Annotated in this window: 210 protein-coding genes and 10 tRNA genes (2 of these 220 running past the window's edge); 75 read left to right on the top strand and 145 right to left on the bottom strand. The window is 53.9% G+C overall.

What is annotated here, in order from left to right; all coding sequences use genetic code 11:
• Positions 1–858 carry the 5' portion of a LysR family transcriptional regulator gene (locus ACNQ6O_RS08420; RefSeq protein ID WP_418052787.1) on the bottom strand. 144 nt of this gene lie to the left of the window's left edge, so 858 of the gene's 1,002 nt are visible here — the first part of the coding sequence; its start codon is at positions 856–858; its stop codon lies off the left edge, out of view.
• Between the two features lie 231 nt (positions 859–1,089).
• Here ACNQ6O_RS08420 and ACNQ6O_RS08425 point away from each other — a divergent pair, with 231 nt between their 5' ends.
• On the top strand, positions 1,090–1,860 hold the full coding sequence (locus tag ACNQ6O_RS08425) for a hypothetical protein (RefSeq protein WP_418052788.1): 771 nt from the start codon (positions 1,090–1,092) through the stop codon (positions 1,858–1,860).
• Positions 1,861–1,899: 39 nt separating this feature from the next.
• Positions 1,900–3,891 carry an ATP-binding protein gene (locus tag ACNQ6O_RS08430; protein WP_418052789.1) on the top strand — a complete coding sequence of 664 codons (1,992 nt, stop codon included), beginning with the start codon at positions 1,900–1,902 and terminating at the stop codon, positions 3,889–3,891.
• Here the strand turns inward: ACNQ6O_RS08430 and ACNQ6O_RS08435 are convergent.
• Together ACNQ6O_RS08435 and ACNQ6O_RS08440 are read right to left on the bottom strand one after the other, a co-directional pair.
• Positions 3,842–4,333: a MarR family winged helix-turn-helix transcriptional regulator gene (locus ACNQ6O_RS08435; RefSeq protein ID WP_418052790.1), complete on the bottom strand. Its 492-nt coding sequence runs from the start codon at positions 4,331–4,333 to the stop codon at positions 3,842–3,844. The two genes, ACNQ6O_RS08430 and ACNQ6O_RS08435, sit on opposite strands and share 50 nt — an antisense overlap.
• Entirely contained in the window at positions 4,311–4,796 is a 486-nt protein-coding gene (locus tag ACNQ6O_RS08440; RefSeq protein WP_418052791.1) for a glutathione peroxidase, read from the bottom strand. The genes ACNQ6O_RS08435 and ACNQ6O_RS08440 overlap by 23 nt, the downstream gene beginning before the upstream one ends.
• Positions 4,797–5,050: 254 nt before the next feature.
• Here ACNQ6O_RS08440 and ACNQ6O_RS08445 point away from each other — a divergent pair, with 254 nt between their 5' ends.
• The 3 genes from ACNQ6O_RS08445 to htpX all read left to right on the top strand — a co-directional run bounded on the left by ACNQ6O_RS08445 (position 5,051) and on the right by htpX (position 7,725).
• The gene (locus ACNQ6O_RS08445; protein WP_418052792.1) at positions 5,051–6,265 is read left to right on the top strand and encodes a pyridoxal phosphate-dependent aminotransferase; all 1,215 of its coding nucleotides are present in this window, start codon (positions 5,051–5,053) and stop codon (positions 6,263–6,265) included.
• Positions 6,266–6,276: 11 nt separating this feature from the next.
• Entirely contained in the window at positions 6,277–6,750 is a 474-nt protein-coding gene (locus tag ACNQ6O_RS08450; protein ID WP_418052793.1) for a hypothetical protein, read from the top strand.
• Positions 6,751–6,843: 93 nt separating this feature from the next.
• The gene (gene htpX, locus ACNQ6O_RS08455; RefSeq protein ID WP_418052794.1) at positions 6,844–7,725 is read left to right on the top strand and encodes a protease HtpX; all 882 of its coding nucleotides are present in this window, start codon (positions 6,844–6,846) and stop codon (positions 7,723–7,725) included.
• A 69-nt stretch (positions 7,726–7,794) separates the two neighbouring features.
• On the opposite strand, the gene pdxB is transcribed toward htpX, so the two are convergent.
• The 3 genes from pdxB to ACNQ6O_RS08470 are packed head-to-tail and all read right to left on the bottom strand — an operon-like array spanning position 7,795 to position 10,980.
• On the bottom strand, positions 7,795–8,949 hold the full coding sequence (gene pdxB, locus ACNQ6O_RS08460; RefSeq protein ID WP_418052795.1) for a 4-phosphoerythronate dehydrogenase PdxB: 1,155 nt from the start codon (positions 8,947–8,949) through the stop codon (positions 7,795–7,797).
• 22 nt (positions 8,950–8,971) lie between these two features.
• The gene (locus ACNQ6O_RS08465) at positions 8,972–10,270 is read right to left on the bottom strand and encodes a DEAD/DEAH box helicase (protein WP_418052796.1); all 1,299 of its coding nucleotides are present in this window, start codon (positions 10,268–10,270) and stop codon (positions 8,972–8,974) included.
• Entirely contained in the window at positions 10,267–10,980 is a 714-nt protein-coding gene (locus ACNQ6O_RS08470; protein ID WP_418052797.1) for an elongation factor P hydroxylase, read from the bottom strand. The genes ACNQ6O_RS08465 and ACNQ6O_RS08470 overlap by 4 nt, the downstream gene beginning before the upstream one ends.
• On the opposite strand from ACNQ6O_RS08470, the gene dsbD reads away from it, so the two are divergent.
• On the top strand, positions 10,979–12,859 hold the full coding sequence (gene dsbD, locus ACNQ6O_RS08475; RefSeq protein WP_418052798.1) for a protein-disulfide reductase DsbD: 1,881 nt from the start codon (positions 10,979–10,981) through the stop codon (positions 12,857–12,859). The two genes, ACNQ6O_RS08470 and dsbD, sit on opposite strands and share 2 nt — an antisense overlap.
• Positions 12,860–12,874: 15 nt before the next feature.
• Here the strand turns inward: dsbD and tusA are convergent, their stop codons facing one another.
• Positions 12,875–13,117: a sulfurtransferase TusA gene (gene tusA, locus ACNQ6O_RS08480; RefSeq protein ID WP_418052799.1), complete on the bottom strand. Its 243-nt coding sequence runs from the start codon at positions 13,115–13,117 to the stop codon at positions 12,875–12,877.
• Positions 13,118–13,200: 83 nt separating this feature from the next.
• Between tusA and ACNQ6O_RS08485 the strand changes: the two genes are divergently transcribed.
• Complete coding sequence (locus ACNQ6O_RS08485) at positions 13,201–13,494, top strand: antibiotic biosynthesis monooxygenase family protein (RefSeq protein ID WP_418052800.1); 294 nt, start codon at positions 13,201–13,203, stop codon at positions 13,492–13,494.
• Positions 13,495–13,499: 5 nt separating this feature from the next.
• On the opposite strand, the gene rlmM is transcribed toward ACNQ6O_RS08485, so the two are convergent.
• Positions 13,500–14,576, bottom strand: coding sequence for a 23S rRNA (cytidine(2498)-2'-O)-methyltransferase RlmM (gene rlmM / locus ACNQ6O_RS08490; RefSeq protein ID WP_418052801.1), 1,077 nt, complete (start codon positions 14,574–14,576; stop codon positions 13,500–13,502).
• Between the two features lie 202 nt (positions 14,577–14,778).
• Between rlmM and ACNQ6O_RS08495 the strand changes: the two genes are divergently transcribed.
• Complete coding sequence (locus ACNQ6O_RS08495) at positions 14,779–16,566, top strand: diguanylate cyclase (RefSeq protein ID WP_418052802.1); 1,788 nt, start codon at positions 14,779–14,781, stop codon at positions 16,564–16,566.
• Here ACNQ6O_RS08495 and ACNQ6O_RS08500 read toward each other — a convergent pair.
• Positions 16,551–17,234, bottom strand: coding sequence for an alpha/beta family hydrolase (locus ACNQ6O_RS08500; RefSeq protein WP_418052803.1), 684 nt, complete (start codon positions 17,232–17,234; stop codon positions 16,551–16,553). The genes ACNQ6O_RS08495 and ACNQ6O_RS08500 overlap by 16 nt on opposite strands.
• A 188-nt stretch (positions 17,235–17,422) precedes the next feature.
• Here ACNQ6O_RS08500 and ccoN point away from each other — a divergent pair, with 188 nt between their 5' ends.
• From ccoN to ACNQ6O_RS08545, 9 genes are all read left to right on the top strand, one after another.
• On the top strand, positions 17,423–18,853 hold the full coding sequence (ccoN, locus tag ACNQ6O_RS08505; RefSeq protein WP_418052804.1) for a cytochrome-c oxidase, cbb3-type subunit I: 1,431 nt from the start codon (positions 17,423–17,425) through the stop codon (positions 18,851–18,853).
• Positions 18,854–18,868: 15 nt separating this feature from the next.
• Positions 18,869–19,477: a cytochrome-c oxidase, cbb3-type subunit II gene (gene ccoO / locus ACNQ6O_RS08510; protein WP_418052805.1), complete on the top strand. Its 609-nt coding sequence runs from the start codon at positions 18,869–18,871 to the stop codon at positions 19,475–19,477.
• A gap of 4 nt (positions 19,478–19,481) precedes the next feature.
• Positions 19,482–19,667 carry a cbb3-type cytochrome oxidase subunit 3 gene (locus tag ACNQ6O_RS08515; protein WP_418052806.1) on the top strand — a complete coding sequence of 62 codons (186 nt, stop codon included), beginning with the start codon at positions 19,482–19,484 and terminating at the stop codon, positions 19,665–19,667.
• Positions 19,664–20,554: a cytochrome-c oxidase, cbb3-type subunit III gene (ccoP, locus tag ACNQ6O_RS08520; protein WP_418052807.1), complete on the top strand. Its 891-nt coding sequence runs from the start codon at positions 19,664–19,666 to the stop codon at positions 20,552–20,554. Before ACNQ6O_RS08515 ends, ccoP begins: the two co-directional genes overlap by 4 nt.
• A gap of 130 nt (positions 20,555–20,684) precedes the next feature.
• Positions 20,685–22,112 (top strand): cytochrome c oxidase accessory protein CcoG, encoded by a 1,428-nt coding sequence (gene ccoG, locus ACNQ6O_RS08525; RefSeq protein ID WP_418052808.1) that lies wholly within the window; start codon positions 20,685–20,687, stop codon positions 22,110–22,112.
• Between the two features lie 46 nt (positions 22,113–22,158).
• Positions 22,159–22,674 carry a FixH family protein gene (locus tag ACNQ6O_RS08530; RefSeq protein WP_418052809.1) on the top strand — a complete coding sequence of 172 codons (516 nt, stop codon included), beginning with the start codon at positions 22,159–22,161 and terminating at the stop codon, positions 22,672–22,674.
• Positions 22,671–25,079 (top strand): heavy metal translocating P-type ATPase, encoded by a 2,409-nt coding sequence (locus ACNQ6O_RS08535; RefSeq protein ID WP_418052810.1) that lies wholly within the window; start codon positions 22,671–22,673, stop codon positions 25,077–25,079. Before ACNQ6O_RS08530 ends, ACNQ6O_RS08535 begins: the two co-directional genes overlap by 4 nt.
• 9 nt (positions 25,080–25,088) lie before the next feature.
• Complete coding sequence (gene ccoS, locus ACNQ6O_RS08540) at positions 25,089–25,325, top strand: cbb3-type cytochrome oxidase assembly protein CcoS (protein WP_418052811.1); 237 nt, start codon at positions 25,089–25,091, stop codon at positions 25,323–25,325.
• An 8-nt stretch (positions 25,326–25,333) separates the two neighbouring features.
• The gene (locus ACNQ6O_RS08545) at positions 25,334–26,023 is read left to right on the top strand and encodes a sulfite exporter TauE/SafE family protein (RefSeq protein WP_418052812.1); all 690 of its coding nucleotides are present in this window, start codon (positions 25,334–25,336) and stop codon (positions 26,021–26,023) included.
• A gap of 3 nt (positions 26,024–26,026) precedes the next feature.
• Here the strand turns inward: ACNQ6O_RS08545 and ttcA are convergent, their stop codons facing one another.
• Positions 26,027–26,938 (bottom strand): tRNA 2-thiocytidine(32) synthetase TtcA, encoded by a 912-nt coding sequence (gene ttcA, locus ACNQ6O_RS08550; RefSeq protein ID WP_418052813.1) that lies wholly within the window; start codon positions 26,936–26,938, stop codon positions 26,027–26,029.
• Positions 26,939–27,010: 72 nt separating this feature from the next.
• Here ttcA and ACNQ6O_RS08555 point away from each other — a divergent pair, with 72 nt between their 5' ends.
• The 3 genes from ACNQ6O_RS08555 to ACNQ6O_RS08565 are packed head-to-tail and all read left to right on the top strand — an operon-like array spanning position 27,011 to position 29,408.
• The gene (locus ACNQ6O_RS08555; RefSeq protein WP_418052814.1) at positions 27,011–27,664 is read left to right on the top strand and encodes a TetR/AcrR family transcriptional regulator; all 654 of its coding nucleotides are present in this window, start codon (positions 27,011–27,013) and stop codon (positions 27,662–27,664) included.
• A gap of 18 nt (positions 27,665–27,682) precedes the next feature.
• On the top strand, positions 27,683–28,339 hold the full coding sequence (locus ACNQ6O_RS08560) for a DNA-J related domain-containing protein (RefSeq protein ID WP_418052815.1): 657 nt from the start codon (positions 27,683–27,685) through the stop codon (positions 28,337–28,339).
• Between the two features lie 34 nt (positions 28,340–28,373).
• Complete coding sequence (locus ACNQ6O_RS08565) at positions 28,374–29,408, top strand: polysaccharide deacetylase family protein (RefSeq protein ID WP_418052816.1); 1,035 nt, start codon at positions 28,374–28,376, stop codon at positions 29,406–29,408.
• Between the two features lie 7 nt (positions 29,409–29,415).
• Here the strand turns inward: ACNQ6O_RS08565 and ACNQ6O_RS08570 are convergent, their stop codons facing one another.
• The 6 genes from ACNQ6O_RS08570 to edd form a co-directional block, all read right to left on the bottom strand.
• Complete coding sequence (locus tag ACNQ6O_RS08570; protein WP_418052817.1) at positions 29,416–30,453, bottom strand: MalM family protein; 1,038 nt, start codon at positions 30,451–30,453, stop codon at positions 29,416–29,418.
• A gap of 20 nt (positions 30,454–30,473) precedes the next feature.
• Entirely contained in the window at positions 30,474–32,099 is a 1,626-nt protein-coding gene (locus ACNQ6O_RS08575; protein ID WP_418052818.1) for an OmpP1/FadL family transporter, read from the bottom strand.
• Positions 32,100–32,138: 39 nt separating this feature from the next.
• Positions 32,139–33,149, bottom strand: coding sequence for a transporter (locus tag ACNQ6O_RS08580; RefSeq protein ID WP_418052819.1), 1,011 nt, complete (start codon positions 33,147–33,149; stop codon positions 32,139–32,141).
• A gap of 54 nt (positions 33,150–33,203) precedes the next feature.
• Positions 33,204–34,004, bottom strand: a complete 801-nt coding sequence (locus ACNQ6O_RS08585; protein WP_114333475.1) for a C39 family peptidase — start codon at positions 34,002–34,004, stop codon at positions 33,204–33,206.
• A 601-nt stretch (positions 34,005–34,605) separates the two neighbouring features.
• On the bottom strand, positions 34,606–35,208 hold the full coding sequence (locus ACNQ6O_RS08590; RefSeq protein WP_418052820.1) for a uracil-DNA glycosylase family protein: 603 nt from the start codon (positions 35,206–35,208) through the stop codon (positions 34,606–34,608).
• A 31-nt stretch (positions 35,209–35,239) separates the two neighbouring features.
• A complete protein-coding gene (gene edd, locus ACNQ6O_RS08595) occupies positions 35,240–37,060 on the bottom strand; it encodes a phosphogluconate dehydratase (protein WP_418052821.1) in 1,821 nt (606 codons plus the stop codon).
• Positions 37,061–37,182: 122 nt separating this feature from the next.
• Between edd and pyk the strand changes: the two genes are divergently transcribed.
• Positions 37,183–38,631: a pyruvate kinase gene (pyk, locus tag ACNQ6O_RS08600; RefSeq protein WP_418052822.1), complete on the top strand. Its 1,449-nt coding sequence runs from the start codon at positions 37,183–37,185 to the stop codon at positions 38,629–38,631.
• 8 nt (positions 38,632–38,639) lie between these two features.
• On the opposite strand, the gene ACNQ6O_RS08605 is transcribed toward pyk, so the two are convergent.
• Genes ACNQ6O_RS08605 through zwf form a run of 3 tightly spaced genes read right to left on the bottom strand, consistent with a single transcriptional unit; the run spans position 38,640 to position 41,477 of the window.
• Positions 38,640–39,299: a bifunctional 4-hydroxy-2-oxoglutarate aldolase/2-dehydro-3-deoxy-phosphogluconate aldolase gene (locus tag ACNQ6O_RS08605; protein WP_418052823.1), complete on the bottom strand. Its 660-nt coding sequence runs from the start codon at positions 39,297–39,299 to the stop codon at positions 38,640–38,642.
• On the bottom strand, positions 39,299–40,018 hold the full coding sequence (gene pgl / locus ACNQ6O_RS08610; RefSeq protein ID WP_418052824.1) for a 6-phosphogluconolactonase: 720 nt from the start codon (positions 40,016–40,018) through the stop codon (positions 39,299–39,301). Before pgl ends, ACNQ6O_RS08605 begins: the two co-directional genes overlap by 1 nt.
• A complete protein-coding gene (zwf, locus tag ACNQ6O_RS08615; RefSeq protein ID WP_418052825.1) occupies positions 40,005–41,477 on the bottom strand; it encodes a glucose-6-phosphate dehydrogenase in 1,473 nt (490 codons plus the stop codon). Before zwf ends, pgl begins: the two co-directional genes overlap by 14 nt.
• Positions 41,478–41,655: 178 nt before the next feature.
• Here zwf and hexR point away from each other — a divergent pair, with 178 nt between their 5' ends.
• Positions 41,656–42,537, top strand: coding sequence for a transcriptional regulator HexR (gene hexR, locus ACNQ6O_RS08620; protein WP_418052826.1), 882 nt, complete (start codon positions 41,656–41,658; stop codon positions 42,535–42,537).
• A 41-nt stretch (positions 42,538–42,578) separates the two neighbouring features.
• On the opposite strand, the gene ACNQ6O_RS08625 is transcribed toward hexR, so the two are convergent.
• The 10 genes from ACNQ6O_RS08625 to ACNQ6O_RS08670 all read right to left on the bottom strand — a co-directional run bounded on the left by ACNQ6O_RS08625 (position 42,579) and on the right by ACNQ6O_RS08670 (position 51,861).
• Positions 42,579–44,426, bottom strand: coding sequence for a SurA N-terminal domain-containing protein (locus tag ACNQ6O_RS08625; protein ID WP_418052827.1), 1,848 nt, complete (start codon positions 44,424–44,426; stop codon positions 42,579–42,581).
• 154 nt (positions 44,427–44,580) lie between these two features.
• Positions 44,581–44,949, bottom strand: coding sequence for an HU family DNA-binding protein (locus tag ACNQ6O_RS08630; protein ID WP_418052828.1), 369 nt, complete (start codon positions 44,947–44,949; stop codon positions 44,581–44,583).
• A 142-nt stretch (positions 44,950–45,091) separates the two neighbouring features.
• Positions 45,092–47,509: an endopeptidase La gene (gene lon / locus ACNQ6O_RS08635; protein ID WP_418052829.1), complete on the bottom strand. Its 2,418-nt coding sequence runs from the start codon at positions 47,507–47,509 to the stop codon at positions 45,092–45,094.
• A gap of 172 nt (positions 47,510–47,681) precedes the next feature.
• Entirely contained in the window at positions 47,682–48,965 is a 1,284-nt protein-coding gene (clpX, locus tag ACNQ6O_RS08640; protein ID WP_418052830.1) for an ATP-dependent Clp protease ATP-binding subunit ClpX, read from the bottom strand.
• Positions 48,966–49,041: 76 nt separating this feature from the next.
• Positions 49,042–49,677 (bottom strand): ATP-dependent Clp endopeptidase proteolytic subunit ClpP, encoded by a 636-nt coding sequence (clpP, locus tag ACNQ6O_RS08645; protein WP_418052831.1) that lies wholly within the window; start codon positions 49,675–49,677, stop codon positions 49,042–49,044.
• A 163-nt stretch (positions 49,678–49,840) separates the two neighbouring features.
• The gene (tig, locus tag ACNQ6O_RS08650) at positions 49,841–51,145 is read right to left on the bottom strand and encodes a trigger factor (RefSeq protein ID WP_418052832.1); all 1,305 of its coding nucleotides are present in this window, start codon (positions 51,143–51,145) and stop codon (positions 49,841–49,843) included.
• A 220-nt stretch (positions 51,146–51,365) separates the two neighbouring features.
• A tRNA-Leu gene (locus tag ACNQ6O_RS08655) sits at positions 51,366–51,450 on the bottom strand.
• Between the two features lie 56 nt (positions 51,451–51,506).
• Positions 51,507–51,582, bottom strand: a tRNA-His gene (locus tag ACNQ6O_RS08660).
• A gap of 92 nt (positions 51,583–51,674) precedes the next feature.
• Positions 51,675–51,751: transfer RNA gene (locus ACNQ6O_RS08665), tRNA-Arg, on the bottom strand.
• A gap of 33 nt (positions 51,752–51,784) precedes the next feature.
• A tRNA-Pro gene (locus tag ACNQ6O_RS08670) sits at positions 51,785–51,861 on the bottom strand.
• A 237-nt stretch (positions 51,862–52,098) separates the two neighbouring features.
• On the opposite strand from ACNQ6O_RS08670, the gene folD reads away from it, so the two are divergent.
• On the top strand, positions 52,099–52,956 hold the full coding sequence (gene folD / locus ACNQ6O_RS08675) for a bifunctional methylenetetrahydrofolate dehydrogenase/methenyltetrahydrofolate cyclohydrolase FolD (RefSeq protein WP_418052833.1): 858 nt from the start codon (positions 52,099–52,101) through the stop codon (positions 52,954–52,956).
• 95 nt (positions 52,957–53,051) lie between these two features.
• On the opposite strand, the gene ACNQ6O_RS08680 is transcribed toward folD, so the two are convergent.
• The 3 genes from ACNQ6O_RS08680 to ACNQ6O_RS08690 all read right to left on the bottom strand — a co-directional run bounded on the left by ACNQ6O_RS08680 (position 53,052) and on the right by ACNQ6O_RS08690 (position 58,438).
• A complete protein-coding gene (locus tag ACNQ6O_RS08680; RefSeq protein WP_418052834.1) occupies positions 53,052–55,223 on the bottom strand; it encodes a malate synthase G in 2,172 nt (723 codons plus the stop codon).
• A gap of 150 nt (positions 55,224–55,373) precedes the next feature.
• The gene (cysS, locus tag ACNQ6O_RS08685; RefSeq protein ID WP_418052835.1) at positions 55,374–56,759 is read right to left on the bottom strand and encodes a cysteine--tRNA ligase; all 1,386 of its coding nucleotides are present in this window, start codon (positions 56,757–56,759) and stop codon (positions 55,374–55,376) included.
• Positions 56,759–58,438, bottom strand: coding sequence for a glutamine--tRNA ligase/YqeY domain fusion protein (locus ACNQ6O_RS08690; protein ID WP_418052836.1), 1,680 nt, complete (start codon positions 58,436–58,438; stop codon positions 56,759–56,761). The genes cysS and ACNQ6O_RS08690 overlap by 1 nt, the downstream gene beginning before the upstream one ends.
• A gap of 159 nt (positions 58,439–58,597) precedes the next feature.
• Here ACNQ6O_RS08690 and ACNQ6O_RS08695 point away from each other — a divergent pair, with 159 nt between their 5' ends.
• The 3 genes from ACNQ6O_RS08695 to ACNQ6O_RS08705 all read left to right on the top strand — a co-directional run bounded on the left by ACNQ6O_RS08695 (position 58,598) and on the right by ACNQ6O_RS08705 (position 62,522).
• Positions 58,598–59,098: a peptidylprolyl isomerase gene (locus tag ACNQ6O_RS08695; protein WP_418052837.1), complete on the top strand. Its 501-nt coding sequence runs from the start codon at positions 58,598–58,600 to the stop codon at positions 59,096–59,098.
• Positions 59,095–59,829: a UDP-2,3-diacylglucosamine diphosphatase gene (lpxH, locus tag ACNQ6O_RS08700; RefSeq protein ID WP_418052838.1), complete on the top strand. Its 735-nt coding sequence runs from the start codon at positions 59,095–59,097 to the stop codon at positions 59,827–59,829. The genes ACNQ6O_RS08695 and lpxH overlap by 4 nt, the downstream gene beginning before the upstream one ends.
• Before the next feature lie 80 nt (positions 59,830–59,909).
• On the top strand, positions 59,910–62,522 hold the full coding sequence (locus ACNQ6O_RS08705; RefSeq protein ID WP_418052839.1) for a mechanosensitive ion channel domain-containing protein: 2,613 nt from the start codon (positions 59,910–59,912) through the stop codon (positions 62,520–62,522).
• Here ACNQ6O_RS08705 and ACNQ6O_RS08710 read toward each other — a convergent pair.
• Positions 62,504–63,289, bottom strand: a complete 786-nt coding sequence (locus ACNQ6O_RS08710) for a hypothetical protein (RefSeq protein WP_418052840.1) — start codon at positions 63,287–63,289, stop codon at positions 62,504–62,506. The genes ACNQ6O_RS08705 and ACNQ6O_RS08710 overlap by 19 nt on opposite strands.
• Positions 63,290–63,545: 256 nt before the next feature.
• On the opposite strand from ACNQ6O_RS08710, the gene ACNQ6O_RS08715 reads away from it, so the two are divergent.
• Positions 63,546–65,402, top strand: coding sequence for an LTA synthase family protein (locus tag ACNQ6O_RS08715; RefSeq protein ID WP_418052841.1), 1,857 nt, complete (start codon positions 63,546–63,548; stop codon positions 65,400–65,402).
• A gap of 57 nt (positions 65,403–65,459) precedes the next feature.
• Here ACNQ6O_RS08715 and ACNQ6O_RS08720 read toward each other — a convergent pair whose 3' ends face one another.
• Together ACNQ6O_RS08720 and ACNQ6O_RS08725 are read right to left on the bottom strand one after the other, a co-directional pair.
• Positions 65,460–66,107 (bottom strand): hypothetical protein, encoded by a 648-nt coding sequence (locus tag ACNQ6O_RS08720; protein WP_418052842.1) that lies wholly within the window; start codon positions 66,105–66,107, stop codon positions 65,460–65,462.
• 175 nt (positions 66,108–66,282) lie between these two features.
• On the bottom strand, positions 66,283–67,053 hold the full coding sequence (locus ACNQ6O_RS08725; protein WP_418052843.1) for a ferredoxin--NADP reductase: 771 nt from the start codon (positions 67,051–67,053) through the stop codon (positions 66,283–66,285).
• Positions 67,054–67,192: 139 nt separating this feature from the next.
• On the opposite strand from ACNQ6O_RS08725, the gene ACNQ6O_RS08730 reads away from it, so the two are divergent.
• The gene (locus ACNQ6O_RS08730; RefSeq protein ID WP_418052844.1) at positions 67,193–68,074 is read left to right on the top strand and encodes a LysR substrate-binding domain-containing protein; all 882 of its coding nucleotides are present in this window, start codon (positions 67,193–67,195) and stop codon (positions 68,072–68,074) included.
• Positions 68,075–68,119: 45 nt separating this feature from the next.
• On the opposite strand, the gene ACNQ6O_RS08735 is transcribed toward ACNQ6O_RS08730, so the two are convergent.
• Positions 68,120–68,728 carry a tRNA-(ms[2]io[6]A)-hydroxylase gene (locus tag ACNQ6O_RS08735; protein WP_418052845.1) on the bottom strand — a complete coding sequence of 203 codons (609 nt, stop codon included), beginning with the start codon at positions 68,726–68,728 and terminating at the stop codon, positions 68,120–68,122.
• A gap of 259 nt (positions 68,729–68,987) precedes the next feature.
• Between ACNQ6O_RS08735 and ACNQ6O_RS08740 the strand changes: the two genes are divergently transcribed.
• Positions 68,988–71,582 carry a bifunctional aconitate hydratase 2/2-methylisocitrate dehydratase gene (locus ACNQ6O_RS08740; RefSeq protein ID WP_418053366.1) on the top strand — a complete coding sequence of 865 codons (2,595 nt, stop codon included), beginning with the start codon at positions 68,988–68,990 and terminating at the stop codon, positions 71,580–71,582.
• A 304-nt stretch (positions 71,583–71,886) separates the two neighbouring features.
• Here ACNQ6O_RS08740 and putP read toward each other — a convergent pair whose 3' ends face one another.
• The 12 genes from putP to ACNQ6O_RS08800 form a co-directional block, all read right to left on the bottom strand.
• Positions 71,887–73,377 (bottom strand): sodium/proline symporter PutP, encoded by a 1,491-nt coding sequence (gene putP, locus ACNQ6O_RS08745; RefSeq protein ID WP_418052846.1) that lies wholly within the window; start codon positions 73,375–73,377, stop codon positions 71,887–71,889.
• 302 nt (positions 73,378–73,679) lie between these two features.
• Positions 73,680–74,459 carry an AraC family transcriptional regulator gene (locus ACNQ6O_RS08750; RefSeq protein WP_418052847.1) on the bottom strand — a complete coding sequence of 260 codons (780 nt, stop codon included), beginning with the start codon at positions 74,457–74,459 and terminating at the stop codon, positions 73,680–73,682.
• 4 nt (positions 74,460–74,463) lie between these two features.
• The gene (tmk, locus tag ACNQ6O_RS08755) at positions 74,464–75,108 is read right to left on the bottom strand and encodes a dTMP kinase (protein ID WP_418052848.1); all 645 of its coding nucleotides are present in this window, start codon (positions 75,106–75,108) and stop codon (positions 74,464–74,466) included.
• Positions 75,108–76,178 carry an endolytic transglycosylase MltG gene (gene mltG / locus ACNQ6O_RS08760; RefSeq protein WP_418052849.1) on the bottom strand — a complete coding sequence of 357 codons (1,071 nt, stop codon included), beginning with the start codon at positions 76,176–76,178 and terminating at the stop codon, positions 75,108–75,110. The genes tmk and mltG overlap by 1 nt, the downstream gene beginning before the upstream one ends.
• On the bottom strand, positions 76,178–76,996 hold the full coding sequence (locus tag ACNQ6O_RS08765) for an aminotransferase class IV (protein ID WP_418052850.1): 819 nt from the start codon (positions 76,994–76,996) through the stop codon (positions 76,178–76,180). Before ACNQ6O_RS08765 ends, mltG begins: the two co-directional genes overlap by 1 nt.
• A 7-nt stretch (positions 76,997–77,003) precedes the next feature.
• The gene (gene fabF / locus ACNQ6O_RS08770) at positions 77,004–78,251 is read right to left on the bottom strand and encodes a beta-ketoacyl-ACP synthase II (protein ID WP_418052851.1); all 1,248 of its coding nucleotides are present in this window, start codon (positions 78,249–78,251) and stop codon (positions 77,004–77,006) included.
• Between the two features lie 125 nt (positions 78,252–78,376).
• The gene (gene acpP, locus ACNQ6O_RS08775) at positions 78,377–78,610 is read right to left on the bottom strand and encodes an acyl carrier protein (protein WP_114333443.1); all 234 of its coding nucleotides are present in this window, start codon (positions 78,608–78,610) and stop codon (positions 78,377–78,379) included.
• 133 nt (positions 78,611–78,743) lie between these two features.
• On the bottom strand, positions 78,744–79,487 hold the full coding sequence (gene fabG, locus ACNQ6O_RS08780; protein ID WP_418052852.1) for a 3-oxoacyl-ACP reductase FabG: 744 nt from the start codon (positions 79,485–79,487) through the stop codon (positions 78,744–78,746).
• Positions 79,488–79,502: 15 nt separating this feature from the next.
• A complete protein-coding gene (gene fabD / locus ACNQ6O_RS08785; RefSeq protein ID WP_418052853.1) occupies positions 79,503–80,441 on the bottom strand; it encodes an ACP S-malonyltransferase in 939 nt (312 codons plus the stop codon).
• Positions 80,442–80,553: 112 nt separating this feature from the next.
• On the bottom strand, positions 80,554–81,558 hold the full coding sequence (gene plsX, locus ACNQ6O_RS08790; protein WP_418052854.1) for a phosphate acyltransferase PlsX: 1,005 nt from the start codon (positions 81,556–81,558) through the stop codon (positions 80,554–80,556).
• A 43-nt stretch (positions 81,559–81,601) separates the two neighbouring features.
• A complete protein-coding gene (rpmF, locus tag ACNQ6O_RS08795; protein WP_114333439.1) occupies positions 81,602–81,781 on the bottom strand; it encodes a 50S ribosomal protein L32 in 180 nt (59 codons plus the stop codon).
• A 30-nt stretch (positions 81,782–81,811) separates the two neighbouring features.
• Positions 81,812–82,369: a YceD family protein gene (locus tag ACNQ6O_RS08800; RefSeq protein WP_418052855.1), complete on the bottom strand. Its 558-nt coding sequence runs from the start codon at positions 82,367–82,369 to the stop codon at positions 81,812–81,814.
• A 136-nt stretch (positions 82,370–82,505) separates the two neighbouring features.
• On the opposite strand from ACNQ6O_RS08800, the gene ACNQ6O_RS08805 reads away from it, so the two are divergent.
• Positions 82,506–83,099: a Maf family protein gene (locus ACNQ6O_RS08805; protein WP_418052856.1), complete on the top strand. Its 594-nt coding sequence runs from the start codon at positions 82,506–82,508 to the stop codon at positions 83,097–83,099.
• Positions 83,100–83,118: 19 nt separating this feature from the next.
• Here the strand turns inward: ACNQ6O_RS08805 and ACNQ6O_RS08810 are convergent, their stop codons facing one another.
• Genes ACNQ6O_RS08810 through rluC form a run of 3 tightly spaced genes read right to left on the bottom strand, consistent with a single transcriptional unit; the run spans position 83,119 to position 85,868 of the window.
• Positions 83,119–84,117 (bottom strand): S49 family peptidase, encoded by a 999-nt coding sequence (locus tag ACNQ6O_RS08810; protein ID WP_418052857.1) that lies wholly within the window; start codon positions 84,115–84,117, stop codon positions 83,119–83,121.
• A gap of 39 nt (positions 84,118–84,156) precedes the next feature.
• A complete protein-coding gene (locus ACNQ6O_RS08815; RefSeq protein ID WP_418052858.1) occupies positions 84,157–84,804 on the bottom strand; it encodes an HAD family hydrolase in 648 nt (215 codons plus the stop codon).
• A complete protein-coding gene (gene rluC / locus ACNQ6O_RS08820; protein ID WP_418052859.1) occupies positions 84,801–85,868 on the bottom strand; it encodes a 23S rRNA pseudouridine(955/2504/2580) synthase RluC in 1,068 nt (355 codons plus the stop codon). The genes ACNQ6O_RS08815 and rluC overlap by 4 nt, the downstream gene beginning before the upstream one ends.
• 604 nt (positions 85,869–86,472) lie before the next feature.
• Here rluC and rne point away from each other — a divergent pair.
• On the top strand, positions 86,473–89,535 hold the full coding sequence (rne, locus tag ACNQ6O_RS08825) for a ribonuclease E (RefSeq protein ID WP_418052860.1): 3,063 nt from the start codon (positions 86,473–86,475) through the stop codon (positions 89,533–89,535).
• Between the two features lie 2 nt (positions 89,536–89,537).
• Complete coding sequence (locus ACNQ6O_RS08830; protein ID WP_418052861.1) at positions 89,538–90,080, top strand: YecA family protein; 543 nt, start codon at positions 89,538–89,540, stop codon at positions 90,078–90,080.
• 1 nt (position 90,081) lies between these two features.
• On the opposite strand, the gene ACNQ6O_RS08835 is transcribed toward ACNQ6O_RS08830, so the two are convergent.
• Positions 90,082–90,954: a PHP domain-containing protein gene (locus ACNQ6O_RS08835; protein ID WP_418052862.1), complete on the bottom strand. Its 873-nt coding sequence runs from the start codon at positions 90,952–90,954 to the stop codon at positions 90,082–90,084.
• 81 nt (positions 90,955–91,035) lie between these two features.
• Between ACNQ6O_RS08835 and ACNQ6O_RS08840 the strand changes: the two genes are divergently transcribed.
• The 3 genes from ACNQ6O_RS08840 to ACNQ6O_RS08850 all read left to right on the top strand — a co-directional run bounded on the left by ACNQ6O_RS08840 (position 91,036) and on the right by ACNQ6O_RS08850 (position 92,435).
• On the top strand, positions 91,036–91,335 hold the full coding sequence (locus tag ACNQ6O_RS08840) for a YciI family protein (protein ID WP_418052863.1): 300 nt from the start codon (positions 91,036–91,038) through the stop codon (positions 91,333–91,335).
• 141 nt (positions 91,336–91,476) lie between these two features.
• On the top strand, positions 91,477–92,145 hold the full coding sequence (locus ACNQ6O_RS08845) for a TIGR04211 family SH3 domain-containing protein (RefSeq protein WP_418052864.1): 669 nt from the start codon (positions 91,477–91,479) through the stop codon (positions 92,143–92,145).
• Between the two features lie 2 nt (positions 92,146–92,147).
• Complete coding sequence (locus tag ACNQ6O_RS08850) at positions 92,148–92,435, top strand: PilZ domain-containing protein (RefSeq protein WP_418052865.1); 288 nt, start codon at positions 92,148–92,150, stop codon at positions 92,433–92,435.
• Positions 92,436–92,503: 68 nt separating this feature from the next.
• Here ACNQ6O_RS08850 and rraA read toward each other — a convergent pair whose 3' ends face one another.
• Together rraA and ppsA are read right to left on the bottom strand one after the other, a co-directional pair.
• On the bottom strand, positions 92,504–92,983 hold the full coding sequence (rraA, locus tag ACNQ6O_RS08855) for a ribonuclease E activity regulator RraA (protein ID WP_418052866.1): 480 nt from the start codon (positions 92,981–92,983) through the stop codon (positions 92,504–92,506).
• 29 nt (positions 92,984–93,012) lie between these two features.
• A complete protein-coding gene (ppsA, locus tag ACNQ6O_RS08860; protein WP_418052867.1) occupies positions 93,013–95,385 on the bottom strand; it encodes a phosphoenolpyruvate synthase in 2,373 nt (790 codons plus the stop codon).
• Between the two features lie 115 nt (positions 95,386–95,500).
• Between ppsA and ACNQ6O_RS08865 the strand changes: the two genes are divergently transcribed.
• Positions 95,501–96,316: a pyruvate, water dikinase regulatory protein gene (locus ACNQ6O_RS08865; RefSeq protein WP_418052868.1), complete on the top strand. Its 816-nt coding sequence runs from the start codon at positions 95,501–95,503 to the stop codon at positions 96,314–96,316.
• Between the two features lie 68 nt (positions 96,317–96,384).
• On the opposite strand, the gene ACNQ6O_RS08870 is transcribed toward ACNQ6O_RS08865, so the two are convergent.
• A complete protein-coding gene (locus tag ACNQ6O_RS08870) occupies positions 96,385–99,309 on the bottom strand; it encodes an insulinase family protein (protein ID WP_418052869.1) in 2,925 nt (974 codons plus the stop codon).
• 100 nt (positions 99,310–99,409) lie between these two features.
• Here ACNQ6O_RS08870 and ACNQ6O_RS08875 point away from each other — a divergent pair, with 100 nt between their 5' ends.
• The 3 genes from ACNQ6O_RS08875 (at position 99,410) to ACNQ6O_RS08885 (ending at position 102,392) form a co-directional block, all read left to right on the top strand.
• The gene (locus tag ACNQ6O_RS08875) at positions 99,410–99,871 is read left to right on the top strand and encodes a hypothetical protein (protein WP_418052870.1); all 462 of its coding nucleotides are present in this window, start codon (positions 99,410–99,412) and stop codon (positions 99,869–99,871) included.
• 115 nt (positions 99,872–99,986) lie between these two features.
• Positions 99,987–101,258 (top strand): PEGA domain-containing protein, encoded by a 1,272-nt coding sequence (locus ACNQ6O_RS08880; RefSeq protein ID WP_418052871.1) that lies wholly within the window; start codon positions 99,987–99,989, stop codon positions 101,256–101,258.
• A 54-nt stretch (positions 101,259–101,312) separates the two neighbouring features.
• Entirely contained in the window at positions 101,313–102,392 is a 1,080-nt protein-coding gene (locus ACNQ6O_RS08885) for a response regulator (RefSeq protein WP_418052872.1), read from the top strand.
• Here the strand turns inward: ACNQ6O_RS08885 and ACNQ6O_RS08890 are convergent.
• On the bottom strand, positions 102,375–102,917 hold the full coding sequence (locus ACNQ6O_RS08890; protein ID WP_418052873.1) for a nucleotidyltransferase family protein: 543 nt from the start codon (positions 102,915–102,917) through the stop codon (positions 102,375–102,377). The two genes, ACNQ6O_RS08885 and ACNQ6O_RS08890, sit on opposite strands and share 18 nt — an antisense overlap.
• Positions 102,918–103,088: 171 nt before the next feature.
• On the opposite strand from ACNQ6O_RS08890, the gene ACNQ6O_RS08895 reads away from it, so the two are divergent.
• Positions 103,089–103,940 (top strand): 6-carboxytetrahydropterin synthase, encoded by an 852-nt coding sequence (locus ACNQ6O_RS08895; protein WP_418052874.1) that lies wholly within the window; start codon positions 103,089–103,091, stop codon positions 103,938–103,940.
• 137 nt (positions 103,941–104,077) lie between these two features.
• Here ACNQ6O_RS08895 and ACNQ6O_RS08900 read toward each other — a convergent pair.
• From ACNQ6O_RS08900 to gltX, 3 genes are all read right to left on the bottom strand, one after another.
• A tRNA-Glu gene (locus ACNQ6O_RS08900) sits at positions 104,078–104,153 on the bottom strand.
• Positions 104,154–104,160: 7 nt separating this feature from the next.
• Positions 104,161–104,236: transfer RNA gene (locus tag ACNQ6O_RS08905), tRNA-Ala, on the bottom strand.
• Positions 104,237–104,352: 116 nt separating this feature from the next.
• Positions 104,353–105,834 (bottom strand): glutamate--tRNA ligase, encoded by a 1,482-nt coding sequence (gene gltX / locus ACNQ6O_RS08910; protein ID WP_418052875.1) that lies wholly within the window; start codon positions 105,832–105,834, stop codon positions 104,353–104,355.
• Positions 105,835–105,973: 139 nt separating this feature from the next.
• On the opposite strand from gltX, the gene ACNQ6O_RS08915 reads away from it, so the two are divergent.
• Positions 105,974–106,873, top strand: a complete 900-nt coding sequence (locus tag ACNQ6O_RS08915; protein ID WP_418052876.1) for a zinc ABC transporter substrate-binding protein — start codon at positions 105,974–105,976, stop codon at positions 106,871–106,873.
• Here ACNQ6O_RS08915 and ACNQ6O_RS08920 read toward each other — a convergent pair.
• Positions 106,862–107,776 carry an AEC family transporter gene (locus tag ACNQ6O_RS08920; RefSeq protein ID WP_418052877.1) on the bottom strand — a complete coding sequence of 305 codons (915 nt, stop codon included), beginning with the start codon at positions 107,774–107,776 and terminating at the stop codon, positions 106,862–106,864. The two genes, ACNQ6O_RS08915 and ACNQ6O_RS08920, sit on opposite strands and share 12 nt — an antisense overlap.
• 259 nt (positions 107,777–108,035) lie before the next feature.
• Here ACNQ6O_RS08920 and rnk point away from each other — a divergent pair, with 259 nt between their 5' ends.
• Entirely contained in the window at positions 108,036–108,422 is a 387-nt protein-coding gene (rnk, locus tag ACNQ6O_RS08925) for a nucleoside diphosphate kinase regulator (RefSeq protein WP_418052878.1), read from the top strand.
• Between the two features lie 52 nt (positions 108,423–108,474).
• Here rnk and selD read toward each other — a convergent pair whose 3' ends face one another.
• Complete coding sequence (gene selD, locus ACNQ6O_RS08930) at positions 108,475–109,512, bottom strand: selenide, water dikinase SelD (RefSeq protein WP_418052879.1); 1,038 nt, start codon at positions 109,510–109,512, stop codon at positions 108,475–108,477.
• A 109-nt stretch (positions 109,513–109,621) separates the two neighbouring features.
• Between selD and ACNQ6O_RS08935 the strand changes: the two genes are divergently transcribed.
• The 3 genes from ACNQ6O_RS08935 to ACNQ6O_RS08945 all read left to right on the top strand — a co-directional run bounded on the left by ACNQ6O_RS08935 (position 109,622) and on the right by ACNQ6O_RS08945 (position 113,066).
• Entirely contained in the window at positions 109,622–110,806 is a 1,185-nt protein-coding gene (locus ACNQ6O_RS08935; protein ID WP_418052880.1) for a trans-sulfuration enzyme family protein, read from the top strand.
• A gap of 168 nt (positions 110,807–110,974) precedes the next feature.
• Positions 110,975–111,763 carry a substrate-binding periplasmic protein gene (locus ACNQ6O_RS08940; RefSeq protein ID WP_418052881.1) on the top strand — a complete coding sequence of 263 codons (789 nt, stop codon included), beginning with the start codon at positions 110,975–110,977 and terminating at the stop codon, positions 111,761–111,763.
• Between the two features lie 451 nt (positions 111,764–112,214).
• The gene (locus ACNQ6O_RS08945) at positions 112,215–113,066 is read left to right on the top strand and encodes a DUF3883 domain-containing protein (RefSeq protein WP_418052882.1); all 852 of its coding nucleotides are present in this window, start codon (positions 112,215–112,217) and stop codon (positions 113,064–113,066) included.
• Here the strand turns inward: ACNQ6O_RS08945 and ACNQ6O_RS08950 are convergent.
• The 7 genes from ACNQ6O_RS08950 to ACNQ6O_RS08980 all read right to left on the bottom strand — a co-directional run bounded on the left by ACNQ6O_RS08950 (position 113,058) and on the right by ACNQ6O_RS08980 (position 119,867).
• Positions 113,058–113,981: an ROK family protein gene (locus ACNQ6O_RS08950; RefSeq protein ID WP_418052883.1), complete on the bottom strand. Its 924-nt coding sequence runs from the start codon at positions 113,979–113,981 to the stop codon at positions 113,058–113,060. The genes ACNQ6O_RS08945 and ACNQ6O_RS08950 overlap by 9 nt on opposite strands.
• A 41-nt stretch (positions 113,982–114,022) precedes the next feature.
• Complete coding sequence (locus tag ACNQ6O_RS08955) at positions 114,023–114,367, bottom strand: YdbL family protein (RefSeq protein WP_418052884.1); 345 nt, start codon at positions 114,365–114,367, stop codon at positions 114,023–114,025.
• 42 nt (positions 114,368–114,409) lie between these two features.
• Positions 114,410–114,625 carry a YnbE family lipoprotein gene (locus ACNQ6O_RS08960; protein WP_418052885.1) on the bottom strand — a complete coding sequence of 72 codons (216 nt, stop codon included), beginning with the start codon at positions 114,623–114,625 and terminating at the stop codon, positions 114,410–114,412.
• On the bottom strand, positions 114,622–116,031 hold the full coding sequence (locus tag ACNQ6O_RS08965) for an intermembrane phospholipid transport protein YdbH family protein (RefSeq protein ID WP_418052886.1): 1,410 nt from the start codon (positions 116,029–116,031) through the stop codon (positions 114,622–114,624). The genes ACNQ6O_RS08960 and ACNQ6O_RS08965 overlap by 4 nt, the downstream gene beginning before the upstream one ends.
• Complete coding sequence (locus ACNQ6O_RS08970) at positions 116,032–118,215, bottom strand: EAL domain-containing protein (RefSeq protein ID WP_418052887.1); 2,184 nt, start codon at positions 118,213–118,215, stop codon at positions 116,032–116,034.
• A 316-nt stretch (positions 118,216–118,531) separates the two neighbouring features.
• On the bottom strand, positions 118,532–119,131 hold the full coding sequence (gene wrbA / locus ACNQ6O_RS08975) for an NAD(P)H:quinone oxidoreductase (protein WP_418052888.1): 600 nt from the start codon (positions 119,129–119,131) through the stop codon (positions 118,532–118,534).
• Positions 119,132–119,168: 37 nt separating this feature from the next.
• On the bottom strand, positions 119,169–119,867 hold the full coding sequence (locus ACNQ6O_RS08980) for a pirin family protein (RefSeq protein ID WP_418052889.1): 699 nt from the start codon (positions 119,865–119,867) through the stop codon (positions 119,169–119,171).
• A 212-nt stretch (positions 119,868–120,079) separates the two neighbouring features.
• Here ACNQ6O_RS08980 and dusA point away from each other — a divergent pair, with 212 nt between their 5' ends.
• The 4 genes from dusA to ACNQ6O_RS09000 all read left to right on the top strand — a co-directional run bounded on the left by dusA (position 120,080) and on the right by ACNQ6O_RS09000 (position 124,141).
• Positions 120,080–121,102, top strand: coding sequence for a tRNA dihydrouridine(20/20a) synthase DusA (dusA, locus tag ACNQ6O_RS08985; RefSeq protein WP_418052890.1), 1,023 nt, complete (start codon positions 120,080–120,082; stop codon positions 121,100–121,102).
• 119 nt (positions 121,103–121,221) lie between these two features.
• Positions 121,222–122,187, top strand: coding sequence for a transaldolase (gene tal / locus ACNQ6O_RS08990; protein WP_418052891.1), 966 nt, complete (start codon positions 121,222–121,224; stop codon positions 122,185–122,187).
• A 56-nt stretch (positions 122,188–122,243) separates the two neighbouring features.
• The gene (locus tag ACNQ6O_RS08995; protein ID WP_418052892.1) at positions 122,244–123,371 is read left to right on the top strand and encodes a 3-deoxy-7-phosphoheptulonate synthase; all 1,128 of its coding nucleotides are present in this window, start codon (positions 122,244–122,246) and stop codon (positions 123,369–123,371) included.
• Positions 123,368–124,141 (top strand): glycerophosphodiester phosphodiesterase, encoded by a 774-nt coding sequence (locus ACNQ6O_RS09000; protein WP_418052893.1) that lies wholly within the window; start codon positions 123,368–123,370, stop codon positions 124,139–124,141. The genes ACNQ6O_RS08995 and ACNQ6O_RS09000 overlap by 4 nt, the downstream gene beginning before the upstream one ends.
• Positions 124,142–124,166: 25 nt before the next feature.
• Here ACNQ6O_RS09000 and sthA read toward each other — a convergent pair whose 3' ends face one another.
• The 10 genes from sthA to ACNQ6O_RS09050 form a co-directional block, all read right to left on the bottom strand.
• Positions 124,167–125,558, bottom strand: a complete 1,392-nt coding sequence (sthA, locus tag ACNQ6O_RS09005) for a Si-specific NAD(P)(+) transhydrogenase (protein WP_418052894.1) — start codon at positions 125,556–125,558, stop codon at positions 124,167–124,169.
• Between the two features lie 71 nt (positions 125,559–125,629).
• Complete coding sequence (gene nqrM / locus ACNQ6O_RS09010) at positions 125,630–125,872, bottom strand: (Na+)-NQR maturation NqrM (protein ID WP_418052895.1); 243 nt, start codon at positions 125,870–125,872, stop codon at positions 125,630–125,632.
• Between the two features lie 11 nt (positions 125,873–125,883).
• Entirely contained in the window at positions 125,884–126,933 is a 1,050-nt protein-coding gene (locus tag ACNQ6O_RS09015; RefSeq protein WP_418052896.1) for an FAD:protein FMN transferase, read from the bottom strand.
• Positions 126,934–126,942: 9 nt separating this feature from the next.
• The gene (gene nqrF / locus ACNQ6O_RS09020; protein ID WP_418052897.1) at positions 126,943–128,169 is read right to left on the bottom strand and encodes an NADH:ubiquinone reductase (Na(+)-transporting) subunit F; all 1,227 of its coding nucleotides are present in this window, start codon (positions 128,167–128,169) and stop codon (positions 126,943–126,945) included.
• A gap of 37 nt (positions 128,170–128,206) precedes the next feature.
• Positions 128,207–128,815 (bottom strand): NADH:ubiquinone reductase (Na(+)-transporting) subunit E, encoded by a 609-nt coding sequence (nqrE, locus tag ACNQ6O_RS09025; RefSeq protein ID WP_133005927.1) that lies wholly within the window; start codon positions 128,813–128,815, stop codon positions 128,207–128,209.
• Positions 128,815–129,480: an NADH:ubiquinone reductase (Na(+)-transporting) subunit D gene (locus ACNQ6O_RS09030; protein WP_418052898.1), complete on the bottom strand. Its 666-nt coding sequence runs from the start codon at positions 129,478–129,480 to the stop codon at positions 128,815–128,817. The genes nqrE and ACNQ6O_RS09030 overlap by 1 nt, the downstream gene beginning before the upstream one ends.
• A gap of 2 nt (positions 129,481–129,482) precedes the next feature.
• Positions 129,483–130,286, bottom strand: coding sequence for a Na(+)-translocating NADH-quinone reductase subunit C (locus tag ACNQ6O_RS09035; protein WP_418052899.1), 804 nt, complete (start codon positions 130,284–130,286; stop codon positions 129,483–129,485).
• Positions 130,279–131,487 (bottom strand): NADH:ubiquinone reductase (Na(+)-transporting) subunit B, encoded by a 1,209-nt coding sequence (locus ACNQ6O_RS09040; RefSeq protein WP_418052900.1) that lies wholly within the window; start codon positions 131,485–131,487, stop codon positions 130,279–130,281. The genes ACNQ6O_RS09035 and ACNQ6O_RS09040 overlap by 8 nt, the downstream gene beginning before the upstream one ends.
• A 4-nt stretch (positions 131,488–131,491) precedes the next feature.
• Positions 131,492–132,838 (bottom strand): Na(+)-translocating NADH-quinone reductase subunit A, encoded by a 1,347-nt coding sequence (locus ACNQ6O_RS09045; protein ID WP_418052901.1) that lies wholly within the window; start codon positions 132,836–132,838, stop codon positions 131,492–131,494.
• A 228-nt stretch (positions 132,839–133,066) separates the two neighbouring features.
• Positions 133,067–134,470 carry a glyceraldehyde-3-phosphate dehydrogenase gene (locus ACNQ6O_RS09050; protein ID WP_418053367.1) on the bottom strand — a complete coding sequence of 468 codons (1,404 nt, stop codon included), beginning with the start codon at positions 134,468–134,470 and terminating at the stop codon, positions 133,067–133,069.
• Between the two features lie 251 nt (positions 134,471–134,721).
• Here ACNQ6O_RS09050 and mfd point away from each other — a divergent pair, with 251 nt between their 5' ends.
• On the top strand, positions 134,722–138,255 hold the full coding sequence (mfd, locus tag ACNQ6O_RS09055) for a transcription-repair coupling factor (protein WP_418053368.1): 3,534 nt from the start codon (positions 134,722–134,724) through the stop codon (positions 138,253–138,255).
• A 29-nt stretch (positions 138,256–138,284) separates the two neighbouring features.
• Positions 138,285–139,034 (top strand): CsiV family protein, encoded by a 750-nt coding sequence (locus ACNQ6O_RS09060; protein WP_418052902.1) that lies wholly within the window; start codon positions 138,285–138,287, stop codon positions 139,032–139,034.
• On the opposite strand, the gene ACNQ6O_RS09065 is transcribed toward ACNQ6O_RS09060, so the two are convergent.
• The 5 genes from ACNQ6O_RS09065 to ACNQ6O_RS09085 all read right to left on the bottom strand — a co-directional run bounded on the left by ACNQ6O_RS09065 (position 139,021) and on the right by ACNQ6O_RS09085 (position 143,209).
• Positions 139,021–139,845: an S-methyl-5'-thioinosine phosphorylase gene (locus ACNQ6O_RS09065; RefSeq protein WP_418052903.1), complete on the bottom strand. Its 825-nt coding sequence runs from the start codon at positions 139,843–139,845 to the stop codon at positions 139,021–139,023. The two genes, ACNQ6O_RS09060 and ACNQ6O_RS09065, sit on opposite strands and share 14 nt — an antisense overlap.
• The gene (locus tag ACNQ6O_RS09070; RefSeq protein ID WP_418052904.1) at positions 139,790–141,037 is read right to left on the bottom strand and encodes a mechanosensitive ion channel family protein; all 1,248 of its coding nucleotides are present in this window, start codon (positions 141,035–141,037) and stop codon (positions 139,790–139,792) included. The genes ACNQ6O_RS09065 and ACNQ6O_RS09070 overlap by 56 nt, the downstream gene beginning before the upstream one ends.
• 23 nt (positions 141,038–141,060) lie before the next feature.
• Positions 141,061–141,525 carry a L,D-transpeptidase family protein gene (locus ACNQ6O_RS09075; RefSeq protein WP_418053369.1) on the bottom strand — a complete coding sequence of 155 codons (465 nt, stop codon included), beginning with the start codon at positions 141,523–141,525 and terminating at the stop codon, positions 141,061–141,063.
• A 91-nt stretch (positions 141,526–141,616) separates the two neighbouring features.
• Positions 141,617–142,285, bottom strand: coding sequence for a TetR/AcrR family transcriptional regulator (locus ACNQ6O_RS09080; protein WP_418052905.1), 669 nt, complete (start codon positions 142,283–142,285; stop codon positions 141,617–141,619).
• A gap of 60 nt (positions 142,286–142,345) precedes the next feature.
• Positions 142,346–143,209 (bottom strand): hypothetical protein, encoded by an 864-nt coding sequence (locus ACNQ6O_RS09085; RefSeq protein WP_418052906.1) that lies wholly within the window; start codon positions 143,207–143,209, stop codon positions 142,346–142,348.
• A gap of 156 nt (positions 143,210–143,365) precedes the next feature.
• Between ACNQ6O_RS09085 and ACNQ6O_RS09090 the strand changes: the two genes are divergently transcribed.
• Complete coding sequence (locus ACNQ6O_RS09090; RefSeq protein WP_418052907.1) at positions 143,366–143,986, top strand: riboflavin synthase subunit alpha; 621 nt, start codon at positions 143,366–143,368, stop codon at positions 143,984–143,986.
• Positions 143,987–143,995: 9 nt separating this feature from the next.
• Here ACNQ6O_RS09090 and ACNQ6O_RS09095 read toward each other — a convergent pair whose 3' ends face one another.
• The 3 genes from ACNQ6O_RS09095 to ACNQ6O_RS09105 all read right to left on the bottom strand — a co-directional run bounded on the left by ACNQ6O_RS09095 (position 143,996) and on the right by ACNQ6O_RS09105 (position 151,355).
• Positions 143,996–145,129, bottom strand: coding sequence for a class I SAM-dependent methyltransferase (locus ACNQ6O_RS09095; RefSeq protein ID WP_418052908.1), 1,134 nt, complete (start codon positions 145,127–145,129; stop codon positions 143,996–143,998).
• A gap of 192 nt (positions 145,130–145,321) precedes the next feature.
• Positions 145,322–146,377, bottom strand: a complete 1,056-nt coding sequence (locus ACNQ6O_RS09100; RefSeq protein WP_418052909.1) for a methyltransferase — start codon at positions 146,375–146,377, stop codon at positions 145,322–145,324.
• 112 nt (positions 146,378–146,489) lie between these two features.
• Positions 146,490–151,355, bottom strand: a complete 4,866-nt coding sequence (locus ACNQ6O_RS09105) for an NAD-glutamate dehydrogenase (protein ID WP_418052910.1) — start codon at positions 151,353–151,355, stop codon at positions 146,490–146,492.
• Between the two features lie 166 nt (positions 151,356–151,521).
• On the opposite strand from ACNQ6O_RS09105, the gene ACNQ6O_RS09110 reads away from it, so the two are divergent.
• Genes ACNQ6O_RS09110 through ACNQ6O_RS09135 form a run of 6 tightly spaced genes read left to right on the top strand, consistent with a single transcriptional unit; the run spans position 151,522 to position 158,480 of the window.
• Entirely contained in the window at positions 151,522–152,484 is a 963-nt protein-coding gene (locus ACNQ6O_RS09110) for an AAA family ATPase (RefSeq protein WP_418052911.1), read from the top strand.
• 40 nt (positions 152,485–152,524) lie between these two features.
• Positions 152,525–153,457, top strand: a complete 933-nt coding sequence (locus tag ACNQ6O_RS09115) for a DUF58 domain-containing protein (RefSeq protein ID WP_418052912.1) — start codon at positions 152,525–152,527, stop codon at positions 153,455–153,457.
• A complete protein-coding gene (locus ACNQ6O_RS09120; protein WP_418052913.1) occupies positions 153,457–153,924 on the top strand; it encodes a DUF4381 domain-containing protein in 468 nt (155 codons plus the stop codon). The genes ACNQ6O_RS09115 and ACNQ6O_RS09120 overlap by 1 nt, the downstream gene beginning before the upstream one ends.
• Positions 153,921–154,940 carry a vWA domain-containing protein gene (locus ACNQ6O_RS09125; protein WP_418052914.1) on the top strand — a complete coding sequence of 340 codons (1,020 nt, stop codon included), beginning with the start codon at positions 153,921–153,923 and terminating at the stop codon, positions 154,938–154,940. Before ACNQ6O_RS09120 ends, ACNQ6O_RS09125 begins: the two co-directional genes overlap by 4 nt.
• The gene (locus ACNQ6O_RS09130) at positions 154,933–156,759 is read left to right on the top strand and encodes a tetratricopeptide repeat protein (protein ID WP_418052915.1); all 1,827 of its coding nucleotides are present in this window, start codon (positions 154,933–154,935) and stop codon (positions 156,757–156,759) included. The genes ACNQ6O_RS09125 and ACNQ6O_RS09130 overlap by 8 nt, the downstream gene beginning before the upstream one ends.
• Positions 156,753–158,480, top strand: coding sequence for a BatD family protein (locus tag ACNQ6O_RS09135; protein WP_418052916.1), 1,728 nt, complete (start codon positions 156,753–156,755; stop codon positions 158,478–158,480). Before ACNQ6O_RS09130 ends, ACNQ6O_RS09135 begins: the two co-directional genes overlap by 7 nt.
• A 24-nt stretch (positions 158,481–158,504) precedes the next feature.
• Here the strand turns inward: ACNQ6O_RS09135 and ccmI are convergent, their stop codons facing one another.
• Genes ccmI through ccmA form a run of 9 tightly spaced genes read right to left on the bottom strand, consistent with a single transcriptional unit; the run spans position 158,505 to position 165,750 of the window.
• Complete coding sequence (gene ccmI / locus ACNQ6O_RS09140) at positions 158,505–159,779, bottom strand: c-type cytochrome biogenesis protein CcmI (protein WP_418052917.1); 1,275 nt, start codon at positions 159,777–159,779, stop codon at positions 158,505–158,507.
• A gap of 45 nt (positions 159,780–159,824) precedes the next feature.
• Complete coding sequence (locus ACNQ6O_RS09145; RefSeq protein ID WP_418052918.1) at positions 159,825–160,301, bottom strand: cytochrome c-type biogenesis protein; 477 nt, start codon at positions 160,299–160,301, stop codon at positions 159,825–159,827.
• Positions 160,301–160,837, bottom strand: a complete 537-nt coding sequence (locus tag ACNQ6O_RS09150; protein WP_418052919.1) for a DsbE family thiol:disulfide interchange protein — start codon at positions 160,835–160,837, stop codon at positions 160,301–160,303. The genes ACNQ6O_RS09145 and ACNQ6O_RS09150 overlap by 1 nt, the downstream gene beginning before the upstream one ends.
• Positions 160,834–162,834: a heme lyase CcmF/NrfE family subunit gene (locus ACNQ6O_RS09155; protein WP_418052920.1), complete on the bottom strand. Its 2,001-nt coding sequence runs from the start codon at positions 162,832–162,834 to the stop codon at positions 160,834–160,836. Before ACNQ6O_RS09155 ends, ACNQ6O_RS09150 begins: the two co-directional genes overlap by 4 nt.
• Positions 162,835–162,867: 33 nt before the next feature.
• A complete protein-coding gene (gene ccmE, locus ACNQ6O_RS09160; RefSeq protein WP_418052921.1) occupies positions 162,868–163,347 on the bottom strand; it encodes a cytochrome c maturation protein CcmE in 480 nt (159 codons plus the stop codon).
• Positions 163,348–163,361: 14 nt separating this feature from the next.
• Positions 163,362–163,595: a heme exporter protein CcmD gene (ccmD, locus tag ACNQ6O_RS09165; protein ID WP_418052922.1), complete on the bottom strand. Its 234-nt coding sequence runs from the start codon at positions 163,593–163,595 to the stop codon at positions 163,362–163,364.
• Between the two features lie 3 nt (positions 163,596–163,598).
• Positions 163,599–164,342 (bottom strand): heme ABC transporter permease CcmC, encoded by a 744-nt coding sequence (gene ccmC / locus ACNQ6O_RS09170; RefSeq protein ID WP_418052923.1) that lies wholly within the window; start codon positions 164,340–164,342, stop codon positions 163,599–163,601.
• Between the two features lie 54 nt (positions 164,343–164,396).
• The gene (gene ccmB, locus ACNQ6O_RS09175; protein WP_418052924.1) at positions 164,397–165,122 is read right to left on the bottom strand and encodes a heme exporter protein CcmB; all 726 of its coding nucleotides are present in this window, start codon (positions 165,120–165,122) and stop codon (positions 164,397–164,399) included.
• Positions 165,112–165,750 (bottom strand): cytochrome c biogenesis heme-transporting ATPase CcmA, encoded by a 639-nt coding sequence (gene ccmA / locus ACNQ6O_RS09180; RefSeq protein ID WP_418052925.1) that lies wholly within the window; start codon positions 165,748–165,750, stop codon positions 165,112–165,114. The genes ccmB and ccmA overlap by 11 nt, the downstream gene beginning before the upstream one ends.
• Positions 165,751–165,903: 153 nt before the next feature.
• On the opposite strand from ccmA, the gene ACNQ6O_RS09185 reads away from it, so the two are divergent.
• Complete coding sequence (locus ACNQ6O_RS09185) at positions 165,904–167,259, top strand: flagellar hook-length control protein FliK (RefSeq protein ID WP_418052926.1); 1,356 nt, start codon at positions 165,904–165,906, stop codon at positions 167,257–167,259.
• Positions 167,256–167,594: an EscU/YscU/HrcU family type III secretion system export apparatus switch protein gene (locus ACNQ6O_RS09190; RefSeq protein WP_418052927.1), complete on the top strand. Its 339-nt coding sequence runs from the start codon at positions 167,256–167,258 to the stop codon at positions 167,592–167,594. Before ACNQ6O_RS09185 ends, ACNQ6O_RS09190 begins: the two co-directional genes overlap by 4 nt.
• On the opposite strand, the gene ACNQ6O_RS09195 is transcribed toward ACNQ6O_RS09190, so the two are convergent.
• The 14 genes from ACNQ6O_RS09195 to flhA all read right to left on the bottom strand — a co-directional run bounded on the left by ACNQ6O_RS09195 (position 167,591) and on the right by flhA (position 181,692).
• On the bottom strand, positions 167,591–167,983 hold the full coding sequence (locus tag ACNQ6O_RS09195; RefSeq protein ID WP_418052928.1) for a DUF2802 domain-containing protein: 393 nt from the start codon (positions 167,981–167,983) through the stop codon (positions 167,591–167,593). The two genes, ACNQ6O_RS09190 and ACNQ6O_RS09195, sit on opposite strands and share 4 nt — an antisense overlap.
• Positions 167,984–168,048: 65 nt before the next feature.
• Positions 168,049–168,537, bottom strand: a complete 489-nt coding sequence (locus tag ACNQ6O_RS09200; protein ID WP_418052929.1) for a chemotaxis protein CheW — start codon at positions 168,535–168,537, stop codon at positions 168,049–168,051.
• Between the two features lie 128 nt (positions 168,538–168,665).
• Complete coding sequence (locus ACNQ6O_RS09205; RefSeq protein ID WP_418052930.1) at positions 168,666–169,394, bottom strand: chemotaxis protein CheW; 729 nt, start codon at positions 169,392–169,394, stop codon at positions 168,666–168,668.
• The gene (locus tag ACNQ6O_RS09210) at positions 169,387–170,184 is read right to left on the bottom strand and encodes a ParA family protein (protein ID WP_418052931.1); all 798 of its coding nucleotides are present in this window, start codon (positions 170,182–170,184) and stop codon (positions 169,387–169,389) included. The genes ACNQ6O_RS09205 and ACNQ6O_RS09210 overlap by 8 nt, the downstream gene beginning before the upstream one ends.
• A 183-nt stretch (positions 170,185–170,367) precedes the next feature.
• Positions 170,368–171,150 carry a flagellar motor protein MotD gene (gene motD / locus ACNQ6O_RS09215; RefSeq protein WP_418052932.1) on the bottom strand — a complete coding sequence of 261 codons (783 nt, stop codon included), beginning with the start codon at positions 171,148–171,150 and terminating at the stop codon, positions 170,368–170,370.
• A gap of 28 nt (positions 171,151–171,178) precedes the next feature.
• Positions 171,179–171,916 (bottom strand): flagellar motor protein, encoded by a 738-nt coding sequence (locus tag ACNQ6O_RS09220; protein WP_418052933.1) that lies wholly within the window; start codon positions 171,914–171,916, stop codon positions 171,179–171,181.
• Positions 171,916–173,061, bottom strand: a complete 1,146-nt coding sequence (locus ACNQ6O_RS09225; RefSeq protein WP_418052934.1) for a protein-glutamate methylesterase/protein-glutamine glutaminase — start codon at positions 173,059–173,061, stop codon at positions 171,916–171,918. Before ACNQ6O_RS09225 ends, ACNQ6O_RS09220 begins: the two co-directional genes overlap by 1 nt.
• Before the next feature lie 23 nt (positions 173,062–173,084).
• Positions 173,085–175,175, bottom strand: coding sequence for a chemotaxis protein CheA (locus ACNQ6O_RS09230; protein WP_418052935.1), 2,091 nt, complete (start codon positions 175,173–175,175; stop codon positions 173,085–173,087).
• 19 nt (positions 175,176–175,194) lie between these two features.
• Positions 175,195–175,980, bottom strand: coding sequence for a protein phosphatase CheZ (locus tag ACNQ6O_RS09235; RefSeq protein WP_418052936.1), 786 nt, complete (start codon positions 175,978–175,980; stop codon positions 175,195–175,197).
• 20 nt (positions 175,981–176,000) lie between these two features.
• Complete coding sequence (cheY, locus tag ACNQ6O_RS09240; RefSeq protein WP_418052937.1) at positions 176,001–176,372, bottom strand: chemotaxis response regulator CheY; 372 nt, start codon at positions 176,370–176,372, stop codon at positions 176,001–176,003.
• A gap of 100 nt (positions 176,373–176,472) precedes the next feature.
• Entirely contained in the window at positions 176,473–177,216 is a 744-nt protein-coding gene (locus ACNQ6O_RS09245) for an RNA polymerase sigma factor FliA (protein ID WP_418052938.1), read from the bottom strand.
• A 33-nt stretch (positions 177,217–177,249) separates the two neighbouring features.
• A complete protein-coding gene (locus tag ACNQ6O_RS09250) occupies positions 177,250–178,062 on the bottom strand; it encodes a MinD/ParA family protein (protein WP_418052939.1) in 813 nt (270 codons plus the stop codon).
• Positions 178,063–178,125: 63 nt separating this feature from the next.
• Positions 178,126–179,463 (bottom strand): flagellar biosynthesis protein FlhF, encoded by a 1,338-nt coding sequence (gene flhF / locus ACNQ6O_RS09255; RefSeq protein WP_418052940.1) that lies wholly within the window; start codon positions 179,461–179,463, stop codon positions 178,126–178,128.
• Positions 179,464–179,520: 57 nt separating this feature from the next.
• The gene (gene flhA / locus ACNQ6O_RS09260; RefSeq protein WP_418052941.1) at positions 179,521–181,692 is read right to left on the bottom strand and encodes a flagellar biosynthesis protein FlhA; all 2,172 of its coding nucleotides are present in this window, start codon (positions 181,690–181,692) and stop codon (positions 179,521–179,523) included.
• 235 nt (positions 181,693–181,927) lie between these two features.
• Between flhA and upp the strand changes: the two genes are divergently transcribed.
• Both upp and ACNQ6O_RS09270 read left to right on the top strand, forming a co-directional pair.
• The gene (gene upp, locus ACNQ6O_RS09265) at positions 181,928–182,566 is read left to right on the top strand and encodes a uracil phosphoribosyltransferase (RefSeq protein WP_418052942.1); all 639 of its coding nucleotides are present in this window, start codon (positions 181,928–181,930) and stop codon (positions 182,564–182,566) included.
• Positions 182,567–182,568: 2 nt separating this feature from the next.
• A complete protein-coding gene (locus ACNQ6O_RS09270; protein WP_418052943.1) occupies positions 182,569–183,825 on the top strand; it encodes a uracil-xanthine permease family protein in 1,257 nt (418 codons plus the stop codon).
• 274 nt (positions 183,826–184,099) lie between these two features.
• Here the strand turns inward: ACNQ6O_RS09270 and flhB are convergent, their stop codons facing one another.
• The 23 genes from flhB to ACNQ6O_RS09385 form a co-directional block, all read right to left on the bottom strand.
• The gene (flhB, locus tag ACNQ6O_RS09275; RefSeq protein ID WP_418052944.1) at positions 184,100–185,236 is read right to left on the bottom strand and encodes a flagellar biosynthesis protein FlhB; all 1,137 of its coding nucleotides are present in this window, start codon (positions 185,234–185,236) and stop codon (positions 184,100–184,102) included.
• A 2-nt stretch (positions 185,237–185,238) separates the two neighbouring features.
• On the bottom strand, positions 185,239–186,021 hold the full coding sequence (fliR, locus tag ACNQ6O_RS09280; RefSeq protein ID WP_418052945.1) for a flagellar biosynthetic protein FliR: 783 nt from the start codon (positions 186,019–186,021) through the stop codon (positions 185,239–185,241).
• Positions 186,022–186,024: 3 nt separating this feature from the next.
• A complete protein-coding gene (gene fliQ, locus ACNQ6O_RS09285; protein ID WP_418052946.1) occupies positions 186,025–186,294 on the bottom strand; it encodes a flagellar biosynthesis protein FliQ in 270 nt (89 codons plus the stop codon).
• 10 nt (positions 186,295–186,304) lie between these two features.
• The gene (gene fliP, locus ACNQ6O_RS09290; protein ID WP_418053370.1) at positions 186,305–187,063 is read right to left on the bottom strand and encodes a flagellar type III secretion system pore protein FliP; all 759 of its coding nucleotides are present in this window, start codon (positions 187,061–187,063) and stop codon (positions 186,305–186,307) included.
• Between the two features lie 7 nt (positions 187,064–187,070).
• Positions 187,071–187,475 carry a flagellar biosynthetic protein FliO gene (fliO, locus tag ACNQ6O_RS09295; protein ID WP_418053371.1) on the bottom strand — a complete coding sequence of 135 codons (405 nt, stop codon included), beginning with the start codon at positions 187,473–187,475 and terminating at the stop codon, positions 187,071–187,073.
• 43 nt (positions 187,476–187,518) lie between these two features.
• The gene (gene fliN / locus ACNQ6O_RS09300; RefSeq protein WP_418052947.1) at positions 187,519–188,025 is read right to left on the bottom strand and encodes a flagellar motor switch protein FliN; all 507 of its coding nucleotides are present in this window, start codon (positions 188,023–188,025) and stop codon (positions 187,519–187,521) included.
• Positions 188,018–189,016 (bottom strand): flagellar motor switch protein FliM, encoded by a 999-nt coding sequence (gene fliM, locus ACNQ6O_RS09305; protein WP_418052948.1) that lies wholly within the window; start codon positions 189,014–189,016, stop codon positions 188,018–188,020. Before fliM ends, fliN begins: the two co-directional genes overlap by 8 nt.
• A 24-nt stretch (positions 189,017–189,040) precedes the next feature.
• On the bottom strand, positions 189,041–189,541 hold the full coding sequence (locus ACNQ6O_RS09310) for a flagellar basal body-associated FliL family protein (protein ID WP_418052949.1): 501 nt from the start codon (positions 189,539–189,541) through the stop codon (positions 189,041–189,043).
• A gap of 180 nt (positions 189,542–189,721) precedes the next feature.
• Positions 189,722–190,888, bottom strand: coding sequence for a flagellar hook-length control protein FliK (locus tag ACNQ6O_RS09315; protein WP_418052950.1), 1,167 nt, complete (start codon positions 190,886–190,888; stop codon positions 189,722–189,724).
• A 95-nt stretch (positions 190,889–190,983) separates the two neighbouring features.
• The gene (locus tag ACNQ6O_RS09320; RefSeq protein WP_418052951.1) at positions 190,984–191,328 is read right to left on the bottom strand and encodes an Hpt domain-containing protein; all 345 of its coding nucleotides are present in this window, start codon (positions 191,326–191,328) and stop codon (positions 190,984–190,986) included.
• Positions 191,329–191,362: 34 nt separating this feature from the next.
• Positions 191,363–193,075, bottom strand: a complete 1,713-nt coding sequence (locus ACNQ6O_RS09325; RefSeq protein WP_418052952.1) for an ATP-binding SpoIIE family protein phosphatase — start codon at positions 193,073–193,075, stop codon at positions 191,363–191,365.
• A gap of 10 nt (positions 193,076–193,085) precedes the next feature.
• Entirely contained in the window at positions 193,086–193,391 is a 306-nt protein-coding gene (locus tag ACNQ6O_RS09330) for an STAS domain-containing protein (protein WP_418052953.1), read from the bottom strand.
• A gap of 136 nt (positions 193,392–193,527) precedes the next feature.
• Positions 193,528–193,971: a flagellar export protein FliJ gene (gene fliJ, locus ACNQ6O_RS09335; protein WP_418052954.1), complete on the bottom strand. Its 444-nt coding sequence runs from the start codon at positions 193,969–193,971 to the stop codon at positions 193,528–193,530.
• Positions 193,971–195,371, bottom strand: coding sequence for a flagellar protein export ATPase FliI (gene fliI, locus ACNQ6O_RS09340; RefSeq protein WP_418052955.1), 1,401 nt, complete (start codon positions 195,369–195,371; stop codon positions 193,971–193,973). The genes fliJ and fliI overlap by 1 nt, the downstream gene beginning before the upstream one ends.
• Complete coding sequence (locus ACNQ6O_RS09345; protein ID WP_418052956.1) at positions 195,343–196,224, bottom strand: flagellar assembly protein FliH; 882 nt, start codon at positions 196,222–196,224, stop codon at positions 195,343–195,345. The genes fliI and ACNQ6O_RS09345 overlap by 29 nt, the downstream gene beginning before the upstream one ends.
• Complete coding sequence (gene fliG / locus ACNQ6O_RS09350) at positions 196,224–197,267, bottom strand: flagellar motor switch protein FliG (protein ID WP_418052957.1); 1,044 nt, start codon at positions 197,265–197,267, stop codon at positions 196,224–196,226. The genes ACNQ6O_RS09345 and fliG overlap by 1 nt, the downstream gene beginning before the upstream one ends.
• Complete coding sequence (gene fliF / locus ACNQ6O_RS09355; RefSeq protein WP_418052958.1) at positions 197,260–198,975, bottom strand: flagellar basal-body MS-ring/collar protein FliF; 1,716 nt, start codon at positions 198,973–198,975, stop codon at positions 197,260–197,262. Before fliF ends, fliG begins: the two co-directional genes overlap by 8 nt.
• 15 nt (positions 198,976–198,990) lie before the next feature.
• Positions 198,991–199,359, bottom strand: a complete 369-nt coding sequence (gene fliE / locus ACNQ6O_RS09360) for a flagellar hook-basal body complex protein FliE (protein WP_418052959.1) — start codon at positions 199,357–199,359, stop codon at positions 198,991–198,993.
• Positions 199,360–199,600: 241 nt separating this feature from the next.
• Positions 199,601–201,037 (bottom strand): sigma-54-dependent transcriptional regulator, encoded by a 1,437-nt coding sequence (locus tag ACNQ6O_RS09365; RefSeq protein WP_418052960.1) that lies wholly within the window; start codon positions 201,035–201,037, stop codon positions 199,601–199,603.
• A gap of 22 nt (positions 201,038–201,059) precedes the next feature.
• Entirely contained in the window at positions 201,060–202,298 is a 1,239-nt protein-coding gene (locus tag ACNQ6O_RS09370) for a sensor histidine kinase (RefSeq protein WP_418052961.1), read from the bottom strand.
• Positions 202,299–202,503: 205 nt separating this feature from the next.
• Positions 202,504–203,952 (bottom strand): sigma-54 dependent transcriptional regulator, encoded by a 1,449-nt coding sequence (locus ACNQ6O_RS09375; RefSeq protein WP_418052962.1) that lies wholly within the window; start codon positions 203,950–203,952, stop codon positions 202,504–202,506.
• A 106-nt stretch (positions 203,953–204,058) separates the two neighbouring features.
• Positions 204,059–204,388: an SOS cell division inhibitor gene (locus tag ACNQ6O_RS09380; RefSeq protein ID WP_418052963.1), complete on the bottom strand. Its 330-nt coding sequence runs from the start codon at positions 204,386–204,388 to the stop codon at positions 204,059–204,061.
• 92 nt (positions 204,389–204,480) lie between these two features.
• Complete coding sequence (locus ACNQ6O_RS09385) at positions 204,481–205,839, bottom strand: DUF1329 domain-containing protein (RefSeq protein ID WP_418052964.1); 1,359 nt, start codon at positions 205,837–205,839, stop codon at positions 204,481–204,483.
• 225 nt (positions 205,840–206,064) lie between these two features.
• On the opposite strand from ACNQ6O_RS09385, the gene ACNQ6O_RS09390 reads away from it, so the two are divergent.
• On the top strand, positions 206,065–206,544 hold the full coding sequence (locus tag ACNQ6O_RS09390; protein ID WP_418052965.1) for a DUF6586 family protein: 480 nt from the start codon (positions 206,065–206,067) through the stop codon (positions 206,542–206,544).
• A gap of 62 nt (positions 206,545–206,606) precedes the next feature.
• Complete coding sequence (locus ACNQ6O_RS09395; RefSeq protein ID WP_418052966.1) at positions 206,607–206,867, top strand: hypothetical protein; 261 nt, start codon at positions 206,607–206,609, stop codon at positions 206,865–206,867.
• Positions 206,868–206,874: 7 nt separating this feature from the next.
• On the opposite strand, the gene ACNQ6O_RS09400 is transcribed toward ACNQ6O_RS09395, so the two are convergent.
• Entirely contained in the window at positions 206,875–207,354 is a 480-nt protein-coding gene (locus ACNQ6O_RS09400; protein WP_418052967.1) for a cell division inhibitor SulA, read from the bottom strand.
• Positions 207,355–207,396: 42 nt separating this feature from the next.
• A complete protein-coding gene (gene lexA, locus ACNQ6O_RS09405) occupies positions 207,397–208,005 on the bottom strand; it encodes a transcriptional repressor LexA (RefSeq protein WP_418052968.1) in 609 nt (202 codons plus the stop codon).
• 170 nt (positions 208,006–208,175) lie between these two features.
• On the opposite strand from lexA, the gene ACNQ6O_RS09410 reads away from it, so the two are divergent.
• The 3 genes from ACNQ6O_RS09410 to ACNQ6O_RS09420 are packed head-to-tail and all read left to right on the top strand — an operon-like array spanning position 208,176 to position 210,608.
• Complete coding sequence (locus ACNQ6O_RS09410; RefSeq protein WP_418052969.1) at positions 208,176–209,177, top strand: amidoligase family protein; 1,002 nt, start codon at positions 208,176–208,178, stop codon at positions 209,175–209,177.
• Complete coding sequence (locus ACNQ6O_RS09415) at positions 209,170–209,925, top strand: gamma-glutamyl-gamma-aminobutyrate hydrolase family protein (protein ID WP_418052970.1); 756 nt, start codon at positions 209,170–209,172, stop codon at positions 209,923–209,925. Before ACNQ6O_RS09410 ends, ACNQ6O_RS09415 begins: the two co-directional genes overlap by 8 nt.
• Positions 209,916–210,608 (top strand): SIMPL domain-containing protein, encoded by a 693-nt coding sequence (locus ACNQ6O_RS09420; protein WP_418052971.1) that lies wholly within the window; start codon positions 209,916–209,918, stop codon positions 210,606–210,608. The genes ACNQ6O_RS09415 and ACNQ6O_RS09420 overlap by 10 nt, the downstream gene beginning before the upstream one ends.
• A 6-nt stretch (positions 210,609–210,614) precedes the next feature.
• On the opposite strand, the gene ACNQ6O_RS09425 is transcribed toward ACNQ6O_RS09420, so the two are convergent.
• Both ACNQ6O_RS09425 and ACNQ6O_RS09430 read right to left on the bottom strand, forming a co-directional pair.
• Positions 210,615–214,388: a translocation/assembly module TamB domain-containing protein gene (locus ACNQ6O_RS09425; RefSeq protein ID WP_418052972.1), complete on the bottom strand. Its 3,774-nt coding sequence runs from the start codon at positions 214,386–214,388 to the stop codon at positions 210,615–210,617.
• Complete coding sequence (locus tag ACNQ6O_RS09430; protein WP_418053372.1) at positions 214,385–216,097, bottom strand: autotransporter assembly complex protein TamA; 1,713 nt, start codon at positions 216,095–216,097, stop codon at positions 214,385–214,387. The genes ACNQ6O_RS09425 and ACNQ6O_RS09430 overlap by 4 nt, the downstream gene beginning before the upstream one ends.
• A gap of 261 nt (positions 216,098–216,358) precedes the next feature.
• Between ACNQ6O_RS09430 and ACNQ6O_RS09435 the strand changes: the two genes are divergently transcribed.
• Positions 216,359–217,366, top strand: coding sequence for a hypothetical protein (locus ACNQ6O_RS09435; protein ID WP_418052973.1), 1,008 nt, complete (start codon positions 216,359–216,361; stop codon positions 217,364–217,366).
• Positions 217,367–217,388: 22 nt separating this feature from the next.
• Here the strand turns inward: ACNQ6O_RS09435 and ACNQ6O_RS09440 are convergent, their stop codons facing one another.
• From ACNQ6O_RS09440 to ACNQ6O_RS09450, 3 genes are all read right to left on the bottom strand, one after another.
• Positions 217,389–218,285, bottom strand: a complete 897-nt coding sequence (locus ACNQ6O_RS09440) for a DMT family transporter (RefSeq protein WP_418052974.1) — start codon at positions 218,283–218,285, stop codon at positions 217,389–217,391.
• 93 nt (positions 218,286–218,378) lie between these two features.
• Positions 218,379–218,455, bottom strand: a tRNA-Met gene (locus ACNQ6O_RS09445).
• 97 nt (positions 218,456–218,552) lie between these two features.
• On the bottom strand, positions 218,553–219,872 hold the full coding sequence (locus ACNQ6O_RS09450; protein WP_418052975.1) for an acetyl-CoA C-acetyltransferase: 1,320 nt from the start codon (positions 219,870–219,872) through the stop codon (positions 218,553–218,555).
• 185 nt (positions 219,873–220,057) lie between these two features.
• Between ACNQ6O_RS09450 and ACNQ6O_RS09455 the strand changes: the two genes are divergently transcribed.
• A complete protein-coding gene (locus tag ACNQ6O_RS09455; protein WP_418052976.1) occupies positions 220,058–221,464 on the top strand; it encodes a 3-oxoacyl-ACP reductase in 1,407 nt (468 codons plus the stop codon).
• Positions 221,465–221,585: 121 nt separating this feature from the next.
• Here ACNQ6O_RS09455 and ACNQ6O_RS09460 read toward each other — a convergent pair.
• From ACNQ6O_RS09460 to ACNQ6O_RS09485, 6 genes are all read right to left on the bottom strand, one after another.
• Positions 221,586–221,661: transfer RNA gene (locus ACNQ6O_RS09460), tRNA-Val, on the bottom strand.
• A 7-nt stretch (positions 221,662–221,668) separates the two neighbouring features.
• Positions 221,669–221,745 (bottom strand) — tRNA-Asp (locus ACNQ6O_RS09465).
• Between the two features lie 63 nt (positions 221,746–221,808).
• Positions 221,809–221,884: transfer RNA gene (locus ACNQ6O_RS09470), tRNA-Val, on the bottom strand.
• Positions 221,885–222,077: 193 nt separating this feature from the next.
• Positions 222,078–222,317 carry a hypothetical protein gene (locus ACNQ6O_RS09475; protein ID WP_418052977.1) on the bottom strand — a complete coding sequence of 80 codons (240 nt, stop codon included), beginning with the start codon at positions 222,315–222,317 and terminating at the stop codon, positions 222,078–222,080.
• Between the two features lie 47 nt (positions 222,318–222,364).
• Positions 222,365–223,225, bottom strand: coding sequence for a DUF2846 domain-containing protein (locus tag ACNQ6O_RS09480; RefSeq protein ID WP_418052978.1), 861 nt, complete (start codon positions 223,223–223,225; stop codon positions 222,365–222,367).
• Positions 223,226–223,350: 125 nt separating this feature from the next.
• A complete protein-coding gene (locus ACNQ6O_RS09485; protein ID WP_418052979.1) occupies positions 223,351–224,301 on the bottom strand; it encodes a hypothetical protein in 951 nt (316 codons plus the stop codon).
• 174 nt (positions 224,302–224,475) lie between these two features.
• Between ACNQ6O_RS09485 and purE the strand changes: the two genes are divergently transcribed.
• From purE to ACNQ6O_RS09515, 6 genes are all read left to right on the top strand, one after another.
• Positions 224,476–224,967: a 5-(carboxyamino)imidazole ribonucleotide mutase gene (gene purE / locus ACNQ6O_RS09490; RefSeq protein ID WP_418052980.1), complete on the top strand. Its 492-nt coding sequence runs from the start codon at positions 224,476–224,478 to the stop codon at positions 224,965–224,967.
• A 36-nt stretch (positions 224,968–225,003) separates the two neighbouring features.
• Positions 225,004–226,122, top strand: a complete 1,119-nt coding sequence (locus tag ACNQ6O_RS09495) for a 5-(carboxyamino)imidazole ribonucleotide synthase (RefSeq protein ID WP_418052981.1) — start codon at positions 225,004–225,006, stop codon at positions 226,120–226,122.
• Between the two features lie 71 nt (positions 226,123–226,193).
• Positions 226,194–226,772, top strand: coding sequence for a superoxide dismutase (locus ACNQ6O_RS09500; RefSeq protein ID WP_418052982.1), 579 nt, complete (start codon positions 226,194–226,196; stop codon positions 226,770–226,772).
• A 250-nt stretch (positions 226,773–227,022) separates the two neighbouring features.
• Positions 227,023–229,092: a putative bifunctional diguanylate cyclase/phosphodiesterase gene (locus ACNQ6O_RS09505; RefSeq protein ID WP_418052983.1), complete on the top strand. Its 2,070-nt coding sequence runs from the start codon at positions 227,023–227,025 to the stop codon at positions 229,090–229,092.
• Positions 229,093–229,118: 26 nt separating this feature from the next.
• The gene (locus tag ACNQ6O_RS09510) at positions 229,119–229,703 is read left to right on the top strand and encodes a LemA family protein (RefSeq protein ID WP_418053373.1); all 585 of its coding nucleotides are present in this window, start codon (positions 229,119–229,121) and stop codon (positions 229,701–229,703) included.
• Between the two features lie 10 nt (positions 229,704–229,713).
• A protein-coding gene (locus ACNQ6O_RS09515; protein WP_418052984.1) for a M48 family metallopeptidase crosses the window boundary here: on the top strand, positions 229,714–230,686 show its beginning. The gene runs 998 nt beyond the window's last position; the window shows 973 of its 1,971 coding nt (coding positions 1–973); it begins with the start codon at positions 229,714–229,716; the stop codon falls past the right edge of the window.

The raw sequence follows: 230,686 nt of genomic DNA on the forward strand, positions 1-230,686 counted from the left end.
CATTTTGAGTTCAAACGGCGGGATTTCAAACGGTGGAACCTTCACCACAAGATTCGGGTTATCCTTCTGAAGCCAAGCCGCTCGTGAAGGCAAGGTGGCTATCAAGTCGTGCTGTTCGGCCAACAACATGGCTACCTGGTAGTGCCGAGTGAACACCGAAATCTGGCGTTTGCGGCCCATCAACCCCAAAGCTTCATCAACCCAACCCAAACGCTGCACATCCTTTGGGTTAACCCCTACCCCCACTCCAAAGCCCGTTTTACTCACCCAAATATGGCTGGCATCCAAATAGGTGTCCAAAGTGAACGGCTCTACTAAAATCGGGTTATGAGCATTCATTAAGCACGCGAAGTATTCCGTCCAGAGCGTTTTCTGGTGGAACGATTGCGGAATCTTGTCAAAGCGGTTGATGGCCATATCCAAACGGCCTTGCTCCACGTCCAGGAAGCTGACATCGCTCGGAGTCAGAACGTCCAACGTGACGTGCGGTGCTTCTTGTCGAATGCGTCGCAACACCCGGGGCATGAGACAGGATTCCGCATAGTCACTGGCCATGATCCTAAACACCCGCTGACTATTCTCCGCAGCGAACGGCGTTTTCTCCTGAACAGCTTGCTCGATGTTAGAAAGAATCGATCGCACCAATGGCTGCAACTCTTGCGCTCGTTCGGTGGCTGTCATCCCCTCGCTGGTGCGCACCAGAATCGGATCACCAAAAAGATCCCGAAGCCGCCGCAAGCCATTACTCATGGCCGGCTGAGTGATTCCCAGATGGTTTGCTGCTTTGGTCACATTCCGCTCCCGCAGCAATACATCGAGGTACACCAACAAATTAAGATCCACACGGGAAATATCCATCAAGACACCTCGAGATCAGGAAGCCAGAATGCGAAAACGACGATCATTCATTCAAACAATATACCGCGTTATCAAAATTCATTAAATCTATACATCAATCAACAGTCTCATCATCGGGCGGACGAATCAAAAGATTTCTGCTAGTCTTTCAGACTGTTATATCGCAATATTCGTTGGCATCCCCACGCACTGCCGCTGCCGCCAAACTTTATTTGGAGCCACACGCAAAACATGGACGCAACCACTATCGTAATCATCCTTGCGGCCATCGTTGCCCTATCTCTGGTGATCATCGTGATTAGCCAGATGCGAGAGAAGGCTCGCATTGAGCGCATGCGCAAAATCCGGGGTCAACAAGATAGCTACAACCGAGCCTCCCGGCTTCTCACAGAAATTCCGGGACAATACCTGAATTCCGGGCTCAAACTTATTCTGCTTAAACAGATGGAAGACGCGTGCAAAAACCTGGTCACGCTGAAATCCGACAAACCGGTTGATCAATGGCTTAACGCCGTCAAACAAACGCGACAACAAGTGGTTGCTAAAACGGACAATCATCCACCGGTTAAAATCGATTCGCCTGAGAAATCCGAGCAAGTCAAAGAACACTTGAACAACCTCTTCAAGCTGATTGAAAGCATGCATAAAAGTGGGCGGATTGATTCCCCCACGGCTAAACAAAACCTTAAATATGTCCTGTTTTTGATCCACAAAACCCACGCCGACCTGCACGTATTCCAAGCTCGGGACTACATCCGCCAGAATGAAATTCGCAAAGCCATTCACGCCTACCACTCTGCCAGTATGGAAATGGTCAAATCGAAGGACAATCCGCTGGCACTGAAGGCGGTCAAAAGTTTCAGAACGCGCATCAAAGAGCTCGAGGCAAGCCTGCACGACGATAACCCCGTCGCTGAGCACGGCACAAAACTCGATCAGGAATGGGACCACATGTTGCAGGATGAAGAGTCCTGGAAAAAACGGAAAGACTTCGACGATTAACCCGAAGCCTAGAACGCAAAATAAGGATCACCTCTCACCGTGTTTGACAGGTCCAAGCAACGGCTTTCGTATCGCTTAACCCGGGACACCGTTCTGGCAGCCATGACATTAGGGCTGCTACTGAACCTGATTCAAATAACCTTGGACTATTTTAACGCCCAAGAGGCGATGGATCAGGAAGTCCACGCGTTACTCGAAATTAGCCGCAGCCCTGCTTCACAGATCGCCTACAACATAGATGTTCGCCTAGCCGAAGAATTGCTGGACGGATTGTTACTTCACCCCGCCACTATCGACGCCCGAATCATTGATAGCGACCATAAAACTATGGCAGCCTCCAGCACACCCAGCGCAAGCTCACCCTACCGGTGGATCAGCGATTCGCTATTCGGGCAAAGCCGCACGTTTGCCGAAACCTTGCAGGTGCCTCAGCTCAGAGAGCTATCACTCGGCCGCCTGGTGCTGACCATCGACACTTATCATTACGGCCTACAATTTCTGAAACGTGCGAGCAATACGCTACTGATTGGCCTGCTGAAAAGCCTGGTTTTAACGCTGGCGCTTCTAGCTATTTTTTACGTCGTGTTAACCCGTCCCATGATCGGCCTGATCAATGCCTTGGGGCAGGCCAACGACAGTTCTCCGGAGAAAGTACGCCTCCCCATCCCTGAGAACCATAAAAACGACGAGATCGGCGCGATGGTTGGGATCATCAACGATCACCTACAAAACATGGAGATCAGTGTTGCAAAGCTCCGATCCGCAGAGCGCACCATGAAGAACTATTCGACTCAGCTGGAGCATGAAGTCGAAGCACGAACCCGTGAGATTTCCGAGAAGAACAGCGCACTGCAGCGCGGCAACCGAGCTCTTGTTAAAGCGAAAGAAGACGCCGTGCGAAGGGCCCGTGCCCGGGCTAATTTCCTGGCCAGCATGAGCCACGAAATACGCACCCCGCTAAACGGAATGCTCGGTATGCTTGGGCTCGCCGTGGAAGACGAAAACGATCCTCGGCAAAAAAGCCGCATAGAAATTGCGTCAAAAGCAGGTGAAAACCTGCTCGATCTCCTTAATGACATCCTTGATATATCCAAAGTCGAAGCGGGAAAGCTGAGCCTAGAAATTATCCCCTTTTCCGCAAGAGACTTGATCAGCGAATGCATTGCTCTGCACGGACAACAGGCCCGGCGTAAACGCATTGCCCTGCTCAACGAGATCGATGTCGACTTGCCGGAATACTTTCTGGGCGATCCAACGCGAAGCCGCCAAATCCTCAACAACTTGTTGAGTAACGCCATCAAATTCACGGATCACGGCAAGGTCACGGTCCGGGCCAGTTATTCGTCCGGGCAGCTTCGCATCGAAGTCATCGATACTGGCATTGGGATGTCGCGAGAAGGCCTGCACAAGATTTTTTCACCTTTCTCACAAGCCGATTCGGATACAACCCGCCTCTACGGCGGCACCGGGCTCGGCTTGACGCTGTGCCGACAGTTGGTTGACCGCATGAACGGCAGAATCGAGGTGGATTCCACTCCCGGGAAAGGCACGCACTTTACGGTTACGCTGCCGCTACCGATTCACAATGAACCGGTTCAGGAAATCGCGCTTGCAGAGGACGTATCTACCGATCCGATGCCATTGATGAAAATTCTTTTGGTGGAGGACAATCACGTAAACCAGCTCGTGGCGAGCGCAATTCTCAGGCGACTGGGGCACAAGGTGGATAATGCGGAAAACGGCCAACGAGCCCTAGAAGCACTCAATCGCGAGAGCTATGACTTGGTGCTCATGGATTGCCAGATGCCGGTAATGGATGGCTACGAAGCTACTCGCGCAATCCGGCGTAACCCTCTCTGGAAAAACCTGCCAGTGATTGCGGTGACCGCCAACGTGATGCAGGGAGACAAAGAAGAGTGCTTTGCCTCCGGCATGGATGACTACATTACCAAACCCTATAATCGCGAAGAGCTTAAAACCGCTATTGGTCGCTGGGCCCCACCCTCTCCAGAATCCCAAGAAGATTCCTGAGCTCTCCTCGCAACGAAGCTATTCGTGCCGGATCAACATTGAGATCACACATTAGTCGTTCCGGCACTGACACCGCCTTAACGCGCAAGCGACGCCCTGCGTGTGTCAGGCCGACTCGGACCACACGCTCATCTTTCGTACCTCGAGTACGGTTTATCAGCGAGCGCTCTTCCAGCCTCTTCAACAGGGGCGTCAAAGTACCGGAATCAAGCCGCAAACGCTGCCCAAGTTCCGACACTTTAGGCGACTGGTCACTTTGATCCTGCTGCCAAAGAACCAACATCACCAGATACTGGGGATAGGTCAGGCCCAGCTCTTTCAACAACGGACGGTAACGGGCTGTAACCGCCCGATTTGCGGCGTAAAGCGCAAAACACAGCTGATTATCCAGCGCCAGCAACTGATCAGAACAAGGCTGATCAGAGCAACTTTTCGATGTCATTCCGAATATCCGCAGGCTTTACCGTTGGCGCATAGCGGCGCACCACCTGACCGTTTTTATCGACCAAAAATTTGGTGAAATTCCATTTCACTTTCTCACTGCCCATCAAACCTTTCGCTTCTTTTTTCAGGAAACGATAGAGCGGGTGCGCAGTGTCGCCATTCACTTCAATTTTCGCGAACATGGGAAAATCCACGCCATAATTCAACGAGCAGAACTCGGTAATTGACTCATCGCTGCCCGGGTCCTGATTCATAAACTGGTTACAAGGGAAACCCAGTACCTCAAAGCCTTTGGCGCCCAATTCGCTGTGCAGCGCCTGAAGCCCTTCAAATTGGGGCGTAAAACCGCATTTGGATGCCGTATTCACGATCAAAAGCACTTTGCCTTTGTAATCTGCCATCGCAACGTCGTTGCCTTTCACATCCTTGGCACTGAAATCATAAATAGATTCGTTCGCCATATCCTTCGCTCCTTAATCACTATGCAATCGAAATTAGATTGTGCACAATTTAATTGCAAAAAACCACAACAGCGGCGAGAACGGAAATCACACTTTCCAGCATTCACTTCAATATCCGATCGCAAACTCGCCTCGATTCGCCACAATTCAACACATTTGCCCCTGTTACCTGAGCCCCTCACTCCGCTAGAATAGTGGGCTTGTGTTATCTCGGATAACTCTTCCAGACCGTTTGTTAAGGACCTTTGCACGCCATGCATAACTACTCCAAATCCGCCAAGCTCGACAATGTATGTTACGAAATCCGCGGCGTAGTTCTACGGGAGGCGCGCAGACTGGAAGAAGAAGGCCATCGGGTACTTAAGCTGAACATCGGAAACCCGGCAACATTTGAACTGGATGTCCCGGAAGAGATTCAGCAAGACGTGATTTACAACATGCCGCAAGCACAGGGCTACGTGGAGTCGAAAGGCCTGTTCTCGGCCCGCAAAGCGGTTATGCATTACTGCCAGCAGCGCGGCATTGCCAAAGTGGACATTGACGACATTTATCTGGGCAATGGCGTCAGCGAGCTGATCGTCATGTCCATGCAGGCCCTACTCAATACCGGTGACGAGGTTCTCATCCCTGCCCCAGACTATCCACTATGGACAGCCGCTGTCACCCTCTCAAGCGGCAAACCCGTGCATTATCGCTGCGATGAACAGCAGAACTGGTTCCCGGACATCGACGACATTAAAAAGAAGATCACCCCGCGAACTAAAGCGATTGTATTGATCAATCCGAACAACCCGACTGGCGCCGTCTACTCCGTCGAGCTGTTACACCAAGTGATCGAGTTGGCCAGAAAGCACAACCTGATCGTGCTGTCCGACGAGATCTACGACAAGATTCTCTATGACGGAACCGTGCATACATCCACCGCGTCCTTAGCTGAAGACGTTCTATTCTTCACCTACAACGGTTTGTCCAAAAACTACCGGGCCGCTGGCTACCGGGCTGGCTGGATGATCATCAGCGGTGCCAAACATCGCGCCAAAGACCTGATCGAAGGCATAGAGATGCTTTCCAATATGCGCTTATGCGCAAACGTGCCAGCACAGCTCGGCATTCAAACCGCTTTAGGAGGCTATCAGTCGATCAACGACCTAGTCGCCCCTGGCGGTCGTTTGTTCGAACAGCGGGATACTGCATGGCGCATGCTGAACGATATTCCTGGCGTCAGCTGCGTTAAGCCTCAGGGCGCGCTGTACCTGTTCCCGAAGCTGGACCCGAAACATTTCCCGATCCACAACGATGAAAAACTCGTTCTGGACCTGCTACTGCAGGAAAAGATTCTTTTGGTACAAGGCTCGGCGTTCAACATCGACGACCACCAGCATTTAAGGGTGGTATTTCTGCCTCGTAAAGAAGCGCTGGAAGATGCCATGGGCCGGTTGGGCAATTTTCTGGAACACTACCGCCAGTAATCGGAGCGAGCATGGCCGACATTCATGTGGAAGAGTTTTATAAGGACGTTGCCATTGCGTTGGTCCAGCTGTACGCCGCATTTCCACGGCGCATTAGCCTGTTCGTAGAAGATATTGCCGGGCCAGACGACCCTGATGATTTCGGGCTGCACAGCAAACGACACATGGCCTGCTTCGGCGCTTTGCTCTGGTTGTCTGAAGAAGGTTTCTTGCGCTACGTTGACACCATCCGGCAGGAAGCTCTCGATCAAGCGGTTTTATCACGGAGCGCCTTCACTCGCCTGAGCGCGCCCGCCCCCCAAGCGTTAACCAACAGGTTTGACTCCAGCGCCACCCAGCCCGTCCTGCCAACGTCCGTCAAACGAGACAGATCGACTTACATACACCTTCTGCGCACCGCTCTTAAGAGTGGTAGCTCCAGTCAGATAAGTCTGATCGTGCAATCCACCTTCTTCCTGGATCGCGACCTTGAGACGGTTCATTAAATAGCAAGCCAACGCTTGAAGACGTGAACCCAAACCACATATAACAGTCAGATAGAAAACGACGTTTGGCGTACTCTTAAACAGGAAAAATCTATGCGCATTTTGTTGTTTCTGGCCACTAACCTGGCCGTCATACTGGTAGCCAGCTTTACTCTGCGCCTCCTTGGGGTAGATAGCTATCTTGCCCATCAAGGCATTAACTACAGCTCTCTGTTGATCTTCGCTGCAGTGTTTGGCTTTGCGGGTTCCTTTATCTCCCTGCTTATTTCCAAGCCCATGGCTAAGTGGAGCACCAAAGCCCGAGTTATTGAATCGCCCCGCACACCCGCAGAACGCTGGTTGGTGGAAACGGTAGCGGTGCTTGCACAGAAGGCGGGCATAGGTATGCCGGAAGTGGCGATTTTCCCTGCCTCCCAATCCAATGCTTTTGCCACTGGGTGGAACAAGAACAACGCGCTGGTTGCAGTGAGCGAAGGCCTGCTTCACCGGTTTAACCAAGATGAGATACGCGCCGTACTGGGCCATGAGATTGGCCATGTGGCAAACGGGGACATGGTGACACTGTCTTTGATTCAAGGCGTTGTGAACACCTTTGTGATTTTCGCCTCCCGGGTAATCGGGTCGCTTGTTGACCGAGTTGTCTTCAAAAATGAAAACGGCCACGGCATCGGCTTTTTCGTGGTGAGCATCGTCGCCGAGATTGTTCTGGGCATTCTGGCCAGCACCATCGTGTTCTGGTTCTCTCGCCGCCGGGAGTTCCGAGCCGATATCGCGGGTGCGCAGTTGGCAGGTCGCGGCGCCATGATCAACGCCCTGGCGCGTCTGAAACAGGAAAGCGAAGTGCCAGATCAAATGCCAGATACTCTACAAGCCTTCGGGATCAACCGTGGCTCCCGCTCGGGCCTGGCCGCGCTGTTCATGACCCACCCACCGCTGGAAGACCGGATTGCTGCACTTCAAAAATCCGGCCTTTAACGGGCACAGAGCAGACAAACAAAAAGGGGCGCATCAGCGCCCCTTTTTGTTTGTAGATGAGATTCCCGGTCAGATTTTGAGCTTGAAACCAATCGCTCTGAATCGATCCTGAAGAGACTTGCTACTGCCTTTGAGCTGAATTTTCAGGCTGGAGCATTCCCGGCGTACCGGATAGTCCCGGCGCAAGCGATCAAAGGCCTCGGCACGTTCGCCCTCTGCCCGTTTCATCACCCGCCTCAAGCGAAGGTCATCTTTCCTTGGGTCATAACAGGCACTGAGTGCCAGACGCAGCGCTTCATCTTCAACAGCATTGCGGGTAAACGACATTTTGCTGAGCGCAGGCTCAGGCAAAAACTGCCCAGCTTTTTTACGTATTGGCAGCCCGAGATAACGGCAAAGAACCTGATAGACCATCTCTGTACCTTGCATCTTTCCTTCCAGGCTATAACCGGCAATGTGCGGCGTAGCCAGCCACACTTTATCGACCAGGCCTGGGTCGATTGCGGGTTCCTGTTCCCAAACATCCAGCGCAACAACGGGGGCATCAGGCTGATCGAGCCGGCGCAACAGAGCCGCACCATCAACAACCTCGCCTCGCCCTGCGTTAATTAGCAGCTGTTCAGAGCTCAGTTCCGCAAGCTGTTGGCCGGACACCATATGATGAGTTGGATGATCGCCGCTACGAGTCAAAGGCGTGTGAAAGGTAACCACATCACAGGCAAGCACTTCCGACAAGCTCACAAACGTTTCGGCGTTCTCTGGTTCGGCATCCTGCCGAGGCGGATCGCATAGTTTGACCTCGAAATCCAGACGCTCCAACATTCGGGCAAGTTCACTACCAACATTGCCGGCCCCAACAATGCCGACACTCAGATCTGACCAATCGCACAAGTCTCGTTGATCAGCAAACAGTGAGATAACAGCCAGAACATACTCTGCCACGCTTCTCGCATTGCAGCCCGGAGCAGCCGAAAAACCGATACCTTGCTCCTTGAGCCACTCAACATCCACGTGATCGGTACCAATCGTTGCCGTGCCCACAAACCGGACGCGAGTTCCTTCCAGCAGCTCCCGATTCACCCGAGTAACCGAACGAACCAGCAGGACATCCGCGTCTTCCACCTCATGACGCGTCAAACCGCGGCCCTTTACCCGGCGGATCTCGCCAATATCTCCGAAAAACGAATCCAGTAACGGAATATTCTCATCAGCAACGATCAACATAACCAGCTCCTTAAAACGCCAATCAGTTGCGGCGCGAACGTTGAGGACTGCGCCCACCGGTATTACGAGCACCACCACTGCGGTTACCCTGAGGCCTGCGTCCACCGCGCTTACGGGTGATTGGAGGATTCTCCATCGCAACCATCAGATCCTCTTCGGGCACGGCTGTTTTCAGTTTCTGGCTGATGTAGGTTTCGATTGACGGCAATGCATAGGAATCGTCTTCACCGGCAAAACTGATGGAAACGCCTGTCTTACCAGCACGGCCCGTACGCCCGATCCGGTGGACATAGTCTTCAGCATTTTCTGGCAGGTTGTAGTTAAATACGTGGGTTACGCCATTGACGTGAATACCACGGCCAGCCACGTCGGTTGCAACCAGTACCTGAATTTCACCTTTCTTGAACTGGTCAAGGGTTTTCAGGCGCTTGTTCTGCGCAATTTCACCCGACATCAGCGACACTTTAACGCCCTGATTCTTGAGATCCTCTTCAAGATCCCGGCACTGATCACGACGGTTGGCAAAAACAATGGCCTTTTCCACTTCCGGTCGTTTGAGATAGTTCACCAGTACAGGAAGCTTGTCTTCATCCGAAATCAGGTAAACGGTCTGCTCTACCCGTTCAGCGGTTTTCTGCTCAGGCTCAATCTCAACGAATTCAGCGTTCTGAGTCCACATGGACGCCAGATTTAAGACATCCTGATTAAAGGTGGCGCTGAACAACAAGGTTTGGCGTTCTTCCTTGGGCGTACACTTGCGGATGATACGTTTCACATCCGGGATGAAGCCCATATCCAACATACGATCAGCTTCATCCAGAATCAGGATATCCAGCTGATCAAGGAATACGTCCTGAGAGCCGAGAAAATCGATCAAGCGGCCCGGTGTCGCCACCAGAATATCAACCACCTCATTTTGCAGCTGCTCCCGCTGCTTGTCGTAATTCATGCCGCCCACTACGGTGACCACATTATGGCCGGTGTACTGGCAAAGGTGCTCAGCATCTTTGGCAATCTGCATAGCCAATTCGCGGGTAGGCGCCAGCGCCAGAACCCGTGGCTCAGAGGCGAATCGGTCCCCTTCTTTTACCGGTGTTTCCAGAAGCGTCTGAATGGCCGTAATCAAAAATGCTGCAGTTTTACCGGTACCCGTTTGAGCCTGACCGATCAGGTCTTCACATGCCAGAGTCCATGGCAGCGTTTCTGCCTGGATCGGAGTGCAATATTCGAAGCCGATTTTACTGATGGCATCGAGCAATCGCTGATCTAGGTTTAAATCACTAAAGCGCAATTTACTGGTGTCTTTTGTATCAGTGGTCATAAAATCTCAGTTGTCCTTGTTTGATCGTATTCCATACCCGCTGGTGCGATGCGAACCCGATCGAGGTTCCAGCTCTCCGCAAAACGGGCTGAAGTCTTGTAGAAATGTCTGAGTGTTTCAAAGAATGCTTGCGCTCGTTCAGGCAAACCATGTTCAAGATAATGGGTCGCCTGTTTATGCACGTTGAAACGAAAAGCCTGTTCGTTGGCTGCCCCATTACCTGCCAAGTTATCTACGCTGATGTGAAAACGTGATCCGGCGGCCAGAGAAAACAGCCATTCAATCGCTTGCGGCTTGATCTCGACGCTCTCGAACGCTTGCTGTTGTTCGGGCGTACGCCCATCGGGGCAATACCAGTAACCATAGTCGTGTAATGTACGGCGGTGCTCTCCGGCCAGGCACCAATGCGAAATTTCGTGCAACGCGCTGGCAAAAAAACCGTGAGCAAAAACAACCCGAGCGAACCCGTCAGGTTCACTGGCTGGCAGATATTCTGGTTCGTCACTGCCTTTGACCAGAATAGTCCGGTACTTCTCCCGGAACAGGTCATTAAACAGCATGATAAGATCGTCTGGATTGTGATTCATTGGTTCGCTATTGTGCGACTTTAAAGCAGCCAATGCCAGCGGGAACTTCTGACAGTGCACTCGGTCAATCCCCCCGACGTAACCTCTACACGCATTGACGACACAGGATATTAAAATAGCCATGACAGTGTCCCCAAGATTTCGGCACCTTCTTCAATTAAAGGTGCTGACCGCTGTTACCGTTTTCACCCTACTTAGCCTATTTATTACTGCCACAGCGCAAGCTGCAGGAAGCTCTTTTTTTAACACCTCAAACAGCGACTTTCTGCCTGTAGAGCAAGCACTTCCGTTTAACTATACCTCTGACGCGAACGCTCTTGTGTTGTCGTGGGACATCGCCCCTGAACACTATTTGTATAAAAGCCGGATCAAGGTTACCGCGCTAACCGAGGGGGTCACCATTGGAAAGCCACAATTCTCGTTGCCCGGCACTCTGACAAATGACGAATTCTTTGGTGAAATGACGGTATTCTTTGACCCCGTCGAGGCTCGCTACCCGATAACTCTGCCAGAAGGCGCCACCGAAGCGAACGTGCAAGTATCGTTTCAAGGCTGCGCTGAAGCCGGCTTATGCTACCCGCCTCAGAACCACGACGTTCTTTATTATCCAGGCTCGGGTAACTCTCAATCTGCAGCCAGCACACCATCATCCACAAATAGTGCAGCACTAAAGGCTACGACAGACACCAACAGTGCCAGTGGGCTCGCTGGCTTTCTTTCCAGTAAATCCATCTGGATGATTGCCGGCCTGTTCTTTTTACTCGGCCTGGGGCTGACCTTTACCCCTTGCGTTCTCCCTATGGTGCCAATCATTTCCAGTATGGTATCGGGGCAGAATACACGTACCACCGCGCACGCGCTTTTGCTGTCTGGAAGCTATGTCCTCGGCATGGCCATCACCTACGCTGCCGCAGGGGTTATCACAGGCCTATTGGGCGCAAGTTTCAATCTTCAGGCGCAACTTCAATCTCCTTGGGTTCTCGGGGTTTTTGCCACCTTGTTTGTCGTGTTTGCACTTTCGATGTTCGACCTGTTCGAAATCCAACTGCCCCGGTTTATTCGCGAGCCTCTTAATGATGCCAGCCACCGACTGACTGGCGGTCGCGTACTAGGCATTTTCGGCATTGGAGCTCTCTCAGCGCTGGTTGTTTCACCCTGCGTATCCGCACCACTGGCTGGCAGTCTGCTGTACATCTCCACCACTCAGGACGCTGTCATTGGCGGGGTTGCCTTGCTATCCCTCGGATTAGGCATGGGCGTGCCATTGATTCTTGTCGCCGTAGGGGGGCGTAAGCTGCTGCCGACCTCTGGCCGCTGGATGACGACAGTGAAACACTTCTACGGCGTGATGCTGCTGGCAGTGGCGATCTGGCTGGTCGAAAGACTCATTCCCGCTTGGGCCGGATTAACGTTATGGGGGTTACTAATCACCATCACCGCTGTTCAACTGGGTGCTTTCGATGCAGCAAAGGCGGGCTGGGGCCGCACCCGCAAAGGGCTTGGTCTGGTCATGTTTGCTTACGGTTTGGCGTTACTGGCCGGTGCCGTCAGTGGTGCCACTGATCCACTTCGCCCGCTGGCTCCCTTTACGGCCTCAACAGGGGCGATTCAGGCCAGCACACAAGCCCACGCCAACTTTCAACAAACCGAAAACCCTGAGGAAATTCGTACCCTGCTAGCCAAGGCGGCGAAATCCGGTCAGGCCGTGATGCTGGATTTCTACGCTGACTGGTGCATTTCCTGCAAAGTTATGGAGCGCAACGTATTCAATCAGCCAGAAGTTACGCAGGCTCTGAAAAACTATACCTTGATACAGATCGACATGACCGATAACACACCAGACCAACAGGCTTTTCTGGATGAACTCGGCCTCTTCGGCCCACCATCTATCCTGTTCTATGGCAGCTCAGGCCAAGAGTTAACCCAAGCACGTATTCTGGGTGAAATGAACAAGCGGCAATTCCTTGCCCACCTCAACAAGCTGCCCTCACCTCAAGGGTAAATACCGTTTATCTGATCAGGCATCACAACGCTTGATCAGATAAACAAACTCGCCACCCTGCTCAGCATGCTCCAGCAATTCGTGCCCCAAAAACTGACAAAAACGCGGGATATCTCGGGTGGTCGAGGGATCGGTCGCAATCACTTTCAATACTTGCCCAACCTCAACATCGGTGATGCGAGTGTGCAACATCATCACCGGCTCCGGGCAGAACAACCCTCGCGTATCCAATTCTGCGTGAAAATTCTGGTCCACCAAGAGTGACTTCCTCTAGTTCTCGTGATTTTAAGAATTCGGTGCTAAATTATTGTTTATAGCAACGAAAAAAACGGGAGACTTACATGATTCGGGTTTTAATCGAACGCCACATTGCCGAGACACTTGAATCCGCTTATGAAGATCGCGCTCGAAAGGTGCTCCAGCAGGCGGTTAGCACGCCCGGCTTTATCTCTGGCGAAACTCTGGTCGACAGCAAGGACCCCAACCATCGCATTACTCTGGCTAACTGGCGGTCCGAACTTGATTGGGATCGCTGGTACCACTCCAAAGAACGTAAAGAACTGATGTCTGAGTTGGTACCCATGATGGATCAGGATGAAACCATCACGATCCTGCAACAGAGCCCTATGCCCTGAATACCCTATTCCAACCGTTCAATAAAGCAAGTGATCTCTTCTCGATCATGATACAGGTGCCGGGCTTTCAAGGTGTAATTGAGGCCCGCCTCCTCTAACCCGCGGACGATAATATCCCGGCAAACAAGCCATTCCTCGTAACGCTTCTTCATCGGAAGCTTGAGGTTAAACACGGCATAGCGGCAACGCCTGCTACCAAGCCACTCTACGGCCAATTTAGCCGTGCGTTGGGGTTTATCGATGATGTCACACACCATCCAGTCTACGGCGCGCTTAGGTTGCCAACTATAGCCATCGGCGACCACGTGCTCAACGTGCCCGGTCGCCATCAGTTCCGGATTCATCGGCCCGTTATCAACAGCCGACACCAGCATGCCCTGCTGCACCAATTGCCAGGTCCATCCCCCTGGCGCTGCCCCGAGATCTACGGCTTTTTTGCCTCCCCCGAGATACTCCAGCCAGCGCTCGCTCGGAAGAAACACCTTCCAGGCCTCTTCCAGCTTCAGTGCTGAACGGCTCGGAGCGGAGGCCGGCAAGCGCAATCGAAGAATACCATCGGGAAAAGGCGAACGATTGCCCTCCAAGCTATAACCCACAATGGCAGCTCCAAAGTCACCCAGCAGCACTTCCAATCGGGCACTGGCTGGCGCTTTCGCATCGGCCATTAGCAGGCCAGCTTCGCGCAACCCTCTGGACAAAGGCGCAACCCACTTTCGTGCAAAATTACCAAGATCCTTGTCATCGTTATTCTCGGGCAAGCGCACTTCCACGCGCGCGCAGCGATCGCCCTGCCAATCAATCTCCCTTAGAAAACTCACGACCGCCCCTACGCGATCCTTAGCAGGTAGCTCGCACTCGCCAACAACAACAAACCAATCACGGGTAAACACCAAGCCGTGCAACGCGAGCCGGCTCATCAGGACCTCAGCCGTTTCGGTGCCTGAGACCGTAAAACGCACCTGCCCGGAATTTCGCTCGGGCTGGAAGTAACCAAAAACGCCCTTTTCTGAGGCCTGATCCATCAGCTCCTGCCCGGCTTCCGATTCAAAACCCGGCCGGCAAATTAACATAACCTGCTGCATTACTTACCTACATATCAAATTTATGCCGGAATTCTGACACACCGACAGGGGTGAAATTCAACCTGCTTAACAGCGATACTTGATTACTCTCGCTACAGTTATGCTTCATTTTAAACAGATAATGCCTTCGATGCTCGGCACACGGTTTTGGATTCTCACAAGCTTCCTTATATGGGCCAATTTATTCGCGGTCTCCGACACCATGGCTCAACCCCAATGCCCGACATTGGCGGCGAACGATCCGAGCGCGCGTCACACGATTAACCACTATCTCTGCTATGCCGTTACAAACCCGGGCCAGCCAGCTCACTCTGCCACATACCCGGGTGATCTGCCCGAGTCTCTCGAATGGCGGTCTGCAGCCGGACACGATCTGATATTTAGCCATACCCAAGCAACCTACTGGATTAAACTCAGCCTGAAAAATGTGGGTACCGAACAAGCGCTCTGGTACCTGCAGCTGAATTACCCACTGCTTGATGAAGTCACTTTTTGGCAGAAACGCAGCGCGCAAACCCTACATAGTGCACTCACGCCCTTGAAAACCGGGGATCACCGTCCTTTTGAAAGCCGAGGCATAAATTACCGGTATTACCTGCTTCCCGTCACACTGGCAGAAGAAGAAACAACAACTGTCTATATACGAGTTCACAGCAGCGGCGCTCTCAATGTGCCTTTAAGCCTGGTCACCCCGGAGGAGGCTATTGAGAAAAGCAATCATCTCACGCTGATCCATGGACTGTTTTACGGCGCATTGGTCATACTCGCGGTATTCAACCTGCTTTTGTATGCCAGCTCCGGTACCCGCTATTACCTTCTTAACGCGTTTTACACCGCCTCTATGGCCATGTTTCTGTTCGCCATGGGCGGATTTGCGAACCAATATTTCTGGTCGGGCAGTTCTCAGCTGGCCAACCTGTCGATTCCACTCCTATTAGCACTCATCGCGCTGGCCATGACCCTTTTCGGCTGGTCTTTTTTGGAGGTACCGCAATGCACGCTGTCCGGAAAAACACTGCGCGCACTGGCGTGGTGTGGAGGGGGGCTACTGGCCCTAACTCTGGTGATGCCCTACACCAAGTCCATTCTGATCAATACGATTTTTTTGCTAACAGTTATCGCGCTACTGACCATTATCGCAACCGTTCGCTGGCGCCAAGGCTACCAACCTGCGTTTTGGTATTTAGCCGCTTGGATGGTGATGGTGGTTGGTGCCCTGATCTATGCATCTGCTGCTTTCGGGTACTTGGGAGATTACCAAGCCAGAGAAGTGATGATGCAGGCTGTGGTTGGCGCTCAAGTCGTACTTATAAACTACGCGCTGGTTCAACGTTGGCGACTATTGAATGAAAAGTTGCTGGATGTCGAGCATCAGGCCCGCAACGAACTCGAATTAAAAGTGCACGAGCGAACATCCCAGTTACGCACCACCATGTATCGACTCGAACAAGCTAACCGCAAGCTTGAAGCCCTTAGCCTTAATGACTCGCTAACCGGTCTATATAATAGAAGGCACATGGACAATTTACTGCCAGAACTGTGCTTGGAGGCTCAGAGAACCGGCAAACCATTAACCATTGCATTGCTTGACGCCGATCACTTCAAGCGCATCAATGACACTTGGGGACACGATTTTGGCGACACCTGCCTTCGAATGATTGCCAACACTTTGACTGATCACGTTAAGCGCCCCCGTGATGTAGCCGTCCGATTTGGTGGCGAAGAATTTGCCCTGCTCCTGCCCGATACCGACACAGAGGGTGCAGTCCGTCTATGCAACGCCATCCTCGAGAAAATCCGCCACACAAGTGTTAGCGCACCTAACGGAGAAGCCGTAACAATCACGATAAGCGCAGGGCTCGCTGAACTAGCCGGCCACAAGAATGCTCAAGAGCTGTTTCAACGCGCAGATGAAGCGCTTTATGCGTCAAAACGCCAAGGTCGAGACACTCTCACTTGTGCGAAAGGTGCTCCTCAAACCCCAGCGTGATCGACCAGAAACTCACGGGTGACCTGAGCCGCCTCACGGATCAGATCAGACTGCTCTAACGGGTGCCTTACCGGGGTGGAAAAATCGTGGTTGCCACCATCCAGCCAGCGAAGCCGGGTTATGCCTTCTATAGTTCCCTGCGCTTTCACTTCCTCAGGCTTACCAAAAGGATCTCGCGTACCCTGCAACACCAATAGTGGGCAGGTCACGCTGGACAGATGATCGATACGCCAGCGATCAAGCTTACCCGGCAGGTGAAAGGGATAACCAAAACAAATCACCGCACCCACATCGTCTGCGCCTTCGCTCGCGACTACGGAAGCCATCCGCCCTCCCATTGATTTACCACCAATGGCCAGCAGACAACCGGGGCCAACCTCTGATCGAACCTGGCGAATCTGCTCCCTGAAAGCCTCCAGCAACGCCGGCTGTCTGTCAGGAGGTCGCTTTTTCCCGTCATCACGCCTTTTTTGCATGTATGGGAATTCAAAACGGACACAGGCTACCCCCTGCCCCTCAAGCTCCCGCGCCAATTGCTCCATAAACGGAGAATCCGCGGGTGCCCCCGCTCCGTGAGCAAGAATCAAGACCTCTTTTGCACCGTACGGGTAGCTTTTACTGGTAATTCTGACCACAACTTTCACCTTAATGTTATCTGGCGGTATCATTAGCGCCTTGAGAAAAACCTGCAAGACCCTTTTAAGAAACAGGAATCTACGCCAACCCACTGGCAACGTTGCCGATTCTGGCAAATTTGACGGATGTCAGTAGTTGACTTGAGTCATTGCAAAGGGGTCATGGTTTCTCCATACTTGCGACCGCATAATTTCCCCATCCTGAACCCATTGGTAAGGCTATGAGCACAGTAAACGCAAACCTGACATACAACTACAAGGTGGTGAGACAGTTCGCCATCATGACAGTAGTGTGGGGTATTGTTGGCATGGCTCTGGGTGTGCTAATTGCAGCACAGCTGGTTTGGCCATCTCTCAACCTCGACCTACCCTTCACGCATTTTGGCCGTTTGCGGCCGTTGCACACCAACGCCGTCATCTTCGGTTTTGGTGGTAGTGCCCTGTTCGCAACATCGTACTACGTTGTTCAGCGAACTTGTCAGGCACGTTTGATTTCCGATGGTCTCGCTGCCTTCACATTCTGGGGCTGGCAAGCCATTCTTATTTCAGCCGTTATCACTTTGCCGATGGGGCTGACTTCCACCAAAGAATACGCCGAGCTGGAATGGCCGATCGATATCGCCATCACGATTGTTTGGGTAACTTACGCACTGGTATTCTTCGGCACAATCACTAAGCGCAGCACGCCGCACATTTACGTGGCCAACTGGTTCTACGGCGGCTTCATCCTGACCGTTGCCATGCTGCACATCTTCAACAACCTGGCGCTGCCTGCGACCGCTTTCAAATCCTACTCTGCATACGCGGGTGTTACTGACGCAATGATGCAGTGGTGGTACGGCCACAACGCTGTAGGCTTCTACCTGACAGCTGGCTTCCTGGGCATGATGTACTACTTTGTTCCGAAGCAAGCTGACCGCCCGGTTTACTCATACCGCCTGTCCATCGTCCACTTCTGGGCACTGATCGCCACATATGTATGGGCTGGTGGTCACCACTTGCACTACTCTGCACTTCCAGACTGGGCGCAGACTGCAGGTATGGTCATGTCTCTGATTCTTCTGGCTCCATCCTGGGGCGGCATGATCAACGGCATGATGACCCTGTCAGGTGCATGGCACAAACTGCGCACCGACCCAATCCTGCGCTTCCTGGTCGTTTCGCTGTCCTTCTACGGTATGTCTACCTTTGAAGGCCCGATGATGGCTATCAAGACCGTAAATGCCCTGTCACACAACACTGACTGGACCATCGGCCATGTCCACGCCGGCGCTCTGGGCTGGGTTGCCATGATCAGTATCGGTTCGATCTACCACTTGATCCCGAAACTGTGGGGTCTCAAAGAAATGTACAGCACCTCTTTGATCAACGTGCATTTCTGGCTGGCTACTGTTGGCACGGTACTTTACATCGCGGCTATGTGGGTTAACGGCATCATGCAAGGCCTGATGTGGCGTGCAGTCAACGAAGACGGCACTCTGACTTACAGCTTCGTAGAAGCTCTAGAGGCTTCTTACCCGGGCTATCTGGTTCGCTTCATCGGTGGCGCCACCTTCCTGACCGGTATGCTGATCATGGCGTACAACGTTTACATGACAGTGCGTCAGAAAGAGTCGGTTGCTGAAAACAACGCAGCAACTCAGGCGGCCTAAGGGGAGATTCATCAGATGAAACACGAAACTATCGAGAAAAACCTTGGCCTGATGATTGTGTTGATCATCATCACAATCAGCGGCGGCTTTCTGGCTGAAGTTGTTCCTCTCTTCTTCCACAAAGAAGTCAACCAGCCGATAGAAGGTCTTGAGCCTCTATCTGCGCTGGAACTGGAAGGCCGGGACATCTACATCAGGGAAGGCTGTCACGTGTGTCATACGCAGCAAATCCGTCCTTTCCGTGCGGAAACTGAACGCTATGGCCACTACTCCGTAGCGGGCGAGTTCGTATACGACCGTCCGTTCCTGTGGGGCTCCAAGCGCACAGGGCCTGACTTGGCTCGTGTAGGTGGCCGTTATTCAGATGCTTGGCAGCGCCAGCACCTGTTTGACCCACGCAGCGTTGTCCCCGAGTCCAACATGCCAGCGTTTCCGTGGCTCTTCGAGAATCGCGCTGACCACGGTTCAATCGAGGCCCGTATGAAAACCTTGCAGACTCTTGGCGTCCCATATACCGACGAGCAAGTTGCCGGTGCAGCCGATGAGCTGAAAGGCAAATTTGAAATCGAAGCATTGGTCGCGTACCTGCAGCAGTTAGGCACCGTGCTTTCAGAGAAACGGTGATCCCATGGATATCAATGAGTTACGCGGAATTCACTCTCTATTGGTAATGGCAGCGTTCTTCGGCATCATCTGGTGGGCGTACAGCGCCCACCGCAAGAAAGCCAATGAAGAGGCGGCACATCTGCCCTTCGATGATGACGACGTGGATAAGCGTACGCTCGAACAGGAAAAAACGGAGAAAAAACAATGAGTACCTTTTGGAGCGTCTGGGTCATCGTGATCGTGCTCGGTACCATATTCGGCTGCGCTTGGCTGCTGTTGGCCACCCGCAAAGGGCAGACAAACGATACCGAAACCGAAAACACCACGGGCCACTCTTACGATGGCATCGAAGAGTATGACAACCCGCTACCCAAGTGGTGGTTTTACCTGTACCTCGGCACCTGTGTATTTGCTTTGGGATACCTGGCTCTCTATCCAGGACTTGGCAACTACGAGGGTCTGCTGGGGTGGACTTCCGTTAACCAGTGGGAAGCTGAAGTCCAAGAAGCAGATGAAAAATATGGCCCGATCTACGCGCAGTTTGGAGAAACAGCGATTCCCGAACTCGCACAGAACGAAGACGCCATGAAAATTGGCCAGCGCCTGTTTGCGAACAACTGTTCGGTTTGCCACGGCACGGCAGCACGCGGCCAGGTTGGTTTCCCTAACCTGACCGACGATGACTGGCTGTGGGGCGGAGAGCCCGAGCAGATTCTGCACACCCTCGTTAACGGTCGCCAAGGCAACATGACCCCCAAGGGCGTGATGCCTAACATGACCAACGAGCAGGTCGACCAGGTGGTTAACTACGTTCTGAGCTTCAGCGGTCGTGAAAAAGACGCAGAAGCTGCTGAAGCAGGTGCCGCTGTATTCGCACAGGCTTGTACAGCGTGTCACGGCGCTGACGGCAAGGGTATGCACGCAGTAGGTGCACCGAACCTGACCGACAACATTTGGCTTTACGGCTCCACCTATGAGTGGATCAAAGAGACGGTTGTCAACGGTCGCCAAAACCAGATGCCCGCTCAGAAAGGTCGTCTGACTGATGACCAGATTCATATTTTGGCAGCTTACGTCTATAGCCTGTCAAACTGAATCGGACCCGGCCGGGTAACCCCCGGCCAGGTCTTTTCAACCCTGTATCTGCCTTGCGGGTACAGGCTTGAAAAGATCCGCAGACCCTCCGAGGCCCGCTCCCAGCACGTTTATTTACCGGGAGGTATCCATGAGTAAGCAGATTCCTGTTACGCAGGTAGACCCCAACCCTTCCGACAACAACAAAAACCCCGGAACGTACGATCTTTACGAAAGCCGTGAAAAGATCTACGTAAAAGAAGTCAAAGGACTGTTCCAGAGAATTCGCAACGTCAGCCTAGTCGCGCTCATGGGCATGTACTTTGTTTTTGCCTGGCTGACTCTGGATGGCCAGCCGTTGATTCATTTCGATCTGCCGGCCCGTGAATTCCACCTTTACGGCATGACCTTCTATCCGAAGGATTTCTTTTTGCTGTCTGCCATGCTAATCATCTCGGCGTTTGGTCTGTTCTTTATAACCACCCTGTTCGGGCGCGTTTGGTGTGGCTATACCTGCCCACAAACCGTTTGGACCTTTATCTTCATGTGGATTGAGGAAAAGGTTGAAGGCAACCGGAACAAACGGATCAAACTGGACAAAAGCCCTAACTCTGCCGAGAAGATCACAAAGAAAACGATCAAGCACACGCTTTGGCTTCTGATCGCACTAGCTACCGGCATTACCTTTATTGGTTACTTTTACCCCATCCGCGAGTTGATCGTGGATATGCTCACGCTGCAAGCCAACGGCTGGGCGTATTTCTGGGTGGCCTTCTTTACTGTCGCCACTTACTTGAACGCCGGCTGGATGCGCGAGCAGGTGTGCCTGTATATGTGCCCATACGCGCGATTCCAGTCGGTCATGTTCGATGCCAACACCCGCATCGTATCCTACGACCCTAACCGGGGCGAACCCCGCGGAAAACGCAAAAAAGGAATAGACCCGGCAGAAGCGGGCTTGGGTGACTGCATCGACTGCGAACAGTGCGTACAAGTCTGCCCTACCGGTATCGATATCCGAGACGGCCTTCAGTACGAATGCATTGGCTGCGCTCTTTGCATCGATGCCTGTGACGAAATCATGGAGAAAATGGATTACCCGAAAGGCTTGATCCGCTACACCACGGAAAACGAACTCGAAGGAAAAACCTCGAAATTGCTTCGCCCCCGTACGTTTGGCTACGGCCTTTTGTTGGCGGTCATGATTGGCGCGGTAGGATACATCATCGCCACTCGCGTGCCCGCCAAGCTCGAGGTCATAAGAGATCGCGGCGCGCTTTTCAAGTTTAATGGCGAAGGCCGCGTAGAGAACTCCTTCACCCTAAAACTTCAGAATATGACAGAAGTTCCACAAACGTTCGTGCTGTCCGTAGATGGCATGGAAGGCATCCGCATTCTGACTCAAACCAGCGTAAAGATTAAAAGCGGTGAAAACCTGTCATTGCCAACCGTGGTTGACGTGATTCCCGAGTCTATTGAGCAAACCAACAACACCATCAGCTTCCGTGCAGTGTCGCAAACCGATCCTTCGCTGCAACTTGAAACTGAAAGCCGATTTGTGGGTCCAAGACCTCGTTAACGGCTCCGCAAGCCGCACAAACAATTGATATGAGACGATCTACGTTATGACTGACAATACTCCCGTAGCCCCTTGGTACCGCCAGCCTTGGTTCTGGTTTCTGACCATTTTCCCTCTTACGTCTATTATTTGGGGATTAACGATGCTGGTGGTCTCTGTAAATCTGGACACTGCCATGGTCACAGACGACTATTCTAAAGAAGGCCGCGGCATCAACATGGCCATCGCCAGAGATCAGAAAGCTTCCGAAATGGAGATATCGGGAACATTGCAACTAGCGAACCGCAAGGCAACGCTAACGTTGGCGACGAAAGACGGTCCTGCCGATTTCCCTTATCTCGTTCTTCACCTTTATCACCCTACCCTGGAAGGCAAGGATAGCGTGATTCAGTTCAATCGCTTGGCTGACGGTGAATATTCCGGACGAATTCTGGAAGACCTGGAAGGTCGTCGGTATTACGACGTGCAAGGCCCCGACAACGATTGGCGGGTCAAAGGTGAACTCTGGTTACCAGCCGAGCACCCCATCACCATTCAAGCAAAGGCTAGTGCTAAAGAGTGACCCCCACCCTCTGCTTCCATTGTGGCGAAGCTGCCGAGGGTAATCCCGCGATTACCCTTCAACTGGACGATCAAGAGCAGCATTTCTGTTGTCAGGGCTGCAAAGCGGTGTGTCAGACCATCCATCAGGAAGGACTGACAAATTTTTACGACATACGCACCCAACCTGCCAGCACCCCGAGAGAGCTCAACGAATCCGAGCTTCTGCGGCTGCGTGAGCTTGACCATCCGCTGGTTCAGCAATCGTTTGTTGCCCCCGTTAAGGCCGGGCAAGAAGCCCAGCTGCTGATTGGAGAGATCACCTGCGCGGCTTGTATCTGGTTGCTTGAGAACCACATGAAGCATCAAGCGGGCGTCCAGAGCTTTACAGTGAATCACACCACCCAACGGGCAAGGCTGGTTTGGTCTCCGGATCAAACGCGTCTGAGCGACCTGCTCATCACGATCTACGAGTTAGGCTACACCGCTCGCCCCTACCAAGCTGATGCAGCCGAACAAGCGCTCAAAGCTGAAAACCGCTCCATGCTGATTCGGCTCGCCGTTGCCGGCATCGCCACGATGCAAAGCATGATGCTGGCGTTCCCGCTGTACTTTGAAATCATCAGCGAGCTTTCCCCCGAATTCATCAATATGTTCAGATGGTTCGGCTTACTTGTGGCAACACCGGTGGTGTTCTACAGTGCTCGGCCTTTCTTCAGAAACGCCCGGCGGGATCTCGCCTCACGACACCTGACAATGGACGTACCCGTCGCAATCGCAATCGGCCTTGCCTACGCGGCAAGCGCCTGGGTAACGGTATTCGGTGGACAAGAGGTCTATTTTGAATCGGTCTGCATGTTTGCTTTCTTCCTGCTCCTCGGCCGATACATCGAGGTACAAGCTCGCTATCGAGCCGGACTGAGCGGTAACGCCATTGCAGGCTTCCAACCTGCGGTTGCGGCGTTGGTCACCAACGGCGAAGCAGAGATCGTTCCTGCCCACCAGATCAAGCCTGATAACGTTATTCGAGTGCGCCCTGGTGAAACACTGCCGGCAGACGGCATCATCCTTTCCGGCCAGTCCACGCTGAATGAAGCTGCGCTTACCGGCGAGTATTTGCCAGAAACCCGCTCACCCGGGGATACCGTTCACGCCGGTACAGTCAACGGTGAAAACCCTCTGGATATCCGGGTGACTCGTGCCGGCGCGCAAACTCGCCTGTCCGGGATTCTTCGCGTGCTCGACCGGGTTCAATCCGAGAAGCCCCCGGTTGCACGTATGGCGGACCGGATTGCCGGAAAGTTTGTTGGCCGCGTACTGATTCTCGCGCCTGTCGTCTGGATTGGATGGTGGCTTGCCGGCGCGGACAATGCCTTTGATATTACCCTGTCGGTCTTGGTTGCCACCTGCCCCTGCGCTCTTTCACTAGCTACACCCACCGCTATCACTTCAGCCACCGTGCGGCTGCGAAAGCTTGGCTTCCTGCCCACTCGGGGGCACACATTGGAATCCATGAATACCATCGATACCGTGGTGTTCGACAAGACCGGAACCCTCACTCGCGGTGAACTGACTTTGACGGGCCATACCGCTTTCGGCTCGCGTGACGAAGCGACCTGCCTAAGAATTGCCGCAGGTCTCGAGAAGCAGTCCGAACACCCGATCGCGAAAGTCTTTCATAACATGCCGTCAGTGGCGGTGAACAACGTGACCAACCATTTGGGTGGCGGCTTATCGGGGGAGTTTAACGGCGAACCCGTATTCATCGGCCATAAAGCCTTTGTTGCCAGCCACACCGAGGTACCGGAACCCGAGACGGTATGCGCCGGAGGCATGGAGATATGGCTGGCGACAGCCACACGCTGGCTGGCCTGTTTCCAGCTAGATGATCAGATCCGTGACGACGCAGCCAAAGCAATTAGCACGCTGCAAGACATGAGCATCCAGACTATCCTGCTCAGCGGTGACCGATCAGGCCATGTACAGCAAGTCGCTTCAGAGCTTGGGATTTCGCGCGCCATCGGCGAAGCGTCGCCTGAACAAAAACTGGAAGTCCTGGATAAGCTCGGTCAAGAAGGCCATCGTGTTATGATGGTGGGCGATGGTTTGAATGATCTACCCTCAATGGCTGGTGCAGGTATTTCCGTGGCCATGGGTACTGCCGCCGACCTGACTCAGCTGAAAGCCGATGCGGTTTTGTTGAACGGCCAGCTTTACCAGCTCGTTGAGGCAATACATACAAGCCAGAAAACTCGCCACATCATTCGCCAAAATATGATCTGGGCGTTCGGCTACAACGTGTCTGCATTGCCTCTCGCAGCCGCAGGTCTTGTGCCTCCATGGCTTGCCGCGATTGGCATGTCCGTGAGCTCACTGATCGTCGTCCTTAACGCCCTGCGCCTGAGCAGAGCTCGACCCAACCCATAGGAGTTAACAATGAACATTGTCATGCTTCTTATTCCCCTGATGTTGATGCTGGTTGCGCTCGGCATCCTTCTGTTCTCTTGGGCGGTGAAAAGCGGCCAATACGATGACCTGGATGGGCCTGCACACCGTATACTGCACGACGACGACAAAGACCTGATTCCCACGGAGGCTCGCCTTCCAAAACGCGCCTCAAAAGATAATCAAGTCAGAAGCCGTTCGGAAAATCCCCCCGACAACCCGCACTGATCGCGTTCATGCAACCGGAACTCTACCTCAGCTATTCCAGCGCTTTTGCCATAGGCCTTCTTGGCAGCACCCACTGCCTGGGCATGTGCGGGGGTATCAGCGCCTCTCTCTCGATGGCACTGCCCGTTGGCCGTGGTTTTCGGTTTCGCCAGACCCTGCTCCTGTTGGCCTTCAACTTTGGCAGAATCGGTAGTTATTCGCTGATTGCAGCCGGCATTGCCTTACTCAGCACTCAAGCTGCTGGCCAATGGGCCTGGGCGGGGCTTCTGCTCATGACGCTCGCCGGTCTACTGCTGATATTCATGGGGCTGTCGATGGGGCAATGGTGGCAGGGTATTCGCTACATCGAACGTGCGGGGGCGCCGGTGTGGCGAACCTTATCACCGCTCACCAAACGCTTTCTTCCCGTCAATAATGCCGGGCAAGCGCTGGCACTGGGGTCTTTGTGGGGCTGGCTTCCCTGCGGGCTGGTGTACAGTACGCTTGGCTGGGCGGCCCTTCAGCCCACGGTACCTAGCGCCGCACTGACCATGTTCTTTTTCGGTTTGGGTACCCTGCCCTCAATGCTAGCAACAGGGTACGCAGCCCAATGGATTCGTGGCATAAAGAGCCATCAGGGCGTTCGAAAATTCAGTGGGATTCTATTGATCCTGCTCGGACTATGGACGCTACCGATTCAGGCGGTATTGAAGCTTTAATCGCTAGAGATTCAATACATCCAAACGGCCAAAGTCTCGCTCAGGTTCCGCATTCTGCACCACCGCCTGTCGCTTACCTCCCAAGCGCTTACCTTCCTTGAAGTCATACAGGTTAGGATCTGCCAGGTGAGAGGGTTCAACGTTGCACATCGCGCGGAACATGGTTTCCAGCCGGCCAGGATGCTGCTTATCCCAGGTCTGGAACATATCCTTAATAACCTGACGTTGCAGGTTTTCCTGAGAACCACACAGGTTGCAGGGAATAATGGGGTATTCACGAAGCTCCGCATACCGGGCAATGTCTTTTTCCCGACTAAAGGCCAAAGGCCTGATCACCGTGTTACGGCCATCATCACTATGCAGAACGGGCGGCATGGACTTTAGCTTGCCACCGTAGAACATATTCAGAAACAAGGTTTCCAGCATATCGTCCCGATGGTGACCTAGCGCGATTTTGGTTACACCCTGCTCTTCCGCGAAGTTATAGAGGATTCCGCGTCGCAGGCGCGAGCACAAGCCGCAAGTGGTCTTCCCTTCCGGGACTTTTTCCTTAACAATGCTATAGGTGTCTTTCTCAATGATGTGGTACTCGACCCCGAGCGCCGCCAGATAGGCCGGGAGCACGTCTTCCGGAAAACCTGGCTGTTTTTGATCGAGGTTAACGGCAATGATCTCGAAGTCGACCGGTGCGCTCTTCTGAAGATTGAGCAATATGTCCAGCATCGCGTAGGAGTCTTTGCCGCCAGACAAGCAGCACATAACCTTGTCACCCGCCTCAATCATCGAGTACTCAGCAATTGCCTGCCCGACCTCTCGGCGCAGACGCTTCTGGAGTTTATTCAGCTCCACTTTACGGAGGCGTTCTTGCTCAGAAACGGGTTGGGATTCAGAGTTTACAGACATTGCTTCAAACATCGGTTTTACGCTCACGAGGTAAGTGAGCCCGGAATTATACGCACGACAAACATTCAGGGACAGGACACCAACATGGATATGTTGAATTTGAAGCCGGAAACTACGGGTAAACGCGCACTCAACAGACTGCGTAACCGGCGAGCTATCCTGGTAGCCGCCAGAGATTGTTTTCAGGAAAATGGATACGACAACAGCTCAATTCGCGACATCGTGCGTAGAACGAATCTGGCATCCGGCACCTTCTACAATTACTTTTCGGACAAACAGGATATCTTTGCCGCGCTGTTGACCGATTTCCTAACCTCGCTGAACGACGATATGACAGCCCGCCGAAATTCAGCGACTTCAACCAAAGAGTTAATCTACTCAACTTACCATGCGCTTTATTGTGCAACGGCAAAAGATCCCGCTATTTACGAACTGGCTCATCAAAACCAACGTGCGCTGAGAAATCTTTTTGGCTCTGACATACTCGGCCTGACACTCCTGTCGCTGGAACAGGATGTGCGCAGCGCAATGGAGCGAGGACTCCTGCCCCAAACCGACCCGGAATACCTGTGCGCCACGTTCTTTGGTGTTGCCTATGACATGAGCCTGCTGGTCGCCCGGAAGGCACGAACCTGTCCAAATGGCATTCAGGGTGAAGCAGAACGTGCCGCCAAATTTTCAACCGATCTGTTTCTTGGCGGACTACCTGCGTTGGGCACTCTTCCAAGCCAATCCTGACTGGCATACCATGCGGCCATGACAACCGACCACAAGACCCACCCGTCCGGCAGAACCGCTAGCAATGAGTTGAACTGGTTAACTCAACAGGTCGAGCACCTTATCCTGGCCGTTGAACACGAACTGAGAATGGCAGGCCCGCTAGGCCTTAGCGAGCTGGCTTTGATCAAAGCGCTGCAAAGTGACCGCTGGCAGTTACTTGGGCCAGTAGACTTTGCCCGCCCAGAGCAACTCTACCCTGTACACTTCCTGCTTTTTCACACGCTTTACCGCCTCAGCGATGATCTTTTATCCAACGGCGAAAGCATTCATTTGTCTCCCATGCGAATCCGCCTGTTCTCCACCTCTTCACCCGGCCGTGAGTCCCTGCCGGGCCCAACAGATGCGCTCAGAGAGTTCTATCTGGATCTGGAGCAATACTACCTGTCTAACACCGAAATCAGCGACATGATGGATCGTTTTTGGGCAGGTACAATACAACAGAAACCAGATAGCGAATCCACCGCCTCAGCGGCTGAACTACTTGGCTTCGATGCGATACCGCCAACGTTCGCACCGGTAAAGCGCCGGTTCAGAAAGCTCGTTATGACAGCACACCCTGATCGCGGCGGCAGCACTGAAGAAGTGCAGCACCTGAACGAGGCTTTCGCGATACTCAAAGCGCACTATTCGTAGCTATCAGCCCGGCGCCAATTGGAATTTCCTGCTCATGATCAACTTCAGAAAACTGATTACCTTGCCCGCTCTGTCCTTGATGATGGCCCTTCCTTACACAGCCAAGGCCGACTTGGTGGTCTTGCAATATCATCACGTTGACGACAACACGCCCTCGGCTACCAGCACGTCACGCTCCCTGTTCAAGGCGCAGCTGAACATGATCTCCGACCTGGGACTGGAGGTGGTTCCATTGGGCCCGGGTACGCGTCAGGCGCTGTCCGATGAGGCTCAGCAAACGAACCAGGTCGCCATTACTTTTGATGACGCCTATGAATCAGTTTACAGCGTTGCGGCCCCGATTCTTGACCAACAAAAGATCCCCTATACCATCTTCGTCAACACCAACGCCGTTGGTGGTCACGGCTATATGGACTGGGCAGAGTTAAAAGAACTGGGCCGCAAAGAATGGGTCACGATTGCCAATCACAGCGTGGACCATGCACATCTGGCCCGAAGACCGGGAGAGTCTGAAGAAGATTGGCACGAGCGCACCAACAACAGCTTAGATCAAGCCCAACGTACACTTGAGCAGCAGTTGGGAGCCGCTGAGGGTTTGTTCGCCTATCCCTACGGTGAATACGACGAAGCACTCGAACAGAAGTTGAACGACAAAGGTTGGCTGGGCTTTGGGCAACAATCGGGGGCCATTGGACACCACTCACACCCTACTCGACTGCCCCGTTTCCCGATGGCCAATGCCTACGGACAACTTAGCAGTCTGAAAGACAAACTCAACAGCAAAGCCTTCCCTATTGATGCTGGCAGCCTGCCGGATGGCGTTATATCCAACAATCCACCTTCTTTGACGTTGACGCTGCAGGCTCCGTTGTCCACAGCGCGCCTCACCTGTTTTGCGTCGGGTTTGGGAAGAATTGATTTCAGCGTCAAGGGGGAAACCGTGACCGTGCAGGCGCCAAAAGCTCTGGACGCACGCCGTTTTCGCTACAATTGCACGCACCCTGCGGGCGACGGTAGCTTTTACTGGTTATCTCAACAATGGCTGAATCTGGACGCCCCTGAAGACTAGCCGGCCTTCATGGCTCAAAGATGACAATCCCCAGCTCGCCTTTTTCGTTATGCGGGATGGCCTTAGGCCCAGAGTCGGTATCGATAACCGTCTGTGCCTCTAGATCTTGCCACCGGGTATAGAGCACCAACCACCGCTCCCCTTGGCCCGGGAATGCGGGCACCCATGCTTCAAAATACCCTCGGCGATGCCAGTTCTCAGGGGTGTAATCCATCACCAGATCGGTGACGATTCTGACTACGCCAAACTCCCGGTCAAGGAACGCTAGGCTAGGAACAAAAACGCCATGGTGATCGTAAGCACGAAGGCGCATGACGAACCCGGATTTCGCTGCGCCCAGTGGAAGAGCAACCAACTGGAAGGGTGATTCACCGGAACTGAACGGGTGGCGAGGTGTTTCATCACCCATCTGAACGCCAAACTCACTTCCCTCTACCCAGTTTTGGTAGTCTTTGTTTGCAAGCTCTTTACAGCAATACTCCGAGAACTCGTCAAACTCGCTGGCATGCTTTTGTTCGATACCGAGTATTGCAAACGCATTCGGGTCATACCCCTCCACGGGCTCCATCTCGCCCACAACTTGCGACGGTAGATGCACTGAGGCTGGGGTTAGGTTAACCGGACTGGTGCGCGAGCTTGTGTTCCGGCCAGCAACATCGGGGGTGTAATAGCTGACCCGCACATTGCCTTGTGCATCAAGCCATGTGAAATACGGCTGCCGTTGGCCATCACGAACAAAACCTTTGTCAGCCAGCGCTTCCCCATCCGGATAATTTTCGGCAGTAAAATCCTCATCACTCGGAGGGGTATTGGCTAAGAAGGGATCTTTGGCTGGCCCGTCATCAGTTTCTTCTGCCTTAGGTTTCTCTGCAGACTTTTCTGAATCAGGAATACGGGTATAACGTACCCTGCCCTGCTCATCCACCCAAGTAAAATAACCTTCTCGCTCTGCGATGCCCGCGCTACCAGCCCCTATCTGGCAACCCGCCAACAAGGTTACAGCAGCGAACAACAGCGATAGGCCACTCAATCGGGCCAGTCTCATGGGCAAACTCCGCAGTTAAATCAGAACTTCGTCCTGAAACTCAGGCCGGCCATGACCACACGCAACGAGGTTTTAATGTCCATGCCGGCATAAGGGTTATAGATAATATTCGTTATATTGTCACAGTTTACGTTACAGCTGGAATCCGCCGGAATGGTCTCTATCGACTGCAAATACGAAAGGTTCATGTCGATCTCGGTGTCTTTATCCCAACGATACCCCATGCCAATGCTGTATAGATTCGCGCCGCCGAAAGGCGCCATAATTGATCTCTGGTCATCCGGAATTACAGAGTCCCGAATTTCCACGCCCGCTCGCAGGTCCAGTCGTGACGATGCATGGAACTCCATCCCGAACGCCCAGTTCCATTGGCTTTTGAATCCAAGTGGGAGTTTCAACGTATTCGGTGTCGCGTTATCAGGCGATAGAATCCTAGCCGCATTCAGGAATTCGAGATCACGGTCGAACCGCAAATTGAATGCATCCCACTGGGCAAAATCTGTCCAACCGATATCTGCATTCAGCGTCAGCTTGGGATGAACATCCACGCTAATGCCGGTTTGAAAGTGCTGCGGGTAAACAAGGTCCATAGACACGTTACCCGCTTCGCGGGGCGCGCCGGATGGCAGACTCAGTATGGCGGAGGTGATGGCCCCAAGCACTGACCCATTAAGCCCCTGCCAAAAGCCAGCCCAATCGTCCGTGTATTGAATCTCGAACTGGCCCTTCAGATTCATGTCCGCTTCAGAGGTATAGCTTGCCCCCCACCGGAACCAGTCTGTAGGTTCCCACATGACACCCAGCGCATAGGTCGGGGAGACACTCTCCTGCATGTTCAGGCTTAACGCACCTATATCATCAAACGGACCAATGTTACCGCCACACAGCGCCAGCCATGGCTGCAGTGGCTCGTCACCACTTTCGCAGTTGAACGCATCCTGCAGCACTTCAGCAACGCCCAGCAGCATGTTTGGAGCTCGCATATACTGATCCGCGGCTAAGCCGAAGTGCGACAAGTGAATGCCAGCACCCACAGACCACTCGTCATTGATTTCGTAGCCCACTGTCGGCGACAGATAAGTGGTTCTTTGGAGCGCCGTCGCTTGTGGCTGATAACGACCTGGATCTTCTTTGTCTCTGTAAAAGCCGGCGGCCATCGGCATAAAAAAAGCGTTGGCAAACGTGAGCTTCGAACCCGGTGACTTGATACTGATCCCTGCCGACGGCGCCACCGCAGGACCCGGCGGCAGTCGGAGAACACCGTATCCCGGCACGTAAAGCGCCACATTGTTGGTGTGACTGTGGCTATTGGCGACGGGATCGCGCTGCTTGCCGGTAGCAGGATCTATCTCCAGCCCCTTAATCCCAAAAATCTCGTATTCTTCATCAGCAATGAAGTCCGCATCAATATCCAGATAGATACTGAGGATATTCACTTCCAGTTGGCGACCATCCAACTTCGTCAGACCGGCAGGGTTGTAGTGAATCGACATGATCCCCGGGGGATCAGCGGTCACGGCGTTGCCCAGTGCCAGCGCTTTAGGGTGGATCGTCAGGTTTTGCGTCATCTGCGCCTGAGCACCACACGAAAGACCGGCAGCAATCAGAGTCGCCACAATGTGATGTTTGTAGTTAGGTTGTCCCATGAAATACATCCCCTTCCCTTAGAATATCTTCGGCACCAATCACTCTTTGAGGCCGGAGAAATTAATGGGCAGGGATACACCCAGGGAGAAGTCTGGAGCGTCTTCCGTCAGACCAATTCCCAGACTGGTATTCACGATCGTCATATCACTGACGCGGGTACCGAGAGACATGCTCAGGAACCCGGTCATCTGGTCTTGTGCTGCGGCTTGATCGCCATTCGAGAAGGTCAAAATCGTTTCATCGCTGTAGCTGACCTGGGCGGACATGCTCAACGAGATATCGTAGGACAGCGAGTAAGCAAAACCGGCCGATCCAGAAAGCCCGAAACCCGGTTCCACTTTGGTCAGCAGGCGACCACCACGCACTTGCTCCAAATCGTCCGCGGTCACGTTGTACGTTGCGCTAATAGAGCCAAAAACAACCACCGGGTCTAAGACCTTGGACATACTCAAGCCACCACCAACCGAGTAGTACCCGCTGCCCGTCGACAACTGTTCCTTAATGTCGATTTCGTAGGGGCTAACACCGGTTTTCGTGCTTAAGGTGCCAAAAAAGGTGGTCGACATTTTTCCCGGCACGTAAGCAAACGGCTGCCATCGGCCAGTAAAGGAAACGTCCCCCATGTCGTACACATTCAATTCGTCTTCGGTGTCGTACTTGACCACCAGGGGAAGCCGAGCGCCGACAGTCAGGTTATCCCAAAGACCATAATCGTAAGAGAAGGAATTCGTGAAACTGTGAGTGGCCGAGGGCACCACATCCAAATTACGAACCGAACCGTTGGAAATGGCCAGATCAAGGCGCTGATCGCCGGTATAAGAGTAATCAAAAGAGTAGTTAAGGGAATGGGTACCCTTCTTCTGCAATGAGTAGTTTTTTTCCGCCGCCTGAAACACCTCTTCCAGCTGACGACTGGAATCCTCATCCCCATCCTGACGCGAAAGCGCTTCCCGCGCCTGATCCACACTTCCATCTTGTGCCAGCGCCATACCCGGAAGCAGACCCGCCGTGGAAACAAGGAAAAAGCCTCGCACTAACCAACGATTCATCCTGACTCCCTACTCTTATTGATTTTATTCCTGTCTCGGGCATTAACCCGAAAATTAGTTACGACGGTAGTGAAGTTGTTTTCGTGTGTTTTCCACACTACCGTCGGGATTGTTCTTCTGTCGTTCCAGCAGGTTCTGCAGCCGCCGCTCTGTAGCCTCGTGAAAAGCCGGAATTTCATGTTGCGCCAGCAGGGTCATGGTCTGATCATCGACAAACCGGAGGTCTTCCTCTTTCAACTCCAGATTGTCCAGAGGCTTATCACTCCCCGGAAAGACAATGAACAACACATTGTCATCCCACTTTTCTTCAAACTGAGCCAAGGTAAACGAGATGTTGCCCACGGCTGGGTCGGCCAAATAGACACGGCCATCGCGAATCGTGCGAAGAACGACAAAGTGTTTAAAGCCTGCGTGCTGAATAGGTACAATGGCTGGGTGATCAAGCTCCATAAGGTCATCAATTCCGGCGCGGAATCCACCCGAGGGATAACCCAGTGCAGTCACGAGCTTTTTCATGTCCAGCATGGAGAATGCCCGGCGCTCAACAATCCGTTCACTTTCCCCATAATGCAGTAAACCTTCCATCACCTGACGTTCTGAAAGGGTTCGCCCCAGATAGTTGTTCAAAACGGTTGTCAGCGCTGCACTACCGCAGCTGTAGTCGTAGGCTTGCCGGACGATATTTCGGAAGTTCTGTTCCACCAAAGGCTCAACGCGAACATCTGTGCGATGCTCTACGGGGCTGGAGTCCACTTTGTGCTCAAGCACGATAGTACCCCGCTCAAACGGTTCAACTTCGGTAGCTTCCTGCACCATTGCGAACGTTAGGATAGACCCGGCCAACACCAGCAGCATTATGGAAAGTCCCTGTTTTTATTAGACATGCAACTTAGTGGTTACATCTTGTAACGGTAAGATACCGAAATCGGAAAGGGCTTAAAGATAACTGTGCCTCAAATCTATCGCTGCAGCTGAGGCCAGTCCGGGCGGGAGTGAGAACTGGTTCAAGGGCGAGCCTACTAACCCTCACACGTCATCGACCAAGAACTTACAGACTAGAATCTGAACAGTCCCGTTTAGTCTATGCATATCACAACCGCGGCATCTGCCGCTGGCTCTGAAAAGCAGGCCTTGCCCGTTATGCGTTTGGTCGAATCCGGAGAAAACAAGATGAATGCAATCGGCTACTGCATCGGTGGAACGCTTCTTGACTCAACCTGAGCGAGATTAAGGTTCCATCGTTCTTCCTTTCGGCACGTCAGGACCACATCGCTAAATGGAAAAGTACTTATCAGGGCGCGAAGGTTTATGGCGGAGATGTTCGGTTTATGCTTTCAGGTTCCGGCCATATTGCCGGGGATGGCGAACTAAACGTTATTGAGGACGCACCCGGTAGTTACGTTAAAGTCAAAGCCGCTGAGGCAGCTGAGCAAATGTATGTATCAGGAGCACCAATTTAAAGCAAATGGTTAACCCTCTCGCGCAACACCGGCAAAACATCCTCCTCGAACCAAGGATTTCTGCGAAGCCATAAGTTGTTTCTGGGGCTTGGATGGGGCATGGGAAGCTGTCGCGGCCAATACTGTTGCCACGCTTTCACGTTATCCGTGACCGTGCGCCGGCTATCGGGCAAATGCCAAGCCTGAGCGTACTGACCAATCACCAGCGTTAATTCAACGTGCTTAAGCCGATCCAGCAACGCTTCGCGCCATGTATCCGCGCATTCCGGAATGGGTGGCAGATCCCCGGATTTTCCCGTACCCGGAAAACAAAATCCCATGGGAAGAATGGCCACTCGAGTGTCATCGTAAAAAGTCTCCCGTTCTATCCCCATCCACTGGCGAAGCCGGTCACCACTGGGGTCGTTAAACGGTATGCCCGTTTCATGCACTTTCCTGCCCGGCGCCTGCCCCACAATTAAAATACGGGATGACTCCGAAAGCTGAACCACTGGCCTAGGCTCATGGGGCAACTTGTAGCGGCATAAGGTACACGCACGGACCCGCAACACCAGTTGCTCGAAACTGAGGTTAGCAAGTTCAAGATTCACCGGCTCCACGACAAGTTATCCCAAGCTGAACGCGCCATATTTATTCTTCTACTTCCCAAAAAACACTGGCACCCTGCTCCGGATTAGCGACCCCGCGCCGCATCCAACCATACAATTCACGACCATAGCCTTGGTGCTGGCTAGTAAGATCACGACCGGCCGCGGACCGAGCATTCAGGGTGGCATCATCCAACAACACGGATAGTTGCCCGTTGACGGCATCCAAACGGATGACATCACCATTTTCGATCTTTGCCAACGGGCCGCCAACCAAGGCTTCGGGATAAACGTGAATGGCTGCAGGGACCTTGCCCGAGGCCCCTGACATGCGTCCATCCGTCACCAAACCCACCTTAAAGCCTCGATCCTGCAGAACCCCCAAATACGGGGTCAACTTGTGCAACTCCGGCATACCATTCGCTCTTGGCCCCTGAAAGCGAACAACAACCACACAATCGCGGTCCAACTCGCCCGCATCAAAAGCAGCTTTAAGGTCGTTTTGATCTTCGAACACGACCGCAGCTGCTTCTACACAATGGTGCTCGGGCGCCACCGCCGAGACTTTGATGACCCCTCGACCTAGATTACCCTCAAGCACCTTCAAACCACCATCCGGCGCGAACGGCCGGGCAACAGAACTGAGCACGTCAGGCTGTAAGCTTTCCTGCACCGCTGGGTGCCACTGCAAGCCTTGCTCAGTCAACTCAGGCATACAGGCATATTGAGCAAGACCCGGCCCCATGACGGTGTTCACATCTTCATGGAGACAACCTGCGTCCAGAAGTTCTCGAATCAGGTAGGGTGTTCCTCCAGCCTCGTGGAAGGCATTGATGTCTTCTTGTCCGTTGGGGTAAATGCGGGTCATGGATGGCACGGCTGAAGACAGCTCTGCGTAATCGTTCCAATCGACGATGATGCCTGCGGCTCGGGCTATAGCGACCCAATGAATGGTGTGATTAGTAGATCCACCCGTCACCAATAAAGCCACCAACGCATTCACAATGGCCTTTTCATCGACCATATCCGCCAGCCCAAGCTTGCCACCTTGGGGTTGCGACAAGCGGATAACCTGTTCTGTGGCGGCGCGGGTCAACTCATCCCGTAAGGGTGTGTTCGGGTGGATAAACGCCGCACCGGGTAAATGCAGCCCCATCACCTCTACCAATAATTGATTGCTGTTGGCAGTGCCGTAAAAAGTACAGGTTCCGGGGCTGTGGTATGACTTGCTCTCGGCCTCAAGCAGTTCCTCTCGGCCAATTTTCCCTTCAGCGTATAACTGACGAACTCGCTGCTTTTCCTTGTTTGGCAGCCCGGACGGCATGGGGCCCGCAGGTACTAATACAGCAGGCAAATGACCAAAGCTCAGCGCACCAATCAGCAAGCCTGGAACAATTTTGTCACATATACCGAGTAAGGTGACGGCATCGTACATATTGTGGCTCAGCGCCACGGCAGTACTCATGGCAATGGTATCGCGGGAAAAGAGGCTCAAATCCATGCCGGGCTGTCCTTGGGTGACACCATCGCACATAGCAGGGGTACCGCCAGCAAACTGAGCCACGGAGCCCATACCATGAGCCGCTTCGCGAATAATATCCGGAAAACGATGATAGGGTTGATGCGCAGACAGCATATCGTTGTACGCCGAGACGATGGCTACGTTGGCTCGATTCATCAGTTTAAGATGGTCTTTGTCACCCGGCTGGCACGCAGCAAACCCGTGGGCCAGATTGCTGCAAGACAAAGTCCCTCGCTGCGGCCCCTGCTCCCTCAGCGCACGCATTCTGGCCAAATACGCCTGCCGCGTAGCCCGGCTTCGCTCGATAATTCGGTCAGTAACCCTAGAAACGACAGGATGCATGGCACTACTCCTAAATCGATAAACACACGACGTAAGTGTACTTCCTTAAAGACTCACGTTCAGATTCAATTAACCATACTCAATATAATCTTCGTTTACGACACATCAAAAGGACACCCTCTATGCTACGGCGCACCAAAATTGTAGCCACCCTCGGCCCCGCCACTGACAGTAAGGAAGCTCTAGCCGGCATTATTGCTGCCGGTGTGGATGTCACCCGCCTGAACTTTTCCCACGGCAGTGCGCAGGAGCATATCGAGCGGGCTAAGAACGTGCGCGAAACAGCGGCAGCACAAGGTCGTTTCGTTGCGCTGTTAGCAGACCTTCAAGGCCCCAAGCTAAGAATCGCTCGCTTCACAAACAACAAAGTTACGCTGGAGCGCGGCCAGACTTTTGTACTGGATGCCGCCATGGATAAAGCAGCCGGCACCGAAGCCGCTGTCGGCATCGATTACGAAGAGCTGATTAACGACGTCACCCCAGGCGACATTCTGGTTCTGGACGATGGCCGTATCGAAATGGAAGTGACGGCCGTAGATGATCACAGCATCACCTCCACTGTGCTCATTGGCGGCCCTCTGTCCAACAACAAGGGCCTGAACAAGCGCGGTGGCGGGCTATCTGCTGACGCTCTGACCGAAAAAGACAAGCAAGACATCGTTACTGCCGCAAATCTGGGAGCAGACTACGTTGCTGTCTCTTTCGTGCGGACTGCAGAAGACATGCACGTTGCTAGAAAACTGTTAAAAGAAGCCGGCTCTGATGCCGGTTTGGTGGCGAAAATCGAACGCGCCGAGCTGGCACACGATACCGAAGCACTGGATGCCGTTATCAGAGCCTCTGATGCGGTGATGGTTGCGCGGGGCGACTTGGCTGTCGAGATTGGCGATGCAGAATTAGTCGCCGTTCAGAAGCACATCATTGCCCGAGCCCGAGTGCTCGACCGAGTGGTTATTACCGCCACCCAGATGATGGAATCCATGATCACCAACCCAATGCCTACCCGAGCTGAAGTATCCGACGTGGCCAACGCGGTTATGGACTATACCGATGCGGTCATGTTGTCGGCCGAAACTGCAGTGGGCGACTACCCGATCGAGGCCGTCGAGGCCATGGTGAGAATCTGTATGGGTGCCGAGCGCCATCCATCAATGCGCCAATCGAAGCATCGCATTAACGAAAGCATGGAAGCCGTCGACGAAGCCATTGCGCTATCCGCCATGTACGCAGCAAACCACCTGCAAGGCGTATCCGCCATTATCTGCCTGACAGAAACCGGTTCAACGCCCCGACTGATGTCGCGTATCAAATCGGCCTTGCCAATCTTCGCGTTCTCCCGGCACCACTCGACTCAGCACAAGGTTAGCCTGTATCGCGGTGTACAAACCGTGCCGTTCGACTCCGCCAATCACAAAAAAGAGCAGGTCAAGAACCTAGCACTAGACGAGTTGGTTAAGCGCGAATACGTGAAACAGGGCGATCTCGTGGTGATTACCAACGGCGATTTCGTGAACGCTCAAGGTGGTACAAATACCATGAAAATCGTCCAGGTAGGCAGCGACATCAACTAACCAAAGCGCTATCTTTGCCCTCTGGCATCAACAAGGCTGGCGCGTGCGATATCGGAAATCGCCGCCCAGTCCTTCGCTTTGATTTTATCGGCAGGCGTTAACCAGCTGCCGCCCACCGCAGCAACATTATCGAGTTTCAGGTAGTCAGCCGCCGTATCCTGGCGAATACCACCTGTGGGACAAAACGTCACATCAGGAAACGGGCCTGCCAACGCTTTAAGCGCAGCAACACCACCAGCCACTTCAGCCGGAAAGAATTTGAAATGCCGGTAACCGTGAATGTGGCCCATCATCAATTCCGATGCGGTGGAGATGCCCGGCAACAAAGGCGCTTCAGACGTAACACCAAATTCAAGAACCGCTTCGGTGACTCCGGGGGTGATCACAAATTGAGCCCCAGCCAACTCAACGTCACGGTATTGGGCAATGCTGGTTACGGAACCGGCCCCAACCAAGGCATTCGGCAGCGCCTTTCGGACCTCACCGATCGCCGCCAAGCCGAACTCTGTGCGCAGGGTAATCTCCAGAACACCAATACCCCCTTCATACAGAGCCTTACACAAGGGCACAGCATCAGCCAAACGATGGACGGTAATCACCGGTATGACCGGCGATCGGGTCAATACTTTTTCAACTTGCAGCTTATGGTCGTTTGAGAGTTGTGGCATCAGGGGCTCCAGTAAACATTCAACCCGGCTTGTAGGAAGGCCCGAATCGGCATAGCCGACCAATCAGCCGGGACATCTGCGGCTCGAGCCAAGGTGGCGATTTTGTCTTCCCCTTTCAGGTGTAGCGCTTTGAAGCGAGCTTGTGCCAAAACCGGCAAAGTTAAGGTCACCCGCTGGTGCTCCTGAGACGGCGGAGTCATCACCATAACGCGCCGCTCCCCTTTCGGATTCATTGCGCTGGCCAACTCCGGCGCATCAGGGAACAGCGACGCGGTATGCCCGTCATTACCCATACCTAACACCAACACATCGATCGGCAAGGTTAACTCGGCTGCTGCAGCCTCAAGCTCAGACAACGCATCCAGCGGGTCTTTGTTTTCATAATGAAACAGCACGAACCGGGCATCAGCCGCCGCGCCTTGCAACAGCTCCGATTTTACCAAAGCCACGTTACTGGCCGGATCACTTTCCGGCACCCAGCGTTCGTCTGCCAGTGCTACTTTAACTCTAGCCCACTCCAATGGCTTTTCCCGCAATGCCCGGAAAAACGGCAGCGGCGTTGATCCACCAGAGACCACCAGCGTTGCCTCCGGCTTTTCAGCAAGTTGGAGCCTTAAACATTCCGCGACATGATCTGCCAGTGTTTGAGCAACGGCCTCCTGCGTCTCAGCCAAATGTGAAGCAACGCCCTTCGGCAGCTGCAAATCAGGCATCTTCATACCAACTCCTGCCGTCTCTGGTAATCAGCGCTATGGACGCAACCGGCCCCCATGTGCCAGCGGCGTATCGTTTCGGTGGCTCGCCCAAATCACGCCAGTTTTGAATAATCTGATCCACCCAACGCCAAGCATGTTCAACTTCATCACGCCGCACGAACAAATACTGGCTGCCTCGCATCACTTCCCACAGCAAACGCTCGTACGCATCCGGAATACGCTCAGCACCAAAGGTTTCAGAAAACGTCAGCTCGAGCGGCCCTTGGCGTAACCGCATGCCCTTATCCAAACCGTGCTCTTTGGTGAGAATTTTCAGAGCCATGCCTTCGTCGGGCTGGAGCCGAATGATCAGCTTATTATTAGCCAAGTGCTTCTGATCAGGGTCAAAAATGTAATGTGGAGCCGGTTTGAAATGGATAATGATCTGGGCCATTTTTTCGGGCATGCGTTTGCCGGTACGGATGTAAAACGGCACGCCCGACCAGCGCCAATTATCGATCTCCACTTTTAAGGCGACAAAGGTTTCCGTGAGGCTGGCCTTATCGGCGCCCTCTTCCTCCAGATACCCCGGCACCACCTTGCCATTGCTAGCGCCGGCCGCGTACTGGCCTCGCACCACGTACTGCTCCATCATATCCGGCGTGATCCGCTTGAGCGCTTTCAGTATTTTGACCTTTTCATCACGAATACTGTCCGCTGACAAATCAGCAGGCGGGTCCATTGCAATCAGGCAGAGCAATTGCAGTAAATGGTTCTGGATCATATCCCGAACCTGCCCGGCCTTATCAAAATACCCCCAGCGACCATCAATGCCAGTGCTCTCAGCCACGGTAATCTCTACGTGAGAGATATGATTCTGGTCCCACTGGGAAGCAAACAGGTTGTTGGCAAAACGAAGGGCGATCAGGTTCTGGACCGTTTCTTTACCCAAGTAGTGATCAATACGGAAGAGTTGGCTTTCGTCGTAAACCTCGGCCAACGCATCATTGATCACCATGGATGACGCCAAGTCATGTCCTATCGGTTTCTCCACGACGACCCGGGTACGTGCCGTGCAACAACTCTGGTCTTTAAGATTGCGCGCAATTTCCCCATACATGGCGGGTGGTGTGGCCATGTAAACGATCAGGTTATTATCAGGGTTGCGCCAACTGTTCAGTTCAGAGAATGCGGCGGTCTCGGTGAAATCAAGAAGCTGGTAATCCACCCTCGCGGCAAAACTGGCTGCCAACTCCGGATCAAACTCATCGTCCGCAACCACAGCCTCCAGATTCGAGATCAACCCCGCTCTCATCTCCTCGAGGCCCAAGTCACGCCGGGCAATGGCCAGAATACGACTGTTTTCTGCAAGCAAACCTGCCCGATCCAATTGATAGAGCGCGGGAAAAAGCTTCTTTCGGGCGAGGTTCCCCAACCCACCGAAAAGCATAAGATCACAAGAGGCTGGCAGTGGCTCTGACATTCAATCCCCCATCCCAGTGGCGCATTCTTGTCGTAACTTTAGCTAAATAATGACACCGCCTATCATGGAATCCAAGGAGCCTCGCCAATTATGACGTTTTTACTACTCAGATTTTAATTCGAGGCAGGTATAATGGGGCCTCATTACTCATATTGCTTGCAGACAGGGAGTAATCCGTATGGCAGTCAGTGCGGTCCGTAGAGAAGAGAATTTACTGGAAGAAATCCAGAACCGCCTGGAAACCCTTAACAAATCCGAGCGTAAAGTTGCCGGTGCCATTCTCCGCGACCCCAGTGCTGCAACCCGCTACAGCATTGCCGCACTGGCCAGGGCTGCAGATGTCAGTGAACCGACCGTTAACCGCTTTTGCCGTGGTTTTTCGGCCACGGGCTTCCCCGATTTCAAGATACGTCTGGCACAAAGCATTGCCACTGGCACGCCCTATGTCGGGGAGAACATCAAACCCGATGACAGTGCTACTGAATATGCCGACAAGATCATGCTCAGTACCATCGCCAGCCTGGATAAAGCCCGACAGGCGCTTAACCCTGAGTCCATCGCCACGGTGGTGGATTATCTGATTCAGGCGAAACAAATCATTTTTTTCGGCATGGGCGGATCCGCATCGGTCGCAATGGACGCTCAGCACAAATTTTTTCGATTTAACACGCCGGTGTCAGCCTACGATGACGCGCTCATGCAGAGAATGGTCGCAGCCGGCGCCGGTGTCGGCGATACCATTGTCGTGATTTCCTATACCGGCCGTACTCGGGAATCCGTCGAGTCAGCCGAGCTGGCCCGGAGTAATGGTGCTACCGTTATTGGCATTACCAATCCGGATTCTCCGCTGGCTGCAGTGTGCACCACCGTTCTAGGGGTAACGTCCCCGGAAGACACCGAAGTTTATATGCCAATGTCTTCGCGCATTATCCACCTGACGGTTATCGACATACTGGCTACCGGCGTTACGCTGAAACGGGGGCCCGACTTCCTGAACCACCTCAAAAAGGTGAAAGAAAGCCTGAAGGCCACGCGCTTCCCTCTTGATCCCAAGGCATAAAAAAAGGGTGCCGAAGCACCCTTTTTTCCTGGAGCGTTAGATTAGTTACGCTCCACCTCGGCTGTTTCTCTCAGGTATTGCTGATATACCGCATACTCACGCTGACCTTCCAGCTGGGTCAGGAACCTCTGAACCTGCTGGAACTCGGCGTGTTCACGATCAACCTCACCTTCGTTGACCGCTTCAAGCACGATAACATGCGCTTCCGCCAAGCCAACAACTGCGTCGACTGAAGGCTGCTCGCCGTCAGGGCGCGGCATAGTGAAGGCCTTCCGAAGAACCAGCTGGCTGAGATCACCGGCGGCACCGCGGCCTTGGGCTTCAAATTGCTGCCAGTTGCCCTGCTCAACGTTAGCACCTGACTCAATGTCAGACACCAGCGCATTGGCCTTCGCTTGCAACGCTTCACGTATGGCCATGACTTCAAGTGTGGCTTTGATGTCATCACGAACATCAGCCAGCTCAAGCTGCCGAGCTTCACGATGCGTTTTCACACGCGCCACGACAGAGACGTTGTCGCCCACGTCGATCAGCTCAGTGTTGTAGCCATCTTCCAGCACATCGGCAGAGAACAACTGGCGCACCAGTCCGGCATGATCAAACGGTGCTGAACCGCCATCACGGGTAACACCCTTCACTTCCCGCAAGTCAAGGCCCAATTCACCGGCAGGACCCGCCAGATCATCAGCTGCGTAGGCGGCGTCAGCCAAATCAGCACGAACTTCGACGTAACGCTCTTCGGCTTTGGCACGAGCCAGCTCTTTGCGCAGTTGCCCTTCCAGCTCCTCAAACGCTGGTACATCCGAGCGACGAACATCGTCCAAGCGAATCAAGTGAATACCAAAGCTGGTTTCTACCGGCTCGGAAATTTCACCCTTTTCCAATGCGAACAGCGCCTCTTCAAACGCTTCGTCGTACACACCTCGACCGGCATATCCCAGATCACCGCCCTCTCGTCCAGACACGGTGTCTACCGAAAACTCTTCAGCAAGCTCGGCGAACGATTCCCCGGCATCCAACCGCGACTGGATAGTGGCAAGGGTTTCATCCGCTTCAGCACCCGCCTCAACCAGAATGTGGGCCGCTTTACGCTCTTCTCGAGCGAACTGCTCGGCCCGTGATTCGTACTCAGCCCGAACTTCGTCTTCACTCACTTTAACAGCTTCAGCCAACGTCGCCTGAGACAGAGTCAAATAAACAGCATCGACATTTTCCGGCTCCTGGAACTGAGCCTTGTTCTCTTCGTAATAAGCGGCAACCTCGTCATCCGACACAGCCACCTGATCAACGACTTCGTCCTTGGACAGCGACAGCACACGGAAATCGCGGGTCTGGTTTTGAATCGCCAGCAGCTGAGCGGCATTTTCCGGCGCCGCCAATGCGGTTTGAGCAATCGCCGCACGAATTTGGTTAGTCACATAGCTCTTATGCAAGCTGGCCCGAAACTCGGCAACACCCATTCCCAAATTACGAACGGTAGCAGCGAATCTTTCCGGGCTGTACTTGCCGTCCACCTGGAACTGGGGCATCTGCATAATCAAGGCATCAATATCCGCATCAGACAGCTCAAGCCCTTGGCTTTGAGCATCTTGGGTCAGCACGGCCTCTTGAATAAGGGCTTCCAGTACATCCATGCGCAGCTGGTCTTCGTCCACCAGCGATGGGTCTGGGGTTTCCATCTGCATCAAACGCTGTTGAGTTTCCAGCTGAACGGTTCGGAGAAATTCCCGTTCGGTGATGTCAGTTCCATTCACCGTAGCCACTTCGGGCTCACCGGTAAAACCGCCAATAATGGCATCCATTCCCCAGATGGAAAGGGAAACAATCAAAAGGCCAACGATTACCTTGGCGATGGTACTCTGGGCGTTATCCCGAATATCTTGAAGCATGTTAGTTCTGAATCCCTGTTCAAGGTCGTGCTGGTGATTATTGTGTGAGCTGTAGCCCCGGCTGCCTTTAACGTAAAAAGGCGCACCCTGTTCGGAATGCGCCTTGAATTCTTATGGCAACTTCCGCCAGCGGAAGCTGCCAGAGAAAGAGCTATTACTTAACAGCGTCTTTCAGGGCCTTGCCTGCCTTGAATCCAGGCACTTTAGAGGCCGGAATCTTGATCTCAGCGCCAGTCTGCGGGTTACGGCCAGTACGAGCGGCACGCTCCTTCACAGAAAAGGTACCGAAGCCGATCAGAGTAACCTGATCGTCATTCTTCAGAGCACCAGTGATGGTGTTCGTCATAGCATCCAGCGCACGGCCAGCTGCAGCTTTAGAAATATCTGCGGATTCTGCAATTGCATCAATCAGTTCGGACTTGTTCACACTAAACCCCTTCGATATCAGGTTGAAGATGTTATAGGTTGGTTTGTTTTTTCGCGGACGCTCACGACTATCGCATAAGCGGTCGGAGAATTCCATTCTTCGCTTTTATTATTCCTTTCGGCGATTAACCGGTGTTTGGAATAGGCACATACTGCGCGGGAGCCCTTGGTATTGGCTGCTTCACGGCGAAACAGTTATACCAATGGGCTCTCCGGCATGTCAACAACTCATCCAGTGTTTAATGTGTATTTATGCGCTCCACAGCATCATTGGAATCGTCATTTCCTTTGGAAGAAGCCGTTTTTTCTTCACCTTCTGCCACTCTCGGCTCCGGCGGATAAGCCAAAGCAATATCGAGAACTTCGTCAATCCACTTAACCGGCTTGATCTCGAGCGATTCCTTTATATTCTCCGGTATCTCTTTGAGATCACGAACATTTTCGTCCGGAATCAAGACGGTCTTTATGCCGCCACGGTGGGCTGCAAGGAGCTTCTCTTTAAGGCCACCAATCGGCAATACGCGGCCTCTAAGAGTGATCTCACCCGTCATCGCAACGTCAGCGCGGACCGGTATTTTCGTGAGTGAAGAAACGAGAGCTGTGCACATCCCGATACCCGCACTCGGACCATCTTTTGGCGTTGCACCTTCCGGAACGTGCACGTGTAAGTCGTGCTTTTCATGGAAATCGTCGGCTACGCCAAGCCCGGTTGCACGACTTCTGACCACAGTGAGAGCCGTTTGAATCGACTCCTGCATGACATCACCGAGTGAGCCGGTCTTCACAACCCGACCTTTACCCGGCGTTAATGCACACTCAATCGTTAGCAATTCCCCGCCAACCTGAGTCCAGGCCAAACCGGTCACCTGACCGATCTGGTTGTTCTCTTCGGCAAGGCCATACTTGAACTTCTTCACACCCGAATAGTCTTCCAACATCTCTGGCGTAATCGTTACCGAAGCCTTGTCGCTGCTCTCCACGTGCTCCCGCACGACCTTCCGGCAGATCTTGGCGATTTCACGCTCCAGCCCACGAACACCCGCTTCACGAGTGTAATAACGAATTAAGTCCCGCAGCGTTTCTTCCGGCATTTCCAATTCGTTCTTACGCAAACCATTCGCCACAATCTGCTTTGGCAACAGGTATCTCAGCGCAATGTTGACCTTCTCATCTTCGGTGTAACCCGGGATGCGGATAATTTCCATCCGATCCAGCAGAGCTGGAGGTATGTCCATGGAGTTGGAGGTACACACGAACATCACGTCGGAGAGGTCATAATCCACCTCAAGGTAATGATCGTTAAAGGTGTGATTCTGCTCCGGGTCCAGCACTTCCAGCAACGCAGAGGCGGGGTCACCACGGTGATCCATACCCATCTTGTCGATTTCATCAAACAAGAACAGCGGGTTTTTGACGCCAACTTTCGACAGCTTCTGAAGCAACTTGCCCGGCAGGGCCCCTATATAGGTTTTACGGTGACCGCGAATTTCGGCTTCATCGCGAACGCCACCCAAAGCCATACGGGTGTACTTACGGTTGGTTGCCTTAGCAATCGATTGGCCGAGGGAGGTCTTACCCACACCCGGAGGCCCTACCAGGCAAAGCACAGGGCCTTTCACCTTTTTCACCCGGCTCTGAACGGCGAGATACTCGAGAATACGCTTCTTCACTTCGTCCAGACCGTAATGATCCTTGTCCAGAATCTCACGGGCCTTCTCGAGGTCGTGGCGCACCCGGCTACGTTTTTTCCAGGGCACCGCCAACATCCAGTCAATATAGCCACGCACCACCGTTGCCTCGGCAGACATCGGCGACATCATCTTCAACTTATTGAGCTCGGCCTCGGTCTTTTTGCGAGCCTCTTCCGGCAAGCCGGCTTCTTCCAGCTTCTGCTCCAGCTCTTCAAAGTCGTTATTCCCCTCACCGAGCTGACCCATCTCTTTCTGGATCGCCTTCATTTGCTCGTTTAGGTAATACTCTCGCTGGCTACGTTCCATCTGCTTCTTAACGCGGCCACGGATACGCTTTTCAACTTCAATCAGATCCGTTTCGCTGTCTAGCTTGCCCAGCAGCAGGTCTACCCTCTTACGGATATCCAGGGCTTCCAGAAGCTCCTGTTTTTCAGGAATCTGCATATCGAGATGCGCCGCCATGGTATCAACCAAGCGATCGATCTCGTTTATACCAGTCAGGGAATTAGAGACCTCGGACGGAACCTTTTTGGAGAGCTTCACGTACTTTTCGAACTCATCCAGCAGGGTTTTGATCAACACTCCCTGCTCTCGCTCAGGCAACTGGTCTTCGTCCATCAACACGGCACCGGCAGTCAGGTAGTCACCTTCTTCAATACCGGAAATACTGGCACGGGCATTACCTTCTACCAGCACTTTAACGGTGCCGTCCGGCAATCTCAGCATCTGCAACACAGTAGCCAATGTGCCCATCTCAAACACGTCGGCAGCGCCTGGTTCGTCTGTGGCTGCATCCTTCTGTGCAACCAACAAAATCTCTTTGCTACCCTCCATCGCGGCTTCAAGTGCCTGAATGGACTTTTCGCGTCCTACAAACAGTGGCACCACCATGTGCGGAAACACCACCACATCGCGAAGCGGAAGCAGCGGATATTCTTGCACGGTTTCTTCGGATATAAGGGTCATAGAGAATCCTCTGAAAGCATTTTATTCAGCATATCACCCATCATTGGGGCGCAGACACAAATTGCAATCTTTTTACGGGGTAAAATTCGTGGCGGGCACTTTATAAACAGCCATGAAAAAGGGGCGCGTAACGCCCCTTTTCAGTTCACCGATCTTTCGTCAATCGACAAAGTCAGTCTTCTGATGCAGCCTTTACGTGATCGCTATTCGCATAGATCTTGAACGGCTCTGATTCACCGTTGATCACACTTTCATCAACCACCACTTTGGACACATCCGTTTCAGACGGAATCTGATACATAGTATCCAATAAGGTCGCTTCCATGATGGAACGCAGGCCTCGAGCACCGGTTTTACGGGTCATAGCTTGACGAGCAACGGCTCGCAGTGCGTCTTCACGGAAGTCCAGCTCCACACCTTCAAGATCAAACAGCTTTTGGTACTGCTTGGTCAAAGCGTTCTTTGGCTCCGTCAGAATCTGAACCAACGCGTCTTCATCCAGCTCAGTTAGCGTGGCCACTACTGGCAAACGCCCCACAAACTCCGGAATCAGGCCGAACTTGACCAGATCTTCGGTTTCCACATCTTGAATGATGTCGCCAGCACTCTTGCTATCGTCCGGACTCTTCACGGTTGCAGAGAAACCGATCGAGCTGCGCTCTGAGCGCTCCTGGATAACTTTTTCCAACCCGGCGAAGGCACCGCCACAGATAAACAGAATGTTCCCTGTATCCACCTGCAGAAATTCCTGCTGGGGATGCTTTCGTCCGCCCTGGGGAGGAACAGAAGCAACCGTACCTTCGATCAGCTTCAGCAACGCCTGCTGCACGCCTTCACCAGACACATCTCGAGTGATAGACGGATTGTCGGACTTACGAGAAATCTTGTCGATTTCGTCAATGTAGACAATGCCGCGCTGGGCCTTCTCTACGTCATAGTCGCACTTCTGAAGCAGCTTTTGAATGATGTTTTCAACATCTTCACCAACGTAACCGGCTTCGGTCAGAGTGGTTGCGTCCGCAATGGTAAAAGGCACATTCAAGGTACGCGCCAAGGTTTCGGCCAACAAAGTTTTACCGCTACCGGTAGGACCAATCAGCAGAATGTTACTCTTGCCAAGCTCAACGTCGCTCTTGCCTTCACCGTAACGCAAGCGCTTGTAGTGGTTGTAGACGGCTACAGCCAGCACAATCTTGGCGCGATCCTGGCCAATCACATACTCGTTCAGAGTGTCACGGATCTCTGCCGGAACCGGAAGGCGATCACTCGCTTCTTCCTGGGCATTCTCCTGAATCTCTTCCCGAATGATGTCGTTGCACAGATCAACACACTCGTCGCAGATGAAAACCGAGGGCCCTGCGATGAGCTTACGGACTTCATGCTGGCTCTTTCCGCAAAACGAGCAGTACAGCAACTTGCCGTTATCGTCGCCTCTGCCGTTTCTTTCATCTGCCATTGAAATACCTCTGTTCTTCGTTAGCCTGCCAGAACTTTAAATACGCAGGCCAAGGGTGATGCGATGACTTTCAGTATTAGTTATTCGGTACGCGCTTATCAAGTACTGTATCAATTAGCCCGTACTCTTTCGCCTGGTGTGGATCCATAAAGTTGTCGCGATCGGTATCACGAGCAATGGTTTCCAGATCCTGTCCAGTATGCTGCGCCAGAATTGTATTCAGGGTATTACGGATCTTCAGAATCTCACGGGTATGGATTTCGATGTCCGTCGCCTGCCCCTGATAACCACCCAATGGTTGGTGGATCATGACGCGGGAATTAGGTAGGCATGCACGCTTGCCTTCTGCGCCACCGGCGAGGAGGAACGCTCCCATGCTAGCCGCCTGACCAATACACAACGTAGCCACATCCGGCTTGATGAACTGCATGGTGTCGTAGATCGACATACCCGCAGTGACCGAACCACCCGGGCTGTTGATGTACAGGTGAATGTCCTTATCCGGGTTTTCGGATTCCAGGAACAACAACTGAGCAACGACCAGGTTGGCCATGTGATCTTCAACCTGACCGACAAGAAAAATTACCCGCTCTTTCAGAAGGCGAGAATAAATGTCGAAGGACCGCTCTCCACGTGCCGTCTGCTCGATTACCATCGGCACCAGACCGGCGTTCGTTATCATTGTTGGGCCATCAAACGGTTTTTGCGTCATGTGTGCCTGAACTCCTTAAAGACATTGGGCATGGACTCCTGCAGCAGGATATCCGGAATATAAAGCCAAGATACCCTTATACTTTGCCAGCAGTGAGCCCAGATGAAAACAGCCGGATACACCGGCTGTTTCCAGAAAGCGACTCAGGGCTATGCCCGAGCTATCAACGCTGAGCTTGGCCAGCTTTGACTGCTTCCTCGTACTTCATCTTCTTTTCTTTCACTTTGGCCTGAGCCAGCACCAATTCAACTACTGCTTCTTCCAGAACAACGGACTCAACCTGAGTCTTCTGTTCTTGGCTGCTGTTGAAGTGAGCTACAACTTCTTCTGGCTGCTCGTAAGTAGAAGCGATTTCCTGAATCTTTTCATCTACTTTAGCGGCGTCAGCCTTCAAATCGTTAGCCTTAACCACTTCCTGGAACAACAAACCGGTCTTAACGCGACGCTTAGCCTGATCTTCGAAGATTTCCTTCGGCAGCTGCTGGAAGTCCACCTGACCACCAAAGCGCTGAACGGCTTCTTGACGCAGACGATCGATTTCCTGATCAACCAAGGAAGACGGAACGTCCAGCTCAGTCGTTTCCAGCAGACCTTCAACAACGTCGTTCTTAACCTTGTTGGCAACAGCCTGCTTCAGCTCACGCTCCATGTTTTTCTTAACTTCTTCACGGAACCCAGCTTCGTCTTCGGCTTCAATACCGAACTTCTGGAAGAATTCAGCATTCAGTTCTGGCAACTGAGCTTCTTCTACTTTATGAATCTTGATTTCGAACTTGGCAGGCTTACCAGCCAAATCTTCGTTGTGGTAGTCCTCAGGGAAGGTCACTTCGATTTCAAGCTCTTCACCTGTCTTGCCGCCAACGATGCCTTTTTCGAAGCCAGGAATCATCTGACCAGAACCCAGAGTCAGACGATGACCTTCAGCTGCACCACCTTCAAACTCTTCACCATCGATCGTGCCCTTGAAGTCAATCGTCACAACGTCCTTATTCTTGGACTTGCGCTTAACTTCTTTCATGGGAGCCTGCTGGCGACGCAGGTTATCGATCATGGTATCGATATCTTTGTCAGTTACTTCGGCAACGGGCTTCTCAACGTTAACCTTGCTCAGGTCACCCAGTTCAATTTCCGGCAACACTTCGAACACAGCCACGAACTCGAGGTCTTTGCCCTCTTCCATGGTCTTTGGCTCAAACTGAGGCCAGCCCGCCGGATTAATATCCTGCTCCTGCAACGCCTTGATGTAGTTGTCGCGCATAACTTCGCCAACGATTTCTTGACGGATGCTGTCACCGAAACGACGCTTAACCACGCTCATGGGCACCTTGCCTGGACGGAAACCGTTCAAGCGAACAGTGCGAGCAGTTTCCTGTAGGCGTTTCTGAACCGCCTGATCAATTTCCTGGGCGGGCACACCAATCGTCATGCGACGTTCGATGTTAGAGGTCGTTTCAACAGACACTTGCATGGAAGATCCTCGAATTACAGATTCTGTATGTGAATGAAAATTAAAACAAAATCCCAGCGGAAGCGAAACACTCTAGCGGGACGCAAAATTAAAAGCCGGTAGTTTATCACGGTTTACCCTGCCGAGAGAATCATTGCGCAAACCTGAATATAGGTTTAACAGCATGATTGCAGCGAGAAACGTAATATATGGGGATAAAAAACAGAAATACAAAGAAGGATGGTGCGAGAGGAGAGACTCGAACTCTCACAGGTTTCCCCGCTGGAACCTAAATCCAGTGCGTCTACCAATTCCGCCACTCTCGCATGCCCGAATACGACCTGAAGAACTCAGACCATCGGAAATCACTAAAAAGATAAAGTGGGGTGGACGAAGGGGTTCGAACCCTCGACCGCAGGAGTCACAATCCTGAGCTCTACCAACTGAGCTACGTCCACCACATTAAAAAAGTGCCCTGCGGCACTTTAATCTGTCTAGCTTAAACTTTGCTGGTTTGACGAGCCCGGTGCAGACCGAACCTTAAGCCTAATGGCGCGCCCGGCAGGACTCGAACCTGCGACCATCCGCTTAGAAGGCGGATGCTCTATCCAGCTGAGCTACGGGCGCTTGACCTTTCGCCCACCTGAATATTCAGAAAAATGGTCGGGGTAGAGAGATTCGAACTCCCGACATCCTGCTCCCAAAGCAGGCGCGCTACCAGACTGCGCTATACCCCGATAAGACTGAACAACAAGTGCTTCAGCAAAGTTGGCGCGCATATTACCTTCGAGTTTCGCATCCGTCAACAAAGAATTTGAAATTCATTCAGATAATTATGAAATCGCCTTCTCATAGACCTTCCGATGAAGGTTATTTCAGCTGCCTACTTACGTTGGCGTGAATGCTGAACCATGAGACAATGCCTGACCTTCACTATTACACCATTATTCATGCCCAACCTACAAGATGGAAACATGAGCGCCACACTAATTAAAGGTAAAGAAATTGCTGCACAGGTTCGACAGCAGGTTGCTGTCGGCGTCGAAGCCCGCAAACAGAAAGGGCTCAGAGCCCCAGGTCTGGCGGTCATTCTGGTCGGCAGCGACCCTGCCTCACAGGTATACGTAGGCAACAAACGCAAAGCCTGCGAGCAAGCGGGCATCATGTCACTGTCTTACGACCTGCCCGAAGACACCTCACAAGATGCTCTGGAAGCCCTGGTGGATGAACTGAATGAGAATCCGGCTATCGACGGGATTCTTGTGCAGCTACCCCTACCCTCACATCTGGATGCTGACCCAATTTTGGTAAAGATCCGCCCAGACAAAGACGTCGATGGCTTCCATCCCTTTAACATCGGCCGCCTGATGCAGCGCAAACCCACTCTACGCCCCTGCACACCGGCTGGCGTCATCACCCTCCTGGACTCCATCGGCACCCCCTACAAAGGCCAGCACGCGGTCATTGTGGGCGCATCTAACATCGTTGGACGCCCGATGAGCATGGAACTACTGCTTAAAGGCGCAACGACGACAGTCTGCCACCGCTTTACAGATAATCTTGAAAAATTTGTTGGCGAAGCCGACATCTTGATTGCAGCGGTTGGCAAACCGGGAATTATCAAAGGGGAATGGGTCAAGCCCGGGGCCACCGTCATTGACGTAGGCATCAACCGACTGGAGAACGGCTCATTGTGCGGCGATGTCGACTTTGAAGCCGCCTCAGAGCGTGCAGCATACATCACCCCAGTCCCTGGCGGCGTAGGCCCCATGACCATCGCCAAGCTGTTAGAGAACACCCTGTACGCCGCTGACGTATTGCACGCAGACTGACACGCTACCAAAACATCATGGCAAACCTCGCTGTCACCAACCGGCAGCCATAAAAAAACCCCGCAAAAGCGGGGTTTTTCATTTCTGAAGCCTTATTACTGGCTAGCTTTCGCCTTCAGGCGGTAAGCGTGCAGCAGAGGCTCAGTGTAGCCGTTCGGCTGCTCACGGCCCTTCAGAACCAGATCCAAAGCAGCTTGGAAGGCAATGCCATCGAAGCCTGGCGCCATGTTGCGGTAAGACGGGTCGTTGGCGTTCTGACGGTCAACAACAGCGGCCATGCGCTTCATGGTTTCCAGAATCTGCTCTTCAGTGCAGATGCCGTGGTACAACCAGTTAGTCAGCAGCTGAGAAGAGATACGCAGAGTCGCACGGTCTTCCATCAGGCCAACATCATTGATGTCTGGCACTTTAGAACAACCAACACCACTGTCGATCCAACGAACAACGTAACCCAGGATACCCTGAGCATTGTTGTCCAGCTCCTGCTGAATGTCTTCAGCGGTCAGCGAAGACGGATCTTCCATAACCGGCACAGTCAGGATGTCTTCAAGAGCAGCGCGCTGACGGCTAGCCAGCTCTTTCTGGATATCGAACACACTTACCTGATGGTAGTGAGTTGCGTGCAGAGTCGCCGCAGTTGGGGACGGAACCCACGCAGTGTTCGCGCCAGACTTCGGATGACCGATCTTCTGCTCCAGCATGCCAGCCATCAGGTCTGGCATGGCCCACATACCTTTACCAATCTGAGCAACACCTGAGAGGCCCGCTTCCAGACCGATATCAACGTTCCACTGCTCGTAAGCGCTGATCCAGGCAGCCTGCTTCATCTGGCCTTTGCGGATGAATGGACCCAACTCCATGGAGGTGTGCATCTCATCACCGGTACGATCCAGGAAGCCAGTGTTAATGAAGACCGTCCGCTCTTTAGCTGCGTGGATACAGGCTTTCAGGTTAACTGTGGTGCGACGCTCTTCGTCCATGATGCCCACTTTTAGAGTGAAGCGCGGCAGGCCAAGAGCATCTTCTACGCGACCAAAGAATTCGTTGGTGAACGCAACTTCTTCAGGACCGTGCATCTTCGGCTTAACAATGTATACAGAACCCTTGGTGCTGTTCTGGAACTGGCCAGCACCTTTCAGATCGTGGATAGCGATCAAAGAAGTGACAAAGCCATCCATCAGACCTTCAGGAACTTCGCTGCCGTCAGCCAGCAGAATGGCAGGGTTAGTCATCAGGTGACCAACGTTACGCACGAACATCATGCTGCGGCCTTTCAAGGTAAGGTCGCTGCCATCCGCCGCAGTATAGGCGCGGTCCGGGTTCATGCGACGAGTAACCTGCTTGCCGCCTTTCTCGAACGACTCTTCCAGGTTGCCCTTCATCAGGCCCAACCAGTTTTTATAGGCCAGAACCTTATCTTCGGCATCTACCGCGGCAACCGAGTCTTCACAGTCCATGATGGTGGTCAGAGCAGACTCCATCAGAACATCTTTAACGTTAGCACCGTCGTCTTTTCCGATCGGATGGCTAGCATCGATCTGGATTTCAAAGTGCATGCCGTTCTTAACCAGCAACAGGCCAGTCGGCTCATCAGCCGCACCGGTGAAACCAACAAAACCAGACTCGTCTTTCAGACCAGTCACTTCGCCATTTTGCAGCTTGACCGCCAGCTTGCCGCCATCAACGTAATATTTGGCCGCATCTTTATGGCTGCCAGCAGCCAGAGGTGCAGAGCTGTCCAACAGGTTACGAGCCCACTCAATTACCTTGGCGCCACGTACTGGGTTGTAGCCACGACCTTTCTCAGCGCCATCTTCTTCTGACAGAGCATCGGTGCCGTAAAGCGCATCGTACAAGCTACCCCAACGAGCGTTAGCCGCGTTCAGGGCGAAACGAGCGTTCATCACCGGCACAACCAGCTGCGGGCCAGCCATGGTGGCAACTTCAGGATCTACGTTAGAAGTAGAGATTTTGAAATCTTCTGGCTCATCAACCAGGTAACCGATTTCTTTCAGGAATGACTTGTACTCAGCCATGTCCAGTTTCTGACCCTTGTGGTCACGGTTCCAAGTGTCCAGCTTCTCTTGAATGGCATCACGCTTAGCGAGCAATTCACGGTTACGCGGCGCCAGCTCGTTCACAACCTTGTCGAACTCGGCCCAGAATTTGTCGGCATCAATACCGGTGCCCGGGATGGCTTCGTTGTTCACGAAGTCATACAGATTCTTTGCGACCTGAATGCCGCCAACTTGAACGCGTTCTGTCATCGTTACCTGCCTCAATGGGTTGTATTTCCCGACTCCCCGATTGCCTTGAGCTCTCAGGGGCATGAATATTTGAGCGCCGCATTGTACGTGAAATTCCCTACAACGTCATTCCCGAAAATCACAATACGGCTTTTGTCGAAACTCCGAGCATCAAGCTCGGCGCCAAGTTGTCCCTTCGCGACTGTCGTCCAGAACGATACCCTTCTCAAGCAACTCATCCCGAATTCGATCACTTTCTGCAAAGTCCTTGGCTTTACGAGCCTCGGCACGGGCCTGAATCATGGCCTCGATATCATCCGCACTCAGCTCACTGCCGGTATCAGCTTGGAAGAACGCTTCCGGATCTTGCTGAAGCAGTCCTAGCACGCTACCCAAGCGTACAAGAACAGCAGCACTATACGCCGCCTTTTGTTCATCGCCTTCACGACGATGTTGATTTATGTCATTTGCCACCGCATGCAGCACAGCGATAGCGCCCGCGGTGTTAAAGTCGTCGTCCATCACTTCCGCAAATCGACGGTCGTGTTCGGTTTCCGGAACATCGTCGCTCGAAGCCGGCGTAACGCCGCGCAAGGCGTGATAGAGCTTGGTCAGCGTGCGGCTAGCTTCTGCCAAACTGTCTGCCGAGTAATCCACCTGACTGCGGTAATGACTGGAGACCAGGAAATAGCGGACAACCTCTGCCGGATAGGTTTCCAAAATCTCGCGAATGGTGAAGAAGTTGCCCAAAGACTTGGACATCTTCTCTTTATTCACGCGTATGGCACCGGCGTGCATCCAGGTATGAACGAACTTATGGCCCGTCGCACATTCAGACTGAGCAATTTCGTTTTCGTGGTGCGGGAATAGCAAGTCCGGGCCACCTCCGTGAATATCAAAGGTATCACCCAAGCATTTGGTGGACATGGCCGAGCACTCAATGTGCCAACCGGGGCGACCGTCACCCCAAGGCGAAGGCCAGCTCACTTCACCGGGCTTAGCAGCCTTCCAAAGGGCAAAGTCCGCTGGACTGCGCTTGGCTTCCTGCACGCCCACTCGCGCGCCAGCCACTAGGTCTTCCAGCTTTTTCTTGCTGAGCTTGCCGTAATCCGGAAATGAATCCACCGCGAAATACACATCACCGTTATCGGCCGCGTAGGCGTGACCACTGGTAATCAGCGTTTCAATCATGGAGATAATTTCGCCGATAAACGCCGTTGCTCGCGGCTCTTCGTTCGGGGATTGCACCCCCAAACGCGCCTCGTCTTCGTGCATGGCATCAATCATGCGCTCGGTCAGGTCGGTATACACCTCACCATTTTCCTCAGCCCGACGCAGAATCTTGTCATCAATGTCGGTGACGTTGCGCACGTAGTGCACGTCATAACCGCGGTGACGCAGGTAGCGACTGATCACATCGAAGGCTACCAGCACCCGACCATGCCCAAGGTGGCAGTAGTCGTAGACGGTCATGCCGCACACATACATACGTACCTTGCCCGGCTCGATCGGCTTAAAGTCTTCTTTTTTCTGCGTGAGCGTATTGTAAATGCGCATTACTTCCCCCCCTTGCCCCATGAATCCCGCAAGGTCACTGTGCGATTAAAGACAGGCATACCAGCTCTGTCGGTCAATGTCTGGTCGCAGAAAAAGTAGCCTTCACGCTCGAACTGGTACGGCAAATCGGTACGTGGCGAAGCCAAGCTTTTTTCGACACGCGCCCCCTCAAGAACAACCAAGGACTCTGGATTGATGTGATCCATCATATCGCCGTCCTTATCACTGTCTGGCGACTCGTGATTAAACAGACGATCATACTGGTTGATGCGCACTTCAACGCTGTCCGCAGCCGACACCCAGTGAATAACACCGTTCGGCTTATAGCCCTCTGGGTTTACACCCAGAGTCTTCGGATCGTATTCGCACTTGAGCTCAACGATTTCACCACTGTCATCGCGAATCACTTCTTTGCACGTCATCACGTAACCACCGCGCAGGCGAACCGCCTGATCCGGAGCCAAACGCTTCCACTTACGCGGAGGCTCAACGGCAAAATCTTCACGATCGATGTACAGAACCTGACTCCAGGTTACTTCACGCTCGCCCATTTCCGGGTTCTGCGGATGAACCGGCAAGGTCAGGGTTTCCGTCTGCCCCTCGGGGTAGTTGGTCAGCGTCACCTTGATCGGGCGCATCACACACATAGCTCTCGGCGCACGGGTGTTCAAATCTTCGCGGATCGCATGCTCAAGCATGCCCACATCAACGGTTCCGCCAGCCTTATTCACACCGATCATGTCACAGAAGGTGCGAATAGATTCTGGCGTGAAACCACGGCGGCGCATACCGGAAATGGTCGGCATGCGGGGATCGTCCCAGCCATCAACCACATTGTCGTCAACCAACCGCTTGAGCTTACGCTTACTGGTGACCGTGTAGTTAAGGTTCAGGCGAGCGAACTCAATCTGCCTCGGATGACAAGGAATGGTGATGTTGTCCAACACCCAGTCGTACAGCGGGCGATGATCCTCGAACTCAAGGGTACACAGCGAGTGAGTAATGCCTTCCAGCGCATCCGAAATCGGGTGCGTGAAGTCGTACATCGGGTAAATGCACCACTTATCGCCTGTCTGGTGATGATCCGCATAACGAATGCGGTACAGAATCGGATCGCGCAGGTTGATGTTTGGAGACGCCATATCAATCTTGGCACGCAACACCAACTCACCGTTTTGAAATTTCCCGTCACGCATATCGCGGAACAACTGCAAGCTCTCTTCAGTCGGACGATCACGGTACGGGCTGTTCCTACCAGGCTCTTTCAGGGAGCCACGGTATTCGGCCATCTCATCAGCCGTCAGCGCACAGACATAGGCCTTGCCCTTTTCGATCAACTCTTCAGCAAAGCCATAAAGTTGATCGAAGTAATCTGAGGCATAACGCACTTCGTCGGCCCATTCGAAGCCAAGCCATTCGACATCACGCTTGATGGCGTTGATGTATTCCAGGCTTTCCTTCTCCGGGTTGGTATCATCGAAGCGGAGGTTGCATTCGCCGTCAAACGTCTCAGCAATGCCGAAGTTCAGGCAGATAGATTTGGCATGACCAACATGCAGATAACCATTGGGCTCAGGCGGAAACCGGGTAACGACTTTGCCCGTGTGCTCGCCCTTGGCGACGGCATCTTCGATCAGGCTCTGAATAAAGTTGTGGGCTTTCTTCGACTCGGCGCTCATACAATCTCTGTCAACAGGGAATGAATTGTGGGAGCTATTCAGAGGCTCCGTTAAACCGCCTATTATACTCACAAATCCTTGCAGTACTCATGCACAGGACGAAACTCTTCAGTACAATGCTTACTTTGAACCTTTACACACCCATTACAGGAAGCCCTGATGATTCTGCTGCAAACCAATCTCGGTGAGATCAAACTGGAACTCGATTACGAAAATGCTCCCGAAACGGCCAAAAACTTCGAACAGTACGTTCGCGACGGTTTCTACGACGGCCTCATTTTTCACCGGGTAATCAGCAACTTTATGGTTCAAGGTGGCGGATTCGAACCCGGCATGAAGCCGCGCCAAACCCGCGATCCCATTCAGAACGAAGCGGACAACGGTCTGAGCAACATGATTGGCACTGTCGCCATGGCTCGCACCATGGACCCTCACTCAGCAACCGCCCAGTTCTTCATCAACGTTGAGAACAACGGCTTCCTGGACCACACTGGAAAGAACGCTGAAGGCTGGGGCTACTGTGTATTCGGCAAGGTTACTGAAGGCATGGAAACCGTGAACAAAATCCGCGCCACCCGCACCACCATGCGTGCAGGCCATCAGGACGTTCCCGCTGAAGACATTGTGATTATCAAGGCTGAGGTCGTGGAGGCCGCGTGAGCACACTGTTCATCTCGGATTTACACCTTGAAGAATCGCGCCCGGACATTACGGGCGCGTTTCTGAACTTCCTCAAAAACGAAGCGATGGGCGTTGAACGCCTCTATATTCTCGGCGATTTCTTCGAAGCCTGGATTGGCGACGATGAACGAACACCGCTGCAGGAACAGGTAGCAACAGCCCTGAGAGAAGTCAGCGACTCAGGTACCGACACCTACCTGATGCACGGCAACCGGGACTTTCTGATTGGTGAAGATTTCTGCGAACGCGTCGGCGCAACCCTGCTGGATGACCCAACCGTAATCGATCTATACGGCACCCCTACCCTGCTGATGCACGGCGACAGTCTGTGCACCGATGACGTGGAATACCAGAAATTCCGCACCAACATGCGCAATCCAAAAACCGTGGCGATGCTGCTGGCACGCCCACTGAAAGATCGCCAACTGATGGCCCGCCAACTGCGGGAAATTTCCATGGCGAAGAATCAGGGCAAAGCAGAATCCATCATGGATGTGAACCTTGAAGAAGTGGTTAACGAGTTCGAGCGCCACGATGTTCAACTGATGATCCATGGCCACACGCACCGCCCGGCTATCCATGAGCTGGAAGCCAACGGAAATCCCGCCCGCCGTATCGTGCTGGGTGACTGGGACAAAAACGTCTGGTGGCTTGTCGCTCGGCCCGGAGCAACGCTCGAGCTCAAGAAGACCCCGCTCGATAGCGCGTAACCCTTCCCCTTGTGAGCAGAACTATGAGAAAGCCCCCGTTACCCCGAACAATTTCGATAACACGGCTAATCGGCTTACTCATGTTCTGCCTTGCAATAGGAACAACCTCGGCTCAGGATGCGCCCCCGCCCGAAGAAGCTCTCCCGGCCGTTCAACCAGAACTGCAACAAAGCACGGATTCACCGCCCCAAATCGAGCTCCCGGAATCCATTCACTCGGATATTCGAAAACAGATTCAAACGCTTCAGGAGTCGCTTGAGCAACGACGATCTGCTCTCTCGGAAAGCCAGGAACGCTTGAGCTATGCCGAATCGATCCTGTCCCGTTTGCAGGGTGAATACCAAAGCTTTGAATTGAGACTGGAAAACGCCGGCCTTAACTTGACCGCTGATTACGCAGAGCTTTTGAAACAACGGCTAGAGCGTCTTCAGGAACAGAGCATTGCCAGCGATTTCATTAAAGGCATTGAAGACAAGCTTGCGAAAGCACGCGAAGAACAACTGCGACTGGAAGAGTTTGAAGCCATCACAGACCCGGGAGAAGATACCCGGAGTCAGCTGCGCAGGCACCGCGCGACCCTGTTACGAGAGCTACACAAAGCCGTAACTGAGCACATCAACGTGCTTAACGAATACTTCAACACGGTCAACGCCTTACAAGACCAAGTGCAGAAATACCAGACACTATTACAGCAGCGGCTATTTTGGCTTCCGAGCGCCGAAATTATTAACGCCTACACTGCCGAAGAGCTTGTTGAATCCTCCCATTGGCTTTTGTCGCAGCTCCGCATTGACGCTTTTCGGGATGCAGTTGCCCGCTCTGCCAGGGAGCGTGGCGGCAGCGCCGCATTGGTCGCTACCCTACTAATCATACTTCTGATTAAGCGCAAAACAATCAAACGCAACCTCGAGGCCAACAGTCGCTACATTGGCAACGTGGGGCAGGATCGAAGCGCATTTACACTGCTCGCACTGGTGAACAGCATTCTCTTGGCCCTCCCGGGCGTTCTGGCATTCTCGCTGGCATCGCTGCTACTGATGGAGGGCAATGCCTTTTTTGAAGCGCTCGCCAAAGGGCTCACAGCTGCAGCCTTTATTATGTTTTTACTCGCGTCGATTCGCAGCGTCGCTAGCAAACAAGGACTGGGAGAAAAGCACTTTCACTGGAACCCAGAATCTTTGCGGGTCATACGGCGTGAGTTGCTGCTGTTGATGGCCTGTATCATTCCCGTCACGGTAATCACAACCTCCATCAGCTCGACCCCGGAAGGCGCAAAGTTCGAAGACAGCCTTGGCCGATTCCTGTTTATTCTGGTCTCTATCGTGCTCGCGATATTCGCTCAACGCATCATGACCGCCGTTCGCCGCAAAAAACCTCAGGGCCGCTTTCTACTTTTCCTGCACTTCATCGCCGTTGCCACTCCCATTTTACTGGCCGCAGCATCGATAATTGGTTACCACTACACAGCGCTGCAGCTTGAGCGCAATCTGTTTATTTCGATTTGCTGGCTGGCCTTCACATCACTACTTTATTTTATGGGCTTAAGAGCTCTTTCTGTGCGTGAGCGTCGCCTCACGCTGGAACGCTTAATTGAGCAGCGCGCCGCTGAACGTAAAATAGCGGAAGCCAAAGAAGCCTCAGACACTTCTGGCGAAGGTGTTCTTCTCAGCCCGGAAATGCCAGAAATGAACCTCAAAGAGATCAGCGAACAGAGCTCTGCCCTGCTACGCATCATCGTTTCATCGGTGGCGATAGCGGGCTTACTCCTGCTTTGGACAGACGTCATCCCGGCGCTCCAACTATTCAATAACATCACCCTTTGGACCATCGCCACCGATCTTCAAGGGAGCGACCCGCTACCTATAACGCTCGCCGATGTCCTGCTCTCCGCATTGGTTGCTACAGGTACGGTTCTGGCGATCAAAAACCTTCCGGGAACCCTGGAGGTCACCCTCCTGAGCCGAATGAATCTGCAACCCGGCTCCGGCTACGCCATCACTACAATCACCACCTACATTCTGGTACTCCTCGGAGTGGTGGTCTGTCTGGGCGTGATCGGCGTGCAATGGTCCAAACTGCAGTGGTTGATTGCCGCTCTTGGCGTTGGACTGGGCTTCGGTTTACAGGAAATCGTGGCAAACTTCGTGTCCGGCATCATTCTCCTGTTTGAACGCCCAATCCGGGTAGGAGACACCGTAACCATTGGCGGCATCACCGGCAAAGTATCGCGAATCCGAATTCGTGCCACCACCTTGGTCGACTGGGACCGAAAAGAACAGGTTATTCCGAACAAAACCTTCGTCACACAAGATTTGACCAACTGGACGCTGTCGGATGCCACCACCCGCCTCATCATCCGTGTGGGTGTTGCTTACGGCTCGGATATAGATCAGGTGCAAGCAATACTGTCAGAAGTGGTTCATAACAACGAGCGCGTGGTGGATGACCCGCCACCTGCAGTATTCTGTGTCGAGCTTGGCGACAGCAGCATTAATTTCGAAGTGTGGGCATTTGTGAAAGATTTGCCCGATAGGATGCCGCTGTACCACGAAATACATGCGGCAATCACCCGCGCTTTGGACGATGCAGGAATCACTATCCCCTTCCCCCAACGGGATATCCGCATCCACTCCTTACCGGAGACTTCGGCGAAAGCAGACCCTGGGGCGCCCCCTCAAGAAGAGCCGTCCTGACCAGCGTCCACACTGGCCGGCTCAGTGTAGGTCTGCAGCCGCTTAAGCCAACCCCGCAACCAGCGCTCCTGCTCAATGGGGTTGGCAGCATTTTGGGCACGGCGTTTTAGTACGTCGGCAGCGGCCTCCCGAAATTCCACCAACGGGCGGCCGGACTCATCGGGCATCGCGAGTAAAACCTGCAGCAAGCCCCAACCTTGTCCCTGATACCGCTCTGTTTCAGACAGCCCCTCGCCCTTGAAATTCACATAATCCATCACCGCGTAAACGCCTCCGGGTGTCTGCATGAGCGCATCGAGCTTCTGCCGGATCAACGGCTTTTTATCATCCGGAGCCGCTGCGACCACTTTCGCCAGAGAGGCTCTGGCTCGTTGTTGTATATAACGGACTTGCAAACCACGGGTTTCGTACAAAAAAGTCCTGAGAGCTTGAACTCGGTCGGACTGGGATGCCGCTTCATTAAACAGGTTCCGGTCCAACCAAGGTGCGCCCTTGGCTTCAGTCAGCCAAACCGGAATGTCCGCACCTTCTCTTTTCATAAAAGCCAACAAAGCCGGGAAACTCTCAGTAAACCGCCCCGTCACTCCCTCGGGATACCAGATGAAATGCCCAATACCTAGTGAAGGGAAAGCTTCTCCCTGATTCCAGTGAACCAAACATTCCCGGCGACCCGCACACTCGTTTTGAAATATTCGATCGCCAACCCACGACAACTCTGAAGAACTTAATCCCAGCCCCGCTCGTTCCATCGCATTTCCAGCGCTCATAGGAGACACCAGCAAAATCATCGACAGAATTGTGAACGAACGTTCGAGAAAAAAACGCACGCAACGACCGATTACGATATGGACACTTTGTTTAAACACGCAACCCCTCATCCAAAAACACGAAAATCCAACTAAAACAGATACATACAAAGATTCCCAGCTAATCACCTCTCAAGCTCCAAGCAGCCTGGCAGGGTTGAAGCATTTTACCTGACGCCCATACTGTACCGATGACTCCCTAAAACAGACATTACATATGATGAAACTGCGCCAGCTGGCCGACCACGGCCTAACTCGAACCTTCCTGCTATCTTTCGGCTGGCTGCTATCTGTCCGAGGCTTGCTGATATTACAAAGTGGCGTGATCCCCAGCATGCCTGGCACGCTGGGCAGCGATATCGCGGGCGCAATTCTTCTGACACTGATGCTACAAGGAAGCCGCGGTATCTTGCGAGGGCTGATCGTCATCGCTCTTGGCTGCGCCCTTTACGTTGCAGGCATGCATCTGACAGCCCATGGCACGCTGTTCCAACTGGCATTCGCAGGCAAAAGTATGGACAGCACGTTCATCAGCGGCAGCCTGCTAAATGTTTACTTGATCACCTTGCCAGTATACTTGGCACTGGCTTGGCTTTTGCACCAGTTGCACCGTCGCTGGGTACCGTTTTCTCACGCTCGACTCCTGCCACTCTCAGGTGCTGCGGCTGCCACACTGGTCATCTACACCCTATCGTTTCCAAGCCTGACTACCCCTGCCAACAATCTGGTGGCGAGCACTTTGGCGCAGATTCCGGGCGCACTGATCAACCCGGTCGGTACCGCTCTTGGCAACCAAAAGGTCGAGCTTCGTCAGGATCTAAAAAACCGGACCCATTTTTTTCACCAACAGGTAAGCGGCCGAAACATTTCGCCACCGCCCAACGTACTCGTCATCATGATCGAAGGCATGTCAGGTGGATATCTACCGTCAGTCAGCAATTTTCACGGGCTTTCGCCAGTGGTCTCTCTGGGAAACTTGGAACAGACCTTTAACGATCTCGGCTTTCGCGTTTACAAGAATGTTCTGAGCATAGAGCGGCAAACTGATCGCGGAACCTTTACCCTTACCTGCGGCCGCTACCCGGACCTGAGACGCTCCTCGGAAAAGGTCAACCTGGTTGCCAGCCAACAAGCTGCGCCGGACTGTCTCCCCGAAAAACTGAAAGCCCAGGGCTACCACACAGCCTATTGGCAGGCTGCCCCCATCGATTACATGAACAAAGATGAGTTTATGCCGCAGGCCGGTTACATGGACGTCACCGGCGCCGAAATGTTTACCGCAGAGAACGAAGCCGAAGGCTGGGGGCCACCTGACCCGGTCTTCTTTACCGATATTGCAACGCGACTCCGGTCGCTTAATCGCCAACACAAGCCGTGGTTCGTGACCACGCTCAACGTTGGCACGCACCACCCGTTCAACATCGGTGACAAAACCGAGCAATGGCTCGCCGCCCAAAAGGCCGAAGACGACAATGAAACCATTCTCCCGATACCGTCACCGCAAACCGCCCGAATAAACGCGATGAAGGTCATGGCCGAAACCCTCGACAATTTCCTCCGCCAACTGGAGCAGCAAGGCATCCTGGAAAACACCCTGGTGATCGTCACCTCCGACGAGTCCGGCGGATTTATTCGCGAAGACCATGAAACGCTTCCATTGAACAACAACGTTGGCATGCTTGCGGTGAAGCCCCCTGCGCAGGACAACCTCTCGTACTACGCGCCCGATACTGCATTGATATCACAGCTGGACGTAGCAATTTCGATTCTGGATGCCAGCGGTCATGGCTCTACCGCCGGCGGCATGATTGGCACCAGCTTGCTGGCCATGAACTCAGCGCCAACCCGCGACCTTCTGTTGGCTGATACCTATACCGGAATGAAGTATTTTCTACGCAATCAGGGAAAGTTACTGGTCTGCACAGAACTAATGACGCGCTGCGCGACTTGGGCATTCGATCCAAAAAAAGTTTTTGGCACCTTGGCCAAAACGGACGAAGAGCCCTTTCTAACACTTGAAGAGCGGCTAGCGCTGATAGAGAACGCCAACCGATTGGCTGCACCCGATACCTGAGATGCTTAAAAGCAGCCAACGCACAGTTCGTGTGGACGGCCAACAGGTACGCTGTAGTCAGCCATGTTTCTGGAGCCATTGGGATATTTGCTTCTGATACCGTAACGATGAGCGTTTCTGGGTATCCGTGGTGGTGGCCACCAGACTGTACTGATCGCTGTCATCACGTTTAATTTCGAACCGCCGAATTGCCCCAAACGGTCGCTTATCAGAACCGTAGATGCAGACCACATGATACTCCATCGCGGTCAGGTCAACTTCCGGGGTTGTCGGTCGCCCATCTTTAATGGGCGCACTCGCCAACCACGCCGCTCGATCCAGCGTTTCCTTAAATGAACACAACTGCATACAACTTCCGGATTCCAGTGGCCCCTGGTGAGTTCGAGTCTTTAGATCAGCGTGATCGCGTTCAGCCGAGGCATGCCCGCAGTCGGTTGCCGGCACAAAAAAATCTCCATCCGTCGTCTCCACCCGCACCATCACGAAATAGACGTAAACGGATTCACTACTCATATTGCACACCAGACAGGGCGAATCCATTCCCTCGTCGCCCACCGCGCGGTTGATCAAGATACGCGCTCGGGTTTGCCGAGCGTAGCTGCTATACAAAAGTTGCGCATAGAAAATCCAGATCATCATCGTGCCGATACTGGTGACCGGCGAGATCCACTGCGCATTAGCGCCAAACCACTCCGTGACGCCCATTTCACCCCTCCTTTTATGAGATCACCGGTGAGTATAGACATTAGACAACCGGGGTCACAAAGCTATTAACACATGGTAAAGGTAGAAATCCTTTGATGCCGCCAAAACGAAAGAAGCCTCCTCGACGGTCGTCGAGGAGGCTTCTTATTAACACTCAATATTAAGCAAACAGCCGTTACTGCTCTACGAAGGCACGCTCGATAACGTAGTGCCCAAGGTCGCCGCCGCGCGCTTCTTTGAAGCCCTTATTATCCAGGATCGCACAAGTATCCTTAAGCATGCTTGGGCTGCCGCAGATCATGAAACGGTCCTGCTCGATATCGAACTCCGGGAGGCCCAGATCACGGGTGATCTTTCCGCTTTCCATCGCATCTGTAAGTCGACCCTGGTTTCGAAACGCCTCACGAGTCACCGTCGGGTAATACAACAGCTTTCCTTCAACCATCTCACCGAAGAATTCATTATCCGGCAGACCTTCAATTTCACTCTGGTACGCCAACTCCGACACATAGCGCACACCATGAGTCAGAATGACTCGGTCATAAGCCTCATAGACTTCCGGGTCCTTGATGATGCTCATGAACGGAGCCAATCCGGTGCCAGTGCTAATCAGCCACAAGTTACGGCCGGGCAAAAGGTTGTCCAGAATCAACGTGCCGGTCGGTTTGCGGCTAACCAGAATTTCATCGCCAACGTTGATCTTCTGCAGGCGAGAGGTCAGTGGACCATCAGGCACCTTGATTGAGAAGAATTCCAGCTCTTCTTCATAGTTGGCGCTCGCGATGCTGTACGCACGCATCAGAGGCTTACCTTCAGCTTCCAGGCCGATCATGACAAAGTGCCCGTTCTTGAAACGGAATCCCGGGTCCCGGCTTGTCTTGAAGCTGAACAAGGTATCGTTCCAGTGATGTACACTGGTCACCGTTTCTTTCATCAACTTACTCATGGTGCCCTCGCAAGCTAGCAATCGTTAAGAATTTAAGATGTGCCCAGTGTAAGCTTTTTCTTGAAATCGACAAAATGGGATGCTCTCATAATGCTATTCGATTTTTTGAATAAACAGCTTTTACTCTGGTAGCCAAACCATGAAATACAGCTTTCGCCAACTAGAAGTTTTCCTCGCTGCAGCCCATTTCCAGAACATCACTCGGGCAGCGGAGTCGTTGTCCATGTCCCAATCTGCGGCCAGCAGCGCTCTAAAAGAACTTGAAAGCCAGTTCGACATCCGGCTTTTCGACCGGGTTGGCAAACGCTTGCAGCTTAATGAATTGGGCAGACTTTACCGCCCGAAAGCCGAAGCACTTCTCGCCCAAGCGACTGAATTGGAACAAGCGTTCAGCAAACACTCTGAAATCGGCGCACTGAAGGTTGGCGCAACCCTGACGATCGGGAACTATCTCGCCGTTGGTGTTATGGCCCAATACATGAACACCCCTACCCGGCCGAAAGTCTCGCTGGAGGTAGCCAATACCAGCACCATTGCTCGCCGGGTCAAGGATTTTGAAATAGATATCGGTTTGATCGAAGGAGAACTGCAGGCCTCGGAACTTGAGGTCATTCCATGGCGTGAAGACCAACTAGTCGCATTTTGTTCTCCGGCCCACCCACTGGCTAATAGAAAGCAATTGACCGATGACGATCTGCGTGAGGCGGTCTGGATCATGCGAGAGCAAGGCTCCGGCACCCGCCAGAGCTTCGAACGCGGCATGCAAGGCCTGTTACCGGACCTGAACGTCCTTCTGGAATTGGAGCACACGGAGGCCATCAAACGCGCAGTGGAAGCCAACCTTGGCGTCGGCTGCTTATCCTGGGTCGTGCTGGCAGACGCTTTCAAGCGCGGCAGTCTGGTCCCTCTTTCAATGCCGGAACACCGTTCTTTCAATCGGCAGTTTTACTTCATCCTGCACAAACAGAAGTACCGCAGTGCCGGCATTGCTCAATGGATGGAGCTGTGCAGGCAGCTTTGAGCAACTACCCGAATCTCATCGTTATATGAGATTCGGGTAGTAAGGTCAGGCCGGTATTGGCCCACTGTGAAAACGGAATTCCGAATCCGGCGTTTCAATCAGAGTTTTTTCAACCGCCATAAACTCTGCGACACGCTCATCGACCGCACCGCCGTTAGCCTGGACAGCCAATTTCAGGTAATCCTGATAGTGGCGCGCCTCAGACTTCAACAATCCGGTGTAAAATTCAGCCAACTTCTCATCCAGATGCGGTGCCAGGGCGGCAAAACGCTCACAGGAACGCGCCTCAATAATCGCGCCCACAATCAACACATCCACCAAACGGCCCGGGTCGTCCTTACGAACCAGATCCCTCATGCCACCTGCGTACCGTGCTGGCGTGAGATGGGCGTAGGTCACCCCCCGCTTTTTCATGATCGCCAGCACCTGCTCGAAGTGCCGTAACTCTTCCCGGGCCAAGCGAGACATTTTATTCAGCAGTTCGGTGTTCTCGACATACCGATACATCAGACTTAACGCGGTAGAAGCCGCCTTTTTCTCGCAATGAGCGTGGTCGATCAGCAGCAAATTCTGGTTCGCCAACGCATTCTCAATCCATTGTGTTGGCGTTGGGCACGGCAAAAATTCGTGTATTTCCTTCAAGGCGTCATTCATATCATTGAATCTGGTCAGGTTCTGAAAGCACCGGAGTATACCGCACGTATCAGACAGGTCCGACCTCTGTCCAACTTAACTTTATAAGTGCTTTCCTATAGAATACAGCGCCGGATCAAGGTGTCTCTGAATAAAATCTGAATGCCCCGCCGGCCAATTTAGGCGTTATTCAGAGGCTCCTGAGGCCTTTTCGCCAAAAAACACCCGCCAGGCGGCATGCCACCGGCGAGGGAAATTCCAACTGATGAGGGTCCATATCGTGTTAGAAGCTTATCGTGAACACGTTGCTGAACGTGCTGCTCTGGGCATTCCACCCAAGCCGCTGAACCCCGAACAGACTGCCGCTCTGGTAGATCTGCTGAAAAACCCACCGGCCGGTGAAGAAGCAACTCTGGTTGATCTTCTGGAAAACCGTGTACCACCAGGAGTAGACGAAGCGGCTTACGTTAAAGCGGCATTCCTGACCGCTATTGTTAAAGGTGAAGCGGCCTCTCCGCTGATCGATAGCAAGAAAGCCGTTCAGCTACTGGGTATGATGCAAGGTGGCTACAACATTGAAACCTTGGTTGACCTGCTGGACAACCCTGAACTGGCCGAGCTGGCTGGTGAAGAGCTGAAGCACACTCTGCTGATGTTCGACGCGTTTAACGACGTTAAAGAAAAAATGGACGCTGGCAACGCTGTCGCCAAGTCTGTTATTGAATCCTGGGCCAACGCTGAGTGGTTCACCAATAAAAACAAGGTTCCTGAAAGCACCAAGATGGTTGTTTTCAAGGTTACTGGCGAAACTAACACTGACGACCTGTCTCCGGCTCCGGACGCATGGTCCCGCCCTGACATCCCGCTGCACGCTCGCGCCGCCTATAAAATGGAACGCGATGGCCTGAAGCCGGAAGAGCCAGGCGTAACTGGCCCAATGAGCCAGATCGAAGAAATCAAATCCAAAGGCCTGCCTGTTGCTTTCGTTGGCGACGTTGTAGGTACTGGTTCTTCCCGTAAGTCTGCCACTAACTCTGTTCTGTGGTTCTTCGGTGACGACATCCCAGGCGTGCCAAACAAGCGTGCTGGCGGTGTGTGTATCGGTAACAAGGTTGCCCCGATCTTCTTCAACACTATGGAAGATGCCGGCGCTTTGGTATTCGAAGCACCTGTAGACAACATGAACATGGGCGACGTGATCGAAATCCGTCCGTACGAAGGCAAGATCCTGAACGAAGCCGGTGACGTTATCTCCGAGTTCGAGTTCAAATCTGACGTTATCCTGGACGAAGTTCAGGCTGGCGGCCGTATCCCGCTGATCATCGGTCGTGGCTTGACTGCCAAGGCACGTACTGCTCTGGGCATGGGCGCAACGGATCTGTTCCGTCTGCCGAATGACCCTGAAGCTGGCACCAAGGGCTTCACCCTGGGTCAGAAGATGGTTGGTAAGGCGTGTGGACTGGAAGAAGGCCAAGGCGTTCGTCCAGGCACCTACTGCGAGCCTCACATGACTACTGTGGGCTCTCAGGACACCACTGGTCCTATGACCCGTGACGAACTGAAAGATCTGGCGTGCTTGGGCTTCCAGGCTGACCTGGTTATGCAGTCTTTCTGTCACACCGCGGCTTATCCAAAGCCGGTTGACGTTGAAATGCAGCACACCATGCCGGACTTCATCCGTAACCGTGGCGGTGTTTCCCTGCGTCCGGGCGACGGCATCATCCACTCTTGGTTGAACCGCATGCTTCTGCCAGACACCGTTGGTACTGGTGGTGACTCCCACACCCGTTTCCCGATGGGCATTTCCTTCCCGGCCGGTTCTGGTCTGGTTGCATTTGCTGCGGCGACCGGTGTTATGCCTCTGGACATGCCAGAATCCGTTCTGGTTCGCTTCAAAGGCAAAATGCAGCCAGGCATCACCCTGCGTGACCTAGTACACGCGATCCCGCTGTACGGTATCAAGCAAGGCATGCTGACCGTTGAGAAGAAAGGCAAGATCAACGAATTCTCTGGTCGTATCCTGGAAATCGAAGGTCTGGAGCACCTGACTGTTGAGCAGGCGTTCGAACTGTCAGACGCCTCTGCCGAGCGCTCTGCAGCCGGTTGTACCATCAACCTGTCTGAAGAGTCTGTTGCCGAGTACCTGCGCTCTAACATCACCATGCTGCGCTGGATGATCGCTGAAGGTTACGGCGACCCACGTACTCTGGAGCGTCGTGCTCAGCAAATGGAAGCCTGGTTGGCTGATCCTAAGCTGATGCGTGCTGACAAAGACGCTGAGTACGCTCACGTTGTTGAAATCGATCTTGCTGACATCAAAGAGCCGATCGTTTGCTGCCCGAACGACCCAGACGACGCCAAGTTCCTGTCTGAAGTGGCTGGCGACAAGGTAGACGAAGTATTCATCGGTTCTTGCATGACCAACATCGGTCACTTCCGTGCCGCTGGTAAGTTGCTTGAGCAGCACAAAGGCTCTCTGAACACCCGTCTGTGGATGTCCCCACCGACCAAGATGGACCAGGCTCAGCTGATGGAAGAAGGTTACTTCAACATCTACGGCACTGCCGGTGTTCGCACCGAAATGCCGGGCTGTTCACTGTGTATGGGTAACCAGGCACGTGTGGCTGCAAAGTCCACCGTTCTGTCTACCTCTACCCGTAACTTCCCGAACCGTCTGGGCGATGGTGCCAACGTGTACCTGACCTCTGCGGAACTGGCTTCTGTTGGTGCGATCCTTGGCAAGCTTCCAACTCCTGCGGAGTACATGGAGTACGCTAAAGATCTGGACAGCATGTCAGCTGAGATCTACAAGTATCTCAACTTTGACCAGATGGAGAACTACACCAAGAAGGCGTCTGAAGCGACTGTCGCTTAAGCACTAACCTTTTCGGTTTAGCTCCATGAAAACGCCAGCCTTCGGGCTGGCGTTTTTTTGTGCCTGCTAAATAGTTCCTCGGTGCGTATGTCCCGGCCCCGCCGCGGGGTAGCTTTTCTTTCGGGAAAAATAACTCGCTTTGCTCAGACATCTTTTTCCCTGCAGAAAAGCTACCCCACACCGAAGCCTCACTACTCAAATAGGAACACGAACACGAACACGAACAACGATTAGCTAATTCAGGCACAAAAAAAGGGCTCCCGAAGGAGCCCTTTCATCGTTTAGCACGCTCTACCGATACCCTTTACCGGCTGATGTGCTGGTACTCTCCAGCATCGGACGTAGCCAGACTCACCACAATGATGGCGATGAAGGCAGCGACGAAGCCAGGGATGATCTCGTATACACCTGGACCACCCATGAAGCTGCCGTTCCAGCCCAGTGAAATCCATACCATGACCGTTACAGCACCGATTACCATGCCTGCAATCGCGCCAGCGCCATTAGTACGGGACCACATCAGTGACAGCAGGATCAGAGGACCAAATGCTGCACCAAAGCCTGCCCAAGCGTTACTGACCAGAGCCAGAACCTGTGAGTCAGGGTCCGACGCGATCACCGCGGCAACCAGACCAACAGCCACAACACAGGCACGACCTACGTTCACGCACTCACGATCAGTCGCTTCTTTGCGCAGGAACAAGCGGTAGAAGTCTTCAGTTAGTGAGGAAGAAGACACCAACAACTGACTGGAGATGGTACTCATAACAGCAGCCAACAGCGCTGCGTACAAGAATCCAGTGATCAGCGGATGGAACAGCAAGTCAGAAAGGATGATGAAGATGGTTTCCGGGTCGGCAATCTCCAAGCCGTTACGAACTGCGTAAGCACGACCGAAGACACCCAGAGAAACCGCACCGATCAGGGAAATACCCATCCAACCCATACCAATGTTCCGGGCGGTCGGTACGTCTTTCAGAGAGCGAATCGCCATGAAGCGAACAATGATGTGCGGCTGGCCGAAGTAGCCAAGACCCCAAGTCACTGCTGACAACCAGCCAACGAACGTCAGCCCTTCAGTCCACGACAACAGCGTGGGGTCGACCTCGTTAAGAGTCTGTGCTGCTTGGGCGTAACCGCCGCCCCCTTCACCGAACAGCACAACCGCCGGCATGATGACCAAAGCCAGCATCATGATGCAGCCCTGCACGAAGTCGGTCATGCTCACCGCCAGGAAGCCACCCACAACGGTGTAGGCCAAAACCACACCCAAGGTGATCACGATACCCACTGCATAATCGCTCAGACCACCGAAGTTGAAGATGCCGGCAAAGGCACTTTCGAACAATTTACCACCGGCCACCAAGCCAGACGCGGTGTACACAGCAAAGAACACAACGATAACAATCGCCGACACGGTTCTTAGCGACAAAGCCTGCGTTGGGAATCGGTTGGCAAGGAAGGAAGGAATCGTAATGGCGTTACCATAATGTACCGTTTGCTCTCGTAAGCGAGGCGCGACAAGCACCCAGTTAAAAAATGCACCTACAAACAGACCGATACCGATCCACGCTGACGCCAAACCAGACACGTACAACGCACCCGGCAGCCCCAGCAGCAACCATCCACTCATATCAGACGCACCGGCCGACAGGGCCGCTACTTTCGGGCTAAGAGCTCGCCCGCCCAACATGTAGTCTTCCGACGAAGACGTAGACGTGCGCATTGCATAAATGCCGATGGCAATCATGAGCGCAAAGTAAGCAAAAAGACTGATCCAAACACCAATAGCCATAAGGCTCCTCCGGTTTAATGAGTCGGATTAGATCCGCTCTCTAAGCGCAGCTGTGGCGCTCAGGCCAGCCCACTGCGCTGTTATTCTTGTTTAGCCGAATTCCATCCTCGTTGGAGCGAAGCGCACCTCGCACGGATACTCCTTCAATATAGTTAAACTTCAGCATTTTGCGACTGAAATCAACAACAAGTCGGCAATACGGGACTTCAGGCGACACAAGTTAGTATTACTACCCACTCACGGCTTACGAAATCCTACGATTCTTTTACACAATCCTCCGGTACTACTGATTTTTGCCGGAATTATGCGACATATTCGCCAATTTGGAGTCGAGAGGGCGTTGTTCCTTTGTATTTGCGCAACGCATTGGTGAGAGCGCTCTGGGAGGAGAAGCCTGTTCGGTAACTGATTTCAGAGACCGAAAGCTGGCTACTGGCGAGCAAACTGGCGGCCTGCTCTAGACGGGTTTGTAACAAAAACTGATGAGGGGTAATACCGGCCACTTCCCGGAAAATTTCGTGGAACCGGCTAACGCTTAAACAGGCTTCACCCGCAAGATCCTTGACGGTGATTTTCCGGTGCAGGTTCTCAAGAATAAAACGGCGGGTTGCTTCCGGACTAACACTGTGACGGGCAGGTTTGACCGAAGCCCCATCAATAACCCGATCCGCCATGCTATACAGAATGCTCGCAGCCAAATGACGGTGCAGGGGCTCGTTATCCGGCGCGCGGTCAAATTCACCCGCCGCAAACTGAACCAAGCCCTGCAACCGGTGATCCATCTGAACCGTGCAAGGTTTATCAAACATTCGAGCCAACAACTCGTATTCTCGATGAGCAGAAGATGCAAGCGCCGGGCTCTGAGGATCGAGGTTGATCACCAACACATGGTTTTTCTGATCGCCGCAGTAATCGTGCTCAATCTCTGTAGGCACCAAACACGCTTTCCAAGTATCGAGATACGCCCCTAGTCCATCCACACACAACTCGGCAGCGCCTCGAACCCCGACAACAACTTGGTGGTGCTCGTGATGATGTTGCTGGGCATTCGCGGGGAGTTTTACGATCCTTGCATCAAGCATTGCTCTAACCCACCAACTGAGGCGCTTTGGCCAGGGCGGTAAGCAAAGCCGCCACGCTTTCGGAAACCTGTTCCAGCGGCAACGCGGCATTCACAATATGGTATTGCCCCGGGGCGGCCGTAGCGCGCTCAAGATAGCTTTCGCGAATACGCTGGAAAAAATCGACGTCTTCCTGCTCGAAACGGTCCAGCTCACCGCGTTTTTTGGCCCGCGCCATTCCGGTTTCTACAGGCGCATCCAACAAAATAACGTGGTCAGGGCGCACATCGCCCTGAACCAAGGTTTCAAGCACCGCAATGCGTTCCTTCGAAACACCACGCCCACCACCTTGATACGCGAAGGTAGCATCGGTAAACCGGTCGCACAGCACCCACTTACCGGCATCTAATGCGGGCAGTATATGGGTATGCAGGTGTTGAGCCCGAGCTGCGAACATCAGAAGTAGCTCGGTCATTTCGTGAACAGACTCTTCCCGGGGTGCCAGCAGAAGTTCACGAATGTTTTCGGCCATCGGCGTACCGCCAGGCTCCCGAGTCACAAGACAATCGATACCCAAAGATTCCAGAGTCGCCGCGGCATTTTTCATTTGGGTAGACTTACCCACGCCTTCGGTTCCTTCAAAGGTAATAAAACGGCCTCGAGTTGCCATCAATTGTCTCCGCCGTTGTTGGTCTGAGCGTCCGGAACCGGATAGGACCGGTACCCTTCTTTACGATTCAGCTGGAAAGCTCTGACCGCCTTCTGATGCTCGGCCAGAGTTCTTGAAAATTTGTGACTGCCGTCGCCCCTGGCAACAAAGTACAACGCATCACCATCATCCGGGTGCAAGGCTGCATGAATAGAATCCCGCCCAGGAAGTGCAATCGGCGTGGGCGGTAAACCATCAATTCGATAGGTGTTGTAAGGTGTGTGCGTGCGCAAATCGCGCCTGCGAATTCGCCCGTCATATTTGTCACCCATTCCATAAATGACCGTCGGATCGGTCTGAAGGCGCATCCCCTTCTGAAGGCGGCGGACAAACACCCCGGCTACCTGTTGGCGCTCATAGGGAGCACCCGTTTCGCGCTCTACGATCGACGCCATAATCAGCGCTTCGTAGGATGTCTTGTAGGGCAAGTCTTTAGCGCGCCCCTCCCATTCTTGCTCGAGCACACTCGTCATTCGACTGTAGGCGCGCTTCAGAATATCCAGATCAGTCTCGCTGCTGCTAAACATGTAAGTGTCTGGGAAGAACCAACCTTCAGGATGTTGATCACTCGCCCCTACAGCATCCATAACCTGCTTGTCAGACCACTCGGTTGTTACTTTCTTTAAGTTCTCTGAATTAGCCAAAGCGCCACGAAGATCTGAAAAGGTCCAACCTTCGATGAACTGCACAGCCCACAGCTTGACCTTGCCTTCAACCATGGACTGCACGATATCAACAGGTGTCATACCCGGCGTAATCTCGTAGTCTCCCGCCTTGATGCGTGTGTGCTCTGGGTTCAGTCGACCGTGCAAGCGCAACCACAGCGAGTCCGACACCAATCCCTTACGGGCTAGCTCTTGGGCAAGACCATTGAATGAGGTACCGTGCTCAACACTGAACAGCACAGGCTCTTTAAGCGCCACTGGTTTTTTCAGCGTCTCTAACCCCTGCCAGGCCCACAGAGCTGCAGCCGCTACGGCAATCACGCCCAGAGCAAAAACCGAAACTATTAACTTCCTGAACACACGCATTATTCCGTTATTGGAGTGGAGCCGCAGATTGTCGCAAGCCGGCCCGTCACAGGCAAATCCTGCCCGGCCAAAGTACGTACTGAAACCACACCCAGCACACTGTTGGTTAAATAAACTCCCCGGCAGTTCGATGCAAGCAAATCGTCTGGCAAAATCGGGGCCTCATGAACCACCTCACCGTTCGCACGAAGGCGCTCTAAAGCAACTCTGCGCATGACCCCCATCACTGCCACGGAATCAGGCGGAGGTGTGCGCCAGCCGTCTTCAGTGTCAATGAAGAGATTGGTTCGGGTACCCTCAACGATCTGGCCGGCAGCATTCGCCATCAGCACTTCGAACACACCGTCTTGAAGCTCCGACGCCGCCATCACCTGCTCTATCCGATTCAAGGATTTAATACCAGAAAAAAGAGGATTTACCGTGAGTGGAACACGAGAGAAATCAACCGCCACCCCACTAGCCGGAGCCAATGGCGGCATAGCTGCATGAGAAATCAGAAGGTTTGGCTGCAAGTCAGGCGTTGGACGGTAGCCACGCCCTCCTGACCCCCGGGTGAGCGTCAACTTGAGCACCCAAGAGCTTTCAGGATGGCAACTGGAATAACGCTGTAGTGCTTGATGAAGCGCGCGTTCCAGCTCTACACGAGCGACAGGAATCCGCAAGCGTGCGGCATCTCGGGTCATCCTGTCCAGATGATAGGCTTGCATAGGTGCGCAGCCACCGTCGACCCTAATGGTCTCGAACAGCCCGTCGCCATAGGCCAGCCCCCGATCATCGGGCGGAAAACCACCGTCTTCCGCCCAATATAGCGTTACCACAGCGGGCTCAGCCCTCAAATCGGCTGAAAATCAGCGTACCATTGGTACCGCCAAAGCCGAACGAGTTGGACAAGGCCACTTTAACATCCGCCTTTCGACTGGTGTGTGGCACGAAATCCAGGTCACACCCTTCATCAGGGTTATCCAGATTGATGGTTGGCGGCAAAATACCATCTCGAACAGCCAGAACCGAGAATATCGCCTCCACTGCGCCCGCAGCACCTAACAGATGGCCAGTCATGGATTTCGTACTGCTGACTGCAAGGCTTTCAGCGTGTTTACCAAAAACCGATTTAACCGCCGCTACTTCGGCGATATCACCAGCCTGGGTGGAGGTGCCGTGGGCGTTAATATAGTCCACCTGATCAACGGACAACCCAGCGTCCCGAACCGCATTGGCCATCGACCGAGCCGCACCCTCACCACCCTCGGGAGGCGACGTAATATGGTGAGCATCGTCACTCATACCAAACCCGACAACCTCGCCATAAATAGTAGCGCCACGGGCCTGAGCGTGCTCCAACGCTTCCAGCACGAGCACGCCTGCTCCATCACTCAATACAAATCCGTCACGCTCTTTATCCCAGGGGCGACTGGCTTTTTCAGGTTCGTCATTGCGGGTCGACAAGGCACGTGCAGACGAGAAGGCAGCTACCGCTGAACGAGTGGTAGCCATCTCGGAACCGCCCGCCAACATAACATCCGCATCACCGTAGGCAATGGTTCGCGCTGCGTAACCAATGTTGTGGGTACCGGTGGTACAGGCAGTAACAATCGCAATGTTAGGCCCTTTGTACCCAAAGCGAATGGCGGCATTGCCCGAAATCATGTTGATGACCGATGCAGGCACGAAGAATGGAGACACCTTGCGAGGCCCCGACTTCTCCATCTGAATGATATTCTTCTCTATGTACTCCAAACCGCCAATACCGGAGCCAATAGCAATTCCCACACGTTCACGGTCGAGTTTGTCATACTGCTCCAGACCGCTGTCGTCCACCGCCTGCTGAGCTGCAATCAAGCCATAGTGGATAAAAGCATCAAGTTTGCGTGCTTCCTTGCTGGACAACCAGGGTTCCATATCGAGATTTTTGACGGCACCACCAATGCGCGTGTTGTAATCGGTTGCGTCAAAGCGATCTATAGCTCCAATACCGCTTCGTCCAGCACACACTGAAGCCCATGAAGACGCTACATCGTTCCCCACTGGTGAAAGCATCCCCATGCCCGTGATAACAACCCGTCGTTTACTCATATCCTCATTCACCTGATTGTTCTATAAAAATATCCATCAACGTTACTGATGTTCAGCCAATAAAAAAGCCGTCCTTCAATTTACAAAAAGGACGGCTTTCGCCTGGCAATCTGATCAGCAGAGTATCAGGTGTGCGCGACGATGTAGTCGATCGCGTTCTGAACCGTGCCCAGCTTTTCGGCTTCTTCGTCAGGAATTTCGGTTTCGAATTCCTCTTCAAGGGCCATAACCAGCTCAACAGTGTCCAGTGAGTCAGCGCCAAGATCCTCTACAAAAGAAGATGTGTTCTGAACTTCGGACTCTTTAACGCCCAACTGTTCACAGACGATCTTCTTAACGCGCTCTTCAACTGTACTCATAATGTCCTCACTTTAGTGTCAACCAAGCAACTCGATAATTGCCAGTTTAGTTTAAACCCTACCTGCAGACAAGCAGGGGGATCAGTTAAACATGTTGTACGACAAGGGGTTGCATTACCGCCCTATGATGGGCTTAGCCCATGTACATGCCGCCATTCACATGAATCGTTTCTCCCGTCACGTAAGCAGCACCATCAGATGCCAGGAAAGCCACAACGGAAGCAATTTCCTCCGGCTCGCCCAAACGCCCTGCCGGTATAATTTCCAGCATAGCGTTACGCTGCTTTTCGTCCAGTTTTTTAGTCATATCGGTATCAATAAAGCCCGGCGCAACGCAGTTCGCGGTAATACCCCGGTTTGACATCTCTTTCGCCAAGCTACGAGTGAAACCTTCAACCCCTGCTTTGGCAGCACAGTAGTTGCCTTGCCCTGGATTCCCCATGCTGGCAACCACCGAGCTTACGTTAATCACCCGGCCCCAGCGAGCCTTGGCCATGCCACGCAGCACAGCCTTGCTGGTGCGATAAACGCTGGACAAATTGGTTTCCAGAACCGCTGCCCAGTCGTCGTCCTTCAAACGCATCAATAAGTTATCACGAGTAATACCCGCGTTATTGACCAAAATCAGCGGTGCACCTGATTTCTCAGCGATCTGTTTCAATCCGGCATCGATGCTTTCCGGGTTGGCCACATCCATCACAAGGCCGTAGCCGTTGTAACCGGCGGCTTTCAGCCCTTCCGAGATAGAGTCAGCGCCTTCGGCACTCGTTGCGGTACCAACCACTTCGGCACCCAAACGCGCCAATTCATGAGCAATGGCTTTACCAATGCCCCGGGTCGCCCCGGTAACCAGCGCTACTTTGCCTTCCAACGACATAACCTACTCCGTCTATCAGGATTGACCAAGTGCTTCTATTGCACCCGCCATAGAATCAGGGTCTTCAATACCATGTACCGGCAAGCCGCGCTCAATGCGCTTGACCAACCCGGCCAGAACCTTGCCTGAGCCACATTCAACTGCCACACCAACACCCTCGCTGGTCAGCTTGCGGATCGAATCCGTCCACAGCACAGGAGAATAAAGCTGCTTCAACAAATTAGATTTAAGGGTATCCGCGTCTGTAGCAACACCTGCATGAACATTCTGAACAACCGGGATGACAGCATCGTTAAAACGCACATCGTCCAACGCATCCGCCAACTCTTCGGCTGCACCTTTCATCAAGGCACAATGAGACGGCACACTGACCGGCAGCGGCATCGCCTTCCGGGCGCCCCGGGCCTTACACGCTTCAATAGCTCGCTCTACGGCAGCCAAAGAGCCGGCAATAACCACCTGCCCCGGCGCGTTAAAATTAACAGCCGCAACCACATCGCCTTGCGCAGACTCTTCGCAGGCCGCAATCACTTCGGAGTCTTCCAGTCCAAGTATAGCGGCCATTTTGCCTTCGCCAGCGGGCACAGCCTCTTGCATAAGCTCGCCACGCAGCTGCACCAGCTTAACAGCCTCAACAAAATCAAGACTTTCGGCAGCCACCAAAGCACTGTATTCACCCAAACTGTGGCCCGCCACAAAACTCGGCTGAGGCCCGCCCGACACCAACCACTGGCGCCACAGAGCGACACTAGCCGTTAACAGGACTGGCTGAGTAACCATTGTTTGGTTGAGTTCCTCGGCTGGACCATTCTGACATACGTGCCAAAGGTCATAGCCAAGAACGTTAGAAGCATCACTAAAGGTTTCAGCGATCATCGGCCATGCTTCAGCAGCACCTGATAACATGCCAACCGACTGAGAACCTTGTCCGGGAAAAATAAACGCTGATTTCATAGGAGCGATCTTATCGTTATTGGGGATTGGTGGAGATTAGCCAATAGTACAAGCTAGGCCAATTATCCGCGATAAAGTAAGTTAATGTGGGCCGACTTTAGTCTCAAGCGACTTAAAACAACAAATCATCAAGCCGATCATTAATCCTGCGGGGAACTTCGTGAGTCACTTCGCACACCGCTTGCCGTATGGCTGCAAGCATCGCTCGCTCATTGGCATTACCATGACTTTTGATAACCACGCCTTGAAGCCCCAAAAGGCTGGCGCCGTTATGCCGGGAGGGATCCATCAGCTGCAATAAACGCCCCATAACCGGCCGTGCCAATAAACCTACGATGCGACCATACATAGAGCGGGTAAAAGCCTGCTCCAGCAACTCGATCAGCAACCCGGCAACACCCTCACCCGTCTTGAGCGCGATATTGCCAACGAACCCGTCACAGACTACAACATCAGCGACGTTCCGAAACAGGTCGCTACCCTCGACATACCCTATATAGTTCAAAGTCTCGGACTGGGCGAGCATGTGAGACGCAAGGCGAACCTGTTCATTACCCTTTATCTCTTCTTCGCCCACGTTCAACAGGGCAACACGAGGCTCCGCGAGCTCAGAGACAGCAGACGCCATCAAAGAACCCATCAAAGCATATTGATAAAGGTTTTCGGCACTGGAATCGACATTGGCACCGAGATCCAGAACCAGACAACGGCCACGAAGAGAGGGAATAAGTTTGGCGATAGCAGGCCGCTCGATCCCTGGATACATACGGATCAAAGACCGCCCGAAAGCCATCAGCGCACCGGTGTTCCCGGCACTCACACAGCCTTGAGCTTCACCATCGCGAACCAGACCAAGAGCGATGGCCATGGAGGAATTTCGCTTATGACGCAAAGCATGAGAGGGCCGCTCATTCATGCGCACCACATCTGCCGCTTCAACAATACGGATTCTGGGATGCCCACCATGCAACAAGGCCTCGAGCTCGCTCCGGATACCTACCAGAACAAGACTCAAGGCCTCATTTTCACGCACTGCTTCCAGCGCTGCATGGACGACTACCTCGGCACCACGATCACCGCTCATGGCATCGACGGCAATGGTGATTGAATTACTCACCGCTCGTCCATACGACACAGGTCAGAAGATGTCGCGACGAGTATTACTCGTCGCGCGCTTCAACAACCTGCTTGCCGCGGTAGAAACCATCCGGAGATACGTGGTGGCGACGATGAACTTCACCAGTTGTTGCATCAGTGGACAGCGCGGAAGTTGGCAGCGCGTCGTGTGAACGGCGCATGCCGCGCTTGGAACGGGTCTTGCGACTCTTCTGTACAGCCATGGTTAAACTCCTGACCTATTTATGAAAACGTTAATGCTTAGTCGTCTTGAAACCCGCCAGCACGCTGAACGGATTATCATCTCTTTTCTTTGCCTCAGGCTCGACAGGGGCGTTTGACGGCTCCAGTGCCTCAAGGTCTTCTTTCGCCGGGCATTCGTCCCTTTCATGAAGCGGGAACGGCGGCAACACCAGAAGAAGCTCGTCTTCTACCATTGCCCACAAGTCCGCCGTGAAGTCCTCAAAAAGGAACGGCTCCAACGTTTTGGGTAACCGTTGAGCCTGCTCATCACTGCTGACCAGACCCAAATCAAAGCTGGACGTCAGCGTAACCTGCATGTCATTCATACAACGCTGACACACCAGAGTGACCGGAGCAGATAACTCACCCGATACAACTCTTCGGCGCTCACTATCCTGATAAAAGGACAGTTTCGCACTGCATTCGCTGCCTTGCTGCGAGCCACCTACCGCTTCTCCAAAACGAGCAAGACCCTCGAGCGGTATTACCCCCTCAAGTGTCGCTTTTTGTTCCGCCAACCGTATGGGATCAACAGATTTTGGAAGTTTGGCGTTCGGCGCTTTAGTCATAGGCGCGCAATTTTAGGGAGGAGACCGCCTGCTGTCAAAGACTTAATCGCTTTTATGGCATGCCTTCCCGTTTAAGTAGGGGTATTCTACGATAATCCAACCGAATCTCTCAACAAACCCCTGATATTAGGTCGCCATGAAACGAACCATTCTGCTTGCATCTTCATCGCGTTACCGCAAACAACTGCTGGAACGTCTCGACCTACCCTTTAACTGCGCCAGCCCGGATATTGACGAAAACCCCCTACCGGGAGAGACCGCCGAAGCTCTTGCCGTGCGCCTCGCCACGCAAAAAGCAGAAGCTCTGGCTGAACAGAACCCGAACACCTTGATTATCGGCTCAGACCAAGTGGCCGCCTTACCCGATGGCAGTCTACTCAACAAACCCGGATCGCATGAACAAGCGGCCATTCAGCTGACCCGAAGCAGCGGTCAGAGCGTTCAGTTTCTCACCGGTCTGGCCGTACTGGACACCCAAACCGGTACACTAAAAACACACTGCGAGCCGTTTACCGTGCACTTCCGTAACCTTTCGAAAGGCGAGATAACCGGCTACCTGAACAAAGAGCAGCCGTACGACTGTGCCGGCAGCTTCAAAATGGAAGGCTTGGGCATCACGCTTTTCAGCAGCCTAGAGGGAAGAGACCCAAACAGCCTTATCGGCCTACCGCTGATCGCCCTCTGCGACATGCTACGAGAGCTCGGCGCAAACCCTCTACTCAACCACTAAGCAACCATCAAACAGCCAATTAGCGCAGCTCAAGCCGGGATTCCAGCAAATGCGCAGCCACGCCTTCGCCAAATGAAACGCCCAGCTGATCGACAAATTGCTGGAACGGCGAAGGCCCCCGGCTGTAATCCACCAATTCCTCGGCACCCACGAGTTCACGGGCCACCCAGGAACTGCTACCCAAACCATCAATCAAGCCCAGCTCCAGGGCCTGCTCACCACTCCAGACCAGGCCACTGAATAACTTTTCGTCATCGACCAAGCGATCACCACGACCTTCTTTGACCGCTGAAATAAACTGTTTGTGCGTGCTCTCCAGAACGCTCTGCCAGAACTCCACATCTTCGTCACGCTCCGGTGTAAACGGATCAAGAAACGCCTTATTCTCACCAGCCGTGTACAAACGGCGCTCCACACCCAACTTCTCCATCAGCGTGTTGAACCCGAAGCCACCCGCAACAACACCGATAGACCCCACCAGACTGGCGCGATTGGCGTAAATTTCATCAGCAGCGGCTGCAATGTAGTAGGCGCCAGATGCGCCAATGTCCGAAATAACGGCATACACCTTCTTCTCGGGATACTCCTGGCGCAGACGCTTAATTTCGTCGTATACATAACCGGACTGCACAGGGCTGCCGCCTGGACTGTTCACCCTTAGAATGACCGCTTTGGAGGTTTCCGCCTCAAACGCTGCACGCAACGAGCCCACCAGATTATCGGCACTCGCAAGCTCATCGGCGGCTATCGGGCCACTCAGTTCAACCAGTGCGGTATGCTGCCCAGCAGCCACACCCATACCTTCGCCAATGGGCGACCGAATCACCACAATCAGCGCAAATAAATAGACAAACGTCAGTAGCTTGAAAAAGATACCCCAACGGCGGCTCCGCTTTTGCTCCGCCTGAAGCGACATCACCAGCTTTTCTATCAACTTCCAATCACGGTTTGACTCAGGCGGCATTGCTGGTTTTTTCGCACCAAAAATACCACGCTTGCCCGATTCCGAATCACTCATCAGCTATCCCTTAACTTGCAAACTCTTACCAAAAACACCTCAAAGCCCAAGCACGCGCCGCAGCTCGTCGACCGAACTCACCACCGCGTGCGGCTTACAATCTTGCAGCACGTCTCTCGAATGAGCGCCCCACTCAACCCCGATAGACGGCATTCCAATCCGCTGCGCCATCTCCAGGTCATAATGGGTATCACCAATCATGACAGCGTCTTCAGGTTGAAAGCCGTAAAACTCGAGAATCTCTTCAAGCATCAAGGGGTCAGGCTTCGAACGTGTTTCGTCGGCACAACGAGAGGTATCGAAATGATGCCCCAAACCGCTGGTCGTCAATGCCTGAGCCAGCCCCCGCCGACTCTTCCCGGTAGCTACCGAACAGCCTCGGCCAGACGCGCGAATATCGGAAACCACATCTGCCATGCCTTCAAACACATTCTGCGGAGTCGTCACTTTCTTGAAGAAGTAACCCGAATAACCTTCGCGAATGCGAACAATCTCTTCGTCGCTCACACCGGGATACAGCTTTCGAAGCGCCTCGATCATGCCCAGCCCGACAATATCCCGGTAGGCTTCAAGCTCCAGATTCGGGTAACCCAGCTCTATAGCCGCCTGCTGCAAGCTTTCGGCGATATGATCAACAGAATCGATCAGCGTTCCATCCCAATCAAATATCACTGCTTTTACATTCATCTCTGCAAACCTTTACTGCGTCGAGTTAGTTGATCAATAAGCGTCCCAAAAGCCCTATCATACGGTGCCTCCAGAAACATGGACTCTTCGGTACCGGGCAAGCGGAACTCCAGTGACCGGGCATGCAACATCAAACGCTCACCGCCTATCTTTCTAAAAGCCTTCAGACTTGCATCATCCATGTACTTATCATCACCAGCAATCGGATGCCCACCCCATGCGCTATGCACCCTGATCTGGTGAGTTCTACCGGTTACTGGCGAAGCTTCTACCAGGCTATAGCCATCGTAGTCCGCTAAACTCTTATATAAGGTCAGCGATTCTTTACCCTCCGGACTCACTTTCACCCGGCGCTCGCCGTTTGGCATCTCGTAGCGTAACAACGGCTCGGCAACACGCGTTAGTTTTTTCGGCCAAGAACCAATAACGAGCGCGTGATACCGCTTACGCATGCGTTTGTGGCGCAGCTCATCCTGCAAAAAACGAAGCGCCGAACGCTTTTTTGCCACCATCACCAAACCGGAGGTGTCGCGATCCAGCCGGTGCACCAATTCCAGAAATTTTGCCTGAGGGCGAGAAGAACGCAGCACCTCGATCAACCCAAAACTAAGGCCGCTGCCACCGTGAACCGCAATACCGGACGGCTTATTGACCACCAGCATATCGCTATTCTCGAAAACCACTGCAGCTTCAACAACACTCTGAACCCGGTCTCCAGGTTTAGGCTGTTCAGGCTTAGCCTGCTGAACAATAGGAGGAATACGAACGACATCCCCTTCTTTGACTCGGGTGTCCGGCTTCACGCGCCCCTTATTAACCCGAACCTCACCTTTTCGGACAATGCGGTAAACAATACTTTTGGGTACACCGCGAAGCCGGGCCAGAAGAAAATTATCAACTCGCTGACCAGCCATGTCCGCATCAACCTCAACAAACTGAACGCCTTTTTGCACCTGACCAACTGGCTGTGAGGCCGAGCCGGACTTGGCGCCATGGCCTTCAGCCGCACGGTGCGCTGGGCGAGCTTTTTGGGGATGCTTCCGGGGAGCCGGTTTCTGAGACATGAAATACCTTATACCGGCTTGCGCCGGGCGCTTGGATACAGGATTGTACAGCTACTGGTTTACTGTTATATTCCGACGTGCTCTGCCGTTTGTCTACGGCCTGAAGAATTTCGTTCAGAAGCCGGAGCGGCAGCAGTATACCGACACTGATTAATAGATTGAACGCCGAACACCCAATCATTACCGGGCCCGGCGTGAGACAAACTCCCGACGCACAGGACAGACCATAGAGTGGCTGTTACCTCCTCGGGAGAAGAAAAACCGACCGGGAAACCGTCGGACGGGAACATCACGAAGAATCACTGCCACGCAAAACCGGGCCGTCAGCTTACCAACACGACGTGAGACCTAGGAGTTTGTGTGAACCTGAAAACGGATATTATGCGTCAACAGACACTCACCCTATTCGATCTTACCCTGCCGTCAGGCAGGCGAAGAATCAGCGGTGGTCTCAGACATACAGGGTCAAAACCCGCAAAGGTATGACTCGTCTGGCCGCCGGCCTGCCCTGCTAATTCAGGGCCCGCGGCACGCAAATCCCGCTTCGCTGATGCGAACGTCTCCGGTTTCCTGTCTTAACAAACGACAGGAACTCACTTTTCCCATGAAAAGAATGCTTATCAATGCAACTCATCCTGAAGAGTTGCGCGTAGCACTGGTAGACGGCCAAAGACTGTTTGATCTGGACATCGAATCCAGCACCCGCGAACAGAAAAAAGCCAACATTTACAAAGGCAGAATCACTCGGGTCGAGCCCAGCCTTGAAGCAGCCTTCATCGACTTCGGCGCAGATCGCCACGGCTTCCTGCCCCTGAAAGAAATTTCCAAAGAATACTTCAAGAAGTCTCCCGGCCAGATCGAAGGCAAAATCAACATTAAAGATGTGCTTTCTGAAGGTCAGGAAGTCATCGTTCAGGTCGACAAAGAAGAGCGTGGCAACAAGGGCGCTGCCCTGACCACCTTTATCTCTCTGGCAGGCCGCTATTTGGTGCTTATGCCCAACAACCCTCGTGCAGGCGGCATCTCTCGTCGCATCGAAGGTGAAGATCGCGCCCAGCTAAAAGAAGCCATGAACGGCGTACAAGTACCCAAGTCCATGGGCATCATCGTTCGCACCGCCGGCATCGGCCGCACCACAGAAGAACTTCAGTGGGACCTCGATTATCTGGTTCAATTCTGGGAAGCCATCACCCAGGCAGCCGATGAGCGCAAGGCACCCTTCCTGATCCACCAGGAAAGCAACCTGATCATCCGCGCCGTTCGCGATTATCTCCGCCAGGATATCGGCGAAGTATTGATTGACTCAGAAAGCGTATACGAAGACGTACTCAGCTTCGTGCGCGCTGTAATGCCGACTTTCGAAAACAAGATCAAACTGTACAAAGATGAAATCCCTTTGTTCAGCCGTTACCAGATCGAAGGCCAGATCGAGACCGCTTTCCAGCGCGAAGTAAAACTACCTTCCGGTGGCTCCATTGTTATCGACCCGACCGAAGCGCTGGTTTCAATTGACATCAACTCGTCTCGTGCCACCAAAGGCCACGACATCGAAGAAACAGCCCTACAGACCAACCTCGAAGCGGCTGAAGAAATCGCTCGCCAGCTGCGCCTGCGTGACATGGGAGGCCTGATTGTCATCGACTTCATCGACATGACACCGGCCAAGCACCAGCGTGAAGTTGAGCAGAAGATGCGTGAAGCGCTGGAAATTGACCGCGCCCGCGTTCAAGTCGGCAAGATTTCCCGTTTCGGCTTGCTCGAAATGTCTCGCCAGCGCCTGCGCCCTTCTCTTGGCGAAACACGTAGCGAAGTTTGCCCACGCTGCGAAGGCCAAGGCACCATTCGAGGCATCGAATCTCTGGCGCTGAGCATCATGCGCCTGATCTACGAAGAATCGTCCAAGGAAAAAACTGCAGAAGTCCGTGCCATCGTACCGGTCTCTGTCGCAACCTTCCTGCTGAACGAAAAGCGTAAGCAGCTGGCAGACATCGAAGCAGGCCAAGGCGTATCCATTGTTGTCGCACCTGTGCCCAACATGGAAACCCCGCATTTCGAAATCATTCGTATGCGCCAGGACGAAACCGCGCCTGAGCACATTTCCAGCCATCAGGTGGCCCACGAATACAACGAACGTGAAGAAGAGTCCGTTGTTGAAGTAACCAGCACCGAAAAACCGGCCCGCGAGCAAGCGGCAGTAAAAGCCATTCGCCCAGCCCCAGCCCCAGCTGCCCAAACGGTGGCCAAAGCCGAACCAACGGAAGCCGACGAAGGCTCTTTCCGCAAGCTGTGCAAGAAAATCGCCAGCTTCTTTAGCGGCGAGGCTGACACGACTTCTGGCAACAACCAAGCCAAGAAGAATACTGGCGACAACCGCCGCCCACAGGCCCGCCCTGATCGTCAGGACCGCCGGAAATCACGGGTAGCCCGCGATGACCAGCGCGGGGGCAACCGCAACAACAACGAGCGTCGCCAAAACAATCGCAATCGCCCTAACCGGAATGACGATCAGAACCGCGGTGCTCAGGGACGCCAGAACCCGCAAGAAAAGCCTTCTGATAACAAGGGCAATGACAACCGTCGTGATGGTCGCAAAGAAGGTCAGAACCGTAGCCAGGGTCGCAACCGCCCGCAGCGCGATCCGAAAGACCAGAAGGATCTGAAGGAGCAAAAGGACAACCGCGACAATCAGCCCAGCCAGAAAGGCCCTGCGAACGATAAAGCCGGTGACGACAAGCGCCGCAAGCCCCGTCGTCAGCGTAACCGTGACGGCTCACCTGCTGAAGCACCGGCATCGACACCAGCCGCCCGTAAAGCAGAGCGTAGCGATAAGCATCAAAAAGACACGCAGCCAGAAAAAGCCGTTGAAGAGAAGCCATCATCTGCACCACAGGCTGCCGTAGAAAACGTTGCGCAAGCGAAGGAAGCTCCCGCACAGGCACAGGCACAGGCACAGGCACAGGCCAAACAGCCTGCCGAGCAAGCTCCGAAAGCCGAAGAGCGCAAGCCTGCTGAGGAGTCGAAGGCTGAAACAAAGCCTGCGACTAACGATCAAGAGGCTACGCCAAAAGAAGACGCTAAGGCACCTAAGGCAAACGAAGCAGACAAGGCCGACTCTGAGAGCAAAGCCGATGCTAAAGCCGACGAAAGCAAGCCAGAGAAGCGCAAGCCAGCACCTCGCCAGCGCAAGCCTCAGGCTGCCAAGGAAGCTAAAGCCGAGCCAGTCATCGAGCCTGCCAAGTCAAGCGAGCCAGTAGCTGAGAGCAAAGCAAAAGAAGCCAGCAACCCGGTAGAAGCTCCAAAAGTAGAGGAAAGCCCTGCCCCGGAAGCGAAAGCAGAAGCTGCTCCTAAAGCTGATAAAACTGAAACGCCTAAGGCCGAAGCGCCGAAAGCTGAGAAAGCTGAGAAAGCTGAGAAAGCTGAGAAAGCTGAGAAAGCTGAGAAAGCTGAGAAGCCAGCCGAAGCGGCGGACAAGCCAAAGGCAACCGTTAAGGCCGACCCGAAGCCCGAAGCGAAAGCAGAAGCCGAGCCTAAGGCTGAGCCAGCCAAGGAGGAAGCTCCCAGCGCTATCGATATACCGGTAACACCAGGTCGTGCTTACAACGATCCAAGAGAAGTCCGCAAGCGCCAGCGTGCGGCCGAACAAGCCAAAAAGGCCGAGGATAATTGATTATGCTGACCAATTCCGACATCGAAGCATTGGAAGACATTCTTTTTGCAGAGCCCTGGGGCGATGAAGCCCTGGACTTCTTCGGCCTGCACGGAGCCGTCTGTGCCAGTGTGATCGGGCCGGTCAACCTGCAGGTGGAAGACATCTTCCGCCTGGCTACAGGCTCCGACACCCTGCCTGATGGTAAGGTGCCAGAAGTCTTCGCTCAGTGCGTTAGCAGTCTTACCCGTGACATGGCCCAGTCTCTGGATATGGGCCATGCATTGGAACTACCGGAGCCAGAAGACGGCGACCCAATGAACGCACTGGAAAACTGGTGCGCGGGCTTCGTCGAAACCTTCCTCGAAAATGAAGACAAGTGGATGGAAGAAGCCGCTGAAGAGGAAGTTGCAGACCTGATGGTGCCGATCCTGACACTCTCGGGCCTGTTTGAAGACGAAGACTTCCAGCGCGCCCGTGAAGATGAACAGGTTGCAGGTCGAATGGCAGAAGCCATTCCAGACTCACTGACTGACTTGTACCTGTTGTTCCACGCGCCGGAGTAAATTATCCGCGAACAGGTTCACGAAAATGATGCCAGACGGGCTCCAGCCCCTCTGGCATTTTTGTTATTCGGCCAAGCTCACACCACGCAGCTCCCGGGAAATGAAAATCACTGCCTTGAGAGGCCAGCAAGCCTTCACGCCTAGTAAGCTCTGCTACAAACCCCAAGTCGCCACTCGATTGGCCAGAAATAGAGACCTCAATAGCACGCCCACCCGCTTTACCAAAATCGCTCACCAATTCCCGCAACCGGGTTGCTGACAGCTTGTACTTGCGAGGGTGCGCCAAAACCGCAATGCCTCCCGCATCCCGAATCCACTGAACCACCTCACCCAGCTCCGGCCAGCAGGCCTTCACATCGCCCGGCTTGCCCGCTCCGAGATGACGCTTGAACGCATGAGCGACCTTGGGAACCACTTCAGCATCCACCAAAGCCTGAGCAAAATGCGGACGCCCAGGAACATCTCCACCCGCCAACTCCGTCGCTTTCTCCAGCAGCGAATCGACTTTAAGGCGGGAAAGCTTGTCCGCAATAATCCGAGCACGCTGCCAACGGTTTTCGTTCTGGATCGACAATGCTTTCAGGAATGCCGGACTGGTTTCGTCAAAATCGAGCCCAACCACGTGAATAGTGTAAGTTCGCCATACACACGACAACTCCACCCCGTTAATCATCGTCAGTCCACCCGCGATGGCAGCCTCTTTCGCTTCAGGCAGCCCAGCGATCGTATCGTGGTCGGTCAGAGCAAGATGGCTTACACCCTTTTCAACTGCGCGGGCAACCAGCTCTGCCGGTGCGAGAGCCCCATCAGAGGCGGTGCTATGGCAATGCAGATCAATGCATGGCTTTGGGTCTTGAGGTATAGTCACAAACATTCCTGATAATAATGTGGCTAACAGTGTATCAGCCTAGCGCTGCACGCCCTAACACTGGCCTCATCAACATTGGAGCACTCTATGTACTACGCCATTATGAGCGAAGACATTTCCAACAGCCTGGCACTTCGCAAACAGGCCCGCCCAGCCCATCTCGCTCGCTTGGAAGCGTTAAAAGCAGAAGGCCGCTTACTGGTGGCCGGCCCTCACCCCGCGATTGATACCGAGGACCCCGGCGAATCCGGCTTTACCGGCAGCCTGGTCATTGCCGAATTCGACTCTCTGGAATCCGCACAAGCATGGGCGGATGCAGACCCGTACATTGAGGCCGGCGTTTACCAATCGGTAACCGTCAAACCGTACAAAGTCGTACTACCTTAACCACTTCAAGGCAGCTCAATATAAGCGGCAGCACACAGTATGAGCGGATTGTAACGCGCGACTGCTTGAATACCGGTCAAGCTGTGACAAAATTGCTGCCTTATATAATCTAACTATCGTCAAACTCAGGGAATGCAACCAGTGACACCGCTCCGCCTTGCTCTAAGCCTCCTCATTATTATCAGCTCCATTTCCGTAGCTCAGGCGCGAACCGTATGGGTTGACGACCAACTCTACCTTCCTGTTCGTTCAGGTGCCGGTACTCAGTTTCGCATTATTGAGAACGCCGTCCCCACCGGCACCCCTCTTGAATTGATAGAAACTCAAGAAGGTTACTCAAAAGTTCGCACGCCGAAGGGCACTGTTGGCTGGGTTTCCTCCCAATACATCAGCAAAACCCCGGTCGCTAAAGATCTACTCGCTCGCGCTACTCGTGAACTGGAAAAAGCCAAACAAGACGTCGCCAACCTGAGCGAACAACTGTCTTCGGTAACACAAGAGCGAGACAATCTACAAAACGCAGAAAACAATCTGGCCAACAAGGCTGAAAATCTGCAAGATGAACTTAGCAAAATCAAAAGCATTGCAGCAGATTCCATTAACTTGGAACGTCGCAGCCGCGAACTGCGCGAAGAAAACCAGAAACTGCGGAACGAGCTGGAAATACTAACGGCAGAAAACGAACGTTTGGAAGCGGGCCGCGAGTCTGATTTCATGCTCCTGGGAGCCGGACTCGTACTCGGCGGCGTGCTACTGGCCTTGATCATCCCTATGCTCAAGCCAACACGGAAAACCGACAACTGGGCCTAACGATGAAAGACTATTCGGAAAAGCGGGATTTTTACCGGATGCAGGTCAACAGCACAATCCAGATCACCGACAGCAACGGTGAAAGCCTCACTGGAATCTGCCAAGACCTCAGCGCAGCCGGCATGCAACTGCATGTAGATCGCCCTTTTCCGGTTGGCGCAGAATTGAAAACCGTTATGGAAGCTGCAGGGGATCAATTCCCTCCCCTTGAAACCGTCGGGGAAGTTTTGCGCTGCGCACCCGACGACACGGGGTACATTTTGGGCATCAACATCCTCGAAGTCCGATAGAAACCTCAAGCAAAAAAAACGGCGACCTGATAGGTCGCCGTTTTTGTATGCCTCGAGAAAACTCTGGCTTACACCAGAGGCTTCTCGGATACGATAATGCCGTTATTGTCGGCATAAACATACTGGCCCGGACGGAAGGTCACGCCGTGGAAGGTTACCGGAATGTTCAGGTCACCAATATTGCGCTTCTCCGTTTTACGCGGCACTGTGCCCAGCGCCTGAACGCCCAGTTTGGTTTGGCCGATTTCGTCAACATCACGAATGCAGCCATAGATGATCAAACCGGCCCAGCCATTCTCGGCCGCTTTTTCCGCCAGCATGTCACCCAACAACGCATTGCGCTTTGAAGCACCACCATCGACAACCATCACACGGCCATTGCCAGGCAGGCCTACCTGCTCTTTAACCACGGAGTTGTCTTCAAAGCACTTCACCGTCACGATTTCGCCACCGAACTGACGGATGCCACCGTAGTTATTGAAGCCAGGCTCAACCACCTGCACTTCCGGAAACTCATCACACAGATCCGGAGTAATAATGTCGCTCACGTTCTCGTTCTCCTTTCCCGCTTTACAGTTCAGTCGATTTTTTCGTCAGCCAGGAAGAACCAGGTATCCAGAACGGAATCCGGGTTCAGAGATACCGTGTCGATACCTTCATCCATTAGCCACTTGGCGAGATCCGGGTGATCCGACGGGCCCTGACCGCAGATGCCAATGTACTTGCCGGCCTTCCGACAGGCTTGAATGGCATTAGACAGCAGTGCCTTAACCGCATCGTTACGCTCGTCAAACAGGTGAGCAATGATGCCGGAGTCCCGATCTAGCCCCAAGGTTAGCTGCGTCAAATCGTTCGATCCGATAGAGAAGCCGTCAAAATGCTCCAGGAACTGTTCAGCCAGGATAGCGTTCGCAGGCAGCTCACACATCATGATCACACGAAGACCATTCTCACCGCGCTTCAGGCCGTTCTCAGCCAGCAACTTCACCACTTGCTCCGCTTCACCAACGGTACGCACAAACGGCACCATTACTTCAACGTTGGTGAGACCCATCACGTCGCGTACTTTCTTGAGTGCGCGGCATTCCAGCTCGAAACAATCGCGGAAGGTTTCAGAGATGTAGCGAGACGCACCACGGAAGCCCAGCATCGGGTTTTCTTCATCCGGCTCGTACAAGGTGCCGCCAATCAGGTTGGCGTACTCGTTCGATTTGAAGTCCGACAAGCGCACAATCACTTTCTTCGGAGCAAAAGCCGCCGCCAGAGTGGAGATGCCTTCAACCAGCTTGTCGACATAGAAATCAACCGGTGAATCGTAACCGGAGATACGCTTGTCCACCGTCTGCTTGATGTCACTCGGAAGACCGTCATAGTTCAACAGCGCCTTCGGATGCACACCGATCATGCGGTTGATGATGAATTCCAAACGGGCCAAGCCAACACCTTCGTTTGGCAACGCCTGGAAATCAAAAGCACGGTCCGGGTTACCCACGTTCATCATAATCTTGAACGGAATATTGGGCATGGAATCAACGGTGTTCTCACGCAGTTCAAAATCCAGAGCGCCTTCGTAAATGAAGCCGGTATCCCCTTCCGCGCAAGAGACGGTCACGTTCTGGCCATCTTTCAATTCTTCGGTGGCATCGCCACAGCCTACTACCGCAGGAATACCCAGTTCACGGGCAATGATTGCTGCGTGGCAGGTACGCCCACCACGGTCAGTAACAATAGCGGAAGCACGCTTCATGACAGGTTCCCAGTCCGGGTCTGTCATATCGGTCACCAGAACATCACCGGGCTGAACGCGGTCCATTTCGTTGATGCTGGTAATAATTTTTACCGGGCCACTGCCGATTTTGTGGCCGATACTGCGGCCTTCAATCAGAACCTTGCCGGTTTCTTTCAACAGGTAACGCTCCATGACGTTGGCAGAAGCACGGCTCTTAACGGTTTCAGGACGGGCCTGAACAATGTAAATCTTGCCGTCGTCACCGTCTTTCGCCCATTCGATGTCCATCGGGCGCTGGTAGTGCTTCTCGATAATCATGGCCTGCTTGGCCAGTTCTTCTACTTCCGCATCGGTAATGGAGAAACGCGTACGCTCGTCCATATCCACTTTCACGGTTTCAACAAACTTACCCTCACTTGGGTCTGTGTGATAAACCATCTTAATGGCTTTGCTGCCCAGATTTCGGCGCAGCACTGAAGGACGGCCGGCAGCCAAAGTGGGCTTGTGGACGTAAAACTCGTCAGGGTTAACAGCGCCCTGAACCACGGTTTCACCCAAGCCGTAGGAAGATGTGATAAATACAACGTCACGGAAGCCGGATTCCGTATCCAGCGTAAACATAACACCACTGGATGCCGTTTCACTACGAACCATTTTCTGAATACCGGCAGACAGAGCAACCAGCTTGTGGTCAAAGCCGTGATGAACCCGGTATGAAATCGCGCGATCGTTAAACAGGGAGGCAAACACTTCTTTTACAGAGGTGCGCACCTGTTCAAGGCCAACCACGTTCAGGAAGGTTTCCTGCTGGCCTGCAAAGGAGGCGTCTGGCAGATCTTCAGCGGTAGCCGAGGAACGCACAGCTACGGCCATGGCATCGTTGCCCGCTCGCAGGTTTTCGTAGGCTTCTTTGAGGGCGTTATCCAAGGCCTCAGGGAAATCGGTATCAATAACCCACTGGCGAATCTGTGAGCCAACCCGGGCCAACTCGTTCACGTCGTTTACATCCAGCACATCCAAAGCCTGATCGATACGATCTTTCAGCCCGTCAGTTGCCAGAAATTCCCGGTAGGCATGTGCAGTAGTGGCAAAACCGCCAGGGACGGTAACACCTGCATTGGCCAGATTACTGATCATTTCACCGAGGGACGCGTTTTTACCCCCAACACGGTCAACATCGGACATTCCTAGGTGGTCAAACCAGATAATGTAATCTTCCAAAGCGTGGTCTCCCTTTGTATCTTGAGTGGCGCGGAGTCTCGAAACTGGCGAGTATAATACTGTAAGCTGCGGAAATTACCTAGGGAACCGCCTCAAAACCTGAGTGGAAGAAAACATGAAAAGAACCGCTTTTTTTATCTCGGACGGCACTGGCCTAACCGCAGAAGCATTGGGCCACGCGCTGTTAGCCCAATTTGAAAAGATCGAGTTTGAGCGTATCACAGTGCCGTATATCGATGATGAAGAAAAGGCACGGGAAATGGTCAAGCGCATCAACACCGCCGCTGAAATAGACGGCGAGCGCCCTCTGGTGTTTGATACCATCGTCAACAGCACCATCCGGGAGATCGTCAGTGACGCCCAAGGTTTCATGGTCGACATATTTGGCACCTTCCTGAACCCATTGGAGCGGGAACTGAATTCTTCATCGTCCTACTCGGTCGGGAAATCCCATGCCATCAACAATGCCGGCAGCTATGAGCGCCGAATTCATGCGGTGAATTTTGCACTGGATAACGACGACGGAGCCCGAACACGGCACTACGATGAAGCCGACCTGATTCTCATCGGCGCTTCCCGAAGCGGCAAAACCCCAACCTGCCTCTACCTGGCTCTGCAGTACGGTATCAAAGCGGCTAACTACCCGATTACCGAAGAAGATCTGGATGATCAGAAAATGCCGGGCGCATTGCGGCCTCACAAGGAAAAGCTGTTTGGGCTGACCATCGAGCCAGAGCGCCTGGCCACCATCCGCAACGAGCGCCGCCCCAACTCCCGTTATTCTTCCATGCAACAATGCATGCACGAAGTGGAAGAAATCGAGCTGATGTATAAGCGGGAGCGCATTCCCTACCTGAACACCACGGCCTACTCCGTTGAAGAAATTTCCACGCGGATCATGGTTTCGACCGGGCTCAAGCGCCACCGGTAAGCTGAGCCACGTAAAAAAGGGTGGGAGACTCGCGTCCCCCACCCTTTTTTATTCCTGAAGGCCTTGCCTTACAGCTCCTGAATACTCAGGCCTAACTGCTCAGCCACCTTGCGGTTCTCAGGGCTTGTCACTACAGCCACACTGGCATCTTCCGGCTTCAACCAGATATCCGCCACGCGGCGCATCTCATCCAGTGTCACCTTCAACACTCGCTCACGGAATCGCGCGCGCTGCTCCGGTGTGCGTCCGAACAAATTGTTGTGGAAGGCATGGCGCGCAGCACCTGCTGGAGAGTGCGGCCGGTCCAGCTGGCCAATTACACCCAGAATGGCTTCTTCCAGCGACTGCTCCTCGTGCTCTTCAGTACGCAACCAGTTCAGTGCCGCATCGAAATCGTCCAGCGTTTCAGCAAAGCGCGGATCACGGTAGGAGAAGAAACGGAATACACCGTTCACACTGTCCTGCCCCGCACCACCGCCGTACGCGCCGCCTTTTTCACGAATCGCACGGTGCAAATAGCCATTGCGCAGGAAGCCACCCAATACCGTCAGCGCGGCAGCATCCGGATGATCTACCGCTACCGTTGCATAAGCCTTCGCACAGAAGTTCACCTGAGTAGAGGTCAACCAGGCTTCCTGAGTTTTGTAGCTCACCGGCTCGATAGACCAAGCACCGTCAGGCTGACTTGAAGCGCCCTGCCAGCAGGTCTTCACGTTATCCAGCATCGGGGCTAACTGAGCCTCTTCGCCAATTAACAGGAACTGACGACCCTGCTTGCGAATCCTGTCATGCAGCGCCGCAAGGCTGGCACAGAACGCTTCCAGTGCCGCTTCATCGTTCAGAGACTTATCCAGCTCTTTGGTACCGCGAATACCCGCAAGACCACCCAAACGGAAGCTCAACCAGGAACCCGGGCTCAAACCTTGAGCCGCTGCGCCCATCGCCAAGCCGTGCCCGCTGCCGGTGACCGCCTGTTCACGGCGCGCCCGAACTTGCGCAATAATTTCACGGATGCGTTCTTTTTCATCAAATCGCGCGCCGGTGTACACATCTTTAAGCAGTTGGGTCAACGCACCGCTGTTACGTGCCAACGCCTTGCCACTAAAAATCAGATAGCCCGACATGGCTTGCACGTCATCTATCTGCCCTTTGGCGATGAACGAGGCTCCGATGCCACCAGATTCCGCCGAAATTCGGTCCTGCATCTGCAGATAGTCCAGCTCACCGCAACCAACTTCCGAGATCAGCGTGGTGTAGTACGGCAGCAGCAACAACTCTTCTTCATTCAACGCAGGAACAGGCAAGACTATCTGCTGGTAAACCAACCCATTGGTTCCACGGGAGTACATGGTTGCGCCGGTCTCAGCATCATACTTGCCTTCCGGCTCCGGCATCTGCAACGGAACGTCAGACAAGCCTACCTTGGGAAGAATGGAGTCATCGTCTTTACGAAGCTGCCGTTCTTCCAGCGCTTTCGCGCGCTCAACAATCTCGCTGATTTCTTCTTCCGTGAGACTGGCCTTACGCTTAGCCAGGGATTCTTTCAGTGCGACTTGGTGAGCACCTTCCAGCTTTTCGTCCGGGCGCAAAGTCAAAGTAACTCGGTGCGGGTTCTCAAGCAGTTTGCGGCGAATGAGATTCGGCACATACTCCGGATCTTTGATTTTTTCACGAAGCGTCGCCAGCACCGGCTCAAGATCCAGCAGTTCAACCGGATCGCCACCGTGAACCATCGGCGATATCGACTGCATAATCAGCTGCAAGCCATACGGGAAGCCATCGCCGGCAATCTCGCGCTGGTGCAATTCCAACTGATGCAAAATAGCTTCAAGCCGTTCCGCGCTTACGCCTTCCTCAACCACCTTGGCCAGAGTTTGCTCCACCAAAGCTTCCAAGTCGTCACGACGGCCCGGCTCACTGCCCTCTATGCCGCAAACGAAGGTCATCTCACGGTTGGAATCTTCCAAGCCGCACATAGGCGAAGGCGCATGGCCGATGTCCGTGGTTTCCAGCGCACGCATCATGGGTGACGCGCTGTTTTCAAACAGAACCGAAGACAGTAACTGCCCCTCAAGATTCTCTTGCAGGTCAAAACTGTGACCCAGCAGCCACCCCATCACGATGTGGGTTTTCGCCTCGGTGTCTTCACCTTCACTGACCGCATAGCCCTGCTCTACCCGCATCGGGGAGAACATGCGCTTCTCATCGTGCACCGGCAGTTTGACCTCCTGCCGATCAAAACGCTTCAGCGCCAGCTCTTCAAACTTTTCGTGATGCTCATAGGCGGGAATGTTCCCGTAAGTCGCAAAAATAGCGTTGCTCGGGTGGTAATGATGACGATAAAACTTCACCAGATCGTCATAGCTCAGATCGACAATATGATCTGGCTCACCGCCACTGTTGTAGTGGTAAGTGGTGGTTTGGAACAAGTGGCTGGACAGGTTTTGCCACAACTGCGAGGTAGGCGCACTCATGGCACCCTTCATCTCGTTGTAAACGACCCCCCGATAAACCAGTTCGCTGCTTGGATCATCCGGCTTATCAAATTCCAGACGGTGCCCTTCTTGGGCAAAATCCAACGGATCAAGCGTTGAGAAAAACACCGAATCCAGATAAACCGTCAACAGGTTATCGAAATCCTTCCGGTTCATGCTGGCAAAGGGGTAGGCCGTCCAGTCGCTGCTGGTAAACGCGTTCATGAAAGTGTTCAACGAACGGCGAATCATCATGAAGAACGGATCGCGCACAGGAAAACGCTCACTGCCACACAACGCTGTGTGTTCCAGAACGTGAGCCACCCCGGTGGAATCCATCGGGAAGGTTCGAAGGGCTACAAAAAACACGTTCTCATCGTTATCCGCCGCCAGATGAAGGTGACGCGCACCGGTCTTCTTGTGGCGATACTCCTCAACATCCAGGTTAAGGGTGCTAATCCGGTGACTACGAAGTTTCTCGAAAGCCGGATGGATTACGTTGTCTGTCACTGCAGCCATTAAAACGATCCTATGCATTGAACAATTGGAGAATTACAGGGTAACACGTACTATCGGATATGATGCATCGTACAAACCCAACTAGGTAGCCTGCCGATCAATGACAGACAAAACCAATACAACAAAAGCTATAGACGCCCCCGAAGTAGCCGCTTGGTGGGCTGAACGTCGCCAATATTTAGAACGCATCCATAAAGTTCCCGAGATTCGCCATAAATTCTGGCGCGAGATCAGCGTTTACCTTCTGCGGCGTCTGCTCTGGTCTTACGGTTTCTTCCCGATATTTATCGCTTTCTGGATTCCGTTCGTAATGGCGAGCTTTAACCCCGTTGTGCTTGCCACAGACATGATCCCGGTCCTGCAAGGCTTTATCGACTCCAACCCCGAAGAACAAGCCACCACCATCAGCACCCTGCTGATTGCCTGGTTCTCGATTGGCACCTTCTTCCTGGTGTTCGATTTCGTGTTAACGCCGTTCCGGTCGCCTTATCAATATGAAGCGGATGTATACATGAAGTCGTGGGAACAACTCAATCATGACCAGCTTCCGGACAAAATGTGATTTGGCCTGCATTCTGACCAACTTCAGCCACTTTCTGTTACATAACGTTGCAGACAGTGGTTAAGATGAATCAATAATAAAAAGTATCCAGTAAGTTGGGATAAGAGGTTTTACCATGGTCGATTTCAGACCGCTGATGTTCGTCAACGCGCTTGCTCTGATGTTACTTGTGACCGCAGGCTTTGCCTCAGTGCAGCACACCCAGATGCTGGACAGTAGCGGAGAGCCTGCCATTACCTCGTTCATCGCGAACGATACTCCCGAGCCGACAGCCGCTCCAGAACACAAAGAACCTCTGCCGGAACGCACAGAAACCTTCGTTCCAGAACCCGAAATAACGAAACAACCCGCACCTGTCACCCACACCCCGGCACCAACCATCACCGCAGAGGTGTTCGAAGTTGAGCCACTTTCAGAACAAATCGCCACTCCAGCAAAAAGGCCAGAACCCGCAACAACAGGAAGACTAGTCCTTCGCTCCAACGTCATCGGCGATCAAGTCAGCATCAATGGCAAGTCGTACGGCGCTACCCGGCTTGACCTCGAGTTAGATCCCGGCCGCTACCAGGTCACCATTGAAAAGCCTGGCTACAAACCCTGGACGAACTCCGTCGCTCTGAAAGCTGGCCAAGAACTCACGCTGGTCGGGCAGCTCGAACAGCAAACCACCGTGAATTATTCAAACGGTCAGTGGATTGGTGGCGTTAAAACCGGAGACGGCAGCTGGGTTGACCAAACTGGGCTACGCTATGAGGGTCACTTCGTTAACGGCCTATTCAACGGTACAGGCACCGCTTGGTATCCGGACGGCAGTCGGTACGAAGGTGATTGGGAAAAAGGCGAGCAACAGGGCGAAGGCCAGTGGCGAGGGGCCGACAACGCGAAATACACCGGCCGCTTTGAACGCAACCAGTTCCATGGACAAGGCACACTGACCAAGGCAAACGGAGACATACTCACCGGCAACTGGCTGCAAGGCCGAATGCAGGGGCGTGGCTCACTGACTACCGCGGACGGCCTCTTGTACGTGGGCAACTTCAGGAATGGCGAGTTTCATGGCAAGGGAACGCTCACCTACCCGGATGGGCGTTCCTACGAAGGCGAATTCTCCAATGGCACCTTCCACGGCCAGGGCTCTGAAATATTTGCTGACGGCAAGAAATACGATGGCCAGTATATGGAAGGTAAATTCCATGGCGCAGGGCTGCTACGCAACCCGAATGGTAGCTCTATCGAAGCCACTTTCCGACACGGCGAACCCTACGGACAAGTACGCCTGACGACAGCGGCCGGCGAAGTCTTTACCGCCCGTACAACAGAGCCCGGTGTGTGCTATCGGGATAAGAGCTATAGGGCAACGCAATGCCCGCAACTGGAAGGCTGGTGATTAACCCCCGGTCGCCACACCCACGAGTTTGCAGTAACAGGTTGAGGTAGTGAGATGGCAATCAAAAATGCTTTGCTGGTTGACGACTCCAAGGTCGCCAGGTTCGCCCTGAGCAAGATTCTTGAGCATCGGGACATGGAAGTGAATATGGCAAGCTCTGCCGAGGAAGCTCTGGATTTTCTGAGCAAAAACACGCTACCCGATGTGATCTTCATGGATCATTTGATGCCGGGCATGAACGGCGTTGAAGCTGCGAAGGCCATCAAGAGCAATCCGGACACTGCCGGCATCCCCATTATTATGTGCACTTCGAAGAAATCATCTTCGTTCACGGATGAAGCGAAGAACTTCGGCATCTACAGTATCCTCAGCAAGCCGCCTCAAAGCGAAGGGCTTTCCCTCATGCTTGAGCAGCTGGCAACAGATGTAGAGCAAGGCACGCTGCCTCGGCCTGAAAGCCTCACTTCGCCCGCAACTGACGAAGAAGACTCCATCATTCTGCCGACCAACAGCCCAGCCGAGAATATCAACAACACTCTGACCGGAACGGCAGAGTCGCACGCCGTCCCCTTAACCGCTGATCTGATAGAGCAGATCTCCCGCTCTGCCGTTAAGACTCACGTAAACAATCGCGTGCACGAACTGCTCAACGACCTGTTCGACGAACAATACGTCCACGTCAAACGAGCCCTCGAAGACACCGAGAAAAAACAAGAAGCCCGCATCGAAGAGCACCTGAAATTGCTGACGGAGCTGGTTGACCAGCGCACCCGGAACCTTCGCGACGAGGTAGCTGCCGAGATCAATATGAACCTGAGCCGAGAGCTGGCTATCTCGCGCAAGGAAATGGCGAAAAACTCGGGCTTCACCGCCGAGCACATGGCGGAACTGAAAGACCACATCACCAGCGTGCAAACGATTGATACCGAGTTCTGGCAAACACTGCAGTCCGAAGCCGTACAGCAAGCCCACGAAATCTCCCGCGAAACCGCGGAAGACATCGCCCAACGCACCATCGACCTTTACGTTGCACAACAAAAGGCCGCTCACTCTCGCATCTACACTTTGGGGCTGGCCGTGAGTTTGGGTATTTTCAGTGTCGGCATTGCTTGGCTGTCAGGTTTGTTCGGCTAACATCTGCTTTATTTGTTGCCAGCGTGCGGGAGTGTCGACATCCAGCTCCACTCCCGCAATCTTCACTCGATTCACCTCCGCCTGATTCAATACGGCCCCCGCCCCTACATCGCCTTGCAATCTGAGCACTTCAGGCCACAGCCGCCGGGGGATCCACGCCGGCACCCCCGCTCGCTTGCCGTAATCCGCAGCCCAAGCTTGGTCAGGCGAATTGCGAACGCAGCGACCAAGCTCTAACAGCCCTTCGTCAGCCAGCAAAGGCTGATCTCCAAGCAGCACGTAAACACCTCTCGCTGATGGGCCCAGCGCTTGTATACCCGATGCCAAAGATGCAGACATGCCCTGCTTCCAGTCCGGACAATAAAGCCAACGTGAAGGCGAATGAGCGCACCGGAACCGCACTAAAGGATAGCCCGCCCCTACAACCACCGAGACACAACAGGACAACTGCCTGGCTTGCTGAACGGCGTAGCTAAGCAAAGTACCTTGCCCAGGTACTTCCAAGGTTTGTTTCGCACGCCCCATGCGTGCACTGCGACCTGCCGCCAGCACCAATGCCGGAAACTGCTGATCGAGCTGAGAGCTGTTCGTGGCTATGATGCAGCCTCCTGTTAGACGTTCTCATTTGCAAACTGCTGAAGATCACGATTTTTGCTAGAATCACGCCACCATGCAACCAATATAGCCAGGCCCTTCATGAACCATCTTTTCGTCGACAACCTCACTGTGATTGACTTCGCTTACCTAGACCCGACTCGGGGCCTTGTAGGCGAAAGCTGGATTGCCGACGTGGTCCTCGGCGGCGAGCTGGACGACCAAGGCATGGTCTTTGATTTCAGTAACGTCAAACGCACCATCAAACGGGTTATTGATGAGCGTGTAGACCATCGACTGGTGATTCCGAGAGGCTACGAAGGCCTGCACTGGAACGAAGACCAACCCCACACCTTCCGCTGGGATCTGACAGACGGCAGCCATATAACCCATACCTCACCGGACGAAGCAGTCGTGTGGTTGTCAGCCGACCGAGTGGCGAAGCCTGCCGTGGCCGCCCTGCTGGAAAAAGAATTGAAAGCCGTACTGCCCGGCAACGTTACAACCGTAGAAATCAACCTGCGCGAAGACGTGATCGAGGGCGCTTATTACCACTACGTCCACGGCCTGAAAAAGCACTTAGGCAACTGCCAGCGCATTGCGCACGGCCACCGCTCCCCCATTCGTATTGACCGTAACGGTCAGCGCGACACCGAGCTGGAAAAGCGCTGGGCCAAACTGTGGGAAGACATCTACGTAGGCACGGAAGAAGACGTTACCCGCCGCTTTGTGGGCGACGACGGGCAGCACTACATCAGCTTTGAATACGAAGCCAACCAGGGTGAGTTTGCCCTGACCCTGCCCGAGAGCCGTGTATACATGCTGGAGACGGACACGACCGTAGAGTTGATCGCCGCGCATATGGCCGACGTGCTGAAGGCTGAGTTCCCTGAAGACAAGATTCGCGTGAAGGCTTATGAGGGTGTTGGTAAGGGTGCTATTGCGGTTCGGTGATGGCTTAGACTCTTCAGATTTGGGGGTCAGACCCGTGGGGTCTGGCCCCAGTCGATTACTTTCTTTTAGACACAAAAAAACCGCCCGAAGGCGGTTTTTTTGATGGCTTCCCGGTGGACTAAACCGTGAAGCCGTATTGGCGTCCCCTAGGGGGTTCGAACCCCTGTTGCCGCCGTGAAAGGGCGGAGTCCTAGGCCACTAGACGAAGGGGACTAGAAATTGGTGGAGCCAGGCGGGATCGAACCGCCGACCTCAACACTGCCAGTGTTGCGCTCTCCCAGCTGAGCTATGGCCCCTCAACGGATGCGTATATTAAGGATCCGCCCCTAGGCCGTCAACACCCAACACTGCTTTTTTTAAAGTTTTTTCGACTTCCCTGTCGCCATCGTTCAATTAACAAACAAACCGCTCATCAAACATCCAAAGCGGCGTATTCTTTCTCTACTTTCTTGGTTTCTTTCTTGGAAAAACCGCCCAAAACATCCAACGCACTGCGCAAACGAGCGCGAGTCATGTCCGGACCCAAGAGCGCCATCGAATCCATCACCGACCAAGAATTCGGCGTTCCGGCGATCGCGACGAAGATCGAGAACATGAAATCACCCATCTTCAAATCCATCGCCTTCGCCAGCGCTTTGATATCGGCAAAGATGGTGTCCTTGCTCCAGTGGCGCTGAGCTTCCAGCCGCCACAGAGTAAACTGCAGCACCCGCTTAACCTGTGCTTCCTCCAACTTCTTATGCTCGAAGTCTTCCGGCTTCAGGTCCAGCATTCCGCTGAACATGAACTGCGCCATAGGGGCCACATCTGAAAACACCTCTGCCCTGCCCTTAATGTGCGGAACCAGAGCCTTCAAAGCATCCTCGTTGAACCACCAGTCACGCAAGCGAGCCATAAACTGCTCGTCGCTCAGGTCGTCACGAACCCACTGGCCGTTCAACCAACGCAGCTTCTCAACGTCAAAGACCGGGCCACCCAGCGACACACGCTGGATATCGAAGTTTTCAATCATCTCGTCCAGTGAAAACTTCTCGCGCTCGTCCGGCATAGACCAGCCCATACGGCCCAAGTAGTTGGTCACCGCTTCCGGCAAAAAGCCCATGCGCTCATAGAAATTGATGCTGGTAGGGTTCTTACGCTTAGAGAGCTTGCTCTTGTCCGGGTTACGCAACAGCGGCAAGTGGCACAGCTCAGGCATATCCCAGCCAAAGTACTCGTAAAGCAACTTATGCTTGGGCGCGGAGTTGATCCACTCCTCACCACGCAGCACGTGGGTGATTTCCATCAAGTGGTCATCTACCACGTTGGCCAGGTGGTACGTAGGCATACCGTCTGACTTCAACAGAATCTGGCAATCTACCTGAGCCCAATCAATCTCGATGGTGCCACGCAGCATGTCCTGAATCTCGCACACGCCTTCATCGGGCACCTTCATACGAATCACATAGGAATCCCCCGCATCCAGGCGGCGCTTCACTTCTTCCTGCGACAGCTCAAGATCCCCCTTGATACCCGGGTTCTGACCGTTGGCTTTGCGCTCTTCCCGAATCGCATCGAGCTCTTCCGGGGTACGGAAACAATAAAAAGCATGGCCAGCCGTTACCAGGTCTTCGGCGTATTGGGCGTACATGTGCTTACGCTCAGACTGGCGATACGGGCCGTGGGGGCCGCCCACATCGGGACCCTCGTCCCAGTTTAGGCCCAACCAACGCAACGCTTTGAGGATATCCTGCTCAGACTCGGCCGTACTGCGTACCTGATCGGTATCTTCAATCCGCAGAATAAACTGGCCACCGTGCTGGCGTGCAAAGCACAAATTAAACAAGGCCACGTAGGCGGTACCAACGTGAGGGTCGCCCGTGGGCGACGGGGCAATTCGAGTACGTACTGTCATGAAACCATCCTGAAAATAAGTGGCCGATAAATAAGTTACGCATTATAGCGAGCCTAACTCGGTTTCGCATGATCAGGTTTTGCCAGCAGCCCAAACATTGTTATATTATAACGTATCAAACGAACTGCAGGACCCCACCATGAGCTTCACCAAAACCACCCTCGCCCTTGGCTTGGCCGCCTTAGCTGCCACCACGCCGGTATCCGCGACCAACATCGTCGCATCCATAAAACCGATCGAACTCGTCGTTAAAGCGGTTGCGGGCGACAACATGAACGTGTCGACCATCGTGCCCCCCGGCTCCAGCCCACACAATTACAGTATGAAGCCATCGCAACGCCGCGCACTGGAACAAGCCGATGCGATCTTCTGGGTGGGGCCAAACATGGAAACCTTCCTCAGCCGCCTGCTGGGTGGAAAGGAATTCGCAGGCAAAGTGCTAGCGTTTACAGAATCCACCTCAGACGATAAAGATGAGCACCACGAACATGGCCACGAGCATCATGGCCACGATCACGGTAACGGCGACGACCCGCACGTTTGGGTTGACCCACACATGGCACTGGAAATGGCAAAAGCCATCCATGCCAAGCTGAGCACGCTCGAAGGCATCAACACTTCTGAGCTAGACACCAACCTGAAAGACTTTGAGCAGAACCTGCACACAGCAGAACAGCGCATTAAAGAAAGCCTGAACCAACTCGAGGGCACCAGCCTGTTCGCATACCACAGCGCGCTAGAACGATTTGCCGAACACTACGAACTCGATTTGGCCGGCGTACTGACCCTCAACCCCGAACTGTCGCCAGGAGCCAGGCACATCGCGGAGGTGCAAAATAAACTGCGCGAGGCCAATCAACCCTGCTTGCTCACCGAGCCCCAGTTTAACCGCCAGTGGTGGCGCTCAATCACTGAGGGGCTCAATGTCACGTTCAGCACTTGGGATCCGCTGGCGACCGATATTGAATCGACCGCTAACGGTTACATCGAGTTCCAGCAATCCATTGCAGATGCTGTCCTCGAATGCTTACCAAAGTAAGCTGAGCATCAGCGGGATAGACACCATTGCCAACAGGGTCTGCCCGCTGATAATGCCCGCCATCAGCGGCGCGTCGCCGCCCAACTGGCGCGCCAGAATATACGCTGAGGTGGCGGTTGGCAGAGTCGCAAGCAACACCGCCACTTGCACCAACAACCCGCTTAACCCCAGCATCCAGGCCAGGCCGACCGCCATCAACGGAAACGCCAGAAGCTTGAGTACTGAAGACACCAAAAACGGTGCAGAAGCCCCACGCAATGCACTCAACTGCAGGCCAGCACCCACCGTCATCAAGCCCATAGGCAACGCCAGGTTACTCAAAGGCTCAAGCGTGCCCGCCAACAGCGGATGAAACCCGATCTCGAAATAGCTCCAGATAACCCCTAGCACCGAGCCGACAATCAGCGGGTTCGTCACAATTGCACGCAATACCTGCCTAATACTGATCTTGTCTTGGCCTGCCACCAGCGAAAACATCAGAATGCACAACAGATTCAACATGGGCACCATGATGGCTACGGCGATGGCCGTTAACGACAAGCCGTCGTCGCCAAGCAGCATACCGCCAGCCGCTAACCCGACGTAGGAGTTAAACCGAATCGCCCCTTGGTAGACCGAAGAAAACACCGGCCCGCTCCAACGCCAAACCAATTGAACGGCCACCAAGGCCAACGTCATGGCCACCAGCATAGAAACAATCAGCAAAGCAGTATCAGCGTAGGCCGACACCGGAAGCCGCGCCTGCCCCAGCTTGAACACCAGCATGGCGGGGAAAAGTATGTAGTAAGTGAAGCGCTCTGCCTGCGGCCAGAAATCGCCACCGGGGAAATCAATCCGCCTGAGCACATGCCCCAACATGATCAAAACAAACACCGGAACCAGCGCTTGAACGACTACCTGCATGTCATAGACCTTATAACCGTTGCCATTTTGTTCCCCGAGAGTTAGATTCAGGATATTGCTTTCCAAAACGGCGTAATGTGAACAACGTGAACACCCCGATTTACGGCATTCATACACCAATCATCGCACTGCGGTCTTCTTTCGAGAACACCGGCAGGGCTGTTATACGCCTCTGATTTCGCTGAATCCACTCCACCCCCCATCCGGATTCAGCGCTTAAACCACACTGTATTTTTTCGAGAATTTTCAGGAGATTCCTATGGCTGAATTACCTTCAATCGTAGTTGCAGAAGAAGATTACAACCGCTTGAGCACTCTGATTGAGCGCATGGCTGGACAATCCGTTGTGGTAGACGGCCTGGAAGACGAGCTCAGCCGCGCAGACCTGAAACCTCTGAGCGAAATGCCAGAAGGCGTCGTGACCATGAACTCGATTATCCGCTTTGTGGACGAAGACGCAAAAAAAGAACACGAGATGATGCTGGTCTACCCGCACGAAGTGGGCGACAGCGACCACAACGTATCCATCCTGGCACCGGCAGGTGCTGCCATGCTCGGCTTGAGCATTGGTGACAGCATCGAATGGCCGATGAAGGGCCGCAAGCCGATTCACCTGAAGGTGGTCAGCGTTACCCGGAACGCATAATCAAAAAAGCCGCGCCAGGGTTAAACCCAGCGCGGCTTTTTTAATGCCCGCCTCAGTCTTCGATAATCACCAAAGCCTCTTCAGAACCTGCTGCTTCCAAACGCCCCATTGGCTGAAGATCCAGCCCCTGCTCACGGGCAGCGGCTTCAAACGCTTCCCGGCTACTTTCGGCCACGCTCACCATCAAGCCACCACTGGTTTGCGGATCGCAGAACAACAGTTTGTCGGCATCGGACATGCCGGCAATCGCTTTACCGAAGGCCGCCGCATTGCGGTGCGTACCGCCCGGAATACAATCAGCATCAATGTATGGCTGGAGATTCGGCAGAGTGGGAATGGCTTTACGACTGAGAGTCGCTTTCACGCCACTACCACGGCAGATTTCCAGCAGGTGACCGGCCAGACCGAAGCCTGTGACGTCCGTCATCGCACTCACGCCTTCGATCTGAGAGAAAACCTCACCCACTTTGTTCAGGGTAGACATATTCTCAACCGCGACAGCCAAGTCTTCAGGCGCCACCTTACCCTTCTTGGAGGCACTGGTCAGAATACCCACACCTAGCGGCTTGGTCAGATACAGAAGATCACCCGCCTTTGCCGTGTCGTTACGGATAATGCGGTCTACGTTCACCGTCCCAGTAACGGCCAGACCAAAGATCGGCTCAGGGGAATCAATACTGTGGCCACCGGCCAACGCTATGCCCGCTTCAGCACACACCGCACGGCCGCCATCAATCACTTTGGCCGCAATTTCTGGCGCCAGCTCGTTCACAGGCCAGCCCAGAATCGCAATCGCCATCACCGGCTTACCGCCCATGGCGTATACATCACTAATCGCATTCGCAGCGGCAATTCGGCCGAAATCATAAGGATCGTCCACCACCGGCATAAAGAAGTCTGTCGTACTGATGACACCCACACCGTTGCCGATATCCGCTACCGCTGCATCGTCCCGGCTGTCGTTACCTACCAACAACTTGGGGTCATGAAAGTCCGGCATATCCGTGTGCAGAATTCGATCAAGAACGTCTGGAGCAATCTTGCAGCCACAGCCAGCACCATGGCTGAACTCGGTCAATTTGATAGACAAGGTTTCTTCCTTCTATACGTTACGGAGTGAGCTTGGGTTTTTGGTAGTATACCCAGTACAAATCAGTTTACAGCTCAGCACACTCTGCAGCCAGCCAACAGGAACGTCAATGAGCAATCCAGACAGCAAGCCAGAAGATCAAGGCCCCGCCACACGCATCATTCACAATCGACGCCATAAAGACGCGTTCGGCAGCCCCTACTCACCGATTTACAACACCACCACCTACCGGTTCGAGAACACCGCCGCCCTGCTGGATATGATCGAAGGTCGCAGCGAAGGCTACCTGTACACTCGATGGGGCACCAACCCCAGCATTCAGGAGCTGGAACAAGGGCTGGCCGGATTGGAGAAGGCTGAATCGGCACTCGCGTTTGCCTCCGGCATGGCTGCCATATCCGCGACCCTGCTCACCCACGGGCGCAACGGTATTGTGTGCGTGGGCGACCTCTACGGTGGCACTCAAGCCTTTTTAATCGAGCAATGTCAGGCTTTAGGCATTCCGGTGACCTTCCTGTTTCGTGAAGAACAAACTCAATTGGCAGAACACCTGAACACCCCCGGCAAGCTGGTGTACTTTGAAACGCCCGCCAACCCCAACATGGCCATTCTGGATATACGCGCCATCGCCGCCACCGCTCATCAGCACGGCGCATTGGTTGCGGTAGACAACACCTTTGCCAGCCCCATCAACCAGACACCCTTAGAACTAGGCGCTGACTTGGTACTGCACAGCGCCAGCAAATACCTGGGCGGCCACAGCGACATCACCGCAGGCGCGCTGATGAGCTCGGCCAAACTTGCCAAGCCCGTCGCCACTTGGCGAAAAAATCTGGGTCAACTTATTGCCCCGGAAACAGCCGCCCTGCTGTCTCGCAGCCTTCGTACCCTGCCGGTCAGAATCCGCCAGCACAACGAGAATGCAATGGCGGTTGCTCAGGCCATGGAAGCTCACCCGAAAGTCACCAAAGTGCACTACCCCGGCCTGCCCTCGTTTGAAGGCTACGATTTGGCTCGCAACCAGATGACCGGTTTCGGCGGCATGCTCAGCATCGAAGTAGAAGGCGGCCAAGAGGCAGCGGCGAAGGTTGCTGATTGCCTTAACGTATTTCTGCTCGCCACCAGCCTGGGCGGTGTAGAAAGCCTCGTGAGCCAGCCCAGCGCTACAAGCCACCACGGTCTCCGCCGGGAAGAACGCCTGAAACGGGGCATCGGGGATGGCATGCTGCGCCTGTCGGTAGGGCTGGAAGACGCTTCAGACCTGATCGCTGATTTAACACAAGCTCTGGCCTGAAAACCTCGTGCGGCGCCCTTTCAATAAACCGGAAGGTGCCGCCGGCAAAGTACCCGCGCCAAATGAATCAAAATCACGGCTAATGCGCCTGCTATACTTTCTGTAGCTCCCACTGGCTTGCCAAGCCCAAAGAGAGGCCTGCCTCTTCGAGACAGCCGATCCCGTAAAATGAGTGATGCAGTCATGCTCACCAACAAACGCTATTACGCCTGGGTACTGGCAGCGTTTTTAATTATCCCCGCCGGCTCTAGTGCCGAACTGCCTGACCGCGTTCAAATTGCAGCGATTTTTGACGACCCCACCACGGCTGCAGCCTCGGCAATACTTAAACTTGCCTATCAGCGGCTAGGCGTGGAGGCCTCTACACTCATCACACCTTCACTCAGAGCCTTGATGATGGCGGATACGGGGCTACTAGACGGCGACCTGTTCCGCATTGATCACGCAGCGCAGCTATACCCGAACCTCCTTCGCGTTGAGTACGCTCTATTTCACGGCACCTTGCAGGCCGTTGTTCGCAAAAACGAAGAACACCTACTTGACCTTCCTCCGGAACAGACACGTGCCGTTGCTGTGCGCCGAGGCAACATCATTTCCGGGTTAACGGCCAAAAATATGGGGATGACACCCGTGTACGCCAACAGCAACAAACAAGCGCTTAGTTTGCTTGAATCCAAACGCGTCGATGTCGCTTTGTTTACCTTTATTGAACAGTTTGACCCAATAGCACAAAAAGATCTGACAGGCCTGCACCTTATTGAGGAGCCACTGGCGACCTTTGAGCTCTACCACTATCTAAACCGGCGCCATGGGGAATTGGCCAGAGCCTTGCCTGAAGTACTAAGGAAGATTGAGGAAGACGGCACTAAGAAACAGATTTTGGATAGTTTTCGGCAGAGGCAGGAGGAGTGGGGTGCGGGCTCGATTCGGAACACGCCTGCTAACCAATACCATTAATTAAAGTGGAGAAAATCTACATTACTGCAGTCGTCATAACTCTATACGAGTCATAGAGCGTAGCCTCGCCACACAGCGTTCACCAACTCACAACTCAAACGCGTCAATAGAATCGTCATTCGACTATTATGGCTCTGTTATCCTCCAGTGACCCCGACTCTTAACTCTTCTAGCCCTCCCAGCTTTCACTGGTCGGCGTCTCTCCCATGAGAAGATCGACTACCTGCGACTACCGTTCAGGAGCACATCACCGTAGCTATATGTCGCAACAACACAACCGGAAAACTCACGCACCCCGCCATCCCAACGGTCACCGGCATAGGTAACTTTTGCCTCACCCCGTCATCTAACGGGGCCTAGAAAGAGTTTAAGAAAACGTTATTTGTTATATCCTTATCACTAAGACAATATGTCACCGCCTTCGATTAGTTGTAGCAATGGAGAATTTACCATGCCCAAGGCAAGTCATTGGAGCGAAAAAGAAATAGCGCTAACAGTTGCCGACTACATGAAGATGTTGACCCTTGAGCTTGCTGGCCAGCGGTACAACAAAACCTCTCACCGAAGGGAGTTGCTACAAAAACTAAATGGGCGAAGCAACGGTGCTGTTGAGCTTAAACACCAGAATATCAGTGCAGTTCTGCGTGACCTGAACTGTTTCTGGATACCAGGCTACAAACCTCGAGGTAATTACCAGCAAGCCCTAGCGGTATATGTCGAAGACTGGATCAATTCACACTCTGATTTCGACCATGCATCTCAAGCTGCAGTCCAGCAGCCAGCCTTTGTTCCTAGCGGTGTTCAGTTTGCTAATCTTTTGGTTCAGGCTCCCGAACCTGCATCAAAAATTCAAGAAGCACGCCCCACATATGCCCCCAATCGCGTTGCCTCGAAAAGAGATTACCTTGCTCAAGAAGCCCGAAACTCTGCACTGGGATACGCAGGAGAGTTGTTGGCTATGGAGTACGAAGAATACCGATTAAGGTCGTCAGGTAAAAAGCAGTTAGCTAACCGCATCGAACACGTTTCGAAATCTCAGGGTGATGGTCTTGGATACGACATTTTGTCCTTTGAAACGTCTGGGGAGGAAAGATTCATTGAGGTGAAAACAACCGCATTCGCCAAAGAAACACCTTTTTATGCTTCCCGTAACGAGGTTTCATTTTCAGAGGATTTCAGGGATCAATTTCACCTCTACCGTCTATTCGAATTTCGAAAATCACCGAAGTTATTTTCCTTACAAGGGACAATTAGCGACCACTGCCACATGGATCCAGTAAACTTTTTATGCAAGTTATGTTGAACCATTATGCCTCCCCAACCAAGCCGCCCCACGCACCCCACTAGAGTCCCCATGCTCAGCTCGAACGATCGGAGTACCACACTCCCCACCGAATACATATCGAGACAGCCTTTCCGGCAACTCTTGGTAGATTTGCTCGGCATTACTCATACCCCCGCCCAGCACGATGATGTCTGGGTCTAGCACGTTGATGACAGCCGCCAGGCCGCAGGCTAGATGGTCTAGGTAGTGGTTCAGTGTTTCGCTCGCAGCTTTATCGCCTTGGAGGGCGTTTTCGGTGATGGTTTTGGCGGGTAGGTTCTGGCCGTGCAGGAATTGATGGGTCAGTGATAGCCCGGTGCCAGATAGGAAGGTTTCGTTGCAGCCATAGCGGCCGCAGAAGCAGGGGCGCTGGTCCAGTTCGGTTTGTGGGGTCCAGGCTAAGGGGTTGTGGCCCCACTCACCCGCTACTCCGTTAGGGCCGGTGAGTATTCGGCCATTCACGCTAACACCGGCACCGCATCCGGTACCCAGTATGGCGGCGAATACCACGTTGTGGTTTTTGCCGGCCCCGTCTGTCGCCTCGGATAGTGCCAGGCAGTTGGCATCGTTGGTGACGGTTACCGGCCGTTCCAACAGGGTGCTCAAATCGTCTTTCATCGGCTGGCCGTTGAGCCAGGTGGAGTTGCCGTTTTTCACCTTACCCGTGATACCGGAAATGCTTCCGGGAATGCCAATGCCCACGGGCAAACCGCCTACCCCGGCCTTTAACTCGGCCGCCAGCACCAGCGTCTGAATGGTTTCAAGGGTAGCGCGGTAATCTCCGGCCGGTGTCGGCACGCGCTGCCGGAAGTGTTCGTTGCTTTGCCGGTCCATCAGGATGACTTCGGTTTTGGTGCCACCCAAGTCGATTCCAATCAGCCAATCGCTGTGCATGAAACTCCCCTTTCAAACCCGATGTCCCGAAAAAGGAGATTCTATTTCTTCACCCACTGCCCCTCAATCAGCACGAACTGGCCGCTGGGGGTTATTTCGATTGCTTTCTTACCGGCGACGGTTTCCACCTGGGTGACCGGGATGGCGTGTTTTTCGGCAATGCGCGTGTATTCATTGCGGCGGGCTTGGTTAATGGCTTCGACCACCTCGCGGGCATCGCCTGTTGCGCGAACAACGTCCAGATAACCGGTTGGGGTTTCGCCCACCAGGCCTTGCTGTTTTACAGACTCCAACTTGTCTTTGGCCTCATCTAAACCCATGGCGAGCGCTGGAATAGCGAGAACCATGGCCAACAGAAAGGCGCTCAGTTGTGTCAGTTGTTTCATCGTTAACCTCCTTGCTCAGCTCTTGAGATTGCCTGCTTGGTTTCAGAACAGGCCTTTTTCGCTGAACAGTTCATCCACGTCTTTATCCACTTTTACGTAGATTTCGTGCTGGATCTTTACGTTCAGGTTTACGGTAATCGGTTCTTTGGGTGCGGCCATTTGCACCGTTGGCGTGCAGGCGATTATCCCTATGGGCAAAATCGCCAACCATAAGGTGGTGATCGCAAGCGGCCGGCGCAGCCGCGATACATTGATCATGGTGCTGTCTCCTGTCCGGTTTGCTTCAGTCGCTCCCGAACGCGTTCCGTTACGGCTTCGTTGACCCTGCCACTCAACTGCAGGCTGGTTAACAGGGCCGGGATATCTTCTTCAAGATTGAGATTGAGCACGATGGGCTGCTCCCTGCGATCGCTGGCTTTTTGGCCCTCAAGCCTTAAGCCCAATACCAATCTCCCCTTACTATCGTAGTCTATCGTGCTGTTGAGCACCTTATAGTGAAAGTTTTGCAAAGCTTCCACCACCTGCTCCATCCCCTGGCTGCTACCCAGCATCGCTTTCAGGCGCTCGGCGGGTAGGCGTATTATGCCGCCAGGCGATTCGGCAGCCATTCGGCCCTCAGCCACTTCAATTCCTGCGGAGCCAACCGACACCGGTATGCGCCCTGTAAGGTGGCCCGTACCGGAAAGCCCTTCAGCCGGGTACACCTGCAGCAATTTGGCCAGTGACACGTCATACGCATCAATGGGCAATTGCCAGGGGTCGGCGGATAAGTCGATGGAACGGGGAGCCACTCGCAAGCGTCCATCCAGAAAGTCGGCGTTTGCCTGCTGGATGTTGAGCACGCCCGCGAACAGATCGACCAGCGGCGCCCGATAGTCGGCGAGCAAACGAAGCGGCCCAATGCCGATACCGGAGTTGATCTTGGTGATGGTCAGATCGCTGGTGCTGGCCGTTAGTTCACTGTCTTCCAAGCTTACCCGAAGCTGCCCACTCAGGTCGGTAACGGCAGTGGTGCCAACCAGCCCATTAACACGCTCAAACTCAAAGCTGCTTTCTAAGGCCAGCGGGGCATCGGGCTCAATGCGCACGGTGGTAAAGGCGTTGACTTCGCCGCTGGAGATTTCCAGAGGTTCCGGCCAATCGGCCAACGTTGCGGCCAGTACCTTTTGGATCTGCTCCCCCCTCAGATTCAGTGCGAACCGGCCGGCAAAAAATTCTCCGGTGACGTTTCTGATAACCACATTCGCAACCAAACCAGAGTCCGCGCGCACTTGGCCTTTAAGGTTCAGGTCTGCCAAGGTGCCCTGCGCCCTACCCTCGAATTGCCAAGCCTGTGGCTTAAATTGCGGGTGCTTGAGCTCCGCCACACGCACGCTGACATGTCCGGAAACGGTGCTTCGCTCCGCCAGTGAACCGGTTCCCGAAAAGTTTACGGCAAGGGAAACACCAGACAAATCGGCGCGAATCCCCGTCAATTGCCAAGCCCCCGACTGGGTGTCCGGCAAATCCAGGCCAATCGTCCCCCGCTCTACAATAAACGACCAGTCGAAGGCGTCGGCTCGCAGCGGCAACAACAATGCGGCCGTCAAAACGACAAGAGAAGGCCAGCGAACCCTTGGCACGCAGAATGGCGTGCCACGCACGCTGGACCTGCGCGACCGCATTTACGCGACCGGCAGTTGATGAGGCAGTTTAAGAAGTTCGGCCAACGGCACCGGTCTGGAGAAGTAGAAACCTTGTAAAAGATCGCAGCGGCGCTGAACAAGGTCGTTTCGTTGCGCGGGAGTTTCAATACCCTCTGCCACCACTTCCAAGCCAAGATGGTGAGCCATGGTGATGATGCCTTCCACAATCGCCGCATTCTCTCTGCCGCCCGCGATATCCTGGATAAAACTTCGATCTATCTTTACTTTGTTGATGGGCAACTGGCGCAAATAACTCAAACTTGAAAAGCCTGTTCCGAAATCATCGATGGCCACTTTAACGCCGAGATTCCGGATATTCTGAAGCAGTTCAATGGCTTTTTCCGAGCCCGCCATCATCAACCCTTCGGTCACTTCCAGCTCCAATTTCTCGGGGCTAAGACCACTTTCTTCAAGGGTCTGGCTCACTTCATCAAAGAACCCATTTCGACGGAAGTGCACCGGCGAGATATTGACCGCAACCGTTAGAGGCTCATCACGACCCGCATTGATGATGTGCAGGTCTTTGCAGGCTTGCCGCAACACCCAGCGGTCGAGATCAATGATCTGGCCTGTGCGCTCTGCCAAAGGAATAAAGTCTCCCGGCGGCACCATTCCACGTTCCGGATGCTGCCAACGCACCAGCGCTTCCAAAGCCGTCATTTTGCCCGTGCGGGCATCCACCAAAGGTTGATAGTAAAGCACCAGTTGATTGTGAATGACCGCGTCTAACAACTCGCGCCTGAGTGCAATGTGCTCACGTATCGATGAATCCGTTTCGCCGGCATACCACTCCCAGGTATTCCGGCCTTGGGCTTTGGCTTCCCGGACCGCCATGTGGGCGTGCTGAATCAATGCTCCGCCGTCGCGCGACGAGACCTGCCCCAACGCTACGCCGATGCTGGCGCTGATATGAAGAACATGTTCATCGATAACAAACGGGCGGGCGAGCAAGCTGAGCAAAGCTTCAACGACCGGGAGGGTGTTTTGAACTCGCCCCCGATCAGTCAACAGCACACCAAATTCATCCCCGGCAAACCGGGCAAGAAAGTCCCCGGGCTCAAGCCCGTCGGCCAGCCGGTTCGCCACCGCCTGCAGTAAATGGTCACCCACCGTATGCCCAAGGCCATCGTTAATCGAGGCAAAACCGTCCAAATTGATCAGAAGAACGGCTACACGCCCTTTCGACAAACGGTAATCCTCAGCCAACCGGACTTCGAAACCAGCTCGATTGGCCAGGCCCGTGAGAAGGTCGTGGGTGCGCTGAAAGTGCAACTTCAGTTCGCTTTCTCTTTCACGCGTTATGTCTTTGCCAATGCCGTACACACCCACAACTTCTTCATCCACCACGATCGGCAGGTTTGTAACCTCAAGCAGATACTCGTCACCAGCGGCGTGATAGGCGATGACTTCGTAATGTTGTGGTATTCCGTCGCAGGCCAGCTTAAACGCTTGCTCGGCAACCTCACGATGCTCTTCTTTTACGAACGTTTCGTAGTGAAGCCCAAGAATATTCTCCTCAGAAAACCCGGCGATAAGTTCACAGCCCCGGTTAGCCGCCACAAAGCAGCCATTCAGGTCGAGCTCGAAAACGGCATCCGGGTGATACGTAAAGAGGGATTGGTAGCGTTGGCGTTGAATGCGAAGTGCACGCTGGTCCTGCTGTCGCGCTAGGGCAAAAGCGAGAAGCCCGGCAGCACGCGTGATCAATACAAGCTGGTCGTCATTGGGCGAACTGGGCTTGGGGTGGTAGGTTGCGAAGGTGCCTAAAAGCTCGTCGTTGGTCATCATCACCGGGACGGACCAGCAAGATTTCAGGTTTTCTTTCAGCGCGGCTTCCCGATAGGCATCCCAGTTAGGATCATCGGCAATGCTATGGGTAACAACAACTTCCCGCAGGAACGCTGCCCTGCCGCAAGTGCCTACTTCAGGCCCAATTTTCTTGCGCTGTATAGCCGACTTATAAGCTTCAGAGAGCCCGTCTCCGGCCACCAGCCTTAGAGTATCATCGACTGAGTCATACAACATAAAGGTCACGATGGCACCCGGCATTTGCCGCCCCACCATTCGGGTAACCTCCGCCAATATATCCATGAAGGGCTCATGGTTGGCGATCATGTCTTGAATTTTTTGTTGATCCGCCAATTCGGCAAGGATGCGATTCATTCTTATCCCTTAAGGAGAAGCATTATGACTTGAGACTACCTTTGATCCTAGGAGATTACCAGCTAAGCAGCGGCCACCCCAGATCGCGAAAAGTCTAAGTACATCATCGCCCGATCTAGCCATAACTTACGGCGATACTTGGATAAAACCCCCTTAATCGATATAGAACAATCCACAGTATTTAGCCAGTTCGATAGCCGACCAACTGCCCACATTGTGAAGCAGTTGGCCGTGACATCACTAGCACTTGATGACTCACATAGAGCCATGGCGCCGAGAGAAGTCCCGCCACTCCAAAAGGCACCGTGAGGGCCAGTTACCCTTTCAGCTTAGCGGTAATTTGAGCAACGTGCTCACCCTGATGGCGAGCAATACCCAGCTCACGCTCATCCGGCTGACGTGAACCGTCACCACCGGCAATGGTTGCCGCACCATAAGGTGTGCCACCGCTTACTTTAGAAATATCAAACAACGCCGGTGCCGTGTAACCAATGGGCACAATGATCATGCCGTGGTGCGCCAACGTGGTCCAGGTGGAGGTGATCGTCATCTCTTGACCGCCGCCGGTACCTGTAGAGGTGAACACGCTCGCTACCTTGCCTGCCAAAGCGCCTTTCGCCCAGAGGCCTCCAGTCTGATCAAAAAACGTACGCACCTGACCCGCCATGTTGCCGAAGCGAGTGGGCGTGCCCACGATGATCGCATCGTACTCGGCCAGCTCTGCAGGCGTAGCCTCAGGCGCTTGTTGATCGACCTTGCCACCTGCAGCAGCAAAGGCTTCGGCATTCATGGTTTCCGGCACACGCTTGACTGTTACCTCTACACCGGCAACAGCACGAGCGCCTTCAGCCACTGCGTGGGCCATGGTTTCCATATGGCCGTACATGGAATAGTAAAGAACCAGAACCTTAGTCATTTGAATCCCCTTTTCGTGTCGTTTGATTTTGTCGCGCTTAAGCCGCGTCCACTAGCACAATTTCACTGTCTTCGTTAGCCTTGACCGTCAGCAACTCTTCATCGCGAATGGCAACGCCGTCACCGGCATTGGCTACAACGCCATTGACCTCGATCTGACCGGTCGCGGGGACCAGATAGACCTTTCGGCCCGGAGCCACTTTATAGTCAGTGCTCTGGCCGGCCTCCAGGGTTGCAGCCACCATTCGAGCGTCCGTACGAATCGGCAACGCTTCAGTGTCTTCTGGCAAACCGCTGGCGAGAGTCACGAATGAACCACTGCGCTCACCCTTAGGAAACGGCTTCGTGCCCCACGCTGGCGGCAAACCGGTTTCATTCGGCATGATCCAGATCTGGAAGATCTGAGTAGTCTCGTCTTCCTCGTTCATCTCACTGTGCGCAATGCCTGTGCCTGCGCTCATCACCTGCACATCGCCGGCCACGGTACGGCCTCGATTGCCCAGGCTGTCCTGGTGCGTAATCGCGCCCTTACGAACATAGGTAATAATTTCCATGTCGCGGTGCGGATGGCGCGGGAATCCTGAATGCGGAGCGATGGTGTCGTCATTCCACACTCTCAGATTTCCCCAGTTCATGCGGTTCGGGTCGTAATACTCGGCAAACGAAAAGTGGTGACGAGTGTCGAGCCAACCGTGGTGCGCGCCGCCCAGTTCTTTGTGGGGTCTAAGTTCAATCATTGCAGGACCTCCTCTTGATTCGTTTCAACTGCGCTGTTCGATGGATTCACTATAATTACTGGGTCTGCGCAATGAAAACGGAACGTTTTGACCGTAATGTTCAATAAAATTGAAGCATCTTCGGAAGCACTACGGCTAAGGACATCCCCTCAATCAATCGATCCGTTTTCCTGATAGAATTGGCGCCTCAAACGGGCAAACCTGAGCAATTAATGATCGATCAAACATCTCCCGAAAACACTGGGCTTGAGCCATCCCGACGCTTCTCCATTGCACCGATGATGGATTGGACCACGCCTCATTTCCGCTATTTGGCGCGTATTCTCAGTCGTCGTGCCCTGCTCTATACGGAAATGGTGACGACTGGTGCCTTGATTCATGGCGATACCCAGCGTTTTCTTCGGCATGACCCATCCGAATATCCCCTGGCCCTGCAGCTGGGCGGCAGCAATCCCGGTGAACTGGCTCAGTGTGCGAAGCTCGCTCAGGAGTTTGGCTTTAGCGAAGTCAATCTGAACGTGGGCTGCCCGAGCGATCGGGTTCAGAACAACATGATAGGCGCTTGCCTGATGGGTCACCCCGATAAAGTGGCCGAAGGTGTGGCCGCGATGAAAGAGGCCACCGACCTGCCGGTGACCGTAAAGCATCGAATTGGCATCAATGGCCGGGAGTCGTGGGAAGAGCTGTGCGAATTTATCGAGAAGGTTTCAGCCGCCGGCTGCAACACGTTCATTGCACACGCCCGGATAGCCATTCTCGAGGGGCTTAGCCCGAAGGAAAACCGCGACATCCCGCCGCTGAAGTATGACTGGGTCTACCGTCTGAAGCAGACATATCCCGATTTGGAAATCATCATTAACGGTGGCATCAAAACCATTGAAGAATGCCACGATCACCTTCGCCACACCGATGGCGTCATGTTGGGCCGAGAGGCTTACCACAACCCGTGGTTGCTAACCGAAGTAGACCCCGAATTCTTCGGCGAGGCTGCACCAGTCGGCAGCCGCCACGAGGCACTTCGGGCGATGTTCCCGTTCATTCAGAAAGAGCTGGATCGGGGCGTTTACCTCACCCACATTACCCGCCACATCATGGGGCTATTTTTAGGTATGCCGGGCGGTCGGCAATTCCGGCGCCATCTGAGCGAGAATGCCAACAAGCCAGGCTCCGGCCTGGAAGTGATTGAGCAGGCGCTCGCAAAAGTGCGCGAGCCAGAAGCCGTAATGGAAAACTGACGGCCCACCAGCCATTAGTTGTCTTGTTCCTGTTGTAAGCTGCCGTTATTGTAGACGTTACGAAGGTGTTCCGGAGCAGAACACCTCAATAACAACTATCAATCTGGACGACAGCACGAATGACAAACAAGCTAGACCAACTGAAAACCATGACAACGGTGGTTGCAGACACCGGCGACTTGGACGCCATTGCCCAATGGCGGCCGGAAGACGCAACCACCAATCCGTCTTTACTGCTGAAGGCAGCGACTTCAGAAGCGTATCGCCCAATGCTGGACAGCGCCATCATGATGGCCAGTCGGCAAGGTGGCTCTTCTGCCGATCAACTGACGCTGGCAACCGATATGTTGGCGGTGCTGGCAGGCAAAGAAATCCTGAACCTTATCCCGGGCGTGGTCTCCACCGAAGTGGATGCTCGCCTATCCTTTGATACCTCGGCCACCCTCAAACGCGCACGCCGGATCATCGAGCTTTACGATCAGCAAGGTGTCGATACCAGCCGCGTTCTGATCAAGATCGCCGCTACCTGGGAAGGCATTCTGGCGGCCGAGCAGCTTGAGAAAGAAGGCATTCGCTGCAACCTGACGCTGCTTTTCTCTTTTGTTCAGGCCGTGGCCTGTGCTCAAGCCGGTGCGCACCTGATTTCCCCGTTTGTGGGCCGAATTCTTGACTGGCATCTGGCCAATTCTGGCCGCGATAGCTACCCGCCCGCGGAAGATCCCGGCGTACAATCCGTTGCACGGATCTATAATTACTACAAAGCCCACGGCTTCAACACCGTGGTGATGGGCGCAAGCTTCCGAAACACCGGAGAGATCGAAATGCTGGCTGGCTGTGATCGCCTGACGATCAGCCCCGCCCTGCTGCAGCAGCTTCAGGACGACAACGGGCAGTTAACACGCAAGCTGATCGCTGAATCGGCTACCAGCAGCGACGTTATCGGCCCGATTGATGAAAAACTCTTCCGCTGGGAATCCAACGAAGATGCCATGGCAACCGAGAAACTTGCCGACGGTATTCGCCGATTCTCAGCCGACCAGATTGAATTGGAAAACCAGGTTCGCCAGCAGGCCAACGCTGCGTAATGTGCAGCACGGCCATGCAGCGGCAGTGATCGCCCGTTAGATCGAGGATCTTCAGCATGTTAGCCATTCTTCACCCCAATACTGAACTGAATAGCGAAGCCTACCGCCAGACAATGCACTACCTGGAAAACTTACCCGGAGTGAGTCTGCGGGTACACGAAGTTCAAGGTGCGAGTCAGCGGCTGACCGAAATCTACCTGCTGGGCGACACCAAACCTCTGGATAAAGACGAGATTGAGGCTTTACCTGCCGTTGAGAGAGCCATCCGTATTTCCGAAGACTACCGAATTCTGGGGCGTCACAAAGACGACAACCGCCAAAGCGGGTTCCGCTACAACGGTGTCGACTTTACCCAGAACAATCTGAACGTCTTTGCTGGTTTGTGCGCGGTGGATGTGCCTGAACACGTTGAGATCATGATGAAGGCGCTGGAAGAGAACGGTCAGATTTGCACGCGCATGGGGGCTTACAAACCCCGAACCAACCCCTACTCGTTTCAAGGGCACGGACAAGGTTGTTTGCCCTGGGTGTTCGAGAAAGCCGGCAAGCATGGCATCAAAGTGGTGGCGATGGAGATCACCCATGAAAGCCACATTGAAGAAATTGATACCTGCCTGGAAAAACTGGGCCGGCCAACGGGCGTCATGCTGCAGGTGGGCACCCGCAACACCCAGAACTTTGAATTGCTGAAAGCCATTGGTCGCCAGAGCACTTACCCGGTGTTACTGAAACGGGGCTTCGGCATAACTCTGAATGAATCGTTGAATGCGGCCGAATACTTGGCCAGCGAAGGCAACGCAAACGTGATCTTCTGTCTGCGCGGAATGAAAACCGAAGCCGGCCAGCCGCACCGTAATATGGTCGACTTTGCCCATGTACCTGCGGTAAAACGCCTGACCCGCATGCCGGTATGCGTTGACCCGTCCCATTCCGTAGGCACCCGACAACATTCACCGGATGGCATTCTCGACGTGATGCACGCCACCGCTCAAGGCGTTATCGCCGGCGCCAACATGGTACTGGTAGACTTCCACCCGAAACCTGAGAAAGCCTTGGTAGACGGCCCTCAGGCCCTTCTCATGAACGAATTGCCGGCTTACCTGGAAGATATCCAGTTATGTCACGACACCTGGAAAAAGCGCCAGGCCATATACAAACGATTAAAGGATAACGCTACAGAATGATCATTTATGGTCACCGCGGGGCCAAAGGTGAGGCCCCTGAGAATACCCTTCCCGGGTTTGTTCATGCCTACCGGCATGGAGTGCGCCATTTCGAGCTTGATTTGGTGCTATCTAAAGATGGCACACCGGTATTGGTACATGATCTGACCGTTGACCGAACCACGGGTGAAAAAGGCAGCATCAGCAAATACACAGCCGAACAGCTCAACCAGATGGATGCCAGGCGCAACGCCAGCTCATGGCCACGACCAACCGGTATCCCAGCCCTTGAAACGTTGCTGGACACCTTTCCCGACCTTGAGCACTTGCAGCTGGAGGTAAAGAAAGACAATCGCTACCGGCTTAATATCCTGTGCAACCGGCTGACCGAAATTATCCAGCGTCGAAACCTTTATCAAACCGCTGCGATCACTTCCACGGACCCTTGGTTTCTGCGCGAAATCCGCCGCCGTGACAAGAATATTCGCCTTGGACTTGTAGCCGAGAGAAAGTTTCCAAACCCGCTGCGCCTCGCAACGTCACTGGGCTGCGAATACTTCTGCGCGAACTGGAAAATCCTCAGCAAGGATCTGATTGAAGTGGCACATAAGCGCAACATGCATGTTTCCGCCTGGACGGTAAACCGCATTCACGACATGCTCAGAATGGAAGAGATGGGCATGGACAGCATCATCACAGACTACCCGACCAGCACCCGAATGTACTTCGACAATCGTGCTAAATCGTTAGTGACCTTGCCTGTCAAAGAAACCGAGCAGTCAGACTCATAGCTGACCGCCCGGTGCCTGGCCTGAATCAGAAGATCCGGTTCAGGCCGTTCAGTGCAGCTACCCGGTAGGCTTCCGCCATGGTTGGGTAGTTAAAGGTGGTGTTAATGAAGTAGTTCAGGGAGTTCGCCTCCCCTTCCTGATTCATGATGGCCTGGCCGATGTGTACGATCTCAGCCGCTTGGTCACCAAAGCAGTGGATACCCAAAATTTCCCGCGTTTCCCTGTGGAACAACAGCTTTAGCATGCCCACGGCTTCGCCGGTAATCTGTGCACGAGCCAGGTCCTTGAAAAATGCCTGCCCCACATCGTACGGCACTTTCGCTTCGGTCAACTCGCGCTCGGTTTTACCAACAGAGCTGATTTCGGGGATGGTGTAAATGCCGGTCGGCACATCATCCACGAAGCGGAAGTACTCATCCTGCACAACGTCAGAAGACGCTGAACGCCCCTGATCGTAGGCCGCACTCGCGAGGCTTGGCCAGCCAATCACATCACCCACCGCGTAGATATGCTCTACTTCCGTGCGGTAATGATCGTCTACCGACAACTGGCCACGACTATTCGGCTCAAGACCCACTTTGTCGAGCCCCAGGTTATCGGTATTGCCACTGCGGCCATTACACCACAGGAAGGCATCGGCCCGGATTTTCTTACCGGACTGAAGCGTGACTACCACGCCGTGATCATCCCCTTTGACGGTTTCATACTGCTCATTGTGGCGCACCAGCACACCGTTGTTTCTCAGGTGGTAGCTGAGCGCGTCTGAGATCTCGTCATCCAGGAACGACAGCAGCCGACTGCCCGGGTTGATCAGGTCTACCTTCACCCCTAGACCGGCAAAGATTGACGCGTATTCAGATCCGATCACGCCTGCGCCGTAGATGATCAAGGTGCGCGGGGTATGAGACAGATTCAGAATCGAGTCGGAGTTGTAAATCCGGTGGTGACGGAAATCCACATCGGGCGGCAGATAAGGGCGCGAACCGGTCGCAATAATCGCCTGTTTGAAGTGGATGATCTCTACCGATTTGTGGCCACGAATTTCCAGACGATTCTTATCCAGAAACGCAGCACGACCGTTAATCAGGTCAACCCGGTTTCGGGAGTAAAACTGCGTGCGTAACTTGACCTGCTTACCAATGACCTTCTGTGCACTTTGCAGAACACGCGGGAACGAGAACCAGCGAGGTTCACCGATGTCCCGGAACATCTGGTTCGTGTTGAAGGTAATGATCTGCTTAACAGAATGACGCAGCGCCTTGGAGGGAATGGTTCCCCAGTGGGTACAGTTACCCCCTACCGTGGCCTTATCTTCAATGATCGCAACGCGCTTATTGTGCTTCGCTGCGTTCATTGCCGCCCCCTCACCTGACGGGCCGGCGCCGATAACAACAACGTCGTAATGATGTTCTGCCATGCGCGCAGTATCTCCTTATCTACGTCTCGTGAGCGTAGCTTTAATTATTGAGTGTGTGTGATCACTTGCAGTTACTTTTCGATCTTACTGGCATCGTAAGCCAGATCTTCTGCTTTCGCCGGTTCTGCAGAGTCAGAGCGACTCTCTTCGCACTTCTGGGTGTTACCACCACAAATATCACAGGATGAACTGATGCCTAGCGCACCAATGCCACCGCAAGTGCCACTGATCGGCTTACGTCCGAAAATAACGCCAACGGACATCCCCACCATCAGCAAAACCACAATCGCCAAAACTAACAAAAAGGTACTCATACCTGCCCCCTTTACTGGACAACGTAAGACGAAAACGCCGGCGTGCTATGCACGTTAAATCCAGCCTCACCCCTTACAATAAAATACGCTGGAATATTTTCTCGGGTAGCCAGAGTCATTGCCCGCTCAAACCCCATGACCGTAAACGCAGTTGCCAGTGCATCAGCCGTCATACAGTCATCCGAGATGACCGTCACCGATGCTAACCGATGTTCAATCGGCCTTCCGGTATCTGGATCAATTGTATGGGAATATCGCTGACCTTCCGATTCGTAGTAGTTCCGATAGTCACCAGAGGTGGCCATGGACATCTCATCGAGTGCGACCACTTTGTTTACCTGTCGGGACTGCTCTGAAGGGGTTTCGATAGCCAGCCGCCATACATCGCCATCCGGCTTGTGGCCACGGGTACGAACCTCTCCGCCTATCTCCACAAGGTACGCCTGAACATTTTGGCTGTCGAGGTAACGGGCGACCACATCCACCCCATAACCTTTGGCAATACCGGACAAGTCTATGTACTGGGGTTGCTCGCTACGAATGGCCAAAGTATTTGGGTCTAGCTCCAAAAACTCCCATCCGGTTACTTTCAACAGGCTCGCCAGCTCCTCGTCAGAGGGGCTACGCTCAGGCCGTGCATCCGGACCGAACCCCCATAGATTGACCACCGGCCCAATGGTGATATCAAAAGCCCCACTAGTCTGTGCGGAGATTTCCTGAGCGCGATGAATCACTTCGAACAGCGGAGCCGACAGCGTCGTCCAGCCGGTCTGATCCTGTTGACGGTTCAGCCTGGAGAGTTCAGAACTCTGTTTCCACGTCGACATTGCGTTATCGACTTGTTCCAGCTCAGCTTGGATACCTTGCGCCAGCATCTTCAGCTTTGCTTCGTCCTCCGGCAATACGACATTAATGTGATAGGTCGTCCCGAAGATCCCACCGGAGATCTCCCAAACTTTTTCTTCTTCCTGAAACGAGCAACCCGCCAGGGCGGCCACAACCAGCGCCATAATGACGCTGGTCATAACCACCCTGACGGGTCCATACATGCGGGATGTCATTTGAGCTAATTAACCTCCAAAGTCATCCAGCATGATGTTTTCGTCTTCTACACCAAGGTCTTTCAACATCTTGATGACAGACGCGTTCATGATTGGGGGTCCACACATGTAGAACTCACAATCTTCAGGCGCCGGATGGTCCTTCAGATAGTTCTCGTACAACACGTTATGGATAAAGCCGGTCGGGCCATCCCAATTGTCTGTTGGCAGTGCGTCAGACAGTGCAACGTGCCACTCGAAGTTTTCGTTCTCTTCGGCCAGGCCGTCAAAGTCTTCAACGTAGAACATCTCGCGAACACTTCGTGCACCGTACCAGAAGCTGATCTTACGCTTCGAGTTCAGGCGCTTGAGCTGGTCAAAGATATGGGAACGCATAGGCGCCATACCTGCACCACCACCGACGAATACCATTTCAGCGTCGGTCTTCTTGGCGAAGAACTCACCGAACGGCCCCATCACAGTGACCTTATCACCCGGCTTCAGGTTGAACACGTAGCTCGACATGATGCCTGGCGGATGGTCGCTGCCCGGAGGCGGAGTAGCGATACGGATGTTGAACTTAAGAAGACCCTTTTCTTCCGGGTAGTTCGCCATGGAATAGGCCCGGATGGTTTCTTCTTTGTTGATCGCCTTGTAGCGCCAGATGTCGTGCTTGTCCCAGTCTTCGTGGAACTCTTCTTCGATATCGAAATCCTTGAAATCGATTTCGTAAGGATCACACTCCAACTGAACATAACCACCGGCACGGAAGTCGACTTCCTCGCCTTCTGGAAGCTTCAGGACCAGTTCTTTGATGAAAGTGGCCACGTTGTGGTTAGAAATGACTTCGCATTCCCACTTCTTCACGCCAAAGAATTCTTCTGGCACTTCAATCTTCATGTCCTGCTTCACAGGAACCTGACACGACAAACGCCAGCCTTCTTTCTCTTCACGGTTAGTGAAGTGTGTCTTTTCAGTCGGCAGCATCGCGCCACCGCCGTCCAGAACTTTACACTTACACTGGGCGCAGGTACCGCCGCCGCCACAAGCAGAAGACAGGAAAATACCGCTGTTGGCCAAGGTGCCCAGAAGCTTTCCGCCGGCTTCCGTTTTCACGGTATGGTCCGGGTCGTCATTGATTTCGATGGTCACATCACCGGTGCTTACCAGTTTGGATCTCGCCGCGAGGATGACCGCAACGAGCGCCAGAACGATAACGGTGAACATGACCACGCCGAGTATTATTTCTGTATACATGGTCTCGCCTTTTCGTTAAACCGAATCACCGGGTGAATTACAGGGAAATCCCTGAAAAGGACATGAAGCCAAGGGACATCAAACCAACAGTAATGAAGGTGATTCCCAAGCCACGCAGGCCTTCCGGAACATCGCTGTACTTGAGCTTTTCACGGATACCAGCCAGAGCAATGATCGCCAAAGCCCAGCCAACACCAGCACCAAAGCCATAAACCACACTTTCACTGAAGGTGTAGTCACGCTCTACCATGAACAGTGCCGCACCCATGATGGCGCAGTTCACCGTGATCAGAGGCAGAAACACACCCAGTGCGGAGTAAAGTGCCGGGATGTACTTGTCCAGAATCATTTCCATGATCTGAACGATGGCAGCGATAACACCAATGTAGGTGATCAAGCCCAGAAAGCTCAGATCCACTTCTGGCAAGCCTGCCCACGCCAAGGCTCCTTCACGAAGGATGTTGTTGTAGATCAGGTTGTTAACCGGAACGGTCAGAGTTAGTACCACAACAACAGCGATACCTAGGCCGGTCGCGGCCTCAACTTTCTTGGAGATGGCCAGGAATGTACACATACCCAAGAAGAACGCGAGCGCCATGTTCTCAATGAAAATCGCCTTGAGAAGCAGGCTGATATAGTGCTCCATCAGAACGCCTCCTTATGGGTGTGACGGGACATCTTGTAGTCCGGCTCTTCAACCTGCGCTGGCATCCAGGTACGCAGACCCCAGATCGCCAGACCGATGATGAAGAACGCACTCGGTGGCAACAGCAGCAGACCGTTTGTGATGTACCAGCCGCCTTCGTTCACCGGAGTCAGCAGAGTCACACCGAACAAAGAACCGGCGCCCAGCAACTCACGGAAGAAGGCTACGAACAACAGCATGACCGAGTAGCCAAGACCGTTACCGATACCGTCTACGAAGCTCAACCAAGGGCCATTCTTCATGGCAAAACCTTCAGCACGGCCCATAACGATACAGTTGGTAATGATCAGACCAACGAATACGGATAGCTGTTTACTGATCTCGTAGGCATAGGCCTTAAGGATCTGGTCTACCACGATTACCAGCGAGGCAATGATGGTCATCTGTACGATGATCCGGATGCTTCCCGGAATCTGAGTACGCACCAGAGATACAGCCAGGTTTGAAAACGCGGTAACCGCGATAACCGACAAGCACATAACGATGGTGACGCTCATGCTCGTGGTTACTGCGAGCGCTGAACAAATACCAAGGATCTGCAGCCCGATCGGGTTGTTACTGAATATCGGTTCGAAAAGAACCTGTTTGGCGTTTACTTCAGCCATGATCAGACCTCCCCTTCACGAAGTTTCTTGAGGAACGGCGCGTAGCCACGGTCGCCCATCCAGTAGTTAACCAGTTGCTCTACACCACGGCTGGTCAGTGTTGCACCAGAAAGAGCGTCGATCTTGTGCTCTTTGTTCTTGGCGTCAGCACTTACACCGCCTTTGACCAGCTGGATCTGAGGCTCAGAAACATCTTCGCCGTACAGTTCCTTGCCCACCCACTGCTGCTTCCAGCGAGGGTTGTCCACTTCACCACCCAGACCTGGGGTTTCAGCGTGGGCGTAAAAGCCAAGACCTTCAATAGTGTTCAAGTCACCTTCCAGAGACACGAAGCCGTACAACGTCGACCAAAGGCCGTAACCGTGTACCGGCAACACCACTCGAACCAGCTCTCCGTTTTCGCTCAAGGTATATACCTTAGCAACGTTCGGGCGGCGCTTGATGCCAGCCTTGTCTTCGGAGGATGGAATGTTGGTGCTCTGTTTCGGGTCAGAGGCGGCCTTGTACATGTCGTACTTCATAGGGTCTTCTACACCAACGGCAGAAGGCTCTACAAAATCACCGGTATCAAGATCGACTAGGCGAACGTCGAACAGTTCAAAGCGTTCCTCAATCTGGTCAGCACTTGCGCCGGTTTCCAGCATGCCTGCGGCGGCCAGAATGTTGGACTTAATATCCAAGTTCTGGTTCTTGATCTGTGCAGGACGGAGCGATACCGCAGCGGTGGAAACCACAACGGAGAACACGATACTCAGGACCGCAGCAACGATGAGGGTTCTGGAGACAGTTTCTTTAGCTTTAGCCACGAGCGAGCCTCCGTTTGATGTTAGCTTGAACCACGTAATGATCCATCAACGGAGCAAACAGGTTAGCAAACAGAATCGCCAACATGATGCCTTCCGGGAACGCAGGGTTAACTACGCGGATGAGGACAGTCATTACACCCACCAAAATGCCGAAGCACCAGCGGCCAGTATTGGTCATAGAAGCCGAAACCGGATCGGTTGCCATGAACATCATGCCGAAGGCAAAGCCACCCATAACTAGGTGCCAGTGCGGCGGTACGGCAAACATGTTATTGGTTTCAGAACCAACCAGGTTCAGCAGCAGAGACATAGCGATCATGCCGATCAGCACGCCACCAACAATACGGTAGCTGGCGATGCGCATGGCAATCAGAGCAAGACCACCAATCATCACAGCAATTGTAGAAGTCTCACCCATCGAACCTTGAATGGTTCCCAGGAAAGCGTTCATCCACCCGATCTGCTGATTCAACACTTCCACACCTTCACTGGCAGCAACGCTCAGAGCAGTCGCACCACTGAACCCGTCAACAGCCGTCCATACGGTGTCGCCAGAGATCTGGGCCGGATAAGCAAAGTACAGGAACGCACGACCCGTCAGCGCGGGGTTCAGGAAGTTTTTGCCAGTACCGCCAAACACTTCTTTACCAATCACAACACCGAAGGTGATACCCAGAGCCACCTGCCAAAGAGGGATAGATGGCGGGCAAATCAATGCAAACAGGATAGAGGTTACGAAGAAGCCTTCGTTTACTTCGTGACGACGCACGGTTGCAAACAGAACTTCCCAGAAACCACCCACAACGAAGGTCACCGCGTATACCGGAATGAAGTAAGCCATGCCGTATACGAAGTTGTCCCACAGGCCAGCTCCAGCGCCTGTAACAGCGAGAGCTTGAATAAATGCGGTACGCAGACCACCGTCACCCACTAGGGCGTCCGGGTTAGCGGCCAGGAAATTGTTGGCTTGGTAGCCAATATTCCACATACCGAAGAACATCGCCGGGAACGCACACAACCACACAGTGATCATGATGCGCTTAAGATCAACGCCGTCACGAACGTGTGAAGTTGTCTTGGTTACCGATCCGGGCGTGTAAAAAATAGTATCAGCGGCTTCGTACAGCGCATACCAGCGCTCCCACTTGCCACCTTTTTCAAAGTGATGCTCGATACCATCGAGATACTGTCTGATAGACATCTTGTTAGCCCTCGATCTCGATTCGGGTCAGGTTCTCACGGAGAATCGGACCGTATTCATATTTACCCGGGCACACGAAGGTGCACAGCGCGAGATCTTCTTCATCCAGTTCCAGAGCGCCCAGTTTCTGAGCCACTTCGGTATCACCAACAATCAGCGAACGCAGCAGCTGGGTTGGCAAAATATCCAAAGGCATAACCTTCTCGTAGGCACCGACTGGCACCATCGCCCGCTCACTACCATTAGTAGTGGTGGTGAAGTCGAAACGTTTGCCGCCCATCAACTTGGACACATAGATATTCAGTACGGAGAACTTATTGGCACCTGGCGTCAGCCAGCCCATGAAGTGGCGCTTGAAACCTTCTTCCAGGACAGACACCTGATTAGCAAATCGGCCCAGGTAGGCACATGGGCCATCACCACGGCGACCGCCAAATACGGAACCGGAAATGGCACGAATCTCACAGTCAGTTGCCACTTCGCCATCCAAAAGCTCGGTCAAGCTGGCACCCAAACGGGTACGAACAAGGCGAGGTTTCAGTGCTTTCGGGCCACCGATAGCCACAATGCGCTCAACCGGCACTTCACCGGTTTCGAACAACTTGGCGATGTCGATCACGTCTTGATAGTTGATCGACCATACGGTCTTGTTGGCCGAAACAGGGTCTAGGTAGTGGATGTGGGTACCCACATTACCGGCAGGATGCACACCGTCAAACTGATGCACTTCAATGTTGTCAGCTCTGGGCACAGAGACGTTAGCCCCCGGCTTACCAGCAACAAACACCTTGCCGTTAGTGAGACGGGAGATAATGGTCAGCCCTTTCTCAAAAGCCTGACTGTTCTCACCGATGATCACTGCAGGGTCCGCCGCTAGCGGATTAGTGTCCATCACCGACACAAAGATCGAGTTCGGAGTAGAGTCGATAGTAGGAACTTTGCTGTAGGGGCGAGTGCGGAACGCTGTCCACAGGCCGGATTCAACAAGGTTGTCGACTACTTGCTGGCGTTCCAGGCCGGCGAGATCCGAGTCGTTGTAGCGGGCGTAGCTTTCTGCCTCGTCACCATCGATTTCGATGACAACAGACTGAAATACTCGACGCTCACCGCGATTAACTTCTTTCACGACACCGGCAGCCGGTGAAGTGTAACGAACGCCTTCGGTCTTCTTATCCGTGAACAGCAGCGTACCGCGCTTAACACGGTCCCCTTCTTTCACAGCCATTGTCGGCTTCATGCCGTGATAGTCAAAGCCAACGAGCGCCACGTGGCGAATCGGCTTGCCATCGGTAATGGTCTGTTCGGGAGCGCCGCTGATGGGAAGATCCAGGCCTTTTTTGATCTTGATCATTAGCCTCATCCAGTCATCAGAAACTATTCTGTGGATTCTTAAACGTCCCACTCCCGTTCAACGTACCGCGGAGCAAGACACACCCAAAATCGCGCCAATTATAGAGATTAAGGAAACCTATTTCCACCGGTAACCCAAATGCTTTTGGTGCCATAAAACACGAAAAACCCCGGCAACTCTCGCTACCGGGGCTGTATCTTTCCGTCTCAACCGAGAGCGCCTACGACATTAGTCGCGTGTGCGCTTCGGGAAGATCGGATAATCAACGCCAGCCATCTGGTTAACGCAACGGATAACCTGCGCACTGTAGCCAAATTCGTTGTCGTACCACACATACAGAATCAGGCGCTTGCCGTTCGCGATGGTCGCTTGAGCATCGACCACACCCGCGTGGCGTGAGCCTACGAAGTCGGTAGAAACCACTTCCGGCGAGTTCACAAAGTCGATCTGCTTTTGCAGCTCGGAGTGCAGCGCCATTTCCCGCAGGTATTCGTTAACCTTTTCCACGTCTACATCGGTTTTCAGGTTCAGATTAAGAATAGCCATTGATACGTTCGGGGTCGGAACACGGATCGCATTACCGCTCAATTTACCCTTCAACTCAGGCAGCGCCTTCGCAACAGCTTTAGCAGCACCGGTCTCGGTGATAACCATGTTCAATGCAGCACTGCGACCACGACGACTACCCTTGTGGTAGTTGTCGATCAGGTTCTGGTCGTTGGTGTAAGAGTGAACAGTTTCTACGTGACCGTCTTCAATACCGAATTCGTCGTTGATCGCCTTCAACACAGGGGTGATGGCGTTAGTAGTACAAGAAGCGGCAGACAGAATCTTGTCTTCTTCGGTGATCCAATCGTTGTTGATACCGTAAACGATGTTCTTGATATCACCCTTACCCGGTGCAGTCAGAATTACCCGACTCACACCTTTGGACTTCAGGTGCAGACCAAGGCCGGCTTCATCACGCCAGATACCGGTGTTATCCACAACGATGGCGTTGTCGATACCGTATTCGGTGTAATCCACCTGATCCGGACCACTAGAGTAGATTACTTTGATGAAGTTGCCGTTAGCGATCAAAGCAGAGTTTTCTTCGTCAACGGTGATTGAACCATTGAAAGGCCCATGCACAGAGTCACGACGCAGCAAGCTGGCGCGCTTTTCAAGGTCGTTCTCGGCACCACCCTGACGCACTACAATAGCGCGCAGACGCAGATTGTTACCGCCACCTGCTTTTTCGATCAGAATGCGGGCCAGAAGACGACCGATACGACCGAAACCATAAAGAACCACGTCTTTGGTGTCGTTGTTGGCGTCTTGCTCGGACTGAGCCTCGTACTCGCCAACAATCGAGCCGATCTCACGCTTCAAGAACTCAACAAGATCACCGCCTTCTTCTTTGAACTTGACCGCAAGCTTACCGATATCAACGTGAGCGCGACCCAGATTCAGCTTATCCATCTCTTGCAGAATCGGCATGGTGTCGTGCACAGACAGCTCGCTATCTTCAACCTGGCGAACGAAACGGTGAGCCCGCAGGATATCGATCACAGACTGATTGATGATCGAACGACCGTAAACAGATGTTACTACATTGTTTTTACGGTAAAGACGGCCGATCAGCGGAATCATAGCTTCCGCGGTGGACTCTCGCTCAGTCCAGTTGGACAGATGCTCATTGATCTTGTCGTGACTCACGGTTGAAACCTCGTTTAGCACAGGGGAGTATTTTTGAGGCGCACATTATCCAACTTAACGAGCCTGACGGCAAATTGCTTTGTGTAACCCATTTGCAAGCGGTAACCATGACACTGAAATCCCTGAGCGATAGAATGATGCGCTTCCGGTTCCCAGACGCGTCAATTCAGGAGATGCTCCAGCCCATGGCTCAAGGTTCAACCAACACCCTTGCAAACACCACGCTGATTGCGCCAGCAGCGCCATCACAGGCAGCCGATCACCGGAAATGGGGGCAACTTCAGGGCTGCAGCGACGCCCTCGCAATCTGCGAGAGCGCAAAAAGCCACAAAGGCCTGACCTTGATCGTCACCCGCAGTACGGACGACGCTATCCGTCTGGAGCAAGCGGTTCGGTTTTTTCTTAGCCTTCCCCCGGAGGAAGACGGCGCAACAATTACTGACGACGGGCTTGAATTGTTATCATTGCCCGACTGGGAAACCCTTCCGTACGACCTTTTCTCTCCGCATCAGGACATCACGTCGCGGCGCATTCGCACTCTGCACCGCCTACCATCGACCGATCACGGCATTTTGATTGTCCCGGCACGCACCCTGATGCATCGGCTGGCACCACCCAGCTATTTGCAAGGCAACACCTTGCTTCTGAAAACCGGCCAGACTCTGAATATAGATAACTGGCGCATGCAGTTAGAAGCTGCGGGCTACCACCACGCGGAGAACGTCTACGAGCACGGTGAATACGCGGTTCGGGGTGCCATTCTCGACATTTACCCCATGGGTTCCAACTTGCCTTACCGGATCGATCTGTTCGACGACGAGATTGAGACTCTAAGAACCTTCGACCCGGAAACCCAGCGCTCGATCGACCGCATCGAGCAAGTCGAGCTGTTGCCCGCTCACGAATTCCCATGGCATAAAGAAGCGCGATCAGGCTTTCGAAACCGGTGGTTTGAATACTTCCCTCATTCGGACAAAGACTCACCGGTCTACCAAGATGTCAGTAACGGCATCACCCCACCCGGCATTGAATATTATCTACCGCTTTTCTTTGACGAAACCGCGACACTTTTTGATTACCTGCCGGCCTCGACCTTGGTATTCACTGCGGACGGGTTGAACGACGCCGTTCAGGCGTTTGATAGCGAAACCCGCGCTCGTCATGAAGATCGCCGGCACGATCGCCTGCGCCCTATCCTGTCCCCCGCCGAACTCTTCCTGCTTCAGGACGAAGTGTTTGGCCAGCTAAAGCGCTACCCCAGGGTTACGTGCAGCCCCGAACCAACGACTGGTGCGGGCACGGCGAACTGTGGCGCAGACGCGCTACCCGACATTGCTATGGACGGACGTGCCGCAGACCCGGCAGGGCGACTGAAACGCTTCCTCAATGACTTCCCCGGCCGTGTATTGATCTGCGCAGAATCCTCAGGGCGCCGCGAAGCATTGATCGAAAATCTTGAAAGCCAAAAACTCAAACTGAGCACAGTTGCCAGCTGGCGGGAATTCCTCGGCCAATCGGACATCAGTCTCGCCATCACCATTGCCCCAATGGAACAAGGCATGGTGTTACCGGAGCAAAACCTCGCCCTGATCACCGAAACCGCTCTATTCGGGGAGCGGGTGCTGCAACGCCGACGCCGAGAAAAACCAACGGAGGTGGATGACGCCGGTTACCGCGACCTGTCTGAACTCAGAATTGGCTCACCGGTCGTTCACATCGACCACGGTGTTGGCCGGTATAAAGGGCTGGAGACCATCAGTGCCGGCGGCGAATCCAAAGAATTCCTGACACTCGAATACGCCGGCGGTTCAAAACTGTATGTGCCCGTTTCAAGCCTACATCTGATTTCGCGCTACGCAGGCACGGATGAAGAACACGCCCCGCTGCATAAGCTCGGCACCGACCGCTGGAGCAACGCCAAGCAGAAAGCACTGGAGAAAATTCGCGACACCGCAGCTGAATTGCTGGATGTGTACGCTCGCCGCGAGGCCAGAAAAGGCTTTCAGTTCGAAGACCCGAAAGAAGCCTACCGCGCATTTGCCGCTGGCTTTCCGTTTGAAGAAACCCCCGACCAGCAGGTTGCGATTCAAGCGGTATTCGAAGATATGACCAGTGAACAGCCCATGGACCGACTGGTATGCGGTGATGTCGGCTTTGGTAAAACCGAAGTCGCCATGCGCGCGGCCTTTCTGGCCACCTGGTCGGGCAAACAAGTCGCCGTGCTGGTACCCACCACACTGCTGGCCCAACAGCACTATGAGTCATTCCGAGACCGTTTTTCGGATACTCCCGTTTCCATCGAGCTACTGAGCCGCTTCCGAAGCAGCACTCAAACCAGCAAAGCGATGACCGCCATAGAGGAAGGTAAGGCAGACATCGTGATCGGCACCCACAAATTGCTGCAAGGTGACGTGAAGTTCAAAAATCTGGGTTTGGTCATTATTGATGAAGAACACCGGTTCGGCGTTCAACAAAAGGAGAAACTAAAAGCACTCCGGGCCGAGGTCGATATGCTCAACCTCACCGCCACGCCGATTCCGAGAACACTGAACATGGCCATGGGCCACCTGCGGGACCTGTCCATTATTGCCACCCCACCCGCGCGCCGGCTCTCGGTCAAAACCTTCGTGCGCCAACGTGACGAAGCCATGGTCAAAGAAGCCATTCTTCGAGAAATTCTCCGGGGCGGCCAGGTGTACTTCCTGCATAACGACGTATCCACCATTGAGAAAACCGCCGAAGACCTCCGCCGGCTCATTCCGGAAGCCCGAGTCGGCGTTGGCCACGGCCAAATGCGGGAGCGCCAGCTTGAGCAAGTCATGTCAGACTTCTACCACAAGCGCTTCAACGTTCTGGTGTGCACCACCATTGTTGAGACCGGTATCGACGTACCCAGTGCCAACACGATCATCATTGAACGAGCGGACAAATTCGGCCTCGCCCAGCTGCACCAACTACGTGGTCGGGTTGGCCGTTCGCACCACCAGGCTTACGCCTACCTGCTGACACCGCCACCAAAGAGCATCTCGGCGGATGCCAAAAAGCGACTGGATGCGATTTCAGAAGCTCAGGATCTTGGCGCTGGCTTCATGCTAGCCACCCACGACCTAGAAATTCGTGGTGCCGGTGAGCTGCTGGGCGAGGAGCAAAGCGGACAGATTGAAAGCATCGGTTTCACCCTCTATATGCAATTGCTGGACGAAGCCGTGAAGGCCATTCGCGAAGGCCGCACGCCCAATGCGGAACTGCCTCTGAGCCATGGTACGGAAATGAACCTTCGTATTCCGGCAATTATTCCAGAGGACTACCTGCCGGACGTTCACAACCGCCTGATGCTGTATAAACGCATCGCCAGCGTAAAAGACGAAGCCGAATTAAAAGAACTTCAGGTAGAAATGATTGACCGCTTCGGATTATTACCGGAACCCGCCAAAAACCTGGTGCGCCAAACCCAGCTTCGCCTGATGGCGGAAGCCTTGGGCATTGATAAAGTGGACGCTGGCAAGGAATGGGTGCGTTTAGAGTTCGGAGCCAGCACGCCGGTAGACCCGCTGATTCTGGTTAAAAAAGTGCAATCCGCACCCGACGCTTTCCGGCTTGAAGGCGCCAACAGCTTCCGCTTCCGGCTGAATGATGACTCAACCAGTGGTAAACTCGACGCCATCGCAGCCATGCTGACCGAGCTTGGCCCTCAAGAAACAAAAGCCAAGGCTTCTTGAACCAACCTGATTGAGCCGGAGTGAGACACTTGCAAGCCACGAATCGCTGTTCAAAACCAACGCTGATAGGCGCCGCACTGGCCCTTGCATTCACCCTCCTGCCGGCGACAGGCGCTCAGGCACAGGACGGTCAAAAAGACTTCTATCGGGCGGAAATCGTGATTCTTCAGCGTCTGGTTGACCCAGCCTCTGTCGAAGAACAGATGGCAGGCAAGCAAATAGAACCCTCTCGCAATATCGAGAAATCGCTTTGGGTCGAAGATGCCAACGGGCGCCGCTCTTCAGATCTCAAGCTCGCTGGCAGAAATGAACTGCACCTGGGCCGGGCCGCCAGTCGTTTGGAAAACAGCGGCAACTACCGTGTTTTGGCGGCAGCCGGCTGGTATCAAAGCTTCCCCCCGAACTACGATGGTTCACCCATGAGAGTGGCCATTGGGGACTGGCTAACCGGTGCACAGCAGAAGGCAGTAGAAGGGCATATCGAAATTGACCGGAAGCGCTATCTGCACGTGGGCGTTCATCTGAACCACTGGCAAGATGGTTCCGCACCTGAAGCCAGCGCGCCCGCTATTGAAGCAGGCAGCACGGTAGAAGCACCCAAAGCAGAGGGAGCAGGATCCATTGCCGACATGGCTGAGAACACCCAGCCCGTCATGGCAGAGCCTGTACCTGCCGAGTTGGTTACCTGGATCAAGGAAACCCGCCGCATGCGCAGTGAGGAAATCCATTTTATCGATTCCCCCACTATCGGCGTATTGGTGTTTTTCAGGAAGCTGTAGGCAAAGGTTCCAACTCGCCTAACTTGGCCATTGAGCGCTCCAGAATACGCTTGACGCCCGTCATGCCCTGCTCGATGGCCGCTTCAATCTCATCCATGGTGATAATGTGGTCAGACTTCCCGGCTGCCCAATTCACCACCAAGCCCAAGCACACATAGCGCATGCCCAGCTCTGCGGCCAAAACAGCTTCTGGCATGCCGGTCATTCCCACCAAATCACAACCGTCTTGTTCGAGGCGGCGAATTTCCGCAGCCGTTTCCAGTCGTGGCCCCTGTGTGGCGCCATAAACCCCGAAGTCGGAGAACTCGAGCCCCAACGCTTCTGCTGATTCAATCAGCAAAGTCCGGCCATCGTGGTCGTAGGGATGGGTAAAGTCAATGTGGGTTACCTCCTCCAAATCATCTTCAAAGAAGGTACTGGCGCGCCCCCAGGTGTAATCAATCAATTGATGCGGAATCACCACATGGGCAGGCCCCATCGCCGAATGAATGCCACCTACCGCATTAACCCCTACCACGATTCGAACACCTGCATCGTAAAGCGCCTGCAGGTTGGCCCGGTAGTTCACCCGGTGCGGCGGTATCCGGTGTGGATTGCCATGACGAGCCAAAAACACCACGGGCTGCTCCCCCAGAACGCCTTTCACCAAGACATCGGAGGGCTCACCCCAGCGGTTGGTTTCTGCTTCTTTACCCAGGATCTGGAGCTCACTCAGCTTTGTCAGTCCCGTACCACCAATAATCCCAACGGGACGATTAATCCCCATCTGCACCGCCTCCATCACCGGACTCTGCATTTTGGTCACGCGCATGCGCCTCACCCTTATTTTCTTCGTAATCTGAGCCTTCGCGCCCCGCTTTTTTGCGACGCTTGCCGTCTTTGTCTTGCGCGTCTTGATTGCTTACGGCTACAGCCTCCGGCAAATGCAGTGTTCGTGTCGGGAACGCCACTTCTGCACCGTGACCTTCAATGATGTCACTGATCTTCAGCAACACATCTTCTTTAATACCATGAAACCGAACCCAATCCGTTGTTTTGGTGAAGGTGTAGATCATGATGTCGAGCGTTGAGGCGTTGAAGGCCAGGAAATTCACAATCAACGTTTGATTCGAATCGATCTCATCGTGGTTTTTCAGCATGTCGCGAATGTCGTCAACAATGCTTTTCATTGAAGTTACATCGGCGTAGCGGATACCGATGGTTTCCGAAATCCGGCGATTGGTCATGCGCGAAGGGTTTTCCACCGCAATGACGGTAAAGGCGGCGTTCGGAACGTAAAGCGGACGCTTATCAAAGGTGCGAATGGTCGTTAAGCGCCAGCCAATGTGCTCCACCGTGCCTTCAATATTCCGGTCTGGAGAACGAATCCAGTCCCCCACTTTGAACGGGCGGTCCAAATGAATAATGAAACCGCCAAAAAAGTTAGCCAGTAGATCTTTTGCTGCAAAACCTACCGCGATACCACCCACACCACCAAACGCCAGAACACCGGAAATGCTGAAGCCCAGAGTCTGCAACGCAGTCAATACGGCGGTAATAACGATGACCGCGCGAAGCAACTTGCTGATGGCATTCACCGTGGTGAAGTCCATGGGTTTGCGCATCTTGACCGGCGAGACCAGAACCTTCTCGACCTCTTTAACCAGCCCGAACAGGGCCCAGACGATGACCCACATGAAGCCAATCTTCATTACGGTCTCGTTGGCAGTGAACACCTCAGCCTCTGAGAAGTGATGGGCAATTTCTGCGGCCCAGTACACCCCTTGCAACCAGATAAACGCTACAAGAGGGCGCCGGCAGGCATGCAATACCGCATCATCCCAAAGGTTTTTGGTGTGACTGAATTTATTCTCGAGATACAGAACAACACGGCTCGCGATGAAGGCCACAACCGCAGTGGCTAAAACCACCATAAAAATCAGGATACCTGCACGCCACCCTTCCGTAAGCATCCCGAACTGCTCGAACCAGTCGTTCATCACTTGCAAGATATTTCCAATCATCCTGTCCCTCTGGGCTCGTTAATTCACTCTATATCCACGCGCATACCTACCGGCGCACGCTCGAACAATTCTACCAAATCATGATTACGCATCCGGACACATCCATGGGACATAGGCACACCCATGGGTTCGGTATCGGGAGTTCCGTGAATGTATATGAAACGCCGAAAGGTATCGACACCCGGGCCGCGGTTTAGCCCCCATTCCCGGCCACACAGCCAAAGTATACGGGTTAGAATCCAGTCCCGCTCGGGATAAGCGCCCGCAAGCTCGGGCGTATATATTTCACCCGTTGGGCGGCGGCCCCGAAACACGGTATTCAACGGCTGGCCGGCCCCAATACGAGCTCGAATGTAATGCTTCCCACGGGGCGTACAACCACTACCATCCTGCTCCCCCGGACCATTAAGCGCCGTAGAGACCGAGTAACTGGCCAGCAAAGCACCATCGTCAGCACGGACGTTAAGCGCCTGATCAGTGAGAGAAATCTCGATATATGCCCCTTGGGGCCATGGAGTGTTCAAAGAGCAAGCTCCCTCGGGCAAAAACCAGAGGGAAGCCTACCTGAGGGCGGGGAGCTCAGGCAACCGTAGCGGTCGTGGGCATCTGCAGCTTGTCGGGTGCCTTCATACCTTCCGCGAGGAACGGCACCAAGCGGGCAGCAATTTCTTGAACTGAAGCTTGGACACCCAGCTTGTTGTCGAGGATTTCAATCAAGGCATCACTACTGGACATGGTAAACGCGGTTGCGCCTAGCATGAACTGAATGCGCCAATACCGATCAACGGCTGACAACTCGGGTGTTGCCTCTTTAAGAAGACGCATAAAGCGGCCGAAGGGCTGACCATATTCCTGCTCCAGGAACTTGCGAAGGTGCCCTTGGGACTGGGTATACGCCAGCCCGAGCAAACGCATAAAGATGGAAATACCCTTTTCATTACGCTGGGGCATACGCACCGCGCTTTCGGTCAGAGCCCAGAGGGTTTGATTCAGGGTTGGCGGGTTGCCCTGACACTTTTGTTCCAGTTCGTCGAAGGCGGACTCAAGTGTGGCCGAAAAAGGCGACAGGAATCGTGCAAACACGGCGTGTATGAGCGCGTTCTTTGAACCAAAGTGGTAATTGACTGCAGCCAGATTTACGTTAGCCTTACTGGTAATCATGCGAAGCGAAGTTTCTGCGAAACCACGCTCCGCAAACAGCTCTTCAGCTGCATCGAGAATGCGATCTACGGTATCTGACTGTGCCATTTTAGTATCAGCGCCTCTAACAAACGTCTGTTTGAAACATACGTTTGAGCACTAATAATGTCAAGCTCGAGGCTCAGGAACTGCCGCCACCTCTTGCCAGCCCTTATCTATAGCCGCTTGGTTGCCATCGAAAAAAGCTTGCTGGATTTTGTTGTATGCCTTCTCGGCTTCCAACATAAAGATTAGATAGAGCCTCAGGTGGTCCCGCCTGGTCAGATATCTGGGCAGAATCCGCTGCTCCGACAACCGAATCATGTCGCTGAAACGGCCGTGGCGCAAACTTGCGTTGTACCGAGCCATTCTGGCGCACTGCCAAACCAACCCGTCGTCTCCCTCTAAGTGTGCCACATGCTTTCGTGCATCACTCAGCATACGCTGGCGCTGGAGTATCAAATCCAGATAGGAGGGTTTGTTGGTATAAATCCGCCTAATAAACGGGACCCCTAACAAAAGGATAATCACACTCACCCCGAAGCCCCCACCTGCAACCCACGCTGGAACAACCCCGGTCAGTCCGCTTAGAAAAACAGCCGCCGCAACCATCGCAGACAGCAACCACAAATCGCGACTCCGGCGAGCCTGAGCCAGTGAGTAGTTATCAGGCCAATCGGACATCGACAGCAACTCGAAGTCCATCAACAAAACCCGATCACACTGACGCAGCATTAATCTGAGGTTACGCAGTTCAGAATAAACTTCGCTTTGTTCGACATTCTGCTCGCCGAGCCCACCGTCTTCCGTCGCCTCTGGATTGACTGACTGTTCCTCAGCCTTTTCTACATCGGCATCAGGCGCTGCTTCATCCATGGCAGCAGACATTTCCTGCTGCACATTAGCGATAGGGTCCGCAGCTCTGCCGGGTCGGAGCTGGGCAGGCGGTGCCTCTACGTCACCAACCTTTGCTGTTACGGCATTTTCAGCCATGGGATTCCCACTCTTATATGCTTTGGTTAATCAGGTTATCGGCCTCGGGCAGTACAACTTGAGTAAAGGCCGAAGTCACGGGCAGGCGCAGCTTCTTGGCAACAGCCATCGCCACCGGTATCCTTCCAACATTCATCGCACTTCAGGAGACGGTTTATGTTTACCGGTATCGTTCAGGGCATTGCCAAAGTAGTCGAGATCCATACAGCACCGGGCCTGAACACCCTTGTTATCGAGCTTCCTGAAGACAAAGTACACGGTGTAACGATCGGTGCTTCCGTTGCCATTAACGGTACCTGCATGACGGTAACCAGACAGGAAGACCAGCAGCTCTATTTCGATGCGATGCAAGAAACCCTGCGCTTAACAACGCTGGGGGCTCTCAAGATCGGAGACGCGGTGAATTTCGAGAGGGCTGCCCGGATTGGCGATGAAATTGGCGGACACTTGCTGAGCGGGCATGTACATACGACCGCTCAACTGGCGGAAATTGTTCGAACCGAAAACAACGTCACGCTGTGGTTTGAAGTGCCAGAAAACTGGATGAAATACGTGTTTCCGAAAGGATTCATTGCCATCAATGGCGCCAGCCTGACCATCGGTGAAGTCGAAGCTAACCGCTTCAACGTGCATTTGATTCCTGAAACACTGCGGGCCACAACGTTCGGCACCATCGAGCAAGGCCAAACGGTCAACCTCGAAGTGGACAGCCAAACCCAAACCATCGTCGATACGTTGGCCCGCATGGGTTACGACCGCCCTGCGCCGACCGCTTAACTTACACGGCTACAAAGACGCTTCGAACACCACAAAGCGCGGGCTTGCAGCCCGCTGCTCCACCGTCCGGAAGTAACGTTTCAGCGTGCGGTGATAGCCCAGGTGCCGATTGCCTACCATCAAGACCCGCCCGCCTTCAGCAAGGTGCCCTGCGGCATCTTTGAAAAGCCTTAATGCAATATGGTCCCCCACGACACCACCCTCGTGAAAAGGCGGGTTCAGTAAGATCAATTGATACTCGCCACAATCACTTGGAAGACCGTCACTGTGATGCAGGTGAGCTCGTTCCAGATAACCACTGCGTTTAAGGTTGTGCCGGACGCTGGCAATCGCCTGACTGGAGACATCACTGAACTCCACGGCAATATCCGCCCTGCCGGCCAACGCGGTTAGCCCCAGAACGCCGTTGCCACAGGCGAGATCAAGTACTCGCGCATCAGGCTCTAACGCGCGCACCGCTGGCCTAACCAATGGCAGCAATTCCCGGGTGCCAATATCCAGCCGATCCCTCGAAAACACCGCCGGCATAGCCTCCACCCGGGCGGGCAGCCCTTCCTGCTCATAACCCTTCCACGTGGATGGCCAGTTTTCCAGAGTCTCACTGCCACGGCGACACACTACAACCCGGGCTTTTTTTCTGGCCGGGAGCACCGCCTCCGTAGATACGGCTGCAGAAAACACATCCACACTGCGTTCTGGCAAGTGCTTGATCATGCCCCCCGCCAGCAAACAGCCATTTTCCGCCAATTGGCCATTTACCCAACGCAGCAACCAAGCCAGATACTCTGCCTGCCTCGGGATTCGCATCACAATGAGATCAAAGGGCCCTACTGGAGGATTGAGCCAGCTGTTTGGTTCCGATGGGGTCGGCAAAGCCGAATTCAGGCGCGCATTGACCTTGAGTGAGTGATTCAATGTCGCGCTATCAACAACCGAAACCGGAAAACAATCGGCCAAGCCGAGCGTCAATGCGCCAAAGGCATCATCTATTACAAGAACACGGTTTTCCGGATCCAAGCGTTTCACCGCTTCATCTAAAAGCAGTTCATCAGCGGCATCCCATGCCCTCAACTTCGAGGCCTCAATACCCGGCCTTTTCAACGCCAAGCTCTGGCCAGCGATTTCGAGTACGTCAGTTGTCATCTAAGGCTTCCGATCACGAATTCTTAATTAAAAACGCTTTTAGGCTGTTTACTCTAGAAAAAAAACCTAAATTAGCCCTGTTCACGCCGAAAACCCTTTTCGGTCAGACGTTCGGCGCCTTGCCGATTGACCATTAGTTTTCTGCACATGCTTTTTTTTACCCCTCCCCAGGGGTTTTTTTTTGCCTGAAATTCAGCGCGGCAACCTCTGAAATGCCCGATACACCGTAAAGCGTTTATCTTGAGCGAGCGTTTGCACCGGGCCGATAAACTGCTGCAACAGTGCTTCGTAGGGCAAGAAACTATTCGCCACCAACCGCAACTCCCCACCGGGCACCAAGTGCTGCGCCACTTGCCGAATAAACTGTTCGGTCATTGAGGTATCGGTTTTCACTCCGGAGTGGAACGGCGGATTCGTAACGACGGCCTGCCAGCGCCCTTTCAAGCCCGCCAGCCCATCTTCCGCGTATATCTCACCCTGAGCCCCAGCCCGTTCATAGGTTGCTCTGGCACAGGCTACGGCTTGAGCTTGCACGTCCAGACCATCGACCACGCCTGGCTCACCACCAGCTGAGCGCCGATAAGCTTGGAGCCACGAGCCAATAACGCCAGCGCCACAGGCAAAATCCAGAACCTTTTCGCCCGTCAGTGGCTTCTCAGCGAGATTCTCCAGCAACAGCCGGGTGCCGTCATCCAGCTCACCTTCACTAAACACGCCGGGCAAACCGGCAACCGAAATCTCGATGCCCGCACAGGTCACAGGCGTCCATTCCAGATAATCCTCCAGAGCGAACACGTCTTTGGGCTGGCTGTTGGTACCACACCAAACCTGGCAGTGCCGGGCACTATCGACTTTCATACCTTCGGGCACTGCGTGCAGGAATTGCTTGGAGCCGCCGGCGATGCCTTCTTTCTTTTCACCAATCATCACAAGGTTTGCACCCTGACGACCAAGAAATTGCGCCATGGCCAGGCGTAGGGTGAGCTCTGCGCGGGCCTTCGGCAAAAACACGATCACGGTGTCGAACGCGCCCGATTGCAAACCTTCAGTGTCGTAACCAAAGCACTGCTGCCAGTCCGTGTAGGGTGACATCGATTTGAACACACCCGCGTGCTCGGTCATGGCCAATCCTGCAGAGGGGCACTGCGACAGCAAACTCGGATCAGAAAGACCCAATATGGCCACACGACCATCCAAAAGGTGAGCGTTTCGAAGGAGAACTTCGTGAGTATTCGGTAATGAAGACATGAAGAGCTGGCCTGCAGGTGCTGCTGAAAACACCGTATGCTAACCGGAAAAAAGCCCTGAGTCTGCCTTCACAGCATCATCAGGGCTTTTCCCAGCGGTTTCGCTTCTTCTCTTACTCGTCAGGCTGCTGACGCAAGGTGCTCTGAGCCAGATCCAGCAATTCCCGAAGCGCTACGGAGAACATGGCGTATTCAGGCTCCCTTACGCCCTTCAACTCGGTAAGCATGTTGTTCCAGCGCTCAATCATATGCTGGTTCTTCTCTTCCCATGCTTGCACACACTCCGGCACCTTCTCAGCCTTGCCGGCGAGTTGCAGCACACCCGTCGTCAGTGCCCGTTGCTGCCAGTCGAGATCCTCACGGAAGCTTTCCCGCGCCAAGGCTTGCCAATGAGAGTTCGGTGTCAGAGCCGCAATGGCGTCTGCAAACCAATTCAAGTCGAGCCGGTCACCCAAGTCGTAATACAGGTTTGCCACGACCTTGAGCGGCATTTTTGATGCCTCTTTGGCTTCAATAACACCCAGTGACGAGTACAGATAGCCCGTTCCGGACAACACCGATGCCAGATCCTTTGGAATACCGGCAGCCATCAGTTCCGCATTGCGCTTCTCCCAATCCGCCTTGGCTTGTGCTCCCAAGTATTCCGGCAGATTCGACGTAATGGCCCACACGCTGTCGGCAAAACGCTCCATGTGGCTCTGAATGCTGAGCTCCGCACGGCGATTGCGTAGCAACCAGCGCACTGAACGTCGCATCAAGCGCATCAAATCCTGCATCAGTTCCAACTGGAGTTCCGCTGATACGTGGTAGTCCAAGGCTTCAATCTTGTCCCACCAGTTATCGATGCGGAACACATCCCGGGCAATAATCCACGCAAGTGCAATGGTCGCGGGGTCCGCACCGGTTGACTGCTGCAAGCGCTCAACAAAGGTAATCCCCATGTGATTTACCATGTCGTTCGCAATCTGTGTGGCGATGATTTCCCGCCGCAACTGGTGCTCACCCAGCTCTTTTTTGAACTTGGTGGTGAGCCCCTTCGGGAACACTTTGTACATTTCGCCTTCAAGCAACGGGTTGTCTGGCAAGCTACTGGCCATCAAGGATTGCTTGAGATCACCCTTCACATAGGAAATCAGCACCGATAGCTCAGGACGGGTTAACCCTTTAGACGACAACTTCCGCTCAGACAGCGCCTCGTCGTCCGGCAAGAATTCCAGACTCCGGTTGAGTTTGTCTTCGCTTTCGAAGGAATTCATCAACCGACGATACTCTTCCAGGCGAATGAAGGTATCTTCGTTGGCGATACTGATCGCTTGTGTCTGGCGATAGTTGTTTTTAAGCACCAGTGCAGACACGTCATCTGTCATGTCTTCCAGCATCTTGTTACGCTGCTTTTCGGTCAGGTCTCCCATGGCCACAGCACTGTTAAGCAGGATCTTCATGTTGACCTCATGGTCAGAGCAATCCACACCGCCCGCGTTATCGATGAAGTCCGTATTCAGTCGCCCACCTTTAATGGCGTAGTCAATCCGGCCAAGCTGAGTAAAACCAAGGTTGCCGCCTTCCCCGACCACTTTGCAGCGCAATTCGCCGCCATTGATCCGCACACCGTCGTTGGCTTTATCACCGACGTCAGCATGGCTCTCTGAAGCACCTTTGACATAGGTGCCAATGCCTCCGACCCAAAGTAGATCCACTTCAGCCTTTAAGATATGGCCGATCAACATGTTGGGCGGAACGCTGTCTGCCTTGATACCCAACAGTTTCTTGATCTCAGGTGTAACGGGGATGGATTTCGCGCTACGACTGAACACACCACCGCCTTTGGATATCAACTTGGTATCGAAATCTGTCCAGGCAGAGCGCGGCATTTCGAAGAGGCGCTTTCGCTCTTTATACGTTTTTGCAGCATCCGGATTGGGATCAATAAAGATATGCATATGGTTGAATGCAGCCACCAACCGGGTTTTCTCGGAACACAGCAGACCGTTACCAAAAACGTCGCCCGCCATGTCACCAATACCGATGGCGGTGAATTCATCCTCAGCCGGGTTAATACCCATTTCGCGGAAATGACGCTCCACGGAGACCCAAGCACCACGAGCGGTAATGCCCATTTTCTTGTGGTCATAGCCATTACTACCGCCCGAAGCAAAGGCGTCGCCCATCCAGAAACCGTATTCCGCAGCCAGGCCATTGGCGATATCAGAGAAGGTTGCAGTACCCTTGTCCGCGGCCACAACCAAGTAGTGATCGTCTTCATCGTGCCGAACAACCTGCTCGGGTGGCTGAATGCCTGCATCCACCAGATTGTCCGTAATATCCAGCAAGCCGCGGATAAAGGTTTTATAAGCCTCTACGCCTTCTGCCTGGAAGGCTTCCCGGTCAGAAGGCGACGGCAACTGCTTGGCCACGAAGCCGCCTTTAGCGCCGACCGGAACGATCACCGCGTTCTTCACTTGCTGCGCCTTTACCAGCCCCAGCACTTCGGTGCGGTAATCCTCGTAACGGTCTGACCAGCGCAAGCCGCCTCGGGCCACCTTGCCGCCCCGCAAATGCACACCTTCCACCCGCGGCGAATACACAAATATTTCAAACATCGGCAGTGGCAGCGGTACATCCGGGATACGGGTCGGGTCGAACTTCACGCTGATGTACGGCTTCGGGTTACCGTCCCCGTCCGGCTGGAAATAGTTGGTGCGCAAGGTTGCTTGCATCAACTCAAGGTAGAGCCTCAGAACCCGGTCTTCACTCAGATTATCGACGTTATCCAATCCGGCATGGAACTCGATTTCCAGCTTCTGCTGAGCCGCCTCACACTTTGCGGCACTCTTGTAGCGGGCCGGGTTAAATCGGACATCAAAGAACTCGAGCAAGGCGTTGGTTAGATTGACGTGATTCACCAAGGTATTGGAGATAAACGTCTGACTGTTCGAAAAACGGATCTGGCGCATATAGCGGGCGTAAGTGCGCAACAAGGCAATTTCACGCCACCCCATGTACGAAGTCAGCATCAAACGGTTGAACGCATCGTTTTCTGCCTCGCCATGCCAAACCCGACGGAACAACTCTTCGAAAATCGGGCGGATACGATGGATATCCAGCGACTCTCCGGTGTAGGCCTGCAAGGTGAAGTCATGAATCCACACCGATTGTCCTGAGCGTTCGGTCACCTCGAACGGGTGCTCACCGATAACCCGGAAGCCCAGATTCTCGAAAATCGGCATCACATCAGACAAAGGCAAAGGCTCTGTCGGATAGAAGAGTTTGAAATGCAGCGTATTTTCGTCTTCTTCCAACGCACGGTAAAAACTCATGGCCAGATCGTTTTTGCGGACAGCCGCCGTGATGTGCTCAAGATCGACTGCAGCCCGCCGGGGCGAGAACTTTTCTACATAGCTGGCCGGAAAACCACTCGCCCACAACCGGAAGAGCTCGTTGCCCGACTCCTCCCCGAAGGCTTCGGTCAGCGCTACGTCGAGCCCATCACGCCAAGACTGGGCGAGGTCAATCACCTGATCACGAATTTCGGCCAACGGCAGGTCACGGTTCTCAACCTGTGGCACCCGGATAGTGAATTGCACTCGGGCCAGCGGGGACTCCGAAAAGTGGGTCACAAATTCAATGTCGTGGGCATCAAGCCGATCCAGCAACACCTGCTCGACTTTTATACGCAGCTCAGTGTTGTAAATGTCCCGAGGGAAAAAGGCCAGACACGTCACGAACTGCCCGTATACGTCTTCACGCATAAACAGTTCGATGCGCCGACGCTCCTGAATATAAAGGATGTTTTTAGCCACTGTCAGCAGCTCATCCGTTTCGATCTGGAACAATTCGTCGCGAGGATACAACGTCAAAATTTGCACTAGCTCTTTGCCGGCATAATCGCTGGGCATGAAGCCCGATCGCTCCATAACCGCATCAAACTTGCGGCGTAATAGCGGAATTTCATCCGGGCGTTCGTTGTAAACGCGGGAGGTATACAGACCAAGGAAGCGGCGCTCGCCTACCACTTCGCCTTTGCTGTTGAACTTCTTGACGGCGATATAATCCGGATAAGCCGGGCGGTGCACTCTGGAGCGTTGGGCCGACTTGGCAAAGATAAAGATGTCATCGGTACGGGTCATCGCATGGCGGGTGCGCTGAGGCAGCTCGTTTAACCCTACCTTTTCGGGGCGTTCATTGTTGACGCGGAAAATTCCCCGTTCTGAATTGGCAACACGCTGCACCACCATGCCTGTTTTATCTTTTACGAAATCGTATTCGTCGTAACCCAGAAAGGTGAAGTGGTCATCGGCCAGCCAGCTCATAAACGCTTTGGCCTCTTTCTTGTCTTCAGCACTAATACCCGCTGTGGTGCCATCCAGTTCTTTAATGATGCCAGCAACTTTTTCCTGCACGACCGGGAAGTCATCTACCGCGATGCGAACTTCGTGCAATACGCTTTGAAGGTTTTTCTCCAAACTGCTGAGGTCTTTCGGCGACGTGTGGCGGTCGATTTCCAGCACGATAAACGCTTCAAAACTGGCCGACGCGGACTTTTTGGCCCCATGAATTTTTTTGAGCTTGCCGGATTTCTCACGCTCGATTTGTAGCACTGAATGCTGGATAGAATGAGTACCAATTTCCCGCTGATTAACTGCCATACGCAGCGAGTCGATCAGGAACGGGATATTCGGATGCAAAATAAAAATAACGGTGTGCGTGGACTGCCAACCATCACTCTCGAGGTCCGGATTAAATACCGACACCGGTGTTTCATCGGCTGAACGCTTCTGCAAAAACTGCCAGGCAGCCAATACCGCACCATAGGTATCTGAGAAACGTCGGCTTACAAGTTCTTCCAATGGGATGTGGGCATAATGCAGCCGGGCGAACTCGGCAATCTTCTTCGCTTCACTCTTCGCAATCTTTAGTGAGAATGCTTCTGACAATTGATCAAAAAACTGCTCTTTGCTGGCGATTGTCAGCGCGTTCATATCCGACCTCAAATGTTTTTGTGTGAAAGAAACGTAATCCGCTTATCGTCACATAAGCATAGTCAAACCCTTGATTTTTGCCGGCCCGCCCTCAAAACTTCGGCAACTACTTAGGCGCAATTTCTGTGGCGCCAACGGACCTTCAACACCAAGAGCAGTAAACCTCATGTCGTTACAGCAAACTTTCGGTGCCCTTAGAGCACAACTGGCAAAACGCATCATTGGCCAGGACAAGCTAGTAGACCGCCTTTTGATTGCCCTCTTGGCCGATGGCCACTTACTGGTCGAGGGTGCACCCGGGCTGGCCAAAACCACCGCAGTGAAAGCCCTTGCCGACCATATCGAAGGCGATTTCCACCGGATTCAGTTCACACCTGACCTGCTCCCTTCAGACGTTACCGGCAGCGAAATCTACCGCGCCGAAACCGGCCTGTTCGAATTCCAGCGTGGGCCGATATTCCACAATCTGGTACTGGCTGACGAAATCAACCGCGCGCCAGCAAAGGTTCAATCCGCGCTTTTGGAAGCCATGGGCGAACGCCAGATCAGTGTGGGTATGCAGACCTTCCCGCTGCCGAAGCTGTTCATGGTGATGGCCACCCAGAACCCTATCGAGCAAGAAGGCACCTACCCGCTGCCCGAAGCCCAGCTCGACCGTTTTCTTATGCATGTGGTGATTGATTACCCAAGTGCCGATGCCGAGAGGGAGATTCTGCACCTAGCTCGCAGCGACTACCGTCAGGGAATCCCGAACGTAGACATTCGTCTAACGGAGGATCAGGTGATGGAAGCACGGCACGAGATTTCCAATATTTACATGGCTGAACCGGTTGAGCAGTATTTGCTGGCGCTGATTCTGGCCACTCGTGATGCAGCCGCACTTGACCCGGAACTGGCTCGTTGGACAGCCTTTGGCGCCAGTCCCCGGGGCACGATTGCTTTGGACCGTTGCGCCCGCGCATTGGCTTGGCTGGACGGCCGGGATTACGTGACGCCTGATGACATTCGCACCATGGCGTTTGATGTCCTGCGGCACCGGATTCTTCTGACCTTCGAGGCTGAAGCCGAAGGCATGACCGCTGATGCGGTACTCCAGCGACTGATCGACCGGGTTCCGGTAACCGCCTGACGTGCTCGTAAAACCCGCCGCGGCGACAAGAGAATTACCCATGGGCAACACAGCAGTCACCCACGCAACCTTGCAAGATTTGGTTCGACTACAGGCCGATGCCAGGGCTTTGAAACTGCCCTCGGTTCGACAGGTACGTGGCCGACAAGCAGGCTTAAAACAGTCACGGCAGCGCGGACGAGGCATGACGTTCGCCGAGGTGAGGCAATATCAGCCCGGTGACGACATTCGCAGCATCGATTGGCGCGTGACGGCTCGGCGCCAATCGCCCCACACCAAACTCTATGAGGAAGAGCGGGAGCGTCCGGTCCTGCTAATTGCTGACCTGGGGGCAACACTGTTCTTTGCCAGCACCGGTGCCTATAAACAGGCACGCTGTGCGCAAATCACTGCGCTGCTAGCCTGGCTTGCCCTTATGGCTGGCGATCAAGTGGGTGGCCTGGTTTTCAATCATCAGGATCTTGAAGTGTTGCGACCGGCTCGGCGCAAGAAATCTCTGTTACGATTGTTGGATACGGTTGCCAAACAGCAGCATCTGCCAAGTGTTCCTCCGAGCCCCTCGGTCCCGGAAGGGCCAGACCTGAACAAAGCGCTGGCTGAAGCACGCCGCGTGGCTCACACCGGCAGCCGCATTTTTATCATCAGCGACTTCATGAACGTCTCTCCGGAAACAACCAGCCTTTTAGGGGCGCTGGCGAGGCACAACAGCGTCAGTGCGCTGCGGATCATGGACCCGCTTGAAAAAGAATTACCCAGAAGTGGCCAGTTCGCTGTTGCCGGCCCCGAAGGCCCCGTCTGGTTTGATGCATCCAATCCGAACTTTCAGCGGGCCTGGCAAGCTAAAATATCCAGCCACGAACAGCAGCTGGCTGAATGCTTTCGCACCTCCGGCGTACACGCCTCAACCATCATGACGCACGACAACCCGGCGGAAGCTCTGCGATTGCAACTCGGACCGGGAGGACGGATCTGATGAACAACCAAGACCCGCTCGCCCAACTTAAAGACATTCATTTGCCTGAAACCGGGGGCTGGTGGCCCCCCGCCCCTGGATGGTGGTTGCTTGCGGCCTTGTGCTTAATTGCACTCATCGCCTTGGTTTGGTTTGGAAAGCGCCATCGCAAGCGCACGCTATGGAAGCGTCAGGCCAAAGCCGAGCTAGAAAGATTAAGGCAACGAGCGTGTAACGAGCCAAAGTGGTATGGCGAGCTCAATCGGCTACTCAAGCGTGTTGCGCGCCAAAGGCACGCCGACAGGCACCCGGAATCCATGACCGGAGCCCAATGGGTCGATTTTCTACTGGAAACCTTACCCAAAGACCGCATTGCTTCCCGGCCCACGGCTGAAGCACTGGTCGCCGCTGCATGGCAGCCTAAGTCTGCTCTTGAGCCCCGTAACGCGCTGGCATTTGCCTCACTCTGGCTGGAGGCACAGCTATGATCAGCCTGGCTTACCCTTGGGTCTTATTGCTTGCACTGCTGCCCCTGCTGCTCATCTCGCGGAGGCAAAAGAGCGAGCCAGTAGACGCTCCGGTTATTCCTGTGGGGCATTGGCTGTCCGGCATGCCCGGGGTCAGCACTCACGGTAAGCCGACCCCGTGGTGGCGAAAGTTACTGGTTCTGGCCGCCTGGATTTGTTTAGTGGTCGCACTCGCGCGCCCGCAGCATGTCGGCGAACAAGTACAAATGCCCATCACGGGCCGCGATCTGATGCTGGTGGTCGACATTTCACCCAGCATGGAAGAAAAAGATATGGTGCTGCATGGGCGCAGCATTAACCGCCTTCAAGCGGTAAAGCGTGTGCTGAACGACTTCATCGATCAACGTGAAGGAGACCGGCTCGGATTGATTCTCTTCGGCACGGAGCCTTACGTGCAGGCTCCCCTCACTTTCGATCGGGAGACCGTCCGGACGTTATTGCTTGAATCCGGACTGGGCATGGCAGGCCGCGCCACGGCAATCGGCGATGCCGTCGGCCTTGCTGTGAAACGATTGCGTGACCGGCCCCAAGAGCAGCGTGTGGCCATCATGCTGACCGACGGCGCCAATACCGCCGGCGAAATCAGCCCGGACAAAGCCACAGACATCGCAGCTTCAGCCGGCGTGAGACTTTATACCATCGGTATCGGCGCGGACTCGGTCATCGAGCGCGGGTTACTGGGCACCCGCAGGGTGAACCCGTCACGGGACTTGGACGAAGATTTGCTTAACCGTATGGCTGAGCAGACCGGTGGCCGCTACTTCCGTGCTCGCAGCCTGCCGGAACTCGAAATGATCTACGACAGCATCAACCAACTGGAGCCGATTGAGCAAGAAGGCCAGTTCTTTCGCCCTGTGACCGAACTTTACGTCTGGCCCGCCGGGTTTGCCATCGTAATCTGGCTGATGTTAATGACCGTCCGATTCGCCCATACCCGCTCTCGCGTTATAACTGAAACGGAGGCTGACCGTGACTGAATTACATTTGTTACGGCCTGTGTGGCTTGGCTTGATCCTCGCCATTCCGTTGCTGTACTTCATCCAGAACCGACTGAAACAAGGCGATGCTGGCTGGGGGCGCTATATCACCCCTTCGCTTCTCAAACCATTGATTCGCCGGCGCGGTAGCGCCTCTGATCGTGCAGCGTTATCGCCACTATGGCCCCTTAACCTTACTATTGTGGTATTGGCCATCGCGCTCGCCGGCCCTAGCTGGAGGCAGGCACCCACGCCGCTTAAACAACCGCAAGACAGCCTGGTCATTGCGCTGGACCTGTCACTGTCTATGCTGGCCACAGATGTAGACCCAGACCGGTTGACCCTCGCCAAACGCAAAATCCGGGACATTCTTGAGCAACGCCAAGGCGGCCTCACGGCGCTGCTGGTGTATGCCGGCGATGCCCACGCCGTAACCCCCCTGACGGAAGATCATCGGACCATTGAGGCCATGCTCAGCGTGCTTGAGCCGACCATTATGCCCGCACAAGGCAACCGGGCCGATCTTGGCATCAAAGAAGCCATCAACCTGCTGAACAACGGCGCGCCCGGCCGTGGCCGCATTCTTCTGATTGCCGATGATGTATCAGAGAACTATCAAAGCAGCGTTAGCGACCAACTGAGCACCACACCCTATACACTCAGCACCCTGACCGTTGGTACGGAGGAAGGCGGTCCCATTCCCCTGCCCCGTCATGGCTTCATTCGAGACGGCAACACCATCGTCATCACCAAGGCCAACCCAGATGCTCTCGCAAAACTGGCTCAACAATCTGGTGGGGAAAGCCGCAAAATGACTCTGAATGACGCTGACATTCAGGCCTTGAAAGTTGAGCCAGAGGTGACCGACGACTGGAATGAAAGCGAGGAAGGCCTCACCATCAATCGCTGGCAAGATGACGGTTATTGGCTGTTATGGTTAGCACTGCCTTTCTTGTTGCTAAGCTGGCGCCGAGGTGCTTTCGCCGTGCTAACGCTGGCTTTGTTGCCATTAACCATAGGCCCGAGGCCCGCTATGGCGCTGGATTGGGGTGGGCTTTGGCAAAGGGACGACCAACGAGGGCCCGAACTGATCGAGCAAAACCCACGCGAAGCTGCAGAGCTTCTGAAGCAGCCCGGTTGGCGCGGCTCGGCGCTTTATCGTTCAGGCAACTACGAAGACGCCATCAAAGCTTTTTCCGGTACCCCAGATATCAACGGTCACTATAATCGCGGCAACGCTTTGGCCCGTGCGGGAAAACTGGAGGAAGCGATCGAGGCCTACCAGCAGGTCTTGGCAGAAAACCCGGAACATGCTGACGCGCAATTCAACCGGGACTTGGTTAAAAAGCTGTTGGAGCAGCAACAACAAAACGATGACCAGAACAGCAACGAGAATCAGAACCAAAACCAGGACTCCCAACAAGACAACTCCAGCAGCCAGAACAACGACTCAGAGCCAGGCGATAACCCGCAATCCGGGGACGACAGCGAAAGCCAGGACGGTGACCAGCAAAACCAACAGGACCAGCAGGATCAGCAATCTTCTGAAAACCAGAATCTGGATGAACAACAATCCCAAGAGCAGCAGGAACCAGAGCAAGCCAAAGGTGACCAAGACGCCCAGCCCGCTGACCAAAATTCCGAGCAGGCATCGCAAGCCGAAGCCCCAGCACCCGTGAATGAACAACCCTTGAGCCAAGGGCAAGAACAAATGCTGAGGCGAGTGCCGGACAATCCCGGAGGATTGCTGCAACGCAAGTTCCTGCAACAATATCAACAACGCCAGACCCAACGCGACGAGGGCGATACACCATGGTAAAAAACCTTCTGTCTTCCCTCTTGGGCCTTCTATTCCTGTTTAGCGGGCCCTTATCCGCCAATGAGCTGACGGCTGAGCCGGATAGGGATCAGCTCTACGAGGGCGAAGTACTGACTTTGACCGTAACAGGGTCAATGAATATTGAGCTCAACCTGAGCAATCTTTTTAACTTTGATTTGTCACATCTGCCGTCTCCGAATATTGAACAGGTGGAACCGGATTTTGAAATCCTTGCTCGCAACCAGCGCTACAGCGTGCAAACGGTGAATGGCGACATGGTGGGCGAAATTACCTGGACCTACCAATTGGCCCCTACACGGACCGGAACCCTGACCATTCCCCCACTCAAATTTCAGGAGGCTACCTCCAACCCCGTCAGCATCGAAGTGATCTCAGGGACTCCCCCCGATCAACCGGCCATCAACCGTGACAGCTTTGTCGAGCTGTCTGCAGACAAAGCCGACGTCTACGTCCAAGAGCAATTAGTGCTCACCGTGCAACTGTATTTCTCAGGCAACCTGATTCGAGGTGAGCTGTCCGACCCACAACATCCCGATGCGATCATAGAAGGATTGGGGAAACAGCGTGAGTTCACGACGAACCGCGACGGCAAACGTTACCGAGTTGTGGAGCGGCGTTATGCGATTTTCCCCCAGACACCCGGTGAGCTGAACCTGCCCGCCATTCGATTCGAAGGTCAGGTTAGAGATGTTAACGGCGCACTCAGATTTCTGAGGGACAGCCAGCAACTCTATCCCGTTCAGGTAAAACCCGTGCCTGCCGATTACCCCGACGACCAACCTTGGCTACCCGCAGATACTCTCGCCTTGGCGGAGGACGGCTTACCAAACACCGAGGTATTAACGGCGGGTAGCAACCTGACCCGAAATATTGTGCTCCAGGCTTCGGGCCTGCCCTCTGAAGCTCTGCCACCACTCTCGGTGGAATATCCAAGCGCCCTGCGGCACTACCCAGAGCAACCTCGGAGAAACACCGAATCCACTCGAGAGGGCCTTGAATCAACCTTGCAGTTAGAGGCGGCACTGGTGCCTGTAAACTCCGGGGACATTATTATTCCGGAAGTTCGAGTACCTTGGTGGAACACCAAAACCGATCAATTGGAAGAAGCGGTACTGCCAGCCCGGAGCTACCGAATTGAAGGGGGTACTGCAACGCCAGCCATTAATGAGCCTTCACCGCCCGAGCCAACAACAGATCAGCCTACTGAAACAAACAACCATTCAGGAGCTGACAGCAGCTCACCTTGGCTCTGGACCACCCTGTTGCTGGGTAGCCTTTGGCTGATGACACTTGCGCTTTGGTGGCTCTCTCGTAGAAAACAGAGCATCTCAAAGGTTAACGACACAGACGCCAGTAATAACAACGAAAAAGAGTGTTTTGTGCAGCTTATAACGGCCATTCAAAAGGGTGCCCCCCAAACCTCGACCCTTTTGGTTCGCTGGGCTCGGAACAGATTCCCTGAAAAACGCTTTATCGACACCAGAGATGTCGTACGCTACATCAACAGCCGTGAACTTGATGCAGCATTGCGGGAGTTTCAGGCTAGCCTCTATTCAGCCAAATCTACGGACTCGTCTGGTTCTGATAAAGCTGTGCGGGACAATCTGGCCAAGGCGGTTACCCGGCTAAGGCAGGGAGAGATTCGGGAGGAAGAACAAGGGGGACTGGCTCCGCTTTACCCGGCCGGACTGTCTAGCTAACCGGCCGGGCAACAGAACATGAAATCAGTTGGTCAACTGCTGGTTGATCACCAGTTCCACCGGCTGGCCAGCGACATCAGGTGCAACGACACTTGCGGTCACCTGCCCCTGCCAGTCGCCTGGCTGAGCGCTGATCGAACCGCTGCGAGTCAAGCGCGCGACAATAACAACCTCGTCGACAGCCGAAATCGTCGCTTCTGGCGACATCGCATAGCTGTCATCCAGACGCACATCGACAGGCAAAGCACCCGCCGTTAAACGCGTCACCGCAACCGGCGCCCCGCCAGTCGCTCCCGCCGGCCGGGCAAAAATAAACAACGTTGTATCAGCTGGCACCTGTTCCTTAAATGCGGCATCAATAGATACCCGAAGATCGACACCCGCCGAAGCCAGCGGAGTCTCACTCTCGGCTTGACCTGGAGGTGTTTCGCCCAAACGGCCATAGGCTTCGGCGATACCACCGCGAATCGACGCTATTTGCGGATGATTCGGCGCGGCTTCGGTAATGGTTTCCCAGTACCCAATCGCCTTACGGTAATTCTGCTGACTGAAAGCATGAATACCCAACAGGCCAAGCGAATTCACTTCCGTCGCATCCAGCGCCAAGGCGCTGTCGATAGCCTGCTGAACGGGCGGGGTCAGCTGCCCTTCTGTTTTGAAAAACAGGGCCTGCGCGGACAATCCGTAAGCCACCGCGCTCGAGGCAGGGTCTTCCGAAACCAGCTCTGCCAACTGCTGATAAGCAGTTGCCGCATCCTTATAACGCTCGATCCGCATATAAGTCTGGGCGAGCATGGCCCAGCCATCTATGTTCTCCGGCTCTTCTTCCAGACGTTCCCGCAACTGGTCGGCCAGTTGAGACATACGGGCCACCTGATCGGCTCCGGAGGCGTTCATCTCCTGCATGGTGAGGTATTGTTCCACCTGCCCCATCGAGCCCCACTGCTGATAGGCGTAATAGGCACCCACCGGAATACACAGGATCGCCAACAACGCGACGGCCATGGCACTGCGGCGGCCGGGGATTCGCTTCTCGGGCTGCGCGTTCGCAGGCACGTCATCCAACATCGAGCCCGCCAGTTCATCTTTCAGCTGCTCGTAGGTCTCCTGATCCAGAATGCCTGCCTCGTATTCAACGTCCAATTCCCTCAGCCGCGACTTATAAGCGAGCAGGTTCTGATTTCTCAGATCGGCCTCAATTCTTGATTTCGTCCGGTGAAAAAACACCGGATACAACACGAAAGCCAGGGCAAACAATATGAGTACCGCTGCGGCAATCCAGAAGGTTTCTTGAGTCATGATGGAGTCATCGTCACAGTTAGAAATGTGTTGCGCAGATCAGCGTCAGGATTGCTGATCTTTGTCGGCCAGCATCTTTTCTACGCGGGCCAATTCCTCAGGGCTTAGGGTCGGTTCATCCTGGTCTCGTTTACTGGAGCGCATCGCTACGCCAGCAACGATCAAAACCCCACCGATAACCGCGATGGCTGGAAACGCCCAAAGCAGGATGGTGCGTTTGTCCACGGGTGGTTTGTATTGCACAAACTCACCGAAGCGACCGACCAGATCCCCCACGATCTCATCGTTGGTGGCGCCGTTCTTCATCAATCGGTAGACCTGATCGCGCATGTCTTTCGAGATCGGCGCGTTGGAATCGGCAATATTCTGATTCTGGCATTTCGGGCAGCGCAGTTCTGCTATCAAGTTGCGATATCGCTGCTCTTCGGCCTGAGTGTCAAAATCGTAGACTTCTCTCACCTCAGCCTGCGCTGCAAAGGCGCACAGGATCAACAGCAGCATCGTGGCTGTTATGTTGCGCATTAGCTGTTCCCCTTCGCTTTCTGGATGACAGGCAGCAAAACGTCTTCCCATACCCGCTGATTCACAACGCCGACATGACGGTACCGAACTACGCCTTCAGCGTCGATCACAAAGGTTTCCGGCGCGCCGTAAACCCCGAGATCAAAACCCAGCGTCCCTTTGGGGTCAAAAATAATCTCTTGGTACGGGTTGCCTAAACGCCCGAGAAAACTAAACGCGGTTTCCCGTTGGTCTTTGTAGTTGAGCCCTACAATTCGAACGCCTTTCTCCTTCGCCAACCACATCAGGTACTCGTGTTCGTCCCAGCACGACGGGCACCACTCCGCCCATACGTTTAACAGTGACACTTCACCCGTCAGGACCGACTCATCGAGCAACTGGGTTGGGTTGTTAAGGCTTTGCAGGCTAAAAGCCGGAACAGGCTTACCAATCCGTGCAGACTCCAATTTGGTGGGGTCTTTACCAATACCGGCTGCCAGAAAAATGCCGACGCTGAGAGCAATGACCAACGGCAAGAACAACAGTATGCGCCTCATGACGTTGCCCCCGCAGCCTTGGCAACCGAAGGCCGGGCATCAGCCTGCGGGTCTTCTGCCTGGTTTTTGACCTTAATACGGTAGCGTTTATCCGCAATTGCCAGGAAACCACCGATAGCCATCACCAACGCTCCCAACCAAAGCCAGCGAATCAACGGCTTGTATTGCAAGCGGATGGCCCAGGCGTCATCAGAAATACGCTCACCAATGGCCACAAAGATGTCGCGGAACAGACCGCCGTCAATGTCGGCCTCGGTCATTACGCTCATGCCCACCGGGTAATTACGCTTTTCGGGGTGCAGCTCGGACACTTTCTCGCCGTCCAGGAACACGTCAAAACTGCCATATTGCGCCGTAAAGTTAGCACCGCGACGATTTCCGATTTCCTTGAAGACAATTTCGTAACCCCCAACCATGGCCGAGTCGCCCGGAACCATGCGCACGTCACGTTCGATGCCATAGTTCGACACCACCGTGGCACCTGCCATCACCATAGCAACCCCCAGATGGCCGAGTACCATGCCCCAGTAGCTCCGAGACTGACGTTTCAGCCCGTGCAATCGTCCATGGCGAGATGCAGATTTGTCCCACAGATCCCAAAGGGTCGCCACTGCCACCCAAATCGAGGTGAACACGCCGGCAAACGCCCAAGGTTTAAAACTGCCGTATAGCAGAATCACGGCCGCACTAGCGGTCAGGCTCAAGGCCAGCGGCCAAAGCAGTTTGCGGCCTAGCCAACCACCGTCCGTTTTCTTCCAACGGGAGAAAACGCCAACACCCAGCAACAGCCCCGCAGCGACGGCCAACGGGCTAAAGGTGGTGTTAAAGAAAGGTTCACCAATCGACAGCTTACCCATATCCAGATAATCGAGAACCAGCGGGTAAAGCGTGCCGATGGCGACCAACAGCGTTGCCGTTACCAGAAGAACGTTATTCAACAGCAGAAAGATTTCCCGGGACATGGAACCGTAGCGGGAACGAACATGCACCACCGGCGCCCGGAATGCGTAAAGTGCCAGGCTTCCAATAACTGTAATGCCCAGCAGCATGAGCAGGAAGGTGCCCCGTTCAGGGTCAGACGCGAAGGCGTGAACAGAGGTCAGTACGCCGGAGCGAACCAGGAAGGTACCCAGCAGACTCAGCGCAAACGTCACGATGGCCAGCAATACAGTCCAGCTTTTGAACACGCCGCGTTTTTCAGTCACCGCCAGAGAGTGCATCAACGCCGTGCCCGACAACCAAGGCAGCAAGGACGCATTTTCGACCGGGTCCCAGAACCACCAGCCTCCCCAGCCAAGCTCGTAGTAGGCCCACCAGCTTCCCAAGGCAATACCAATGGTCAGGAACGACCAAGCAACGGTTGTCCAGGGCCTGGACCAGCGGGCCCAAGCGGCATCCAGGCGGCCATTGATCAACGCCGCCAACGCAAAGGCGAAAGCAACGGAGAAACCTACATAGCCCATGTACAGCATGGGTGGGTGTACGATCAGGCCAATGTCTTGCAGTAGAGGGTTGAGGTCTTGGCCGTCTGCCGGGATGTTCGGCAGCAGGCGATCAAAGGGGTTGGACGTCAGAATAATGAACAAGAAGAAGCCAACACACACCATACCCATCACAGACAGAACCTGCGAGACCATGGTAGATGGCAGCTTACGGCTGAATACAGCCACCGCCAGCGTCCAGCCCGTTAGCATAAGAATCCACAACAGCAACGAGCCCTCGTGGCCGCCCCAAACGGCACTGAACTTATAGAACCAAGGCAGCATGCTGTTGCTGTTGTTGGCCACGTAGGCAACGGAAAAGTCATCAACCACAAAAGCGTGGGTTAGGATGGCAAAGGCCAGCGCGGTAAACACAAACATGCCCGACGCTAAGGGTCGGGCAAAGGCCTGCAGGCTATCACGCCCGGTGAGGGCCCCCGCTAACGGCACAACAGACAGAAGTAACGCCAACAACAGCGCGAGTATCAGTGAAACTTGCCCGAGTTCCGGATACATCAGGACTCTCCAACATCAACAATAAATGGGGGCTCAGTAAGCCTGGGATTCAGCAGCTTTGTCTGCGTATGGCGATTTGTGCTGTCCTTTCGATGACTTTTCCAAGGCATCGGCCACTTCGGGTGGCATGTAATTTTCGTCGTGCTTGGCCAGAACCTGATCCGCCACAAAAAGACCGTCGTTGTTCAAGCGGCCCATGGCAACCACGCCCTGCCCTTCGGCAAAGAGGTCCGGCAGGATGCCGACATACTCAACCGGGACCGAGTCGGTAAAATTCGTCACCCGGAAACGAACAGAGAGGCTTTCGGTATCGCGTACCACGCTACCCTCTTCGACCATACCGCCGGCGCGAATCCGCACATCAACCGGCGCATTACCGGCGGCGATTTCAGTGGGGTCATAGAATAGATTGATGTTCTGGCGCAGTGCGTAGGTGGTCAGACCAACCGCAACGGCCAAACCAGCAACAAGAAAAATCAATATGGTCAGTCTTTTCTTACGAATCGGATGCATGGGTTACCTAATGATCAATCCTGAGAGATTTCAACACGTGTAAACGTGGCTGCGGCTTTTGGCACGTTTTGCCCTTTCGGGTTCTCCTGCTCATAGCTGCGCTTACACATGTGATACGTAGCTTGATGGCGTTTCGCCGACCAAAACACCGTGCCCGCAACCAGAATGACGAACACGGCATAACAGGTCCACACGTAGGGACCATGGCCTTCCATGGCGAGAAATGCAGAAAATGATTCAAATGCCATTGGTTATTTCCTTCCCGCCAGAACGAGTTCTTTTACCCACCGGGTACGACGTTCCCGCACCAGAATCTCGGTTTTCATTCTCAGGCAAGCCAGCCAGCCGAACAGTAAATAGAGCCCCAGTACCGACAGCAACAGCGGCACCCACATCTCCATCGCCATGGCAGGCTTTTCAGTTAATTTAAAGGTGGCAGGCTGATGCAGCGTGTTCCACCAATTCACTGAATATTTGATGATGGGAATATTCACCACGCCAACCAAGACCAGCACCGCGACCGCCCGGGCCGCAGACTTCTCATCATTGATGGACCGATCAAGCGCGATCACACCCCCATAGAGGAACAAAAGAATCAGCATAGACGTCAGCCGCGCATCCCAGACCCACCAGGTACCCCAAGTCGGCTTACCCCAAACCGCGCCCGTGAAGAGCGCTAAAAAGGTAAACATTAAACCAACCGGCGCGACTGATTTCACAAACACATCAGCCAGTTTCATCCGCCAAACCAGTGTCACCACCGCCGCCGAAGCCATCATGATGTATATGGATTGCGCCAAAAATGCCGAAGGCACGTGAATAAAAATGATCCGGTAGCTATTGCCCTGCAGATAATCTTTCGGGGCAAACGCCAGCCCCCAGACTAACCCCGCAACCAGAAGGATCAAGCCTCCCGCCAACAGCCAAGGCATAAAGCGGTTCGCAATTCCGAAGAACCACTTCGGAGAACCCAGCTTGTGAAAGAATTGCCACATCAGTTAGTCACCGTCTTACTGTTCACTGTTCATTTCTGCCCGGCTGACAATCATTCAGCTATTGGACAGGCTGATTCGCAATGCTGCCGCCGATGCAAAGGGCGCCAATGTCAGCGCCAAGACCAAAAACGCGCCCATCAGCGCCAGATAACCGGACACTTGCGCCCCCTCTGCAGCTGCGGCCACTGTTCCGGTGCCAAAAATAAGCACAGGAATGTACAGCGGAATAATCAGCAGTGACAAGAGCACTCCGGCTGAACGCAGTCCTAGCGTCAATGCCGCGCCTATAGAGCCGATCAAACTCAAAACCGGAGTGCCAATCAGCAGCGTTAGACACAAAGTTGCCACGGAGTTCCCGTCCAGATGCAACATTAACCCTAAAACCGGCGTTAACAGCACCAATGGCAGCCCGGTCAGCATCCAGTGAGCCATCGTTTTCGCCAGCACCAGCAGAAACAGCGGCTGCGGCTGCAACATCAGTTGTTCCAACGTGCCATCGTCAAAATCGTGTCGAAACAGGTGGTCCAGCGATAAAAGCACCGACAACAAAGCCGCCACCCAAAGGATACCGGCTCCAGACTGTTTCAGGAATGCCACTTCCGGGCTGACCCCAAGGGGGAATAGAGTTACCACCATGGTAAAAAACAACAGCGGATTTAACAGGTCTTGCTTTTGCCGAAACGCGACACGGACATCACGTGAAAAGACCGACACCATAGCCTGAGTCACGCCCACTGAAGTGCTCACTGCTTTCACTTTGATTGGCGCATTAGCATTCATCGCTCTGCCCCACTCCCAGGATAATGCGTCCCATACCCGGCAAATTAAGATCGTGATGGGTCGTGACAATCACAGCACCACCCTCCTGTGCCCGCTGAAGCAGCAAGGATTCAATGGCTTCTACGCCAGATGCATCAATGGCGGTAAACACTTCATCAAGCAGCCATAAAGGCTCATCAGCAATCAGCAAACGGGCCAATGCCACCCGGCGCTGCTGTCCCGCCGACAAATTTCGACAGGGCACATGTTCAAAGCCCGAAAGGCCGGTTCCAGCCAATGCCTGAAGCAGCGCATCGTCGCCAAGTGGACGGCGACCTGCCATCAATGCCCGCAAGTTCTCCAGCGGTGTTAACAACGGTTTGATGCCGGGGCGATGCCCAAGGTAAAGCATATTACGCAGATAGGATTCCCGGTGCTGATCTCTGGGCTTACCGCACCAATTGAGATCCCCCGTCCAGGCATCGTTCAAGCCCGCCAGAATTCTGAGCAGGGTTGTTTTACCGGAGCCATTGGGGCCCTCGACACGGGTAACCGTACCGGGCAGTATGGAAAATGACAGGTTCTGGAACAGAAGGCGCTCGTCGCGCTCACACTCAAGACCAACGGCCTGTAGTAACGGCTCGGGCATCTGGGTTCCGTTTTAAAGCGAAGGATGCGAATACGGCATCAGGTGTATGAATGAAGACCAAACAGCGACCAACATAAAATTCGGGCATTCATAGTCAACGTCGCGCATTATAGCGAAAGCGATCACAGATTACTCTTGCCCGATATCAAAACAATGCCAATGAAACTGAACGGCGGGCCAACGCCCGCAACCCCGGTGAACAAACTGTCGGGAGGCGGCCAAACCAACACTGGCTTGCCTTCGGTTGGAATCGATCGTACGCAGTCTGCCCAGCAGCAGTTGGCGCAGTTGAAACTGGGCCACCGGGAATCTACGCTCGCCAAAGTGGCTGAAGTACTGCAACGCAAAGGCGGGGGCAATGAGCTCATTTTAGAAGTGAAAGGCCGCTCCCTTGCGGTCGCCACCGGTGACCAGGCCCCGGATTTGAAAGCTGGCGACCTGATCAAGGTCATGCGGGCAGGCAATGAGCTTAGGCTCATCGGTAAGTTAGCAACCAGCCAGGAAGCCGGCATAGCGAAAGCTCTGGCACAACGCCTGCCGTGGCAGCAAAACCTGCAAAGCGGATTAGCTCAACTGCTCAACAGCATGAATGCCGGACTGACAGGTGCCCCACAACCCGGCCAATTACCTTCGACCAACCCCACCCAGCCACTTCCAGCGGCAGCAAAGCAGGCTCTCGAAGGTCTTTTCGCCAATATGGCAAAGGCTAACTCCCTGCAGCCGGGTGCGGGCAAGACGGAGGGTAGCGCAACACAAGTGAAGCAATGGCTGGCTGAAAGCGGCGCGTTTGCGGAATCCCGCCTGTTGCAGACCGGCGGCCAACAGAATGCACCCACCGATTTCAAACTGGCGCTGGCGAGAATCATAACCGCCCTACTCGCCAATCAAGGACAAACGCCGGAAGCCTTTAACCGCTTAACGCCTTTGGCCAGCCCGGATTTGATGAATGCGCCACTCCAATTTCCGAGACTGGCTTCGGCAACCCCGACACAAAGCAACGAACCCGCCAGTGTCGCCCAGACGCTGCGCATGCTGGCAGGTATGCTGAACCGCATCACCGTCAATCAACTGCACAGTCAAACCCTGACCGCGAGGGCCGGAGCTGAGCCCGGCACACCCGCCAGCACCCTGCTGTTAGAAATCCCGTGGCTGACCCCACAACAAGAGCCAAGAATGGCGCAGTTACGAATGGAACAATACAAACAAGAAGGCGATGCCCAAAACCACCCGGGGCGCGCATCAGTCAGCGAGTGGCGCCTGAATCTGGCCATGGACCTGGATCACGCGGGCCCGCTGCATTTCGAGGTGGCTTATCGCCACCCAAGCGTGAGCGCGCAGATCTGGGCAGAAAAACAATCGACACTGCGTCAGGTCAATGAAGAACTACCATTGTTGCGGCACAGCTTGGCCGACCTAGGCCTTGAGGTAACCGATCTCGAGTGCCGGCGAGGCAGCCCCCGGCTAGTCGAAACCCGATTAGAGCACAGACTGGTGGACACCAAAGCATGACAAGAGAGCACGAATTTCACAGCCAGGATGACACCACAGTACCCGCCGCGGTTGCGCTGAAATACGATGGTGAGCGCGCGCCCATCATTTCAGCCACCGGCACTTGGGAATTGGCGGAGGAAATTATCCGTATTGCTCGAGAAAACAATATTCCGCTGTATGAGAATGCTGAGCTGGCTGAAATTCTGGCGCGCTTGTCACTGAACGAAGAGATCCCGGAAGAGCTCTATCGGGTCATTGCCGAGATTTTGGCGTTTGCCTTTCATATTCGGGGCAAAACGCCAAACGACGCCCACCCCGAGACCGATACGCCGGCCGATGAGCCGCAATATTAAGCGGCTTGACGTTTCTTAAGCGCTGACACCAGCTCCGCTTCTGGGCGCGATATGCCACAGGTGTTCATCAGATCATCGATATCGGCGCCAAGATCAACCAACCGGGCAGCTTCGTCGTAAGAAATTCTGAGGGGATCATTCTGGCGCATTTCGTCCATCGCGTTGCGCAACTCGAACAGTTGACGCTCACAGGCTACCAACCGCTGGCCCACGCCCATGCTGCCACTGGTGGTCGCGTGCAGTTCTCGCCCGAGGGTATCGCACCGGTTCTTGAGGGATGCCTGAAGTGCCTGAATCTTGCGACCATGGATAACACCCTGCACAAGAACCAGAACAATCGCCACGGTGGTCAAGCACCAAGGAAGCCAGGAAGGAATGTTAAAGCTCATAATGGACGTCTCCGTTATTGGTTACCACGGTGGACGTCCATCAGAAACGCTGTTGGCTTAGCCGTTTACAGCGCTGCGATTTCAGCCCATTCGTTGTCTGTCAGCATCTTTTCGAATTCGACGAGAATGATCAGCTCGCCGTTCTTGTTACACACGCCCTGGATGAACTTGGCACTCTCCTCGTTCCCCACGTTGGGCGCAGTTTCAATTTCGCTGGCCTTGAGGTAAATAACCTCAGCCACTGAATCCACCAGCACACCCATCACTTGGTTTTCAGATTCCATCACCACGATGCGCGTTGCTTCGGTGACATCGGCATCCATCAACCCGAACCGGCGACGGGTATCAATAACCGTCACAACGTTGCCCCGAAGGTTGATGATCCCTAGCACGTAATCCGGAGCACCCGGCACCGGAGCAATCTCGGTGTACCGGAGCACTTCCTGGATTTGCATCACGTTGATGCCGTATGTCTCGTCATCCAGGTGAAAGGTCACGTACTGGAGTACCTGATCTTCCTGGGTCTGATTATGCTGTCCGCTCGGGGCTGCCATAACTCGTTCTCCTGCTCGGCTGCCCGGTGGGCAGCCTGATCGTCAAAAAATCATCATCAGCGCCCAATACTATAGTTATGGGCATAATCCGTGCCAGCATTGCACGGTTTCATTCAGTAACTGCGTAATTAACTCAGATCCAAGCGCTGCTCTCGTTCTGCGCGCATGAGCAACTGAGACATCGCACGCACATCAATCAACGCACACATATGATCAGTCACCGTACCGGCCAACCAAGGCCGCTGGCTTCTGGTTGTACGCCATCGTACCTGCTCCGGGTCGAGCGTGAACGATTGGCCTACACTGTCACACGCCAACCCCCAACGACTGTCATCCAGACGAATAATAAACCGATAGTTATCTCTGGCATTTTCCGGCACACGGCCAGCCATGATCCATTGCGCACTATCAACCACCCGCAGGTTATAGTCGCTCCCTGGGCGAATGCCCATGTACCAGTCCGGGCTACCCGGCAATGCGCGGATTTCCTCTTCAATCTTATGTATAGCACCCAGTAGCACCAATGGAACCGCCAGCTGAAGGCCCGCCACGGTGAAGATCAGGCACTCAAAGGGCTGTTGTGACCAGTCAGGGCGTACTTGTGGCTCATTTGTGACCGGCTCCACCTCTTCAACTTTGGGGGCAGGCGTTGGCGCGAGCACTTCCGGCTCTCGCACCACTGGCTGTGGCGGCTCAACCACAGGCAGCTGGACAGGCTCGGCCTCAATCTTTTCGGGTGCTGCGGCTAAAGACTCTTCTTGCTCAGCGGATGTCGTTGCGGTGTGCAGCAACTCATCCAAATAACTGGCAATGGCAGCATCGGATGCCGTCAGCTGTGTCATTTTTTTGTCAGCCATGCTGCCGCCCTTTCACTGCGCCTGCCTGAGCCAGCAAGTCGTCCAGCAAATGGCTGTAGGCTCTCACGCCGTGAGTATTTGCATCGAGGACTGATGGAAACACCCCCTTCTCACTGGCATCACGAAACTTGGTATCCACAGGCACCGCAAACCGCCAAAGGTTATCCGGGTAGGTCTTGCGCAACAGGTTAAGGCTTTTAACAGAAGCCTGTGTTCTCCGGTCGTACATGGTCGGCACAATGGTATACGGCAACTCGTTTTTCTGTGAACGCATCACCATCTGCAGCGTGTGCAGCATGCGCTCAAGCCCTTTGATCGCCAAAAACTCTGTTTGCACTGGAATAACCAAATGCTGCGCAGCCGCGAGCGCATTGACCATCAGCACACCCAGTGACGGCGTGTTGTCCAAAAGCACGTAATCAAAGTCATCCCAGAGCTGCGCCAAAGCCCGCGACATGATCAAACCCATACCGCCGACGCCAACCATTTTCCGCTCAAGCGTGGCCAGGGCTGTGCTTGCAGGCAACAAGAACACACCTGGGTGACTGGTATCGACAATTAATTGCGCGGGCAACCCTTCGGGCACTGTGCCTTGGTGCTGAAAAAGATCAAATACACTGTGGGCAATGGTGTCCGGGTCGTAGCCAAACCAAGAGGTCAGCGAACCATGTGGATCCAGATCGACCACAAGCACACGCTTGCCCCGCTGAGCCAACAATCCACTCAGCGAAACAACAGAGGTGGTTTTACCCACACCACCCTTTTGATTGGCTACTGCCCAAATACGCACACTTGTTACTCCAGCCACAAGCCAAAACGTTTCATAACGGCTCAATAGTTTTATCGGCGAAAACATGGACAACTTGAAGAACGAATGCTCTACAAGCGGCAAGCTTTTGCCGATTCTGATTATAAGGGTGAGTTAATACAGAAAGCGTGCCAGATCAGCTATACGCATGACCAACGTATGGCACTAACGAACAACGCCTCGAATGCTCGACTCTTTTGAAATCAACAAGATGACTCGACGGTTACGGCGCCGTCCTTCCTCTGTATCATTTCGCGCTACCGGTTGATGTTCGCCATAACCAATAGCCGCTAGCCGTTCAGGCTCAATACCTTTCATCACCAGCATTCTTGAAACCGCCGAGGCCCGCGCCGTTGAGAGTTCCCAGTTGGAGGGGTAGCGACCGGTACGGATAGGCTGATTATCGGTAAAGCCCTCTACCTTCACTGCGTTGTCCCTGTCTCGCAGCACCCGTGCCACCTTTTCAATGACAGCAAAAGAATCGTAGTGCGGCTCGGCATCGCCACTATTGAACAACATGCTGTTTGGCAAACTCAGCTCTATCCAGTGATCACTGGTTTCGAGACTGACGACACCCTGATTGATCAGATCATCAAATTCCATGGCCAACTGATCCGCCATGGCTCTCAAAGCTTCAATCTTGCCTTGTTCGCTGACGTCAGGGTTGCCGGGCGCTTCGGTAACAACCGGAGGTATGACATTTTCATGTTGCTGCTCAGGTACCGCAGCAACATGTTCGCCCACTTCAATCGGCTTTATCGATCTCTGTGGGGCATTGAATACACCGGTAAAGGTTTCAGACAAAACTTTGTATTTGCCTTCATTCACGGAAGACACCGAGTACATCACCACGAAAAACGCAAACAACAAGGTGATAAAGTCGGCGTAAGAGATTAACCAACGCTCTTTATTATGTGTCTCTTCTTGCTGGTATCTACGGCGGCGCATAGGTAACCCGGCTCCTGATCACTGCGGGTTAGAGAAAACCCCGAAGCCGCAGTTCGATGGTTTTGGGATTCTCACCTTCGGCAATAGCGATAATGCCATCGATCATCATGTCTTCGTAGCGAGTACGCTCTCTCACAATACCTCGGAGTTTGTGCGCGATAGGGAAAAACAACAAGTTGGCCAGCGCCACACCGTATATGGTGGCGACAAAAGCCGTTGCGATGCCATTCCCGAGAGATTGAGGGTCTTCGAGGTTGGTCATAACCTGTATCAAGCCCATTACCGCACCAATAATGCCGATGGTCGGGGAGTACCCCCCCATGGCTTCGTAGACTTTAGCGGACTCGGTATCCCGCTCTTCGCGGCACTCCAGATCGACTTCAAGGGTATTTCGAATGGTTGACGGCTCGGCACCGTCAACCAACAACTGGAGCCCTTTCCGGGCGAACTTCTCCGGCTCGCGTTCAGCCAGACCTTCCAACCCTAACAAACCTTGTTTGCGGGCTTTCACACTCCAGTCAACGACTTTACCAATGCCATCTTCCAGGGAAACGTACGGAGGCATAAACACCCAGCGCACCTGAACGAAGGCTCTTTTCAGAGTGGGCCAAGAAGTCTGGAGAATCGTTGCCGCCAGTGTCCCGCCAATGACAATCAGCGCCGCCGGCGTATTGAAGAGCGAACTGACCGCGCCCCCTTCCAGCAAGTTACCACCCAAAATGGCCACAAAGGCAAGAATGATCCCCAGCAGGCTCAAGATATCCATTAGCTTACGCCTTCAATCAATCGTAAACCGACATCATTAAGCGGCAACACCTCATCAGACAGTCCTGCGGTCGCGACGGCCATAGGCATACCATAGATCACGGAGGTTTCTTCATCTTGAGACCAAATCACGGACCCAGCCTGCTTCATCATGCGGCAGCCTTCACGGCCGTCAGCCCCCATGCCAGTAAGAATAACGCCCAGGGTTTTACCGGGAAAACTGCGAGCCAGTGAACCAAAAGTGACATCCACACAAGGCTTGTAGTTCAGGCGGTCGTCGCCGGGCAAGATCCGGACCCTACCCCTTCCCCCGCGATTTTCAATCATCATCTGCTTGCCGCCAGGCGCAAGTAACGCAACGCCCGGTTGCAGCACATCCCCATCTTCCGCCTGACGCACTTCAATGTGACAAAGTTTATTCAAGCGTTCGGCAAACGCTGGGGTAAAGCTCGCAGGCATATGCTGAACAAGTACAATCGGTGCAGGAAAACTGGCGGGCAATACGCTTAATACTTTTTGCAGAGCAACCGGCCCTCCCGTAGAGGTGCCAATACCAACCACACTGTATTGCCGTGCTGGCGTTTTTTTGACGGACCGCCGGGGCGTACCCGTAGAAGCAGTTTCATGGTGCACTTCTTTCGTCGCCGGCCGCACTGAAGGCCGCTCGGCACGCTGCGCGACTGCCCTACGTAGTGGCGGCGCAACAGTCGCAGCCTTAGGTTGCGAAACCGCTGCTCGGGCTCGCGGCTGGCTTTTGGCGAGATCCAGCACTCTGTTGATCAGAATATTCTGTAGTTGGCTGGTATCTCGGGCTATTTCCTCGAAATTCTTTGGCAAGAAATCGACAGCACCGGCTTCCAGTGCATCAAGCGTGACTCTGGCACCTTCATAAGTGAGCGAGGAGAACATCAATACCGGCGTGGGCTGCTTTGCCATGATTTCACGAACCGCAGAAATGCCATCCATAATGGGCATTTCATAGTCCATGGTGATTACATCCGGGCGTAGCTTTTCCGCCAGCTCTACGCCTTCCCGGCCATTGGTGGCGGCTCCAACTACGGTGATCTGGCCCGAGGCCGTCAGGATTTCCGTCAGCCTTTTTCTAAAGAAACCTGAATCATCAACGACCAGGACAGAAACTGTCATCCCTTTCTCCTAAACGCCCGGAATCACCCGTAGTGCTGAAGCAAACTGGGCACGTCAATTATCAAGGCAATGCGGCCGTCACCTGTAATGGTTGCTCCCGCCATACCCGGCGTTCCCTGAAGCGCGCGCCCCAAGGGTTTGATCACCACCTCTTCCTGCCCGACCAATTGGTCAACCACGAAACCGACCTGCTTGGTCCCCATCGCAACGATCACGACATGGGCATTGGCAGCCTCTTTCTGAGCCGCTGCTCCGTGCACCAGCCACCGCTTGATGTGAAACAGGGGAAACACTTTATCGCGAACCACAATGCACTCACGCCCATCGACCCTATTGGTTTTGGTGAGGTCGAGGTGGAAAATTTCCACGACGTTTACCAACGGCAGCGCGAACGATTGTTCGCCCAGCATGATCATCAGCGTTGGCATAATGGCCAGCGTGAGCGGCACCTTGATGATGATTTTGGTGCCTTTACCCAGCTCGGACTCAATGGATATCTGCCCATTCAGCTGTGCAATCCGGTTCTTGACCACGTCCATGCCGACACCACGGCCAGACACGTCAGAGATCTGCTCTTTGGTCGAAAAACCGGCAGCAAAAATAAGGTTAAAGCATTCGTTGTCGGTCAGCCTGTCCGCGGCATCCTGATCATACAGCCCCTTTTCGACAGCCTTTCGGCGCAGAACGTCAGGATCCATTCCGCCGCCATCATCTGTGATCGAGAGCAAGATGTGGTCGCCTTCCTGCTGCGCAGACAAGGTAACGGTTCCCGCCCGGGGTTTGCCGGCATCTTCTCGGACATCCGGCCCCTCAATACCATGATCGACTGAATTACGGACCAAATGCACCAGTGGATCAGCAAGCGCTTCCACCAGATTTTTATCCAGATCCGTGTCTTCACCATGCATGACAAGGTTGACTTCTTTCTTCAGGCTGCGAGCAAGATCACGCACCACCCGAGGAAAACGTCCAAACACCTTCTTAATGGGCTGCATGCGGGTTTGCATGACCGCAGCCTGAAGATCGGTGGTCACCACATCCAGGTTAGCGACCGCTTTATGCATGTGCTCGTCTTCGCTTTCCGAGCCCAAACGCTGAAGCCGGTTTCTGACCAACACCAACTCGCCCACCATATTCATGATGTCATCCAGGCGCTTGGTATCGACCCGGACCGTGGTTTCCCCCACTGGAGCAGTTTCTCTGGCCGGGGCTACTGTTTTGGCAGCGGGAGCGGGGTCAGGTTTGGCTACGGGTTCCGGAGTTCGCGCGGGTTGGGCGCTGACTTCCGGTTGAGGGGCGGCACTACTCTCCGTCTGCCCTACGGGGCCTCCGCCTTTGCCGTGAAGCTCATCCAGCAGGCGTTCGAACTCATCGTCAGTGATCAGCTCTGAACTTTCTCCGACCGCTTGCTGAGCGCCTGAGCTCTTCACCGAGCTGTCCGCTTCGCTCGCTTCAGGAGCCACAAACTTGCCTTTTCCGTGGAGCTGATCAAGCAAGGCCTCAAACTCATCATCGGTGATCTCGTCACCGCTGCCACTGGCTTCAGGGCCCGTTTCCCCAGCACTTGAAGAAGCGCTAGGTTCCGCAGGTGCAGCGGCTTTGTCATCCGCCAGCGCATCGAGCAATTGCTCGAACTCTTCGTCAGTAATATCGCCCTGATTATCCGACCCGGAGGCCTCAACCTGGTTTGATGAATCTACAGCTGCTGGCGCAGGCGTTTCCGACTCGGGGATCGCCAATGCATCCAGAGCTTCAATCAAATTGGCAGGGGCCGGCGTCAGCTCTTCACGATTGCGAACTTCTTCAAACATGGCATTGACGTTGTCGAGGGCCTGAAGCACAACGTCCATTAACTCGGGGGTGACCTTACGCTTGTGGTTGCGCAATATATCGAACACGTTCTCTGCGGAATGACAGCAGTTCACCAAAGCATCAAGCTGGAGGAACCCGGCACCACCTTTGACGGTGTGAAAGCCGCGAAATATGGCGTTAAGCAGATCGCTGTCGTCTGGATGCTGCTCCAGATCAACCAACTGCTCCGACAGCTTTTCGAGAATCTCACCGGCTTCTATCAAGAAGTCCTGAAGAATCTCTTCATCGGCATCAAACGCCATGGGTCACCCTCTTTATAATTCAGAAACCGAGACTGGATAGTAAGTCGTCAACGCCGTCCTGCCCCGAAACAACATCGTCTCGCTCGGCAGCTTTTATTTGTGGACCTACTCCCTTTTCGGCCGATTCTTCTTTTTCTTCAATCTGATGGACCGTGCCGGTCAACTGGTCGACGTGGCTGGCCATAACAACCAAGCCCAACAGGTTTTCTTCCACCTCTTTGACAAGCGCAGTGACCTTTTGAATCACCTGACCCGTAAGGTCCTGAAAATCCTGGGCCAACAGAATCTCTGAAAGGTTCTTGTACAGGTTGCCCGAGTCCTCGCCCAAGGTTCCGAAGAAGGTATCGATTCGCGCGTACAGCTCCCGGAACTCTGCTGGCTCCATCTCCCGACGACGCAAGCGCTGCCACTCGTCCCGCAGACTCAAAGCTTCATCACGGATTGCGTGCGCCACGGGCATGCTTTCCTCAACCAGATCCATCGTGCGGTTAGCGGCCTGACCAGTCATTTGCACTACGTAGGCCAAGCGATCCGACGCATCAGACATTTTCGAAAGCGCTTCTTTCTGTTCCGCATTCCTAGGGTCTATCTGGAAATTCCGAATTGCTTCGTGAAGACTCCGGGTCAATCGTCCCACTTCCTGATACAGGCTTTGGTCACGTACTTCGCTAAGTTCATTAATGACCGTCATCGCCCGTGCGAAGTCGCCGCTGTTGACGCTCTCAACCAATTGCGAGGTCTGCTGTTGCAGTTTTTCTGTGACCTCTGGGTCGAGACCCCGTTGGGTGTGTTTGCTGTCACTCATGCGAGCTGCCCGACCTTTGGTTACTGAATACGTTCAAAAATCTTCTCGATTTTTTCTTTAAGAACAGCTGCCGTAAACGGCTTAACGACGTATCCGTTCACCCCGGCTTGTGCAGCCGCCACAATCTGATCACGCTTGGCTTCAGCGGTGACCATCAATACGGGCAGGTTCTTCAGGCTGTCATCAGCTCGGACGGCCTTCAACAAATCAAAGCCTGACATACCCGGCATGTTCCAATCGGTCACCAAAAAGTCATAGTGTCCGTTCTTGAGCATCGGCAACGCCGTGTTGCCATCGTCGGCTTCGTCAGTATTGGTAAACCCCAAGTCACGCAGCAGGTTTTTGATAATTCTTCGCATTGTGGAAAAATCATCCACAATGAGTATCTTCATGTTCTTGTCCAAAGGGACCTCCAGTAAATAACACCCGGATGTAGGACAGCCCGCTGATATCCGGCAGGCTGCGTAAGATTCTGTTCAGGACGCTCGAGCGTTACCTGTCACCATGTTCGCGCCAATCTGATAGCCGGCCGCGAAGGCGCAGGGCTGCTTGACTGTGAATCTGGCTGACTCGGCTTTCACTGACCCCAAGTACCGCCCCAATTTCCTTTAGGTTCAATTCTTCCTGATAATACAAGCTCAGCACTAACTTTTCTTTCTCTGGAAGTGCTTCAATCGCTTCGGCCAAGCTACGCTGAAAGGCACCTGCGGAAATGCCATCCAATGGATTATCACTGGCCTCTTGTTCTTCTATCGGCAGCTCACCGGATTCATTGAGTTCATCCAAACTAAATAATCTACCGCTGTTGGCATCGGCAAGGGACGAATGGTATTCCGCCAATTCAATACCCAACTCTTCCGCCACCTCAGCGTCTTGCGCCTCTCGACCAATTCGGTCTTCAACCGATTTAATTGCGGCAGAGATTCGGCGGGCATTGCGGTGCACCGAACGAGGCACCCAATCACCTTTTCGAATTTCGTCAACCATCGCGCCACGGATTCGAATACCCGCATAGGTCTCAAAGGTCGCGCCCTTACCCGAAGAATAACGCTGGGCAGCCTCGAGCAAACCGATCATTCCGGCCTGCATAAGGTCATCAAGCTGCACAGATGCTGGCAAACGGGCCATCAAATGAAGGGCAATTTTTTTGACAAGCGGGGCATGATCTTCGACTAAGCTCGAAGCGTTGCATGCACCTGCCTGTTGATATATCCCCAGATTCTTCGCCAATGTCATGTATCCGGCTTTTATTATTGGAATGAATTCAACTCAGACTTCGACGAGCCGCTCCACGAAAAACTCCAGATGCCCTCGAGGAGAGGATGGCAGCGGCCAACTATCTACTTTGTCTGCCAATGCGCGTATCGCAATAGACGCTTTCGCACGAGGGTACGCATCCAGGACAGCCCGCTGGCGTTGAACGGCTTTCTTGACCGCTTCGTCGTAAGGCACAATGCCGACATATTGTAACGCCACATCCAGAAAACGCTCGGTAACTCGCGTCAACTTTTCGAACAAGTGCTTACCTTCTTCTTCGCTTCGAACCTGGTTAGCAAGAACCCTAAAGCGATCCGTTCCGTAATCACGGTTCATCAGCTTAATGAGTGCATACACATCCGTTATCGAGGTCGGCTCATCGCAAACAACCAGCAAGAGCTCTTGCGCTGCGCGCAAGAAACTAACGACAGACTCGGAGATACCGGCGGCGGTGTCCACTATCAAAACGTCAATCTGGTCACCCAGCTCGCTGAACGCATTGATCAAGCCTGCATGCTCCATGGGACTAAGCTGTGTCATTCGCTGCGTACCGGAAGAGGCAGGCACGATTTTGATACCGCCAGGACCATCCACCAGCACATCTTTCAGATCACACTCACCACTGAGCACATCGTGCAAATTTTTATTGGCTGTTACGCCTAGCAGCACATCCAGATTACCCAACCCCAAGTCGGCATCGAGTACAACAACACGGCGGCCTTTTTCTGCCAACGCTATCGCCAGATTGACCGACACGTTGCTCTTCCCGACACCGCCTTTGCCGCCGGAAACCGCAATAACCTGAACCGGATGTGGTTTGCTCATACTGTTTATTGTCTCTTACTGCGTCGTTAACGGGCTTTATGCCGGTGTCTGTTGCTGTGATGGTTACGCCAATGCGCCTTCAACAGCGTCCTGAGAATGCTGCATCGCTCTCAGACGCTCGACGCCCATACGCACCAATGGAGCCGCCTCTGCCCGATGCAGGTCTTCCGGTATTTTTTGACCGTCTGTGTACCAAGCCACCGGCAGACCGGTTTCCATCACAAACCCTAGAGATTCTCCTAGGGTAAGCGCTTCGTCAATCTTGGTCACGATGCAGCCGGCAAGGTCTGCCATCTTATAGCAATGCCAAACGGATTTCATAATACGCGGCTGACTGGTGGCGGACACCACCAAATGTGTACGAATATTGTGATCACTGCGAACCAGTTCAGCCAGCTGCTCCTGATACCCACGGTCGGCACTGGTTAGTCCGGCGGTATCAATAAGCACGAGATGACGGTCTGAAAGCTCATCCAGAATGTCATCCAACGAGTGGCTTTCATCAACCACTCGCACCGGCACATTCAAAATTCGCCCAAACACGAACAACTGCTCATGCGCGGCAACCCGATAGCGATCGGTCGTAACCAACGCCAAGGAGTCTGCTCCGTGCTCCAATACATAGCGCGCAGCCAGTTTACCAATTGTCGTTGTTTTACCCGACCCGGTCGGGCCCACCAAGGCATAAACGCCTCCAGCTTCCAACCAATCCTCGCGCGCCGTTCTAATCCCCGTCGCGACCATCTTCAATGACGCTTTCCAACCGTCTTCCAGTCGACCATTTCGATGCTGCCGAGAAACCGATCCGGCCAACTCGGTTCCCAAACCAAACTCTTGCAGCCGTTCACTTAACAGCTGCTGCACGGCGTTTTTGCCCCCTCCCTCTGAGGGCGCGCGCGCATCTGCAGCCGGTGCGGCTTGAGCGCCCATCAACTCACGCAAAGAGCTGATCTCGGCTTTCATCGCAGCCAACTCGTCAGAGTAACCCGGCGACTGTTGCGAGCCTCGCACGCCAGAACCCTGACCAGTTACTAAACTCGCCGAAACATCCGCTTCGTATTCAACATCCTCGTGCAGCGACACCTGAGGATACCTGGCACCTGACGCTGCACGCTTTTCCCGAACTTCCTGAATCCGGCTGCGAGTTCGGCTCAGCTCATCCTCAAGCCGGCGATGCTGGTCTGCCTGCATTTCAGCCAAACGGGAGCCGTTAGTGGCTTCCGCCGCTTTCTCACCCAAACTTTGGCGAGCCATGTTTTCGTCATAATCCAGAGCCGTCACAATTTCGACGCCCCCATCCACCCGGCGATTGGACAAAATAACGGCATCCGGCCCCATTTCGTGACTGACCTGCTTCAGGGCCTCGGCCATGGACTGAGCAAAAAACCGTTTAACTTTCATAACTTCCATCCTCTATCGCCGAGATGAACTCAGCTGACCGCGTTGCTTTATCCGCCATTACTGACCGACAGAAGCAACGATCGTGATCTGTTTGTTATCCGGAATCTCTTGGTACGAAAGCACGTGCAAGCGCTCTACCCCGTAGCTGGCAAACTTCGCCAAGCCAGGCCGCAACGGCCCGGAGACCAACAGAATGGCTGGCTTGCCTAACATTTCCTGGCGCTGCACGCTGTCTTGCAGCGAACGTTGCAGCTTTTCCACCATGTTGGGCTCTAGCACCATGCCAATATCATCCTGTCCGCCGGATTGTTGACTCTGCTGAACAGACTTAAGCAACATCTGTTCCAAGTCAGGATCCAGAGTGATCACCGGGATTTCGGCATCATTGCCACAAATGCTTTGCACGATCATTCGGCGCAGCGACTGGCGTGCTAACGTGGTAAGCAGTTTCGGATCCTGACTCTTCGGATGAACATTGACGATAGCCTCGGCGATCGAACGCATGTCACGAACAGGCACTTCTTCTTTCAGTAAATTCTGCAGCACTTTGAGTAATATGCTGATGGAGATGGTGGTGGGCACCAACTCTTCCGCCAGTTTTGGGGAGATTTTTTCAAGCTGATCCAGCCACTTTTGCGCCTCGTCGTGGCCAATCAATTCGTGCGCATGCTTCTGGAGAATCTGATTCAGGTGCGTGGCCACCACGGTACTGGCATCTACTACAGTATAACCAAGCGTCTGGGCCTGATCTTTTTGCTCAGACTCAATCCAGATGGCATCCAAACCAAACGCAGGGTCTTTCCCAGCGATACCCTCGACTTTTCCGAACACCTGCCCCGGGTCAATGGCCAGTTCGCGCTCGGGATGAATCTCGGCCTCGGCAATGGTGACGCCCATCAGCGTTATTCGATACACGTTCGGCATCAGATCCAGGTTGTCCCGGATGTGCACGGACGGCATCAGAAAGCCCATATCTTGGGACAATTTTTTCCGCACACCCTTTATGCGACTAAGCAACTGGCCACCCTGGGACTTATCCACCAAAGGAATCAACCGGTAGCCAACCTCCAGCCCGACAATGTCGACGGTCGCGACATCATCCCAACCCAACTCACGGGTTTCTCCCAGCGCCGGCAAGGCTTGCCCGTCACCACCGCGATCAGGAACAACCTCGCCACCCTGGCGAGGCACCGCACCGGGCATACCACCCCGCCCGGCAAACACACCGTCTTCCTCGACCGTTTGACTCTGCTTTTTCCAAACAAACCAAGCGGCCACAGCAGCCAGCAATCCCAGCCCAAGGAATGCCACATGAGGCATTCCCGGAATCAGGCCCAACAAAATCAAAATGCCCGCTGCGATACCCAGCGCTTTAGGCGCGCTGAACATCTGCTGGAGAATCTGCCCGCCCATATCCTGACTGGAGGTCACTCGGGTCACCATAATGGCGGCGGCAGTGGATAACAGCAGCGAAGGAATCTGAGCAACCAGACCATCACCAATGGTCAGCAGCGCATAGCGCTCCATCGCGAGCGTAAAGTCCAGGCCGTGCTGAACCATACCAATGGCCACACCACCGATGATGTTAATGGCCAGAATGAGCAAGCCGGCAACCGCATCGCCTTTAACAAACTTCGATGCACCGTCCATGGAACCGTAGAAATCGGCTTCCTGAGCAATTTCTGAACGACGAGCTTTAGCCTCTTCCTGATTGACCAAACCCGCGTTGAGGTCCGCATCAATGGCCATTTGCTTACCCGGCATGGCATCCAGCGTGAAGCGCGCGCTCACCTCGGACACCCGGCCGGCACCCTTGGTCACCACCAGGAAGTTAATGATCATCAGTATCGCGAACACCACCAAACCAACAGCGTAGTTGCCACCAATCAACACGGCACCAAAGGACTCAATCACCTTACCAGCGGCATCGCCACCTTCATGACCATTGAGAAGAACAATCCGGGTAGACGCTACGTTCAAACCAAGGCGAAGCAGCGTTGCGACCAACAGCACCGTCGGGAAGGAAGCAAATTCCATAGGCCGAAGCGCATAAACACACACCAGCAAAATAACAATCGACAGAGTGATGTTGAAAGTGAAAAAGACGTCCAACAAAAAAGCGGGCACGGGCAAGATCATCATGCCCAACAAACCCATCAGCATCAGCGGGACACCGAGATTCCCTCGCGTCAGAGTTTTGACGTTATTCAGAACGAACGCTCTGTCCATACTGCCTGCTTCTCCGGATCACTGTACTTTGAGGCCATTTGGGGTAACCACCGGGTCGAAAATCTGACGCGACACCCCTGCATGAATACCGTGTCGCAAGATCTGTACCATCCCCTATAAATTTTATGATTTCTCGCCAACAGATCGCCTGACGTGAGCGCCTGGATACGGTATCCTTTCGCCGTTTGACTGATCAAAATCCAAGCCAGAAAATCCGAACCCACAGGTGACCCCGATGCCTATCCACGAAGTGAAGCACCCACTGATCCAACACAAGCTCGGCCTAATGCGCCGCTCAGACATCAGCACCAAAAATTTTCGTGAACTGGCTCAAGAAGTTGGCGCACTGCTGACCTACGAAGCGACTAAAGATTTCACCCTGCAGGAAGAAACGATTGACGGCTGGGCCGGACCGGTAACGGTAGAACAAATACACGGTAAAAAGATCACCATTGTCCCCATCTTAAGAGCAGGCTTGGGCATGCTGGATGGTGTACTCAGCCTGATCCCTGTCGCACGAGTAAGCGTTGTCGGTCAGATCCGTAACGAAGACACTCTCGAGGCGGAAACCTATCTGGAAAAACTGGTAGGTGAACTGGACCAACGTACCGCGCTGATCATCGACCCAATGCTTGCCACTGGCGGTTCCATGATTTCCACCATCGACTTGCTTAAACAAGCCGGCAGCACCGAAATCCGCGCTCTGGTCTTGGTTGCTGCACCGGAAGGCGTCGAAAAAGTCCTGGAAAAACACCCGGACGTTTCCATCTACACAGCCTCCGTCGATGATTGCCTGAACGAAAAAGGCTACATCCTGCCGGGTCTCGGCGATGCGGGAGACAAGATCTTCGGCACCAAACAGAAGGATGTTTAAGAATGCAGGACATCACGACTGACTCAACCTGGAAACAGGCCATAGCCGGGTCGCAAATGCTATTAGTCGCCTTCGGCGCACTGGTACTGATGCCACTGATCACCGGGCTTGATCCGAACGTTGCGCTGTTCACAGCCGGTATCGGCACACTGATCTTCCACGTCGTGACTGGCGGTCAGATCCCTATCTTCCTGGCCTCCTCCTTCGCCTTCATTGCCCCGATTATGGCCGCCAAAAGCCAGTTCGGTCTGCAAGAAACCCTAGGCGGCCTAATGGCAGCGGGTATCCTCTACATCATCCTCTCCGGCGTCATCCGCTTGCGCGGAACCGGCTTCGTCACACGCCTGCTGCCGCCGGTGGTGATTGCTCCGGTGATCATGACCATCGGCTTGGGCTTGGCCCCCGTTGCCGTGCACATGGCCTCCGGCCGCACCGGTGATGGCGGCACACAACTCGTGCCAGAAGACACCGCACTGGTGATCGCGATGATCTCACTGCTGGTGACCATCATCATGACCGTCTGGGCAAAAGGCATCTTCCGCCTGATCCCGATCATGATCGGCATCATCGTTGGCTACATCCTCTCCGCCTTCGCCGGCATCGTCGACACCACCGCCATCCAAGAAGCCGCCTGGTTCGCCGTCCCGAACTTCGTCGCACCCGCCTTCAGCTGGGGTGCCGTCTTGTTCATGATCCCGGTCGCAATCGCCCCGGCCATCGAACACATCGGCGACGTACTGGCCATTGGCAACGTCACCCGCAAAAACTACCTAGAAAAACCCGGCCTGCACCGCACGTTGCTGGGCGACGGCCTAGCCACCAGCGCTGCTTCCATGCTCGGCGGACCACCCAACACCACCTACTCAGAAGTCACCGGCGCAGTCATGCTGACCCGCAACTTCAACCCGAAAGTCATGTGGTGGGCCGCAGGCACAGCCATCGTACTGGCCTTCGTCGGAAAATTCGGCGCAGCCCTGCAAACCATCCCGGTCCCCGTCATGGGCGGCATTCTGTGCCTGCTGTTCGGCTCCATCGCAGTGGTCGGCCTGAACACCCTGATCCGCCACCAAGTCGACCTGTCCCAGTCCCGTAACCTCGTTATCGTGGGCGTCACACTGGTCTTCGGCATCGGCAACATGGTGTTGGGAACGCTGGAAGGCATTGCACTGTGCGCAGTCGTCGCGATTGTATTGAACTTGGTACTCCCCGGCGAGAAAGAAGCATGGGGCAAACGAATTCAAGAGGGCAGCGTAGAATAACTCGCCCTCAGTAATTCCTATACTGGCCAAGCCAGGAAGTGCGGCGCTGGGCCGCCCTCCCAAAAATATCGAAGGCCAAGGATGGCCTGAGAAAAGCGCGCATGGGTGAGGCAAGCGTTTATGAAGCGAAGCTTCATGCGCAGCCGAACGACAGCAATCTACGATTGCTGGCCGGACCCGCTTGCGGGGGCTAGTAGCGGTTTTTGGGAGGGAGGTCTAGTGCCACACAGCACCAAACTTTCAGGCTACTTTTGCCCCACTCCCCCAAGAAAAATCAAAGATCGCGCCGCATCTCCGGCGGAATAGGAAAGTCCGGCATCCCAGGCTTAGGCCCACGCCCTTTCCGGAACTGCCGCAACTGAAACACATAAGCCAACACCTGAGCGATCGCCATATACAGCCCGTCAGGAATCTCCTCACCAATATCCGAATTATAATAAACCGCCCGAGTCAAAGGCGGCGTACGCAACACCTCCACCTTATACTCCCGAGCCACCTCCATAATCTTGAACGCCACCTCATCAGCGCCCTTCGCCACCACAACCGGTGCCCCCATCGCATCCTGATCGTACTTCAACGCCACCGCATAATGCGTCGGGTTGGTAATCACCACATCCGCCGTTGGCACATCCTGCATCATCCGGCGCTGGGCCATCTCTCGCTGCAGCTGACGAATCTTACCCTTAACTTCCGGCTTACCCTCAGAATCCTTGTACTCGTCCTTCACCTCTTGCTTCGTCATCCGAAGCTTCTTCTGATGGTCATAAATCTGAAACGGCACATCAATCATCGCGATAATGATCGTGGCGCAAGACAACACCAGAAAACTCCAACCCAGCGTCCACAGCACATGCTCCATCGCCGGCACCACCGGCTCCTCCGCAATGCTCAACAAATCATCCGTGCGCAAGTTAAGAATCAGGATCGCAATCGACAATACCAAGCCCACCTTGGCAATGGCCTTCACCAGCTCGATGAGCGAACGCATGGAAAACATCCGCCCCAGGCCCTTGATCGGATCCATCCGATTGGCTTTAGGTGCAATGGCTTTAGCACTGAACAACAAGCCACCAATACCAATCGAACCGGCAATAGCGGCAATCAGGAGCAAAATCAGAATGGGAGACAGTGCCAGTGCGGCCTCCTTGGCCGAGACAATCAACTGAACACTCATGTGACGGGTATCGAAAATCGCTGCGCGCTCAATCACAAAAGCATCACGCATGATGCCCTCGAACGTTGCCGCCAGTGAGGTACCAAACATCAGCAAACCGCCCGCACCCGCGAGCAGCACCGCCATCGTGGCCAACTCTTTCGATCGGGCAGCCTGGCCATCCTCCCTGGCTTTCTCAAGCCTTCGGGGGGTAGGCTCTTCGGTTTTTTCCTGACTGTTGTCGTTCTCTTCGGCCATCGTCAACGCCCCTGCAATTGACGCATAAAATCGAACGTCTCACGCGTGTACTGATCAAAGTGCGGCAGAAAGTTTCCATGCAACACCCAGATGGCGAACAAACCAAAAATCAGACCAATAGGAAAACCCAACGCAAAAATGTTCATCTGAGGCGCCGCCCGTGTCATCACCCCGAACGAGATGTTAACAATCAGCACCGCCGTCACGGCCGGCAACGCCAGCAGCATAGCCGAGGCAAACATCCAACTGATGCGATGCGCCAGCGCCCAAACCCCACTTTGCCCCAATCCTTCCAAGCCTATCGGCATGGTATGAAAGCTTTCAATGAAAATCTCAAACGCCACCAAGTGGCCATTCATCAGCAAAAACAGCAAAGTGATGGTAATCGTATAAATCTGCGCCAGAACCGGTACGTTCACGCCGTTGGCCGGATCCACCATAGATGCAAACCCCAAACCCATCTGCATAGCAATCATTTGCCCAGCGATAACAAACAGCTGCCACAAAGCCGTCAATGCAAAACCCAACCCCACACCAATGAGGATTTGCTGGAGCGTGATCACCACAGCGTCTGCGCTCAGCGCTTCAACCTGAGGAACTTCGGGAATCATCGGGACGATCAGAATGGTCATAAGCAAAGCCAGCCCCAGGCGCACTCGCGCCGGCACTAACTGAGTTCCGAAAATAGGAATGACCATGAGGAAGCTGGCAAGACGGAACAGCGGCCAAAGATGCTGCCCTACCCACTGACCCAGCAGGTCTGCACTGAACTCCGCAGGAAACATCCGCTAGCCGATCAGGTAAGGAATACTGGAAATGAGCCCACGAGCGTGGTCCAGCAACGTGGTGAGCATCCAGGGGCCCGCCGCAATGATAACGATCAGCGTCACCATGAGCCGTGGCAGGAAACTCAACGTTTGTTCGTTGATTTGGGTGGCGGCTTGAAAGGTACTGACCACCAAACCGATCACCAAGCCGGGACCAATGATGACGCCTGCGAACAGAACGATCAGCCAAAGTGCTTCACGAACGATATCAATGGCAGTTTCAGGCGTCATGTCTAGCCTCCTATATGCCGTAGCTGGCGGCAAGGGTACCCATAATCAGAGCCCAGCCATCCACTAGTACGAAGAGCATTATTTTGAAAGGCAACGATATGATTATAGGTGAAAGCATCATCATACCCATGGCCATCAAAACACTGGCGACCACCATGTCGAGAATCAAAAACGGAATAAACAGGATAAAACCGATCTGAAAGGCCGTTTTTAACTCACTGGTCACAAACGCTGGCATCAGCACCCAGAAAGACACGTCTTCCGGTGTTTCGTACTCAACTTCCGCCAGCCGCATAAACAGCGCTAAATCGGATTCCCGGGTCTGCTCGAGCATAAAATTCCGGAACGGCTCACTGGCCAGCTCCACCGCTTCCAGCGAGGTGACCTCTTCCTGCATGTAGGGCTGCAATCCGACCCGGTTGGCCTCTTCCAGCACCGGCTTCATGATGAAAATACTGAGAAAGAGCGCCAGCCCCAGCAAAATCTGGTTCGATGGCGTGGCCTGAAGACCAAGGGCTTGCCGCAAAATAGCAAACACCACAATGATTCGCGTGAACGATGTCATCATCATCAGCATCGCCGGCAGGAAAGTCAGCGCGGTCATCAGCGCCAGTATCTGCAGGGTTACCGAATATTCCTGGGTGCCACCTTCGCCGGGCTGAACGGAAAACGCTGGAATACCCGGCAAATCGGCCGAGGCAACAGCCGGCAAGAACAAACCGGCCATCAGGGCCAAATAAGGCAGGCAAGATCGAATAGCGGCATTCACCATAGCGTTACTCTTTATGCTCGGGAGCTGTCCATGACTTACCCATCAGGCCCTGAAGTTTGCGGGCGAAGTCACTGGCTCCGGTGTTGCTGGAATCCACCACAGGCTCATCAAAGACCTGCAGGGTCCGGATGCTGCCCGGCGTTATACCCAGCAAGATCTGTTGTCCGCCGACTTCCACTAACGCGATGCGCTCCCGCGTGCCAATAGCGAGCACGGAAACCACGCGAATCGCGTTATTGTTCATGCCCGCCATGCCGGTCATGCGCCGAATCAACCAGGCACACCCGTAGATGACGGCGATGACAGCAACAAGACCAAGCCCGAGACTGACGATCATGCTTACGGTATCTGGCGCATTACGTGAGGCTTCCTGAACAGGCTCGGCCGCCTGCTCAGCGATGGCCGGCATACTTAACAGGGCTGGTGGCAGCCAACGCAACCAATAAACCACGTTACTTCTGCAGCCGTTTAATGCGTTCACCCGGGCTGATGACGTCTGTCAGCCGGATGCCGAACTTTTCGTTCACCATAACCACTTCGCCGTGCGCAATCAGTGTACCGTTGACCAGAACGTCCAAAGGTTCACCGGCTAAACGATCAAGCTCAATTACAGAGCCCTGGTTCAGCTGCAGCAAGTTGCGAATCGGTATTTGGGTATTGCCCACCTCCATCGAGATGGTTACCGGGATATCCAGAATAACATCCATATCCGGAGAGCCTGCACCTCCTGACGAACCGCCGTCTTCCGTAAACTCTTCCATAGGAGCCGCACGCACTTGCTGCTCAGGCGCTTCTTCAGCTTTGCCACCCTCCGCTTCAGCCATGGCCTCGGCCCAAGCATCTTCCGTTGACTCCTCGGTGTTCGCATCGCCGGATTCACCCATAGCCGCTTCCCACTCGGCCGCCAGCTTTTCGTCTTCCGTGAGTTCCTTTTCGTCTTTTTTGTCGTCGTCAGCCATTGCGTCCCACCTTCAGTTGTTTCTTCACCTTGGGCAACGTCGCCCTTTCATGAATTCGTAGCGCCAGCTTACCGTCGCGAGTTCCCATTGTTGCTTTGTATACAGGAACACCATTGGCCGTTACGGTCAGATGGTCAGCAAGCTCGACGGGAATCACGTCACCCGCTTTCAGCTTGGCAATATCCCGAAGTGAGATCCTGCGCCGACAAATCGTGGTGTTAATCGGCACACTGATGTCCTTGATATCTTCCTGCAGGGCATTGACCCAACGTTCATCAACGTCATCAATATCACTCTGGACACCCGCGTCCAGCACCTCACGGATCGGCTCGATCATGGCGTAGGGCATCGCAAGATGAAGTTCACCCCCGCCGCCATCCAGTTCAATGTGGAAGGTGCTAACAACCACCACCTCACTCGGGCTAACAATATTGGCCATGGCAGGATTGACTTCAGAGCTCATGTAATCGAAGTCGATGTTCAAGACCGCTTGCCAGGCTTCCTTCATATCCGCGAAAACCTGATTCAATACCATCTGCACAATCCGGTTTTCAGTCGGCGTAAATTCCCGACCTTCAATCTTCGCGTGGCGCCCCTCTCCTCCGAAGAAGTTATCAACCAGTTTGAACACCAGTTTGGCATCTAGCACAAACAACGAGGTACCACGGAGAGGGCGCACTTTGCAGAGGTTGAGACTGGTCGGCACGTACAGTGTATGAACGTACTCACCGAACTTCATGATCTGTACGCCGCCGGTTGAAACATCCGCATTACGACGCAACAAATTGAACAGACTGATTCGGGTGTATCGGGCAAACCGCTCGTTGATCATTTCGAGCGTTGGCATTCGGCCACGGACGATACGATCCTGACTGGCGAGGTCATAATTTTTTACGCCAGTGTCATCGCTGTCATCATAGGTATCGATGTCACCATCATCCACACCGTGGAGGAGCGCATCGATTTCTTCCTGTGATAGTAAATCCTGCATATCTGGTCCTGCCCTGACAATGGCCTACTGCACAACAAAGTTCCGGAACAATACCCGAGCAATAGCAGGTTCGCCCTCTTGCTCCAGCATCTGGTTCACTGCTTCCAGCATTTTATTCGACAGTGCGAGCCGGCCTTCAGGCGCCTGTAACTCAACAAAATCGGTGCTGCCTAACAGCATATTCAACTGATTCAGGATCAGAGGCATGTGCTTTTCAGCGCCCGCCAATGCGGCAGGATCTTTTGCCTCGAAGGACAAATAGATCTGGGCATAACGTTGCCGCCCTTGTGCCTTCACCGTTGTTCTCAGTGGCTTCTGGATATCGCTGTAGATGCTGGGCTGAAACTCTGGGGCAGCAGGCTCGGAAGAGCTTTCATCGACCGCGCTGGCCCCATCGTCTTTCAGGAACCAGAGTGTGCCAGCAACAGACAGCCCTATAGCCAGCAGCGTAATCACCACCACCGTGATAATAAGCTTCAACTTGCCCTTTTTCGGGGGCGTTTGTGCGGTGTTATTTTCTGCCATGATGTCCGCTTTGTCAGATTATCGTCACTCTGAGGTGTTCAGAGCGCGTTTATCAAGAGTAATGCAAGGGACGGGCCAAATGCGCCACCACCCCTATTTAAACCAGCAGTTTAGCGCTGCAAAGGGTGATGGGCAAAAACGTTTTGAAGGGATGAGCATTCAGCCTCTCGCCAGAGGACTTCAAGCGAAGACGTCGACCTCTCCTTTCCAGGCCAGGTCGAGATGGCCAGATGCCATTTCCTGCTCTTCGAATTCACCTGAAGCCAACCCTCCAGCCCCATGACGGGAACCATCGCCCTGCTCGGAACCCTCTCCCTGCGCATCGGTTTGGCTACCCGGCCGATCAGACACATCGAACTCACTCAAGGAAACTCCTTGCTCCGCCAGCATGTCGCGCAAACGGTTCGAATGAAGTTCCAACTGCTCACGAACCACTGGGTTAGCCGCATGCACGGTGACGGCTGCCTGATCATTCTGAACCCGAACCTTCACTTCCATGGGCCCCATATCGGCCGGGGTGAGATGAATTTCAGCCACTTGCAGGTTTTTGGCGGTGAGCCAGCTGAGCTTGCCCATCACCTTATCGCCCCACTCGGCTTGCCCGACCGGCACATCGACTGTGGTGGCATAACCACGCAACGGTATATTCGCCTCAGCTGCCAACTTTCCCTGTATAGCCTGTTGTGCTGCGCTATCCAGTGAGTTTTGGAATCGTGGTGATGAAAGTAAGCTTGCGGAATCAACCGGCCTTGCGGATTCGGCCGTCACATTGGCCGCCAGCAAATCTGAAAACTGACCATTAGAAGCCAAGCCAGCCGAACTTGTTCCCTGGCCATTCAGCCCGTTCGCCAAAAGCGGTTTTCCGGGCAAGCCACCGTTAACAAGACCGACATGGACCGCCCCCTCAGAAGTTGGGGCTGCGCCGTTAACTGGCATTAAAGATTGCAGGTTGGCGAAGGTAAGGGGCGTTGGATATTCTGCCAGATCTTGAGTTTCACCCAACAGCGGCGCACTGTCCATCTCGTCAGCGGATTGCGAACTGGGCTGCGTCTTGTCGGCAGCTGCGTTTTTGCCCGCTTCGGGCGACGCTTTGCTGCTGGCTACCCGGTCTTTGGGAGAAGCGTCTTGGGCTCGCGCGTCATCTTTAACGGCATTCGAAGACTCTTTTCGGTCAGCGCGCTTTTGCCCCAGGCGCCGCTTTTCAAGACGATCTTGCTCGGCTCGCGAAACCTGTTCAAAAGGGCTGTCACCTTTTTCGGAACGGCGACTGCTTGCGACAGTCTTCGGCCCAGCGGTGTCTTGCTGCGCTCCGGAGGATGGCACTTGGGAAAGAATTGTCTGCTGCATGGCAACCTCTTGCCGCTTTATGTCTCAGGGGCTCCCCCAATGGGGGCCACTCTGTAACGAAGCAAAAGCAATGCCAAGCAGATGCATATCCGGTTTTACTGGCTGAAGTTTTCCAATTGCCGTGCGACTTCCTCAAATTCCTGCTCAATCGCTGCCAACACCGGTTCAGCGCCTTCCAATCGTTCTTCCCTGCCCAGTATCTCCAATTCAAAGCATAAGCTACCGAGTTTGGGTACGCCGATATTGATACAACTGCCCTTCAGACTGTGGGCAGCTTTTCTGAGGCGGTCCGAATCACCGGCCTCAATCGCTTCTTTCAGCCCAACAATTCGTGTACGCGAATCAGCCAGATACGTTTCGATGAGCACTCCAAACTCATCTTCCATAACATCCTGCAGCTCCGCCAAGGCTTCTTCATCTAAACGGGGTATGTCGTTCATCACGTGTCCTCGCGGTTGCGTTCAGCGCCATTCTTCAATGGCTCGTGGCTCCTTGCGCCGGGAACTCCCAATCATAGACTATTTCAACACAGTTACCCGACCCACAGACGCTGAACTCTCGAGCCAAACGCCTCAAGATTTCCATCCCACGCCCCGAATACTCATTGCTGGCACTCGTTTGGGCGCTCGCGTTGCCCTTGTTCATATCAAAACCTTGACCACTGTCTTCACACCGAATCCTCAACCTGCCCGCTCCAGGCCTGGGTTCATGATCTAATGTGAAACGTATATAGTGCCCTTCCGTGTCAGAAAGCCGGCGCGTTCGCTCCTCATAGTAAAGGCTAAAACCTTCTGCGGATTTTTTCCATTCGGAGGACAACTCTAAAACACCGTGTTCCAGAGCATTGCTGTATAACTCCGATAAAAGCGTAAAGACCTCACCACTTCGTCGCCGCAGCCCCGGCACTTCCATACAAATATGCAGAAGCAACGGCAATGGATTGAAATCCGCTAGCGATCTATCGCGAATTTCGTATACGCAATGCCAGCTGCCCGGGCCAGACAAAGCCGACTCAGGGGCAGATTCAGCGACATCCGCAAGGGCCCCCCGCGCGACCACTTCAAGACAACACAATGTGATGTCGTCTGCTGGGTCGGGGTGCCCCGTAAACGCTTGCAACTGGGCCATCAAGGCCTCAAACGGGTGATCATCGGAGCCAAGCTCCGCAAGCACCTGACGGACGGCGTCTTCTCCAAGGCTCTCACCCCGGACATCACAAGATTCCGGAAAGCCGTCCGTCATCAGAACAATGTAATCTTCTGGCTCTGCGTTCAGCAGGTCCATAGAAGCATTAAACCGATCCGGGGACTGCACACCTAATGGAAGATGGCGTGAGGGAATGGCAATACGCTCCCCATTCTTGCGCACCAACCAACCATCCGGTAAACCGCCATTCCAAACGCGTATAGCCCCTTGCTTACCGTCTGCCTCAACTAGCACTCCACAGCAGAACATGCCTACCGGCAATATACTGCACAGTTTTTGGTTTATTTCCGTGAGGATATCCGCCGCACCAAATCCCTTGGCTGCCATGCCATAAAACACTTCAGCAATGGGCATGGCACCGATCGCGGCAGGCAGGCCATGACCGGTAAAATCGCCCATAAAGAGCAGCGTACCGCCGCCAGGGCGCTCAGCGGCAAACAAGACATCGCCGTTAAAAATCGATAGCGGGGAGGCGTGATAGCGGATATTTGAAGCGTCCAGGCATCCGGTATGCGCGACATTGTCGAAAACCCGTCTCGCCGTGCGCTGCTCGTGCAGCATCTGCTCATTCTGCCTTCGAATTTGATCACGCTGCTGCATCACCGAACGGTGAAGAGCGAGCATCCGGCTGTAGGCATTGATCTTGGCTTCGAGAATGACGCGGCGGTATGGCTTCAGAAGAAAATCATCGCCCCCGGCTTCCAGACAGCTCGCTTGTTCGCTTTCTCCGGCCAATGACGTAATGAAAATGACAGGGATAAAGCGCGCACCCGCCAACCCTTTGATTTTTCGTGTGGCTTCCATGCCGCTCATTTTTGGCATCAAAGCATCCATAAACACGATATCCGGCTCGAACTTTACGAAAACGGCCACGGCTTCAAGCCCATCGGAAGCTTCGTACACCTGATGTCCCAAGCGACGAAGCAGCGTGGCGAGAATCATCCGGTCGCTGTCGCTGTCTTCCGCGATCAGTAGGTTCAAGATGAAGGCCTCAGCGAATGCTAAAAAGCTGCTCGAAGTTAGAGATGGAGAGGATACGCCGAACATCGGCATTGCAGTTTTCGATGACCACACTGGCAATGTCACCGCCGGCATGGTCTCTCAATAACAGCAACATGCCCAGCGCAGAGCTATCAAGGTAGGTCGTGTGGGTCAGATCGACCACATAGTTTTTCACCGGCGCATCACAGTGCTCATACGCATCCCGGAACGCTTGATGGGTACTAAAATCAAACCGCCCCTGCACCTGAATCACCAGCGCCTGACCATCACCACTTCGCCGCGTACTTACTGACATACGCTTACCTCTGTGACCTTTCGCTTAAGGATCATCGCCGCTCCTTGCTCTGCTGCTGTTGTATCAGACTAAGAATAGACAAGATTAGAGGAAATGCACTGAGTACTGCTGATACAGAAGGGAAATTAAAGAGGCTTCAACGTTGACGCCGGGCAAACGCTCGGCCGGCCGCTTCATCAGCCAGCTTTTGTTCTTTTGCATCTTTAGCCTGATGCTCTTGCTGGCGACACGTCTCGATATACCGTTCCATGCCCCGCTTTCGCTCCCACGCCTGCAACCACTCCAGCCGCCGGGCCTCGAACACCTGCTCCGCTTGCAGGAGCTGACGCTGCTGCTGGGCAATAACCTGATCGAGCTGGCCAATAAAGGCCTGCCACGCTTGCAAGCGTGCCACTGCAACAACGCCTTGCTGGCTCGCCCGAATCTGGTCCCGATACTCTTGCTGGTAGCGTTCCAGATTCTCTACTTGCTCTTTATGTGCTTCGACCTGTTTTCGGGCTTCGCCTAAGCGCTCCAGAGCCTCACCCTCTTTTCGCTCTTCCAGTGTAAGCACGACTTCCAGTCGCTTAGACCGCAACATCAACCATTACTCCGGTCAGCCACCGAGCCGGGGGCCGGGGTCTTTACACGATCCGGGGAGCGCCGCTCAGGCACCACGGCCAGCAGCTGTTCAATGCTTTCGCTCAAAGGCGCGCTTTCATTCAGTTCCTGCTGGAGAAACTGCCGCATGTTGGCAATGTGCTGGATGGCAAAATCGGTTTCAGGATCAGAGCCTTTAACGTAGGCACCCACACTGATGAGGTCTCGGGCTTGCTGGTAACGGGAATAAACCTGCTTGAAGCGCTGAGCTCTGGAGAAATGTTCGGGCTGGGTGACTTGCGGCATAACCCGGCTAATGGATGCCTCAACATCAATCGCCGGATAGTGCCCCTCTTCCGCCAGCCGGCGGGATAGCACAATGTGACCATCCAGTATCGCTCTGGCGGCATCGGCAATTGGGTCTTGCTGGTCATCTCCCTCGGTGAGCACGGTATAAAACGCCGTGATCGAACCACCGCCCGGGCGACCATTGCCGGTACGTTCAACCAATTGAGGCAATTTGGCGAACACTGATGGCGGGTACCCTTTGGTCGCCGGAGGCTCTCCGACTGCCAGGGCGATTTCTCGCTGGGCCTGTGCGTACCGGGTCAACGAGTCCATCAGAAGCAAAACCCGCTTGCCTTGATCTCTATAGTATTCGGCTATTCGGGTGGTCAACATGGCCGCACGCAAGCGCATCAACGGCGAATCATCGGCCGGCGACGCAACCACAACGGAGCGCGCCAAACCTTCCTCGCCGAGAATATCCTCAATAAATTCTTTAACTTCGCGGCCCCGCTCACCGATCAGGCCGACAATCGTAATATCCGCATCCGTAAACCGGGTCATCATGCCCAGCAACATACTTTTACCCACACCACTACCGGCAAACAGCCCCAATCGCTGGCCTTGGCCGACCGTCAGCAGTGAGTTAATCGCACGAATACCCACGTCCATCGATTCGCGCACGGGCGCTCGGTGTAGCGGGTTAATAATATCTCCGCTCAGTGGAACGCGGGCTTCCGCCTGAAGCGGCCCTTTTCCGTCCAATGCTTCTCCGGCACCGTTCAGTACCCGGCCTAACATCTGTGGTCCTACCGGCACTCGACTCGCAGAAGAGAGGGGAATCACTCTGGCACCGGGCTTCAGGCCTTCAATGGCGGCAAGGGGCATAAGGTAGACTTTATCTTCTTCGAACCCCACGACCTCAGCTTCAACACTGCCAGTGCCCTCGCCTTCGATCAGGCAACGGTCACCAACCACCATCGGGCAGCCGACGCACTCGAGCGTCAGACCGACCATTCGGGTCAGGCGACCTGAAAGCTCGGGCTCGGGCTCTCGTCCGATCGCAGCCTGAAGCTGCTCAAGGCGATCAGCCAGTCGGGAGGTCATCACCCTCACCCTGTTTGCCGTGATCCGGTTCTATGTCGGAGGGATGATCAGAATCGCTGAGCAGATCTCGATGAAAATCGGTCAATTCACCCATCGCGGCATCGGCTTGGTCGTTTTCAGTATCATCAGCGCTGGCCAACTGCTCTTCCAGCATGCTTTGCACCGCACGTTGAAAGCGTTTCTCGACCGTGTAGTCCACCAGGCTATTACGGGTTTCCACTCTGCAACCGCCGGGCATCAAGCTGTCATCTTGAATGATCGACGGCTTAGCTTCCAAGCGCTCTGCCACTTCGCTGACCGGCTCGAAATCGTCTGGATGGATGTAAACCCGCACGTTGTCTGCCGCTGACGGCAGTGCATTGAGCGCTTTTCGAACAACTTGGCGAATCTGGGATGTGTCGATGCTGAGTTCCCGGTAGACGACCGCCCTGGCCAGCACAGTAGTAAGGTTCACGAGCGCTGACTCCAGCTCTGCTTCATGGCGCTCTATCGGCAGCAACAACTCACCCAGCACCTGATCCAGGCGCGCCATACGGGATGCGTTTTCTTGCTGAATGGCCTCGGCGGCTTGTTGGCGGCCAAGCTCCCGACCTTCGGCTTCACCGGCCGCCAGGCCCTCTTTATGACCTTCAGACCGCCCCTGCGTGAAACCTTCCTGATAGCCCACCTCACGGCCTTCCTGATAACCGTCCTCTCGGGCCGCTTCCCGAATCTCCTGCAGGTTTGCCGCCGTCAGCGGTTTGACCTCTTCCTCTCGGGCAATCTGATTACCTTGCTCATCTAGCAAGGGCAATTCCCACCGCTCCCAAGCGGTCAGGTTCTCTTTCGGGATAAGCTTGTCGTCCTGGTCAGAATCTTTCATCACATCATTTCTTCACCGGCACCACCCAACGATATCTCGCCGGCTTCGGCCATTCGCCGAGCGACAGTGATGATATCTTTTTGTGCCGCCTCAACTTCACTGACCTTGACCGGACCTTTGGCCTCGAGATCATCCTGAAGCAATTCCGCTGCCCGCTTGGACATGTTTGAGAAAATCTTGTCTTTCACGGCCTCATCGGAACCCTTAAGCGCAACCACCAACACCTCGGACGAAACTTCTCTGAGCAGGGCCTGAATGCCCCGATCATCCACATCTTTAAGGTTATCAAACACGAACATAAGATCTTCGATCGTCGTCGCCAAATCCGGATCCATATCCTTTATGGAATCCAGCAGACTTCCCTCGATTGCGCGATCCATGAAGTTCATGATATCAGCGGCACGCTTCACGCCACCAATGCGACTGGCCTGACCGGCGGCACCGCCAGAGAACTGCTTCTCAAGAATATTGTTGAGCTCTTGCAACGCTTGGGGCTGAATCGTTTCCAACGACGCCACCCGCATCACAACATCCAGCCGCACTTTGGGGTCCAGAGTCGCCAGAATTTCGGCGGACTGGTCCGGATCAAGGTAGGAAATAACGATAGCCTGAATCTGCGGGTGCTCATAACGGATAATGTCACCGACGGCTCGGGGCTCCATCCACTTTAGTGTATCCAGCCCTGTAGTATTACCACCCACCAAAATCCGATCAATCAGACTGGCCGCTTTGTCGTCGCCCAGTGCCTGAGTCAACATGGCTCGAATGTAGTCGTCATTACCCACGCCAAGCCCTGTCTGTCCGCCGACAGCATCGACAAACTGGTTCAACACGAAGGAAACTTCGTCTTTAGTGACATCCTTCATTTGGGCCATGGCCACACCCACACGCTGGACCTCTTTCGGGCCCATGTGTTTCAGCACTTCCGCAGCGTCGCTTTCGCCCAGCGACATCAGCAAGATCGCAGCCTGCTCGACCCGGGAGATTTTACGTTGCGGAGCTTGAGCAGAGGCTTGCCCCTGCCCGGCATTTTGTTCAGTCATCGACGTTCACCCACTGGCGCATGACCTGTGCAACCCGGCTAGGATCTTCTGCAATCAGGCCTTTGAGTGCATTCAACTGCCTATCATAGCTGTCTGTCGCGCCCGGCAACAGCAGATCATCCTGCGAGGACATGGCATTTTGCAGGGCTCTATCACCCTCGATACCGTCAAGCGAACCATAGTCATCGCCGTTAGAACCCAGCCCACGGTCGCGTTGGCCGCCGCCCGATAGCGCTTTCAACGTTGGACGCAACAACCCCAAAACCAGAATCAAAATAACTAAGCCTGCCAACACCTGCTTCATCAAATCCCAGAACCAGGGTTGTTCCCAGAAGCCCGGCTGTTCAAATGTCACGGTTTCTTCTGGCGCGAATGACGTGTTCATTACCGTGACACTGTCACCTCGCTCAGCGGAGTAACCTACCGCATCTCGCACCAGCATAGCCAAACGTTGCAGTTCGGCCTCCGGCCATGGTTCATAGGTCACTTCGCCGGTTTGAGGGTTCACGACTTTCATATCGTCAACCGCCAAGGCGACTGTCACACGCTTCACCGCACCCAACTCTTGGCGGGTATAGCTGACAGTTCGGTCAATTTCGTAGTTTCGAGTCGCTTCTTTACGCACGTTCACTGGCGGCGCTATTGGATCGCCGTTTTCATCAACGGTAGCTCCGACCACTTCAGGCACCGTCGCCGCTCCCGGCGGCTGATTGGACAACGCACCCGGCACGCCGGACATCATATTACCCGCACCACGCTGTTCGGTGAGCTCGCGCTCACTGCGAATAGCCTGCTGTTCCGGGTTATAAAGCTCTTCCGCCCGTTCAACCGCAGAGAAATCCAGATCGGCAGAAACTTCTGCGCGGTAACGGCCATCACCCACAATAGGCGAGATCAAAGAAGCCACACGACGGGATAAACGCTCCTCGACGCGACTGGTGTACTCGTACTGATCTTTCATTCGGTCAGTATCGGCTTTGAGCTTGGATTCCTCTCCGGTCAACAAGTTACCGTTCTGATCAACCACGGTCACTTGATCACGGTTCATCATCGGGATGCTTCCAGCAACCAGATTTACAATCGCGCGGATCTGCTCCTGCTCCGGGCGGCGACCGGCAAAGACTTCGAGAAAGATCGACGCGCTTGGCTCACGAGCATCGCGAATGAACACAGAACGCTCGGGGATGGCCAGATGGACTCGGGCATTTCGAACGCCGCGCATGCTGGCGATCGTGCGGGCCAGCTCGCCTTCCAGCCCGCGACGGTAGCTAATAGTTTCCATAAACTGGGAGGTGCCGAGCCCGCGCTCTTGGTCGAGAAGTTCGTAGCCAATGGTTTTCCGATCGGTGACACCTTCTGCAGCCAACTTGAGCCGGGCGTCATAAACCTGCTCGGAAGGCACCAGCAATGCGCCGGTACGCGTATCCATTTTGTAATCAATACCACTGCTATCGAGAATACTGGTGACATCCTGCGGGTTATAGGCCGACAAATCTCCAACAACCGGCTGATAGTTAGGTTCCTGAGCCCAAAGCACCACGGCAACGCCCAGTGCCACACTGGCCGCCAGACCTACCATCAGACCAACCTGTCGCAACAGGTTCAGGCGATTGAACCCAAGCAGCATATCGCTGCGGGTTTCGGATGTGCCGGAATCCTGAGAGGCCGGCAGATCAGAGGCGTTGGTTTCTGCGGGTAAGCTTGCCATGCTACTGCTCCGTTATCAGATCGGCATATTCATGATGTCTTCGTACGCTCGGACGACCCGGTTTCGCACCTGGGTCAGAGCCTCAAAAGACACAGTCGATTTCTGGGCGGCAATCATCACCCGGGTAATATCGACATTGGGGTCGCCCATTTCATAGGCCGTGCGCAGCTCATTGGCCTGACTCTGCACTTCGTTCACGCCGTTAACCGCTTTACCCAGCATATCGTTGAAACTGGGCACTTCTTTGGTTTCCTGAACCGATCGTGGGCCATCCACACGGCCACGCACGGACTGATCCTGATCGATACGCTGATTCTGCATCATTTGCGATCGCAGATTCCGAATCTCGGACAGAACATTGTTGATGTCGGCACGTTGAACCATTTTACTCTCCCGGCCACCCCGTTGGGGCATCAGTTATTCACTCTATAGCCAAGACAAAGCAAACAGCAGGCCAAAACATGCTTTCTCTTTAATTTCAACAATATAAACAAATAAGGAACAGCCAAGGACAAACTTTTGACGGGATTTTGACTGCTAGCGCCGCTTACAACTTACATCAGACAAAAAAGCGGCACCCAGAAAGGGTGCCCGAAGGAGTTAACACGAAGAAAAGAAAAGCGCCTCAGGCCAAGGCCAGCTCAGCCTCAAGATCAATACCGGCATCACGCATCTGGGCCAGCTTGTAGCGCAGGGTGCGTGGACTAATACCTAATTGCTCGGCCGCACGGTTTCGGCGGCCGCCCTCATTTTTCAAGGCCTGGATAATCATACGAAACTCTTGCTGACGCAGATCGCCACCCAAAGAGCCTTGCGTATCGCCGGCCTGACCTAAGGCCTCCGGTGTCACATCATTTTGCGCTGAACACTCAACGGAGGGGACCGGTCCATCTTGGTTTGCAACCGGCTGCGAGAACTCGGCAGCCCCGGTAATACCCATCTCCAAACATAAGTCGCCGGCGTGAATCACATTACCTTGATGCAGAACCAGTGCACGCTGGAGCGCATTATCCAATTCACGCACGTTGCCCGGCCAGCTATAGCTGGTCAGTGCCTGGCGGGCATCATCGGCAAAGCTAATACCGGTAAGCTTCATCTTCCGGCAATGCTTCTTCAGGATCGATTTCGCCAACGGCATGATGTCTAGCGGCCGTTCACGCAATGGCTGCCAACGCATAGGAAACACCGTCAAACGATAGTACAAGTCTTCGCGGAACTTACCCTCGCGAACATAGTCACCAAGATCGCGATTGGTGGTAGCCAGCACCCGCACATCTAAAGGAATGGTCTTGCGCCCACCAACACGTTCTACTTCCCGCTCCTGCAAGACTCGCAGCAATTTGGACTGCAAGCCGAGCTCCATTTCCGAAATTTCGTCCAGCAGTATAGTGCCACCGTTCGCCTGCTCAAATTTGCCCGGTGAAGTCGCAACAGCGCCAGTGAAGGCACCTTTTTCATGACCGAACAGGATGGCTTCCAGCATATTCTCTGGAATGGCCGCGCAGTTAATAGCAACAAACGGCTTGTCTGCGCGGGGGGATTGCTCGTGAATAAAGCGCGCCAGCACCTCTTTACCGGTGCCACTTTCACCCGAAATCATCACGGTGGAATCACTGGCTGCCACCTTGGTGGCGAGCTGGAACATGCGCTTACTGACTGGATCTTCCGCAATCGGTTGGTCACCGGACGCTTGGCGCGCTCCGCCTACAACCTTACTGACGGCCTCAACCAACACCTGCGGCTCGAACGGCTTCACAAGGTAATCGATTGCACCAGACTGCATGGCGGAAACCGCATGACTTATCTGACCGTACGCCGTAATCAGCATCATCGGCAACCCTGGGTACAAGCGCTGCACTTCAGCCAACAACTCGTGGCCGGACAGCCCCGGCATGTTGACGTCGCTGATCACCATATCAACCGGCGTGCGTGCCAAACTGGCGAGCGCCTCATCAGCATTAGCCGCCTCACAAACCCGATATCGGGCCAGCTCAAGCGTGGTTACCAGCGCTTCTCTAAGATCCCGGTCATCTTCCACAATGAGAATATGAGCCTTTGCCATGATTGATGCCTCCACCTATTCTTTAAGCCCGACCGGCCAACGTTGGTAGCCGAACAATTGCAACTGCCCCACCCTGACCCGCAGATTGGATCGAAAACTCACCACGGTGGGCCTTAACCACTGCCTGAACCACTGCCAAGCCCAACCCCGTACCGTGGGATTTGGTGGTGTAAAAAGCTTCCATCATTTTGTGCGCCAGCTCAGGCTCGAAGCCCGGCCCGTTATCCTGCACTCGAATTTCCAAACCCTCCGCCGAGGTTACAAGATGCAACGATACGTCCGTCGCGCCCGCCTCCAGACTGTTATTAACCAAATTCGTGCAGGCACCTACCAAGGCATCACGGTTGCACATCAAACTGCACGGTTCACCAATACTCTTAGTCACCGACACCGAGATACCCGCGTCGAGTTTTAAGCCATCAACGGCCGCCTCTAGCGCGCCACTCAATGTATCGACGGGAAGCTCTTCCGCCAGACGGGTTTCTCCTCTCGCGAAGATCAGCATGTCCCTGACCTGGTGCTCGAGATGATTGAGGCGCGACATGAGGCGAGAGGCGCAGCGTTGGCGCAACTCTTCATCAATATCAGGCTGCCCAAGGTGGCCGCCGTACAGAATGGCAGCGGACAGTGGTGTTCGAATCTGGTGTGCCAGCGAAGCAACCATTTTGCCCATGGCAGACAAACGTTGAGCGTGTGCCAACTGCGACTGAAGCTGGCGGGTTTCGGTGAGATCCGTGAGCAGAATCAGCTGACCCGGCTGGTTATCCATGGTCCGTATTTCAATACTGACCCGACGACCATCTTTCAATGACACCTCATGACCATCGTCACTACGAGGCGAAAAGCACCGCCTGATCACATCAACCCAACGCTCACCATCCAATGGCTCGCCCAAAAGAGCGAGCGCCGCCGGATTGCACTGGCTAACCACGCCGCGCTCGTCCAACACCACCACACCGGCAGGCAGGGCTTTCAGAAGGGTAGATAGACGGTCCGCCAGCTGCTCTTTCTCTTCCAGTTCTTGTTGACGCTGCCGAGACTCCTGAGAGAGCTCACCGGACAGCTGGTTCACTCGAGACTCAAGCGTTCTATAGGAATCGGTGATCTGGCGAGACATTTGGTTAAACAGATCCAGAGCCGAACCTACCGCCTCGTCGCCCTGCTTGGGAAACAACGACGTGACCTTATCATTCACATCCGCGGCAGCATTAGGAGCTGTTTCGGACTGAACTGATTCGACAACAAACTGTACCTGACTCATAACTTCCCCCTGAGACCGGCCTATCGGCCAGAACACCCGGATGATTCATTTAGAGTCAGTTATGCCAGGACTGTGCCAGGTTAATTTTTTTCTTATATTTCAAATAGAAAGGCTATTAAAAAAGAAGATGTGACGATTTTTCGTCGCTTATTGAGCGGAGCGATGCCAAAGGATCCAATCCTTTGACACCATTCCAAGAAGGGAATCAGGACTCTGCGGCGTCGTCCCGGAGGCCATACTTACGTACTTTTTCGACCAACGTTGTCCGGCGAATGCGAAGCTTCTCGGCCGCTCTTGCCACCACACCGGAGGCTTCATCCAAGGCCTGCTGAATAAGCTGCCGCTCCAAGCTGGACAGGTAATCCTTAAGATCAATACCGTTCACCGGAAGCAATGCCGGAGAGTCGAGCCCCACCAAACCCGGGATGGCGGACGGCATGCCGGTATCCTCTACCGGGCGATTCTCGTCGTAATCGTCCACGTAGCGAAACTTCTTCGGCAACTCTTGCACGCCGATCACGCCGTAAGGGTGCATTATCGCAAGCCGTTCAACCAGGTTCGCCAGCTCCCTGACGTTGCCTGGCCAGTCGTGCCGACACAAGCTCATGATCGCCGCCGAGTTCATTCTGAGAGAGCCTCGCTTCTCCTTTTCCATTCTGGAGATCAGCTCGTTGATCAACAACGGAAGGTCTTCAACGCGCTCTCTCAGAGCCGGCATTTCGATGGGGAATACGTTCAGGCGATAATAAAGATCTTCGCGAAACTCCCCTGCCTCAATCATGTCCTCGAGATTCTTGTGGGTAGCGGCAATAATGCGGACATCAGCTGACTGAGTCCGGTTACTGCCTACCCGCTCGAAGGTGCGCTCCTGCAGCACTCGCAAAATTTTGACCTGCATATTGAGCGGCATGTCGCCGATCTCATCCAGAAACAGGGTTCCACCTTCGGCAAGCTCGAAGCGGCCGACGCGAGCCGTAATCGCTCCCGTAAAGGCACCCTTTTCATGGCCGAATAGCTCACTCTCCAACAGCTCTGCGGGAATCGCGCCACAGTTGACCGGCACGAACGGCTTGTCCCGGCGCGAGGAGTGATAGTGCAAGTTGCGAGCGACGACCTCTTTACCTGTCCCTGATTCACCCGTGATTAAAACGCTAACGTCTTTATCCGCCACCTGCTCCATCAACTGGCGAACCTGTTGCACGCGCCGACTGGTCCCCACCAAACTGCGGAACAGCTGAACACCCCGTTGCATGCCGCGATCCAAAGTACGACTAAACTGATCACGGTATATCTGCGCGCGATACAACGAATCGACGAACTTGGTGTAGTTCAGCGGCCATTCCATGTGCGCAATCAACCGCGAAGCATGTTCTTCCGGCAACTGTGTCGCATCGAGCTCACCCACGAGAAGAATAGGCAGCCCCCGTGTTGCTTCACAAACGGAAGCGATCACGGTCTTGGCACTTCTATCTTCACCATGAACCACCGCAACGGATGCATTGTCTATCTGGTCCGCCTCGCCACTCTGCAAAAGCGCCATAGCCTCGTCACCGGCAACAATCTGCTCTTCACCGACAAACTCCAGAATGGTGATTAGATCACGTCGTCTGGCTTCGTCGTCGCTGAGCACCAGCACTTTGTTATTTTGAGGCATTCACGAAGATCTCTGTCGAAGGATTTGAGCCGTATTTAAGACTGTCTTCGGCCCGGAGTCAATTTTATGACACTTCTGCCGGTTCTTACCTAAACAAAACCAGAAATTACTTAGAACGGTTGGTGGAAACGTTGGCGTATGTCGCCGCTGCATTGCGGTTTTGATTAACACCTTGCAGCGATTCTCGAGCTTCATCCCGAGCTTTCGCAGCGCCCTGCCCCGCAGCTTCAACAAACCGGTTGAGAGCCTCCAAACGCTGCTTGACCTGCGTAGGTGACACCGCCCCTCGCTCCATTGCATCCATTAAAGGATCAACAACGGGTTTAACCTGTTGATTGAGAACTATGAGTGCATCCCAATCTTCAGCATTGAGTGCCGCTTCAAGCTGTTCGTGTAATGAATCGAGATCTGCCAGGAGAACATCTGGATTAGCCACCACTAGGTCACCTATAGAGTTGATGCGAGCGCGATCTGGCGAAACCAGCAATGCAGCCGCTGCCCGGCTGGGTAGCGGCTTGGGGTAGTCATTTACCGGCGGGCCGCCCGGCGGGCAGCAGAAGCTGTAAATTCGTTTCGACGATACCCTGGTGCAAAATCGTAAGCCGGGTAGCCGTCATCCAGACCATCAATGTAATAACGCTGAGCCTTGAGATCGTACGTCATTTCCATAGTAGTCCAGAACACGGGTTGACTGTAATAGCTGATGTTGTGCGCTTCGGAAACACGCCATAGCTCGCCTTTGTCGTTGTATTCCTCTGATGCCAGGATCTGCCAACTGTCCTCATCGATGTAAAACACTCGGCGAGCGTAAATGTGCTGGATACCCGTCCGGCGTTTCGCTTCTACCACCCAAACCCGATGCAGCTCATAACGGGCCAGCTCCTGGTTAATGTGGTTAGCGCGAATCACGTCATCCGGGCGAACATCGCCATCGTGAAGTTTGTAGGCGTTGTACGGCACCAGCAGTTCACGCTTGCCCTTCAGCTCCCAGTCATACTGATTCGGGGCACCGTTGTACATATCTTTTTGATCCACTGACCGCAACGACGAAGAGTTCGGCAGATCCGTTTCATATGCCAGGTTTGGCGAACGACGCAGGCGGCGGGAACCGGAATCATAGCGCCACGCCAAGCGAGGTGAACGCACCTGATCCAGAGTCTCATGCACGAGGGTGATGGTACCGGCCAGAGTGCTGGGCGCTAAGGTATCTGTTTTAAGGAAGAAAATTTTGTTATCGATGTCGGCAAGATCTGCCCCCGGCCGGCTATACGCAAAGTAATAATCGTACTGATTAACCACCGGGTTGAATGAACCATCTCGCTGGGGCGTTGCTGAGCCACTTCGGAATGAGACCTCTTCTCCCCGATACCTAAGGATATGATTCCAGATCACTTCCAACCCGTTTTTCGGAATCGGGAAAGGACTGGTCATAATGGTATCGCGAACCCCGTTACCATTATCCAGTAACTCGGCATTCAAGGCATTCTCGTAAGATTTTTGGTAAACCTCTTCGGGAAATGCAGCCGTGCGCCGAGTTTTATAGACCGGCATAAAAAAGTTGGGGCCATACTGCTCAAGCATTTGAACATGCCCGTCCGTGAGCTTGTCTCGGTACAGATCCAGATTTTCCCGGGTTACAACGAACAGCGGCTCATCGTCAGGAAAGGGATTCTCTTCAACCGTTCCCTTTTTCCAATTCGCTGGAGGTGTTACCAAACCACCCTGCCAAGCAGGAATAGTACCGGCGTTGTTGGCGGCCCTCACCGCGCCAACCGGTGTCAATTCGCTCTTTAACCGTTTCGCTTCCTCTAGAGCCACCTTGGCCCACGCGGAACCAGACACACTCAACGCAGCAACAGTGACCGCTGCTAACAATCGGCTTCGCATCCCTTAATCTCCAACAATGATCTTATGAGCATCCATGAATTGCTCCAAGTGGCCCTTTTTGCCAAATTCAAACGCTTGTTTCAAGGGATTCTTTGTAGCTTCTTGTGTCTAAGTACCAAACAGATCAGGAGGAAAAGCCTGATTAAAAATGATACACTGAGCGGCTAATTTTGTTGAATCGGTTTAATCCTGCGCAGGGCAACTATGGCGTCTCAATGGTATTCAATGACTTCCCAAAAACTGTATCTGGCCAAGATATTACTCTCACAGCTGGAGCAACCCATTGAGCAAGCTCAAGTTAACCCCCAAAGCGCAATCCTGAAAGAGGCTATAACCCAAGGCATTATCGAGCTTATGCTTCGGGCGCGAAGCGCTTTGGTGGTCATGATTGCGCAGCACCATCAGCAGAAAGATGCAGAACCACTATCACTCGATGAGCTCAAAACCAGAATCCCCTATGAGACCCAAGATCTCGAGGATTTGGAAACGCTGCAATACACACCATCCAGCTGGTGGAATCATCTTGCACAACTTGAAAAAGCACTGAAGCAGCCGCCGGCGCCGAAAAAGACGGTATCCGCGGACAACATCATTGCTATTTCAACAGAGGATGTAGCAGATCGCTCAGCCAAGAGTTTAAGAGAAACCCTGACAGCCATGACGGATTTTGCCCGAGCCGTAGAAGATAGACACAACGAGTGGTAATCACAGCCCAGAACCACTGAGTACAACCCACGAACAAATTGCACCAAGCAAAGGCCTAAAGAATGTCACCATCGTTTTTTGAGATCGTTGAACTGCCTAACGGCGACTACGCCTTACGTCGCGTTGATGACGATGCAGCACCACTGGTCCGCATATCTTTCTCCCCCGAAGCGAAGGAAATGATGGCCGACCGGGACATGAGCATCGCAAAAGCCATGATAGCGGCAGGCATCGAGGCTACTGGAACGATTTCTGAAGAAGTTGACTGGGGAGACGAGGAGGGCGAACTTGGCGACGCCCAACCTCACTACACACTGCACTAATCGACACTCACCTCTGGCGCAGCACAACTCCGTGACTGTTCCCCTTCGCGGATGCCTTTTGAAGCGATTCAAAGGCAGAGCGCGCCAGCTTGTTGGTCCACAACACAACCGCATGGCAGGTGCCAGCACCCAACGCCAACTCAGCCAGCTGTTGGGCCGGAATTTCAGGTGTTGAGCGCAGTACCAGAATTTCACCAGTAACGATGCCATGCATATTTTGCCACTTCCCTACCAATGAATGAGGTGGATCTATCCAGGCCAACCAACGTTTTTCCTGGTTCAGTTGGGTCAACATTGGCAACAGTAGCTGAAAGTTCTCAACCTGGCCTTCCGGCAATATGATCTCGGTAACGTTACCCCGAAAATCAGCCTGCCCCGATGCCGAGCGGCGAGGCTCAGGTCGACGGTAACGCGATGAAGCTGCATGCGCCGAGACCACTGCCGCGGGTTGAAACGCCATATTATGATTGAAGCTCAACTGTTCCATCACTCACCTACCTGCGTTATTCACGTGTCGACTTTCAAGCTATCAGTGCAACTCTGAGCGCCGAATGACACCAACACCCAACCCTTCGATAAAGAGTTCCTGCTCAGCCAGATCGACTTCGATGGGGCTAAATTCTTCATTCTCGGCAATCAGCCAAACTTTATTGCCTTCCTTACGGAACCGTTTAACGGTGACCTCATCGCCCACACGGGCGATAACAATCTGACCGTTTTGAACGTCTTGAGTCCGGTGCACCGCCAGCAAGTCGCCATCCATGATGCCGATATCTTTCATACTCATTCCTCGCACACGCAGCAAATAATCCGCTTTCGGTGAAAAGAAGCTTGGTTGGAGCGCACAATGATCTTCGACATGCTCCTGCGCCAGAATCGGGCTACCGGCAGCCACTTGACCGATAACCGGCAAACCCAGATCAGGCTCGGCTTCTGGCAGACGTATTCCGCGACTCGCCCCTGGCACCATTTCTATCGCACCCTTTCGCGCCAGAGCTCTCAAATGCTCCTCAGCAGCATTTGCCGAACGAAAACCCAGTTCAGCCGCAATTTCGGCGCGGGTTGGCGGATAGCCAGTCTCATCAAGATAACGCCGGATAATATCCAGTACTTGGGACTGCCTGGCGGTTAGTTTCATGTTGGGACACTCCAGATAATGATGACTGGTTGTTTATACAGTGATTTGACTATATACAGTGTTTTATCCAGTGTAAAGTCTGCGTTCGAACATTTATGGACAGTAACGGGAAACGACATACCCCTGTGTTATGGTTATGCATAAAGTCTTCAAAGGAACTCCGACATACTATGAGCTCTTCAAAACTCAGCAATATGCCCGTTAACAGCCACACTGCAGATGGAAGCGAACGAAAGGTTGGTGTAGAAATCGAGCTATCCGGGCTTAGTTATGATGCACTTATAGAGCATGCCAGTCGGTTGCTTGGTGGCGACCCCGAGCTCCAGTCCCGTTATGTAACCAGCCTCAAAACAGAGGATGGAGATTATACGATCGAGCTGGATTCAGACCCAATCAAAGACCTCAACTTTGCCGATGAAGGCCTGCCAACCTCCATTCGGGAGCTCGCCTCCCACGCTATGGATGCCATCGATTTTGCCGCCGAGAAAATAGTACCTCTGGAAATCGTTGGTCCACCTCTACCAATGTCCAAACTGCCTATCATGGAAACACTGGTGGACGAACTGCGCGACTTGGGCGCGTTGGGTAGCCGGGAAGCGATCTATTTTGCCTTCGGCCTGCAGCTCAACCCTGAACTGCCGGATTTGGAGCCGGGCACGATCGTTCGCTACTTGCAGGCATTCGCAGCACTGTATGAATGGCTCAAATCCCGACATCAAATCGATATCAGTCGTAAATTCACCACGTATATCGAGCCTTGGAGCAACAAATACACCGAGAAGCTCATGCGGGATGACTACGCACCGGACCTAAAAGGTTTGATGAGAGACTATCTTGACAGCAACCCAACCCGTAACCGAGCATTAGACTTGCTCCCATTATTCGCCCATCTCGATGCGGACTTACTGGCAGAATATGTTCGAGACCCCCGTATCAAGAGCCGTCCAACGTTGCATTATCGGTTACCGGACTGCGATATCGACAACCCAAACTGGCATTTTTCCAGTGTTTGGAACGACTGGGTGGTGTTGGAGCAATTAGCGAATAACGCAAACGACTTGGCGGCCCTTCGTAAAAAGTTCCGAGACTCTCAAGAACTCAGCTTCCACAATCTGACCCATTCCTGGACCGAAACCACTCATCAATGGCTCCAAGAACGCGGTTATGTCTGATAGAGAAACCGAAATGGAAATTCCGGGGCTGACTATCGGCATTAGTGGGCCTGCACGACGCAGCCTTGCGCAGAGGCTAATCAGCCTTGGCCTGAGGCTGTCAGGAGCCCGCACTCACTACATACGCCCCGGCTCGCGTATTAACGTAGCCTTGCTGGATGGGCTCGTGCTCTCAGGTGGCACCCATGTGCACCCCGAGCGTTACGGTCAACAACCGCAAGTGACCGCCAAATACAACACGAAAAGGGATGACACCGATTACCATTTATTAGAACAAGCTGAGGCTATCGGCATTCCAGTACTCGGTATTTGCCGGGGTGCTCAATTCATCAATATTTTTCACGGCGGCTCTCTGTGCCAGAACGTAACCCCCCTTCGAGTGAAGACACGGCACCGCCCTTTGTTGTTGCCACTACAAACCGTGAGACTGGTGCTCGGTAGTCGGCTTGCAGCCTTAATGCCCAGCTTGAAGATCGGCGCCAACCGAATTCACAGCCAGGCCATCAAACGCCTTGGCCGTGGGCTGAGAGTGACCGCCGTAGACAACGATCTGTTTGTTCAGGCTGTTGAGAGCACGGGAAAGCAATGGTTAATGGGCGTTCAATGGCACCCCGAATACCTGCTTTATCACCCCGGCCACCGACGTATTTTTAGCCGCTTTGTTGACGCGGCCTGTGAACGAAAACTTCAGCGCCTCGAAAACGAGAGCGCCCAATGGACTGACGAAGGAGACCTTTCATGTCACTGAAGAAACCTAATATTGCCTTGGCAGCAGCATTGTTCGCCTGCACCCTCACTCCAGTGACGGCATCCGCCGGTGAAGTGAGCCTGAGTGGAGAAGGCATTGTCACCTACATCCCCGACAGTGCTCGTCTGCGCTTCACCGCCAGCGCTGAACATAGTCGGCCCGAAAAAGCCTCACAGCAAGTTGGGGAGAAGATGGTGCAGTGGCGAAAAGGCATTCGCAATATCCAAAACCAGCTTGAGGATTACTCCGATGCGGAAGTAAACCTGTACACCCGCAACTTGCCTATTCAGGAGAGGGGGCAAAAGCCGGAGCAAATGGCGGTCGCTAGCCAGACCGTGAGCTTCACGATCAGCGACCTTGAACTGCTGAACCCACTGCTGGAAGAAGCCCAGAAGCTGGGGCTTCAGTATCAACTTGGCGGAAACCAGTTCTTTCACTCCAATGAGCAGAAGCTGCAACAGAAAGCACTTGGTCTCGCCATCGAAGACGCCAAAGCCCAATGCGCCTTTGTCGCAAAACAACTCGACAAAAGCTGTGGTGACGTTGTGACCATCAACGTTAACAGTGGTCACCGCCCTGTTCCAATGATGATGTCTTCAGAGCGGTCAGCCGAGGGCACGGTATCCAGCGTTGGCCCCCAGGAAATCCGCGCGAACGTCAACGCCACCTTCGAGCTGGACTAAAGCCCGTTAGAAATCCCGCGTGTAGAAAATATCCAGTGAAGCGGCCAATCCGCTGGCCGCTTCCAAATAGAAGTACCGACCCAGATCGTACCGCAAAGCCACTGTGGTGATGGGTTCGAAGATGCCCACACCATAACGAATGCTCAGCTCGTCAGTGATGTAGCCGCTGGCAACGACGGAGGCCTGATCACCCGAGCCTTCCGCTTCAAGAAGCAGATTTTTAATGCCCAGCTCGTTACCAATGCCCTGAGTGAACTCACTGGTTTGCGTGAGGCCCAGTGAAATGGCAGCAGCGCTCATCTGACCATCGTCGCTACCTCCACGTGGTGGCCTGCCAAGTATTACGTAGGAGAGCGCATCGCTCTGAGGCATGGATGGTTCAGAGAACACTTCCGTTTCCGGGGCACTTATGGGTCCGCTCAGCCTGATCCCAGCCACAACCGTATCCACTTCTCGAACCGCTTCGATGTCCAGATAGGGTTCTGTCAGCGCGCCCACAAACACCACTCGTGCCCTGCGAAGATCCAAATCCTGGCCATAGGCTTCGTAACGGCCATTCATCAAACGCAATGCGCCCCGGGTATCCATGTTATTTCCGATTCTCAGTGTTCCCTCGAGATTCCCTGTCAGACCAAAAGCATCGAGCGTCACCTCGTCTTCGCCGACCACCACCACAATGTCCATCAGCATGGTTCGAATCGCCGGCTCTTCGCGCTCAACACCGACAATCACTTCATCTGCTGACACCGACACGGCTGATTTGGGCAGCGCCTTCACTTCAATACGACCTCTGGGCACATCAACACGGCCCGATACCGATAGTTCACCACTCCGGAAACGAATATTCAGATCAGGGTCTACTTCTACTGAGGCGTATGGCTCGAAGCTCATGGGTAGCCGGTTGCCGCTTATGTTCAGCGTCAGCTCCGGCTCTTGCTGCCAATCTATGCGCCCCGATAGCTGCCCTTTACTACGGTCATTACTCTGCCAGTGGCCGCTGATGTCTGCGGAATACCCCAAAAACTCAAGTACCAGCACCACGTCGTCCATGGGCATCGGTAGTTTAGGGTCGTAAATGCGCCCTTTGGAAAGCGAGAGCTCTCCGGTGACTCGAGGTTTTAGCAGCGGCCCGGCCAGCTGCCCTTCGCCGTTAACCTGGCCTGCAACCTCTTCAAGGCCTGAGAATGCAGAAACAAATGCGAGATCCAGGTCATTGAGTTTAAACGTCCCGTCAACTGTGCGTTCGTCCGCTAACGGATCAATCGCCATATGAGTCGTAAACGATCCTAACTCCGGGCCTTTCAGCGCAACCGTAAGATCCGCAAGGTCAGGCTTTAGCAGTGCTTCCAAGGTAAGCGTTTGATGGCTGAGCTTTTCCCAGTCATCAAGCACCAGAAATTCAAAAGCGCCCCCACCCGCATCAATACTGATCCGACCATCCGGACCTGCATCTGTCATGGACACTTCGATATTGGCATCCAACAACGCAGTCCAACGGAAGGTTTCCGGGAACAACGGCTCCAAAGCAAGCGTGGGGAACCGGATTATTTGATACGAAATGCGGGGGTCTGGCCAAAGCCGCTGGTCATCCGCGCAAACCGAACTGTCCTCCCAACGCCAACAGTGAGTTCCCAAATTCAGCCGCCCCTCGGCGCTGTATGCAAGCTCTGCACGCTGATCCAACACCCAGAGCTGACCGGGGCCAGGAACATCAATTTCGCCGCGGGTTAGAGCCCCGTTCCAGCTGGCGAACTCATCACCCATACTGCCGACAAAATCCAGCAACAACGATACTTCGGGATGGCTCGCCACCAAAGAAAGGGAGTGATTACTCTGTGTTCCCTTGGCAGAAAACGTCACCTCGTCCAATGTCTGGCCGGATGCCGAGATGTGTTTGGCCACCAGAGTGGCGTCCAATGCGCCACCGGTCGCTAAGTCAGCCTTCACCCCCAGGCTTTTGATTTGCAGCAGCTCTTGCCAGGCTATCTTCTGCGCCTCAAGACTGAGCTTCGCTTTCGGGTTCTGCACGGTACCTGCAGCCGTCAAGTTTGCAGTCAAAGCCCCACTAAGCCCGGGCACAAAAAGTTCTGGCTGAGGCAGCAACACCGCCAGATCAGCGCCTATACCCGCCCCATAATGACCATATCCAGTTACCCGGTTTTCGCCGACAGCAACCAGAAGATCCGTCAGCTTCCAGTCGGCACCATCGCCGACTAAATTGCCTTTTGCTTTGGCAGGCTGCTGTTGCCATTTACCCGCCAAATCCCAGTCGGCCGACATCTGAGGCAACCCGCTGCTCTGGAGCTGCCCCTGACTATTAACCTGCCCATTCAAACTGGACTCCAAGACGGGCAACCAATACCCCGGATTAAACTTGTCCAGCACCAATGCGGCCTGCCACGACAGGGGGCCAGAAAACCCTAACTTTGCTTGCCCGGTCAGAGAGCCCGCGCCGGTTGTCATGTCTAGCCGGCTAATGGACAGGGACTCCAAATCGCCATTCATACTCGCCGCTAGCTCCGCAGCACCCTGGGGCCCGCTAACCCGCGCGTCCAAGTCAGCCTCGTATTTGCCACCTTGATAACTTGCCTGCGCCTGAAGCTTTTCCAGTAGGACGGGCAGAGCCTGCATATCGGGCAGCAAGCCGTACCAGGGAAAAACATCAAGATTAATATCAGCGTTAGCTTTGAGGCCATCGATCCAAGAGACATAACCTGACGCATCAAAGGTGCCCGGCTCCTTACGATTGTTAGATGCTGGGCCGGAAAGAGAAAGATTCAGGTCTGATGCAGCTTCGGTGGTAACCCGCCCGTCCAGAGCAAGCCGGATATCCCCGGTCGTTCCAGGCAATACAGCCCGGGACTTTGTTACAAAGCCGTTGGCCAATGAGCCATTCAGGGCCAGAACCCATTGTTTTAACCGAAGCGTTGGAGGCAAACTGTCGTGCGCCAAAAATGCCGGCGATTCAACAGTGAGCCGTGCTGGTAGCCTGGTATCCAACGGCTCCACGAAGCCCTTCACATTGGCGTCAAGGTAGCCATCACTCCGCCCTGCAAGCCTCAACTCCCTCACACTGCCGGCAAGATTCAACTCGATGAGCCAGGAATCACCCGAGGGCGGAGGTAGCTCAGCCATTAGATTGAGATCGACAGGCCAATCCCTGCGCATTTCCGCCCAACCATTAGCACTTAATCGAATGTCGCCCAGTACATAGGAGGCATGGTCAATTTGAAGGCTGGAACCGGAAGCGCTCGTCTTTAGCTCGACACGATCCCAGATTGTGCTGCCATTAACGGTCAAAGTTCCAAGATCAACATCGCTCACATTCAAAGCCAGCGGCAAATTGATCGTTGGCAGGTTGATGTCGCCGCCCTTAGCTTCTTCACTCTCAGAGGGCTGAACCGTGACATCGATACTGGCGGCCTTTAGTGTGTCGAGGCAAACCGTCAGTTCGAACAGACAAGTTGGCGACCAATCCACCTCCGGTTTCCGAACCAAAACGCCGACACCGTAGCCTTGCCATTCCAGATGATCAGCCTGCCACTGGCCCAGTAACGAACCTTTACCCGCCTCGGTCTGTAGGCCCGGAATCTTCTCCAACGTCCACGCAGTACCCTTGTCCGTGTTCAATGCGGCCAGAACCAAGCCGATGAGCACGATAGGCAACAGCAGAATGACCGCAAAAACAATCAACACCCAAAACCACCAGCGCCGGCGCAGGGGTACTTTGGCCGCTTCTGGCGGATCTTGATGATCAGGGTTCACAGCATGCTCAGTCACAGCTCCGGCCCCATAGAAAAATGGACTCGCCAGCCGCCGCCCAAAGATTCATTCAGACCTTCGGCAAAGTCGAGCCTTAACGGCCCGACCGGGCTTACCCATCGAATACCAACACCAACGCCGGTAGCCAAAGGATCAAATATATCGTTCACAGCGTTGCCTTCATCAATAAATGCAGCCACCCGCCAATTCTGTGTAAATTCATACTGATATTCAGCACTGCCTACCACCAGATAGCGGCCACCAACCGCGACGCCCGTCTCCCCTTTAGGGGATAAAGTTTCGTAGGCATAACCGCGAACGGTTTGATCACCACCCGCAAAAAACCGTAAAGACGGTGGCACATCTGAAAACCTGTTAGTAGCAACGCCACCAAAATTAAAGCGGGCCAAAAAACGGTGATTGTCGGCCAAGGTATAGAGCCCGCGGGCCAAAAAATTAACATGCAGAATATCGGCATCTGACACAACCGCACGGTGCGCACCGGTCACGTCAACTTGCAGGCGGTAACCTTGAGACGGATCCAAGGGAGAGTCAGAGTGGAGTTTGGAGTAACCGATGCTCGGTAACATCAGGCTTGAGGTGTCCTCAACTTCCTTGCCAATGGTGTACCGTTCCCCTTCCCAGCGAATCCCCAACACCTGCATCCAGCCATTATCTAACTGGTGGCGCCACTGCTGCCCCACCGTCAAACGCTCGGAGTCCACGTCCTCAATCTGCTCTCGCTGATAACCAGTGCTGAGCCGAATCGAGTCTGTCATTGGAGGGTCGAGAGGCAGTTCGTACCAGCCTGAGATACTCTGGCGCAGCTCTGAAACTTCCGTGTCGAAACCACGGCGATGCCCCATGGGATTGGTATAGTGCTCCCGCCAATTACCTCGGAAACGCGGCCCCACATCGGTGGAAAAACCGACACCGAGGGCCAAAGAACGACGGTCTCTAGGGGTAAGGCCGATGGTCACCGGTATGACCCTATCCTCCGCGCTGTTAGGCGAAGAATCGACATCAACCCCGGAAAAGTAGCCACTGTTAGAAAGATCGCTGCTGAGCTTGGCGACCTTTCCTGCGTGAAAAGGGTCGCCGGGCTCAAACGTCACAAAGCGATCCAGCAGATCCTGATCAAACCCATGCCCTTCCAGAAAGGTAACCGGCCCCAAGCGATAGCGGTCTCCCGAACGAAAACTCAAGTTGATGTCAGCCGCTTTCTCAACTGGGTCAACCTTTAACTCACGAGCCTCAAACTCCCCATCAAAGTATCCGAGCCGACCGGCTCTGTTCTGTATGCTTTGGCGAAGACTATCGTATTGACCATGATTGAGCACATCGCCGACCTTCGGCTGCTCGGGCAACTGACTCACGAATTCCTGATCATCTTTCCCGGGGCCATCAATATTCACATTACGCTGTCGAACTCGAACGGGCTCCCCGGGAATCACCGTTAACTCCAGCTCGGCAGCGCCGTCATCAACTTCATTTACCTTCCAGGTGACCTTCGGACTGTAATAGCCCAACGCACGAACAGCTTCCTTCACCTGCCCTACTGCTGTGGGTGCATAACGCCGCAAACCGTCAGCGGTGCGGCCCTCTACTTCGCCCACAAAAATGCGAGCATTGTCCTCCAAGGCATCGTGATCGCCTTCCACCTCCACCTTAACCTGGCTCGCCATCACCACCGAGGAACAGCAGAACGCCAACAGCCCAACGCCCATGCAGGTGACTTGTTTTCGGAAAAAAGGTGGCAGCATACGGTGTACCGGCATCCCAACCAGATTGTTTGATGAAACTCGAGACTAGAATCGTGAGTTTACCGGTCCCCCGACACGCGTGCTATGCCTCGCATGCCAAATACCAAGGGTATTTCGTTGGTTTAACGGCCCACTAAGCCCACTTGGAAGGTCGTCCCTTGAACCTAAATAGGCTACCCTGTCAGAGACTTAGATTGGTTCCGGCCCCATCTACAGGTAACGAGAATGCTCAGAATCAACCGCGAAAACCTGAAATCCAGCCACCAAATGTTCTGGTTCCTCGTCGATTTTCTGATGCTGGGCCTGCTGATCATCAACCTCGCTTTTATTATTTGGGACTCCATCTATAACTTTATCGCCGTACAGAACCTCCTGAAAGACTACCTGCCGGCGGTACAGACAGCTTACAACCCTGTTCACGAGCGGTTTATCTTCTACGATATGATTTTCGTGAGTATTTTCCTGACTGAATTCGTCATTCGGTGGGGGTACTCCGTTAAAGCGAAGGTTTATGACCGCTGGTACTTCTATCCCTTTATTCACTGGTACGATCTGGTTGGCTGCATCCCGATTGGCAGCTTTCGTTTTCTGCGCGTGCTACGGATTATTTCCATCGGATACCGGCTCCAGCAATACAAGATCATCGATTTCACAAACACCAAGATCTACAGATTCCTTGCGTTCTATTTTGATGCTTTTATGGAGGAGCTTTCGGACCGCATCGTTATCAAGGTGCTCACAGGCGTACAGCATGAGATCGAGCAAGGCTCTCCGCTGTTTGACAGAATCCAGAACGACATTTTGTATCCGAGGCGAGAAATGCTCTCGGACTGGATATCAGACCGCGTCGCGCAAGCGGCACAGCAGGGCTACATGCCCAACCGAGGCGCGTTACGTGCGTACCTGGAGCATCGAGTAGATAATGCGTTAAAACAGAATCTCGAACTGTCTCGCTTGAAGTACCTGCCTGTTGTCGGCCCTACGATTCAGGACACCCTAGAGAATGCGGTGGGCGATATCGTGGCCAACGTGATTCACCAGATTCTGAACGACCTGGCCTCTTCCACCAATCACGCCTTCATCGAAGATATCGTGAACGTCCTCTTGCCCGACCCAAATACAACCGAAGAAGAAGACAGCAACCAAGAGGCACTGATCACGCTGATTTACGAAATCATCGATGCCATCAAAGGCCAGGTGCGGGTGAAGCATTGGCGAAAAAACCTGCCATAGGGCAACTGCGTTGCGGGCCTGTTTACGATGCTTCCAGGACCGGGTTCAAGGCTTTTACTGCCCCAGCTCTCCTCTGAGACACCACTGCCTGAGCCACGCCAGAAAAAATAATGAGAGCGCTCCCTGCCAACTGCAAAGCGCTCAAACTTTGCCCGAACAGAACCCACCCCAACCCGACAACGGTAATAGGTTCCAAGTACGCCAAAGTGCCAAAGGTCGCGGCCGGAAGCGCCCTCAGCGCCACAACAGCAAGCATAATCGCCAAGAAACCGGGAACCACACCAGCCGCAACCAACCAGCCCCACTGATTCACACCGATGCTCTCACTGTGCTGGAGCATTAAAGGCAGCATACACAGTGCCCCCGCCAGCATTTGATAACCGCTTCGAGTCAGCACATGCACTTGTTCATGAATAAGTCGATTGGTCAGCATAAAGGCCGCATAGCACACCATCGCGCACATCGCATAGAAAAGACCAAGAACCTCTTCGCCCCGCCCTGACACATTAAAATTGAACTCCAACATCATGGCGAAACCAAACAGAGCCACCACAATCAAGGCCGCACTGACCCCCGAGAGCCGCTCGCCCATAAAAAAATGAGCAATGACAGAGGCGGAGACGGGCGCCAAATACAACAACATGATTGCATTCGCCATGCTGGTGTAGCCCATGGCCATCACGTAAAAGACAACAAAACCCGCAAGAAACCCGCCGGTGACCAGCACCTTGAAGCCGGGCCAGGTGACTATTTTGTTCTTCTGGCCCGTGACAAGCAGAAAAGCCGCCATTAGCAGCGCGCCAATGAGCAGGCGATAAAAGGTCACCGTTTCTGCGCTAACGCCCGCATAGACAGCAATCGCGCCTATGGTACCCATGAAGACCGCTGAGAACGCTGCTGCCAGTATGTACACGCCCATCCCATTTCTCCCAAACGCAAAAAGGCAGACCAGTAGGTTACTGGTCTGCCTTTCGAAACAAGAAAAGCCGGCATAAGCCGGCTTTTCTATATATGGTAGCGGGGGCTGGATTCGAACCAACGACCTTCGGGTTATGAGCCCGACGAGCTACCAGACTGCTCCACCCCGCATCAAACTGGTTGTTAACCAAGTCGCCCTGATCAACGTGGCGCGAATAATACGAGCTGAAGCGCCCTATGTCAAAGGGAATTACAACATTCCTTAAATTTAGCGCTCCAGAATGGCAGTAACACCCTGTCCACCTGCGGCACAGATGGAGATCAAACCACGGCCGCTTCCCTTCTCTTCCAGCAATTTCGCCAGAGTAGAAACGATGCGTCCGCCAGTGGCCGCAAACGGGTGCCCTGTCGCCAGACTGGAGCCTTTAACGTTCATCTTCGAACGGTCGATGCTGCCCAGCGGCTTATCCAGACCAAGGCGCTCTTTACAGAAAACCGGATCTTCCCATGCCTTCAGAGTTGATAGAACCTGGGCGGCAAAGGCCTCGTGAATTTCGTAGAAATCGAAATCCTGAAGCGTCAGACCCGCCTTTTCCAGCATACGCGGTACAGCATAGGCCGGAGCCATCAACAGGCCTTCTTTCTTATCCACGAAATCAACAGCGGCAACCTCAGAAAAGGTCAGCCATGCCCGGACTTCCAGACCATTCTCTTTGGCCCACTCTTCACTGGCCAGCAACACGCAAGACGCCCCATCCGTCAACGCGGTACTGTTAGCTGCGGTCATGGTGCCGTTTTCACGATCAAAGCACGGCTTCAGTGTGGCCAGTTTTTCAAGCGTAGTATCTGGGCGCAGGATGTTGTCCTTATCCAGACCCGCCAGTGGCGTGATCAAATCCTCAAAGAAACCTTCTTCGTAGGCTTTTGCCAGCTTTTGATGACTCTCATACGCCAGCTGGTCTTGATCTTCGCGCGCAATGCTCCACTCTTTCGCGGTAATCTGGCAGTGATCACCCATGGACAGACCAGTGCGCGGCTCACCGTTGGTCGGAATTTCCGGAGCCAGATGACTCGGGCGGAAACGGGTCAGGATTTTCAGGCGCTCTTTGGCAGTCTTGGCACGATTCAGGTCGAGCAGAATTTCACGCAGGCCTTCACCTACACCGATGGGCGCGTCAGAGGTGGTATCTGTGCCACCGGCAATACCGCACTCGATCTGACCCAAGGCAATCTTGTTGGCCACTAGAATGGCGGCTTCAAGGCCCGTTCCACACGCCTGCTGGATGTCATACGCCGACGTTTCAGGTGCCAGACCAGAACTGAGAACCGCTTCACGGGTCAGGTTGAAATCGCGAGAGTGCTTGATGACCGCACCGGCAACCACCTCACCCAAGCGCTTACCCTGCAAGTCATACCGATCAACAAGGCCACGCAAGCAAGAAGTCAGCATTTCTTGATTGCTGATCTTGCTGTACGCCGTGTTGGATCGGGCGAACGGCGTACGGTTGCCACCAATGACTGCAACGCGACGGATGCCCGTGTTCGCAGTAGCGGCTTTTGACTTGGAGCTTTTCTTGGCCTGTGCCATAACAAAGTGTCCTTAATATCGATGAGTAGTCGGATAGTTTGACGTTAGGATGAAGTCTATCGATAAACTGGCTTGTCTCATTGGCAAGTCTGACAACGCCAACACGGGGTTCAGTCAATCCAATAGACTGAAGAATCCTTACCCTTTAAGCCATTCTCTGAATAAACTCATTACAGGAAGCACCTATGTCAGACCTCTACCTTAAACTCGTTAATACCCCGGTCGGTAAATCTGCAGCTCAGTCTCTCGGCTTGCCATCACCCAACCCACTGAAGCGACTAAAGCGCGTAGACCAGCCTTATATCGAAGGCGATGTGCTGGTTGCAGCGGGTTCCGGTGCTAAAGCCATTTCCACTTTGGGTGCAATTCTGGGTGCCAGCCCTGCCAATGTGTTCCACGCAACAGGCTTGGACACTCTTGATGAATCCTCAAAAGTGGGCAATAAAGCGGAAGCCCTGGATATCACCGGCGAACTGAACGGCAAATTTTCCGCTCTGGTTTTCGACGCAACCGGCCTGAAAACCCCACAGGAACTGCGTGCGCTGTACGATTTCTTCCACCCGACCATCCGCAAGCTGGCCGCCAACGGGCGCATTCTGGTGATCGGTCAAGACCCACATACCTGCCGCAAAGCACCGCAAGCCGCCGCCCAACAATCGCTTGAAGGGTTTGTCCGAGCGATGGGTAAAGAAATTGGCAAAAAAGGCGCCACAGCTAACTTGATCTGGATGGCTCCTAACGCCGAAAACCAGCTCGACTCCAGCGTGCGCTTCTTCCTGTCGCCTCGTTCGGCCTACGTTTCAGGCCAGTTCGTTCGCATCGGAAAAGCCGACATTGCGAAAGCCACCAACCCGGTAGCCCCACTCGCCGGCAAGGTTGCTCTGGTAACCGGCGCTTCTCGCGGTATCGGCGCGTCCATCGCGGAAACCCTGTCTCGTGATGGCGCCACCGTCATTGGCCTGGATATCCCGCAAGCACTGGAAGAGCTGAAAAAGGTAACCGACGCCATCAAAGGCAAGGCTCTGGCATGCGACATTACTGACGAAAAAGCGCCTAAGCTGATCGCAGATTTCATTGCCAAAGAAACAGGCGGGGTAGACTACGTCGTTCACAACGCCGGCATTACCCGCGACAAAACCCTAGGCAATATGCCCGAGCACTTCTGGGACATGACCATTGCCGTCAACTTGACCGCTGAAGAGCTTATCGACGAAGAGTTGATGCACCGTAGCCTGCTGAACGAGAACGGCCGTATTGTATGCATCTCCTCCATCAGCGGCATTGCCGGCAACTTTGGCCAGACCAACTACTCCTGCGCCAAGAGCGGCGTAATAGGATACGTTGAAGCCATGGCCAAGCAGCTCAAGGATGGCATCACCATCAACGCGATCGCACCAGGCTTTATCGAAACGCAAATGACGGCCGCCATGCCCTTCACCATCCGTGAAGCCGGTCGCCGCATGAACAGCCTGTCTCAGGGCGGCCAGCCCATCGATGTAGCCGAAGCCATTGCGTGGTACTGCAACCCAGCCTCTGCTGGCGTTACCGGTAACGTTGTGCGGGTTTGTGGCCAGTCTTTGATTGGCAAGTAAAGCTCGATAGGCAAATCAAAGCCGGGCGACGAACGTCCCCCGGCTTTTTTTGTGGGCACGTCGAAAGTTTCCTGAAGGCAAAAAAAAAGCAGATCCGATTGGATCTGCTTTTCTTCAAATCTGGTGGGTGGTACTGGGATCGAACCAGTGACCCTCGCCTTGTAAGGGCGATGCTCTCCCAGCTGAGCTAACCACCCGAAAAAGTGGCGGAGCGGACGGGACTCGAACCCGCGACCCCCGGCGTGACAGGCCGGTATTCTAACCAACTGAACTACCGCTCCGCATGACTCAGCCTATTCGGCTAAATCGGGTGCCAGAAACTCGTCTGGCTTACTGCTTAAAAGTGGTGGGTGGTACTGGGATCGAACCAGTGACCCTCGCCTTGTAAGGGCGATGCTCTCCCAGCTGAGCTAACCACCCACTTCGAGGCTTTACTGTTCTTCAAGCCTTAAGCAGTCACTTGTGCACCCTTAGCGCTTGCTGATTCAGCGTTGCTGTCTCAACTCAAGTGAGATGCGCATTTTAAGCATTTCTTTCGCGGTGTCAAACGTTTTCCAGAAAATTTCTGAAGTTTTTCTTAACACCCTCAAAACCGCGCACTTATTAACCAAAATCAGCGACTTGAACCGGACACACTCTCATTATTGCCCCTCTGCCCGGCCTGCTCCCCCTTTGTTCGCAAAGACAAATCACTAACCTTCGCCTTTCGCGCGTCCGGGACCGACTGAGACGCCAAAGCCCCATTCAACGCATCCAGCTTGCCTTTCACGTCCTGCCAAGCCTTATCAACATGAGGCGTGATTCTTGAGGCAACACTCTCAACCTGCGTGAACAATTTGTTTTTGAATGACATTGCTCCCTCGCTCACTGAAAACCACCCTCAGTGTAGTCACTCAGCCCTCAAAAAATCCACCAGCCTCCACCAGATTCTGCTTCCTTACGACGCTCGCGTTCTTGTTCGAGTTGAGCGTACTGGTGATCAAGCTCTTGCAACTTTCGGTCGCTTTCCAGAGGCTCCGTCGGACCACCCCCAAACGGCCAGTACCACGAAGCCGACTCATACTTCCCCTGCGTCTTTAAACGCTCGATCTCCAGCTCCCGCTCTTCTTCAAGTACCGCCTTTCGTTTTTCATAATCGGCGTCCTGATTGTCCTCCACGATAGACGCGGCGGCGTGATTCGGAGCCAACAGGTCACTGTTCAGAAACAGCGTGGAAACAATCTCACCGGACTTCATCGCGTAGCTTCGAGTCACTAACTGCAAATCACCGGAAGCCAGCGGATCATCAGGATCGAGTTCGGGGTGCAGCTCGTTAGGTTCGGTGAGCTCGTTGTAGCGCAGGTAATAAATCTTGCCTGACTCAACATTCAACATGGCGTCTGCAATCAAACTAAGACTGAACGAACCCAGCCCCTCAAGCCCCAGCAGAGGGCGACGCATAGCGATGTGCCGTTCACCGGGCGCGACTTCAAGCCATGTGAAGCTGTTATTGCGGATATTGAAATAGTGATGGTCGTCTATGTAGACACTGGGCGCTTCAATTTCATCGCCCGCCCATTCAGAGTCAGTGCGGTAGAAATAGAGCAGCGCGTTATTTTGGTCCCACTCATCGGTATCAATATGCACGAAGTTGTGACCCGACACCGGGTGCAAGAAACCACCTACACTCTTACCGATAGATTGGTACACCGTACAACCGGATAACGCCACCATACAGCAAAGCACGGCGGCGCTCTTAACGAAAGGCACTCGGATTCTCATTGTTTTCACTCTTCATCCCTTTTCGAGTTGCCTGATCATATCAACTGCTACTCGAGAGAAATGAGAGCTACCGCAAGGGATGAATACAAACCGTTACATTCACCCCTTCCCCCTGCTCGCCCCGGTTACTGCCGAGCAGCTCCGGATCGAAGTTGATTCACTTCCTCGGACAAGCGCACCAAACGGGAAGTCAGCTGCGCTCTCGAAGCATCGATAGCCGCGACCGCTTGCTTCAACTCAGAAAGCTGCGCCTTCATCGCACGAACGTCTCGAGCATCGGCTTGCGAGCCCACCTGTTTTTCCAGCGCGGCAATCCGGCCTTCCAAGCCATCAATACCCAGTTTCTGCTCCTGCTCAAACCGCTTTATACGGCCATCTACCAGAGGCCCGACTCCGTCCACCTTCTTCCCAAGCGACGCCACTTGCTTTTCCACGGCCTGATCCGCCTGTTCAAGAGCCATAACCGCACCCTTCAATCGTTCGCTCAACTGAGCCACATCGCCCGCAATGCCGGTGCGAATCTGCTCCATTCGGGAGTCTAGGTCTCCAGCAGCCTTCCCTGCAACGGCCACCCTCTCATCAAGAGAGGTAATCTGCCGCTGTTGTTCATTCAGCCTCTGCTTGTTTTTTTCGTTCGCGATCACCCAAAGCTTTCGAATCTCACTATCCACCGAATCCAGGCGTTTTTCATTCCCCGAAATTTGCTGCTCTAAACGCGCTCCCCGCTCCTGTAACGACTCGCCCGTTTCGGAAAGCTCACCCTCAAAGCGCGCCAGCGCCAGATTGCTCTGCCGGGCCCAATAGTCCGCATCCTGAAGCTGACCTTCGAGCACCTGAATACGCTGCTCTTGCAGATACCAACCCGCTCCGGTCGCTACAGCAACAATCACTAACAGCACCCAAACCAAAGCAGATCCGCCACCAACGCTTCCGCTATCTTTAGCGGGCTTTGGCGGCTTGGCGCTCTTTAACGGCTTCTCTTGTTTCATTTTTGGCTTTTCAAGCTCTCTCGGCTCGGCACCACCAAAAGGTTCGTCAGCTCTTAGCTCATCGTCATCTGGACGAATGGGTTCCATTACAACTCCTGAATACAGAGGGTTTAAAAAGAAGATTAGATAATACGCTCGCCAAACAAAACGTTAAAATGAAGAACCATACAGGTACCTTGTATGACGGCACCGTCTATCTTGCATGGCGGGTGGCCAATCCATACAATGGCCGGCTTTCCAATTATCACAGGACTGTTGCTTATGCAGCCGCTTGTAGGTCTCATCATGGGCTCGAAATCCGACTGGCCCACCATGGAACACGCCGCCGACATGCTCGACAAACTTGGCGTGCCCTACGAAACACGAGTCGTCTCTGCCCACCGCACACCCGACCTTCTGTTTGACTACGCCAAAACGGCTGCGGACCGTGGCTTGAAGGCAATCATCGCAGGTGCCGGTGGCGCTGCACACCTTCCGGGAATGGTGGCTTCACAAACCTCCCTGCCGGTACTTGGCGTGCCCGTTCAGTCCAAAGCCTTGAACGGCCTGGACTCGCTACTTTCAATCGTACAAATGCCAGGAGGCATCGCCGTTGGCACACTGGCCATCGGCAAAGCCGGCGCTACTAACGCAGGCTTGTTGGCAGCCCAAATTATCGGCACTTTTGACGACAACGTTCGTAAAGCCGTTGACGAATTCAGGGCAACCCAAACACAGACCGTGCTGGACAACCCTGATCCGCGCGATCAGTAAAGCCCACTCCCACACCTTCAAGGCAGGAGAGTTCGAATGAAAATCGGTGTACTAGGAGCAGGCCAGCTAGGTCGCATGCTGGCACTAGCCGGATACCCACTGGCCAAAGATTTTGTCTTTTATGACATGTCAGGAAGCCCCAGTGCCGGCCTCGGTGAAACCATCGTAGACCGGGAAGGGAAACAGCTGGACAACTTTCTATCGAAAGTAGACCGCGTGACCTACGAATTCGAACACTTACCCGTTGACGTTGCCGAAGAACTGGCTAAACACAAACCGGTACACCCCTGCCCAAGAGCCTTGAAGGTTTGCCAGAACCGCGAAGCCGAAAAAACACTGTTCGGGCAACTAGGCATTCCAACACCTGAGTGGAAAACGGCGGACAGTGCTGAATCGCTAAAAGCCGCGGCCGAAGCACTAGGCTGCCCGGTTGTTGCCAAGTCCATCACCGAAGGCTATGACGGCAAAGGTCAGGCGGTACTGAAAAGCCCGGAAGAAGCAGAAGCAGCCTGGGCGTCGATCGGGCACCCACGCGTGATCGTCGAGAAATTCGTCAACTTCAGCCGTGAAGTATCCCTCATTGCCGTGCGCGCTGAAGATGGCGATGTCGCTTTCTACCCAATCGCCGAGAACACGCACCACGAAGGCATACTGCGCTACTCCATCGCGCCTGCGCCGGGACTGCCAGCCCACGTTCAGCAAGACGCTGAGCGCTACATCAAAGCACTGCTCAATGAATTAGAGTACGTAGGTGTGCTCACGCTGGAACTGTTCGAAACGGAAAACGGCTTGGTTGCTAACGAAATGGCACCCAGAGTTCACAATTCCGGCCACTGGACCATTGAAGGCGCCATGACCAGCCAGTTCGAAAACCATATCCGAGCTGTCAGCGGCCACGCACTCGGTAATGTGGAAGCTCGCGGACTGAGCTGCATGATCAATATCATTGGCGAACACGGAGACATCGAGCGCATACTCGAACTGCCCTACGCCCACGTTCACCTTTATAACAAAGGCGAGCGTGCTGGGCGCAAGCTTGGACACATCAACATTTTGGCTGACAGCTACGAGGAATTGGTATGGCGTGTAAAAAACTGCGCCCAGTTCCTTCCGGGCAGTCCCGAATTTAAGTGCAGCCTTACAGCAAAGGGTTGAATTAAAATAATCCGCCCTTATATTGCTGGTACGCACATTCATAAACAAAGAGAGACAGGGAGAACGACCTCATGGCATTTGAACTTCCCGCACTGCCTTACGAAAAGAACGCTCTAGAGCCGCACATGTCCCAGGAAACTCTTGAGTTTCATTACGGCAAGCATCACCAGACTTACGTAACCAAACTGAACGGTCTGGTTGACGGCACTGATAATGCTGACAAGTCTCTGGAAGACATCATCAAGAGCGCTAGCGGCCCACTGTTCAACAACGCCGCTCAGGTATGGAACCACACATTCTTCTGGAACTGCCTGACGCCTAACGGCGGCGGCGAGCCTACTGGCGCTGCTAAAGAAGCTATCGAAAAAGCCTTCGGATCTTTCGACAACTTCAAGAAAGAATTCAACGACAAAGCCGCCAACAACTTCGGTTCTGGCTGGACTTGGCTGGTTAAAAAGGCAGACGGCAGCGTTGCCATCGTTAACACCAGCAACGCCGAAACTCCGCTGACCGGTACAGACAAGCCCGTTCTGACTGTCGACGTATGGGAACACGCTTACTACATCGACTACCGGAACAGCCGTCCGAACTACCTGGAAGGTTTCTGGAAGCTGGTTAACTGGGATTTCGTGAACGAAAACCTGGCCTAACTCGGCAACTGAATCTGGCAGCGAACAAAATCTCGCTGCCCAGAAACAGAAACGCCCGCTTGGCATTTCCAGGCGGGCGTTTCTGTTTATGACATAGGTCAAACTGCAACAAATCGATACACGCACTTTCAAGACATAACAGAAATTTCAGGCATACTCCGTGGCGATGAAATCGGCTTAGACCATACTATTGTCTGGGTTGTTCAACAAAACAGCCCATGCCCCAAATGCCCATGACAAATGAGTTGCAATGATCCTCATGCAAAAAACGCTCGAAGCAGAAAACCATCTGGGACATCGGATCCTGCGATGGGTGCTGGCCGTAGCGTTAATCAGTGGGCTTGCCGTGAGCACCGTGCAGGTTGTACTGGACGCACAGAGGGTGTCCTCAGACCTCAAATACCAGGCGGAACAGACCATTGCCATGGTGTACGACGCAGCAACTCAGTCCATTTTCAGCATCGACGAAACACTGGGCCAGCAGGTAGTTGACGGCCTGTTTGCCCTTGAAGCGATTAATCTTGCACGCATTTCCCATCCCGATGGTAACGAGCTAAGCAGCCGAAAGCGCTCGCCTAGCCAACTGGGGTTTCGACCAATCACCGACCTTATTTTCGGCAAAGTGTGGGTCTATAGAGAAACCCTGAAGCGTGATGATAATCCTAACGTGCCGTACGGTTACCTTGAGATTCATCTGGACACCGCTCACGACGCCCACACTTGGCTGATGCGAGCCCTCACAACCTATGCATCGGGTATCGTCATCGCTCTTATACTCGGACTGGCACTTTTCTTTCTATTCAACTGGCTTTTGGCCAGCCCATTGCTACGGATCGTAAACTCACTCAAGAAAGTTGACCCGGATCATCCGGATGAATACCTCCTCGCAGTCCCGAAGGGTCATGAGGCGAACGAACTCGGTCTCTGGGTTAACGCCACCAACAACCTGCTTGTCGCCATCGCAGAAAGCCAACAAAAGCACCGTGAAGCCGAAGACCGGGTTAATGAGCTTGCACGGATTGATACCCTGACAAGCCTACCCAGCCGTGATGCCTTCATGGAGGAGCTGCAACAGATCATCGAAACATCTAAGGCCAAGCACACTTCGTTCTCACTCATGGTGTGTGGCATTGATGATTTTAAATCGGTGAACGAACAGTGCGGCTTTCGAACCGGCGATCTTATCCTGAAAACGGTCGCCAACAGACTAAGCGCTAACTTTCCAGCAGACAGGTTCGCCCTTGCCCGCCTGGGTAGCGACCAATTCGTCATCGTTGAGAAAAAGGTCCGCGATAACTTTCACGCCGCTGAAACAGCGGAAAAGACGCTGTCGATCGTGGGCGTCCCCGTCGAAGCCGGCAGCCACCGGATTTCAATGACGTCGACACTCGGCATCTCCATCTTCCCGAACGATGCCTGCGAAGCCGACCGTTTGCTGCAAAGCGCAGAACAAACCATGGCTCTTGCAAAACAAAACAGCCAAACTCGCTTTCAGTTTTTCGTGGCCAGCATCGATCAGGAGATCCGTGATCGAAAACAGATGGAAAAAGACTTGGCTCGGGCCATCCAGAATCAGGAATTCCACATCGTTTACCAACCCCAGATCAATCTGGAGACCAAACGGGTTATTGGTGCCGAAGCGCTGCTTCGTTGGAAACATCCCGAGCACGGTTTCGTGGCGCCAGACAGATTCATTCCTATTGCTGAAACGAGCGGCTCAATTGTCGAGATCGGCAAATGGGTACTGGAACAAGCGTGCAAACAGGCTTCGCTCTGGGCCTCTGCTGGCTCTTACCTCAGAATTGCCGTGAACCTATCAGCTGTCCAGTTGAGACAGGACTCCATCGTGGACGACATTCTGGCCTGCATCGCCAAATATCAAATCCCACCCGGCCGACTGGAACTGGAAGTCACTGAAACCAGTTTTATGACCAATATGACCGACGCCGTTGCCAAACTCCACAAACTGCACAGAGCCGGAATCAGCATAGCGGTCGACGACTTCGGCACCGGCTATTCATCGCTGACATACCTGAAAAAGATGCCGGTCCAGCACCTGAAAATCGATAAACAGTTTATTCAAGACCTTCTGGTCAACGAAGAAGATACACGGATTGCGAACACCATTATCGATCTTGGCCGTAGTTTGAACCTCACCGTGATTGCGGAAGGTGTAGAGACAGCAGAACAAGAGCACTACCTCAGCGAGCGCGGCTGTAAACTCGCACAAGGGTATTTCTTCAGTAGGCCCCTGTTGCCAGAAGATTTTGAGAATTTTGTACAGACTTTTCACGCCAACATCGTGGAAAATAACGCCTAAACACAGCTCGAGGGTTAAGCATGGGAATGACAACTGTCATCGGCCTTGTTGTTATCGCGGTTGTCGTGATTTACCTGGTTTTCATTTATAACAACCTGGTATCACTGCGCAATCAGTTCAAAAATGGTTTTGCTCAGATAGACGTCCAGTTACAACGCCGGCACGATCTCATCCCAAACCTTGTGGAAGCAGCTAAAGGCTACCTCGACCATGAGAAGTCCACGCTCACGCAAGTTATGGAAGCGCGCAACAATGCCGTAAGCGCCCAAAAGGACGCCGCCAAAGACCCCAGCGACAACACCAAAATGCAGCGCTTGGGCAGTGCAGAAAACCTGCTCACCAAGGCACTGGCCAACTTCTACGCCGTCTCCGAGAACTACCCGGAGCTGAAAGCCAACGAAACCATTCAGCAGTTGATGGAAGAATTGTCCAGTACCGAGAACCGGGTCGCTTTCGCTCGCCAAGCCTATAACGATGGCGTAATGACCTATAACATCTTCCGCGAGAAGTTCCCGAACAACATCATCGCCGGTATGTTTGCGTTTAAAGAAACCGCTCAACTTCAACTGGAATCTCCTGAAGCCCGTCAGGCCCCGAAAGTCAGTTTCTGAGGCCTGATTCATGGCAACACCCGGCTTTTTTCAGCGCCAGGCTCATGCCCGGCGCAACACCAGCCTTCTTGTCGTACTATTCCTGACTGCCGTCGTTCTAATCACACTGGCGGTATGTCTGGTCGGCTATCTGGTCACCCGCAGCGAAAGCTCTCCCCTGCCCTTTCATCATTGGCTGCTGTCTTCCCACGGAATGACCACCGCTGCCGCTGTCGTCATACTGATCGGGATTGGCTCGCTGGTCCGCTGGCTCGATCTGGCCGGCGGCGGAAGTCGCGTTGCTAATATGGTCGGGGCACGCCTGATAGAGCCCGACACCCGGGATCCTGATGAACGCAAGCTGCGCAACATCGTCGAGGAAATGGCCATTGCCAGTGGCGTATCCGTTCCCGAACTTTACGTGATGGACGGCGAAACCAGTATCAATGCGTTTGTTGCAGGCTATACTCCGGGCGAAGCCGTGATGGTGGTTACCAAGGGTGCCCTGGCTCAACTAAACCGGGACGAACTACAGGGTGTGGTAGGGCACGAATTCAGCCATATTCTGAACGGGGACATGCGGCTGAACGTTCGGCTAATCGCTATTCTCGCGGGGATTCTAATGATTGGCCAAATTGGCCAGTTCTTGCTGCGAGCTGGCTTCTACAGCAGCGCCACGCGAAGCCGAAACCGGGATGGCCGGGCACAGGCAGCCATGGGCATTCTTGGGCTTGCCCTGATGATTATCGGGTATGTGGGGGTGTTTTTTGGCCGACTTATTCAAGCCGCGGTATCACGCCAGCGTGAAATGCTCGCCGACGCGTCTTCAGTACAGTTCACACGCAATCCCGAAGGCATAGGTGGCGCACTGTTCAAAATCGGAATGACCAGCGGTTATCTCGACACCACCAGCCACGCCAGCGATATGAACCACATGTGCTTTGGTGAGTCCGCTCGCATGAAGTTCTCCTCGCTGCTGGCTTCTCACCCGCCCGTCAACGAAC

The sequence above is a fragment of the Marinobacter sp. SBS5 genome (assembly GCF_048285575.1).
Lineage (GTDB): Bacteria > Pseudomonadota > Gammaproteobacteria > Pseudomonadales > Oleiphilaceae > Marinobacter.

Excerpts from the sequence above, each read along its gene's own strand:
- ACNQ6O_RS08425 (WP_418052788.1), top strand. The coding sequence starts at position 1,090 with ATGGACGCAACCACTATCGTAATCATCCTTGCGGCCATCGTTGCCCTA.
- ACNQ6O_RS08435 (WP_418052790.1), bottom strand. The coding sequence starts at position 4,333 with ATGACATCGAAAAGTTGCTCTGATCAGCCTTGTTCTGATCAGTTGCTG.
- ACNQ6O_RS08440 (WP_418052791.1), bottom strand. The coding sequence starts at position 4,796 with ATGGCGAACGAATCTATTTATGATTTCAGTGCCAAGGATGTGAAAGGC.
- ACNQ6O_RS08445 (WP_418052792.1), top strand. The coding sequence starts at position 5,051 with ATGCATAACTACTCCAAATCCGCCAAGCTCGACAATGTATGTTACGAA.
- ACNQ6O_RS08450 (WP_418052793.1), top strand. The coding sequence starts at position 6,277 with ATGGCCGACATTCATGTGGAAGAGTTTTATAAGGACGTTGCCATTGCG.
- htpX (WP_418052794.1), top strand. The coding sequence starts at position 6,844 with ATGCGCATTTTGTTGTTTCTGGCCACTAACCTGGCCGTCATACTGGTA.
- pdxB (WP_418052795.1), bottom strand. The coding sequence starts at position 8,949 with ATGTTGATCGTTGCTGATGAGAATATTCCGTTACTGGATTCGTTTTTC.
- ACNQ6O_RS08465 (WP_418052796.1), bottom strand. The coding sequence starts at position 10,270 with ATGACCACTGATACAAAAGACACCAGTAAATTGCGCTTTAGTGATTTA.
- dsbD (WP_418052798.1), top strand. The coding sequence starts at position 10,979 with ATGACAGTGTCCCCAAGATTTCGGCACCTTCTTCAATTAAAGGTGCTG.
- ACNQ6O_RS08470 (WP_418052797.1), bottom strand. The coding sequence starts at position 10,980 with ATGGCTATTTTAATATCCTGTGTCGTCAATGCGTGTAGAGGTTACGTC.
- ACNQ6O_RS08485 (WP_418052800.1), top strand. The coding sequence starts at position 13,201 with ATGATTCGGGTTTTAATCGAACGCCACATTGCCGAGACACTTGAATCC.
- rlmM (WP_418052801.1), bottom strand. The coding sequence starts at position 14,576 with ATGCAGCAGGTTATGTTAATTTGCCGGCCGGGTTTTGAATCGGAAGCC.
- ACNQ6O_RS08495 (WP_418052802.1), top strand. The coding sequence starts at position 14,779 with ATGGCTCAACCCCAATGCCCGACATTGGCGGCGAACGATCCGAGCGCG.
- ACNQ6O_RS08500 (WP_418052803.1), bottom strand. The coding sequence starts at position 17,234 with ATGATACCGCCAGATAACATTAAGGTGAAAGTTGTGGTCAGAATTACC.
- ccoN (WP_418052804.1), top strand. The coding sequence starts at position 17,423 with ATGAGCACAGTAAACGCAAACCTGACATACAACTACAAGGTGGTGAGA.
- ccoO (WP_418052805.1), top strand. The coding sequence starts at position 18,869 with ATGAAACACGAAACTATCGAGAAAAACCTTGGCCTGATGATTGTGTTG.
- ACNQ6O_RS08515 (WP_418052806.1), top strand. The coding sequence starts at position 19,482 with ATGGATATCAATGAGTTACGCGGAATTCACTCTCTATTGGTAATGGCA.
- ccoP (WP_418052807.1), top strand. The coding sequence starts at position 19,664 with ATGAGTACCTTTTGGAGCGTCTGGGTCATCGTGATCGTGCTCGGTACC.
- ccoG (WP_418052808.1), top strand. The coding sequence starts at position 20,685 with ATGAGTAAGCAGATTCCTGTTACGCAGGTAGACCCCAACCCTTCCGAC.
- ACNQ6O_RS08530 (WP_418052809.1), top strand. The coding sequence starts at position 22,159 with ATGACTGACAATACTCCCGTAGCCCCTTGGTACCGCCAGCCTTGGTTC.
- ccoS (WP_418052811.1), top strand. The coding sequence starts at position 25,089 with ATGAACATTGTCATGCTTCTTATTCCCCTGATGTTGATGCTGGTTGCG.
- ACNQ6O_RS08545 (WP_418052812.1), top strand. The coding sequence starts at position 25,334 with ATGCAACCGGAACTCTACCTCAGCTATTCCAGCGCTTTTGCCATAGGC.
- ttcA (WP_418052813.1), bottom strand. The coding sequence starts at position 26,938 with ATGTTTGAAGCAATGTCTGTAAACTCTGAATCCCAACCCGTTTCTGAG.
- ACNQ6O_RS08555 (WP_418052814.1), top strand. The coding sequence starts at position 27,011 with ATGGATATGTTGAATTTGAAGCCGGAAACTACGGGTAAACGCGCACTC.
- ACNQ6O_RS08560 (WP_418052815.1), top strand. The coding sequence starts at position 27,683 with ATGACAACCGACCACAAGACCCACCCGTCCGGCAGAACCGCTAGCAAT.
- ACNQ6O_RS08565 (WP_418052816.1), top strand. The coding sequence starts at position 28,374 with ATGATCAACTTCAGAAAACTGATTACCTTGCCCGCTCTGTCCTTGATG.
- ACNQ6O_RS08570 (WP_418052817.1), bottom strand. The coding sequence starts at position 30,453 with ATGAGACTGGCCCGATTGAGTGGCCTATCGCTGTTGTTCGCTGCTGTA.
- ACNQ6O_RS08575 (WP_418052818.1), bottom strand. The coding sequence starts at position 32,099 with ATGGGACAACCTAACTACAAACATCACATTGTGGCGACTCTGATTGCT.
- ACNQ6O_RS08580 (WP_418052819.1), bottom strand. The coding sequence starts at position 33,149 with ATGAATCGTTGGTTAGTGCGAGGCTTTTTCCTTGTTTCCACGGCGGGT.
- ACNQ6O_RS08585 (WP_114333475.1), bottom strand. The coding sequence starts at position 34,004 with ATGCTGCTGGTGTTGGCCGGGTCTATCCTAACGTTCGCAATGGTGCAG.
- edd (WP_418052821.1), bottom strand. The coding sequence starts at position 37,060 with ATGCATCCTGTCGTTTCTAGGGTTACTGACCGAATTATCGAGCGAAGC.
- pyk (WP_418052822.1), top strand. The coding sequence starts at position 37,183 with ATGCTACGGCGCACCAAAATTGTAGCCACCCTCGGCCCCGCCACTGAC.
- ACNQ6O_RS08605 (WP_418052823.1), bottom strand. The coding sequence starts at position 39,299 with ATGCCACAACTCTCAAACGACCATAAGCTGCAAGTTGAAAAAGTATTG.
- pgl (WP_418052824.1), bottom strand. The coding sequence starts at position 40,018 with ATGAAGATGCCTGATTTGCAGCTGCCGAAGGGCGTTGCTTCACATTTG.
- zwf (WP_418052825.1), bottom strand. The coding sequence starts at position 41,477 with ATGTCAGAGCCACTGCCAGCCTCTTGTGATCTTATGCTTTTCGGTGGG.
- hexR (WP_418052826.1), top strand. The coding sequence starts at position 41,656 with ATGGCAGTCAGTGCGGTCCGTAGAGAAGAGAATTTACTGGAAGAAATC.
- ACNQ6O_RS08625 (WP_418052827.1), bottom strand. The coding sequence starts at position 44,426 with ATGCTTCAAGATATTCGGGATAACGCCCAGAGTACCATCGCCAAGGTA.
- ACNQ6O_RS08630 (WP_418052828.1), bottom strand. The coding sequence starts at position 44,949 with ATGGAATTCTCCGACCGCTTATGCGATAGTCGTGAGCGTCCGCGAAAA.
- lon (WP_418052829.1), bottom strand. The coding sequence starts at position 47,509 with ATGACCCTTATATCCGAAGAAACCGTGCAAGAATATCCGCTGCTTCCG.
- clpX (WP_418052830.1), bottom strand. The coding sequence starts at position 48,965 with ATGGCAGATGAAAGAAACGGCAGAGGCGACGATAACGGCAAGTTGCTG.
- clpP (WP_418052831.1), bottom strand. The coding sequence starts at position 49,677 with ATGACGCAAAAACCGTTTGATGGCCCAACAATGATAACGAACGCCGGT.
- tig (WP_418052832.1), bottom strand. The coding sequence starts at position 51,145 with ATGCAAGTGTCTGTTGAAACGACCTCTAACATCGAACGTCGCATGACG.
- folD (WP_418052833.1), top strand. The coding sequence starts at position 52,099 with ATGAGCGCCACACTAATTAAAGGTAAAGAAATTGCTGCACAGGTTCGA.
- ACNQ6O_RS08680 (WP_418052834.1), bottom strand. The coding sequence starts at position 55,223 with ATGACAGAACGCGTTCAAGTTGGCGGCATTCAGGTCGCAAAGAATCTG.
- cysS (WP_418052835.1), bottom strand. The coding sequence starts at position 56,759 with ATGCGCATTTACAATACGCTCACGCAGAAAAAAGAAGACTTTAAGCCG.
- ACNQ6O_RS08690 (WP_418052836.1), bottom strand. The coding sequence starts at position 58,438 with ATGAGCGCCGAGTCGAAGAAAGCCCACAACTTTATTCAGAGCCTGATC.
- ACNQ6O_RS08695 (WP_418052837.1), top strand. The coding sequence starts at position 58,598 with ATGATTCTGCTGCAAACCAATCTCGGTGAGATCAAACTGGAACTCGAT.
- ACNQ6O_RS08705 (WP_418052839.1), top strand. The coding sequence starts at position 59,910 with ATGTTCTGCCTTGCAATAGGAACAACCTCGGCTCAGGATGCGCCCCCG.
- ACNQ6O_RS08710 (WP_418052840.1), bottom strand. The coding sequence starts at position 63,289 with ATGAGCGCTGGAAATGCGATGGAACGAGCGGGGCTGGGATTAAGTTCT.
- ACNQ6O_RS08715 (WP_418052841.1), top strand. The coding sequence starts at position 63,546 with ATGATGAAACTGCGCCAGCTGGCCGACCACGGCCTAACTCGAACCTTC.
- ACNQ6O_RS08720 (WP_418052842.1), bottom strand. The coding sequence starts at position 66,107 with ATGGGCGTCACGGAGTGGTTTGGCGCTAATGCGCAGTGGATCTCGCCG.
- ACNQ6O_RS08725 (WP_418052843.1), bottom strand. The coding sequence starts at position 67,053 with ATGAGTAAGTTGATGAAAGAAACGGTGACCAGTGTACATCACTGGAAC.
- ACNQ6O_RS08730 (WP_418052844.1), top strand. The coding sequence starts at position 67,193 with ATGAAATACAGCTTTCGCCAACTAGAAGTTTTCCTCGCTGCAGCCCAT.
- ACNQ6O_RS08735 (WP_418052845.1), bottom strand. The coding sequence starts at position 68,728 with ATGAATGACGCCTTGAAGGAAATACACGAATTTTTGCCGTGCCCAACG.
- putP (WP_418052846.1), bottom strand. The coding sequence starts at position 73,377 with ATGGCTATTGGTGTTTGGATCAGTCTTTTTGCTTACTTTGCGCTCATG.
- ACNQ6O_RS08750 (WP_418052847.1), bottom strand. The coding sequence starts at position 74,459 with ATGCTTGATGCAAGGATCGTAAAACTCCCCGCGAATGCCCAGCAACAT.
- tmk (WP_418052848.1), bottom strand. The coding sequence starts at position 75,108 with ATGGCAACTCGAGGCCGTTTTATTACCTTTGAAGGAACCGAAGGCGTG.
- mltG (WP_418052849.1), bottom strand. The coding sequence starts at position 76,178 with ATGCGTGTGTTCAGGAAGTTAATAGTTTCGGTTTTTGCTCTGGGCGTG.
- fabF (WP_418052851.1), bottom strand. The coding sequence starts at position 78,251 with ATGAGTAAACGACGGGTTGTTATCACGGGCATGGGGATGCTTTCACCA.
- acpP (WP_114333443.1), bottom strand. The coding sequence starts at position 78,610 with ATGAGTACAGTTGAAGAGCGCGTTAAGAAGATCGTCTGTGAACAGTTG.
- fabG (WP_418052852.1), bottom strand. The coding sequence starts at position 79,487 with ATGTCGTTGGAAGGCAAAGTAGCGCTGGTTACCGGGGCGACCCGGGGC.
- fabD (WP_418052853.1), bottom strand. The coding sequence starts at position 80,441 with ATGAAATCAGCGTTTATTTTTCCCGGACAAGGTTCTCAGTCGGTTGGC.
- rpmF (WP_114333439.1), bottom strand. The coding sequence starts at position 81,781 with ATGGCTGTACAGAAGAGTCGCAAGACCCGTTCCAAGCGCGGCATGCGC.
- ACNQ6O_RS08800 (WP_418052855.1), bottom strand. The coding sequence starts at position 82,369 with ATGACTAAAGCGCCGAACGCCAAACTTCCAAAATCTGTTGATCCCATA.
- ACNQ6O_RS08805 (WP_418052856.1), top strand. The coding sequence starts at position 82,506 with ATGAAACGAACCATTCTGCTTGCATCTTCATCGCGTTACCGCAAACAA.
- ACNQ6O_RS08810 (WP_418052857.1), bottom strand. The coding sequence starts at position 84,117 with ATGAGTGATTCGGAATCGGGCAAGCGTGGTATTTTTGGTGCGAAAAAA.
- ACNQ6O_RS08815 (WP_418052858.1), bottom strand. The coding sequence starts at position 84,804 with ATGAATGTAAAAGCAGTGATATTTGATTGGGATGGAACGCTGATCGAT.
- rluC (WP_418052859.1), bottom strand. The coding sequence starts at position 85,868 with ATGTCTCAGAAACCGGCTCCCCGGAAGCATCCCCAAAAAGCTCGCCCA.
- rne (WP_418052860.1), top strand. The coding sequence starts at position 86,473 with ATGAAAAGAATGCTTATCAATGCAACTCATCCTGAAGAGTTGCGCGTA.
- ACNQ6O_RS08830 (WP_418052861.1), top strand. The coding sequence starts at position 89,538 with ATGCTGACCAATTCCGACATCGAAGCATTGGAAGACATTCTTTTTGCA.
- ACNQ6O_RS08835 (WP_418052862.1), bottom strand. The coding sequence starts at position 90,954 with ATGTTTGTGACTATACCTCAAGACCCAAAGCCATGCATTGATCTGCAT.
- ACNQ6O_RS08840 (WP_418052863.1), top strand. The coding sequence starts at position 91,036 with ATGTACTACGCCATTATGAGCGAAGACATTTCCAACAGCCTGGCACTT.
- ACNQ6O_RS08850 (WP_418052865.1), top strand. The coding sequence starts at position 92,148 with ATGAAAGACTATTCGGAAAAGCGGGATTTTTACCGGATGCAGGTCAAC.
- ACNQ6O_RS08865 (WP_418052868.1), top strand. The coding sequence starts at position 95,501 with ATGAAAAGAACCGCTTTTTTTATCTCGGACGGCACTGGCCTAACCGCA.
- ACNQ6O_RS08870 (WP_418052869.1), bottom strand. The coding sequence starts at position 99,309 with ATGGCTGCAGTGACAGACAACGTAATCCATCCGGCTTTCGAGAAACTT.
- ACNQ6O_RS08875 (WP_418052870.1), top strand. The coding sequence starts at position 99,410 with ATGACAGACAAAACCAATACAACAAAAGCTATAGACGCCCCCGAAGTA.
- ACNQ6O_RS08880 (WP_418052871.1), top strand. The coding sequence starts at position 99,987 with ATGGTCGATTTCAGACCGCTGATGTTCGTCAACGCGCTTGCTCTGATG.
- ACNQ6O_RS08885 (WP_418052872.1), top strand. The coding sequence starts at position 101,313 with ATGGCAATCAAAAATGCTTTGCTGGTTGACGACTCCAAGGTCGCCAGG.
- ACNQ6O_RS08890 (WP_418052873.1), bottom strand. The coding sequence starts at position 102,917 with ATGGGGCGTGCGAAACAAACCTTGGAAGTACCTGGGCAAGGTACTTTG.
- ACNQ6O_RS08895 (WP_418052874.1), top strand. The coding sequence starts at position 103,089 with ATGAACCATCTTTTCGTCGACAACCTCACTGTGATTGACTTCGCTTAC.
- gltX (WP_418052875.1), bottom strand. The coding sequence starts at position 105,834 with ATGACAGTACGTACTCGAATTGCCCCGTCGCCCACGGGCGACCCTCAC.
- ACNQ6O_RS08915 (WP_418052876.1), top strand. The coding sequence starts at position 105,974 with ATGAGCTTCACCAAAACCACCCTCGCCCTTGGCTTGGCCGCCTTAGCT.
- ACNQ6O_RS08920 (WP_418052877.1), bottom strand. The coding sequence starts at position 107,776 with ATGCAGGTAGTCGTTCAAGCGCTGGTTCCGGTGTTTGTTTTGATCATG.
- rnk (WP_418052878.1), top strand. The coding sequence starts at position 108,036 with ATGGCTGAATTACCTTCAATCGTAGTTGCAGAAGAAGATTACAACCGC.
- ACNQ6O_RS08935 (WP_418052880.1), top strand. The coding sequence starts at position 109,622 with ATGAGCAATCCAGACAGCAAGCCAGAAGATCAAGGCCCCGCCACACGC.
- ACNQ6O_RS08940 (WP_418052881.1), top strand. The coding sequence starts at position 110,975 with ATGAGTGATGCAGTCATGCTCACCAACAAACGCTATTACGCCTGGGTA.
- ACNQ6O_RS08945 (WP_418052882.1), top strand. The coding sequence starts at position 112,215 with ATGCCCAAGGCAAGTCATTGGAGCGAAAAAGAAATAGCGCTAACAGTT.
- ACNQ6O_RS08950 (WP_418052883.1), bottom strand. The coding sequence starts at position 113,981 with ATGCACAGCGATTGGCTGATTGGAATCGACTTGGGTGGCACCAAAACC.
- ACNQ6O_RS08955 (WP_418052884.1), bottom strand. The coding sequence starts at position 114,367 with ATGAAACAACTGACACAACTGAGCGCCTTTCTGTTGGCCATGGTTCTC.
- ACNQ6O_RS08960 (WP_418052885.1), bottom strand. The coding sequence starts at position 114,625 with ATGATCAATGTATCGCGGCTGCGCCGGCCGCTTGCGATCACCACCTTA.
- ACNQ6O_RS08965 (WP_418052886.1), bottom strand. The coding sequence starts at position 116,031 with ATGCGGTCGCGCAGGTCCAGCGTGCGTGGCACGCCATTCTGCGTGCCA.
- ACNQ6O_RS08970 (WP_418052887.1), bottom strand. The coding sequence starts at position 118,215 with ATGAATCGCATCCTTGCCGAATTGGCGGATCAACAAAAAATTCAAGAC.
- wrbA (WP_418052888.1), bottom strand. The coding sequence starts at position 119,131 with ATGACTAAGGTTCTGGTTCTTTACTATTCCATGTACGGCCATATGGAA.
- ACNQ6O_RS08980 (WP_418052889.1), bottom strand. The coding sequence starts at position 119,867 with ATGATTGAACTTAGACCCCACAAAGAACTGGGCGGCGCGCACCACGGT.
- dusA (WP_418052890.1), top strand. The coding sequence starts at position 120,080 with ATGATCGATCAAACATCTCCCGAAAACACTGGGCTTGAGCCATCCCGA.
- tal (WP_418052891.1), top strand. The coding sequence starts at position 121,222 with ATGACAAACAAGCTAGACCAACTGAAAACCATGACAACGGTGGTTGCA.
- ACNQ6O_RS08995 (WP_418052892.1), top strand. The coding sequence starts at position 122,244 with ATGTTAGCCATTCTTCACCCCAATACTGAACTGAATAGCGAAGCCTAC.
- ACNQ6O_RS09000 (WP_418052893.1), top strand. The coding sequence starts at position 123,368 with ATGATCATTTATGGTCACCGCGGGGCCAAAGGTGAGGCCCCTGAGAAT.
- sthA (WP_418052894.1), bottom strand. The coding sequence starts at position 125,558 with ATGGCAGAACATCATTACGACGTTGTTGTTATCGGCGCCGGCCCGTCA.
- nqrM (WP_418052895.1), bottom strand. The coding sequence starts at position 125,872 with ATGAGTACCTTTTTGTTAGTTTTGGCGATTGTGGTTTTGCTGATGGTG.
- ACNQ6O_RS09015 (WP_418052896.1), bottom strand. The coding sequence starts at position 126,933 with ATGACATCCCGCATGTATGGACCCGTCAGGGTGGTTATGACCAGCGTC.
- nqrF (WP_418052897.1), bottom strand. The coding sequence starts at position 128,169 with ATGTATACAGAAATAATACTCGGCGTGGTCATGTTCACCGTTATCGTT.
- nqrE (WP_133005927.1), bottom strand. The coding sequence starts at position 128,815 with ATGGAGCACTATATCAGCCTGCTTCTCAAGGCGATTTTCATTGAGAAC.
- ACNQ6O_RS09030 (WP_418052898.1), bottom strand. The coding sequence starts at position 129,480 with ATGGCTGAAGTAAACGCCAAACAGGTTCTTTTCGAACCGATATTCAGT.
- ACNQ6O_RS09040 (WP_418052900.1), bottom strand. The coding sequence starts at position 131,487 with ATGTCTATCAGACAGTATCTCGATGGTATCGAGCATCACTTTGAAAAA.
- ACNQ6O_RS09045 (WP_418052901.1), bottom strand. The coding sequence starts at position 132,838 with ATGATCAAGATCAAAAAAGGCCTGGATCTTCCCATCAGCGGCGCTCCC.
- ACNQ6O_RS09050 (WP_418053367.1), bottom strand. The coding sequence starts at position 134,470 with ATGATTCCGCTGATCGGCCGTCTTTACCGTAAAAACAATGTAGTAACA.
- mfd (WP_418053368.1), top strand. The coding sequence starts at position 134,722 with ATGGCTCAAGGTTCAACCAACACCCTTGCAAACACCACGCTGATTGCG.
- ACNQ6O_RS09065 (WP_418052903.1), bottom strand. The coding sequence starts at position 139,845 with ATGCGCGTGACCAAAATGCAGAGTCCGGTGATGGAGGCGGTGCAGATG.
- ACNQ6O_RS09070 (WP_418052904.1), bottom strand. The coding sequence starts at position 141,037 with ATGATTGGAAATATCTTGCAAGTGATGAACGACTGGTTCGAGCAGTTC.
- ACNQ6O_RS09080 (WP_418052905.1), bottom strand. The coding sequence starts at position 142,285 with ATGGCACAGTCAGATACCGTAGATCGCATTCTCGATGCAGCTGAAGAG.
- ACNQ6O_RS09085 (WP_418052906.1), bottom strand. The coding sequence starts at position 143,209 with ATGGCTGAAAATGCCGTAACAGCAAAGGTTGGTGACGTAGAGGCACCG.
- ACNQ6O_RS09090 (WP_418052907.1), top strand. The coding sequence starts at position 143,366 with ATGTTTACCGGTATCGTTCAGGGCATTGCCAAAGTAGTCGAGATCCAT.
- ACNQ6O_RS09095 (WP_418052908.1), bottom strand. The coding sequence starts at position 145,129 with ATGACAACTGACGTACTCGAAATCGCTGGCCAGAGCTTGGCGTTGAAA.
- ACNQ6O_RS09100 (WP_418052909.1), bottom strand. The coding sequence starts at position 146,377 with ATGTCTTCATTACCGAATACTCACGAAGTTCTCCTTCGAAACGCTCAC.
- ACNQ6O_RS09105 (WP_418052910.1), bottom strand. The coding sequence starts at position 151,355 with ATGAACGCGCTGACAATCGCCAGCAAAGAGCAGTTTTTTGATCAATTG.
- ACNQ6O_RS09110 (WP_418052911.1), top strand. The coding sequence starts at position 151,522 with ATGTCGTTACAGCAAACTTTCGGTGCCCTTAGAGCACAACTGGCAAAA.
- ACNQ6O_RS09115 (WP_418052912.1), top strand. The coding sequence starts at position 152,525 with ATGGGCAACACAGCAGTCACCCACGCAACCTTGCAAGATTTGGTTCGA.
- ACNQ6O_RS09120 (WP_418052913.1), top strand. The coding sequence starts at position 153,457 with ATGAACAACCAAGACCCGCTCGCCCAACTTAAAGACATTCATTTGCCT.
- ACNQ6O_RS09125 (WP_418052914.1), top strand. The coding sequence starts at position 153,921 with ATGATCAGCCTGGCTTACCCTTGGGTCTTATTGCTTGCACTGCTGCCC.
- ACNQ6O_RS09135 (WP_418052916.1), top strand. The coding sequence starts at position 156,753 with ATGGTAAAAAACCTTCTGTCTTCCCTCTTGGGCCTTCTATTCCTGTTT.
- ccmI (WP_418052917.1), bottom strand. The coding sequence starts at position 159,779 with ATGACTCAAGAAACCTTCTGGATTGCCGCAGCGGTACTCATATTGTTT.
- ACNQ6O_RS09145 (WP_418052918.1), bottom strand. The coding sequence starts at position 160,301 with ATGCGCAACATAACAGCCACGATGCTGCTGTTGATCCTGTGCGCCTTT.
- ACNQ6O_RS09150 (WP_418052919.1), bottom strand. The coding sequence starts at position 160,837 with ATGAGGCGCATACTGTTGTTCTTGCCGTTGGTCATTGCTCTCAGCGTC.
- ACNQ6O_RS09155 (WP_418052920.1), bottom strand. The coding sequence starts at position 162,834 with ATGTATCCGGAACTCGGGCAAGTTTCACTGATACTCGCGCTGTTGTTG.
- ccmE (WP_418052921.1), bottom strand. The coding sequence starts at position 163,347 with ATGCATCCGATTCGTAAGAAAAGACTGACCATATTGATTTTTCTTGTT.
- ccmD (WP_418052922.1), bottom strand. The coding sequence starts at position 163,595 with ATGGCATTTGAATCATTTTCTGCATTTCTCGCCATGGAAGGCCATGGT.
- ccmC (WP_418052923.1), bottom strand. The coding sequence starts at position 164,342 with ATGTGGCAATTCTTTCACAAGCTGGGTTCTCCGAAGTGGTTCTTCGGA.
- ccmB (WP_418052924.1), bottom strand. The coding sequence starts at position 165,122 with ATGAATGCTAATGCGCCAATCAAAGTGAAAGCAGTGAGCACTTCAGTG.
- ccmA (WP_418052925.1), bottom strand. The coding sequence starts at position 165,750 with ATGCCCGAGCCGTTACTACAGGCCGTTGGTCTTGAGTGTGAGCGCGAC.
- ACNQ6O_RS09185 (WP_418052926.1), top strand. The coding sequence starts at position 165,904 with ATGCCAATGAAACTGAACGGCGGGCCAACGCCCGCAACCCCGGTGAAC.
- ACNQ6O_RS09190 (WP_418052927.1), top strand. The coding sequence starts at position 167,256 with ATGACAAGAGAGCACGAATTTCACAGCCAGGATGACACCACAGTACCC.
- ACNQ6O_RS09195 (WP_418052928.1), bottom strand. The coding sequence starts at position 167,983 with ATGAGCTTTAACATTCCTTCCTGGCTTCCTTGGTGCTTGACCACCGTG.
- ACNQ6O_RS09200 (WP_418052929.1), bottom strand. The coding sequence starts at position 168,537 with ATGGCAGCCCCGAGCGGACAGCATAATCAGACCCAGGAAGATCAGGTA.
- ACNQ6O_RS09205 (WP_418052930.1), bottom strand. The coding sequence starts at position 169,394 with ATGGCTGACAAAAAAATGACACAGCTGACGGCATCCGATGCTGCCATT.
- motD (WP_418052932.1), bottom strand. The coding sequence starts at position 171,150 with ATGCGCCGCCGTAGATACCAGCAAGAAGAGACACATAATAAAGAGCGT.
- ACNQ6O_RS09220 (WP_418052933.1), bottom strand. The coding sequence starts at position 171,916 with ATGGATATCTTGAGCCTGCTGGGGATCATTCTTGCCTTTGTGGCCATT.
- ACNQ6O_RS09225 (WP_418052934.1), bottom strand. The coding sequence starts at position 173,061 with ATGACAGTTTCTGTCCTGGTCGTTGATGATTCAGGTTTCTTTAGAAAA.
- ACNQ6O_RS09230 (WP_418052935.1), bottom strand. The coding sequence starts at position 175,175 with ATGGCGTTTGATGCCGATGAAGAGATTCTTCAGGACTTCTTGATAGAA.
- ACNQ6O_RS09235 (WP_418052936.1), bottom strand. The coding sequence starts at position 175,980 with ATGAGTGACAGCAAACACACCCAACGGGGTCTCGACCCAGAGGTCACA.
- cheY (WP_418052937.1), bottom strand. The coding sequence starts at position 176,372 with ATGAAGATACTCATTGTGGATGATTTTTCCACAATGCGAAGAATTATC.
- ACNQ6O_RS09245 (WP_418052938.1), bottom strand. The coding sequence starts at position 177,216 with ATGACATTGGCGAAGAATCTGGGGATATATCAACAGGCAGGTGCATGC.
- ACNQ6O_RS09250 (WP_418052939.1), bottom strand. The coding sequence starts at position 178,062 with ATGAGCAAACCACATCCGGTTCAGGTTATTGCGGTTTCCGGCGGCAAA.
- flhF (WP_418052940.1), bottom strand. The coding sequence starts at position 179,463 with ATGAAAGTTAAACGGTTTTTTGCTCAGTCCATGGCCGAGGCCCTGAAG.
- flhA (WP_418052941.1), bottom strand. The coding sequence starts at position 181,692 with ATGGACAGAGCGTTCGTTCTGAATAACGTCAAAACTCTGACGCGAGGG.
- upp (WP_418052942.1), top strand. The coding sequence starts at position 181,928 with ATGCCTATCCACGAAGTGAAGCACCCACTGATCCAACACAAGCTCGGC.
- ACNQ6O_RS09270 (WP_418052943.1), top strand. The coding sequence starts at position 182,569 with ATGCAGGACATCACGACTGACTCAACCTGGAAACAGGCCATAGCCGGG.
- flhB (WP_418052944.1), bottom strand. The coding sequence starts at position 185,236 with ATGGCCGAAGAGAACGACAACAGTCAGGAAAAAACCGAAGAGCCTACC.
- fliR (WP_418052945.1), bottom strand. The coding sequence starts at position 186,021 with ATGTTTCCTGCGGAGTTCAGTGCAGACCTGCTGGGTCAGTGGGTAGGG.
- fliQ (WP_418052946.1), bottom strand. The coding sequence starts at position 186,294 with ATGACGCCTGAAACTGCCATTGATATCGTTCGTGAAGCACTTTGGCTG.
- fliO (WP_418053371.1), bottom strand. The coding sequence starts at position 187,475 with ATGCCGGCCATCGCTGAGCAGGCGGCCGAGCCTGTTCAGGAAGCCTCA.
- fliN (WP_418052947.1), bottom strand. The coding sequence starts at position 188,025 with ATGGCTGACGACGACAAAAAAGACGAAAAGGAACTCACGGAAGACGAA.
- fliM (WP_418052948.1), bottom strand. The coding sequence starts at position 189,016 with ATGCAGGATTTACTATCACAGGAAGAAATCGATGCGCTCCTCCACGGT.
- ACNQ6O_RS09310 (WP_418052949.1), bottom strand. The coding sequence starts at position 189,541 with ATGGCAGAAAATAACACCGCACAAACGCCCCCGAAAAAGGGCAAGTTG.
- ACNQ6O_RS09315 (WP_418052950.1), bottom strand. The coding sequence starts at position 190,888 with ATGCAGCAGACAATTCTTTCCCAAGTGCCATCCTCCGGAGCGCAGCAA.
- ACNQ6O_RS09320 (WP_418052951.1), bottom strand. The coding sequence starts at position 191,328 with ATGAACGACATACCCCGTTTAGATGAAGAAGCCTTGGCGGAGCTGCAG.
- ACNQ6O_RS09330 (WP_418052953.1), bottom strand. The coding sequence starts at position 193,391 with ATGTCAGTAAGTACGCGGCGAAGTGGTGATGGTCAGGCGCTGGTGATT.
- fliJ (WP_418052954.1), bottom strand. The coding sequence starts at position 193,971 with ATGTTGCGGTCTAAGCGACTGGAAGTCGTGCTTACACTGGAAGAGCGA.
- ACNQ6O_RS09345 (WP_418052956.1), bottom strand. The coding sequence starts at position 196,224 with ATGAAAGATTCTGACCAGGACGACAAGCTTATCCCGAAAGAGAACCTG.
- fliG (WP_418052957.1), bottom strand. The coding sequence starts at position 197,267 with ATGACTGAACAAAATGCCGGGCAGGGGCAAGCCTCTGCTCAAGCTCCG.
- fliF (WP_418052958.1), bottom strand. The coding sequence starts at position 198,975 with ATGGCAAGCTTACCCGCAGAAACCAACGCCTCTGATCTGCCGGCCTCT.
- fliE (WP_418052959.1), bottom strand. The coding sequence starts at position 199,359 with ATGGTTCAACGTGCCGACATCAACAATGTTCTGTCCGAGATTCGGAAT.
- ACNQ6O_RS09365 (WP_418052960.1), bottom strand. The coding sequence starts at position 201,037 with ATGGCAAAGGCTCATATTCTCATTGTGGAAGATGACCGGGATCTTAGA.
- ACNQ6O_RS09370 (WP_418052961.1), bottom strand. The coding sequence starts at position 202,298 with ATGAGTCAGGTACAGTTTGTTGTCGAATCAGTTCAGTCCGAAACAGCT.
- ACNQ6O_RS09375 (WP_418052962.1), bottom strand. The coding sequence starts at position 203,952 with ATGCCTCAAAATAACAAAGTGCTGGTGCTCAGCGACGACGAAGCCAGA.
- ACNQ6O_RS09385 (WP_418052964.1), bottom strand. The coding sequence starts at position 205,839 with ATGCGAAGCCGATTGTTAGCAGCGGTCACTGTTGCTGCGTTGAGTGTG.
- ACNQ6O_RS09390 (WP_418052965.1), top strand. The coding sequence starts at position 206,065 with ATGACTTCCCAAAAACTGTATCTGGCCAAGATATTACTCTCACAGCTG.
- ACNQ6O_RS09395 (WP_418052966.1), top strand. The coding sequence starts at position 206,607 with ATGTCACCATCGTTTTTTGAGATCGTTGAACTGCCTAACGGCGACTAC.
- ACNQ6O_RS09400 (WP_418052967.1), bottom strand. The coding sequence starts at position 207,354 with ATGGAACAGTTGAGCTTCAATCATAATATGGCGTTTCAACCCGCGGCA.
- lexA (WP_418052968.1), bottom strand. The coding sequence starts at position 208,005 with ATGAAACTAACCGCCAGGCAGTCCCAAGTACTGGATATTATCCGGCGT.
- ACNQ6O_RS09410 (WP_418052969.1), top strand. The coding sequence starts at position 208,176 with ATGAGCTCTTCAAAACTCAGCAATATGCCCGTTAACAGCCACACTGCA.
- ACNQ6O_RS09415 (WP_418052970.1), top strand. The coding sequence starts at position 209,170 with ATGTCTGATAGAGAAACCGAAATGGAAATTCCGGGGCTGACTATCGGC.
- ACNQ6O_RS09420 (WP_418052971.1), top strand. The coding sequence starts at position 209,916 with ATGTCACTGAAGAAACCTAATATTGCCTTGGCAGCAGCATTGTTCGCC.
- ACNQ6O_RS09430 (WP_418053372.1), bottom strand. The coding sequence starts at position 216,097 with ATGGGCGTTGGGCTGTTGGCGTTCTGCTGTTCCTCGGTGGTGATGGCG.
- ACNQ6O_RS09435 (WP_418052973.1), top strand. The coding sequence starts at position 216,359 with ATGCTCAGAATCAACCGCGAAAACCTGAAATCCAGCCACCAAATGTTC.
- ACNQ6O_RS09440 (WP_418052974.1), bottom strand. The coding sequence starts at position 218,285 with ATGGGCGTGTACATACTGGCAGCAGCGTTCTCAGCGGTCTTCATGGGT.
- ACNQ6O_RS09450 (WP_418052975.1), bottom strand. The coding sequence starts at position 219,872 with ATGGCACAGGCCAAGAAAAGCTCCAAGTCAAAAGCCGCTACTGCGAAC.
- ACNQ6O_RS09455 (WP_418052976.1), top strand. The coding sequence starts at position 220,058 with ATGTCAGACCTCTACCTTAAACTCGTTAATACCCCGGTCGGTAAATCT.
- ACNQ6O_RS09475 (WP_418052977.1), bottom strand. The coding sequence starts at position 222,317 with ATGTCATTCAAAAACAAATTGTTCACGCAGGTTGAGAGTGTTGCCTCA.
- ACNQ6O_RS09480 (WP_418052978.1), bottom strand. The coding sequence starts at position 223,225 with ATGAGAATCCGAGTGCCTTTCGTTAAGAGCGCCGCCGTGCTTTGCTGT.
- ACNQ6O_RS09485 (WP_418052979.1), bottom strand. The coding sequence starts at position 224,301 with ATGGAACCCATTCGTCCAGATGACGATGAGCTAAGAGCTGACGAACCT.
- purE (WP_418052980.1), top strand. The coding sequence starts at position 224,476 with ATGCAGCCGCTTGTAGGTCTCATCATGGGCTCGAAATCCGACTGGCCC.
- ACNQ6O_RS09495 (WP_418052981.1), top strand. The coding sequence starts at position 225,004 with ATGAAAATCGGTGTACTAGGAGCAGGCCAGCTAGGTCGCATGCTGGCA.
- ACNQ6O_RS09500 (WP_418052982.1), top strand. The coding sequence starts at position 226,194 with ATGGCATTTGAACTTCCCGCACTGCCTTACGAAAAGAACGCTCTAGAG.
- ACNQ6O_RS09505 (WP_418052983.1), top strand. The coding sequence starts at position 227,023 with ATGATCCTCATGCAAAAAACGCTCGAAGCAGAAAACCATCTGGGACAT.
- ACNQ6O_RS09510 (WP_418053373.1), top strand. The coding sequence starts at position 229,119 with ATGACAACTGTCATCGGCCTTGTTGTTATCGCGGTTGTCGTGATTTAC.